The organism is Pseudoxanthomonas wuyuanensis, from assembly GCF_900215535.1.
Classification (GTDB): Bacteria; Pseudomonadota; Gammaproteobacteria; order Xanthomonadales; family Xanthomonadaceae; genus Pseudoxanthomonas_A; species Pseudoxanthomonas_A wuyuanensis.
In genome coordinates, this window is sequence record NZ_OCND01000006.1 from 169,830 (window position 1) to 336,380 (window position 166,551).

Annotated in this window: 137 protein-coding genes and 4 tRNA genes (1 of these 141 cut by a window edge); 65 read left to right on the forward strand and 76 right to left on the reverse strand. The window is 66.1% G+C overall.

Annotation, left to right across the window (positions count from 1 at the left end; genetic code table 11):
* On the forward strand, positions 1-307 hold the 3' end of the coding sequence (locus CRO39_RS13380; protein ID WP_097122451.1) for a LysR family transcriptional regulator. It extends 590 nt beyond the left edge of the window; the window shows 307 of its 897 coding nt (coding positions 591-897); its start codon lies beyond the left edge, outside the window; its stop codon occupies positions 305-307.
* A gap of 30 nt (positions 308-337) precedes the next feature.
* Here the strand turns inward: CRO39_RS13380 and CRO39_RS13385 are convergent, their stop codons facing one another.
* The 7 genes from CRO39_RS13385 to prmB form a co-directional block, all read right to left on the reverse strand.
* On the reverse strand, positions 338-979 hold the full coding sequence (locus CRO39_RS13385) for a phosphoribosylanthranilate isomerase (RefSeq protein WP_097122452.1): 642 nt from the start codon (positions 977-979) through the stop codon (positions 338-340).
* A 198-nt stretch (positions 980-1,177) separates the two neighbouring features.
* Positions 1,178-1,987, reverse strand: coding sequence for a tRNA pseudouridine(38-40) synthase TruA (truA, locus tag CRO39_RS13390; RefSeq protein ID WP_097122453.1), 810 nt, complete (start codon positions 1,985-1,987; stop codon positions 1,178-1,180).
* Positions 1,988-2,008: 21 nt separating this feature from the next.
* Positions 2,009-3,733: a motility hub landmark protein FimV gene (locus CRO39_RS13395; RefSeq protein WP_484564823.1), complete on the reverse strand. Its 1,725-nt coding sequence runs from the start codon at positions 3,731-3,733 to the stop codon at positions 2,009-2,011.
* 39 nt (positions 3,734-3,772) lie between these two features.
* Positions 3,773-4,798, reverse strand: coding sequence for an aspartate-semialdehyde dehydrogenase (locus tag CRO39_RS13400; RefSeq protein ID WP_097122454.1), 1,026 nt, complete (start codon positions 4,796-4,798; stop codon positions 3,773-3,775).
* Between the two features lie 91 nt (positions 4,799-4,889).
* Positions 4,890-5,930 carry a 2-hydroxyacid dehydrogenase gene (locus CRO39_RS13405; protein WP_097122455.1) on the reverse strand — a complete coding sequence of 347 codons (1,041 nt, stop codon included), beginning with the start codon at positions 5,928-5,930 and terminating at the stop codon, positions 4,890-4,892.
* Positions 5,923-7,041 carry a chorismate synthase gene (gene aroC, locus CRO39_RS13410; RefSeq protein WP_097122456.1) on the reverse strand — a complete coding sequence of 373 codons (1,119 nt, stop codon included), beginning with the start codon at positions 7,039-7,041 and terminating at the stop codon, positions 5,923-5,925. The genes CRO39_RS13405 and aroC overlap by 8 nt, the downstream gene beginning before the upstream one ends.
* A 120-nt stretch (positions 7,042-7,161) precedes the next feature.
* Positions 7,162-8,091 (reverse strand): 50S ribosomal protein L3 N(5)-glutamine methyltransferase, encoded by a 930-nt coding sequence (gene prmB / locus CRO39_RS13415; protein WP_097122457.1) that lies wholly within the window; start codon positions 8,089-8,091, stop codon positions 7,162-7,164.
* 126 nt (positions 8,092-8,217) lie between these two features.
* Between prmB and CRO39_RS13420 the strand changes: the two genes are divergently transcribed.
* From CRO39_RS13420 to CRO39_RS13430, 3 genes are all read left to right on the forward strand, one after another.
* Complete coding sequence (locus CRO39_RS13420) at positions 8,218-8,871, forward strand: SCO family protein (protein ID WP_097122458.1); 654 nt, start codon at positions 8,218-8,220, stop codon at positions 8,869-8,871.
* On the forward strand, positions 8,868-9,767 hold the full coding sequence (gene asd, locus CRO39_RS13425) for an archaetidylserine decarboxylase (protein ID WP_097122459.1): 900 nt from the start codon (positions 8,868-8,870) through the stop codon (positions 9,765-9,767). Before CRO39_RS13420 ends, asd begins: the two co-directional genes overlap by 4 nt.
* 106 nt (positions 9,768-9,873) lie before the next feature.
* Positions 9,874-10,185 carry a hypothetical protein gene (locus CRO39_RS13430; RefSeq protein ID WP_141400797.1) on the forward strand — a complete coding sequence of 104 codons (312 nt, stop codon included), beginning with the start codon at positions 9,874-9,876 and terminating at the stop codon, positions 10,183-10,185.
* 30 nt (positions 10,186-10,215) lie between these two features.
* On the opposite strand, the gene CRO39_RS13435 is transcribed toward CRO39_RS13430, so the two are convergent.
* On the reverse strand, positions 10,216-11,787 hold the full coding sequence (locus CRO39_RS13435; protein WP_097122461.1) for a transglycosylase SLT domain-containing protein: 1,572 nt from the start codon (positions 11,785-11,787) through the stop codon (positions 10,216-10,218).
* 186 nt (positions 11,788-11,973) lie between these two features.
* Here CRO39_RS13435 and CRO39_RS13440 point away from each other — a divergent pair, with 186 nt between their 5' ends.
* Entirely contained in the window at positions 11,974-13,476 is a 1,503-nt protein-coding gene (locus CRO39_RS13440) for a helicase HerA-like domain-containing protein (protein WP_097122462.1), read from the forward strand.
* Between the two features lie 252 nt (positions 13,477-13,728).
* Complete coding sequence (locus CRO39_RS13445; protein ID WP_097122463.1) at positions 13,729-15,003, forward strand: tetratricopeptide repeat protein; 1,275 nt, start codon at positions 13,729-13,731, stop codon at positions 15,001-15,003.
* A 196-nt stretch (positions 15,004-15,199) separates the two neighbouring features.
* Here the strand turns inward: CRO39_RS13445 and CRO39_RS13450 are convergent, their stop codons facing one another.
* Entirely contained in the window at positions 15,200-16,657 is a 1,458-nt protein-coding gene (locus tag CRO39_RS13450) for a rhomboid family intramembrane serine protease (protein ID WP_097122464.1), read from the reverse strand.
* 447 nt (positions 16,658-17,104) lie between these two features.
* Between CRO39_RS13450 and greB the strand changes: the two genes are divergently transcribed.
* The 5 genes from greB (at position 17,105) to CRO39_RS13475 (ending at position 19,631) form a co-directional block, all read left to right on the forward strand.
* Positions 17,105-17,614 (forward strand): transcription elongation factor GreB, encoded by a 510-nt coding sequence (gene greB / locus CRO39_RS13455; RefSeq protein ID WP_097122465.1) that lies wholly within the window; start codon positions 17,105-17,107, stop codon positions 17,612-17,614.
* Between the two features lie 152 nt (positions 17,615-17,766).
* Positions 17,767-18,426 (forward strand): dienelactone hydrolase family protein, encoded by a 660-nt coding sequence (locus tag CRO39_RS13460; RefSeq protein WP_097122466.1) that lies wholly within the window; start codon positions 17,767-17,769, stop codon positions 18,424-18,426.
* A complete protein-coding gene (locus CRO39_RS13465; protein ID WP_097122467.1) occupies positions 18,423-18,830 on the forward strand; it encodes an HIT family protein in 408 nt (135 codons plus the stop codon). Before CRO39_RS13460 ends, CRO39_RS13465 begins: the two co-directional genes overlap by 4 nt.
* A gap of 28 nt (positions 18,831-18,858) precedes the next feature.
* Entirely contained in the window at positions 18,859-19,032 is a 174-nt protein-coding gene (locus tag CRO39_RS20550) for a LiaI-LiaF-like domain-containing protein (RefSeq protein WP_097122468.1), read from the forward strand.
* Positions 19,033-19,079: 47 nt separating this feature from the next.
* The gene (locus tag CRO39_RS13475) at positions 19,080-19,631 is read left to right on the forward strand and encodes an RDD family protein (RefSeq protein WP_097122469.1); all 552 of its coding nucleotides are present in this window, start codon (positions 19,080-19,082) and stop codon (positions 19,629-19,631) included.
* A 49-nt stretch (positions 19,632-19,680) separates the two neighbouring features.
* Here CRO39_RS13475 and dcd read toward each other — a convergent pair whose 3' ends face one another.
* Entirely contained in the window at positions 19,681-20,247 is a 567-nt protein-coding gene (gene dcd / locus CRO39_RS13480) for a dCTP deaminase (protein WP_097122470.1), read from the reverse strand.
* Positions 20,248-20,534: 287 nt separating this feature from the next.
* Positions 20,535-21,584, reverse strand: coding sequence for an iron-sulfur cluster carrier protein ApbC (apbC, locus tag CRO39_RS13485; RefSeq protein WP_338015725.1), 1,050 nt, complete (start codon positions 21,582-21,584; stop codon positions 20,535-20,537).
* Positions 21,585-21,781: 197 nt separating this feature from the next.
* Between apbC and CRO39_RS13490 the strand changes: the two genes are divergently transcribed.
* From CRO39_RS13490 to rnfB, 5 genes are all read left to right on the forward strand, one after another.
* A complete protein-coding gene (locus CRO39_RS13490; RefSeq protein WP_097122471.1) occupies positions 21,782-24,619 on the forward strand; it encodes a TonB-dependent receptor plug domain-containing protein in 2,838 nt (945 codons plus the stop codon).
* A gap of 173 nt (positions 24,620-24,792) precedes the next feature.
* Positions 24,793-25,230, forward strand: coding sequence for a DUF2147 domain-containing protein (locus CRO39_RS13495; RefSeq protein WP_097122472.1), 438 nt, complete (start codon positions 24,793-24,795; stop codon positions 25,228-25,230).
* A gap of 112 nt (positions 25,231-25,342) precedes the next feature.
* The gene (gene metG, locus CRO39_RS13500) at positions 25,343-27,430 is read left to right on the forward strand and encodes a methionine--tRNA ligase (RefSeq protein WP_097122473.1); all 2,088 of its coding nucleotides are present in this window, start codon (positions 25,343-25,345) and stop codon (positions 27,428-27,430) included.
* 10 nt (positions 27,431-27,440) lie between these two features.
* Positions 27,441-28,031, forward strand: a complete 591-nt coding sequence (locus CRO39_RS13505; protein WP_097122474.1) for an HAD family hydrolase — start codon at positions 27,441-27,443, stop codon at positions 28,029-28,031.
* A 22-nt stretch (positions 28,032-28,053) separates the two neighbouring features.
* A complete protein-coding gene (rnfB, locus tag CRO39_RS13510; protein WP_097122475.1) occupies positions 28,054-28,464 on the forward strand; it encodes an Rnf electron transport complex subunit RnfB in 411 nt (136 codons plus the stop codon).
* 12 nt (positions 28,465-28,476) lie between these two features.
* Here rnfB and CRO39_RS13515 read toward each other — a convergent pair whose 3' ends face one another.
* The 7 genes from CRO39_RS13515 to CRO39_RS13545 form a co-directional block, all read right to left on the reverse strand.
* The gene (locus CRO39_RS13515) at positions 28,477-30,051 is read right to left on the reverse strand and encodes a tetratricopeptide repeat-containing sulfotransferase family protein (RefSeq protein WP_097122476.1); all 1,575 of its coding nucleotides are present in this window, start codon (positions 30,049-30,051) and stop codon (positions 28,477-28,479) included.
* Positions 30,052-30,091: 40 nt separating this feature from the next.
* Complete coding sequence (locus tag CRO39_RS13520; protein ID WP_097122477.1) at positions 30,092-31,045, reverse strand: TraB/GumN family protein; 954 nt, start codon at positions 31,043-31,045, stop codon at positions 30,092-30,094.
* A gap of 5 nt (positions 31,046-31,050) precedes the next feature.
* Positions 31,051-31,998: a DUF1684 domain-containing protein gene (locus tag CRO39_RS13525; protein WP_238394553.1), complete on the reverse strand. Its 948-nt coding sequence runs from the start codon at positions 31,996-31,998 to the stop codon at positions 31,051-31,053.
* Position 31,999: 1 nt separating this feature from the next.
* Positions 32,000-33,760, reverse strand: coding sequence for a DNA mismatch repair endonuclease MutL (mutL, locus tag CRO39_RS13530; RefSeq protein ID WP_097122478.1), 1,761 nt, complete (start codon positions 33,758-33,760; stop codon positions 32,000-32,002).
* A gap of 112 nt (positions 33,761-33,872) precedes the next feature.
* Positions 33,873-35,435, reverse strand: a complete 1,563-nt coding sequence (locus CRO39_RS13535; protein WP_097122587.1) for an N-acetylmuramoyl-L-alanine amidase — start codon at positions 35,433-35,435, stop codon at positions 33,873-33,875.
* Positions 35,436-35,516: 81 nt separating this feature from the next.
* Positions 35,517-35,999, reverse strand: coding sequence for a tRNA (adenosine(37)-N6)-threonylcarbamoyltransferase complex ATPase subunit type 1 TsaE (gene tsaE / locus CRO39_RS13540; RefSeq protein ID WP_097122479.1), 483 nt, complete (start codon positions 35,997-35,999; stop codon positions 35,517-35,519).
* A gap of 59 nt (positions 36,000-36,058) precedes the next feature.
* Positions 36,059-37,534: an NAD(P)H-hydrate dehydratase gene (locus CRO39_RS13545; protein WP_097122480.1), complete on the reverse strand. Its 1,476-nt coding sequence runs from the start codon at positions 37,532-37,534 to the stop codon at positions 36,059-36,061.
* A gap of 29 nt (positions 37,535-37,563) precedes the next feature.
* On the opposite strand from CRO39_RS13545, the gene queG reads away from it, so the two are divergent.
* Positions 37,564-38,634 carry a tRNA epoxyqueuosine(34) reductase QueG gene (gene queG / locus CRO39_RS13550; protein ID WP_425479702.1) on the forward strand — a complete coding sequence of 357 codons (1,071 nt, stop codon included), beginning with the start codon at positions 37,564-37,566 and terminating at the stop codon, positions 38,632-38,634.
* Positions 38,635-38,742: 108 nt separating this feature from the next.
* Here the strand turns inward: queG and pgi are convergent, their stop codons facing one another.
* The 6 genes from pgi to pcnB all read right to left on the reverse strand — a co-directional run bounded on the left by pgi (position 38,743) and on the right by pcnB (position 44,353).
* The gene (pgi, locus tag CRO39_RS13555) at positions 38,743-40,254 is read right to left on the reverse strand and encodes a glucose-6-phosphate isomerase (RefSeq protein WP_097122482.1); all 1,512 of its coding nucleotides are present in this window, start codon (positions 40,252-40,254) and stop codon (positions 38,743-38,745) included.
* A gap of 2 nt (positions 40,255-40,256) precedes the next feature.
* On the reverse strand, positions 40,257-40,637 hold the full coding sequence (panD, locus tag CRO39_RS13560; protein WP_097122483.1) for an aspartate 1-decarboxylase: 381 nt from the start codon (positions 40,635-40,637) through the stop codon (positions 40,257-40,259).
* A gap of 163 nt (positions 40,638-40,800) precedes the next feature.
* A complete protein-coding gene (gene panC, locus CRO39_RS13565) occupies positions 40,801-41,643 on the reverse strand; it encodes a pantoate--beta-alanine ligase (RefSeq protein ID WP_097122484.1) in 843 nt (280 codons plus the stop codon).
* Between the two features lie 33 nt (positions 41,644-41,676).
* Positions 41,677-42,495 (reverse strand): 3-methyl-2-oxobutanoate hydroxymethyltransferase, encoded by an 819-nt coding sequence (gene panB, locus CRO39_RS13570; protein ID WP_097122485.1) that lies wholly within the window; start codon positions 42,493-42,495, stop codon positions 41,677-41,679.
* A gap of 17 nt (positions 42,496-42,512) precedes the next feature.
* On the reverse strand, positions 42,513-43,004 hold the full coding sequence (gene folK / locus CRO39_RS13575) for a 2-amino-4-hydroxy-6-hydroxymethyldihydropteridine diphosphokinase (protein ID WP_097122486.1): 492 nt from the start codon (positions 43,002-43,004) through the stop codon (positions 42,513-42,515).
* Positions 43,001-44,353: a polynucleotide adenylyltransferase PcnB gene (gene pcnB, locus CRO39_RS13580; RefSeq protein WP_238394552.1), complete on the reverse strand. Its 1,353-nt coding sequence runs from the start codon at positions 44,351-44,353 to the stop codon at positions 43,001-43,003. Before pcnB ends, folK begins: the two co-directional genes overlap by 4 nt.
* Before the next feature lie 86 nt (positions 44,354-44,439).
* Here pcnB and CRO39_RS13585 point away from each other — a divergent pair.
* From CRO39_RS13585 to CRO39_RS13595, 3 genes are all read left to right on the forward strand, one after another.
* Positions 44,440-44,514 (forward strand) — tRNA-Glu (locus tag CRO39_RS13585).
* A gap of 673 nt (positions 44,515-45,187) precedes the next feature.
* Positions 45,188-45,853 carry a response regulator transcription factor gene (locus CRO39_RS13590; protein ID WP_097122488.1) on the forward strand — a complete coding sequence of 222 codons (666 nt, stop codon included), beginning with the start codon at positions 45,188-45,190 and terminating at the stop codon, positions 45,851-45,853.
* Positions 45,850-47,226 carry an ATP-binding protein gene (locus CRO39_RS13595; RefSeq protein WP_097122489.1) on the forward strand — a complete coding sequence of 459 codons (1,377 nt, stop codon included), beginning with the start codon at positions 45,850-45,852 and terminating at the stop codon, positions 47,224-47,226. The genes CRO39_RS13590 and CRO39_RS13595 overlap by 4 nt, the downstream gene beginning before the upstream one ends.
* A gap of 25 nt (positions 47,227-47,251) precedes the next feature.
* Here the strand turns inward: CRO39_RS13595 and CRO39_RS13600 are convergent, their stop codons facing one another.
* The 4 genes from CRO39_RS13600 to CRO39_RS13615 all read right to left on the reverse strand — a co-directional run bounded on the left by CRO39_RS13600 (position 47,252) and on the right by CRO39_RS13615 (position 50,767).
* Positions 47,252-48,277 (reverse strand): MBL fold metallo-hydrolase, encoded by a 1,026-nt coding sequence (locus CRO39_RS13600; protein WP_097122490.1) that lies wholly within the window; start codon positions 48,275-48,277, stop codon positions 47,252-47,254.
* A 103-nt stretch (positions 48,278-48,380) separates the two neighbouring features.
* Positions 48,381-48,950: a GNAT family N-acetyltransferase gene (locus CRO39_RS13605; RefSeq protein ID WP_162125708.1), complete on the reverse strand. Its 570-nt coding sequence runs from the start codon at positions 48,948-48,950 to the stop codon at positions 48,381-48,383.
* 88 nt (positions 48,951-49,038) lie between these two features.
* The gene (locus tag CRO39_RS13610; RefSeq protein WP_097122492.1) at positions 49,039-49,845 is read right to left on the reverse strand and encodes a MipA/OmpV family protein; all 807 of its coding nucleotides are present in this window, start codon (positions 49,843-49,845) and stop codon (positions 49,039-49,041) included.
* 217 nt (positions 49,846-50,062) lie between these two features.
* The gene (locus CRO39_RS13615; protein WP_097122493.1) at positions 50,063-50,767 is read right to left on the reverse strand and encodes a pirin family protein; all 705 of its coding nucleotides are present in this window, start codon (positions 50,765-50,767) and stop codon (positions 50,063-50,065) included.
* 363 nt (positions 50,768-51,130) lie between these two features.
* Here CRO39_RS13615 and fdxA point away from each other — a divergent pair, with 363 nt between their 5' ends.
* Entirely contained in the window at positions 51,131-51,454 is a 324-nt protein-coding gene (gene fdxA, locus CRO39_RS13620; RefSeq protein ID WP_097122494.1) for a ferredoxin FdxA, read from the forward strand.
* A 231-nt stretch (positions 51,455-51,685) separates the two neighbouring features.
* Here fdxA and CRO39_RS13625 read toward each other — a convergent pair whose 3' ends face one another.
* Entirely contained in the window at positions 51,686-52,210 is a 525-nt protein-coding gene (locus CRO39_RS13625; RefSeq protein WP_097122495.1) for a hypothetical protein, read from the reverse strand.
* A gap of 15 nt (positions 52,211-52,225) precedes the next feature.
* Positions 52,226-53,164 carry a 4-hydroxy-tetrahydrodipicolinate synthase gene (gene dapA / locus CRO39_RS13630; protein WP_097122496.1) on the reverse strand — a complete coding sequence of 313 codons (939 nt, stop codon included), beginning with the start codon at positions 53,162-53,164 and terminating at the stop codon, positions 52,226-52,228.
* Between the two features lie 88 nt (positions 53,165-53,252).
* Here dapA and CRO39_RS13635 point away from each other — a divergent pair, with 88 nt between their 5' ends.
* The 8 genes from CRO39_RS13635 (at position 53,253) to CRO39_RS13670 (ending at position 60,568) form a co-directional block, all read left to right on the forward strand.
* Positions 53,253-53,879: a glycine cleavage system transcriptional repressor gene (locus tag CRO39_RS13635; protein WP_425479703.1), complete on the forward strand. Its 627-nt coding sequence runs from the start codon at positions 53,253-53,255 to the stop codon at positions 53,877-53,879.
* Between the two features lie 2 nt (positions 53,880-53,881).
* Complete coding sequence (locus CRO39_RS13640) at positions 53,882-54,364, forward strand: peroxiredoxin (RefSeq protein WP_097122498.1); 483 nt, start codon at positions 53,882-53,884, stop codon at positions 54,362-54,364.
* Positions 54,365-54,491: 127 nt separating this feature from the next.
* The gene (locus CRO39_RS13645; protein ID WP_097122499.1) at positions 54,492-55,889 is read left to right on the forward strand and encodes a PhoH family protein; all 1,398 of its coding nucleotides are present in this window, start codon (positions 54,492-54,494) and stop codon (positions 55,887-55,889) included.
* A gap of 188 nt (positions 55,890-56,077) precedes the next feature.
* Positions 56,078-56,329 carry a helix-turn-helix domain-containing protein gene (locus CRO39_RS13650; protein ID WP_097122500.1) on the forward strand — a complete coding sequence of 84 codons (252 nt, stop codon included), beginning with the start codon at positions 56,078-56,080 and terminating at the stop codon, positions 56,327-56,329.
* Between the two features lie 82 nt (positions 56,330-56,411).
* On the forward strand, positions 56,412-57,083 hold the full coding sequence (locus CRO39_RS13655; RefSeq protein WP_097122501.1) for a YoaK family protein: 672 nt from the start codon (positions 56,412-56,414) through the stop codon (positions 57,081-57,083).
* 107 nt (positions 57,084-57,190) lie between these two features.
* A complete protein-coding gene (locus CRO39_RS13660) occupies positions 57,191-58,891 on the forward strand; it encodes a SulP family inorganic anion transporter (RefSeq protein ID WP_202926266.1) in 1,701 nt (566 codons plus the stop codon).
* Positions 58,892-58,925: 34 nt separating this feature from the next.
* Positions 58,926-59,735 carry a bifunctional hydroxymethylpyrimidine kinase/phosphomethylpyrimidine kinase gene (thiD, locus tag CRO39_RS13665; RefSeq protein ID WP_097122588.1) on the forward strand — a complete coding sequence of 270 codons (810 nt, stop codon included), beginning with the start codon at positions 58,926-58,928 and terminating at the stop codon, positions 59,733-59,735.
* Positions 59,732-60,568 carry an alpha/beta hydrolase family protein gene (locus CRO39_RS13670; protein WP_097122503.1) on the forward strand — a complete coding sequence of 279 codons (837 nt, stop codon included), beginning with the start codon at positions 59,732-59,734 and terminating at the stop codon, positions 60,566-60,568. The genes thiD and CRO39_RS13670 overlap by 4 nt, the downstream gene beginning before the upstream one ends.
* Before the next feature lie 364 nt (positions 60,569-60,932).
* Here the strand turns inward: CRO39_RS13670 and CRO39_RS13675 are convergent, their stop codons facing one another.
* A complete protein-coding gene (locus tag CRO39_RS13675) occupies positions 60,933-61,982 on the reverse strand; it encodes a sensor domain-containing diguanylate cyclase (protein ID WP_097122504.1) in 1,050 nt (349 codons plus the stop codon).
* A 106-nt stretch (positions 61,983-62,088) separates the two neighbouring features.
* A complete protein-coding gene (gene galE / locus CRO39_RS13680) occupies positions 62,089-63,105 on the reverse strand; it encodes a UDP-glucose 4-epimerase GalE (RefSeq protein WP_097122589.1) in 1,017 nt (338 codons plus the stop codon).
* 273 nt (positions 63,106-63,378) lie between these two features.
* Between galE and CRO39_RS13685 the strand changes: the two genes are divergently transcribed.
* The 14 genes from CRO39_RS13685 (at position 63,379) to CRO39_RS13745 (ending at position 80,656) form a co-directional block, all read left to right on the forward strand.
* The gene (locus CRO39_RS13685; protein WP_097122505.1) at positions 63,379-64,668 is read left to right on the forward strand and encodes a nucleotide sugar dehydrogenase; all 1,290 of its coding nucleotides are present in this window, start codon (positions 63,379-63,381) and stop codon (positions 64,666-64,668) included.
* Between the two features lie 46 nt (positions 64,669-64,714).
* Entirely contained in the window at positions 64,715-65,722 is a 1,008-nt protein-coding gene (locus tag CRO39_RS13690; RefSeq protein ID WP_097122506.1) for an NAD-dependent epimerase, read from the forward strand.
* A 90-nt stretch (positions 65,723-65,812) separates the two neighbouring features.
* Positions 65,813-66,436 carry an XrtA/PEP-CTERM system exopolysaccharide export protein gene (locus CRO39_RS13695; protein ID WP_238394551.1) on the forward strand — a complete coding sequence of 208 codons (624 nt, stop codon included), beginning with the start codon at positions 65,813-65,815 and terminating at the stop codon, positions 66,434-66,436.
* Positions 66,433-68,004, forward strand: coding sequence for an XrtA system polysaccharide chain length determinant (locus tag CRO39_RS13700; RefSeq protein ID WP_097122507.1), 1,572 nt, complete (start codon positions 66,433-66,435; stop codon positions 68,002-68,004). The genes CRO39_RS13695 and CRO39_RS13700 overlap by 4 nt, the downstream gene beginning before the upstream one ends.
* Positions 68,001-68,741, forward strand: a complete 741-nt coding sequence (locus CRO39_RS20960) for a P-loop NTPase family protein (protein ID WP_162125707.1) — start codon at positions 68,001-68,003, stop codon at positions 68,739-68,741. Before CRO39_RS13700 ends, CRO39_RS20960 begins: the two co-directional genes overlap by 4 nt.
* 16 nt (positions 68,742-68,757) lie before the next feature.
* A complete protein-coding gene (locus tag CRO39_RS13705) occupies positions 68,758-70,089 on the forward strand; it encodes an outer membrane beta-barrel protein (RefSeq protein WP_162125706.1) in 1,332 nt (443 codons plus the stop codon).
* A gap of 12 nt (positions 70,090-70,101) precedes the next feature.
* The gene (locus CRO39_RS13710) at positions 70,102-70,908 is read left to right on the forward strand and encodes a polysaccharide deacetylase family protein (RefSeq protein WP_097122509.1); all 807 of its coding nucleotides are present in this window, start codon (positions 70,102-70,104) and stop codon (positions 70,906-70,908) included.
* Positions 70,905-72,056 (forward strand): glycosyltransferase family 2 protein, encoded by a 1,152-nt coding sequence (locus CRO39_RS13715; protein WP_162125705.1) that lies wholly within the window; start codon positions 70,905-70,907, stop codon positions 72,054-72,056. Before CRO39_RS13710 ends, CRO39_RS13715 begins: the two co-directional genes overlap by 4 nt.
* Positions 72,053-73,300, forward strand: a complete 1,248-nt coding sequence (locus tag CRO39_RS13720; protein WP_097122511.1) for a glycosyltransferase family 4 protein — start codon at positions 72,053-72,055, stop codon at positions 73,298-73,300. Before CRO39_RS13715 ends, CRO39_RS13720 begins: the two co-directional genes overlap by 4 nt.
* A complete protein-coding gene (locus tag CRO39_RS13725; RefSeq protein WP_162125704.1) occupies positions 73,290-74,465 on the forward strand; it encodes a glycosyltransferase in 1,176 nt (391 codons plus the stop codon). Before CRO39_RS13720 ends, CRO39_RS13725 begins: the two co-directional genes overlap by 11 nt.
* Positions 74,462-76,252, forward strand: coding sequence for an asparagine synthetase B family protein (locus CRO39_RS13730; RefSeq protein ID WP_097122513.1), 1,791 nt, complete (start codon positions 74,462-74,464; stop codon positions 76,250-76,252). Before CRO39_RS13725 ends, CRO39_RS13730 begins: the two co-directional genes overlap by 4 nt.
* On the forward strand, positions 76,239-77,423 hold the full coding sequence (locus CRO39_RS13735) for a glycosyltransferase family 4 protein (RefSeq protein WP_097122514.1): 1,185 nt from the start codon (positions 76,239-76,241) through the stop codon (positions 77,421-77,423). The genes CRO39_RS13730 and CRO39_RS13735 overlap by 14 nt, the downstream gene beginning before the upstream one ends.
* 3 nt (positions 77,424-77,426) lie before the next feature.
* A complete protein-coding gene (asnB, locus tag CRO39_RS13740; RefSeq protein WP_097122515.1) occupies positions 77,427-79,307 on the forward strand; it encodes an asparagine synthase (glutamine-hydrolyzing) in 1,881 nt (626 codons plus the stop codon).
* A 2-nt stretch (positions 79,308-79,309) separates the two neighbouring features.
* On the forward strand, positions 79,310-80,656 hold the full coding sequence (locus CRO39_RS13745; protein WP_097122516.1) for an O-antigen ligase family protein: 1,347 nt from the start codon (positions 79,310-79,312) through the stop codon (positions 80,654-80,656).
* Positions 80,657-80,662: 6 nt separating this feature from the next.
* Here CRO39_RS13745 and CRO39_RS13750 read toward each other — a convergent pair whose 3' ends face one another.
* The 3 genes from CRO39_RS13750 to CRO39_RS13760 all read right to left on the reverse strand — a co-directional run bounded on the left by CRO39_RS13750 (position 80,663) and on the right by CRO39_RS13760 (position 87,163).
* The gene (locus CRO39_RS13750) at positions 80,663-81,418 is read right to left on the reverse strand and encodes a YdcF family protein (protein ID WP_097122517.1); all 756 of its coding nucleotides are present in this window, start codon (positions 81,416-81,418) and stop codon (positions 80,663-80,665) included.
* Positions 81,419-81,449: 31 nt separating this feature from the next.
* Positions 81,450-83,003: a lipopolysaccharide biosynthesis protein gene (locus CRO39_RS13755; protein ID WP_097122518.1), complete on the reverse strand. Its 1,554-nt coding sequence runs from the start codon at positions 83,001-83,003 to the stop codon at positions 81,450-81,452.
* Between the two features lie 146 nt (positions 83,004-83,149).
* Positions 83,150-87,163 (reverse strand): non-ribosomal peptide synthetase, encoded by a 4,014-nt coding sequence (locus CRO39_RS13760; RefSeq protein ID WP_097122519.1) that lies wholly within the window; start codon positions 87,161-87,163, stop codon positions 83,150-83,152.
* Between the two features lie 388 nt (positions 87,164-87,551).
* On the opposite strand from CRO39_RS13760, the gene CRO39_RS13765 reads away from it, so the two are divergent.
* Positions 87,552-89,324 (forward strand): hypothetical protein, encoded by a 1,773-nt coding sequence (locus CRO39_RS13765; protein WP_141400800.1) that lies wholly within the window; start codon positions 87,552-87,554, stop codon positions 89,322-89,324.
* A 135-nt stretch (positions 89,325-89,459) separates the two neighbouring features.
* Here CRO39_RS13765 and CRO39_RS13770 read toward each other — a convergent pair whose 3' ends face one another.
* From CRO39_RS13770 to CRO39_RS13790, 5 genes are all read right to left on the reverse strand, one after another.
* Positions 89,460-91,241: a glucosamine inositolphosphorylceramide transferase family protein gene (locus CRO39_RS13770; protein WP_141400801.1), complete on the reverse strand. Its 1,782-nt coding sequence runs from the start codon at positions 91,239-91,241 to the stop codon at positions 89,460-89,462.
* A gap of 67 nt (positions 91,242-91,308) precedes the next feature.
* Positions 91,309-92,088: an alpha/beta fold hydrolase gene (locus tag CRO39_RS13775; protein WP_097122522.1), complete on the reverse strand. Its 780-nt coding sequence runs from the start codon at positions 92,086-92,088 to the stop codon at positions 91,309-91,311.
* The gene (locus CRO39_RS13780; RefSeq protein WP_217991845.1) at positions 92,081-92,857 is read right to left on the reverse strand and encodes an alpha/beta hydrolase family protein; all 777 of its coding nucleotides are present in this window, start codon (positions 92,855-92,857) and stop codon (positions 92,081-92,083) included. The genes CRO39_RS13775 and CRO39_RS13780 overlap by 8 nt, the downstream gene beginning before the upstream one ends.
* A 330-nt stretch (positions 92,858-93,187) precedes the next feature.
* On the reverse strand, positions 93,188-99,847 hold the full coding sequence (locus tag CRO39_RS13785) for a non-ribosomal peptide synthetase (RefSeq protein ID WP_097122524.1): 6,660 nt from the start codon (positions 99,845-99,847) through the stop codon (positions 93,188-93,190).
* Positions 99,844-107,352: a hybrid non-ribosomal peptide synthetase/type I polyketide synthase gene (locus tag CRO39_RS13790; RefSeq protein WP_097122525.1), complete on the reverse strand. Its 7,509-nt coding sequence runs from the start codon at positions 107,350-107,352 to the stop codon at positions 99,844-99,846. The genes CRO39_RS13785 and CRO39_RS13790 overlap by 4 nt, the downstream gene beginning before the upstream one ends.
* Positions 107,353-107,567: 215 nt before the next feature.
* On the opposite strand from CRO39_RS13790, the gene CRO39_RS13795 reads away from it, so the two are divergent.
* The gene (locus CRO39_RS13795) at positions 107,568-108,239 is read left to right on the forward strand and encodes a J domain-containing protein (protein ID WP_097122526.1); all 672 of its coding nucleotides are present in this window, start codon (positions 107,568-107,570) and stop codon (positions 108,237-108,239) included.
* A 14-nt stretch (positions 108,240-108,253) separates the two neighbouring features.
* Here the strand turns inward: CRO39_RS13795 and CRO39_RS13800 are convergent, their stop codons facing one another.
* From CRO39_RS13800 to CRO39_RS13860, 13 genes are all read right to left on the reverse strand, one after another.
* A complete protein-coding gene (locus CRO39_RS13800) occupies positions 108,254-109,597 on the reverse strand; it encodes a TIGR03013 family XrtA/PEP-CTERM system glycosyltransferase (RefSeq protein WP_238394550.1) in 1,344 nt (447 codons plus the stop codon).
* Between the two features lie 316 nt (positions 109,598-109,913).
* On the reverse strand, positions 109,914-110,756 hold the full coding sequence (locus tag CRO39_RS13805; protein WP_097122528.1) for a 4'-phosphopantetheinyl transferase family protein: 843 nt from the start codon (positions 110,754-110,756) through the stop codon (positions 109,914-109,916).
* Positions 110,757-111,534: 778 nt separating this feature from the next.
* Positions 111,535-111,611: transfer RNA gene (locus tag CRO39_RS13810), tRNA-Arg, on the reverse strand.
* 179 nt (positions 111,612-111,790) lie between these two features.
* A tRNA-Ser gene (locus tag CRO39_RS13815) sits at positions 111,791-111,883 on the reverse strand.
* 75 nt (positions 111,884-111,958) lie between these two features.
* Positions 111,959-112,171 carry a carbon storage regulator CsrA gene (gene csrA, locus CRO39_RS13820; RefSeq protein ID WP_097122529.1) on the reverse strand — a complete coding sequence of 71 codons (213 nt, stop codon included), beginning with the start codon at positions 112,169-112,171 and terminating at the stop codon, positions 111,959-111,961.
* A 152-nt stretch (positions 112,172-112,323) separates the two neighbouring features.
* Positions 112,324-114,978 (reverse strand): alanine--tRNA ligase, encoded by a 2,655-nt coding sequence (gene alaS / locus CRO39_RS13825; protein WP_097122530.1) that lies wholly within the window; start codon positions 114,976-114,978, stop codon positions 112,324-112,326.
* Between the two features lie 109 nt (positions 114,979-115,087).
* Positions 115,088-115,585, reverse strand: coding sequence for a recombination regulator RecX (gene recX, locus CRO39_RS13830; RefSeq protein ID WP_097122531.1), 498 nt, complete (start codon positions 115,583-115,585; stop codon positions 115,088-115,090).
* A 49-nt stretch (positions 115,586-115,634) separates the two neighbouring features.
* Positions 115,635-116,669 carry a recombinase RecA gene (gene recA, locus CRO39_RS13835; RefSeq protein WP_097122532.1) on the reverse strand — a complete coding sequence of 345 codons (1,035 nt, stop codon included), beginning with the start codon at positions 116,667-116,669 and terminating at the stop codon, positions 115,635-115,637.
* A gap of 191 nt (positions 116,670-116,860) precedes the next feature.
* A complete protein-coding gene (gene lexA / locus CRO39_RS13840) occupies positions 116,861-117,496 on the reverse strand; it encodes a transcriptional repressor LexA (protein WP_097122533.1) in 636 nt (211 codons plus the stop codon).
* Positions 117,497-117,546: 50 nt separating this feature from the next.
* Positions 117,547-118,044 (reverse strand): CinA family protein, encoded by a 498-nt coding sequence (locus tag CRO39_RS13845; protein ID WP_097122534.1) that lies wholly within the window; start codon positions 118,042-118,044, stop codon positions 117,547-117,549.
* 133 nt (positions 118,045-118,177) lie between these two features.
* A complete protein-coding gene (locus tag CRO39_RS13850; protein WP_244904262.1) occupies positions 118,178-120,787 on the reverse strand; it encodes a TonB-dependent receptor in 2,610 nt (869 codons plus the stop codon).
* Between the two features lie 256 nt (positions 120,788-121,043).
* A complete protein-coding gene (gene adhP / locus CRO39_RS13855; protein WP_097122536.1) occupies positions 121,044-122,087 on the reverse strand; it encodes an alcohol dehydrogenase AdhP in 1,044 nt (347 codons plus the stop codon).
* Positions 122,088-122,190: 103 nt separating this feature from the next.
* Positions 122,191-123,870, reverse strand: coding sequence for an ABC1 kinase family protein (locus CRO39_RS13860; protein ID WP_097122591.1), 1,680 nt, complete (start codon positions 123,868-123,870; stop codon positions 122,191-122,193).
* A gap of 153 nt (positions 123,871-124,023) precedes the next feature.
* Between CRO39_RS13860 and mutS the strand changes: the two genes are divergently transcribed.
* The 3 genes from mutS to katG all read left to right on the forward strand — a co-directional run bounded on the left by mutS (position 124,024) and on the right by katG (position 129,472).
* A complete protein-coding gene (gene mutS, locus CRO39_RS13865) occupies positions 124,024-126,648 on the forward strand; it encodes a DNA mismatch repair protein MutS (protein ID WP_176520207.1) in 2,625 nt (874 codons plus the stop codon).
* Positions 126,649-126,970: 322 nt separating this feature from the next.
* Entirely contained in the window at positions 126,971-127,135 is a 165-nt protein-coding gene (locus CRO39_RS20965) for a hypothetical protein (protein WP_162125701.1), read from the forward strand.
* Positions 127,136-127,219: 84 nt separating this feature from the next.
* A complete protein-coding gene (gene katG, locus CRO39_RS13870; protein WP_097122537.1) occupies positions 127,220-129,472 on the forward strand; it encodes a catalase/peroxidase HPI in 2,253 nt (750 codons plus the stop codon).
* Between the two features lie 302 nt (positions 129,473-129,774).
* Here katG and CRO39_RS13875 read toward each other — a convergent pair whose 3' ends face one another.
* The 7 genes from CRO39_RS13875 to ffh form a co-directional block, all read right to left on the reverse strand.
* Positions 129,775-130,182 (reverse strand): RNA-binding S4 domain-containing protein, encoded by a 408-nt coding sequence (locus CRO39_RS13875; protein WP_097122538.1) that lies wholly within the window; start codon positions 130,180-130,182, stop codon positions 129,775-129,777.
* 116 nt (positions 130,183-130,298) lie between these two features.
* Positions 130,299-130,709 (reverse strand): 50S ribosomal protein L19, encoded by a 411-nt coding sequence (gene rplS / locus CRO39_RS13880; protein ID WP_097122539.1) that lies wholly within the window; start codon positions 130,707-130,709, stop codon positions 130,299-130,301.
* Between the two features lie 122 nt (positions 130,710-130,831).
* Positions 130,832-131,605 (reverse strand): tRNA (guanosine(37)-N1)-methyltransferase TrmD, encoded by a 774-nt coding sequence (trmD, locus tag CRO39_RS13885; protein WP_097122540.1) that lies wholly within the window; start codon positions 131,603-131,605, stop codon positions 130,832-130,834.
* 118 nt (positions 131,606-131,723) lie between these two features.
* Positions 131,724-132,251 carry a ribosome maturation factor RimM gene (gene rimM, locus CRO39_RS13890; RefSeq protein ID WP_097122541.1) on the reverse strand — a complete coding sequence of 176 codons (528 nt, stop codon included), beginning with the start codon at positions 132,249-132,251 and terminating at the stop codon, positions 131,724-131,726.
* Positions 132,252-132,291: 40 nt separating this feature from the next.
* The gene (gene rpsP / locus CRO39_RS13895) at positions 132,292-132,549 is read right to left on the reverse strand and encodes a 30S ribosomal protein S16 (protein ID WP_097122542.1); all 258 of its coding nucleotides are present in this window, start codon (positions 132,547-132,549) and stop codon (positions 132,292-132,294) included.
* A gap of 200 nt (positions 132,550-132,749) precedes the next feature.
* A complete protein-coding gene (locus tag CRO39_RS13900; RefSeq protein ID WP_097122593.1) occupies positions 132,750-133,547 on the reverse strand; it encodes an aminotransferase class IV family protein in 798 nt (265 codons plus the stop codon).
* A 105-nt stretch (positions 133,548-133,652) separates the two neighbouring features.
* On the reverse strand, positions 133,653-135,023 hold the full coding sequence (gene ffh / locus CRO39_RS13905) for a signal recognition particle protein (RefSeq protein WP_097122543.1): 1,371 nt from the start codon (positions 135,021-135,023) through the stop codon (positions 133,653-133,655).
* A 161-nt stretch (positions 135,024-135,184) separates the two neighbouring features.
* Between ffh and CRO39_RS13910 the strand changes: the two genes are divergently transcribed.
* Positions 135,185-135,976: a cytochrome C assembly family protein gene (locus tag CRO39_RS13910; RefSeq protein WP_097122544.1), complete on the forward strand. Its 792-nt coding sequence runs from the start codon at positions 135,185-135,187 to the stop codon at positions 135,974-135,976.
* 54 nt (positions 135,977-136,030) lie between these two features.
* Here the strand turns inward: CRO39_RS13910 and CRO39_RS13915 are convergent, their stop codons facing one another.
* From CRO39_RS13915 to CRO39_RS13925, 3 genes are all read right to left on the reverse strand, one after another.
* On the reverse strand, positions 136,031-136,645 hold the full coding sequence (locus CRO39_RS13915) for a hypothetical protein (protein WP_141400802.1): 615 nt from the start codon (positions 136,643-136,645) through the stop codon (positions 136,031-136,033).
* Between the two features lie 152 nt (positions 136,646-136,797).
* Positions 136,798-138,174 (reverse strand): DNA repair protein RadA, encoded by a 1,377-nt coding sequence (gene radA, locus CRO39_RS13920; RefSeq protein ID WP_097122546.1) that lies wholly within the window; start codon positions 138,172-138,174, stop codon positions 136,798-136,800.
* A 169-nt stretch (positions 138,175-138,343) separates the two neighbouring features.
* Positions 138,344-140,860, reverse strand: coding sequence for a Tle-like phospholipase domain-containing protein (locus CRO39_RS13925; protein WP_097122547.1), 2,517 nt, complete (start codon positions 140,858-140,860; stop codon positions 138,344-138,346).
* A 174-nt stretch (positions 140,861-141,034) separates the two neighbouring features.
* Between CRO39_RS13925 and CRO39_RS13930 the strand changes: the two genes are divergently transcribed.
* Positions 141,035-141,868 (forward strand): ankyrin repeat domain-containing protein, encoded by an 834-nt coding sequence (locus CRO39_RS13930; RefSeq protein ID WP_097122594.1) that lies wholly within the window; start codon positions 141,035-141,037, stop codon positions 141,866-141,868.
* Between the two features lie 48 nt (positions 141,869-141,916).
* Positions 141,917-142,798 (forward strand): ankyrin repeat domain-containing protein, encoded by an 882-nt coding sequence (locus CRO39_RS13935; protein ID WP_176520208.1) that lies wholly within the window; start codon positions 141,917-141,919, stop codon positions 142,796-142,798.
* A gap of 43 nt (positions 142,799-142,841) precedes the next feature.
* Here CRO39_RS13935 and CRO39_RS13940 read toward each other — a convergent pair whose 3' ends face one another.
* Both CRO39_RS13940 and CRO39_RS13945 read right to left on the reverse strand, forming a co-directional pair.
* Positions 142,842-143,591, reverse strand: a complete 750-nt coding sequence (locus CRO39_RS13940; RefSeq protein WP_097122548.1) for an anti-sigma factor family protein — start codon at positions 143,589-143,591, stop codon at positions 142,842-142,844.
* On the reverse strand, positions 143,588-144,091 hold the full coding sequence (locus CRO39_RS13945) for an RNA polymerase sigma factor (protein WP_097122549.1): 504 nt from the start codon (positions 144,089-144,091) through the stop codon (positions 143,588-143,590). The genes CRO39_RS13940 and CRO39_RS13945 overlap by 4 nt, the downstream gene beginning before the upstream one ends.
* 142 nt (positions 144,092-144,233) lie before the next feature.
* On the opposite strand from CRO39_RS13945, the gene CRO39_RS21225 reads away from it, so the two are divergent.
* The 13 genes from CRO39_RS21225 (at position 144,234) to CRO39_RS14000 (ending at position 155,107) form a co-directional block, all read left to right on the forward strand.
* A complete protein-coding gene (locus CRO39_RS21225) occupies positions 144,234-145,538 on the forward strand; it encodes a S8 family serine peptidase (protein ID WP_238394547.1) in 1,305 nt (434 codons plus the stop codon).
* A gap of 103 nt (positions 145,539-145,641) precedes the next feature.
* Positions 145,642-146,352 (forward strand): hypothetical protein, encoded by a 711-nt coding sequence (locus CRO39_RS13955; RefSeq protein WP_097122550.1) that lies wholly within the window; start codon positions 145,642-145,644, stop codon positions 146,350-146,352.
* Positions 146,353-146,468: 116 nt separating this feature from the next.
* Entirely contained in the window at positions 146,469-147,293 is an 825-nt protein-coding gene (locus CRO39_RS13960; protein WP_097122551.1) for a hypothetical protein, read from the forward strand.
* Between the two features lie 280 nt (positions 147,294-147,573).
* Entirely contained in the window at positions 147,574-148,947 is a 1,374-nt protein-coding gene (locus CRO39_RS13965) for a tyrosine-type recombinase/integrase (protein ID WP_097122552.1), read from the forward strand.
* A complete protein-coding gene (locus CRO39_RS13970) occupies positions 148,944-149,603 on the forward strand; it encodes a hypothetical protein (RefSeq protein WP_141400803.1) in 660 nt (219 codons plus the stop codon). The genes CRO39_RS13965 and CRO39_RS13970 overlap by 4 nt, the downstream gene beginning before the upstream one ends.
* A gap of 90 nt (positions 149,604-149,693) precedes the next feature.
* A complete protein-coding gene (locus CRO39_RS20555) occupies positions 149,694-149,903 on the forward strand; it encodes a helix-turn-helix transcriptional regulator (RefSeq protein ID WP_141400804.1) in 210 nt (69 codons plus the stop codon).
* Positions 149,900-150,142 (forward strand): hypothetical protein, encoded by a 243-nt coding sequence (locus CRO39_RS20970; RefSeq protein WP_162125699.1) that lies wholly within the window; start codon positions 149,900-149,902, stop codon positions 150,140-150,142. The genes CRO39_RS20555 and CRO39_RS20970 overlap by 4 nt, the downstream gene beginning before the upstream one ends.
* Positions 150,129-151,001: a helix-turn-helix domain-containing protein gene (locus CRO39_RS13975; protein WP_162125698.1), complete on the forward strand. Its 873-nt coding sequence runs from the start codon at positions 150,129-150,131 to the stop codon at positions 150,999-151,001. The genes CRO39_RS20970 and CRO39_RS13975 overlap by 14 nt, the downstream gene beginning before the upstream one ends.
* On the forward strand, positions 150,998-151,852 hold the full coding sequence (locus tag CRO39_RS13980; protein ID WP_097122555.1) for an ATP-binding protein: 855 nt from the start codon (positions 150,998-151,000) through the stop codon (positions 151,850-151,852). Before CRO39_RS13975 ends, CRO39_RS13980 begins: the two co-directional genes overlap by 4 nt.
* 11 nt (positions 151,853-151,863) lie before the next feature.
* The gene (locus CRO39_RS20560; protein ID WP_141400805.1) at positions 151,864-152,277 is read left to right on the forward strand and encodes a terminase small subunit; all 414 of its coding nucleotides are present in this window, start codon (positions 151,864-151,866) and stop codon (positions 152,275-152,277) included.
* A 55-nt stretch (positions 152,278-152,332) separates the two neighbouring features.
* Positions 152,333-153,328, forward strand: a complete 996-nt coding sequence (locus tag CRO39_RS13990) for a hypothetical protein (RefSeq protein ID WP_141400806.1) — start codon at positions 152,333-152,335, stop codon at positions 153,326-153,328.
* A gap of 2 nt (positions 153,329-153,330) precedes the next feature.
* Positions 153,331-153,669 (forward strand): hypothetical protein, encoded by a 339-nt coding sequence (locus tag CRO39_RS13995; protein WP_097122558.1) that lies wholly within the window; start codon positions 153,331-153,333, stop codon positions 153,667-153,669.
* Complete coding sequence (locus tag CRO39_RS14000) at positions 153,656-155,107, forward strand: phage portal protein (RefSeq protein WP_097122559.1); 1,452 nt, start codon at positions 153,656-153,658, stop codon at positions 155,105-155,107. Before CRO39_RS13995 ends, CRO39_RS14000 begins: the two co-directional genes overlap by 14 nt.
* Before the next feature lie 264 nt (positions 155,108-155,371).
* Here CRO39_RS14000 and CRO39_RS21400 read toward each other — a convergent pair whose 3' ends face one another.
* The 8 genes from CRO39_RS21400 to murJ all read right to left on the reverse strand — a co-directional run bounded on the left by CRO39_RS21400 (position 155,372) and on the right by murJ (position 163,605).
* A complete protein-coding gene (locus tag CRO39_RS21400) occupies positions 155,372-155,920 on the reverse strand; it encodes a DUF4410 domain-containing protein (RefSeq protein ID WP_097122560.1) in 549 nt (182 codons plus the stop codon).
* A gap of 99 nt (positions 155,921-156,019) precedes the next feature.
* Positions 156,020-156,349: a hypothetical protein gene (locus CRO39_RS14010; RefSeq protein ID WP_097122561.1), complete on the reverse strand. Its 330-nt coding sequence runs from the start codon at positions 156,347-156,349 to the stop codon at positions 156,020-156,022.
* A gap of 174 nt (positions 156,350-156,523) precedes the next feature.
* A tRNA-Thr gene (locus CRO39_RS14015) sits at positions 156,524-156,599 on the reverse strand.
* 35 nt (positions 156,600-156,634) lie between these two features.
* Entirely contained in the window at positions 156,635-157,585 is a 951-nt protein-coding gene (ispH, locus tag CRO39_RS14020) for a 4-hydroxy-3-methylbut-2-enyl diphosphate reductase (RefSeq protein ID WP_097122562.1), read from the reverse strand.
* A gap of 9 nt (positions 157,586-157,594) precedes the next feature.
* Positions 157,595-158,095 carry a signal peptidase II gene (gene lspA, locus CRO39_RS14025; RefSeq protein WP_097122563.1) on the reverse strand — a complete coding sequence of 167 codons (501 nt, stop codon included), beginning with the start codon at positions 158,093-158,095 and terminating at the stop codon, positions 157,595-157,597.
* Positions 158,096-158,126: 31 nt separating this feature from the next.
* Positions 158,127-160,958 (reverse strand): isoleucine--tRNA ligase, encoded by a 2,832-nt coding sequence (gene ileS / locus CRO39_RS14030; RefSeq protein WP_097122564.1) that lies wholly within the window; start codon positions 160,956-160,958, stop codon positions 158,127-158,129.
* A complete protein-coding gene (locus tag CRO39_RS14035) occupies positions 160,955-161,902 on the reverse strand; it encodes a bifunctional riboflavin kinase/FAD synthetase (RefSeq protein ID WP_097122565.1) in 948 nt (315 codons plus the stop codon). Before CRO39_RS14035 ends, ileS begins: the two co-directional genes overlap by 4 nt.
* 80 nt (positions 161,903-161,982) lie before the next feature.
* Positions 161,983-163,605 (reverse strand): murein biosynthesis integral membrane protein MurJ, encoded by a 1,623-nt coding sequence (gene murJ / locus CRO39_RS14040; protein ID WP_097122566.1) that lies wholly within the window; start codon positions 163,603-163,605, stop codon positions 161,983-161,985.
* 113 nt (positions 163,606-163,718) lie between these two features.
* Here murJ and rpsT point away from each other — a divergent pair, with 113 nt between their 5' ends.
* Entirely contained in the window at positions 163,719-163,988 is a 270-nt protein-coding gene (gene rpsT / locus CRO39_RS14045; protein ID WP_097122567.1) for a 30S ribosomal protein S20, read from the forward strand.
* A 523-nt stretch (positions 163,989-164,511) separates the two neighbouring features.
* Here the strand turns inward: rpsT and obgE are convergent.
* The 3 genes from obgE to rplU all read right to left on the reverse strand — a co-directional run bounded on the left by obgE (position 164,512) and on the right by rplU (position 166,358).
* A complete protein-coding gene (gene obgE / locus CRO39_RS14050) occupies positions 164,512-165,576 on the reverse strand; it encodes a GTPase ObgE (protein ID WP_097122568.1) in 1,065 nt (354 codons plus the stop codon).
* A gap of 200 nt (positions 165,577-165,776) precedes the next feature.
* On the reverse strand, positions 165,777-166,037 hold the full coding sequence (gene rpmA, locus CRO39_RS14055; RefSeq protein ID WP_097122569.1) for a 50S ribosomal protein L27: 261 nt from the start codon (positions 166,035-166,037) through the stop codon (positions 165,777-165,779).
* A gap of 12 nt (positions 166,038-166,049) precedes the next feature.
* Positions 166,050-166,358 carry a 50S ribosomal protein L21 gene (gene rplU, locus CRO39_RS14060; protein ID WP_097122570.1) on the reverse strand — a complete coding sequence of 103 codons (309 nt, stop codon included), beginning with the start codon at positions 166,356-166,358 and terminating at the stop codon, positions 166,050-166,052.
* Positions 166,359-166,551 lie beyond the last annotated feature (193 nt).

Below are 166,551 nucleotides of genomic sequence, written 5' to 3' on the forward strand. Positions count from 1 at the left end.
CGCCTCGCGCCCGCAGGCATGGCCGGACTGGGCGCGGCGCCACGGCCTGGACCCGGCGGCATTGCGCTACGGCACCGGTTTCGATCATCTGTACTACCTGCTGGAGGCGGCGGTGGCGGGCATGGGGGTGGCCATCGCACCGCAACAGCTGGTCAGCGCGGATCTGGCCGCCGGCCGCCTGCTGGCGCCCTGGGGGTTCGCCGGCACCGACGGCGTCTGGGCGCTATGCGCACCCAAGCGCGCGACCGACCCGCGCATCGGCCTGCTGGCCGAATGGCTGCGGCGGGAACTGGCGGACGCGCCCTAGGGCGCGTCCGGCAACGTCGTCCCAGCGGGTTCAGGCAGGCGGGTTCGCATCGGCGCGGCGCACCGCTTCGACAAAACTGCGCATGGTTTCCGGGTCTTTCACTCCGGGCGAGGACTCGATGCCGCTGGACACGTCCACGCCCCAGGGCCGCGCAGTGCGGATGGCGACGCCGACATTGGCCGCGGACAGTCCACCCGCCAGCAGAAATGGTTTTTCCAGCGCCTGCGGCATTTGCCGCCAGTCGAACCGCCTGCCGCTGCCGCCCTGCTCGCCAGCGGCATGGCCATCGAACAGGAAACCGGCAGCGGACGGGAACTGGGCCAGGCGGGAGAAAGCGCTTTCGGCCTCGCCGCCCATCGCGATGGCCTTGAAGAATGGCTTTCCGAACGAGGCGCAGAAGTCGTCGTCCTCGGCGCCATGGAATTGCAGCAGATCCGGTTGCACGTTCTCTAGAATGCCTTCGATTTCCCCGCTGTTGTTGTCCATCGCCAGCGCCACCACCGCGATTTCCTCGGGCACCAGCTCGCGCAGCATCCTCGCCTGCCCCAGCAGCAACCGGCGCGGACTGTGCGGCGCGAACACCAGGCCGATGTAGTCCACCCCCAGCTCCACCGCAAGGCGGACGTCCTCGGCGCGGGTCAGGCCACAGAATTTGATGCGGGTGCGGGACATGGACGGAAGGCGGAAGGCGGAAGGCGGAAGGCGGAAGGCGGCGTAGAGCGTAACCTCTTACGTGGCTGTACGGGCTCTTTCGCCACTACAGGCCAGGGATGGCATCGCGCGCGTGCACCTCTCTGTAGGAGCGACGTGAGTCGCGACAGATTGCCGGTAAAGCTCCATCGCGACTTACGTCGCTCCTACAGGCCGCTCCTACAGGGATGGGGCGGTGTGGTCAGCTCCCAGCGTCACTTCGGCAGGCAGCCGCCACTGCGGCGGGTACAGCGGGCTGACGAACACCAGCCCGTCCGGCGGCGCGGTCGGGCCGGCGACGGTGCGGTCGCGGCCGGCCAGCAGCTGCGCCATCCAGTCCTCAGGCTGTTCGCCGCGTCCGACCAGCAGCAGCGAGCCGACGATATTGCGCACCATATGGTGCAGGAAGGCATTGGCCTGCACCGTCACGATTACCTGTTCGCCGTCGCGGCGCACCGCTATGGCCTGCAGGTTGCGGCGGGCATGCGGAGCCTGGCAATGCACTGTGCGGAAGGCGCTGAAATCATGTTCCCCCAGCAGCGATTGCGCAGCGCGGTGCATCGCATCGGCATCCAGCGGCAGGCGCTCCCAGCTCAGGTACTGGCGCCCCAGCGCCGGACGCACCGCGCGGTTGAGGATGGCATAGCGGTAGCGGCGGGCGCGCGCGGAAAACCGGGCATGGAAGTCATCCGCCACCGGCTGGCACCAGCGCACGCAAACCGAGGCCGGCAGCCGCGAGGTGGCGCCCAGCATCCAGCCGCGCGGGTCGCGGCGGGCGCCGCTGTCGAAATGCACGACCTGGCATTGCGCGTGCACGCCCGCATCGGTGCGGCCGGCGCAGACGGTTTCTACCGGCGCGTTGGCGACGAACGACAGCGCGCGCTCGAGTACCGATTGCACCGTGCTTTCATCGTCCGAACCGGGCTTGCTCAGCCGCTGCCAGCCCAGAAAGCCGCCGCCGTCGTATTCGACTCCCAGCGCATACCGCATCAGCGCGAATCCGGCATGGCCTCAGCCGATCTCGCGCAGCAGTTGCAGGGCTTCGTCGCGGGCGCCGGCATCGCCGCCAGCCACGACTTCGTTCAACAGATCCCTGGCGGTGACCACGTCGCCCAGATCCAGATAGGCGACCGCCAGTTCCAGCCGCTCGCGACCGGCCGGTGCCGGATTCAGCGGCGCGACATGGGCGGCGCCGTCGCCGGAGTGCCAGGTGGGCTTGGCCACGGCTGGCGCTGGAGCGGGCGCCGCCGGCCCGGCGCCGAACAACGCCGCCTGCGGCGGCTGCGCGGCGGGCGCTTCCGGCTCGGCGGCAGGCGCTGCGGTTTCCGAAGCCTTGCCTGCCGCCGCAGTGGCGGGCACCGCGGCAGCCAGCGCCGCGCTGTCGAACACCGGCCGGCGCGGCGCGGTGGACGGCGCCAGGCGCTGGCGGCGCTGCGCCAGCCCCCAGGCCAATGCGCCGAGCAGCAGCAGGGCGAAGCCGGCCCAGAGCCACAGCGGCGTGCCGGCCCCGCCCTGGGTTTCCGCCAGCCGCTGCTGGGCAGCGGCCAGATCGCTGTCCTTCATTGCGATCAGCTTCTGCTGCTGTTGCTGCAGCTTCTCCAGTTCGGCCACCTGCGCGCGCAATTCCTGCACTTCGCTCTCGCGCGCGGCCAGATCTTCCTGGGTCTGTTGCAATGATGCGTTCGCCAGCATGTCGCCCTCGCCGCCGGCGCTGTTGCCGGACTGTGTTCCTGCCTGAGTCGCCGCGCCCGCGGCCGGCGGTGAAATTTCCAGCCGCGCATCGGCCACGGCCGGCTGCGCCGCGGCACCGGCGCTGGCCGGCATATCGGCGATCGCCGCCGGTTGCGGAATCGGCCGGCGCGCCTGCCGCCATTCGGCGATCTGCGTGCGCACCAGCGCCGAGGCCTCGGCGGCGCCCAGTTGCGCCAGTTCCTCGCTCTGCGGCATCCGCAGCACCGCCCCCTGCTTGAGCAGGTTGATGTTGCCGTTGATGAAGGCTTCGGGATTGGCGCGCAGCAGCGCGATCATGGTCTGGTCCAGGCTGTAGCCTGGCGGCCGCAGATCGCGGGCGATCTGCGACAGGGTCTGGCCACGGCGCACCGGCGCGGGTTCGCCTGAAGGCACGGGCCGCGGCGCGGGCTGGGCGGCAACGGCAGCAGCGGGTGCAGCTGGCGCTGCAGGTGTGGCCGGCGCGGCTTCGGCAGGTTGGGCGGGCGGTTCGGCGGGGAGTTCGCTCGCCACCGCCGGGGTTTCCGGCGCACGGACGATGATGTCGGTGGGCGCAGCGACCGGCGCATCGATAATGGGCTGGACGGCCGCAGCGACAGCGCCGGGCGCGCTGACCAGGGCCGAGTATTCGCGCACCAGCCGTCCCTGCCCCCAATCGACCTCGATCAGGAAGTTGAGCGCCGGCACATCCACCGGCGCATTGCTGGTGACGCGGATGACCGGCCGGCCGGAATCGTCCAGCGCGACCGCGAAGTTCAGGTCGTTGACCAGTCCCTGCGGGCGCGGCAGGCCGACGCGCTCGAAGGTGACCGGAGAGGCGAGCCGGGCATTCAACTGCTCCAGCTCGCCCGGTTCGTTGGAAATGATGGGGATTTCGGCCAGCAACGGCTGTCCCGGCTGCGACTTGACCCGGATTTCGCCCAGTCCCAGCGCGAACGCGGCGCTGCTGACCAGCGTCAGCAGCAGTCCCGCCAGGCCCTGCCATCGTTGTCTTGCCGTAAGCGTCACCGCTTGCCCCCGTCCTTTCCCGGCCACGAATATAGCCGTTTAACCGTTTTTAGCCACCAGTTCCGCCAGTTGCACGGCATTGAGCGCCGCGCCCTTGCGGATATTGTCCGACACGATCCACAGGTTGAGCCCGCGCGGATGCGAGAAATCCTCGCGGATACGGCCCACGTAAACGGCGTCGTTGCCGGAGGCGTGGGTGACCGGGGTCGGGTAACCGCCGGGCACGCGTTCGTCCACCACTTCCACGCCAGGGGACGATTCCAGCAGCGCGCGCGCCTGCTCCGGCGTGATCTTCTTCCGGGTCTCGATCGCCACCGCCTCGGAATGGCCGTAGAACACCGGGACGCGCACCGCGGTCGGATTGACCTGGATGCTGTCGTCGCCGAGGATCTTGCGGGTTTCCCAGACCAGCTTCATCTCTTCCTTGGTGAAACCATTGTCCAGGAAGTCGTCGATGTGCGGGATCAGATTGAACGCGATCTGCACCGGGAAACGCTGCGGGTCCGGATCCTGGAAGTTCAACAGCGCACCGGTCTGGCGGCCCAGCTCTTCCAGGGCCGAGCGGCCGCCGCCGGACACCGACTGGTAGGTCGCCACGTTGATGCGTTCGATGCCGTATTCGCGGTGGATCGGTCCCAGCGCCACCAGCATCTGCATGGTCGAGCAGTTGGGGTTGGCGATGATGCCGCGCGGCCGGTTCTGCGCCTGCTCGGGATTGACCTCGCTGACCACCAGCGGCACGTCGTCGTCGTAGCGGAAGGCCGAGGAATTGTCGATCACCACCGCGCCGGCGGCGGCGAACTTGGGCGCGTACTCCTTGGACACGCTGCCGCCGGCCGAGAACAGCGCGATATCGACGCCGGCCGGGTCGAAGGTGGCCAGGTCCTGCACGTCGATTTTTTCGCCGGCGAACTCGACGGTGCCGCCGGCCGATCGCGCCGACGCCAGCGCGATCAGCTTGCCGACCGGAAACGCGCGTTCGGCCAGGATGTTCAGCATGGTTTCGCCGACGGCGCCGGTGGCGCCGACGACCGCGACGGTGAAGCTACGGTTGGAATTGCTCATGAGGGTTTCTGATTCGAAAAAAGGTAGAAAAGAACGACAGACGGATTGCGGGGGCTGTGTTCGGGGAACCTCAGGACGCGCCTGAGGCTCCCTACCGTTTAATCGCAGCGGTTTTGCCGATGGCGGCGTTGCCGGCGGCCGCCAGCGCGGCGGCATTGACGGGCGTGGGCGGGCGGCCGGCATCGGCGCCGAAGCCAAGCGCGGCGATCAGATTGTCCACCGCCAGCGACACCATTGCCCGGCGCGTGGCCAGGCTGGCGCTGGCGATATGCGGGGTCAGCACCACGTTGCGCAGCGCCAGCAGTTCCGGAATCACCGCCGGCTCGCCTTCGTAGACATCCAGCCCGGCGGCGGCCAGGCGCCCGCCGGCCAGCGCATCGGCCAGCGCCGGCTCGTCGACGAGACCGCCGCGGGCGATGTTGACCAGCGTCGCGGTCGGCTTCATCTGCGCCAGCGCCGCGGCATCGATGATGTGGTGGCTCTGCAGCGAATACGGCAGCACCAGCAGCAGATGATCGGATTGCGCCAGCAGTTCGTCGAAACCGACATACGCCGCGCGGCATTCGCGTTCGGTGTCCTGCGGCAGGCGGCTGCGGTTGTGGTACAGCACCCGCATGTCGAAACCGGCCGCGCGCCGCGCGATGCCCTGGCCTATCCGGCCCATGCCCAGGATGCCGAGCGTGCTGCCGTGCAGATCGGCGCCCAGCATCGTGCTGAACGACCATTGCTGCCAGTGGCCTTCGCGCAGCCAGCGCTCGGCCTCGGTGATGCGGCGGGCGGTGGCCATCAGCAGCGCGAAACCGAAGTCGGCGGTGGTTTCGGTCAGCACATCCGGGGTGTTGGTGGCCAGGATGCCGGCCGCATTGAGCGCGCCGATATCCAGATTGTTGTAGCCGACGCCGACATTGGCGATGACGCGCAAGCGCGCCGCTGCGGCAATCTCGGCCGCGCCGATGCGTTCATTGAGCGTCACCAGCGCGCCGTCGGCCCCGGCCAGCGCTGCGGCGATCTGCGCAGGCGAATACTCGGCGACCTCGGCAGCAGCGGTCACCTGGCAGTATTCGCCCAGCCGTTCGACGATATCGTCGAACAGCGGTTGCGATACCCACACGCGCGGGCGCGGTTCAGCCATCGGCCTGCCCGGGACGCACGTCGCCTGGAATCCGTGGCGGCACCTGGCCGACATCGCCGCATTGGGCGCGATGCCGCAGCGCCTGATCCATCAGCACCAGCGCCATCATCGCCTCGGCGATGGGCGTGGCGCGGATGCCGACGCAAGGATCGTGGCGGCCGGTGGTGACCACCTCGACCGGCTGGCCGCCGGCATCGACGGTCTGCCCCGGCAGGCGCAGGCTGGAGGTCGGCTTGAGCACGATCGAGGCGGTGATCTGCTGGCCGGTGGCGATGCCGCCAAGAATCCCGCCGGCATGGTTGGACAGAAAGCCCTGCGGGGTCATCAGGTCGCGGTGTTCGGTGCCCTTCTGGGTCACCGCGGCAAAGCCGTCGCCGATTTCCACGCCCTTGACCGCATTGATGCTCATCAGCGCGGCAGCCAGTTCGCCGTCGAGCTTGCCGTAGATCGGTTCGCCCCAGCCGGCCGGCACGCCGTCGGCAACCACGTTCACGCGCGCACCGATGGAATCGCCGGATTTGCGCAGCGCGTCCATGTAGCTTTCCAGCTCAGGGACCTGCTCGGCTACCGGCCAGAAGAACGGGTTGTCCTCGACGGCGTTCCAGTCGAAACCTTGCGGAGCGATTTCGCCCAGTTGCGCCAGGTAGCCGCGCACGCGTACGCCGTAGCGCTGGGCCAACCATTTCTTGGCGATGACGCCGGCGGCCACCCGCATGGTGGTCTCGCGGGCGGACGAACGCCCGCCGCCGCGCGGATCGCGGATGCCGTACTTCTGCCAGTAGCTGTAATCGGCATGGCCGGGGCGGAACTGCTGGGCGATGTTGGCGTAATCCTTGCTGCGCTGATCGGTGTTGCGGATCAGCAGCGCGATCGGCGTGCCGGTGGTGCGGCCTTCATAGACGCCGGACAGGATCTCGACCTCGTCGGCCTCGCGCCGCGCCGAGGTATGGCGGCTTTTGCCGGTGGCGCGGCGCTGCAGGTCGTGGGCGAATTCTTCGGCTGCGATTTCCAGCCCTGGCGGGCAGCCGTCGACCACGCAGCCGATCGCCGGCCCGTGCGATTCGCCGAACGTGGTGACGGTGAGGAGTTTTCCGAAACTGTTGCTGCTCAAGGCTGGTTCTCGCGTGGAGCGGAGTTTGCTCCGCTGTTCCGGGGAGATCCCGGGAGGGGCCTGCCGAGCGAGCTCGGCGCTACAAGGGCGTGCGTGCGCTCGACAATGGGACGCTGCGCTTCATTTTCGCGCATCGGCCAGTTCGCGGATGCGCGCGTTGTGATGGATCAGTTCGGCGCACTCAACCGCGAACACCCCCATCTGCCCGACCTTGAATTCGATCCAGGCGAATTCCACGTCCGGCAGCAGTTCGACCAGCGCGCGCTCGGATTCGCCGACCTCGCAGATCAACAGGCCGTCCTGGCTCAGGTGCAGCGGCGCGTCGCGCAGGATCTTCAGCACCAGGTCCAGGCCGTCGTCGCCGGCGCGCAGCCCCAGTTCCGGCTCGTAGGAGTACTCCTGCGGCAGCGCATCGGTCTCGTCATTGGTGACGTAAGGCGGGTTGCTGACGATCAACTGGTAGTGCCTGCCGCCCAGTCCGGCAAACAGGTCCGACTTGATCAGATGCACGTTGTCGGCGTGCAGGCGCTCCTTGTTGTCGGCAGCCAGCGCCAGCGCATCGTCGCTGATGTCCACGCCGTCGACCTGCCAATCCGGATTGTAGTGGCCCATCGCGATGGCGATGCAGCCCGAACCGGTGCACAGATCCAGCGCGTGATTGACCTCCCGCCCGCCCAACCACGGTTCGAACCCCGATTCGATCAGCTCGGCGATCGGCGAACGCGGCACCAGCGCGCGCGCATCGCTCTTGAAGTTCAGGCCGGCAAACCATGCCTCCCCGGTCAGGTAGGCGATCGGGATGCGCTCATCGATACGGCGGCGGAACAACTGCAGGATTTCGGCTTTTTCCGCGCTGGTGACGCGGGCCTGGCCATAGGCCGGCCCCAGGTCCGGCGGCAGATGCAGCGCATGCAGCACCAGTTGCGTGGCCTCGTCCAGGGCGTTGTCGTAGCTGTGGCCGAAGGTCAGGCCGGCCGCGTTGAAACGGCTGGCGCCGTAGCGGATCAGGTCGATAATCGTGTGCAGTTCAGCGGCTGCTTCGGCAGTCATGGCAAGGCTTGTGGGGAGCGGCCCGTCGTTGGGGCACCCGATTATAGGGTGCGCGCCGGTATCATGTACGGCTTCCGGCCTGGTCGCGATTGCGGCCACAGGCACTCCCGCGTTGGAACCGTCCCCATGTTCAACAAGAAAACCGGCATCATCCTCGTCCTGGCGCTGGCCGCCGGCCTGGGCCTGCTGGCCGCGCAGAAGTTCTTCGGCCCGGCCGCACCCGCCGCGCAATGGCCGCAGACCCAGACCGTGACGCTGTTCCCACAGGCACGGCCGCTGCCGCCGTTCTCGCTACGGCAGTCCGATGGCACCCAGTTGACCTCGGGGGAGCTCAACGGCCACTGGAACCTGGTGTTCCTGGGCTTCACGTTCTGCCCCGACATCTGCCCGACCACGCTGGCCGAACTGGCCCAGGCGCAAGCGCAATGGTCCGGCCTTGCCGATTCGGTGCGGCCGCAGGTGGTATTCGTATCGGTCGATCCCGAACGCGACACGCCGACCCGCATCGGCGAATACGCCCATGCCTTCCATCCCGACACCATCGCCGCCACCGCCGATGTGCCGGCGCTGGAAAACTTCGCCAGATCGCTGGGTTTTGTCTTCATGAAGGTGCCGGGCAAGACCTTCGATCAGAACCCGCAGGACTACAGCATGGACCATTCCTCGGCGATCGCGGTGCTGGATCCGCAGGGCCGGCTGGCCGGGTTGATCCGGCCGCCGTTCCAGCCCAAGGCCATCGCCGAAGACATGGCCATGCTGACCGAGGCGGCGCAGAAATGAGTTTGGCGACCACGCTGACCTACGCGTTGCCGCACCGTCTGCTGTCGTCGCTGGCGCGGCGGTTGGCGTATTCGGCCTCGCCGCGGCTCAAACAATGGCTGATCGACACGGTGACGCGGCGTTTCGGCGTGGATTTGTCCGAGGCCGCAGAACCGGATGCCAGCGCCTACCCTACTTTCAACGCCTTCTTCACCCGCGCCCTGAAGCCTGGCGCGCGCGTTGCCGACCCCGACCCGCGCGCCCTGCTGATGCCGGCCGACGGCCATGTCAGCCAGTGCGGCCGCATTGGCCAGGACGGCGACCCGGGCCGGATTTTCCAGGCCAAGGGACAGTCTTTCAGCGCGGCCGAACTGCTGGGCGATGCGCAGAGCGCACAGGCGTTCGAAGGCGGCCTGTTCGCCACCGTCTATCTGTCCCCGCGCGACTACCACCGGGTCCACATGCCGTGGACCGGCACGCTGCGCGAAACCGTGCATGTTCCTGGCCGGCTGTTCAGCGTGGGCACCGCGGCGGTCGCCCATGTGCCGCGGCTGTTCGCCCGCAATGAGCGGCTGGTCTGCCATTTCGATACCGATTTCGGGCCGATGGCCTCGGTGATGGTGGGTGCGTTGCTGGTTTCGGGTGTGGAGACGGTCTGGAGCGGGGTGGAAATCCCGGCCTATGGCGACCGCATCAGCCGCAAGGACTACCGCGGCAAGAACATCGTCCTGGAAAGGTTTGCCGAGATGGCGAGGTTCAATTACGGATCGACGGTGATCATTCTGTTGCCGCCGGGTGTGGCGGAATTGGTGCCGCAGTTGCGTGCAGAATCGCCGGTACGGTTGGGGCAGGCGTTGGCGCATCTCGTCTCAAAGCCGCACTTGGCGGAAGGGCCCGGACGCGTTGCGACGCGCTGATTGCTCCGGCGCTTTCGCTACAGCCGTAGCTGTAGCCGCCGCCATCGCCACCGCAATCCAACTCGTCTGGGCCAGCCCGGAAGCTCCGTCGGCGGCCGATCCCGGCGTGTCGCCCTGGGCCTACCTGCCCTGGCTGTGCCTGCCTGCAATGCCGCTGGCGGCAATGGCCTGGTTCTGGGGCCGGCGCCTGCCGCCGGCCTGGCAAACGCTGCTGGTCAGCGCGACGATGACCGGCTACTGGCTGCTGCTGGACGTGTACGAATTCAGCGTCCGCGTCGCCGCATGGAGCACGTTCAGCACCCCATCGCTTTGGCTGCACGCGCTGCACAATGCCGCGTGGCCGCTGCTGGTGTGCAGCGCGACCTTCGCCCTGTGCGTGCGGCTGCTGGCGCCACGGACGCCGGCAGCCTGCCGCTGAGCGTAAGCGCCCGCCCCACCCTGGCTAGCGCTACTTCCTGCAACTCTCCAGCCGGATCGTCTGGCCCTGGCGGACGCTGTAGCCAGGCGCCCTGAGGCCGTTGGCCCGCGCCAGCTGTTTCAGATCGCACTGGAACCGCTGCGCAACCCGGCCCAGCGTGTCGCCCTTGGCGATGCGGTATTCCCGCGCCTGCTTGGCCTTCGGCTTGGCCGGCTCCGGCGTGCCGGAGGCGACCGTGGTCGGCACCCCCGCCACCGGGGTCACGTCGCCCACCGCCACATTCGGATTGAACGAGCCGCGGGTGATTGCGGCATTCAGATCCGCGGTCACCAGCGTGCGCGCCAGATCCGCGCGCGGGCCGCTGACGCAGTGGCGGTTGTACAGGTTGGCGATGCGGCTGGTGCCGTTGAGCGTGGTGCCGGCGGGAATCCAGGTCTCGGCTTCGTAGCGCGGATTGAGGTTGCGCAGCGCGCGCATATAGCCGTCGCGGGTGCCGCCGTTGCCCAGGCAGATGGTCAGCTCATAGATGGACGCCGACTTGGCCAGCTTGAACGTGGCCGGCTGCGCCTCGACCTTCGGAAACTCCAGCCCGTACTGCTTGGGATGCAGGAACAACCAGGCCGCGGCGATGACCATCGGCACGTAGTCCTTGGTTTCGCCGGGAAACTGGTTGTAGACCACCTCGTCCCAGAAGCCGCGGCCCGGATACTGGTTGTAGACGCGCTGCGCCCGCCCTTCGCCACCGTTGTAGGCGGCCAGCGAAAACTCGATGTTGTTGTTGAGAAAGCGCATGCGCTCGTTGATGTACTCGGCGCTGGCCAGGCCGGCGGCGCGCGGGTCGAAACGGGTATCGAAGCCGGTGCCGTCCGGCCCCAGTCCGAAGCGCCGACCGGTGGCCGGCATGAACTGCATCGGCCCGGCGGCACCGGCGCGCGAACTGGCGTGCACGCGGCCGTTGGACTCCTTGGCCATGATGCCGAACAGCAACGCTTCGGGCAGGCCGTTGCGTTCCCACGAGGGCCACATCTCCGCGCGCATGTACTGGTAGTTCTCATAGCTGGTGATCAGCGCTACCCGCATGTCCGTCAGCCAACGCCGGATCGAAGCCTGCACGGCCGGGTTGTATTCGACCATGCGGTCGAAGGCGTGGCGCTGGTCGTTGAGCAGCGCCGCCGCGCGTGCCGCTTCGGGAATCTGCGCGGCAACGACAGCGTGGTCGGTACCATCATCCAGCAGATCGACATCGCCCTGTTCTTCCGAGGCCGAAGACTCGGCGTCGACATTCTGCTTCAGCAGGCGTTTGTAGGCGGACAGCAGCGTATGCACCTGGCAACCGCGCTGCTGCAGGCAGGCGTCCAGCACGTCCTCCATGTCCTCCAGCGCCTGATCGCTCTCGGCCTGCCCCTTGGGATCGCTGTTGGCGGTCAGCACCAGCGCGTCGCGGTAGCGCTTTTCCGCCGCAGCCATGCGCTGCTCCAGCGCCTCGGCGGCGGCCCGGTCGCGGGCCGATACCCGTTGCGCCAGCGCCGGCGGCGCCATCAGCAGCAACGAAAGGAAGGCCAGCCATGGCCATGCGGCGGTTTTTTTGTCGAAGAAGAACATCAGTCCACAACTAGACAACAGAGTCGGGCAGGTTAGCCCCGCGGCGATACGCGGGGCAAGCCGCGCGGCAACAACGGTTACCCCGCGGACAACTTCAATCGCAAGCGCGCGCCGTGGACCGAGAATGGAATGCCCCAAAGTTCGCGACACGCTCTAGAATCCCGCCATCCACCCACGAGAGACATCATGGATCCGATCCTGCTCGGCAAAGGCCTTACCGACGACATTCCCGTCACCCTGCAGCCGAAGTTCGGCAATCGCCACGGACTGGTGGCAGGCGCCACCGGCACCGGCAAGACAGTCACGCTGATGACGCTGGCGGAAGGATTTTCGCGGCTGGGCGTACCGGTATTCGTCGCCGACGTGAAGGGCGATGTCGCCGGATTGGCGGTGGCCGGCGACGGCAACGAGAAGGTCCTGCAGCGCGCCGCCAGCATCGGTATCGGCGACTATGCGCCCGCCGCCAGTCCGGTGCTGTTCTGGGACCTGTACGGCAAGCTGGGCCACCCGGTGCGCACCACCGTCAGCGAAATGGGGCCGACCCTGCTCTCGCGCATCCTGGAGCTGAACGATACCCAGTCCGGCGTACTCGACATCGTGTTCAAGCTGGCCGACGACCGCGGCCTGCTGTTGCTGGATCTCGACGATCTGCGCGCGCTGCTGGGCCTGGTGGCGGCCGAACGCAAGGACATCTCCACCGAATACGGCCTGGTCAGCACGCAGTCGGTGGGTGCCATCCAGCGCGCGTTGCTGCGGCTGGAGCAGGAAGGCGGGGAGAACTTCTTCGGCGAACCGGCGCTGGAACTGTCCGATCTGATGCGCACCCATACCGACGGACGCGGGGTGATCGGCATCCTGGCGGCCGACCAGCTGATTCTGAAGCCGCGGCTGTATTCCAGTTTCCTGCTGTGGCTGTTGTCGGAGCTGTTCGAGACGCTGCCGGAAGTCGGCGATCTGGACAAGCCCAAGCTGGTGTTCGTGTTCGACGAGGCCCACCTGCTGTTCGGCGATGCGCCGCCGGCGCTGCAGCAGCGCATCGAACAGGTGGTGCGGCTGATCCGTTCCAAGGGCGTGGGCGTGTACTTCTGTTCGCAGTTCCCCGACGACGTGCCGGACAACATCCTGGGCCAGTTGGGCAACCGGGTGCAGCACGCGCTGCGCGCGTTCACCCCGCGCGACCAGAAAGCGGTCAGGACCGCGGCGCAGACCTTCGTGCCCAATCCCAAGCTGGACGTGGCGCAGGCGATTTCGCAACTGGGCACCGGCGAAGCGCTGGTGTCGACATTGCAGGACAAAGGCGTGCCATCGCCGGTGCAGCGGACCCTGGTATCGCCGCCGCGATGCCGCATGGGCGCCATCAGCGAAGCCGAGCGCGCGCAGGTGCGTGCCGGCAGCCCGATCGGCCACAAGTACGACAACCCGGTCAATCGCGACTCGGCCACCGAGATGCTGGCCCGGCGCGCGGAAAACGCGATGCAATCCGCCAACGCGCCCGCGGCCAGAACCGAGAAGGACGATCCGAATGCCGGCGGCTTCGGCCAGGCGGTCAAGGATGCCGTGTTCGGCACCAAACGGCGCCAGGGCATGGTGGAAACCATGGCCAAGCAGACCGCACGCACGGTCGGCAACCAGTTGGGCCGGCAGATCCTGCGCGGCATCATGGGCGGGATATTCGGCGGCCGGAAGTAGTCCGTATTCTTTGTTCGTCTCCGATTGCCGGGGACCTTTCCCTGCAGGAGTGGTGCCGGCATGCCGGCATCGGCGAGTCGCGATGAAGCGCTACCGGTAAAGCCTCATCGCGACTCACGTCGCTCCTGCAAGGTTTTTCCTTCGGTCGATTGATCCCAGAGCAAGCGCATAACCTCCTGGACGATTGCGCAAGCCGTGCCTGCACCAGCACAATCGCCCCATCGCCATACGTCGGCATCCAGGGGACTTGTCATGGACGACCGTTATCGCGCCCATATGGGGCGCGCAACTTCCGCTCCCGAACCATTCTGGCAGCGCCTGCGCGCCATCGCCTTCTACCCGCTGCGCGGACCGGCGCTGTACTCGATGATTGCGCTGACCCTGTGCAGTCTGCTGACGATAGTGCCGGTGGTGGGCTGGATCATCGCCATCCTCACCTGGCTGGCGGCCTACAAATACAGCTTCGACATCCTTCGCCACACCGCCGACGGCCACATGGACTCGCCCGAACATGCGCTGGGTACCGGTGACGGCACCGTGCTGCGGTTGCTGGCGTTGACCATCCTGCTCGCGATCGCGGTGGTGCTGGTGGCGGTCTTCGCCGGGCCGACCGCAGGACTGCTGGCGTTGCTGCTGGTGGTATTCCTGCAGCCTGGCTGCCTGATCTCGCTGGCCATGGACGGCAGCCTGCGCCAGGCGCTCAACCCGGCCACCTCGCTGACGTTGGCGCTGCGCATCGGCTGGCCCTACCTGGCCGCATTCGGGCTGCTGTTCGTGATCCAGGCCAGCGCCCTGACCGCCAGCAGTTGGGTGCACCAGTTCCTGCCACCCTTCGTCGGCGATCTTGCGGTCACCATGGTCAGCCTGTGGGGTCTGTTTGCCGCCTTCCACCTGATGGGCTATCTGGTCTACCAGTACCACGAGGATCTGGGCTACGAGCCCGGCAGCCATTACGAACGGCTGCCCGAGCGGCACGCTCCGGATCAGCGCCTGCTCGACGAAGCCGGACACTTCGTCCGCGAGGGCCAGGCCGATACCGCGCTCGAGATATTGCGCGCGGAAGTGCGCTCGCGCCTGGTCGGCCTGCCGGTCCTGGAGCTCTATCAGCGCCTGCTGCGCAGCAGCGGACGGACCAAGGAACTGCACGAACACACCCGCCAGTACATCGGCCGGCTGCTGGCCGAGAAACAGGGGCATCGCGCACTGGCGCTGTTGCGCGAGGCGCTGGACGCCGATTCGGCCTTCGTCCCGCTGCTGCCCGAACAGGGCGAAGAGCTGGCCGAGCGCGCCAGGCTGGCCGGCCAGTTCCAACTTACAACCGATATCCTGCGCGCCATGCTCCAGGCCTGGCCGAAATCGCCGGCGGCCGCGAAGTGGTCGTTGGACGCGGCATTGCTGCTGGCCGAGCGCTTCGGCCGCGACGACGAGGCCCGGCAACTGCTGGAACAGGCGCTGACGCGCTGCGAGGACCAAGAACAGCGCGGCAAGCTGGAAACCGCACTGAAGGCGCTTGCCGTGCCGATGTAATGCGCCGCTCTGCCAGGATCCTGGCGCGAATCCGCCGCAAGGCCTGCCCGCGCAACCGCAGCCGCGGCTTCACAAGTCAGCGACCAGCCGCGAGCGCGTCTGCAAGCCTGCAGAACCCCCGATTTGCCGCAGGCAGCAGAGAACCAGACCCAAGGAGAGACGGCGCACCGGCGGTTTGCGGCGCAAGCGCCCGCCGTCAGGCATTGTCCAGCAGGAAGCGCGCTTTCTCGGCCTGCGGCAGGTCCGGATAGCGCGCGGCGACATCGCGCAATACGCGGGCGCGCTGTTCATCGTCGCGCTGCGTGCCATAGCCCAGCGCCAGCCGGAACCATTGCCGGGCCTGGTCGGCGCGTGGCAACTCGCCTCCGGCCTGGGTCAGCAATGCCTCGGCCGACTGCAGCTGTCCCAGCTCGATCCAGCGCGCAACCAGCCCCTCCTGCACATCGGCCGCCAGCGCACCGGAACCGGCCAGTTCGCCGACAAGTACCTGCTGCGCCCGCACCTGCGCCGGATCGCCGGCCTGCAGCCGCAGCACGTCCATGGCGCGCTGCGCCGCCATCTGCGCTCTGCCCTCGTTGCGGGCCGCGCGGTAGCGCGCCATGGCGATGTCGAAATCGTGCGGGCGCTCGCCGGCCAGTTCATCCAGCAGCGCTTCGGCCTGCCGGTTCTCCATCCGTCCCAGATGCCGTTGCGCGCGTTCCCAACGGTCATCCCTGGCTTCGGCAATCACGCCGGCGTCCTCGATATAGTCCCGCCGCAACTGCCCGGTCATCACCAGCAGCGCGCCGGTCAGCGCGCCGCAAACCAGGCCTCCGGCATGCGCATCGAAACCGATGCCGGCCTCGCCGTTGGTCCACAGGTTGTAGACCTCCCAGCCCAGCCACGCCGGCAGCAGCCAGATCGCCGGTGCCTTGACGTAATCGAAGACCACACCGAACCAGTAGAAAAAGCGCACCGGCTGGCGCCCCCAGACCACGCAGAACGCGCCCATCAGCGCGGCGACCGCGCCGGACGCGCCCAGCCCGCTACTGGCATCGCCCCAACGCCAGGCCAGGCTGGCCGCGCTGGCGCCGAAGGCGCCCAGCAGGTAGACGCCCAGGAACCGGAATGGACCGATCGCCCCTTCCAGCAGCACCCCCAGCGCAAGCAGGAAGATCATGTTGCCGATCAGGTGCATCGCATCGCCATGCAGGAATGCCGAAGACAGCATCCGCAACGGCGACCACTCGGAACTTCGCTGCACATAGCGTAGGCGAAAGACGTTGCCCAGCAGTCGGTCGTAGCCGGCGCGCAGCGGCCGCCAGGCCTGCGCTGCATCCGGATCGGCAAACAGCGTCCCGCCCTGCAGCGCGTCGATGAAACGGACATCGGTCAACGTCGCCTGGCCCACCTGGACGATGCGCCGCTTCTCCGGCAGCTCCGCCAGTTCGGCGGCTTCATCGCCGCGGCCGGCGTTTTGCAGGTAGCGCACGTAAGCAGGCGCCTCGTAGCGGCCCAGGCCCGACTCGACGTAATAACGCTGCGCCTCGGCCAGAGCATCCCGGTCGCCTGATTGGAAACCGAAAAACACCACGACATTGACCAGCACCAGCAGCATCGTCGCCAGCGGCAAGTTTTCGAGCGTCAGCGGCTTGTGCAGCGGCAGGATCAGCATGGACGGACCTCCGTGTCGGTCAGGGTCTTTGGCGGCCCCTGTCCGGCGCAGCTTCGGCGATTGCCGCGGCGCTTGCAAGCGCGCAGCCCCCTGGGTTGCGGCGCGGAAATGCCACAATGCCTTCCATCGAGCCGGCCCCGGGATGGCAGGTTGTGCGTTAGCAGCTACAGCCGCGATGCCCATGCCGCACCTGGTCGCAACCGAAGCCGCTACCGCAGGAGCAGCGACGGCCTGCTGGGCGGTTCACTAGAGCGTGTTATGGCCTTTGGGGTGAGTGCGAAGGCCGCTGCCGCAGTCGCGTTGCCCGGCTTGCCTTGGGCACCACCCAAGGACGGCGCCGGACGCCTTGCTGCAACGGCGCTGACGCGCAACGCATCTCATCCCAAAGTTCATAACACGCTCTAAGATCACGACCCCATCCCGGTCCGCAGTTTCCAGGAATACCCGATGAGCCGCTGGCGCCCCCCCGCAGAAAAAAGCACCGCGCTGATCACCCGCGAAGGCCACGCCCTGTTGAAATCCGAACTGGATGAGCTGTGGCGGCTCAAACGTCCGGAGGTGGTCCGGGCGCTGGCCGCGGCCGCAGCCGAAGGCGACCGCTCGGAGAATGCCGAATACACCTACCGCAAGAAGCAGTTGGGCGAAATCGACCGCCGCGTGCGCTACCTGAGCAAGCGTCTGGAAAGCCTGCGGGTGGTCGAGACCGCCCCCTCGGATCCGGAAGCGGTATTCTTCGGCGCCTGGGTGGAAGTGGAGAACATCGCCACCGGCGAACTGGCCCGTTATCGCATCGTCGGCCCGGACGAAACCGACGCCCCGCGCGGCTACATCAGCATCGATTCGCCGCTGGCGCGCGCTTTGCTGAAAAAGCGGCTTGACGACGAAATCGAAGCCAGCCTCCCCGGCGGTGCCACCCGCTTGGCGATCGTCGCGGTCAGCTACGATCCGGGCGGCTGAGGCCGGTGCGCGGCGCAGCCACCTGACGCATGCATTGCCCGGTCGCTCATGTGCCCGTGCGTACACTGCGCCTTCTGCGCTCCGCCCCGCGCCAGCGGGCTGCGTCCGCGACCGAATTCGAACAGTGCTTGCACCTGCATCAGGAGACTCCCATGGGATATTGGATCCGCATCGACACCCCGCACGGCCAGATTTCCGCCTGGAAAGCCGAGCCAGCACAACCGGCGCGCGGCGCCCTGGTCGTGGTGCAGGAGATCTTCGGCGTCAACCGCCACATCCGCGATGTGGCCGAGGGCTTCGCCGCCGCCGGTTATGTCGCGCTGGCGCCGGCCTATTTCGACGCCATCGAATCCGGTGTGGAACTGGACTACGACGATGCCGGTATCGCCAGGGGCCGCGAACTGATCGCGCAGCTGGGACTGGAGGCCGCGCAATCCATCACAGCCAGCGCCGCCAATGCGCTGGCCGGCGAAGGCAAGGTCGGCACGGTCGGCTATTGCTGGGGCGGCACGGTCGCGTTGCTGGCGGCGCTGCGGCTGGGTCTGCCCTCGGTGAGCTACTACGGCGCGCGCAATGTGCCGTTCCTTCGCGAACCGGCGAAAGCGCCGGTGATGTTCCATTTCGGCGAGTACGACAAGTCCATCCCTGCCGAAGCGGTACAGCAGCACCGCGATCTGCTGCCGCAGATGGATGTTTACACCTACCCGGCCGGGCACGGTTTCAGTTGCGATGCGCGCGCCGACTATGAGCCGGTCAGCGCCGGACTGGCGCGCGAACGCACGCTGGAATTCTTCGCCAGGCATCTGGCATGAGCGGCTTCCAGCTCGACCCGCGGCTGGCCACCGACAGCGTTTTCGTCGCCGACGGACCGCTCTCGCAGGTGCGGCTGATGAACGATGCCCGTTACCGCTGGCTGCTGCTGGTGCCGCGCGTGGACGGGGCGGTGGAATGGCTGGATCTGGACGGCGGCCAGCAGCGCCTGCTGCTGGCGGAAATCAACCAGGTCGGCGCGCTGCTGCGTTCCGGGCCGGGCACGAGCAAGCTCAATATCGGCGCCCTGGGCAACATCGTGCGGCAATTGCACATCCATCTGGTGGCGCGCCATGAGGGCGATGCGGCCTGGCCCGGACCGGTATGGGGCCACGGCCGCGCGGAGCCCTACCCGGACCAGGATCTCGCGCGCCATGTCGAAAACCTCCGCCAGCAACTACGATAGCGCGGCTACCAACACCAACCGGATCTCCATGAAAGCCAACCTGATTCCCGCCCTGGTCCTGATCGTCATCGGCACGCTGTTCCTGCTCAACAACCTGGGCCTGACCAACCTGAGCCTGGGCAAGCTGATTTCCACCTGGTGGCCGGCGATTCTGGTCCTGGTCGGCATCAGCCTGCTGTTCAAGGACCGGAGCGGCAAGTAACCGGGCGCCGCGATGGAGCGCCTGGGAGAGATTCTCGGGTACGGCGGATGCAAGCGCTGAATCCCTATCGCCCGCCCGCCGCACCGCTGCAGGCCGGGCCCGCCAGCGAGCAACCGCTGGCGCCGCGCTGGCAAAGATTGCTGGCCTACCTGCTGGATTCCCTGCTGGTTATTGCCGCCTGGGGTTTCACCGGCTGGGCGGTCGCGCGCTGGACGGGGTTCGATCCCTCGGCGCCAAGCGGCAGCGCAGAAGTTCCCTCCGACCTGATGCAGGCAATCCTGCAACCCGGCGCGATACCCGACCAAGTGCTGGGTTTTGCGGTATTCCTGCTGCTGCAGGGGCCGCTGTTGTTCCTCCGCCAGCAGACGCTGGGCAAGGCGGTGCTGGGACTGCGGATTGTCGACATATCCGGCCGCAAGGCCGGTTTCGCCAGAATCGTGCTGACCCGCGAACTGCCGCTGTGGCTGCTGGGCGTGCTGCCGCTGGGCGCGGTCGCGGGGCTGCTGGAGCAGTTGCTGATCCTGCGCAAGGACCGGCGCTGCCTGCACGATCACGTCGCCGGAACGAAGGTGGTGAAGCTGGGCCGTTCGAACGGTTGAGCCGGACCAAAACCCGGCCCGAACGGACTTCATCCGGCACAACGCAGGCTCAGGTCCGCGGCAGAGTCACCCCGGTCTGGCCCTGATACTTGCCGCCGCGGTCCTTGTAACTGGTTTCGCAGACTTCGTCGGATTCGAAGAACAGCATCTGCGCGACGCCTTCATTGGCGTAGATGCGCGCCGGCAGCGGCGTGGTGTTGCTGAACTCCAGCGTCACATGGCCTTCCCATTCCGGTTCCAGCGGGGTGACGTTGACGATGATGCCGCAGCGGGCATAGGTGCTCTTGCCCAGGCAGACCACCAACGTGCTGCGCGGGATGCGGAAGTATTCCACGGTACGCGCCAGCGCAAAGCTGTTGGGCGGAATGATGCAGACGTCCGATTCGATATCGACGAAGCTGCCGCTGTCGAAATGCTTGGGGTCGACAATCGTCGAATTGATGTTGGTGAACACCTTGAACTCGCGCGAGCAGCGCACGTCGTAGCCGTAGCTGGAGGTGCCGTAGCTGACGATGCGTTCACCGTTGGCATGCTTGACCTGCCCCGGTTCGTACGGCTCGATCATGCCGTGCTGTTCGGCCATGCGGCGGATCCAACGGTCGCTCTTGATGCTCATGCAGTGTCCTGGTTCTGGATGGGGGCCTCCACCGCCGACCGGTTCGTGTCCGGCCGGCCCGATGGCCTGGGGCGATGCGCATTGTAGAGCGGAGCTCGCCCGGCCGCTCTCCACCGGGTGCCAAGCGCGAAGCACCAACAGGTTGTTGAAAGAAGCGCGTCCTGCGTTTTTCAAATCACCGGGCCGGCACCTGTCCGGAACGGTTCCCGACGAATCAATCGCTTACGCACTGGCTGCGCCGTCGCGGCCCATCCCTGGTCGCGCAAGCAGGCTGTTTCGACAACCTGCTAAACCAGCGAGGATGCAATCGGCATCGCCGCCCGCGGCCGCATCGCCAGCCGCGCCGCCATCACCCGGGCGGTCTGGCGGTAAGCCTGGGCGACCGCCGAATCCGGCGCCGACACGACCACCGGCTGGCCCGCGTCGCCCTGTTCGCGGATGGCGATGTCCAGCGGCAGCGAGCCCAGCAGCGGCACGCCGTACTGCGCCGCCATCCGCTGGCCGCCGCCCTCGCCGAACAGATGCTCGACATGGCCGCAGTTCGAACAGGTATGCACCGCCATGTTCTCGATGATGCCCAGCACCGGCACATCGACCTTCTCGAACATCTTCAGCGCCTTCTTCGCATCCAGCGTGGCGATGTCCTGCGGCGTGGTGACGATCACCGCCCCGGCCACCGGAATCTTCTGCGCCAGGGTCAGCTGGATGTCGCCGGTGCCCGGCGGCAGGTCGATCAGCAGATAGTCCAGATCGCCCCACAGTGTGTCGTTGAGCAACTGGGTCAGCGCCGACGTCGCCATCGGACCGCGCCAGATCATCGGCGTGTCGGCCTCGACCAGGAACCCGATCGACATCGCCTCCACCCCGAACGCCCGCATCGGCTCGATCGACTTGTTGTCCGGACTCTCCGGCTTGCCGCTCAAGCCCAGCATGGCCGGGATGCTTGGACCGTACACATCCGCATCCAGCACCCCCACCCGCGCCCCTTCCAATTGCAGCGCCAGCGCCAGGTTGACCGCCGTGGTCGACTTGCCCACCCCACCCTTGCCCGAACCGACGGCAATGATGTTGCGGACGCGCGGGAGGGGGGTCAGGTTGGGCTGGACGGCGTGCGACACAACCCGGAAGTCCAGCTTGAACCCGCCAAGTCCGGCACCTTCTGCGGCCAACGCCGCCTCAACCTGCTCTCGCAGAACCCCAGCCAGACCCTCGGCAGGGAAACCCAGGGTTAGATGGACTTGCCGGGCTTCCGTGGGGCCTTGCGACTGAACCCGAGAACCCGTTTCCGCCAGGGAGACGGACTCCCCAGCCAGGGAAATATGTGACAGAAGTTGCACAAATAATCCAGATTGTCATATTTTTGTGACTTGTGTCACAATTTTAAAAGTAACATCAGTAACATTTTCCTGTGCTATAGGCGCGTCTGTTAATGGCATGTTAACGTCGGGCCACAGGGAAATTCGCATTGCGGTTTGGACTCAAGGAAGCAGTCCATGGGGGCCGCATCTATTGGATAGTTTAGGGGATTCACAACATGACAGTTCGTAATTCGCTTTCTCCAAAGCGTAGTCGTCTAAGTGCCGCATTGTTCGCCGCCATCCTGACGCCTGTGACAGCTTCAACCTTCGCACAGCAAATCGAAGAGTCCCAGAAGACCTCGACAGCGACCACTTTAGACAAGGTTGTAGTAACCGGCTCGTTGATTCCTCAGACCACAAAGGAAACATTCACTCCGGTTACCGTGATTTCGGCCGAAGACATTCAGGCCCGCGGCTTCTCCAGCGTCTCCGACGTATTGCAGCAATCCTCCTTCGCTACCGGCGGCATCCAGGGCTCCCAGAGTTCGGCATCCTTCACTCAGGGTGCGGAAACGGTCAGCATGTTCGGCTTGAACCCGGGCTATACCAAGTACCTCATCAACGGTCGGCCGATGGCCGACTATCCGGCGCTGTACAACGGTAGCGACACGTTCAACAACATCAGCGGTATTCCTGTCGATCTGGTCGAGCGTATCGAAATTCTCCCCGGTGGTCAGTCTTCGCTGTATGGTTCCGACGCCATCGCCGGCGTCGTGAACGTCATCCTCAAGACACGGGTCGACAACACCACTATCAGTATCCGCGGGGGCACCTACACTGATGGCGGCGGCGACTCCGGGCGCGTCACCTTGGCTACGGGTTTCAGTGCGGCAGATGATCGCCTGAACGGCGTCTTTGGGGTCCAATACGAGAGCAGCGAGCCCATCTGGGCCTACCAACGCGATATCACCAAGCAATACTACCGCAATGGCACTTCAGCGCCGCTGGCGAGCCGCGATTGGTTGGTATACAGCCCGTTCACCAGCTACGCCTTTCTCGACCCGAATAACTGCGCCAACGTGACGGATGCCTTCGGTGGCACCGAAGGTTTGCAAACAAGGCCGAACTTTGGCGATGAAAACTACTGTGGCTCATTCTTCACGCCGGGCTATCGCACGCTGAAGAATGGCAAGGATTCGCTACAGGTCTACAGCCATGCGACCTTTGACCTTAACGACAACCATCAGCTGTATGCCGACGTCCTTTACAACGACGAAGAGGTCAAATACCACGTCGGCTCCAACTACACTTGGTGGGGTACCGGCGTCGAATGGGGTTATTACTATGACCCTGACCTGGACGATTTCCTGAACTTGCAACGCGCCTTTGCGCCGGAGGAGATGGGGGCCGGTGGGTTCGAGAACTCGATGAACAAGGACAAGACCGAATCCTGGCACGTCACCTTGGGTGCCAAGGGGCGCATTGGCGCCTCCAAGTGGGACTACGATATTGGCCTGACCAGCACACGCTACGAGTTGGACGAACAGGGCTTCGCCCGCTTTGCAGGCCCGATCAACGACTACTTCCAGAACAAGGTGCTCGGACCCGAATTGGGTCTGGATCCATACTACGGTGCGTACCCGGTGTTCCAGCCGGACTATGCCGCGTTCTACACGATGATGTCGCCGGAAGACTTCCGCAGTTTCACGGGTTACACCAGTTCCAAGAGCAAGACGACCAATGACATGCTGCGCGGCCAGCTGACAAACAGCGAATTGTTCTCGTTGCCTGGCGGCAGTGCCGGTCTCGCAGTGGCGCTTGAAGCTGGACAGGAAGAATGGAGCTACAAGCCGGACGCACGCCTGTTGAATGGCGAGGTCTGGGGTACCACCTCGGTCGATGGTGGCGGCGAGCGTGATCGCTATGCAGCCATCGCCGAACTCAGGCTGCCGGTATTCGACCCGCTGACCATTTCGCTTTCCGGCCGCTATGACCGGTTTGAACCGGATGGCGCGGAAACCGTAGACAAGACAACTTATTCGCTGGGCATCGAATACCGCCCGGTCGAAAGTTTCCTGTTGCGCGGCAAGTACGGCACGGCATTCAAGGCACCGACGCTGGCGGATCAGTTCCAGGCAGAAAGCGGCTATTACAACTTGGTGACGGACTATTACAACTGCCAGTTGCTTGGTTTTGACCCGACCGAAGTCGATCAGTGCCCGGCAGCGTTCTCGAACCGCCAGTTCTTCGGTACGACAGAAGGCAGCCGCGATCTGGAACCGCTGAACGCCGATGTCTGGAATGTCGGTTTTGTCTGGGCACCGCTACCGGCACTGTCGTTCACCGCAGACTACTTCCGCTGGGATATTCGCGATGAGGTTGGCTCACAGGATCCGGACGGCCTGGCGCTACGCGAGATGTATTGCCGTACGGGTGCAAATGGCTATGACATCAACGCTCCTGTGTGTGTCGATGCGCTGTCCAAGATCACTCGAGACAGTCTGAACCGCATCACAGAAATTTATACGCCGAAGGTCAACGAGGCGCAAGAAATCCTGGAAGCGGTAAACGTCAGTGCCAACTATGTATGGGACACTGGCGTTTACGGCCAGTTGATGTTCCGTGGTTCGTACACCAACAACCTGAAACATGAGTTCGTGGCGTTCGAAGGCGACGAGCCGATCGATCTGTTGCGTAATCCTGGCTGGAGCAGCGATCCCAAGAGCAAGGCCAATGCCTCGGTGACCTGGCGTAAGGACAACTGGAGCACCACTCTCTACGCCAACCGCATCGGCCATACGCCGAACTACCGTGCGCGGGTGCTGGAGACCTACGACGATCCGACCGGTCGGGCCGGCAAGTTGAAGCCGTTCACGACCTACAACTTCAGCGTGAGCTACTCACCATTGGATGCTCTGGATCTGTCACTGTCGGTTAGCAACCTGCTAAACGACATGCCGCCGGAAGATCGTACCTATCCGGGCACGTCTGGTGCACCCTACAACAGCTCACAATACAGCGCCTATGGGCGTGCGGTATATGTTGAAGCGCGCTACATGTTCGGAGCCAAGTAACGGTTCTCCCCGTACCAGGCTGCTGTTCAGGACCCCGCCAGAAGGCGGGGTCTTTTTTTGGACTATCCGCCCCTTCCATACGCCAGCGAATGCGGTATAAAGGCAGCAATCCGGGATGGCCCCAAGTGAGCCTGTCCTGGGAACTGACCAACTCATTCCCTGGGAGGGGAACCATGCGCAAGACCCTGTTTACCGCCTGCCTGTCGCTGCCGCTGGCCCTGTTGTCGATGTCGGCAGCCGCCGCCGATCCTGTCGGCCGCTGGAAGACCATCGACGACCAGACCGGCAAGCCAAAATCCATCGTCGAGATCAGCCGGAACAGCAACGGCACGTTCAGCGGGCGCATCGTCGAGCTGCTGAACCCAAGCAAGCCCAATCCGGTCTGCGACAAGTGCAAGGACGACCGCAAGGACAAGCCCATCACCGGCATGGAAATCATCCGCGGCATGAAAGCGGACGGCACCAGCAAGTACAGCGGTGGCACCATCCTGAAGCCCGATGAGGGCAAGGTCTACAAGTCGAAGATGGAATTGATCGACGGCGGCCAGAAGCTGGAAGTCTCCGGCTGCATCGCCTTCATCTGCAAGTCGCAGACCTGGATCCGTCAGTAGTTCCGGCAGCTGTCCGAAGCGCGCGTTTGGCCCGGCAATGCCGGGCCAAGCCCTTTCTAGGGCCCCGCAACGGCCCATGCGATAATCGCGGCTTCCCCGCAAGACAGCCCCCATGAGCCGCACCGCACTCGTCACCACCGCCCTGCCCTACGCCAATGGTCCGTTGCACCTGGGCCATCTGGTCGGCTATATCCAGGCCGACATCTGGGTCCGTGCCCGCCGCCTGGCCGGCAACACTACCCACTTCGTCTGCGCCGACGATACCCATGGCACGCCGATCATGCTGGCGGCAGAAAAGGCCGGGGTGACTCCGGAAGCGTTCATTGCCAATGTCCAGGCCAGCCATGAGCGCGATTTCGCCGCCTTCGGCGTGGCCTTCGATCACTACGATTCCACCCACTCGGCCGCCAACCGCGAACTGACCGAAGCCTTCTATGCGCGATTGGAAGCCGGCGGCCATATCGCCCGCCGCAGCGTGGCGCAGTTCTACGATCCGGCCAAGGGCATGTTCCTGCCGGATCGCTACATCAAGGGCATCTGCCCGAACTGCGGCTCGGCCGATCAGTATGGCGACAACTGCGAAGTCTGCGGCGCCACCTACGCGCCCACCGATCTGAAGGAACCGAAATCGGTCATCTCCGGCGCCACCCCGGAAATCCGCGATTCGGAACATTATTTCTTCGAAGTCGGCCGCTTTGAGCCGTTCCTGCGCGAATGGCTGGCCGGCGACGTGGCGCTGCCCGGGGTCAAAGCCAAGCTGAAGGAGTGGCTGGATGCCGAGGGCGGCCTGCGCGCCTGGGATATCTCCCGCGATGCTCCCTATTTCGGCTTCGAGATTCCCGATGCACCCGGCAAGTACTTCTACGTCTGGCTGGATGCGCCGATCGGCTACCTGAGCAGCTTCAAGACCCTGTGCGAACGCACCGGCGAGGATTTCCATTCGCACCTGAATGCGGGCACCGCCAGCGAACTGCATCATTTCATCGGCAAGGACATCGTCAATTTCCATGGCCTGTTCTGGCCAGCAGTGCTGCATGGCGTCGGTTATCGCGCGCCGACCCGGCTGCACGTCAACGGCTATCTGATGGTCGATGGCGCCAAGATGTCGAAGTCGCGCGGGACCTTCGTGATGGCCCGGACCTACCTGGATGTGGGCCTGGAAGCCGAAGCGCTGCGCTACTACTACGCAGCCAAGTCCTCCGGTGGCGTTGACGATCTGGATCTGAACCTCGGCGATTTCGTTGCCCGCGTCAATGCGGATCTGGTGGGCAAGTTCGTCAATCTGGCCAGCCGCTGCGCGGGCTTCATCGACAAGCGATTCGGCGGACAGCTGGCCGATGCGCTGCCGGATGGCCAGACTTACGCGCGTTTCGTCGCGGCGCTGGCGCCAGTCCGCGAGGCTTACGAACGCAACGACCCGGCCGCCGCCATCCGCCAGACGATGGCCCTGGCCGATGACGCCAATCGCTATATCGACGACAGAAAGCCGTGGGTGATCGCCAAGCAGGAAGGCGCCGAGGCCGAACTGCAGGCGGTCTGCACGCAGGGCCTGAACCTGTTCCGCGTACTGGCCGCCGCGCTGAAGCCGGTACTGCCGCGCACGGCAACGCAAGCCGAAGAATTCCTCGCTGCGCCGGTCTATGCCTGGCAGGACCTGGACGCGCCGCTGCTGGCCCACCGCATCAAACCGTATGCACCGCTTTTTACCCGTATCGACCCCAAACTGATCGACGCCATGACCGAAGCTTCCAAGGACACCCTTGCCCCCGCCACCGCCCCGAATGCGGGGGCGACACCAGTCGCAACTCCACACTCCGCTCCCAAAGCTGTCGCGACTGACGTCGCTCCTGCAACGGGCAGCGCCAGCAGTTTCATCGGCATCGACGATTTCGCCAAGCTGGATCTGCGCATCGGCAAGGTGCTGGTCTGCGAATTCGTCGAAGGCTCGGACAAACTGCTGCGTTTCGAACTGGATGCCGGCGAACTGGGCAAGCGGCAGATCTTCTCGGGCATCCGCGCCAGCTATGGCGAACCGGACAAGCTGGTCGGGCGCAACGTGGTGTTCATCGCCAACCTGGCACCACGCAAGATGCGCTTCGGGGTCAGCGAAGGAATGATCCTGTCGGCCGGCTTCGATGGCGGCGCATTGGCGCTGCTGGACGCCGATGCCGCGGCGCAGCCCGGCATGCCGGTGCGCTGAAAGCCGCCCCATGCACCTGGCCCTGTTCGATTTCGACCATACCATCACCACAACCGACACCTATTCCCGCTTCCTGCGGGGTATCGCCACGGCAGAGCAGCTGGCGCAGGTAAAATGGAAAATCGGTCCGTGGCTGGCCGGCTATCGCCTGGGCCTGGTGTCGGCCTGCGCCATCCGTGCGCGGGTCACGCGGCTGGCCTTCGCCGGACGCCTGGCGGCGGAAGTCGACGAGCGCGGCAAGCGCTATTGCGTCGAAGTATTGCCAAAGTTGCTGCGTCCGGAAATGATGCAGCGCATCGGCTGGCATCAATCCCAAGGCGATACGGTGGTCGTCGTATCCGCCTCGCTGGACGTCTATCTGCAACCCTGGTGCGAGCAGCACGGGCTGGCGCTGATCTGCAACCGGCTCGAGGCCCATGCGGGGACGCTTACCGGCCGTTACCACCAGGGCGATTGCGGCGGCGAAAAGGTCCAGCGGATCCGCGCGCGCTACGATCTTGGCGCGTATGCTCGAATCCACGCCTACGGCGACAGCCGCGAAGACCGTGGCATGCTGGCACTGGCCCAGCAACGCTGGTATCGCGGTCGCCGGATCGCCTGACGGCAGCTTCCAGGTTCCACAGATGCGGCCCATTCCCGAAAACCTGACCGAACGACTGGACCGTTTGCTGCCGCAAACCCAATGCGGCCAGTGCGGTTTCGACGGTTGCCGTCCTTATGCCGAGGCGATGGCCAATGGCCAAGCGCAGGCGGACCGCTGCCCGCCCGGTGGCGATGCCGGCGCAAAAGCGCTTGCCCATGTTCTGGGCACTGCGCCGTTGCCTTATGACCGCAGCCGCGGCGAGCACAAACCCGCGCAGGTCGCCGTGGTGATCGAAGCCGACTGCATCGGCTGCACCAAGTGCATCCAGGCCTGCCCGGTCGACGCCATCATCGGCGGCGCCAAGCATATGCATGTGGTGATCGAGCCACTGTGCACCGGTTGCGAACTATGCGTGCCGGCGTGCCCGGTGGACTGCATCAGGATGGTCTGAGTCGCAGACTACTCATTCAACCTCGATTCCTGAGCTTTCCAGAAGCTCGCGCAGTTGCTGAAGATTCCTCTCGTATTTCTTCCACCTTTTCATGGCAGAACGGTAGATTGGCGCCCGAACTTGTACGGCGCTTGCTGTCGCAACGGGAGCCTCATTCTTCTCAAAATGAAGGCAGGCGCCCTCCCACGGCAGATCGCAGAACCCAAGTAGACGCTTGGTCGACTCCTCCTGTGATTCAACAATCGCTTCATAGTCTATTTCCATTATTCGACCAGGTATAGCGTTGTGCCAATACTTCATGAGCCGATCGAACAGCAGATAGTAGCGCCCAGTATCCATAAGATCGAACGAGTAGTCGTAATACGGTGAAGACTGCGCAAAAAGCTGCCTGAAATTGCTCAGACACGTATCCATCGGATCTCTGCGAAGGCAGATTATTCTTGCACGCGGAAGCGCGCGCGCGATAAACCCTGCATACATGAAATTGTGCGGAAGCTTATCGACGAAGAAGGGAGTCGTTCCGGTTCCCGGCCGGGTGCTGGCGACATAAGCATCGCCCAAGCGACTCCAGTCGATGTGGCGCGCCAACCTCACCGTATCGATGTCCAGCATCGCAGGCGTTCTGCTTCCCGACTCTCTCTTGAGCATCACTCCAAAGTTCTGCAGTTCGCCTGCCGAATGCACCAGCGAGTGGCTGGAAAGAATCCGCTCCACCAGCGTGGTTCCCGTTCTCGGCATGCCGATAACAAAAATGGGTTCCTTGCTCTGACTGGCATTTGGGACTTCAGGAATCTCCTGTGCCGCGGCGGCCAGCTCGTCAAAGAGGTTGCTGTCGCGTTGGATGGTATAGCCGCGATGCGCGCGCTTTGCAGATTTGCCCAGGGTCAGATGTTCGAATGACGACGAGTATTCCCCGATATCTTCCAACTCCTTCGACAGAGCCAGGTGCACGTACATCGCTCCATCCGCGTCGCCGGCAACGGCCGGCAGTACCGATTCGAACCATTGAATATGATTGGATTCCTCTGTAAGCCTGCGCAGCTGAGCTAGGGCCAAATATGCCTTCCAGTATCTGGGATCCAGCCGGAGGCACTCCAAGTATTCCAACTCCGCTGTCCGTATATCTCCCGTAAAGGTCAAGGAAGTGGCCAGGTTGAATCGGTAGCTCGCTTGCTTCGGCATACGTTCCGAGGCATGCCTGAATACCTCAACAGCTTTCTCGTGGGCATTGGCTTGGGTATAAACGACACCCAGCGTATCGAGAGTAAGAGGGTCATCTGGTCCCAGCGCCATTGCCCTGTCGGCAGTTTCCACCGCCTCACGCATAAACCGCCCGGTAGCCAGCACGCGCGCCAATTGCGCTGCATAGTCGGGGCGTTCCGGATTAAGCGCAACTGCGCGGCGAAGCAGCTCCGCTGCCAGCGGCATTTGCCCTAGCTGCAGTGCGGCGGCGCCAGCAACAAAATGGACCCCCGCGTGCGGTGGTCCACTTCTCACCAGCTCCATCGATAACTCCTGCGCCCTTCTCCAGTCACCGCGGTTCAATGCGGCAATGGCATGCCTGTAAATTTCGGCGGGTTCGCTCATCCTGGAACAACTCCGGTAGATCCAGCAAGATTTTGTTCGATCATCCTTCCGCGCACGCAGAGCAGATGCGTTCCACCCGGTAACCCCTGGCGCGCAGCTTTTCGACCACGCCGTCCTCGCCTATCAGGTGCAGCGAGCCGACCACGATCAGGGTGTTGTCGTTGCCCGGCGCGCTCAGGCGTTTTTCGATCTGCGGCAGCCAGGCGTTGTTGCGATCCAGGTTGATCATCCGGTAACTGACCGGCGTGTGCGTCTGCATCTCCTTGCGCATCTTGCCGTCCAGCCGTTCGACGTCGCCGCTGCGCCAGGCCTGGTGCAGATCCAGTAGTTCGCGCACCGCCTCCTGCGGGCTCTCCAGCAGCTTGTTGAGGCTGTAGACCTGCTCGCTGTGCGGCGTGCCGTCCATCGCCGCGACCTGCGTATCGATGGTTTCCAGCCCGGCCACGGGTTTGCCGGCTTCGGCCGCGCGGCGGATGAAATGATTGTCCAGGCCCTGCTCCGGCCGGAATCCGGCCGACTGCGCCATGCCCATCACCATGCCCAGGCTGATCGCCCAGGGTTCGGTGGTTTCCATCTGCTCGATGGAGCTGCCGCTGGCCGACAGCAGCGCCGCCAGCCTGGCCTTGACGTCTTCCGGCAGCACGGTGCTCAGGCTCTTGCCGTTTTCGTAACCGGCTGCGCTCTGGAACTTGGCCATCGTTGCCGGTGAAGTCAGTTCCGAGGGTTCGACTTCGAACACCAGCGAAGCCGCATCTTCAAACGCCGCCTCAACCTCCTCCGCCAGCGGATAGTCGGTGGTTTTGAGCAGATGGAACGAACCCAGCAGGTAGACCGCATTGTCCTGGTCGGAAACCTTCCACAGCAGCGGTACCGGTGGCGGCGCAGCGGCCGCGGCCGGCGCTTTGGCGAGAGCACCGAAGCTGGCGGTCGCTGACAGCGCGAAAAGCAGCAACGGGCCGATAAGATTGAGTCTGTTGCGGTGGCGCATACGCATCCTTGTCAGGGTGAGGACGAATCGATTCTGCGGTAGGCCTTCTCGCCGGCCTCGACAGCCAGATCCAAGCGGTTCTGCGCCGGCGGCAACGGACAGGTGGCGTAAAGGGTGAATGCGCTGGGCGGATTGTGGGCACGGTTGAAATCCAACACCACCTTGCCGTCCGCCGGCGCGTCAATCTCCAGGTAGCGGCCTGCCGAATAGCTGCCCTGCCCGCTGGTGCGATCGGCCAGCGGGATGAACATCCTTCCGTCGGCGGCGGAAAGCACATCCAGCCGGTAGGAGGCGCCGTTGCGTTCGAATTCGACCGCCCCAGGACTGGGGACCGCCGTGGTGACGCCAATCATGTCGATGATCGGCAGCGTGGTACCGGCAGGATTGGCGACAAAGCGCGCCTCGAACCGCCAGGCGGGATCCGTCGGCCAGTACTCTAGGGCTCCCATGTGGATACGCGTCGGCGCATCCTCATGGCGTATCCGCAGATAGTGGCGGCCGCCGCGTTCGATCAGGTTCAGCTTGCCCTTGCCTTCGTCGAACGCGAGCGTGGTGGGCGCAGGGTCGCGATCGTCGCGCAGTTCGATGCGCGCCTTGACCGGTTCTTCGTCCAGCAGCAACCCGGAATCGCGTTCCGGCATCAGGAAGTAGCGGTCGCCTTGCCGGGACAGCATGCCCATCTTTTCCGGCCCCGCCGCCAGGCGGATGCCGCTGCCGGGACCGGCGCCGATGTAGTGCGCCTTCAGTTCGATCGGATGCAGCCCGACCAGGCTGGTCCAGCCGTCCGGCTGCAGCAGATCCTGCTTGCGCCGATCGCGCCAGGCCTGGGTTTCGGCAACGAAAGCGGCATCGGCGATCGGCGCACTGCCGCTGCCGGGGGACCGCGCCGGCTCGGCCGGTTGGCAGGCCACGAGCAGCATCGCCAACGCCGCCGTCATTGCCAGTTGGGTTTTCAGCATCTCAACGTCCTCGCAGGAACCAGCGTTCCATATCAGCCAATGGGAAATGCGTCCACAGCGGACGCTCATCGCGGCGGCCAGCGGAGCGTTCGATGGCTTCCACTTCGCGCAGCAATGCGTTCAATTCGGGCAGGGTCAGCCGACGCCCGCTGTTTGCCGGCTCGTGCCTCGCCATCGCGGCGAGCAGTCCATCGGCATCGCCCCCATCGCGTTGGCTCTGGTCGCGCCCGCGCAGGCCGTTCAGTACATCCTGCAGCAAGGCCTGCGGATCGGCCTGCGACAACAGCGCAGGGACGCTACGCACATGCAGCGATCCCGGACCGCTGCGGCCCACATCGAATCCCAGAGCAATCAGCGTCTCGGCGTTGCGTTCTATCAGCTCCGCCTCCTCCGCGGCCACCGCCAGCGTCAACGGCGTCAGCAAAGGCTGCGCGTGCAGGCCGACGCCCTCATAGGCGTTCCTGAGCTTCTGGTAGCGGATACGCTGGTGGGCCGCATGCATGTCCACCACAATCATGCCATCGGCGTTTTCGGCCAGGACATAGCGGCCGTGCAGTTGGGCGATGGCATACCCCAGCGGGGGCACCGGCCCATCGGCCAGCACCGCCGGCTCCAGGCCGGCCGGCGCCGACGCATACAACGCGGCGTAGGCCGCGGGCGCTTCGCCGATGCGCAAGCCACCGGCCGCGGCCGGCGTCCAGGTCAGCGGTGCCACCCGCGCCGCATCGGCGCCGCTCAACGTCGAAGGCAGCATCGACGCGGCGATATCGGCGCGCGCACCGGCCAGCGCGTCGTACAGCGTGCGGTAGACGAAGTCGTGCACCAGCCGGGCTTCGCGAAAACGCACCTCGTGCTTGGCCGGATGCACGTTGACATCGACCCGGGCCGGCTCGATCTCCAGGAACAGCACATATGCCGGGTGGCGGCCGTGGAAAAGCAACTCCTGGTAGGCGCGTTTCACCGCGTAGGCGATGCCGCGATCGCGCACGGCGCGTCCATTGACATAGGCGTACTGCTGATCCGCACCCGAACGCGAATAGGCCGGCGGGGCGATCCAGCCGCGCAGACGCAGGCCTGCGCCCTGATGATCGATGTGCAGCGCCTGCTCGGCGAACCCTTCGCCCAACGCTTCCAGCAGCCGCGCCGCCGGTTCTGCCGCATCGGGCTTGTAACGCCGCGCCGGCTTGCCGTTGTGCGCCACGCGCAGCTCGATGTCCGGACGCGCCAGCGCCAGCGAGCGCAACCATTCCTCGATATGGCCCAGCTCGGTGCGCTCGGCGCGCAGGAACTTGCGCCGGGCCGGAACATTGAAGAACAGATCGCGCACTTCCACCGTGGTACCGATAGCGTGCGGCGTGGGCGCCACGCTGGCGACCCGGCCGCCGTCGACCTGCAACGTGCTGCCGTAGGCATCGGAAGCGCGGCGTGAGGACAGCGCAAAGCGGCTGACCGAGGCGATCGACGGCAAAGCTTCGCCGCGAAAGCCCAGCGTCATGACCGTTTCCAGATCGTCCAGCGAGGCGATCTTGCTGGTGGCGTGGCGGGACACCGCCAACGGCAGTTCTTCCGGCGCAATGCCGCTGCCATCGTCGCGAATCCGGATCAACCGTACGCCGCCCTCTTCCAGATCGATGTCGATACGGCGCGCGCCGGCGTCCAGCGCGTTCTCGACCAGTTCCTTGACCACCGAGGCCGGACGTTCGATGACCTCGCCGGCGGCGATCTGGTTGATCAGGGTGTCGGGAAGCTGGCGGATCGGCACATTCGGGCGGCGCCGCAGCGCCGTGGGAAGAATCAGCCCCGATGATAGCCGAGCGCGGCGGTTGGAGCGGACTTCGGGATGAGTTCAACTCAAAGCCCGCAACAAGCTCTCTCTAGGGAGCGCCGGCGCCAGCGGCTGCAGTCGATTCGGCCTGCGCCCTGGCCTGCGCGCGGGCGGCGAACAGCGTGCCCGGTGGCGGCTGGTTGGTGAAGTACGACTGGATGCCGGCCAGCACCGCGGCGGCGACCTTGCGCTGGTGGGCAGGGTCGCGCAGGCGCTTTTCTTCTTCGTGATTGGAAATGAAACCGGTCTCCACCAGCATCGCCGGCATATCCGAATTGCGCAGCACTTCGAAATTGGCGAACTCGATCTGCGGCTTGTGGGTTTTGCCCAGGCTCTTCAAGCCCGTCAGCACATGGCCCGCCGCGTCCTGCGATGCTTTCATGTGGCCGCTCTGGGCCAGATCCAGCAGCACCGTCGACAAGGTGTCCTGGGTCAGGCGCACGCCGCCGACCAGATCCGATGCGTTTTCCTTGTCGGCCAGCCAGCGCGCGTGCTGCGAGGAAGCGCCACGCGTGGACAGCACGTAGACCGACGAACCCCAGGCGCTGCGGTTCTGCGCCGCATCGGCATGGATGGAAACGAACATGTCCGCCTTCGCGTTGCGCGCCTTGCGCGCGCGCTGCGGCCGTTCCACATACACATCGGTGTCGCGGATCAGATAGGCGCGCATGCCCGGCGTGGCGTTGATCTGGCGGGCGAGTTCCTTCGAAATCGCCAGTACGACGTTCTTTTCATAGGTGCCGTTGGGGCCGATGGCGCCGGGGTCCTGCCCGCCATGGCCGGGATCGATGGCGATGACCAACGGACGCGTCCCCGCCTGCGCGGATACCGAAGGTTTCGCTTGAGCCGGCTCGGGCGGGGAGGCCTCGGGCGTGGCCGCCGCCTGCGCTGCAGCGCCGATTGGCGCCGGCTTGCCGGTGGCGATGGTATAGGCCGGCGCCGCCACGGTGGTTTGGGTTGCGGGCGTTGCGGGCGGGACTGCCACCTGAGCGGCCGTCGGCTGGCCATTGAGGATGGCCTGCGGAGAAAGCGCCGATGCGGTTTCCGTCGCCGGTGGCGGAGCAGCAGCCTGCTGCTGCACCTGCGCTGTCAACGCGGCGGTGGCGCGTGCGGCGGCGGCGGTGGCGTCATCGCTCGCCGCCATTTGTGCCGGAGCCGCCTGCGCTGGCGCCGCAGCCGGGCTGGCTGTCGCCACGCTTGCAGCGGGGCCATCGCCCGGCCATTCGATGACCAGCCGCGAACCGCCTGCGGCTGGTTCGATACGCGGTTTCAACGACACCACCGAGGAGGAAAGATCGAACACCACCCGCAGCGTCCCCGGCGTGGGCTGGCCGGTGCGCACCGAAGTCACGATGCCCGCTCCAGCGGGAAGCTTGAGGCTGCGCGCGGCAGTGGATGCCGGCAGATCCACGACCAGGCGGTCCGGACCGCTCAGCGTCAGGGTCTTGAATTCGCCGGCGCCGTCGAGCTGGATTTCCGCACGGGTGCCGGTAGCGCCCACGGTAACGCTGACCCCGCTGACCTCGCCGGCCTGCACCGGGGAAACCGCAACAGCCGCCCACAGCCAGCCGGCCGCGAAGGCGGGTAGATACCGGAATTTGGGCTTCCCCATGCGCATGCGGCGGATTCAAGCACCATCCACGCCGGAATGCAAGGATTTTTCCCTTAATAATCCGTAACCTGCCGGATCTTCTTACATGGACAGGACAGGTGATCCCTGCAACTGGCCATTTTCAGCCAGCCGCGCCAGCCAATCAGCGCCGGTTTGCGAGCCCGCCGACAGGCGCAGTTGGCGCCCGTCGTCGCTTACCGCCAGTTCCGCCAGCAGATCGGCTGCCGGCAGCCCCGCCCCGCCCCGCTCGGGCCATTCCACCAGCCACAGGGTCGCGACGGCATCATCCAGGCCCAGGAAATCCAGTTCGCCGGCATCGCCAATCCGGTACAGGTCCAGGTGCCAGGCTTCGCCGCCGGCGATCGGATAGCGCTCGACCAGCGTATAGGTCGGGCTGCGGATGGCGCCCTGCACACCCAGTCCGCGCAGCAGCGCGCGCGCCAGCGTGGATTTGCCGGCGCCCAGGTCGCCGCGCAGATGCACGACCGCCTGCGCGGGGCGAGTCGCCGCCAATGCGCGGCCCACCTGTTCGGTGGCGTCGCTGTCGGGAAGGAAAATCTGCATGCGGCGATTTTAGGGCGTGTTATGAGCTTTGAGGGCAGCCAGCCGAAGCCATCGCAGGCTCATGGATTCGCCAGCCGGCGCAGGTGCGGCATCAGATCCGAAGGCAGCAGGCCGCGTTCGCCTTCGCTGGCGGCTTCATCGCCGGCCAGCGCATGCAGCAGCGCACCCGCGCTGGCCGCGTCGAAGGCCGGCAATCCCTGTCCGCGCAGCGCGGCGATGACGCCGGTCAGCGCATCGCCCATGCCGCCGACCGCCATACCCGGATTTCCGGCGTCGATCGCGCGGGGGATTTGGCCTGGCGCAGCGACCACGGTGCCGGCCCCTTTCAATACCACCACCGAGCCGTAACGCTCGCTCAACGCGCGCGCCGCAGCGAACCGATCCCGCTGCACGTCGGCAGCGCCCCCCACGCCAAGCAGCCGCGCCGCCTCGCCTGGATGCGGTGTCAGTACCGCGTCATCCAGCTTGTGCGGCTGCGCGGCCAGCAGGTTCAGCGCATCGGCATCGATCACCAGCGGTTTGCCGGCGCGCAGGGCCAGCGCGAACAAGCCCTGCGCCCAGTCGCCCTGCCCCAACCCGGGGCCCAATGCCACGATGTCGGCCGGCTCCAGCAATGCCTGCAGCGCCTCGCCCGATTCGACCGCACGCACCATCGCTTCCGGCCGCCGCGCCAGCAATGCGGCAACATGCGATTCGCGCGTGGCAACGCTCAAAAGACCAGCGCCGCAACGCAGCGCTGCCTCTGCGCACAAGGCGATGGCGCCGCCGCTGCCATGATCGCCACCGATGCACAGCACGCGGCCGGATTCGCCCTTGTGGGTATTGCGCCGGCGCGGCAGCAGCCAGCGCGCCAATGCGTCTTTCTGCAGCAGGGTGGCGGCCGCCGCCGTATCGTCGAACGCCGCGGCCGGCACGTCCAGATCGTCCAGCGCCAACGCGCCGGTGTATTCCAGCGCATCGCCGGTAAACAGCCCCGCGTGCATGGCAATGAACTGCAGCGTGCAGGTGGCCAGCACCGCCGCGCCCGGCACCGAACCCAGCTCGGCGTCGACGCCGCTGGGCACATCCAGCGACAGCACCGGCACCGACTGTGCGTTGATCGCCGCGATCAGGGCCGCACAGCCCGCATCGGGCGGGCGCGTCAGGCCGATGCCGAACAAGGCATCGACGACCACATCCGCCGCCGGCAGGCGTTCATCGAAGAGCTCGACGGTTCCGCCCGCCGCCAGGTAGTCGGTGCAGGCACGCTGTGCGAGCTCGCTTGCCGGTACGTGTTCACGAAGGTGTACCAGTTGCACGCTGCGTCCGGAACGGCGCGCCAGCCGCGCCAGCACATAGCCGTCGCCGCCGTTGTTGCCGGGCCCGCAGACCACCACGATGCGCTGCGCCTGCGGCCACTGCTGCAGCAGATACCGCCAGCCGGCCTGGCCGGCGCGCTGCATCAACTGATAGCCGTCGCCGCCCAGCAAGGCGGTTGCCCGCGCATCCAGCTGGCGCGCCGCGGCGCTGCCGTACAGGGGAAAGGTTCCGGACATGCGGCCGATTCTATACTGCTCGGATGTCCATGCTGCCCGTCCGCCTGCCCGACCCCGCCGCGCTCGCCCATCGCGTGCGCGAGCTGGCGCGCGCGTTGGGGTTCCAGCGCTGCGGCATCGCCGGCATCGAACTTGGCCAGGACGAGGCGCATCTGCGCGACTGGCTGGCCAAAGGGCTGTATGGCTCGATGGAATGGATGGCGCGCCATGGCGACAAGCGCGCGCGGCCGGACGAACTGATTCCGGGCACGCTGCGGGTGATTTCGGTCGGCCTGGACTATGGCCGCAACGACAGCGACGACGCCTGGCACACGCTGGCCGATGGCGAACGCGCCTATGTCGCGCGCTATGCGCTGGGGCGCGACTACCACAAGCTGATGCGCAACCGCCTGCAGAAACTGGCCGAACGCATCCAGGCCGAAGTCGGCCCGTTCGGACACCGCGTATTCGTCGATTCGGCGCCGGTGCTGGAGCGCGCGCTGGCCCGCAACGCCGGGCTGGGCTGGATCGGTAAGCACACCTGCCTGATCGACAAGGACGGCGGTTCGTGGTTCTTCCTCGGCGAGATCTATGTCGATCTGCCGCTTCCGATCGATGCGCCGGCCAGTGCGCATTGCGGCACCTGCACGCGCTGCATCGAAATCTGCCCGACCCAGGCCATCACCGCGCCGTACCGGCTGGATGCGCGCCGCTGCATTTCCTACCTGACCATCGAGCATGAAGGCGCGATTCCCGAAGATCTGCGCCCGGCCATCGGCAACCGCATCTTCGGTTGCGACGATTGCCAGCTGATCTGCCCCTGGAACAAGTTCGCCAAGCGCACTGACGAAGCGGATTTCCGCGCCCGCAACGATCTGGATACCGCGACGCTGCCGCAGCTGTTCGCCTGGAGCGAGGACGAATTCCTGCAGCGCACCGAGGGCTCTGCAATCCGGCGCAGCGGCTACGAGCGCTGGTTGCGCAATATCGCGGTGGCGCTGGGCAATGCGCCGGCCACACCGGCGGTGCTGGAAGCGCTCGCTTCGCGCCGGGATCACGAATCGGCCGTGGTACGCGAGCATGTGGCGTGGGCACTGCAACGCCATGCCAGCAACACGTAGCAAGAACATCATTTGTAGGAGCGACGCGAGTCGCGAGAAGCTTCCATGGGAAAGCCCATCGCGACTCACGTCGCTCCCACAGAAGGCCATCGGAGGCCTTCGCAAGGCTCAGCTGTGCGCCCGCAACTCCGCCAGCAGCGCCCGGGTCACCGGATCGCCGGCTTCGGCCTCGCCCTTCAGCGCCGGCAACAGGCCGTTGGCTAGCTGCTTGCCCAGCTCCACGCCGAACTGATCGAAGGCGTTGATGCCCCACAGCACCGATTGCGCGTAGACGCTGTGCTCGTACATCGCGATCAGCGCGCCCAGCGATTGCGGGGTCAGCGCGTCCAGCAGGATCATCGTGCTGGGGCGGCCGCCGGCATAGCTGCGGTGCGGGTCGTCGCTGCCCTGGCCGTTGGCCAGGGCCTGGCTCTGCGCCAGCAGGTTGGACATCAGGGCCAGATGGTTTTCCGTATACGGATCGTCGTTGCGTACGGTGCCGACAAAATCCAGAGGCACCACGCCGGTGCCCTGGTGCAGCGCCTGGAAGAAGCTGTGCTGCACGTCGGTACCGGCACCGCCCCACCACACCGGCACGGTATCGGCATCGACGGGGCTGCCGTCCAGCTTCACCGACTTGCCCAGGCTTTCCATTACCAGTTGCTGCAGGTAGGCCGGCAGCAACGCCAGGCGCTGATCGTAGGTCATCACGCCGTGCGCGGCATGGCCCAGCGCATTGCGGTTCCAGACCGCGGTCAGCGCGTGACGCACGGCGATATTGCCGGCCAGCGGCGCATTCAAGACGTGCGCGTCGAATTCGGAAGCGCCCGCCAACAAGGCTTCAAAACGTTGGAAACCGATCGCCAGCGCAATCGGCAAGCCGACCGCCGACCACAGCGAATAACGTCCGCCGACCCAGTCCCACATCGGCAGCACGCGCTCGGCAGCGATGTCGAAGGCGGCCGCGGCGCGCTCGGGATTGGCGCTGACCGCATACAGGCGGTCGCTGCCGCCCAGCCAGTCGCGCAGGATGCCGCCGTTGAGCAGCGTTTCCTGGGTACCGAAGGTCTTGGAGATCAGGATGGCCGCAGTGCGTGCCGGATCCAGCGGCGCCAGCACGCGCTGCGCGGCGGCGCCGTCGACATTGGACAGGAAGTGCACGCGGAAACGGCCGAAGCCGGGCTCGCGCAAGGCATCGGCGACCAGCCGCGGCCCCAGATCGGAACCGCCGATGCCGACGCTGACGATGTCGGTGATGTCGCTGGCTTGCAGTTGCGCGATCAGCACGGCCATCCGTTCGCGCACCCCGGCTGCGGTCGCATAGGCCTGGCGCGCGATGGCGGCATCGGAATGATTGCCGCGCAGGGCGGTATGCAGCGCTGCGCGGCCTTCGGTGACGTTGACCCGCTCGCCGTCGAACAGGCGTCTGAACGCGCCGGCAAGGTCTTTCGATTCGGCCAGCGCCAGCATCGCCTCCAGCGCCTGGCGATCGTAGGCCTGGCGCGCGAAGTTGAAGTACAGCGGGCCGGCGCGCAGCGCAAAATCGCCGGCACGGGCGGGATCCTGCGCCAGCAGCGCCGGCAGATGGACGCCGCGAAGGCGTTCGGCGTGGGTTCGCAACGCGTCGAGAGCCTTCGCCATGCTTATGCGGCCTGCTTGGGAATGGAGTGATTGGTATGGGTGATGGCGTTGTTGCCGTCCACGTAGATCAGCTTCGGCTGGAAGCGGGCGGCCTCCTCCTCGCTGACGCCGGCGAAGGCGGCAATGATGATGATGTCGCCCACCTGCACATGCCGCGCGGCGCCGCCGTTGAGCGAAACCACGCCGCTGCCTTCATCGGCGCGGATGGCATAGGTCGAGAACCGCGCGCCGTTGGTGACGTCCCAGATATGGACCTGCTCGAACTCGCGGATGCCGCTGGCATCCAGCAGCAGGCCGTCGATGGCGATGGAGCCTTCGTAGTTCAGGTCGGCATGGGTGACGGTGGCGCGGTGAATCTTGGTTTTCAGCAGGCTCAGTTGCATGACGGCGGCGTGATTCGTGGGAAGTCGGAGTTTATCAGGGCGTGAGCGGCGAGCGCGGAAGGGAACTGCCCGGGGTTACCTCGCCCTTCGCTGGTGCTGCCTCCTGTCCAGAAGCCGGTGGCCCTGGAAACGGGAGAAGAATCAAAAACCGCTCTGGCGCGGCTCACCACTCCAGGTTGTCGATCAGCCGGGTCTTGCCGAGCCGGGCGGCGATCAGGGCCACCCTGGGGCCGGTCTCGCCATCGGCCGGTTCGCTGAGATCGGGGCGGCGCACCACGCTGTAGTCGACCACGAAACCGGCCTCGGCGAGTTCGCGCGCGGCGGCGGCCTCCACCGCCGCACGCGGCGTGGCGGCAACGATGCCTTCGCGCATCGCCAGCAGCGTGCGCCGGATGGCGGCCGCGCGCGGGCGTTCGTCCGCCGCCAGGTACTGGTTGCGCGAACTCATCGCCAGTCCGTCGGACTCGCGGACGATGCTGCCGGCCAGGATTTCCACCGGGAACGCGAGATCCCGCACCATCTGCCGGATCACCGCCAGTTGCTGGAAATCCTTCTTGCCGAACGCGGCCACGTCCGGCTGCACCTGGTTGAACAGGCGGCTGACCACGGTGCAGACGCCGTCGAAATGGCCAGGACGGTGGGCGCCCTCGAGCAGGCTGCTGACGCCGGGCACATGCACCTTGGCCGCCAGCTCCACCCCGAACGGATACATCGATTCCACCGTCGGCAGCCACAGCGCGTCGCAACCGGCGCCTTCCAGCCCGCTGGTGTCGGCTTCGGGCGTGCGCGGATAGCGGGTGAAGTCTTCGTTGGGACCGAACTGGGTGGGATTGACGAACACGCTGGACACCACGCGGTCGGCGTACTGCCGCGCCAGCATCACCAGCGAATAGTGGCCGGCGTGCAGGTTGCCCATGGTCGGCACCAGCGCCACCCGCAGGCCCTGGCGTTTCCAGCCGGTAACGCGGGCGCGCAGCAGCTCCAGCTCGGTGATGGTTTCGATCATCGGGTTCGGCCCTTGACGCCGGTATGCGGCGCGTTAGCTGGAATAGGAATGGCTGGCGTCGGGAAACGAACCGTCGCGCACGGCCTGGGCGTAGGCGCGGATGGCGCCGGCAATGGAGCCGCCTTCGGCCAGGAAATCCTTGACGAACTTGGGCCGGCGGTGGCCGCTGTCGATGCCGAGGAAATCGTGCAGCACCAGCACCTGGCCATCGCAGCCGGGGCCGGCACCGATGCCGATGGTAGGGATGGCGATGGCCGCGGTGACCCTGGTGGCCAGCGGCGACGGCACGCATTCGAGCACCAGCAGCGAAGCACCCGCCTCCGCCACCGCCTGCGCATCGGCCAGCAGTTGCGCAGCGGCGGCATCATCGCGGCCCTGCACCTTGTAGCCGCCGAACTTGAGTACCGACTGCGGGGTCAGGCCCAGGTGCGAACAGACAGGAATATCGCGCTCGGCCAGGAAACGGATGACCTCCAGCTTGTGGCCGGCGCCTTCCAGCTTGACCATTTCCGCGCCGGCCTGCAGCAGGGCGATGGATGCCTGCAGCGCGCGTTCGGGAGTGGCGTCGGACTGGAACGGCAGGTCGGCGACCAACAGCGCGCGCGACAACCCGCGCGCGACCGCAGCGGTGTGGTAGACGATGTCATCGACGCTGACCGGCAACGTGGAATCGTGGCCCTGCACCACCATGCCCAGCGAATCGCCGACCAGCACCAGGTCCACGCCATTGGCGTCCATCGCCCGGGCGAAGCTGTTGTCGTAAGCGGTCAGCATGACCAGCTTGCGGCCCTCGCGCTTGGCGTCGGCCAATCCGGGGACGGTCCAGGGCTTGCTGTCGGCGTGTGTGCTCATAGCCCCGCATTATCCACTTATAACGGCTGGATATTCGACAGATCCAGGCCGGACACAGCATTCCGCGCAGCGCCAACGCCGGGAATCGCCGCGTCCGGTGCGATTTCCAGCAGCGGCACCAGCGCGAAGGCGCGCTGGGCCAGATGCGGATGCGGCACCTGCAGGCCGGGTTCATCGATCATCGCCTCGCCATACAACAGCAGGTCCAGATCCAGCGTGCGCGGCCCCCAGCGCCGTTCGACGCTGCGGTCGCGGCCGAACTCGCGTTCGGTCGCCAGCAGCGCGTCCAGCAGCGCGCGCGCATCCAGCCCTGTGTCTATCAGCGCAACGGCATTGACGAAGTCCGGCTGCGCCTGCATGCCCCAGGCCGGCGTGCGGTAGAGCCGCGAGCATCGCAACAGTCGCGTCCGCGGCAGCAGACCCAGCGACTGCGCGGCCCGTTGCACGGTAAGCGCCGCATCGCCCAGGTTGGCGCCCAGGCCTATCGCCGCAACCACCGTGGCGGTCATTCGCTGGCGCTGGCGGCGCCGCTGCGCCGGCGCCGGCGCCGGCGACGCTTGGAAGGCGGCGCATCCTCGTCGGCATAGCTGTCGCCGGGCACCGCGACGCCCAGCGCGGCGGCGAGTTCTTCACCGGACTGGGTCTGCGCTTGCTGCCAGAACGCCACGTCCTCGGCGTGATCGGGCGATGCCGCCAGACGCAACACCAGGAAATCGAACGCGGCGCGGAAGCGCGGGTGCGCCAGCAGGCGCATCACGCGCTTGCGCTGGCGGCTGGAGAACCGCGATTGCAGCAGCCAGATTTCCTGCATCGGCAACGAAAACCGGCGCGGCAGCGCCACCGTGCTGAGCTGATGCAGGGTGACGCGGTCGGCGGCGCGCCGTTGCGCCTCTTCGACATGCACGCCCTGCGCCTGCAGGCCGATCAGTGCCCGGCAATAAGCCGGCCACAACAACAACGCGAACAGGAACGCCGGCGACACCGGCTCGTCGTTGGCCACCCGCTGGTCGGTGCCCTGCAGCCCCTGGATCAGCATCCGCCGCAGCGCACCGCTGCGGTTGGACGCCAATGCGGCGGCGGTTTCCGGAAACAGCACCTGGACCAGGCCAAAGCGTTCCAGTCCCTCGAAGCTGGCAACCGCGTGGCCGGACAGGAACAGCTTGAGAATTTCCTCGAACAACCGCGCCGGCGCGGCTTCGGCCAGCAACGGCGCCAGTCCGGCAATCGGCGCGGCAGTGGCCGGGTCGATGCCGAAGCCCAGCTTGGCCGCCAGCCGGACCGCGCGCAGCATGCGCACCGGATCCTCGCGGTAGCGCTGTTCGGGGTCGCCGATCAGTTTCATCGAGCGCGCCTGCACGTCCTCGAACCCGCCGACGTAGTCGCGCACCGAAAAATCCTCGATGGCGTAGTACAGCGCATTGGCGGAGAAGTCGCGGCGCACGGCATCGTCCTCGATGGTGCCGTAGACGTTGTCGCGCAGCAGGCGGCCGCCCTCGTGCTGCTCGCGGTCGCCGCTGCCGTCGTCGATATTGGCGCGAAAGGTGGCGACCTCGATGATCTCGCGGCCGAACACCACATGCGCCAGGCGGAAACGGCGGCCGATCAGGCGGCAGTTGCGGAACAGCTGCTTGACCTGTTCGGGGGTGGCGTCGGTGGCCACGTCGAAATCCTTGGGATGGCCCCCGACCAGCAGATCGCGCACCGCGCCACCGACCAGATAGCCGGCAAATCCGGCGTCGCGCAGGCGGTAGAGCACCCTCAGCGCATTCGGACTGATGTCCTTGCGCGAAATCGGGTGTTGGTCGCGTGGGATGATTCGCAGTGCGGCTTGCGGGGTAATAGTGGCGGTTCCATGCATGAGAGGCGTTGCGGCCACCGGGCGGAGCATTGCCCCGCCCGATGGCCGCCGCATATACTAATGCGTCTGGTCAGCTTCACCCAAACGCTCCCTTCGTCTAGTGGTTAGGACGTGGCCCTCTCAAGGCTAAAACAGGGGTTCGAGCCCCCTAGGGAGCGCCACGCCAGTACTTCCGGGGCCTTGGCCCCGGTTCCGGAAACCCCGCATTGCGGGGTTTTTCGGTTTCCAGGGTCCCCGCAAGACCCGGCGCGATTCCGCTTGCCGCGGCAATGGCCGCTGCTCCCCTTGCCGGCCGCGCGGCTCGGTCGGGTGTCGGCCGCGCCTCTGGGTGCTTTAAAGGTTCTTCTCTCAAGTGAGGGACTACCGACATGGAAACCGCTGAAGCCGCTGGCCATGGCGGTGCGGGACACGCCGTAAATACCCGCTTTGCGGGCCCGGCCCGCCATCACAGATGGCGGGCGTTCGGCTGTGCGCGAAGCAGTGCTTCGCAAGCGCTTGCCTCACCCATGTAGATCCGCGGCGTCCATGCCGCGTATGGTCCCGCACCGCCATGGCCAGCGGCTTCTGGACAGGTTGCTTGTATTCGGGAAAACGCCATCCGAAGTGGAGAACGCTCGCGCTCGCACAAGGCGACGACCGGCGGGGTGAGGGTGGCGGAGAGTGGGCCATGGGTGAACCAAGGCGGCTCGTGCGGCACTGTCGCGCGCTTTGGCGAACGTCCGGCGGGTGGCGACTCCTTCCGAAGCCGCCATCACCGAAAATCAAAAACCTTTTAAACGCCCCTTAATCGCTCCGATGTAGCCTGTTGTCCCGTTCTTGCCAGGTCCCCCGCCCTTGTCCCGCCTCCTGCTAGTAGAAGACGACCGCATGCTGGGCGATGCGCTGGCCGCCGCGCTCAAACAGGATGGCTGGCAGGTCGACCGCGCCGAAGACGCCGCCGCCGCCCGGCTGGCGCTGGTCGACCACGGCTATACCGCAGTGCTGCTGGATCTGGGCCTTCCGCACGGTTCCGGGCTGGATGTGCTGGCCTCGCTGCGGCAGCGCTACGACACCACCCCGGTGCTGATCGTCACCGCCCGCGACCAGCTCAGCGACCGCATCCGCGGCCTGGATGCCGGCGCCGACGACTACATCGTCAAACCGTTCCAGGCCGACGAGCTCGGCGCGCGCCTGCGCGCGGTGGTCAGGCGCAGCCAGGGCCGGGTATCGCCGGTGCTGCGCCATGGCGGCATCGTGCTGGACCCGGCCGACCGCTCGGTGACGCGCGACGGCCAGCCAGTGAAACTGGGCGTCCACGAGTACCGCACGCTGCTGGCGCTGATGGAACGTCCCGGCCGGACAGTAACGCGCGAGTCGCTGGAATCGCTGGTCTACGGCGGCGACGGCAGCATCGAGAGCAACACCATCGCCGTCTACATCCACCTGCTGCGAAAAAAACTGGGCGAGGACGTCATCGCCACCATCCACGGCTTCGGCTACCGGCTGGGCGGTGGCGAATGAACCACTCGCTGAAGTCCAAGCTGCTGATCGCGGTGATGACACCGCTGGCGTTGGGGTGGGCGTGCTGGCTGACCGGTCAGCACCTGCAGATGACGCGCCAGCAGAAGGGCCATGAAGATCTGTTCCTGCAGGAAGTGGTCGAACAGATCCTGATGTCGATGCCGGCCAACCTGGACGGGCTGGACACCGGCCCCCGCTTGACCTTGCCGCAGGGCCCGGCACCGAGCCGCAAACTCGACGATCTCAGCTACCAGGTCTGGGTACTGGGCCAGCGCAGCCCCATCGTGCGCTCGGCCGCAGCGCCCGAACAGCCCCTGCGTCCCGATTTCCAGTCCGGCTTTGCCATCACCCAGGTGGCGGGCGAGCCTTGGCGCGTCTACGCCGCCACCGACTCGACCGGGCGCATCCAGGTGCAGGCCGGCAGGGCGCAATCGGCAATGCGGGCGGAGCTGGCGTACTGGATCAAGATCAGCCTGTGGAGTGGCGTCGGCATCCTGCTGGTGCTGGGCCTGGCCGTGGGCATCGCGATCCACTGGAGCCTGCGGCCGATGAACCGCCTGCGCCAGTCCATGGCCCAGCGCAACGCGCTGGACCTGGCGCCGCTGCCCGTGGCCGGCATTCCGCGCGAGATCCGGCCATTGGTGGAGTCGTTCAACGGCCTGTTGCAACGGCTGGCGCAGGCGATGCAGGGCGAACGCCAGTTCCTGGCCGATGCCGCCCACGAATTGCGCACGCCGCTGGCCGCGTTGCTGACCCAGACCCATGTGGCCTTGCGCGCCGGCAGCCAGACCGATGCGCGGCAGGCGCTGGACCAGTTGGCGCACGGCATCGAACGCACCTCGCGACTGGCCCAGCAGTTGCTGGATTCGGCGCGCATCGACGCCTCGCGGCTGCATCGGGAGCATGGCAGGGTCGAACTGGCCGAGGTGATCACGATGGTCGCGCGCGAATTCGAGGGCATGGCCGCGCGCCACCGGCAGACGCTGGCGGTCGAAGTCGAAGCAGTCAGCGTGCGCGGCAATCTGGACGACCTGGGCATTCTGGTCCGCAACCTGGTCGACAACGCGCTGCGCTACGGCGACCCGGGCGGACGCATCGAACTGCGCTGCCACCGCGATGCCGACAGCGGCGAAGCGGTGCTGACGGTGGCCGACAATGGTCCGGGCGTGCTGCCGGAAGAGCGCGAACGCATTTTCGAACGCTTCTATCGCGGCAGCAACGGCAACGGTGCCCGCGGCAGCGGCATCGGCCTGTCGCTGGTGGCGCGCATCGCCGCCGCGCATGCAGCGCGCATCAGCGTTGGCGCCGGTATCGGCGGCTGCGGCTTCGGCTGCAGCGTGCGCTTCCCGGCGGAGCCGGAAACCCAGGACTGACCCAACAGATCCGCGCCGGCCATCGCTATCGCGGCAATTGCCACCAGCGCTGGCGCGACGGCGACGGCGGCTGACGCAGGTCCACCGGTTGTCCGATGCGTGGCGTCGCAACCGCTACCGCCTGCCGCTCAGCCAGGCCGACCAGCGCTTCCAGCGGCGCGTTCCATTCGTGGAAGGCCAGATCGAAGGTGCTGTTGTGGATCGGCAGCAGCCATTGGCCGCGCAGATCCCGGTGCGCCTGCAGGGTCTGCGCCGGCAGCATGTGCACGCCTTCCCACATCGGATCGTAGGCGCCGCATTCCAGCAGGGTGACATCGAACGGCCCATAGCGTTGGCCGATATCGCGGAAACCATCGAAATAGCCGGTATCGCCGCTGAAGAAAAGATTCAGCCCGCTGCCCTGCAGGACCCAGGAGGCCCACAGCGTCGCGTTGCCATCGAACGGCGAACGACCCGAAAAATGCTGCGACGGCGTGGCCACCAGGCGCACGCCATCGACGCCGATGGCTTCCCACCAGTCCAGTTGCCGGACTTTTTCCGCCGGCAGGCCCCAGCGGATCAGGTGGTCGCCCACACCCAGCGGCGTTACGAAGATTTCGGTCTTTTCCGCCAGCGCAAGCACCGCCGCCTTGTCCAGGTGATCGTAGTGGTCGTGCGAAATCACCACGCCCTTGATCGCCGGCAGTTCGGCAATGCCGATGGGTGATGCGTGGAAACGTTTCGGCCCGGCCCACTGCACCGGCGAGGCGCGCTCGGAAAACACCGGATCGGTCAGCCACAGCCCGCCTTCCAGCTTCAACAGCAGGGTCGAATGGCCCAGCCGGTACAGCGTGCCGTCCGCCGCCTGCGCCAGTTGCCGCGCAGTCAGCGGCAGCAGCGGAATCGATCCGGCCGGCACTGTCCCTTCCGGCTTGTCGAACATGAAACGCCACCACAGCATCGGCGTCTGCCGCCAGCCGACGGTCTTGGGCGCCACCGGGTTGCGGAAGCTTCCGTCGCGATACTGCGGCGAATCGGGGTAGGCGAGGCTGCTGCAGGCGGACAGGTTCATATAGGCGATGGCGGCAACGCAAAGACAGGCGACGGCGGCAACGCGGCGAGGCGTGCGCCGCCCGCGGGGGCGGGCATGGCCGGACAGGCGGCGGGCGCTGGCGTCAGCCATGCGCGTCCACGCCCGCGGCGGTGGGGAAGACGTACTGGACGACTCCGATTGCAGCCGGATGACCGGGCAATTCGATCTGCGCCGCCGCCGCCCTGCCTATGGGCACCTGCCAACGCAGGTTCGAACACCCCAGTTCCGCCGCCGCCCGGCGCGCCTGCGCCAGCAGTGCCGCAACCGCCCCCGATGGCCGCGCATCGGCGCGGACGAACATCGATTCCAGGTTGAGGTAGTACGCGCGCTCCAGCATCGAGAAGCCGGCGGTGACGCTGGCGTAGCCGACCGCTTCGCCGTCGCGTTCGGCCAGCCATGCCCAGGCGCGCAACGGCGGTTCAAACAGCGCTTCCATCAGTTCCAGTACGTTGCCGTTGGCCGGGCCGTAGGCGCGCCGTTCGAATGCCGCTTCGGCCGCATGTTCGGCGCACAGGGCCATCAGCATGGGGGCATGCATGCGGCCGACACGGGTGATGCGCAGGCCGGCCGGCGAAACGGCCGCGGTTTCGGCATGGCGCGGGCCGGCAGCGCTGGCGCGGCTGTCGACGGGTTCCAACAGGGAAGGTGGCATCTTCATACTCCGCAACTGCGGCCAGCCGGGCTGGCATGGGGTGGCTGTCGGTCCGGTGGGCGCTGCATGGCGCCGCATCCGGGCGCCGTCAGAACCGGCGCGAAACGCCAAGGAAGAAGCTGCCGACACCGTCGGTGCCTTCCTCGATCAACGGACTGTCCTGCAGTTCGTCCGGCAGCAGGCGGTATTCCAGATTGGCGACCAGCAGCCAGTGGCGTGCGAACGGCCGGACCAGTCCGATGCCGGCGCGCGGCACGGTCGCTGCGCCAGGCCGGTAGTCGACAACGCCGCGCGCCACTTCGCTGTCCAGCGTGCCGTAGTAGTAGTCGGCCATGTCGGCGGACAATCGCAGCACGCCAACGCCCGGCACGATCGACGTGCGGCCGAACTGCAATGGATAGCGATAGTCGGCGGCCAGTTCGTAACCGTCGCTGGTGCCGGTGGCGTCGGCCTTCAACTGCAGATCCAGCGTACCGGCGGCGCCTTTCCAGGTCGCGCCGATGCCCAGATCGGCGCTGTCGTCGCGGTCTTCCAGCAGGCTGCGGTCTATGCCGCGCCGGGCCAGCGCTTCCACGCCCAGGTCGTCGCGGTCCCAACCGTCCAGCCGCGCCGAGACAAAACCGCGCAGCTCGAAGTCCTCACGCTTGACGAAGCGGTAGCCGAACGCGGCGCCGCGAAAATAGAAACGATCGCCGTCGTAGCTGACATTCGGCACCAGTCGGGTGCGGCCGCCCTCGCCCGCGTATTCGCTGTCGCGATAGACCCCGGCCAGGCCAACGCTCCAACGCGAGGGTTCCTGTTCGGAAGCGACCTTGTCGGCCCGCTCCACCACCTGCGCCGAGGCGGCGAACGGCGCCGCCAGCAACAGCGACCCGATGCGTATGTCGATCTTCATGCGTCACTCCGGAGGGAATGCGCGCATGCTGCCGTGCGGTTTTTAAGAACTGCTTAAGGCCTGCTATGGATTTGCGCCACAGCGCTCCGTACGAGCAGCGGCGTGACGAAGACCGGCCTGACATCCGTCGCTGCGCCCGGTCGATAGCGCAGCGGCGTGGTACACGCTTCGCGACTCACATCGTTCCTACAACGAACGTATCAGCGAGATCCATTATTCAAAGGCGTGGCAGATCGAACACCAGCACTTCGGCGCTGCGGCCCTGTTCGATGCGGATCTGCGGCTCGCCCTCGTAAAGCAGCGCATCGCCGGCAGCCAGCGCATGGCCGTTCACCGTGGCCTCGCCGCGCGCCATGTGCACATAGCCCAGCCGGCCCTCAGCCAGGTTGAGTTCGGCCGCTTCCGAACCATCGAACAGCCCGGCGTACATCCGCGCATCCTGGTGGATGCTGACCGAGCCGTCGCTGCCGTCCGGGCTGACCACCAGCCGCAGCCGGCCCTGTTTTTCCTCGGCCGCAAAGCGCTTTTCGGCATACGAAGGCGTCACGCCCTGGCGATCGGGAATGATCCAGATCTGCAGGAAATGGGTGGTGCCGCTTTCGCTGTAGTTGTACTCCGAATGCTGCACGCCGGAGCCTGCGCTCATCCGTTGCACATCGCCTGGCACGATGCTGGAACTGTTGCCCATCGAGTCCTTGTGGCCCAGCGCACCCTCCAGCACGTAGCTGATGATCTCCATATCGCGATGGCCATGCTGGCCGAAGCCCTGGCCGGCGGCGACGCGGTCCTCGTTGATCACCCGCAGCGGCCCCCAGTGGACATGGCGGTCATCGTGGTAGTTGGCGAAAGAAAAGCTGTGCCAGGAGTCCAGCCAGCCATGGTTGGCGTGGCCGCGTTCGCGGGCGGGTCGTAGCGTAATCATGTCGGCCTCGGCGGCAGGAGAAGGTACGGCAAAGGATGCGGCCGCAACACGGCGCTGATAAGCCGGTCCATGACCAATAGATTGTTCCAAATATGAACTCAATAGATGTAATTATGGTTATTTCATCCATGAAGAGAACGAATGCCGTCTGTCTGCGGCACTGGCCAACAGCGCGCAACCGCTTCCCTGCCCCGCCGCTTTCGGGTGCCGCCTGCCCGTCGGGCGCCGGCCGGCACCGCCAGCCACCAGCCGTTTCCGCCGCCACCGGCGCGCATGCGCGATGCGACGAGAAAAGTTCTCATCGGAAATTTCAACTGTGCTTTAAACTGACGCGCTTTCCCGCCGGTACGAAACCACACGCCCATGCCCTTCGTCGTCACCGAGAACTGCATCAAATGCAAATACACCGACTGCGTTGAAGTGTGTCCGGTCGATTGTTTCCACGAAGGTCCCAACTTCCTGGTCATCGATCCGGACGAATGCATCGACTGCACGCTGTGCGAACCCGAATGCCCGATCAACGCGATCTACCCGGAAGACGACGTGCCCGCCGGCCAGGAAACCTATGTTGCGCTGAATGCCGAGCTGTCGCAGGTATGGCCGGTCATCACCACCCGCAAGGATCCGCTGCCCGATGCCAAGGACTGGGAAGGCAAGCCCAACAAGCTGCCGTTGCTGGAGCGCTGATCAGGGCAACTTCCGCTGTATGGACATGCTATCCATCCGCAGCGCGCTCCTGTAGAGCCAGGCTTTTCGCTGTTGTCGCCCCCGTTGGATCCTCCGCCGGAGGACCGCAGGACAGCGGAGCGAGCTGCGCTCTATCGTAAAATGGATGTTCTCCGCTCTTGCGAGAAGATCCCAAAAAAGGGCGCCACTGGCGCCCCTTCTTGTTCCAGCCACCGACAACCGGATCCGGCGTCAGTTGCCCAGCCTGGCCCGCAACTCGGCCATCAGCTTGGTCGGCGCTTCACCTGCGGCCGGCAGGCCGCGCGGGTCCACCGCGGAAACATAGGCGCCGGCTTCCACGCCGACCACCCGCACCAGGAAGTTGCTGCCTTCGAAGGCCACATCGTAGGTGCCCAGCAGTTGAGCGCGGCTGGCGATGGTGACGCCTTCGATGCCTTCCAGCGCCTGGCCCACCTTGGCGAACGCCTGCTCGCGGCTGTCGGCGACATTGAAGCCGCTGGCCGACGGCACCACGCTGGCGCCCGCGGCCGCCGCCTGGCCGGCCGGCTGCGCCGAGGCGGTCGCCGGCAACTGCATCGCGCCGGCGGTGCTGGGCAGGTTCAGATCCGGCGGCACTTCCAGCGGACGCGCTTCCGGCGCCAGCGCGTAGTCGCCCTTGGCGCCCTTTTTGAACCACTTGCAACCGGAAACGCCGGCCACGGCAAAGGCCAGCATTGCAAGGGCAAGCGGACGAGAAAGGGAAGACGGCAAACGCATGGTGTTCTCCTGGGTTCAGGCCGCGATCGCTTCGCGGCTGGATTGTTCTTCGAGGGCCGCGATGGTGGCGGCCAGACGGTCGGCAGCGGCCTGGTGGGGCGGCGAAAGCGGCAACAACGGCAGCCGCAGCCCGGCGCCGAAGCCAAGCCGCTGCAGCAGCGCCTTGACCGGTATGGGATTGGATTCGATGCCCAGGAAGCCGTAGAACTCCTGCAGCCGGGTATTCCAGCCCTGCACCGCCGCAGCGTCGCCGGCACGGGCCAGGTCGCAAAGACGGCGGAAACTGCCCGGCAACGCGTTGGAGCCGACCGAGATCAGGCCGTCGGCGCCGGCCAGCATGGCTCGCCCGGCGGTCGGATCGTCGCCGCTCAGCACCGCAAAACCGGCGCTGCGCAACGCCAGCAGCGCATCCATCCGTTCAGGCTCGGAGCAGGCTTCCTTGATGCCTACGATGCCCGGATGCGCCACCAGTTCGGCCACGGTTTCCGGCAGCAGGTCGCAGCCGGTGCGGCCCGGCACGTTGTACAGCACCACCGGCAAGCCGCCCTGGTCGGCGACGGCGCGGAAGTGCGCGACCAATCCGGCCTGGGTCGGGCGCACATAGGGCGGCGTCACCACCAGCGCGTACTCGGCGCCGGCGGCGGCGGCGCGGCGGGTCATCGCAATGGTCTTGGCGGTGTTCATCTGGCCGGTGCCGGCCAGCACCGGGATGCGCCGGTTTGAAGCAGGCTGGTTCGAAGCAGGCCCGGCCACGGTTTCCACCGCAATCCGCAGCAACGTCTGGTACTCGTCATCGGACAGCGCCGCCGCCTCGCCGGTCGACCCGGCCACCACCACTGCCTGGGTGCCGCCGTCCAGCTGCTGTTTCAGCAGCCGCCGCCAGGCATCCAGGTCCAGGTCGCCCGCCGGGGTGAACGGCGTAGCCAGTGCGGTAATGCTGCCAAAAAGAGACAAGCGCGTGCCTTTGCGTGGTGGGGAGAGCCGCGCGGAGAGCCGCGCAGCCTGCGATGTTACTTGCGGCGTGAAAGCACGGGCAAGTATGCTGCACACAGCCGCCAGGATTTGCCCGGTTGCCATTCAGAAACTCGCAGCAATGCCGGAAGCCCCTTTGACCGATTCGACGCCCCGGCCTTCGCCGAACGAAAACCACCTCCTGATCAACGCCTACACGACGCATCCGGAGTCGCCGCTATTGGCGGTGACCCGCCGGATTGCCGACAGCGGCTGCAACCTGGTCGATGCGCGCCTGTCCACGGTGGGCCGCGACGTCTCTGTCACCGCCCTGGCGACCGGCTCCTGGGATGCGGTGGCCAAGCTGGAAGCGATGATGACCCGGCTGGAGCGCGAAGATGGCCTGAAGCTGGTCTGGTACCGCACTGGCGCCAAGGTCGTGCAGTCCAACCTGCTGCCCTACATCGTCGAGGTCGTGGCCGCCGACAAGCCGGGCATCCTGTTCCAGCTGGCCGACTTCTTCGACCGCCAGGGCATCACCATCGAGAACCTGCAGAGCACCCGCTACCGCGCCATGCAGACCGGCGCGGAAATGTTCTCGGCGCAGGTGACGATAGGCGTTCCGGCCAATATGCACATCGCCGCGCTGCGCGACGATTTCCTGGAATTCTGCGACCATCTGAACCTGGACGCGATCATGGACCCGATGAAGTTCTGACGATGGCAACAGGCGCCAAGGCTCTTCCGAAATCGACCTTGAACCTGCCGCTGGCGCTGTCCGGCGGGCAGACCGCCAAGCTGGCCGATTACGCCGGGCAGTGGCTGGTGCTGTACTTCTATCCCAAGGACAGCACCCCGGGCTGCACCACCGAGGGCATCGATTTCAACGCGCTGCTGCCCCGGTTCAAGAAGCTGGGCGCCACCGTGCTGGGCGTTTCCCGCGACTCGGTCAAATCGCACGACAACTTCTGCGCCAAACAGGGATTCAGGTTCGCGCTGGTCAGCGATGCCGACGAGAAACTGTGCCAGGCGTTCGATGTGATCCACGAAAAGAACATGTACGGCCGCAAGGTGCTGGGCGTGGTCCGCAGCACCTTCCTGATTTCGCCCGATGGCCGCATTGCCCAGGAATGGCGCGGCGTCAAGGTTCCCGGCCATGCCGAGGCCGTGCTCGAAGCCCTGAAGGCCGCCCAAGCGAAGTGACCGAATCCTCTCCATCCTTTCCACCATCCCGACCGGCGGCGGGCGATGGTGGTCTGCTGCTGTCCGCAACAAACGTTGCCGCCTGTCCTGCCGTGTTCTGCACATCCACTTCCACGAGGTTGCCTGAATGACCCGAAGCAAGCGTATCTATGTGTTGGACACCAACGTGCTGATGCACGACCCCACCGCGCTGTTCAAGTTCGAGGAGCACGATGTGTTCCTGCCGATGCAGGTCATCGAGGAACTCGACAACGCCAAGAAAGGCACTTCCGAAGTCAGCCGCAACGCCCGTCAGGTCAGCCGTTTCCTCAACGAACTGATCGTCGGCGCCGGCGCCGACCACATCCAGGCCGGCATCACCCTGACCCACCCGCAGGGCCTGCAGCTCAACCGCAGCCAGGTCGGCAAGCTGCATTTCCAGACCCGGCCTAGCGAGCCGGGCCGCACCTTCGGCACGATAGCGCCGGACAACAAGATCCTGGCAGCGGTGCTGGAACTGCGCGAAGAACACCCGCAGGTGCCGGTCATCCTGGTGTCCAAGGACATCAACCTGCGCATCAAGGCCTCGATCAGCGGCCTGACCGCCGAGGATTACGAGAACGACCGCGCGCTGGACGATTTCAGCCTGCTGTTCACCGGCGCCAGCGAATTGCCGGAGGATTTCTGGCACCGCCACAACAGCGATCTGCGCAGCTGGAGCGACAAGGGCCGCACCAGCTACGAAGTGCAGGCCCAGGACGACGAGGACTGGTATCCCAACCAGTACCTGTACCTGCCGGGCGAGGATGAGGTGGAACTGCGGGTGGCGCGGATCGGCGCCGACCGCAAGGCCACGCTGACCCTGATCGACGATTTCCGCAATGGCCAGCACGCGGTCTGGGGCATCACCGCGCGCAACCGCGAGCAGAATTTCGCGCTCAACGCGCTGATGGACCCGGAAATCGATTTCGTCAGCCTGCTCGGCACCGCCGGCACCGGCAAGACCCTGCTTGCGCTGGCGGCGGGCCTGGCGCAGACCATGGACCAGCAGCGCTACCGCGAGATCATCATGACCCGCGCCACCGTCAGCGTCGGCGAGGACATCGGTTTTCTGCCCGGCACCGAAGAGGAAAAGATGACGCCGTGGATGGGCGCGCTGACCGACAACCTGGAAGTGCTGACCCACAACCAGGAAGGCGGCGCCTGGGGCCGCGCGGCCACCAACGATCTTTTGGCCAGCCGCATCAAGATCCGTTCGATGAACTTCATGCGTGGCCGTACCTTCCTCAGCCGCTATCTGATCCTGGACGAAGCGCAGAACCTGACGCCCAAGCAGATGAAGACCCTGATCACCCGCGCCGGCCCGGGCACCAAGATCGTCTGCCTTGGCAACGTGGAGCAGATCGACACGCCCTACCTGACCGAGACCACCTCAGGCCTGACCTACGCGGTGGACCGCTTCAAGCACTGGGCGCACAGCGCGCACATCACCCTGCGCCGCGGCGAGCGTTCGCGTCTGGCCGACTACGCTTCGGAAGTGCTGTGACGTGAGCACCGGCCACCAGTCCCTGCCAACAACGGCAGGGACTGGCTGACAGCCGTTCGATCCGCGGTGGCGGTGAACAGGCGGCATGCCATCTTGATGTATAAAACATCAATTTGCCGCTCTGATGATTGCATCGAGACGCATTGCAGGTACAGAATGCGCAAACCAATCCCCTCCCCACAGCTCTTGTGATCACCGCCGCACAGATGCGCGCCGCGCGCGCCCTGCTGGGTATCGACCAGCGCCGGCTGGCCGAGATGGCCGGCGTGTCGCTGCCGACCATCCAGCGGATGGAAACCAGCCAGGGACATGTACGCGGCGTGGTCAGCACGTTGACCAAGATCGTCGATGCGCTGGCGGCCGCCGGCGTCGAGCTGATCGGCAACGATCAGCCCAGCCAGGGACGGGGGCGCGGCGTGCGCCTGAAGGAGCCGGCATGAGCTTGCCGTTGTCCCCCCGGTCTGCGATCGGAATGCGTGCGGACCGCGGCGGCGCCGAAAGCGCGGAGCTACGGTAGCCGAGATGGGTACGCAGCTGCCGCGCTGGGTCTGGGTGGGCGCCGTGACGCTGGCCTGCATCGCCGGCATGGTGAACGTGGTGGGCTATCTGGGTTTCGAGCATCAGGCGGTGAGCCATCTGACCGGCACCACCAGCCTGCTGGGCGCTGCGCTGGCCGATGGCGACTGGCGCGCGGTCGGCAATCTGTGGGGCATGCTGATCGCCTTCAGCCTGGGCGCCACGCTCAGCGGCATGATCATCCAGGACAGCACGCTGCGGCTGGGCCGCCGCTACGGCGTAGCGCTGGCGCTGGAAGCGGTGCTGCTGGCGCTGGCGGTGCCGTTGTTCATGCGCCAGCAAATCTTCGGCGCGCTACTGGCAGCGATGGCCTGCGGGCTGCAGAACGCCATGGTCACCACCTACAGCGGCGCGGTCGTGCGCACCACCCACCTCAGCGGAATGTTCACCGATCTGGGTATCGGCCTGGGCCATGCCTTGCGCGGAATGCCGCTGCCGACCCGCCGCTTGATGCTCAGCAGTCTGATCATCAGCGCCTTTCTGGCCGGCGGTATCCTTGGCGCATGGCTGTTCCGTCTGCTGCAGTACTACGCGCTGCTGATACCGGCGGCGTTGACCGGCCTGACCGGCATCGGCTATGCCGGTTACCGGCACTGGTCGTTGCGGCAACAAGGATGAGCGGACCGAGGCCGCCGCGCTGTCGTGTCCGGCGCCGCAGCGGCGCTGCTCCCGGCCGCAAACCGGTATCGTCGCGCTGACATCCGCAGGGGACACGCATGCCGACCATGAGCGCCCGCCAATACCTGCTGCAGTTCGTACCCAAGCTGCATACCGTACTGCGCGAGGGTTACGGCTGGCGCGAGCTACGCGCCGACGCCGTCGCCGGCTTGACCGTGGCCATCGTCGCCCTGCCCCTGGCCATGGCGCTGGCCATCGCCAGCGGCGCCGGCCCGGAGAAGGGGCTGTACACCGCCATCGTCGCCGGCTTCCTGATTTCCGCGCTGGGCGGATCGCGGGTGCAGATTGGCGGACCGACCGCGGCCTTCATTCCGGTCGTGTTCGTGGTGATCCAGAAGTTCGGTTTCGGCGGCCTGATCCTTTGCACGCTGCTGGCCGGGTTGATGCTGATCGGTGCCGGCCTGCTGCGCCTGGGCACGCTGATGAAGTACATGCCGCAGCCGGTGATCACCGGGTTTACCGCCGGCATCGCGGTCAGCATCTTCTCCAGCCAGGTCAAGGACGCGCTGGGTCTGCAGATGGGTACGGTGCCGGCGGAATTCTTCGCCCGCTGGACGGCCTATGCGCAGCACCTGGCCAGCGCGCAGCCGGCTGCGATCGGACTGACCCTGCTGGGCCTGGCGGCGATCGTGCTGCTGCGCTGGCGCAAACCGAAGTGGCCCGGCTTTTTGATTGCGCTGCTGGTCTGCACCGGCGTCAGCGTCGCGTTCGGACTGCCGGCCGAGACCATCGGTTCGCGTTTTGGCGATCTGCCCTCGGCGTTGCCGGTCTTCGAGTTTCCGCACATCCCGTTCGAACGCACGCTGGAACTGCTGCCGAGTTCGTTCACTATCGCCTTCCTGGCCGGGGTGGAGTCGCTGCTGTCGGCGGTGGTGGCCGACGGCATGACCGGCGGACGCCACCGTTCCAATGGCGAACTGGTCGCCCAGGGGGTGGCCAACGTGGGTTCGGCGCTGTTCGGCGGCCTGCCGGCCACCGGCGCCATCGCCCGTACCGCCACCAACATCCGCGCCGGTGCGCGTTCGCCGGTGGCGGGCATGCTGCATGCGGTCTTCCTGTTGGCCTTCATGCTGCTGCTGGCCCCATTGATGCGCTATGTGCCGCTGCCGGCGCTGGCGGCGGTGCTGCTGGTGGTGGCGTGGAACATGAGCGAGCACCAGCACTTCCGCCACACCCTGTCGGCGCCGTGGGGCGACCGCCTGGTGCTGCTGCTGACCTTCCTGCTGACCGTGTTCTTCGACCTGACCATCGCCATCGAGGCGGGGCTGATCGCAGCCACCCTGATTTTCATGCACCGCATGGCCGAAAGCGTGGAGATCAGCTCCGGAGTGCGCAGCACCGACGACGACCTGCATGGCGGCGATCCGGTGCGCCGTGCCGACGAGGAACAGCGCAACCGGCTGCCGGCGGGCGTGGAGGTCTACCAGATCAGCGGCCCGCTGTTCTTCGGCGCGGCCAACCGGCTGGACAATCTGCTCGATCAGTTCTTCGAGCCGCCGAAGGTGTTCATCCTGCGCATGCGGCTGGTGCCGATGATCGACGCCAGCGGCGTGCACGCGATGGAAAACCTGGCCCGGCGCTGCCGCCGCCGCGGCATCGCGCTGATCGTCTCCGGCCTGCAGCCGCAACCCAACCGGGTGCTGGCGGACATGGATTTCGGCGAACGGCCGGGACAGGTGCATTTTGTCTCCAGCTTCGAGCGCGCGCTCAAGCTGGCCGCCTCGCTGGCGGAAAAGCACCCTGCATGAACAACGCCCCGCAAGAAGCCGCACAATGGCCGGCATGTCCGACCCCGCCATGATTTCCGCCCTGACCATCGCCGGCTCCGATTCCGGCGGCGGCGCCGGCATCCAGGCCGACCTGAAGACCTTTGCCGCCCATCGCGTGCATGGGCTGTCGGCGATCGCCGCGCTGACCGCACAGCACACCCGCGGCGTCACCGCGGTCAACGTGCCGCCGCTGGATTTTCTGCGCGCGCAGTTGGACGCCTGCTTCGACGATTTCCGCATCGGCGCGGTCAAGCTGGGCATGCTGGCCAACGCCGAGGTCATCGAAGCGGTGGCGAGCGAGCTGGAAAGACGGCGCCCGGGTTTTATGGTGCTGGATCCGGTGATGGTGGCCACCAGCGGCGCCAAGCTGCTCGAAGACAGCGCTTTGCAGGCCCTGCGCACCCGGCTGCTGCCGCTGGCCAGCATAGTCACGCCCAACCTGCCGGAAGCCGAGCTGCTGCTCGGGCACCCGGTCGCCGACCGCGACGCGATGCATCAGGCGGCACAGGCATTGCTGGCGCTGGGCGCGCGTTCGGTGTTCCTGAAAGGCGGCCACCTGCCGGATGGCGACACGGTGATGGATCTGTTCGCCGATGCGCAGGGCGTGCGGCAGATCGCGCATCCGCGGCTGCAACTGGAAGCGCACGGCACCGGCTGCACGCTGGCCTCGGCTATCGCTGCCAACCTGTGCCGCGGGCTGGGGTTGGGTGAGGCCTGCTTTGCCGCATCCAACTATGTGCATGCCGCGCTGAAACACGGATACCGCCCGGGCCGCAGCGATATCGTCGTGCTCGATCACTACGCAGCTGCGCCGCAACCATGAGCCTGCGTTCGCTGGATATCCCGTTGGTTGCAGACGACGGGCACCGCTTCAATCTGATCGCACGCATCCCGGCGCGGCCGCGCAGCTCACTGCTGTGGCTGCCGGCGCTGGGCGTTGCGGCCAGGCATTATCTGCCGCTGGCAGAAGCGCTGGCCGCACGCGGGGTGGCGGTGTTCGTGCACGAATGGCGCGGCAACGGCAGCAGCAATCTGCGCGCCAGCCGCCGCAACGATTGGGGTTACCGCGAAATCCTGACCCGCGATCTTCCGCTCAGCCACGCCGCGCTGCAGCAGCACGCCGAAGCCGCAACCGCCATCATCGGCGGCCACAGCCTGGGCGGCCAGTTGGCCGCCTGCTACCTGGGCCTGCAGGCGCAGCGGTTCCAACGGCTATGGCTGGTCGCCAGCGGGACGCCGTACTGGCGGACCTTTCCCGGCTTGCGCGGCTACGCGCTGCCGCTGTTCTACCGTTTCGCCATCTGGATTTCGCGGCGCCGCGGCGCCCTGCCCGGCCGCAGGCTGGGCTTCGGCGGCGAAGAAGCGGGCAGGCTCATCCGCGACTGGGCCAGGGTCGGACTGGGCGGCCGCTATGCCGCCGCCGGACTGGACATCGATCTGGAAGCGGCCATGGCGCAGGCCCCGGCAGCCATCGATGCGGTACTGCTGGCCGACGACTGGCTGGCGCCGCACAGCTCCCTGCAGGCGCTGCTCGACAAGTTGCCGCTGACAGCTGTGCGCACCGAAATACTGAGCGCGGAAGATTTGCAGACCACAGCCGATCATTTCGCCTGGATGAAGCAGCCGCAGGCGGTGGCCGAAGCGCTGGACCGTTGAATTTCGCCGCGACCGCGAGTCAGGGCGGACCACGGGCCATTGCTTCCACTCCGCTTCGCGGCCTGGAAGCGTGAGGGCAGTAGACCTTTCCCTGTGGGAGCGATGTAAGTCGCGATGAGACTTTACCGGTGATGCTTCATCGCGACTCACGTCGCTCCTACAAGAATTGCGACTTCGGATGGCTTTTCCGAACGCCGGCAATCTGTCCAGAAGCCGGTGGTCATGGCGATGCGGGACCGTACGCGGCACGGATGCCGCGTAAGAGCGTACAAGGATGTATTTACAGCGCGTCCCGCATCGCCATGGCCTCCGGCTTACACGTAGACCTTCTCTCACCGGGAGAAAAAAGATAGACCAACCCGCCCTACATCACCGCAATGCAGTCGCGGCCATTGGCCTTGGCGCGGTAAAGGGCCCGGTCGGCGGCTTCGACCCAGTCCCCCACTTCGGCCTTGTCGGCATCGATTTCGCAGACGCCGATGCTGATCGTGCAGCGCAGGCCATCGCGGGTGAACACATAGGCGGCGACCTGGCGGCGCAGCCTTTCGGCCGCCACCATCGCCTCCTCCCAGTGGGTGTCGGGCATGACGATGCCGAACTCGTCGCCGCCGTAGCGGCCGCCGGTATCGGCATCGCGCAGACAGGCCTTCATCAGCCGCGCGAATTCCTCGACCACCTGATCGCCCACGGTGTGGCCGTGGCGGTCGTTGATCTGCTTGAAGTTGTCGATGTCGATCAGGATCAGCACCGCCGGGCGCCCGCTGCGCTGGAACCGCCTGAGTTCGGTCGATGCCGCGTACAGCCATTGCTGCCGGTTCATCAAGCCGGTGGCGCCGTCGAACCGCGCCATCTTGTCCAGCAGGTCGCGCTGAAGCTGGACCTTGCGCGAGATCGAATGGGTGGCAAAACCGATCGCCATCGGATAGATCACCAGAAACGGCAGGCAGGCCAGTACCACCGGGTAGCTGGTCTGCGGTTCGAAAGCGAAACCCCAGGCCGCGCCGGCCGCAATGCAGGTCAGCAGCAACGCCGAAAACGTGCGCAGGCCAAAGCGCCAGCCGCCGATGATCACCTTGTCCATCGTCAGCATCACCGCCAGCAGTACGCTGGGCAGCGCATTGAAATGCATGGCCGCTATCCAGAACCCGCCCATGGCCGCGTCGAAGGTGAGATTGCGGTATTCGGCCTTGGTCGGTTCGGCGCTGTGGCGTACCAGCAGGAAGGCCAGATGCGGCCACAGCAGGCCGTTGGCCAACAGCACTGCCCATACCGCGGCGCCGGCATCCCGTTCGTACAGCACCGCCCCGACGCACAGGATGCCCAGCCCCAACCCGAGCATGCGCATCCGGTAGGTGCGCACTCCGAATCTGGAGCGGTTCTGTTCCGCGATGCTGCGGGCTGTTTCCAGGGGCAAATGGGGTTCGCGCAGGACCGGATTCGTGGATTCTGGTCGATAACACCGCCGCCGGTCCACTACCGGACCGGGCCCTGGACGTTCGCGTTGCCCGCCAGCGCGAGGTTCAGCCGCCCTGGTAACCCTGCGGATTCATCGACTGCCAGCGCCACGCATCGCGGCACATCGCATCGACATCGTACTCGGCGCGCCAGCCCAGCAACTGCTGCGCCAGCCCCGGATCGGCGTAGACCTCGGCCACATCGCCGGGCCGGCGCTCAACGATCTGGTAAGGGATCTCGCGCCCGCTGGCGCTGCTGAAGGCGTTCGCCAGTTCCAGCACGCTGATGCCGCGGCCGGTGCCCAGGTTGACGGTCAGGCTGCGGTCGGCACGGACCAGGTAATCCAGCGCGTCGGCATGCGCGCGCGCCAGATCGACCACATGGATGTAGTCGCGCACGCCGGTGCCATCCACGGTCGGGTAATCGCCGCCGAACACGCTCAGCTTTTCGCGGCGCCCGACCGCCACCTGGCAGATATACGGCATCAGGTTGTTCGGGATGCCGTTGGGGTCCTCGCCGATCAGCCCGGAAGCGTGCGCACCGACCGGATTGAAATAGCGCAGGTTGGCGGCGCGGAAGTCGCGGTCGGAACGGCACAGATCGCCAATCAGTTCCTCCACCACCAGCTTGGTGCGGCCATAGGGATTGGTGACCTGCAGGCGCGCCTGCTCGTTGACCGGCACCTGCTCCGGGTCGCCATACACGGTGGCTGAAGAACTGAACACCAGCCGGCGCACGCCGGCGCCGCGCATGGCCTGCAGCAGGTTGATGGTGCCGCCTATGTTGTTCTCGAAATAGTCCAGCGGGCGCTCGCAGGATTCGCCCACCGCCTTCAGCGCGGCGAAGTGGATCACCGCATCGAACGATTCCTGCGCGAACAGCGCCTCCAGCGCCGGCTTGTCGCGCAGGTCCAGCCGATGGAACGGCACCGGTGCGCCGCTCAGCTGCCGCAACCGGGTCAGGACTTCCGGCGAGCTATTGCTGAAGTTGTCGGCAATGGCGACCTGATGGCCGCGTTCGCTCAGCGTGGCATAGGTATGGCAGCCGATGTAGCCGGCGCCGCCGCACAGCAGGATCCGCATCTGTTCCCCCCGGAAGATACCGGCATTTGCCTGGGAGTACGTCAAAGCGCGCACAATCAGGTCAATGCGCGACAGCGCCGACGATTTCACCGCTACGCTGTCCTCCCGGCGACGGTTTGGGCGTTATCCGGCTTAACCGGCAACGGGCGGCCTTGGCCATCCCGCCGCTGCCTTCGACGGGCGCGCGCTGTGACCCCAGGGACCCGATGCCCCAAAAGTCCATGACACGCCCTACACTCGAAAAAACCCTTTCCCATTGAGATCCGTCCCTAGATGAATGCTCCGCCGCCCAAACTGGAAGAGGTAAAAATCGCCGTCATCGGCCTTGGTTATGTCGGCCTGCCGCTGGCGGTCGCGTTCGGACGCCGTTTCCCCACCCTGGGCTTCGACATCAACTCCAAGCGGGTCGGCGAGCTTCGCTCCCATCACGATCACACCCTGGAAGTATCGGAAGCGGAGCTGCGCGAGGCCGCGCAACTGGACTTCAGCGACGACCCCGCCGCGCTGGCCGGCTGCAATGTCTTCATCATCACCGTTCCCACCCCCATCGACGAATACAAGCGCCCGGATCTGCGGCCGCTGGAATCGGCCAGCCGCACGGTCGGCCGCGCCATCGGCCGCGGCGGCATCGCCGTCTACGAATCCACCGTCTATCCCGGCGCCACCGAGGAAATCTGCGTTCCGATCATCGAACGCGAGTCCGGGTTGGGCTTCAACCGCGACTTCTATGCCGGCTACAGCCCGGAGCGCATCAATCCCGGCGACAAGCAGCACCGGCTGGAAACCATCATGAAGGTCACCTCCGGTTCCACGCCGGAGGTCGCCGACTTCGTCGACGGGCTGTACCGTTCGATCATCGATGCCGGCACCCACAAGGCTTCCAGCATCCGCGTGGCCGAGGCCGCCAAGGTCATCGAGAACACCCAGCGCGACGTCAATATCGCCCTGATCAACGAGCTGGCGCTGATCTTCCACCGCCTGGGCATCGACACCCACGAAGTGCTGGAAGCCGCCGGCACCAAATGGAACTTCCTGCCGTTCCGTCCCGGCCTGGTCGGCGGCCACTGCATCGGCGTGGACCCGTACTACCTGACCCACAAGGCGCAGCAGATCGGCTACCACCCCGATGTGATCCTGGCCGGGCGCCGCATCAACGACGGCATGGGCAGCCATGTGGCGCGCCGCGTCGCCAAGCTGATGGCCCAGCGCAACCTGCAGACCGCGCAGTCGGACATCCTGATCCTGGGCCTGGCGTTCAAGGAAAACTGCCCCGACCTGCGCAATACCCGGGTGGTCGACATCGTTGCCGAGCTGCGCAGCTACAACGCCAACATCCACATCCACGACCCGTGGGTCAGCGCCAGAGAAGCCGAGGAAGAATACGGGCTGGCCTTGATCGCCAAACCGGAACCCGGCCGCTACGACGCGGTCATCCTGGCCGTCTCCCACCGCGAATTCATCGAAATCGGCGCCGACGGCATCCGCGCGCTGGGCAAGCCCGGGGCGGTGCTGTTCGACGTCAAGCGCGCCCTGCCGCGCGATCGCGTGGACGATTGCCTGTAGCATTTGCCGCCTGCCACCTGCCCCACCGAGTCAAGGAAAACACACGATGCGCGTACTGGTCACCGGCGCCGCCGGCTTCATCGGCTCCCACCTGAGCCAGCGCCTGCTGGCGCGCGGCGACGAGGTCTTCGGCTTCGACAACCTCAATGCGTACTACGATCCGACGCTGAAGGAAGCGCGGCTGGCCAGGCTGCTGCCGCACCCGGGCTTCCGCTTCGTGCGCGCCTCACTGGAAGACCGGCCGGCGCTCGAAGCGGCCTTCGACGACTTCAAGCCGCAGCGGGTGGTCAACCTGGCCGCGCAGGCCGGCGTGCGCTATTCGCTTGAGAATCCGCACGCCTACATCGACAGCAACATCGTCGGCTTCATGAACATCCTGGAGGCCTGCCGGCACCGCGGCGTCGAGCATCTGGTGTACGCCTCCTCCAGTTCGGTCTACGGCGCCAACCGCAAGCTGCCGTTCGCGGTCGAGGACAGCGTCGATCACCCGGTCAGCATGTACGCGGCGACCAAGAAGGCCAACGAACTGATGGCGCACACCTACAGCCACCTGTTCGATCTGCCCACCACCGGCCTGCGCTTCTTCACCGTCTATGGCCCGTGGGGCCGTCCGGACATGGCGCTGTTCCTGTTCACCCGCAAGATCCTGGCCGGCGAACCGATCGACGTGTTCAACAACGGCAAGCACACCCGCGATTTCACCTACATCGACGATATCGTCGAAGGCGTCATCCGCTCGCTGGACCGCGTTCCCGGCCCCGACCCGCAGTACGACCCGATGAACCCGTCCCCGGCCAGTTCGCAGGCGCCCTACCGGGTCTACAACATCGGCAACCACCAGCCGGTCGAGCTGCTGCGCTACATCGAGGTGCTGGAGCAATGCCTGGGCCGCAAGGCCGAACGCAACCTGCTGCCGCTGCAACCCGGCGACGTGCCCGACACCTATGCCGACGTGGAAGCGCTGAACCGCGACACCGGTTACTCGCCATCGACCCCGATCGAAACCGGCGTCAGCCGCTTCGTGGAGTGGTACCGGGAGTTCTATCCGGGCTGAACCGGATCTTCCCCATCGGACGCGACGGCAATGTCCGGATCGGCACCTGGCCCGCGTTATTGAAGTTAGTCCATCTACAGGGGAAATCCGATGAAGCGCCTTTTTGCAGTTGTTGCCGCCGTAGCTGTTGCGGCGCTCATGGCAGGTTGCGCCACCGGTGCGGCCAGCAGCAAGACGGCGCCACCGGAGCGCATGGCGATGGCGGTGGAGGCCTACCAGATCGGCGTCGATGACATCGTTCAGGTTTCGGTCTGGCGCAACCCGGAACTCGGCATCACCGTGCCGGTCCGTCCGGACGGCATGATCTCGGTGCCGCTGATCGGCGACGTGGCCGCAGGCGGCCGCATTCCGGCCGATGTGGCCAAGGACATCCAGGAAAAGCTGGCCGTCTATGTGCGCGATCCGCAGGTGGCGGTAATCCTGACCGAACTGCGCAGCCATGAGTATCTTTCCCGCGTGCGCGTCACCGGCGCGGTACGCCAGCCGGTATCCATCCCCTACAGGCCCGGCATGACCGTACTCGATGCCGTCCTGGCCGCAGGCGGAGTGACCGAATTCGCCGCGCCGGACCGTTCCAGCCTGTACCGCAAGACGCCTGACCAGACCCAGAGCTTCAGCGTCCGCCTGGATCGAATCCTCAATCGCGGCGATCTTTCCACCAATTTCACCGTCGCTCCCGGCGACGTGATCACCGTTCCGGAACGCGTCCTATGAACGCTGCTTCCGCTGCCTGGGCAGCTCCGGAAGACAACCGTTCCGCGCTGACCATCCTGCCGGTACTGGGCAACGAATTCCGCCGTCGCGCAGTGATGCTGATGGGCATCTTCGCCCTGCTGTCGCTGATTGCGCTGGTTGTCGGCATGCTGCTGCCGAAAAAGTACACCTCATCCACCACCATCCTGGTGGAGGAACGCAACATCATCGCGCCGCTGATGGAAGGCCGCGCGGTCGCCACCAGCGTTGTCGACCGCGCCAGCATCCTGCGCGAGGTGGCCTTCAGCCGGCGGGTGATGGACGAAATCCTCAAGACCGGCGGCTGGATGGAAGGCAACCCCACGCCGGTCGAGCAGGACAAGTTGATCGAAAAGATCATCGGCCGCACCAGCATCTCCAATCCGCGCGCCAACCTGATCCAGATTTCCTACAGCGATTCGGATGCCGACCGCGCCTTCCGCGTGACCAAGCGTTTCGGCGATCTGGTCATCCAGGAAAGCCTGTCCACCAAGGAGCGCGAGAGCAGCGAGGCCTATGCCTTCATCGATTCGCAGGTCAACCAGTACCACGAGAAACTGACCAAGGCCGAACAGGAACTGGAGCAGTTCCGCAGCACCAATCCCGATGCGCGGCCGGGAATCGAGACAGACGTCAACGCGCGCATCGGCGAACTTCGGCGCATCATCGAAACCGGGCGGATGGACCTGATCGACATGCGCTCGCAGGAATCGGCGCTGCATTCGCAGCTTTCCGGCGAAAGCGAGGTCACCATGGTGCAGACCCGCGCCGGCCAGTTCCGCGCGCGCCTGGCCGAGCTGCATTCGCAACGCGACCAGCTGCTGTTGACCTACACCGACCAGCATCCTGACGTGGTGCGCGTGCAGCACCAGATCCGCGACCTGGAGGAAGATCTCCGCCGCGAGGAAAGCCAGCCGCGCAGAAGCGTCTCGCCGACCGCGCTGGACGGGTCGGCCGCCGCGTTCAACCCGCTGTATGGCGAGCTCAGGAGCAAGCAGGCCGAAGCCAGCCGCCGCAGCGCCTCCACGTCGGCGCGTATCACCACCGCCGAGGCGATGCTGGCCGACGAGCTGGCGCGCAGCCGCCGCATCGCCGCATCGGAAAGCACGCTGGCCGAACTGACCCGCGACTACGAGGTCAACCGCGATCTGTACCAGGACCTGCTGAAGCGCCGCGAGAACGCCCGCGTTTCGATGAACCTCGATGCCGAGCAGCGCGGCCTGAGTTTCCGCATCCAGGAACCGGCGGCGCTGGCGCTGCGTCCCAGCGGCCTGCGGGTGATGCATGTGGCCGGCGCCGGCCTGGTGCTGGCGCTGCTAGTCCCGCTGGCGCTGCTGGTGGCGATCGTCAAGCTGGATCCGCGCGTGCGCTCGCCGCTGCAGATCGAGCGCGACGCCGGCCTGCCGGTGCTGGGCACCATGCCCGCCTATCTGACCGGCCGCAAACGGCGCCAGTCCTTGCGCCGCTATTCGCTGGCCGCCACCCTGTTCCTCGCCGTGCCGCTCATCTACGGGCTGACCTTCACCCTGAAGCTGATGGATATGCTATGACCAACGCAATCGCCCCCCGCAAGGACGAACCTGGCGACGACTCGCGCGTGGCGGGCCGGTCCATTGCCCCGCGCATGCCGGTCACGGCGCTGAGCCCGGTACAACTGGAGGACCGCGCCACCATCTACCGCAGCGAGACCGCGCGCCGCGAAGTCGATGCATTCCGCGAACTGCGCACGCAGTTGCTGTCATTGGCCGACGGCAACTTCGTCACCCTGGTGGCGCCGGTCAGCCGCGGCAGCGGCGGCAGCTTCGTCGCCCGCAACCTGGCGGTGGCGGTGGCCTTCGACGAGAGCAAGAGCGCGCTGCTGGTGGATTGCGATCTTCGCCATCCCTCGCAGGCCGCCACGATGAAGGTGTCCCTCAGCAACGGCGGCCTGATCGACTACCTGGAAGATCCCGAAGGCAACGCCGAGGACGTGCTGTACGACACCGGCGTACCGCGCCTGCGGCTGCTGCCGGCGGGAAAATCGCGCGAAACGGGCGCCGAGTATTTTTCATCCTTCCGCATGCGCCTGCTGCTGGATTCGCTGCGCAGCCGCTATCCCAGCTGCCATCTGTTCCTGGACGCGCCGCCGGTACGCGGCGCGCCGGATGCGCGCATCCTGGCCGACCTGGCCGATGTGGTCGTGCTGGTGGCCGGCTACGGACGCGACACGCCTGCGGCCATCGCCCAGGCCGCGGCCGGTTTCGACCCCAAGAAGTTCGCCGGGGTCGTATTCAACGAAGGTGTATGACAAGGGGGGAAGCAGGATGGCTACCGATACACGTAAATACGCGCCGCAGAGGTTTCCGCGCAGCGCGCTCTGCATTGCGCTGCTGACCGCCATGCCGTATGCCGCAAATGCCGCCCGGCTCGATTACGAACTGGGCGCGGCAGTGATGCACAGCGACAACATCGTGCTGAGGGAGAACGACGAGATCAGCGAGACGGTGTTTTCGCCGCGGCTGCGCTTCGATTTCGAACACAGCAGTTCGACCCTGCAAAGCACGTTCCGCGGCGACGTGCAGTACCTGGACTACCTGGACGACGTTTACAAGGACGATACCCGCGGCGAGTTCGTCGGCGCTCTGGACTGGACCATCTCGCCGGATCGGGTCAGCTTCATGGCGCGCGACTCGCTGAGCCGCCAGTCGGTCAGCACGCTGGCCGCGTTCACTCCCGGCAACCAGCAGCAGATCAACGTCTTCGAAGCCGGCCCCAGCTTCTTCGCCCGCTTCGGCCAGGCCACCCTGGGCCAGCTCGATCTGCGTTATACCAACAGCTACGCGGAAGAAACCGAAACCTTCAACAGCGACCGCTACAACGTTGCCGCCCGCCTGCGTCGCGAGACCAGCAGCACCGCCCAGGTCTCGCTGAATCTGGAAGCCACCCAGACCGAGTACGACACCATCAGCGAGCTGTACGACTACAAGCGCTACGACGCCTATGTGAACTACACCAGCCAGTTGGCGTCGCTGGATCTGAGCGTGGACGCCGGCTATTCGAGATTGCAGCCCAGGGGCGGCGACGACACCTCCGGCGCGCTGTTCCGCGGCCGCGCGGACTGGCGGGTCAGCCCGCGCAGCACGTTCAACGCAAATCTCAGCTACCAGTTCGCCGACGCGGCGCAGGATCTGATCCTGCGGGTGGGCGCGCCAGGCGACCCCGGCAGCCCGATCATCGGCGACCCGGACAACCCCAATCTGCAGATCGTGCCGGACACGTTCAAGCAGAAGCGGGCCAATCTGGGCTACCAGTTCACCGGCGTGCGGCTGAACCTGCAGGTGCAGCCGTACTACGAGCAACTGCGCTACCTTCGCGACGACGCTTTCGATCAGGACAACTACGGCGGTCTGTTCAGCGCCCGCTACGAGATACGTCCGCAGCTGTTCGCGACCGCGCTGGCTGCGCGGCAGCATCGCCAGTTCAAGGGCATCGATCGCGAGGACAAGGACACCACGCTGGCGCTGGGCCTGGCGTCGCGGATGAGCCGGCACTGGGGCGCGCAGCTGGACTACCAGTACCGCAAGCGCGACAGCTCGGTAGGTGGCCAGAACTACGTCGAGAACGTGGTGGTGCTGTCGTTCACCTATTTCCGCTGACCGCCGCCGGCCATGCCTTCTCCGCCCCCCCAGCCCACCCGCTCCGGCCCCGCCGTCGCGCTGATGTACCACGCCATCGGCGAGGGTGCCGCGCCGGAGGGCCAGGATCCGCATTACACGCTGGATTGCAGCGCCTTCCAGCGCCAGCTCAATTTCGTCGATGCCGGCAGTGGCGGCGGCAGTGCGCGCGACTGGCTTGCCGGCAGCCATGGCGCGCGAGTGCTGCTCACCTTCGACGACGGCCATATCAGCAACTACCAGTACGCGTTTCCGGCATTGGCGACCCGCGGCATGGGCGCGGACTTCTTCGTCAATCCGGCCAACGTGGGCCGGCCCGGCTTTGCCAGCTGGCGGCAGTTGCGGGAAATGTCCGATGCCGGCATGTCCATCCAGTCGCATGGCTACGATCACCTATACCTGACCAGCCTGGGCACGGACGCGCTGCGTGCCAGCCTGCGCGCGGCACGCGAGGAAATCTCCCAGCAGATCGGCAAGCCGGTGACGCTGCTGGCGCCCCCGGGCGGGCGCATGCCGCGCAATCTTTGCGCGTTGGCGCGCGAATGCGGCTATACGCACGTGCTGTCCTCGCGGCCGGGATTGATTGCCGCCGGCGCAACCGGCATGGTCCTGCCGCGGATGGCGGTGACCGCGGCCACCGGCGACGCCGAGCTGCAGAGCTGGATTGCCGGCGATTCCACCACGGTCGTGCGCGAGCGGCTGCGCTATGCCGGACTTGCGCTGGCCAAACGGCTGCTGGGCGATGCGCGTTACGAACGCGCCCGCGCCCGCGCGCTGGCGGCGCTTCGAGGAACGTCGTGAACACCGCATTCTGGCTGGCACTGGGCATGGTCGCCTTCACCTACCTGGGGTATCCCGCCGCCATGGCATTGCTGGCCCGGCTGCGTCCGCGCCCGCTGCGGACGTCCGCGCATCTGCCGTCCATCGACGTGCTGCTGGTGGTGCACAACGGCGCGCAGCAGCTGCCCGCCAAGCTGGACAACCTGCTGGCGCTGGACTATCCGCCCGACCGGTTGCGGATCAACGTGGTCTGCGACGGCTGCAACGACGGCACCGATGCCATCGCGCGCCAGTACCCATCCGACCGCATCCGCGTATTGGCCTTCGCCGAACGGCGCGGCAAGTCCGCCTGCATCGGCAGCGCGCTGCCTTCGCTGAGCGCCGATCTGGTGCTGTTCAACGACGTGCGCCAACGCATCGACACCGGCGCGGCCAAGGCGCTGGCCGCTGCGTTGTCCGACCCGCGGGTGGGCGCGGCCAGCGGCGAACTGATGCTGGAAGCCGACAACGGCTACGGCCGCGGCGTGGATGCCTACTGGCGCTACGAAAAGATGATCCGGCGGCTGGAAAGCGCCAGCGGTTCGCTGGTAGGCGCCACCGGCGCCTTGTACGCCGCGCGGCGCGATGCGATTGCGCCCGTGCCCGCCGGCGTGGTGCTGGACGACATGTGGATTCCGCTGGGCATCGCCGCGGCCGGCTACCGGGTGGTGTTCGTACCGCAGGCGCTGGCATACGATCGCGCCACCGCCGATGCCGCTGCCGAAGAGCGCCGCAAGCGCCGCACCCTGGCCGGCAACTACCAGTTGCTGCACCGCTGGCCGCAGCTGGCCATTCCCGGCGCCCATCCGCTGGCCCTGCGCCTGTGGGGACACAAGTGGCTGCGCCTGCTGGCGCCGTGGCTGCTGCTGCTGATGCTGCTGGCCAGCCTGTGGCTGGCGCTGCGCGGCAGCGCTTTTTACCAGTCGGTGCTGGCACTGCAACTGCTGGCCTACGCTGCGGCCGTTGTCGGCCTTCGCTGGCCGGCCGCCGCCACCCGGCTGCTGCCGGTGCGCCTTGCCGGCGCTTTCCTCAGCCTCAATACCAGCGCGATGTTGGCCCTGATGGACTATCTGAAGAATCCTCACGCCCACCTGTGGCAGACCACCCGGCTGGAGGACGTCCGGCGATGAATTCTTCCTCGCCAAACGATTCGCCCCGGCTGCAACGCGCGGTCTACGTGGTATCGCTGTTTCCGTGCTGGTCGGAAACCTTCATCGTGCGCGAGATCGATGCGCTGATCGAGAACGGAGTGGATGTGCGCATCATCTCGCTGAAGCCGCCGTCGGAAACGCTGGTGCAGAACGATGCGGCCGCGCTGATGGAGCGGGTACGGCATCCGCGCTCGTTGGCGCATGCGTTGGGCGGCGCGGCCCAGGCGCTGCTGCTGCGGCCCAGCGCTGTGATCGGAAGCTTCTTCTCCATCCTGGCCGACAGCTGGCGCCGGCCCACGACCATGGTCAAGTCGCTGGCGGCCTGGCTGCGCGGCCTGGAACACGTCGGCTGGCTGCGCCGGTTCGATCCGCAGATCATCCATGCCCACTGGGCCACCTACCCGTCCACGGCGGCATGGGCGCTGGGCCGGGTGCTGCAGCGCCCCTTCAGTTTCACCTGCCATGCGCACGACATCTTCATCGAGCGCCAGCTGATTGCGCGCAAGATCGAAGACGCGGCGCTGGCGGTGACGATTTCCCGCTTCAATGTCGGCTGGCTGAGCGAGCGCGAAACGCCGCTGGCGCAGAGCAAGCTGAAGATCGTGCATTGCGGCGTGGACATGGGCAAGACCGCATGGACCCCGGACGGCCGCGACGGCCGCTGCATTCTTGCGGTCGGGCGGCTGGATCCGATCAAGGGCTTCGCCACGCTGGTGGAAGCGCTGGCGCTGTTGAAGCAGCGCGGCGTTGAATTCCAGTGCCGCTTGCTGGGTTCCGGGCCACTGGCGGCGGAACTGCGGCAACTGGCGCAGCTGCGCGGCGTCGCCGAGCGCATCGAGTTCGCCGGCGCCCAGCCGCAGGACGTGGTGCGCCGCTGGATGAGCGAGGCGGGCTTGTTCGTGATGCCCTCCGAAGTGGCCGAGGACGGCAACCGCGACGGCATTCCGGTGGCGCTGATGGAGGCCATGGCCAGCGGCTGCCCGGTGGTCAGCACGCGCGTTTCCGGCATCCCCGAGCTGATAGGCGATGGCTGCGATGGCCTGCTGGTGGACCCCCGCCAACCGGAAGCGCTGGCCGATGCGATGCAGCGGCTGCTGCAGGACGATGATCTGCGCCGGCGCGTGAGCGCCGGTGCGCGCGCCAGGATCGAGAGCGAATTCGATGCGCGCAAGGAAAGCCGCAGACTGCAGGGCTATATGGAGGCTGTTGCCGATGTCCGTTAAAAAGCTCCTGGTGGTGACCGACGAGATGGAAGTGGGCGGCAGCCAGCGCCAGATCGCCTACCTGCTGGGCGGGCTGGACCGTTCGCGCTGGAAGCCGGAACTGCTGTTCTTCCGCAACGAATCGTTCCTGGTCAAGGATCTGCGCGCACAGGGAATCACCGTGCATCACCTGCCCAAGAACGGACGTCTGGACCTGCGCTTCGTCTGGCGCTACGCGGCGCTGCTGCGGCGGCAGCGCTACGACCTGGTGCACGCGTTTTCGCTGACGGCCGAACTGTGGACCCTCATCGCCGGCCTGCTGGTGCGCCGTCCCACGCCGCTGGTGTCGTCGGTGCGCGGGCTGTATCTGAACGAACCGGAATGGTTCTGGCGCATCAAGCGTTTCATCATCGGCCGCAGCGCGGCGGTGATCGCCAATGCGCGTGCCGGCGCGGCCGCGGCGGCGCGGCGCGCCGGCGTGGCACTGGCGCGTTTCGATGTGGTGCCCAACGGCATTCTTCCCATCCCGCCGCTGCCGCCGGGCGAGCGCGACATCCTGCGCCAGGCCGTGGGCGCGCCGGCCGGGCGCAGTTTCGGACTGTTCGTCGGGCGCCTGGTCATGCACAAGAACCTGGCCTGCCTGATGCGCGCGATGGCCGCCTTGCCGCCCGCGCAGCGGCCGTGGATTGCGCTGGCCGGCAACGGTCCGTTGCGCGGGGAAATCGAAGCGATGCGGGAAGCGGCCGGTCTTGCCGACGATGTGCGTTTTCTCGGCGAACGTACCGATGCCACCAATCTGATGAAAGCCGCCGATTTCCTGGTACTGCCCTCTTCCTACGAAGGCATGTCCAACGTGCTGATGGAAGCCATGACGGTCGGCTGCCCGGTGGTGGCCTCCGACGTCGGCGGCAATCCCGAACTGGTCGAAGACGGCGTCACCGGCCTGCTGTTCCGCAACGACGACGATGGCGCGCTGGCGGCGCAGTTGCAGCGCATCGCCGGCGATGCGGCGCTGCGGGCACGGTTTTCCGCCGAAGCGGCGCAGCGCACCCGCACCCGCTACTCGGTGGCCAATCTGGTCGCTTCCACCATGGCCGTCTACGACCGCTGCCTGACGGCGACGTCGTCGCGCCGCACAATGGCCGCATCGGCCATCGTGCCTACTCACTCGGGCAAAGACGCATGACCCTGGCAGCCGCCGTCCGTAGCGATTTCATCCTGGCCGGTGGGCCGCAGGCCGCGCAATGGCTGGCGCGGCGGCAGGATTTCCGCCTGCACGGCGATCACGGCGGGCGGCTGCATCTGGCCGTGCGCGGCATGCCCCAGCAGGGCGCAACCGCCTCCGGCGGCCGCTGGCTGGCGCTGGCCGATCTGATCGAAGGCCGGTTGGAAGACGCGGCCGGCGATGCGGACGGATTTCCGCAGAAGCGCTGGCGCGGCCGCTTCGCCTACGCCGACTGGCGCGACGACAGCGACGCGATACGGGTATTCACCGACCACTTCGGCTCGCTGCCGCTGTACTGGTACCAGCGCGATGGCCACTACGCGGTGGCTTCGGATCTGCGCCTGCTGCTGGATGCCCCGGGCGTGCGCCGGGAACCGGATCCGACCGCGGTCTACCACTATCTCAACTTCACCTGCATCCCCGCCCCGCTGACCATCTGCCGCGACATCCAGCGGGTGGAGCCCGGCACCCGGCTCACCCTGGGCGCCGCCGGCAATCGCTGCGAGCGCTACTACCTGCCCGAGTACCCGGCCGATCTGCATGGCAGCGACGCGCAACTGGCCGGCGAGTTGCGCGAGCGCATCATCGCCACGGTGCAGGATTTCCGTCCGCATGCGGACGAAGGCTGGGGCTGCTTTCTCAGCGGCGGCACCGACAGCAGCAGCATCGTCAGCATCCTGGCCCGCCAGGGCGGCGCGCAGGTGCAGAGCTGTTCGATCGGTTTCCCCGAGGCCGGCTACGACGAACTCGATTTCGCCCGCCTGGCCGGCGAAGCCTGCGGCGCCCGCCCGCACCTGGCGCAGGTCGACCACCATCGCGCGCTGGGGCTGCTGGATTCGGTGATCGAAGCCTACGACCAGCCGTTCGGCAATGCCTCGGCGGTGCCTACCCTGGCCTGCGCGGAGCTTGGCCACAGCCACCGCTTCTCGTTGATGCTTGGCGGCGATGGCGGCGACGAGATCTTCGGCGGCAACCAGCGTTATGCCAAGGACAAGGTGATGGAAACCTTCTACGGGCTTCCTTCGCCGCTGAAGGCGGCCGCGCGCGCGCTCGGCAATGCGGTGGGCGGCGGCAACAACCACCTGCTCAACCGGGTACGCAATTTCACCCGTCGTGCATCGCTACCCAATCCGGACCGCTTCTACACCGACGACTCGTTCGCCTCGGACTACTACGACGAACTGCTGACGCCCGAACTGCGCCGCCAGGTCGGCCGCGACGCGTCGCTGGAGTTCATGCGCGGGCTGTACGCCACCGGTTCGGCAGCCGAGCCGCTGCACCGGATCATGCGCCTGGATCTGCTGATGGCCATCGCCCAGAACGATCTGGTCAAGGTCCATCGCGCCTGCAAGCAGCACGGGGTCTCGGCGCGCTTTCCGTACCTGGACCCGGCCCTGGTCGAATACTGCGGACGGCTGGCGGCCAACTACAAGGTGCGCGGGCTGAACAAGCGCTTCCTGTTCAAGCAGGCGATGGCCGACATCCTGCCGCAGGAAATCCTGCGCAAGCGCAAGCAGGGTTTCGGGCTGCCGATCGCCATCTGGATGAAGGATGACGCCGCGCTGCAGGCGCGCGTCCGCGATGTCCTGCTGGATGAGCGCACCCGCCAGCGCGGCTGGGTCAATCCGGAATTCATCGAACAGCTGGTGGAACTGCACATGGCCGGCGGCTGGGATCACTCCAATGCGATCTGGCAGCTGCTGGTGCTGGAACTGTGGATGAGGAGCCATATGGATGCCCCCCGTTGAGCCGCGACCGATGCGCATCCTGATGGTGCTGGAAGCCGCCTATCCTGCGCTGCGCGGCGGCGGCGCCGAGGCGCAGGTGCGCACGCTGGCGCGCGCGCTGCGCGCGCGCGGCCAGCGCGTGACGATAGTGGCGCCGCGGCTGAATCATGGCCTGCAGCAGAAGATATCGCGGGTGGACGGAGTGCCGGTATGTCGGTTGATCTATCCGCGCATCCGCTTGCTGGCCGGGCCGCTGATGTGGCTGGCGATGATGCGTTTCCTGTATGCGCGCCGGCACCGCTACGATGCCTGGCATGTGCATATCGCCCACCAGCTGGCCGCCATCTGCGCGCTGTTCGGACGCTGGCTGGACAAGCCGGTGCTGATCAAGGTGTCCGGCTGGTGGGAGCTGGAAAAAGGCACCCTGGCCGCCAACGCCGGCCCGGTCAACCGCCTGGCGTACTGGTGCCTGCGCCATGCCGGACGCTGGCAGGCCATCAGCCAGCGCATCGCCGCCACGCTGGCCGCGCGCGGCATTCCTGCTTCGCGCATCGCCGCCGTTCCCAATGCGGTCGACACGGCGCGCTTTGCCGGTATCCATCGCGCCGATGATGCCCTGACCCGGTTCGTCTTCATCGGGCGCCTGGAGGCGGAAAAAGGCCTGCCGGCATTGCTGGATGCCTTCGCCGCCATCGCTCCCATGCACCCCGGCGCCAGTCTGCTGCTGGTCGGCAGCGGCTCGCTGGAAAAAGCCTTGAAAGCCACTGCGGCGCGGCTGGACATCGGCGACCGGGTGAGCTTTGCCGGACATTGCGACGACATCGAAACGCAACTGGCCGCCGGCAATATCGGCGTGCTGTGTTCGCGCATCGAAGGCCTGTCCAACACCTTGCTGGAATCGATGGCCTCCGGCCTGCCGATGGTCGCCAGCCGCATCAGCGGCAATGAGGACTTCGTGCGCGATGGCGAGAACGGCTGGCTGTACGATGCCGACGACAGCGCCGGCCTGGCGCGCGCGCTCAGCGCCGCCGCCGCGCTTACCCCGCAGCAGCGCCGCGCGATGGGCGACCGCGCCCGCGCCACCGTCCTGCGCATGGCCGGACTGGAACAGGTGCTGACCAGCCTGCTGCAGCTGTATCAACGCGAGGAGCGGACAGTTCCGCATGCGCAAGTTTCCAAGCGGAGCGCCTGAACCATGTGCGGAATAGCCGGACTCGTAGTCGCTCCCGGGCAGGCAGCTCCTTCTGCCGAGCTCGGCCGCCGCATGAATGCGGTGATCCATCACCGCGGCCCGGACGACGAAGGCCTGCACAGCGACGATCGCGCGTTGCTGGGCATGCGCCGGCTGTCGATCATCGACGTCGAAGGCGGCCATCAGCCGCTGTACGGCGCCGAGCGCCAGGTCTGCCTGGTCTTCAACGGCGAGATCTACAACTTCCGCGAACTGCGCCAGGGCCTGGAAAAGGACGGCCATGTCTTCGCCACCCACAGCGATACCGAAGTCATCCTGCAGGCCTATCTGCGCGACGGCGTGGAGGCCTTCGCCAAGCTCGACGGCATGTTCGGCATCGCCATCTGGGACCGGCGCACGCAGGAACTGATCCTGGCGCGCGATCGCTTCGGCGAAAAACCGCTGTACTACGCCGTCGATGCGCAGCGCCTGTTGTTCGGTTCCGAACTCAAGTCGCTGCTGCAATCGGCCGACTGTCCGCGCGCGGTCGACTCCGATGCGTTGCGCGCCTATCTGGCCTATGGCTATGTGCCGGCGCCGGGCAGCATCTTCCAGGGCGTGCGCAAGTTGCCGCCGGCGCATTATCTGCGCTACCGCGACGGCCAGGTCAGCCTGCACCGCTACTGGCGGCCGTCGCTGGCGCACAAGACTGCGCTGAGCGAAGCCGAGGCTGGCGAGCGTCTGGAGGAACTGCTGGACCGCGCGGTCGCCAGCCGGCTGGTGTCGGACGTGCCGTTCGGCGCGTTCCTCAGCGGCGGCCTGGATTCGAGCACGGTGGTCGCGCTGATGGCCCGCCATCTGGCGCAACCGGTCAAGACCTTCACCATCGGCTTCAAGGAGGCGGCCTACAGCGAGCTGGACGATGCGCGCCGGGTCGCCAGCCATCTTGGCACCGAGCACCATGAACTGGTGGTCGAACCCGATGCGGTATCGCTGCTGGAAAAACTGGTCTGGCATTTCGACGAACCGTTCGCCGATTCCTCCGCGGTGCCGACCTTTCTGGTGTCGGAACTGGCCGGCAAGCATGTGAAGATGGTGCTGACCGGCGATGGCGGCGACGAGCTGTTCGGCGGCTACGACCGCTACCTGCGGCTGATGAAACTGGAGCGCCTGGGCAGTCTGCGCAAGCCCGTCGCCGGCCTGCTCACGGCCGCCGGCGCGATGCTGCCCAATCCCTACGGCGAGCGCCTGGCGCGGGTGGGCGAACGCCTGCGGCTGCCGTTCCAGGAGCGCTATCTCAGCGGCGTGGCGGTGATGCGCGCCGACATCGCCCAGCGCCTGCGCGCGCAGGCCGGCGGCAGCGCTCACTTCGATCTGCCCGCCCTGCATGAAGCCGGCAGCGACCTGGGCGCGGGCGATTCGGCGCTGGATCGCGCGGTAGCCATCGATCTGCAGAGCTATCTGCCCGACGACATCCTGGTCAAGCTGGACCGGATGGCGATGGCGGCATCGCTGGAAGGGCGTTCGCCGTTCCTGCAGCCGGATTTGGCCGAGTTCGCGCTCAGCCTGCCGGAGAGCTATCGCGTCCGCGGCGGCCGCGGCAAGCACCTGCTGCGCGAAGTCGCCGCCAAATGGCTGCCGCCGCGCGCCATCAGCAAACCCAAGCAGGGTTTCGCAATACCGCTGGCGCAATGGCTGCGCGGCCCGCTGCGCGATCTGGCCGCCGACACGTTCGCCAGCCGGCCATTCCGCGAGCGCGGGCTGATCGACGCGCAGGCGGCGACGACGCTGCTGGACGAACATGTGTCCGGCCGCGTCGACCGCAGCGAAGCGCTGTGGCAGACGCTGTGCCTGGAGCTGTGGGCGCAGCGCTTCCTCAATGCGACGGCGCCGCGGGAGCGCTGACCATGTTGATTCGCCTGCTGCTGGCGGTGCCGATCCTGTTCATGCCGAACATGCTGCACCTGTCGTTCGAAACCGGCATTCCCGGCCTGAACATCGCCAACCTGCTCTTCATCGTGGTGGTGGGCGTATTGCTGATGGCGGGCAGGAAGTACAGACCGCTGGAAGCGCGTGGGCCGATAACCAATGCGCTGCTGCTGCTGTTTGCCGCCCTGCTGATCGGCCTGGTCATCGCGCAGGCGACCATGCCGATGAATTTCATGGACGACTTCACCTACATCAAGAACCTGGTCTTCTACCCGCTGCTCTACTTCGTCTACCGCCGCTGCGGCCAGGACCTCAAGGGCACCCGGCAGCTGATCATCTTCGTGATGATCGTGGCGGCGGTCGCCGGCCTGGAAGCCATCCGCGAGGGGCTGGACTACGGCTTCGGCCGCTACTCGGAAACCCGCCGCGCATCCGGCCCGTTCGGCGTCGACTACAGTTCGGCCAACCGCGCCGGCGTGTTCTACGCCATGTTCCTGCCGATGTTCGTCGCCATGGCGCTGTTCTTCCGCAAGCAGAAGCTCTGGCGTACCGCCGCCATCGCCGGCTGCGCGATCATGGCGGTGGCGATCATGGCCACCTACTCCCGCCAGTCCTACCTGATCGCGCTGGTCGCGGTGGCCTTGCTGCTGATCCGGCGCAATGTGGTGCTGGCCGCCGTCATCGGCGTGCTGATGGTTCCCGCCATCAGCCTGTTGCCCGAAAGCGTGACCCAGCGCGTGGCCGAGACCGAGCAGGAGGATTCGGTCGGCGCCGAACAACTGGACGTCAGCACCGCCAGCCGCTTCGAAATATGGACCGGCGCCATGGAGATGTGGAGCGAGCATCCGGCCGGCGTGGGACTCAACCGCTTCAAGCGCCATATCGGCAACTACGTGCCCCGCTATGCCGGCTACGATGCGCACAGCATGTACGTGTTGATGCTGGCCGAATGCGGGCCGCTGGGCCTGGCGGCGCTGTTCTACCTGCTCTGGCGGCTGCTGGCGATGGGAGTGGGGTTTGTCCGCGCCGTCCCCGGCAACGATGCCGAAGCCAAGGCATTGTCGCTGGGGTTCATCCTGGTGGTCGTGTCCACCGCGCTTGGCAACGTCTATGGCAGCCCGTTCTTCGAAGGCGCGGTGATGGCCAACTTCTGGGCGCTGTGCGGCCTGATGGAGCACTACGTGGCGCTGAAGAAGCGCCAGGCCAGCGGCCTGGTCGCCGCAGCGCAACCGGCCGCACCCCCCGCCGCCCACATCGGCCAGCGCTTTCCGCTGGCGGCCAGGATCGCGCCCGGCCGGTATGGCGAAAGCGATAGCCGCCAATAGACCCGGTCAGTCTCCGGAACCGGCACGCTCCCACACACGGTAGTACAGCAGCCCGGCCAGCTCGTGCAGCGCCGCCTCGGTCTTGGCCATCGCACCGGTTTGCGGAAGCAGATAGCCCGGCAGGCGCGCCGGCGCCAGCCGCGAGTCGGTGGCCAGCGCACAGACCTGGAAGCCGGCGTTGCCCATCGCATAGCGCGCGCGCGGCATGTGCAGCGCCGAGGTAATCAGCACCACCCGTTCGGGCGGGGATGGCGCCAGCGCCGCCACGTTCTGCGCGTTCTGCCGGGTATTGCGCGATTCCGGCTCCTCGGCCATGGCCGCCGGCGCCACGCCAAGACGCCGCGCGTACGCCGCCATCAGCCGGCTCTCAGGCATCGCGCCGGGCTGTGGTGGCCCGCCGGCAAGGAGCAGCTGCCGTCCCGGTTGCTGCGCCCACCATTGCGCCGCCGCTTCCACCCGCCGCTTGCTGGCGGCACTGAGCACGCTGAAATCTTCGCCGTCGCGCGGCGTCTGGCCAACGCCGCCGCCCAGCACCACCGCGATCTGCGGCGGTTCGCTGCGGCAGAACGCCGGTTGCGCGGACGGCGACTCCAGCCAGCCGATCAACAGATTGGCGCAGAGCGGGGTCATCGCAAAAACGGAAACTGCCGCGCAGCACGCACAGATGCGGAGCAGCCGGCGGCGGTCGGCACGGGTGCGCCAACCCAGCGCCAACGCCGCCAGCGTCAGCAGCAGCCAGCTCAGCGGCGACAACAGCCACATCAGGCCAGCGCCTCCAGGTTGCGGCGACGGTTCATGCCGGCTTGCGCCTGCGCCAGCCGGCGGCCAGCTGGCGCAGGCGCGCGTCCAGCAGCAGCACCGGCGCTACGTACAGCAGCAGCCACAATCCGAAAGCCGTGAACAACCGCGTCCAGGGCGAAACCAGCCCAAACAGGTCGGTAAGCCGGACCACGGCCACAAACGCGGCGGCGGCGCCCAAGGCCAGCAGCAGCGTCCGCATGTCGGGCAATCTGCGCAATTCCCTTGGGCACAGCGCGCAGGTGGCCGCCCCCAGCAAGGCATAACTGGCGACCGTGGCGTATACCGCGCCCATCACTCCCAGCGTCGGGATCAGCCACAGGTTGAGCCCGATGTTCAAGGCCGCGACAACCAGGGTCAAGTACAGCACCGTCATCGAACGCTTGTGCAGCAACAGGCCATACCCACCGATGTCGAGCAGCGGATACAACGCGTACATGGTGCCTATCCAGGCGAACACCGGTCCGGAGGCGGCCTTGTCGGCGCCGCTGATCGCCTGTACCGCTTCGCTGCCCACGCACCAGATGGCCACGCCCACGCCAATCGACGCATACGTCATCGGAAACAGCACCTGCCGCTTGAGCGAACGCACGCCGGCGGCGCCCTCGGTCTCGTAGTTGCGGTTGGCCACCGGCACGAACGATTCGGACAGCGCCGCATGCATCAGCATGCTGACCTGCAGCGCCAGCGAGTAGCCGATGGTGTAGATGCCCACCACCGCAAAATCGTCCAGCAAGCCTTTGAGCATGATGCGGTCGATGGAAATCAGCAGCACCGTGGCGATCTCGTTGACCACCAGCGGCATGCCATAGCGCAGAGCCATGCGGAACTGGGAAACATCCAGCGCCTGCCGCGAGAACTGCAGGTTCTTGCGCACCCAATGCACGTAGAAAACGATGACGACCGCCGCCGCCAGCACCTTGCCGCCATAGGCCGCCAGCGCGGTGCGCTCCAGCGCGATGACCGCCCCCAGCATCGCCGCCAGTTCCAGCCAGCGCCACGACACCCGCGTGACCATCAGCAAGCCGGAATGCTCGCCGGCGCGCAGCACCATCTGCACCAGGCTGACGAAGACCATCAACGGAATGGACAGCACCGCCAGCCACAACACCGGCGAAAACGAAGCCCCGCCAAAGTAATCGATGCAGAAGAACACCGTCATCGCCAGCGCCCACAACCCCAGCGAGACCAGCATCGGCAGCAGGAACAGGTTGGTGGCGAACCCGCGCAACCCCGCCCCTTCCTGACCATAGGGATAGAAGCGGATGATCGCGTGCTGCGCGCCCAGCTTGGCCACCGCCACGGCAATCATCAACCAGGTTTCGTAGTAGCCCAGAATGCCGTACTGGGTATTGTCCAGCAGCCGGGTCAGGGCCGGAAACGAAATCAGTCCGGCCAGCATGACCAGCACGCTGGCGCTGGAATAGCGCAGGTAATGGGTGCCTATGCCGACTTTGCCGGCCGGCCTGGAAGCCGCTTGCGGCGCGGTTGCCATGCGGTCGTCGGGCATGCTGTCGTCAGGCATGCGGTCGTCGGGAGTGCGGCTCATCGTGCCTTCGTTGCTGGGTGGGCGGCCACGCAGTGCGGCGGGCGATTCCCCGCGCCGCCGCCGCGTTGGTCACTGCAACGCGGATTGGGCCGCGGGACGGTCATGCCGCATGGCCTCGGCGCTCGGGCCAACGGCCGCAGCACGCCCTACAGTACCGCATCGATGCACTCGCGCAGCCGCTTGCCCAATTCCGGCTGATCGATGAAATCGTGGTGGCGCCCGGGCAGTTCGAAGACGTCCACACCGGCCTCTATCCAGCGGTCCCAACCCATGCTGGGATCGTCGGCGGCGCGCCGGGCGACGGTGCGGAACAGATGCACCCGCCCCGGGTAGCGCTGCGGCAGGTAGCGCCGCAACGCGCGGTGATTGCTGCGCTCCACCCGATGGATGCGAACCGCCTGCGACAGCAGCGGCCCGGCGATGCCCAACCGCTGCTTCAGCCGCAACCAGGGCAGCTCGAACAGACGCAGACGCTGGCGCTGCCACAACTCGCGGCGCTCGGATGCGTTCATGTCGATGTAGACACGCAGCCACAGCCACGGTTTGAAGCGCGCCAGGCGGGCCTCGCCATAGCGGTGCGGGCAATAGGTGTCGAACATGGCCAGCAGCGCCACCCGGCGGTCCTCGCCAAGCAGCCTGCGCGCCACTTCCAGCGCCACGATGCCGCCCATCGAACCTCCCGCCAGCAGATAGGGGCCGGCCGGACACACGCGCCGGATCTCACCCACGTAGGCATCGGCCATGGCCTCGATGCTGTCCAGCGGCTCGGCCACGCCATCCAGGCCCGGCGACTGCAGGCCGTAGACCGGTTGCTGCATATCCAGCGCGTCCAGCAACGGCAGGTAGTTGAGCACATTGCCGCCAACCGCATGGAACAGGAACAGCGGCAGCCGCGCCCCGCCCTTGCGCAGTTCCACCAGCGGGCGCCACGCCGAAGATTGCGCGTTCGCCGCTTCGCCGCCGCCGCCCTTGTCCGTCTGCGCGCCGCGCAGCACCTCGGCCAGGCCGGCAATGGTGGGGCGGTCGATCAGCGTGGCCAGCGGCAGGTCGACACCGAAACGTTCGTGCAGTTCGGTGAACATCCGCACCGCCAGCAGCGAATAGCCGCCCAGCTCGAAGAAATCGTCTTCCACGCCGATTTCCTCCCGCTGCAGCAGGCGCTGCCACTGCTCGCACAATTCCCGCTCCAGCGCATCGCGCGGAGCCAGCCTGCGGCGCGGCGACAGCGGCTCTGCAGTGTCCGGGGCCGGCAACGCGCGCCGGTCGATCTTGCCGTTCGGGGTCTTGGGCAGCGACCTCATGACCACCACGTACTGCGGGCGCATGTAGGCAGGCAACGCGCCGGTCAGCCGTTGCCGCAGCAGCGGCATCATCGCCTCGGGCGCCGCATCGCTGCCGACATACAGTGCCAGCACCTGGTCGCCGCCGTTCAAGGTCCGCGCCACCGCCACGCATTCGGCAACACCGTCTTCGGCGGCAGCGGCGGCCTCGATGTCGCCGGGCTCTATGCGGAAACCGCGCAACTTGATCTGTTCGTCCACGCGGCCATGGAAGTAGAGCTGGCCGTCATGGATACGGCCCATGTCGCCGGTGCGGTACATCAGGCTGCCGTCGTCGGCGAAAGGATCGGGCAGGAAGCGTTCGGCCGATAGATCGGGCCGGTGCAGATAGCCGTCGGCCACGCCGGCGCCGCCAATCCAGATCTCGCCCAGCGCATGCGGCAGCGCGGGACGGCGCAACGCGTCCAGCACGTACAAGCGCGTGCGCGCTATCGGCTGGCCCAGCGGCACCGCGCGCGCGCCGGCGCGCATGCGCTGGACAGCCGACCACACCGTGGTTTCGGTAGGGCCGTACAGGTTCCAGAGTTCGCGGCAACGCGGAATCAGCGCTTCGGCCAGCGGCAACGGCAGGGCTTCGCCGCCGACCAGCAGGCGCAGCGGCCGCAGCGCTTCGATGCGACCGACTTCCTGCAGCAGCGCAATCAGCGAGGGCGTGGTCTGCAGCACCGTGCAGCGATGGCGCTCGATGAGCCGGCACAGGGCTTCCGGATCGCGGTGCTCGTTGTCGTCGGCAATCACCACCTGTCCACCGCACAGCAATGGCAGGTACAGCTCCAGCGCGGCGATGTCGAACGACAGCGTGGTGGCGGCGCAAATCACATCATCCTGGTCGAAGCCCGGCGATTCGCGCATCGCGCAAAGAAAATTGACCAGGTTGCGATGCAGGATGCGCACGCCCTTGGGTTCTCCGGTCGAACCGGAGGTGTACAGCACGTAGGCAAGATCATCGGGACCGACCACGGGCAGAGCGCGCGCTTCCGCGGCCGGCGCGGCCAGTTGCGGCAACGGCCACCAGGCGCGGTCGGCCAACACGCCTGCCGGCAACCGCTGCTCACCCATGCCGATGATCTGGCGCAGGCCGGAATGCTCGGCCATGCGCTGCAGCCGCTGCTCGGGAAATGCCGGATCCAGCGGCACGTAGGCCGCGCCGGCGCGCAGCACGGCGATGACCGCCACCAGCATGTCCACGCCGCGGGGCAGCGCCACGCCGATCAGCTGGCCCGGCACCACGCCCCGTTCCAGCAGCGCCTGGGCCATGCGACGGCTGCGCGCATCCAGTTCGGCGTAGTCCAGGCTGGCCGTGCCCGACAGCACCGCGCAATGCCCTGCGAAGCGGGCGAAGGCCGTTTCCAGCAACGCCGGCAGCGATGCGGCATCACCGTCAGCGGGCGCGCGCTCGTTGACCAGCGAAAACGATGCCGGCGGACGCTGGCGCGGCAGTTGCAGCGAAGCGGCGGTGGCATCGGTCGCCTCCGCCAGCGCCCCCAGTATCTCGATATACAGCGCAGCCCAACTGCAAATCGTCGATTCGTCGTACAGCGCGCGCCGGTATTGCACGTCCAGCGCCGGTTGCCCCGGCGTCTGCCACCAGTAGAAACCCAGTTCCCATGGCGAGGCCACGCGTGGCAACACTCCCAGCCTGCAATCGGTGCCGTCGAAACGCAGTTTTTCCAGCGACGGCGCAAGACTGACGATGGATTCCACCAGCAACATGCGGCCCGCCTCGCGCGGCAGTTGCAGCGCGCCGACGATGCTGCCCAGCGAAATGTCCTGGTGACCTGCCGCAGCCTTCAATGCGCTGTGGACGCGCGCCACCAGCGACGGCAGCGGCTCGTCGGGGTCCACCTGCACCCGCAGCGGCAAGGTATTGTCGGTATCGCCGACCACGCGTGCCCCGCTCCCCTGCGCCGCGCCGGCGAAAGGCACACCGCAGACCAGATCGGTTTGGCCGGTCAGCCGGTGCAGCAGCACGAAATAACCGGTCAGCAACAGGCAGAACCGGGTAACCGATTGTTGGCGGGAACGAATGCGCAGGCTGCGCCATAGCGTCGGCTCGAAGGCGATCGAAACGCTGGCCGCGGCGAAGTCCATCTGCGCCGTGCGGGCGCGGTCGGTCGGCAGTCGCAGCGGCTCGGGCGGCTGGCGGAACTGCGCCAGCCAGTATTGCAGGCACTGCTTGCCCTGTTCCCCGTCGCGCCGAGCGCGTTCGGCGCGGACATAGGCGGACCACGAATCGGCCCGCGCCAGCTGCGGTGCCTGTCCGCGGCAATTGGCGCCGTACAGCGCCGCGATCTCGCTGGTGGCCACGCGCAGCGACCAACCATCGACGACCAGGTGATGGGCTATCAGGAACAGCCGCTGCGAGTCCGGCGAAAGGCGGCAGAGGTACATCCGCAGCAATGGCGGCACGGAAGGGTCGAATGGAATCGAGGATTGCGTCCGGCAGAATTGCCAGTAGTCCGCCAGCGGCTCGGCAGCGGCCGAAAAATCACGATGCTCCAGCCCGACCCGGCTGGGAGGGTCGTAGACCTGGGCGCTGCCATCGGCAAGAAAACGCATGGCCAGCGCCTCGTGCCGCCCGACAAACGTATTCAATGCCGCGGCCAGGGCCTGCGTGTCCAGAGGCCCTTCGAATATCAGCTCAAAAGCCTCTCCGAAGGCCAGCGCCGCCTGCGGATTGTAGCGCCCCCCCAGCCACTTCTCCGCCTGCGCATCGGTCAGCGGAAATCGCTCACCGGGTCGCGGCCCACCTGAAGCGCGCGCATCTGAAATAGCCCCGTTCCCCAAGATCTGTCCTTCCCCGATGATGCATCCGGTCACACTTTACCCGGAGTATAGGGGGTATGGGCGGCAGACAGAGGCTCTTGCGCTCCGCTTGGGGCGGTCGCTGCCCATCTTTATGTTTTCACATCGGGCGATGCCGCCGCGCGGACACGGCAATAATGCGCGGGAAACCGAACTTCAGACGATTATCTTGAGCTGGATCAAAGTTAATGCTTTCGATGTGAAGACGGTTTTCACGCGAATTTTCAACTCGATAACTCCGCGGAGCCGGCCGCCGAAAGTGTGAACTCGATTTAAATAATTCGAAACCGATTGATAAATGCGTGAACCACTTATCAACACGGCGCATAACGTTGTATAAACTGCAAACCGGACAGGGGACATGTCTTTTTTTTTAATCAGCGGCCCACAGGAGCCGTTCTAGATGACTGCACTCCAAATTCGCTCTTTCCGCTCCCGTCCCCTGCTGGGCCTGTTTCTTGCGCCTTTGGGGCTGATTTCCGCCGGCGCCGATGCCCAGTCGCTGGGGGTCTGCAACTCCTTCTATTCGTCCGGCTTTACCCTGACCGAAGGCAAGGTCAATCCCACTATGCCGTCCCTGGCCAAGCCAGCCAAGGGCACGGTACTGAAGGAACCCAATTTCAATACCTGCCTGGTCCGCGCCACGGTGCACGACACCGAGCCGCCTTCGACTTTCGCTCGCACCGATTATTCGCGCCGGCAGTCGTTCAATGCGAACAACACCTATTTCATCGTCTATTCCAACGACGGCTGGTGGCATCTTTACAACGCCACCACCTTGCAATACCTGCGCAAGCTGTCGCCCAAGGTCGCCAATTCCTCGGTTTCCGCCGAATTCCACATGGCCGGCGATGCCGAACCGCAATGGCACCCCACCGATCCCAACAGCCTGTATTACGTGCCCAACAACGGCGGCACCAAGCTGCTCAAGCTGGACGTGCGCACCAATACCCATACGGTAGCAGCGGATTTTGCCGGCAAGCTGCCCTCGTGGGCGTCCAGCGCGGCGCACATCTGGACCAAGTCCGAGGGTTCGCCCTCCGCCGATGGACGCTACTGGGGCTTCCAGGTCGAGAACAGCAGCTTCGGCCTGCTCGGCTACATGGTGTGGGACCTGCAGAACAACCGCCTGGTCGGCAGCCGCCAGGACAACAGCCGCCCCGATCACTCGAGCATGTCGGCCGCCGGGCGCTGGTATATCACCTCTTCGGACACCACCGGCACCTGGGCCTGGTCGCCGGATTTCACCAAGAAGAAGAAACTGCACAACAAGAGCGAACATTCGGACATGGCCCTGGGCCCGAATGGCCAGGACTACTATGTCTCGGTGGACTACCAGTCCTCGGCTGGCGACGTGTTCTTCACCGATATCGACGCCTGCCCCGCGGTGGCAGCAAGCGTCACCACCGCTCCCGTGTGCCCGCGCACCGTGCTGTTCCCCAGCTACATCAACGGCGCAGCGACCGCGATGCATTTCTCCGGCAAGAGCTTCAGCAAGCCGGGCTGGATGATCTGGAGCACCTATGCCACCACCGCATCGCGCGATGGCAGCTGGCCCTGGTTCACCAACAAGATCTATGCGGTGGAGCTGAAGGCCAATCCCCGCGTCTATCCCATCGCCTATACCCGTCGCGCCGAATCGGCAGGCGGCTACTGGTCCGAACCGCACGCCACGGTCAGCCGCGATTTCACCCGTATCGCTTTCAACAGCAACTGGCATGTCAATAACGCCAACGACATCGATACCTATATCGTGCATATCCCGCAATCCGCGTTGCCGGGCGGCACCACTACCCCTGCACCCACGGCATCGCGGGTGACCGGCGGCAATCTTCCGCCGTCGCTGGGTACCGCCGCCGCTACTGCCGCAGCGCCAGTCTCCAGCGGGGCGCAAGTCAGCCAGAGCCCCGCAACCGGCGGCAGCGATAGCGGTACCGCTTCGGGCACCAGTACCGGCACGGCAACTGACGCCGGTACTACCGGGCAACCGGCAAGGTTCGTGTCCCGCGGCGAACGCGTGCTGCGCAGCGGCGCGCTGCTGGCCCGCAACCTGGGATTGCTCGACGGCACATCGATCCGTGCGGCGCTGTGGTCGCTTCCCGGCGCCAGCCTGTTCGACGACGACGACACCTTCGAACTGGAGTCCGAGCGCGAAAGGAAAAGAAACCGCCGCTAGCGCAACGTAACCGGTCGCGACCTTCTTCTGATCGCGACCTTCTACTGAATTGGAATCATTGCCAGACCTGGCGAAGCCCAGCTTCGCCAGGTTTTTTTCTATGGTTCTTTTGGTTTCGAGGATGTGCCGACAGGTTCATGTTCCGGCAGCATCCCGCAGATGCGCTGGCGCCTGCATTGCCGCGGCGGCATCGAGCACCCGTATACGTGTCGACGCAGGCGGGGGCTCGCCATGGGCATCCAGCACCTCGATTTCTCCGGCGCGGTTGTAGGTATGGCAACCATCGAGCGCGCCTGACCACACCGGGTCCAGGCGCGACAACGGGGTTTCCGCGTACTCCTGCGGGCTGAGCGTACCGATCTGGTTGAAGACGACGGCGGAACCGTAGATCGGAGCGCAGCATTGCGCTGGCCGGATCAGTCTTCCCTCATGCAGGAACAACTGGCCTGCCGGCCGCGACCTGCGCACGTCGCTGACGATGGGATTGGCCGGATGCGGCAGATACGGCCCCTCCAGCGTGCGGGAAACGAACAGGAACAGTTCGTCCGAAGGGTTGGCGCCGCTTTCGGATACGTTGCCGAACAGATACCAATGGCCCTCGTGGAGATACAGCGTGGGGTCGACGCAGACGCGGCCTTCCAGCAAATGGGCGACCTGCCGCCAGCCCCTGGGAAAATCATCGGTCCGGTACAGGCTGACGCGCTGCGACTCGCACGACTCCACCGTCATATACCAGTGCCCTCGCCACTGGAATACCTGCGGATAGGAAAGGTGGAACGGCTCCTGCAGGATGATGCCAAGATTCAGCGCGGTGCCGTCGGCCTGCAGTTCCAGGCAGGTGATGACGCCACGGCCGCTGGTTTCGATGAATTCTTCCACAAACAGCAGTTTCCTTTGTCCGTGCTCGACCGGAAAAGGATCCGCCCAGTAGTTGCCGCCTTCGGCAACCAAACTGCGCGTTGCGGCAACCCGCGGCGAGCGCGGATCGAGAGGGTCCTGCGCATCGGGCAGTACGACGAACCAGGGCTGCTGCGCACTGCGCCGCCGGCTTCGCCACTGCGCCAGCAATTTCAGGGTTATCGCAAACGCACGCAATCCCACGCCAGCCGCATAGGCGGGAACAGCCGGAGCGACCCGCAGCGTCTGATTACCGGCCGCAGCCACCTGCAACCGGCCGTCGGCCAGGCGACGCAACGCCCGCAACAGCAGCGCCGGCAATTTGAGAAAGGCCTGGTCGCGGTGCTGGCTGAACGACACCGCCCGGGTCGCGCCCCAACTCATCTCCAGTGGAATCCGTCCGCCCTGCGCAGAAACCAGCTCCAGTCCGAAAGGCGTCGCCACCTCTCCCGCCATGATCGGCTGCAGCAAGGCAAGCCCTGCTTCGATGGGATCGGCAAGATCGCCGTCGATGGTCCAGCACCCGTGCACCGACACGGCCGACAGCGCTGGCGCCCAATCCGCAGGTCCCAGCAACAGGACAAGATCCGGCCGCAGCGCGGCTACGCGTTGCCGGACCGCCTCGGCGTCGCCAGCCGCCTGCTGCCAGTGCAGTCCATCGTCCTTCAGGTTTTCCAGCGCAACCTGCGACAGCGCTCCGTCTTCGAGATGGCGGAACGTACGCAGAAACCAGCGCAGCAGGCTGCGTTCCAGACGCAGGAAAGCGCGCAGATCGGCTGGCGCGGCCGACTCATGCGGAACCGGCGACGCAGGAACGAGCAACAGCCGTATATCGATGTGCCGGCTTGCCAACGCCATTTCCAGAAAACGGTGCAGCCAAAGCGGCACCTCCGCCGGCGCCACCACGGCCACCTTCAGCCGCTCGGCACCGGCCGCCGGCGGCGGATAGAGCGGCGACCGGTACGGCGGCGCGGCCGCCTGAGCCAGACCGTCCGGGCCCGATGGCTCGTTCTGGTTCATGCGCGCGCACCCGTTGGCAGCGGTGCCGGCCCGCCGCTGCCAGCGCAAACGCAACGACGACTGGCGGTCATAGTCCCTCCATCCATTGCAGGATGCGAGCGCTCACCCGCTCGCGGTCGAGCGGAGAGAACAGGATGTGATCGATCTCGGGCCAGAATTCCAACTGCAGACGGGGATGATCGCGCCACGCGCCATAGCTTGTCCGCAACTGCCCAGGATGCAGCAGATAGTACGACACCCCACCGGTGTAGAAGGCCAGGGTATCGACGCCGCGTTCCAGCAACTGCGCCAATTGCCGCTTGAACTGCTGCGGCTCAGGCCAGTCGCGAAAATCCATGATTCCCGGCAATCCCGCCGGCTTGGGGCGCAGGAAGCGCATTATCATTCCCGGCCACGACGACGGCGGGCGCTTCAGCAGCAGCCGCAGCTGTCCGACCCGGAACCAGTGGTTCTTCACCGCCATCGCATCCATCAGCAGCAGGCCCACAACCCGCTTGTCGACCAGCGCGATCTTCCAACCCAGGTCGGCGGCGCTGCAGATGCCGCCGATGATGAAGTGGCGGGAACCCGTCCTGGCTTCGATCGCGTCGAATACTTCGTCCACCACCGATTCCTTGGTCGCATGCGTGCCGGTTGGAGCATCGCCGGTATTGGGAAGGTCGAACCGGAACACGTCGAATCCCCGGGCCGCCAGGCCGCGCGCAAGCCGCACATGAAAGCGGAACGCGCCGGTACGGTGGATCAAGCCGGGATTGAACAACACCACGGCGCGCCGGCGACGGTTGCCTGCCGCACGCGTCAACAGACCATAGCTGCGTCCGCCGTCCAGGGCGATGACTTCATCCATGCGCCGTCCACCTCGGCAGGTCGGAAATCAATGCGGCCAGCGCGGGCCGCACACCGCGTACGGGAATCAGTCCGCTCAGGTCGACCTCGTCGGACCAAGCGGTGCTTTCGGCGGGCAGTTCGTAGTAACTGCAGCGGGACGGCGATGGCCAGTCCTTGCAGGCGGAGTCGACGATAGCCACGGGAATGTCGCTATCGCAGGCCGAAGCGTCCAATGCGGTCCATTCGGCCCTGAATCGCCCGGAAAGCTGGAAGCCCATCAGATCCGATGCCGCAGCAGGCGCGATCTGGTCGCGCAGCGGAAAGCGGTAACGCGAACCGCGCTCTTGAAGATCGCGTTGTTCCAGCGTCTGCAGGTAGCGGCCCGCATCGGTAACCGGCTGCCACAGCCAGAGCGCGCAAGCGCCGACGCGGCGCGCCTCGCGCGCGCCCAGCAATGCCGAGCCGCGGATACCCATCAGGATCAGCGGCACGCCGTCGCAGCGGCGGCGCAGTTCTTCGGCGGCGATGGCAATGTCCTCCCCGCATTCGGCCGGGCTGAAGTCGCTGTCCTCGCCTTCCGAATCGCCGGTGCCGAAGTAATCGAAGCGCAGGCAGCCCAACCCCGCTGCGGCCAGCTCGGCGGCAATCCGGGAAAAGAACCGGTAGCTGCGAAACTGCTCATGCAGCAGCGGCGGACACATCAGGACCGCGCCACGCGCTGTTCCCTCGGGACGGTGGAAAACGCCGAACAGACGCCGTTTTTCACGGCCGAAATAGAACGGATGCATCGTCTCTCCGTTCATTCTGCATATCCGGACAGGGCCTCCGGGCATGCTGCTCCCGTCGCCCGCCGTCCCTGAACGTCGTTCCGGCGCATCGCCGCTTTCCGTTGCGCATGTCGGCCAATTTGCATTCCCGCCCCCAAGATCACATCGTCCCTAGAGCGTGTTATGCACTCACCTCGAAGTGCATGACACGCCCTCGCCTCCCGCAACACCACCGCCGATGGCATGGCCTGATAGAAATTGAATACGCAAACGGCGGAAACCTTCGGCCACACCATCGCCGCACCGCCGTTGCCGCGGTGCACCAGCCATGCCCCAACGCGACCGCCGGTTTCATTGTTGCCGCTCCGGTCCGGATATCAGCCGCTTGAGGTAGCGCAGAATCCGGCTGCCGCCGCTGCCGCCGCCACCGCTTCCGCGTGCGGCCGGGCTTGCCGCGGCCGGCAGCGAGGCGGCGACCTGCGCCAGGTTATGCGTGGCCAGCGACAACAGCTTGAGCCTCACCCCGGTATCGCGGGCAACCCGGTTCGCCATTCGGATGGCGAGCATCGAATGGCCGCCGAGGTCGAAGAAGTTGTCGTCGGGGCCGGCCGCAACGCCCAGCAGTTCGGCCCACAACCTCATCAGATAGTCGATCCGGGAATCGGCATGGAGCGGCCGCGCCTCCGGTTCCACCGGCACCGCCAGCTCTGCCCTTTGCCCAGCCGGAACCGGCGACGGGCCGGGTTCCGGAGTTCGCGCGGGCGCATCGCCCTGCCGGTCGCCTGCCTGCACCGGCGGGGCCGCCGCCAGCACCGGCACCGGCAAGGCATTGCGATCGGTTTTTCCGTTGGGCAATGTCGGCAGCGCCGCCAACGTCACCACATGCTGCGGCACCATGTAGGCAGGCAGGGAATCCCTCAGCCCTGCCAGCAAGGCCTGGACCTGCAGCGACGCATCGCGGCGCGGCACCACATAGGCGATCAGGCGCACGTCCTGCGGTTGCAGTTCGCGCGCGACGACCGCTGCGCTGGCGACGTCGGGATGGCGTTCCAGCGTGTTTTCAATCTCGCCCAGTTCGATCCGGTAGCCGCGTAGCTTGATCTGATGATCCAGACGGCCCTGGTGTTCGATTACACCGTCGCTGCGCCAACGGCCGCGGTCGCCGGTGCGGTACAGCCGGGGCGGCAACGACGCGTCCGCGCTCGCGGCTGCGAACGGATCGGCGATGAACCGTTCGGCGGTGAGTTCGGGCCGGTGCAGATAGCCCTGGGTGACCCCGGCGCCGCCGATATGGATTTCTCCGGAAACCCCCACCGGGCAGAGCTGGCCGCGCGGGTCCAGTATCCATACCGTGGTATTGGCGATGGGTTGGCCGATATGGATATCCGGCGCCGCCTGCGCAGGCGCCGCAACGATCTTCGAGCAGGTGGACCAGACCGTGGTTTCGGTCGGGCCGTACATGTTCCACAGCTCATCGCAACACCCGCCCAGCTGCATGGCCAGGTCCGGCGGCAGCGGCTCGCCGCCGCAAAGGCCCTTGAAACCGGGCCGGCCCTTCCAGTCCGCATCCAGCAGCAATCGCCAGGTGGAAGGCGTGGCCTGCATCACCGTGATGCCGGCATCGCTCAGCAGCTGCGCCAATGCGGCGCCATCCATCGCGGTCTCGCGTTCGGCCAGCACCACTTCGGCACCGACGCTCAGCGGCAGGAACAGCTCCAGCACCGAGATGTCGAACGAGGTGGTGGTCACCGCCAGCAACCTGTCCTCCGCGCCCAGGCCCGGCGTAAGCGCCATGCTCTGCAGGAAATTGACCGCCGCGCGATGATGCACCATCACCCCCTTCGGCTTGCCGGTAGAACCGGAGGTGTAGATGACATAGGCCAACGAATCGGCCGTGGCCCGGTTGCGGTAGCCGTTGGCCACCTGCGGCGGCGCGTCATCGATCTCGCCGGCATCGCGGTCCAGCAGCAGCAGCCGGCTTGCCGGCAATCCCATCGGTTCGGCCAGTTCGCCCTCGCTGATCACCAGCGCCAGCTGGGCATCCTCGGCCATGAATTTCAGCCGCTCGGCAGGATAGGCCGGATCCAGCGGCACATAGGCCGCGCCGATGCGCCACACCGCGATCGTCGCGGCAACGAGATCGGCATGCCTATCCAGCGCCACGCCAACCAGCGAACCCGGCTCCACCCCGCGCGCCAGCAGCGCATCGGCGATCCGTGCGCTGCGGGTATCCAGGCGCGAATAGCTGATCGCCTGGTTGCCAAAACGGACAGCGATGCGCGACGGCGAACGGCGCATCTGCTGCAGCAGCAGTCCATCGACGGTGGCGCCATCCGGAATCGCCGCGGTGGTCGAATTCCACCGCACCAGTTGCGTGCGGTCGCGCTCGGACAGTATCCCGGCATCGCCGATGGCAATGCCGGGGTCGCGGCACAACGACTGCAGCAGCGCCACGAAGCGGTGATGGATGGCTTGCGCCGACTCGGCCGAAATGATGTCGGTGTTGTAGCCCATCGCGCCGGACAGGCCTTGCTCGTGTTCCAGGAACCACAGCCCCAGATCGTTGCTCATGCCCTTCTGGAACATCAGCAGATGCTCGTGCTGCAGTTCTCCCCAGCGCAGCTGGCGCGCACGCACGTCCTGGAACGAGAACAGCGCCTGGTAGATCGGCGAACGGCTCTGATCGCGCGGCACCTTCAGTTCGCGCAACAGGTGCTCGAACGGCACATCGGGATATTCGAACGCTTCCACCACGGCGGCACGCACGCGCTTCACCAGTTCGACGAACGGCATCGCCGGATCCAGCCGCAGCCGCAACGGCAACATGTTGACGAAGAAGCCCATCACCTTTTCCAGCGCTTCCGAGTTCCGGTTGCGGAACGGCAAGCCGACCACCAGGTCGTCCTGCCCGCTGAGCCGGTGCAGCAGCACGTAATACGCCGTCAACAGCGTCATGAACAAGGTGGCGCCGGAGCGCGCGCCGATCTCGCGCATCGCGTCGGTAGTGGCGCGATCCACATGGACCCATTCGGTGCTGCCGTTGCCGCTGGCGGCGGCCGGACGCGGGTAGTCCTCCGACAGGCGCAACGGCTCCAGTTCGCCCTGCAGATGGCGTTTCCAGTGCTGGATCTGATGGTCGAGCTCGGACGTGTTCATCCGTTGCTGGTGCCACTGGGCGAAATCGCCGTAGCTGACTTCAAGTTCCGGCAACGGCGACGGCTTGCCGGCGGCGAAGGCCGCGTACAACGCCGACATCTCGCTGTAGAACACATCGAAGGACCAGCCGTCCCAGATAATGTGGTGGGTCATGAAATACAGGACGTGATCATCCTCGGCCAACCGATAGAGTTTGGCGCGGAACAGCGGTGCGCGGTCCAGCACGAACGGCTGCGCGGTCATCGCTTCCAGATCCTGCATCAACGTCTGCATGCGCTGCGGTTCCGGCAGCGCCGACAGGTCGGTCAGCGGCAGCAGCGAGAAGTCCAGCGTATCCAGCACTTTCTGCACCGCCGAATCGCCTTCCGGCACCACGATCGTGCGCAGCGACGCCTGCCGGCGCAGCATCTCCTGGAACGCCCGTTCGAACGCCTGCAGATCCATCGGCCCGTGCAGGCGATGGGCCGATGGCGTGTTGTAGGTGACCGTGCCCGGATCCATCTGCTCGAACACCCACAGCCGTTGCTGCATCAGCGTCATCGGCGCGCTGGACTGATCGCGCCGGTGCGGAATGATGCGCGCGGCCGCGGCCTGCATGTCCGGCCGCGCCACGCTGTCGCGCAACGCCGCCGCCAGTTTGGCCGGGCTGGGCGCGTCGAACAGCAGCCGCAACGGCACCGGCACCTCCAGCTCCTTGGCCAGGCGTGCGCACAACTGCGCGGCCAGCAGCGAATGGCCGCCCAGTTCGAAGAAGCCATCGTTTACGCCAATCCCCGGACGCCCCAGCACCGCTTCCATCGCCGCGGCCACGGCCGCTTCCAGTGCGTCGCGGGGCGCCACGGTGTCGCCTGCCGGTGCGGTCAATGCTGCGGCCCGCCCATCCGGCGCCGGCAGCGCCTTGCGATCTACCTTGCCGTTGGGCAGCAGCGGAATCGCGTCCAGACGGACGAAATGCTGCGGCACCATGTAGTCCGGCAAATGCTGCCTCAGATGCGCCGCCAGCGCGGCGTCGGCAACCTCCATGCCGGGTGCGGCCACCACGTAGGCGACCAGCCTGATATCGCCGGGACGGTCCTCGCGCGCCATCGCCACCACCCGGGTCAGCGCAGGGTGCGAGATCAGGTTGTTCTCTATCTCGCCCAGTTCGATGCGGTAGCCGCGCACCTTGACCTGGAAATCCAGCCGTCCCAGATGTTCCAGGTTGCCGTCGGCGCGCCAGCGGCCGCGGTCGCCGGTACGGTACAGCGTCGGCCGCGCGATGCCGGTGCCGAATCCCGGCCCGCTGGAGGCGAAGGCATCGGGCAGGAAGCGGTCGGCAGTCAGCTCGGGCCGGTCCAGATAACCCAGGGTGACGCCCTCGCCACCGACGCAGATCTCGCCCGGCACCCCGCGCGGGCACGGCTGGCCGTGCTCATCGAGTATCCACACCTGGGTGTTGGCAACGGGGCGGCCGATATGGATGTCGGGCGCGCCGCCGGCAGCGGCCTGCACGCGCATGCAGGTGGACCACACGGTGGTTTCGGTGGGGCCGTACAGATTCCACAGCGAACCGCAGCGCGGCAGCAGCGCCTGCGCCAGATCCTGCGGCAACGGTTCGCCGCCGCACATCGCCTTGAAGCTGGCGCCGCCCTGCCAGCCGGCTTCCAGCAGCAGCCGCCAGGTCGCCGGCGTGGCCTGCATCGCGGTGGCGCGGCAGGCGGCAAGCAAGTCCGCCAGTGCGGCACCGTCGATTACCGTGTCCTTGTCCGCCAGCACGACTTCGGCGCCCACGCTGAGCGGCAGCATCAGTTCCAGCACCGCGATATCGAACGACAGCGTGGTGACCGCAACCAGCCGCTCGTCCAGTTCCAGGCCCGGCTGCCGCTGCATCGCGGCGATGAAGTTGGCGACCGCGCGATGCGGTACCTGCACGCCCTTGGGCCGGCCGGTGGAGCCGGAGGTGTAAATGACGTAGGCGACCGATTCGGCATCGGCCGCGCCGGCATCGCGTCCCGGACGGTTGTCCGGCAGCGCCTGCAGTTCGGCCTCCAGCGCATCCAGCGCCAGCACCGGGCGGCCGCGCAGATCGAACTGCGCCGCGTGGCTGCCGTGGGTCAGCAGCGCGGCCAGGCCGGCATCGCTGGCCATGTAGGCCAGGCGGTCGGCCGGAAACTGCGGATCCAGCGGCACATAGCCGGCGCCTGCTTTCAGTATGCCCAGCAGAGCGGCCAGCATGTCGGTGCCGCGGTCCATCGCCAGCCCGACCAGCGCGCCCTTCTGCACGCCGTGCCGGCGCAGCAGTTGCGCGATGCGGTTGGCGCGCGACTCCAGTTGCCGGTAGGTTAGCGCCTGGTTGCCGCAACGCACCGCCATCCGCTCCGGCGCGCGGTCGCATTGCCGTTCGAAATGCTCATGCATCCGGCACTCGCGGTCGAACGCCACCGCCGGCGGCTGCAGCGCCGCCAGTTCGGCGAACGCCGGCGCATCGACCAGCGCCAGCCGGCAGACGCGTTCCTCCGGCCGCTCCACCGCCGCGCGCAGCAAGGCCTCGTAGGCCGACAGCCAGCGCCGCACGGTGGCGGCATCGAACAGATCGCGGTTGTACTGGCATTCCAGCCGCAGCCTGCCGTCGACCTGCACCGCGTTGACCGACAGCTCGAAGTTTTCGTAGCTGCGCGGATTGGTGGTGAATTCCAGCGACAGGCCCGGGAATCCGCTCTTCTCCTGATCCAGCGCCTGATCGATATTGAACATCACGCTGACCAGCGGCAGTCGCGCCGGGTCGCGGGCGATGCGCAGCTTCTTCAGCAGGGTGCCGAAGGTGTAGCGCTGGTGCTCGATGGCATCGAGCAGGGTTTCCTGCGCATTGGCCAGCACATCGGCAAAGCTCTGCGCCGGCGCCAGGTCGAAACGCAGCGGCAGCAGGTTGACGCAATGACCGACCAGATGATCGTGCCCATCCACCGACTGCCCCGCCGCGGGAATGCCAATCACCACCTGATCCTGCCCGGCGATGCGCGAAAGCAGCGCGGCGAATCCGCCCAGCAGGGTGGCGAACAGGCTGGCGCCGCGGCGCGCGCCCAGCCGGCGCACCGCCGACACCAGGTCCGCATCCAGCAGATAGTCCTCGCGCAGCGAAGCGAAGCTGCGGCGCGCCGGGCGCGCGCGGTCGGTTGGAAGATCCAGCACCGCAATCTCGCCCTGGAAGCGCGACAGCCAGTATTGCTCGTCGCGGCGGAATTCCGGCCCGGCCGGATGCAATGCTTCGGCCAGCGCATAGTCGGCGTAGGAATCGGCTTCCGGCAAGCCGGCGGCGGCCGCGCCAACGCTTTCGGCATAGGCCGCGCCGAGTTCGCGCACGATCACCCACCACGACCAGCCGTCGCAGACGATGTGGTGGGCATGCATCAACAGCAGGTGATCCTGGTGCGCCAGCCGCAGCAGTTCGGCGCGGAACAGCCGGCCCTGCTCCAGCGCGAACGGCGTCTCCACGCCGGCGCGGCGGTGCTGGGCGACGACAGCCTCGCGCTCGACTCCGCTCAGATGGGCGATGTCGACGAACGGCAGCGCCAGCGTGTCGGGCTGGATCACGCAGAAGGTTTCGCCGTCGGGACCGAAACTGGCGCGCAGCGCATCGTGGCGCGCGACCACCTGCTGCAACGCCTGTTGCAGGCGCGCAGAATCCAGCGGACCGCGCAACCGCAGCGACACCGATTCGTTGTAGGCCAGCGAGGCGTCGTCGCCCAACCGGGCGGCCAGCCACAGTTCGCGCTGCGGTTCGGTGGTCGGCACCACCCGCGAAAGCTCGCCGCCGGCAAAAGGATCGTAGTCGACGGCGGTCGGTGCGGCGCGCCGCACGGCGCTGGGCTCGATCATGCGCCCACCTTCAGGTACTGGCCGGGACTATCCGGATTGGGCACGTACCAGGCCGGCCGCCCTTCCGGGTCGCGGCCCAGGCGCGCGCCCGGCACCGCGGGCTTGTCGCCATCCATCACCGTGCGCGACGTGGCGGCCTTGCGCGGCAGCAGCTCGGCTTCCTGCAGTTCCTGCACCGATTCCTTGTAGGCCTGGATGATGGCCTGGAAATCGGCCTCGCTGTGCGCGGTGGTGAAGAAGCAAGGGAAGTTGTCGAGGATATGGATGCCGCGGCTGCGCATCATCGCAAACAGCAGATCCTGCAACGGATGGTCCTCGTCGAAATGGGTGCGCCACAGCGAGGCGAAGTGCTTGATCCGCACGGGCGCGCCGGCCTGTTCGCAGAAGGCGTTGATTTCCCCGGCCATGGCCGCGGTGCGTTCGTTGAGCCGTTGCTGCAGCGCCGCGCCTTCGCGCTTCATATGCTCCAGCGAGGCCTTGGCCGCGGCCAGCGTCAGCGGATGGCGGACGAAGGTACCGGCGAAATAGGTCACCCCCACCGTCGGCACCGAAGCATCGCCGTACTGCCAGAAACCGCCATCCAGCGCGTCCATGAATTCGCGCTTGCCGGCCATCACCCCGATCGGGTAGCCGCCGCCGACCACCTTGCCGTAGGTGGCCAGGTCCGCCTTGATGCCGAACAGCGCCTGCGCGCCGCCCGGATGCGAGCGGAAACCGGTGATGACTTCGTCGAAGATCAGCGCGGCGCCGGCCTCGGCGGTGATCCTGCGCACCTCCTGCAAAAACTCCACCGGCTGGAAATCCGGACGCCGGCTCTGCACCGGTTCGACCAGCACCGCGGCCAGTTCGTGCGCGCGTTCGCGGATGATCTGCAACGTCTCGGGCGTGCCGTAATCCAGCACCAGCACGTTCTCGGCGGTGTTGCGCAGGATGCCCGGCGCCGCCGGCACCGCGCGCAGCTTCTTGGTGCCGCGCACGATCACTTCATCGTTGATGCCGTGGTAGGAACCGGAGAACAGCACGATGGTGTCGCGTCCGGTGACCGTGCGGGCGATGCGCATCGCCCCCAGCACCGCTTCGGAGCCGGTGTTGCACAGGGCCGCACGCTCGTGCCCGGTCAGTTCGCAGACCAGTTGCGCCACCTCGCCCGCCAACGGGTGTTGCGGACCGATTTCGTAGCCGGCCTCCAACTGCCGCTTGACCGCGTCGGTCACGAATTCCGGCTGCCAGCCGAACAGGCTGGTGCCGAAGCCATTGAGCGCATCGACATACTCGTGGCCATCGATGTCCCACACGTGCGAGCCCTTGGAACGCTCGACGACGATCTGGTAGACGATCTCCTTGGTCAGCGGACGGAAGCCGGTGACCACGCGCGGGTCGGCCATATGGGCGCGGTGCTGCTGGGTGTACTGCTTGGACCTGGGCGTGCGCGCCACGTAGCGCCGCATGAAGGCATCCAGCCGGCTGCGCTGGTGGGGGTTCAATTCGGTAGTGCCGGCCGCATCGATGCGGGCGATGGCACCGAAGGCCTTCTTGACGTCGTAGCGGGTATGGGCAAGCGCGGCTTCCTCGTCGGCGACCGGCGCAGCAGGCTCTGCGGTCGCCGCTGGCGCAACGGCCGGTACGGACGAAGCCGCCACGTTCGCCGGTGCGGCCGCCACTGCGGCCAAAACGGCCGGCGGATTGGAAGCGGCAGCGACCGGCGCGGTGCCGCTAGCTGCCAGCAAGGCCAGCTGTTGCGACATCAACTGCATCTGCTGCGCTATCACGCTGCGCAGCGCATCGCCATCCACGGCGGCCGCGGCCGCCATCGGCAACGCCATGCCGGAGGCCGGCACCGCGACGGGAGCCGGCGGCAACGACACCGGAGTCGCCGGCACCGTCGTTGTCGTCGGCGCCGCGGAGATCGCTTGCGCAGCGGGCGCAGCCTCGGGCGGCAACTGCGCGTCCAGCGCCTGGGTCAGGCGCTCCAGGCTGGCGTATTCGCCCATCAGCTGGCGGAACGTGATCTTGACCGGGAAGGTCTTCTGCAACTGCAGCGCGACCTGGGTCAGCATCAGGCTGTCCAGTCCCAGTTCGATGAAGTTGGCATCGCCGTCGGCATCGCTGAGGTCGAAGCCGGCCACGTCCTCGAACACCTCCTTCAGCTGCGCGACCAGGCGCGGCTTGCGGTCGGTAATGGGGGCGGCAACGGGTTCGGAAGCGACAGGCATGAGGGTCTCCAGGGTCGCACGGGCGGCGATGGTGGGATGGGGAACGACGTTGCTGACCGCGGCCGGCAACTGCTCTACCCAATAACGCTTTTTCTCGAACGGATAGGTCGGCAGGCGCAGACGGCGGCGGCGCTGGCGGCGATCCAGGCGTGCCGGATCCACCGGCGCGCCGGCGCACCACAACTGCCCGGCCGCGCCAGTCAGTTGCAGATGCTCGCCGTCGACGTTGTCGGCCAGCGAAGCGACCGCAGCGATACGGTGTTTCTGCAGCGCCGGTTGCTGCCGCGCCAGCGTGGTCAGCGTGGCGCGCGGTCCGATTTCCAGCAGCACCCGCGCCGGGCTGGCCAGCACCTGCGACAGCGCCGACGAAAAACGCACCGGTTCGCGCAAATGGCGGGCCCAGTAGTCCGGCGACACCGCCGTGTCCGCGTCCAGCCATTGGCCGCTGGCGGTGGACACGATGGGCAGCGCAGGCGGGTTGCGCGGCATCGCCGCGACTTCGGCGCGGAAGCCTTCCACCACCGGTTCCATCATCGCCGAATGGAACGCGTGCGAGGTCTTCAGTGCGCGGCAGGCGATGCCATCGCTCTCCAATTGCGCCTGCAACGCCGCCACCGCCTCGTGCGACCCGGCCACCACGCAGGCACCGGGCGCATTCTCCGCCGCCAGCGACAGCGAGGCCGGCAGACGCGCGGTCAGATCCTCCAGCGACAACCGCACCGACAACATCGCGCCGGACGGCTGCGCCTGCATCATGCGCCCGCGCCGCGCCACCAGCCGCAGCGCGTCGGCCAGCGAAAACACCCCGGCCAGGGTGGCGGCGACAAACTCGCCGACGCTGTGCCCGATCATCGCCACCGGCGTCAGCCCCTGGCTCAACCACCATTGCGCCAGCGCATATTCGAACGAGAAAATCGCCGGCTGCATGATCGCCGTCGGCAGCATCGCCTCGGCATCGTCGCCGAACACGATCTGGCCCAGGTCCAGCTTCAACTCGGCCTTCAGCTCGTCGACGCAGCGATCGAAAGCGTCGCGGAATACCGGCTCGTTGCGGTAGATCTCGCGGCCCATGCCGGCGTACTGGCACCCCTGCCCCGGGAACAGGAACACGACTTCGCCGGCATGCGCCGGGCGGCTGCGGGCGGCCTGCGCCGCCGTCTCCGCGCTGCGCAGCCTGGCGACCGCATCGGCACGGTCGGCGGCGGCAATCGCGACCCGGTGCCCGAATGCCTTGCGGCCGGCCGCAAGCGTCCACGCCACGTCGGCCAGATTGTCGTCGTGCGCATCCAGATGATCGGCCAGCTGCGCGACCGCCTGGCCCAGCGCCGCCTGACTGCGCGCCGACAGCACCAGCAGCTGCGGCCCGGTCGCCGGCTCCGAATCGGCCAGCGCCGGCGCCTGCTCCATCACCACATGCGCATTGGTGCCGCCAACGCCGAACGAACTGACCCCGGCGCGCCGCGGCATCCGGCCCTCGTGCTGCCAGCGCAACGTCTGCCCGCTGGCGACGAACGGACTACGCGCGAAATCGATGACCGGGTTGGGTTGGTTGAAGTGGGCGGTGGCCGGGATCAGCTCATGCTGCAGCGCCAGCGCGGTCTTGATGACGCCTGCCGCACCCGCGGCCATCAGCGTATGGCCGATGTTGCTCTTGACCGAACCGACCACGCAGAAACCGGAGTCGTCGGTGCCGCGCCGGAACGCCTTGCTGAGTCCTTCGATCTCGATCGGGTCGCCCAATGGCGTTGCAGTGCCATGGGTTTCGACGTAACCGATGCTGCGCGGCTCCGCGCCGGCATCGACCTGCGCCATCGCGATCACCGCCGCCTGCCCTTCGCTGCTGGGGGCGGTGAAGCTGGCCTTGTTGCCGCCGTCGTTGTTGACCGCCACGCCGCGGATCACCGCATACACCGGATTGCCATCGGCAATGGCATCGGACAGCCGCTTCAGCAGCACCACCGCAGCGCCGTCGCTGAACACCGTGCCGGTCGCATCGGCGTCGAAGCTGCGGGTATGCCCGTCGGCCGACAGCATGCCGCCTTCCTGGTACAGGTGGCCGCTGCGGACCGGACAGGTCACCGCGATGCCGCCGGCCAGCGCCATGCCGCAGCGGCCCGCGCGCAGGCTGTCGACCGCCTGGGCAATGGCCACCAGCGAGGTCGAGCACGCGGTATGCACGCTGATCGCCGGCCCGGTCAGGTTGAGCTTGTGGGCGACGCGGGTGGCGATGTAATCCTTCTCGTTGCCCAGCATCACCTGGAACGCGCCGACCTTGTCGATCAGGTCCGGATGCGCCAGCACGTTGTGCTGGTAGTAACTGGCGTTGTACATGCCGGCGAACACGCCGACCGGTACCGGGCTGGCGTCCGGCACATGGCCGGCGCGCTCGATGCATTCCCAGCACAGCTCAAGAAAGACGCGCTGCTGCGGGTCCATCAGCTCGGCCTCTTTCGGCGAGATGCCGAAGAAGGCCGCGTCGAACTTGTCGACGTCGTCGAAGATGCCGCGCGCCGGCACGTACAGCGGATCCCGCCGCGTGGCCTCCGCCACGCCGGGGTCGATATCCTCCAGCGCGAAACGGCTGACCGTGTCGCGGCCCTCGCACAGGTTCTGCCAGAAGGTTTCGGTATCGGCGGCACCCGGGAAACGCCCGGCCATCGCGATAATCGCAATCGGATCGTCGTGATCGCCGCGGCGGACCGCCGCCATCCGCGACGGCTCGATCGCCTGCTGTCCACCGCCCCGGATCGCCTGCGCCAGCGCCGCCGGCGTGGGATCGCGAAACAGCGCCATCGTCGGGACGTCGCCCAGGCCCTCGCGGCGGATGCCTTCCAGCACGCGCACCGCCAGCAGCGAACTGCCGCCAAGGTCGAAGAAGTTGTCGTTGCGGCCCATCGATTCCAGGTCCAGCGCTTCGGCCAGGATCCGGCACAGCGCCGCCTCGGTGGCATCGCGAGGCGGCTCGTAGGCACCGGCCCAATCCGGCCGGTGCCGGCCCGGCGCCGGCAGGCGGCCGCGGTCCAGCTTGCCGTTGGGCGACAGCGGCAGCGCGTCCATCTGCACGTAAGCCACCGGAATCATGTAGTCGGGCAGCTGCGCGATCAGATGATGCCGCAGCGCTTCCACATCGACCGGCTTTTCCGCATCCAGCGGAGCGAAATAGGCCACCAATCGTTTCAGCCCCGGAGTGTCCTCGCGCGCCAGCACCCCGGCTTCGCGCACGCCGGGATGGGCCATGATCTGCGCTTCGATTTCGCCCAGTTCGACCCGGAAGCCGCGAATCTTGACCTGGAAATCCTTGCGTCCCAGCAATTCCAGATTGCCGTCGGGCAGCCAGCGGCCGATGTCGCCGGTGCGGTACATGCGCGCCTGCGGCTGTTCGCGGAACGGATCCGGCACAAAGCGCTCGGCGCTCAGGTCCGGGCGCTTCAGATAGCCGCGCGCCACCACCGGACCGGCCAGGTACAACTCGCCCACCACACCCTCGGGCACCGGTTGTCCCTGCGGGTCGAGCAGATAGACGCGGGCATTGGCGATGGGACGGCCGATGCTCGGCAGTCGCGGCCAGCTGTCCGGGTCCTCGGGCAAGGTCAGCGCGGTGACCACATGGGTTTCGGTAGGCCCGTAATGGTTGTGCAGCCGGCAGCCGGGAAGGCGCTGGAAGAATCGGGCGATTTTCGGCTCGATGCGCAATTGTTCGCCAGCGGTGATCACCTCGCGCAGCGCGCACTCCACCGCCTGCCCATCGGGCAGCGCGCTGGCGCGGTTTTCCATGCCCTCGGCCAGCATCTGCAGCGCGAAGTAAGGCAGGAACATCCGCTCGATGCGGTGTTCGACGATGAAATCGAACAGCTTGCCGGCGCTGAGCCGGGTCTGCTGATCGATCAGGTGCAGTTCGCCGCCGCTCGCCAGCGTGCCCAGCACTTCCTGGAAGGCCACATCGAATCCCAGCGCCGCGAACTGCAGCGTGCGCCGCGGCAGGTCCGAGCCGGGCTGCCGGATCTGCCACTGGATCAGATTGATCAGCGGTCCGTGCGGCATCGCCACGCCTTTGGGCGTGCCGGTCGAACCGGAGGTATACAGCACGTAGGCCAGGCGTTCGGCGGTCAGGCCAAGATCGGCCGGCGGCAAATCCTGCGCAGGCTGGGCGGCCCATTCCGGGGTGGCGCTTGCAAGATCGATGACCGGCAATTGCGGCGGCAAATCGCCCAGCGCCTGGCGCCAGTCGGTTTCCATACCGGACTGGGTCAACAGCGCCGAAGGTTCGCTGTCCTGCACGGTGTAGGCCAGCCGCTCGGCCGGATAGGTCGGATCCAGCGGCACATAGGCCGCACCGGCCTTCAGCACCGCCAGCAGCCCCAGCACCATTTCGATGCCACGGTCGGCATAGATCGCGATGCGATCGTCCACGCCGATGCCCAACCCGCGCAAATGCCGGGCCAGCTGGTTCGCCTGCGCATTGAGTTGCGCATAGCTCAACGAGCGTCCGTCCTGCACCACCGCCCGCGCATCCGGCGTGCGCGCCGCCTGCATTTCGAACAACTGCTGCACGGCTTCCGCCGGCGGATAGTCCACCGCGGTGTCGTTTCCCAGCGCGGCCAGCTGCCGCATCTGTTCGTCCGCCATCAGCGGCAACTGCAGCACCGGGATCTGGCGGTCGGCCAGCAGGCCGTGAAGCAGGCAATCCCAATAACCCCGAAGGCGTTGGCTCCCGGCGCAGGCCTGCGGGTCCCGCGCATGCACTTCCACCCGCCAGCCGTCTTCGTCGGGCTCCACGCCCATGCCGATCGCCGAATCCGCAAGCGCGCCAGGCGCCGAGGCAAATCCGATCTGGAAGCGCGGTCCGGCCGCCGCGTCCATGGCAGGCAGAATTCCGTCGAACATGTCCGCCGGAACATCCGCATGCAGGCCGCTCTGCACCCGTTGCGAAGATATCGACTGCAGCAGTTGTTCCAGCGTGGCGGTTTCGCTGAAATCCACCCGCAGCGGCAGCAATACGGGATGTTCCCCGGCCGGCTGCGGCGCAGCGATGCCGTCGACGCCGACGACAATCTGCAATTGCCCGGTCAACCGGGCAAACACGCTTGCCCACAGCACCAGCGCAACATCGGCGAACGTCGCCCCCCGTTGCCGTGCCCATGCCTCGAGTTCGCCTGCATCGGCCTGCCGCGGTTGCGGGGGGCTATCCGCAGCGACTGCAGCGCTAGCGGACGCCACCGGCAGTTCCAGCCGCATCGGCACGCCGGCCAGCAGGCTGCGCCAGTACCCGGCCTTTTCATCGAACGCATTCAACCTGCCTGCCCCCCGTCGCGTGTCGCAACTTCCTGTGTTCTCCTACCAACGCACTGCGGAGCCGGCGCAGGCCACGCAGCCTGTGGGCGCGCCCATGCCCCTGAACCTGCGGATATTCCGTCCCCGTGGCGGCCGGATGAGGCGACGCCTGATTGAGACCACGTTGTAAAGGCCATGGCACACCCTAGAATGTGCCTCATCCACGAGCCGCGGTAATGGAACCCGATTTCTCAAGCTTGTATTCGCAGCTGAACCTTTCCCCGGATTGCACGCTGGAAGAACTGCAGCATGCCTATCGCCGCCGGGTCGGCGAACTGCACCCGGACCGGGGCGGCGATGCGGCAGCGCAAGGCGACGCCCAGCAGCAGTTGGCCGGCCTGATTCAGCAATACAAGACCGCTGTTCAGTTCCATCGCGCCCATGGGCGCCTGCCGGGCAGCCCGCGCGGCAGCGGCGCAACCGGCGCGGCAGCGGAAACCGGCCCCAGGCTTGCCGACAGGACCAGGCGTACTTCATCGCCTGCCCCCGATGCGGACGAAAGCGGCAATGCCACGCGCAATGGCTGGCTGGCGGCGCTGTTGATCGCGCTGGCGCTCTACCTGCTGCTATCGGGCGTGGACAGGAAGACCGGCATGCCCGCCGGCGATTCGGCCCGGCAGGAAAACGCGGACGCTTCCGCCGCCGCCGGGCCGCGATACGCGCAATTGCAGTTGGGCATGGACGCAGAGGCGGTCCTGCAGGTGCAAGGTACGCCTACCCGCATGAGCACCTACGTCTGGGAGTACGGACCGTCCTGGGTACGCTTCGAAAAAGGCAAGCTGGTGGAATGGCACAGCTCGCCGCTGTACCGGCTGAAGGCAGCGCAGCCGCAGTCCGAGGCTCCGTAACGCCAACGCCTGCTTCAACGCGCCCCACGCCCGAACAGCACCACCTCGACCGTCTGCAGCAGGATCATCAGGTCGAACACCAGTCCGTGGTTCTTCACGTAGAACAGATCGAACTTGAGTTTTTCCTCGGCATCGCGCACCGACGCGCCGTACGGATAGCGCAGCTGCGCCCAACCGGTAAGCCCCGGCTTCACGCAATGACGGACGCGGTAGTAGCGGATTTCATCGTTCAGCATGTCGACGAAATGCGGACGCTCCGGCCGCGGCCCGACGAAACTCATGTGCCCGCGCAGCACCGCCAGCAACTGCGGCAGTTCGTCCAGCCGGGTCAGGCGTATGAATTTCCCGACCCGGGTGCTGCGGTCGTCGTTCTTGCTTGCCCAGACCGCCACGCCGTCCTTCTCCGCATCCACCCGCATGCTGCGGAACTTGGTCAGCTTGAAGTGCTGGCCGCGCTCGCCGACCCGTACCTGGCTGTAGAAAATCGGCCCGCCGGACTCCAGCCAGACCGCCAGCGCGACAACAAGCATCAGCGGCCAGGTCACCAGCAGCAGCAGCAAGGCCGCCATCAGATCGAAGAACCGCTTGCTCAGGCGGCGAGGTGTCGAGTAGTCGAATCCCCCGGAAAAAACCAGCCACGACGGGTCGACCACGTTCAGTTGCACCATGCCGGCTTCGCGCTCGAAGAAGGTCGACAGGTCCACCACCGAAATCCCGCGCTGCACGCAGCTGAGCATCTCCTCCATCGGCAGACCGCCGCGGCGCTCATCCGGAGCGATCACCAGTTCGTCGATCTGCAGTTGCTCGGCAAGTTCGGCCAGATCCAGGTCTGGCTGCACCAGCATTTCCTCGCTGACCATCACCCGTTGCCCCGGCACCGGCACAAAACCCACCACGGTAAAGCTGCGTCGGTCCGACTGCCGCCGCATCCGCGTGTTGATCAGTTCGGCATTCTGGCCGGCGCCCAGCACCAGCACGCGCTGCTTGAGCACGTCCGTGCTGAACAGGTGCACCGACAGCGCTCTTGCCGCCACGATGCCCAGCGCCGACAGCGCAAGCGACATCGCCAGCACGCCACGCCCGATGTAGGTCTGCGGAAGCAGGTAGTACAGCACCAGCAGGCCAACGCCACCAAAGGCGAACGAAAGCAGAAGACGCAGCCAGAAATCCAGGCGGTTGTGCCTTACATGCACCTGATACAGACCGAAAGCGGCCATTGCGGCGGTGATGAAGATCGCGACGACCAGCGCGCGCATCGGCGCGTACTGGACGAACATCTGGTGGCTTTCCGGATCGTTCCGGAAACGCAGCCACGCCGATGCCAGCACCGCAAGCACGATGACAACGACTTCAAGCAACCATAGAAAACGTACGGCACGGGATTTGCGACTCGAGCGAACCGATTTCATCGTGTTGCCCCGTCCGGACCGGCGCGTCCCGGAAGTTGATGCGCGCCACCCGAAGCGCAACCCTCATCGGGACGATACCGGCCATCGGCGGCCCTACGCCCGCACGATGCGCAATCGATGACGACACCTGAAACGTTCATACGATCCCCTGTTGTTCACCGCTCCCTGGCTGCCCATAGGAAGGTTTATCCCCAAGCGCGCAACCGGCGCCGGAATCTGCCCGGACGGCCGCTGGCTTCGTTTTCTAATAACGCCAACGTTGCGGTCATCCGGCCAGTTGCCGGGCGGTTGCCGGGCAGGCGACCACCGGTGGCCGCAGCCACGCGCTGAGGACCGGCACTTCCGCCGGCGCTGCGACCGCCGCCATCGCGCCCGGCATCGCCTGCAGCATCCGCAGGCAGGTCTTCCCAACCTTCGGTTCCAGCGGCAGCGCCTGTCCCACCGGCGCCCGGAAACTGCCCATCGGCCGCGCCAACCCTATTCCGGCAGCTTTCAGCAGCGCCTCCTTGCGGACCCACAAACCGAGCAGCGCCTCCGCGCGGGCCTGTCCGGACAGTCGCGCCATTTCCGCGGCCTCATCGGGATGGCAGGTCTGCGCCGCAATCTCCTCCATGACCTGGCGACGATGGCGGGGTTCGACATCCACGCCCACCGGGCCCTGACGGCACACGGCGATGGCCACATACGCTTGGCTATGGCTCAGGCTGGTATGGACCGCCAGCCCTTCCAGCCGTGGGCAACCCAGGGCATCACGGCCCAGCGGCAGCGCCGCCGCATCCAGGTCCAGCGCGGCCTGCAGAAACAGCCGGTGCAGCGCGTAGGCCAGAGTCAGCGCGTCGCGGTCGGCCGGGCGCCGTCTGCGTTGAACCCTGGCCCGCTCGGCCCCATCCAGCAGCGCCGCCGCCTGCAACAGCCAGCGCCTCCAGTCGTCCAGTTCGAACAGGCCGACCAGCGCATGATCCTGCGACAGCCGGCAGGCGCCGGACCACGGCATGGCCTGGTCGAACGCAGCGCGCAGGCCGGCGCAGGCGCCGGAATCCCCGGCCGGATCGGACATCATTGCCGCAGAAGACATACCCACCTTGCAGAGTCGGATGCCGTCGGACATCCCACCAATCAATACGCGTTGCGCGCGGAAAACAGGACGCACCTGGCGAAGGGACACGATTGCCGGCAAACCCGGCCCGCAGGAAGGTGCTTCTCCCAGGTGAGGCAAATCTACGCGGAGCCGGTGGCCATGGCGTTGCGGGACACGCCGTCCCCACCCGCTACGCGGGCCCGGCCCGCAACAGAACACGACCTGATCGGCGCGAACTTTCGGCGCCTGGTGTTTCCCTTCTCCCCGCAGGCGATGGCGCACGGTTCACGAGCCGCCGGATCGCCCATGCCTGAACGCCCTGCGCGGTGCGAGTGCCATTCCGATGGGCACGCAACGGTGGATGAGAAAGGAAGCTGAAACCCGGCGCCAACCAGCAAACACGAACGGAATCCCTGCGGGGAGTCCTGCCGGCACGACTCCCGCACGGTCGCCCAACCTGCCGCCTGCAATCCGGCGACGCCACGAGCACCGGCTTCCAGGCAGCTTGTCGGCGTTCGGGGAAAAAATCGGAACGGGCGAATACTCGCGCTCGCGAGACGACGACGGCGTGGCGGGGAAGCGGGCAAGGTGAGCCAAGGCGGCTTGCGCGCCACTGCTGCGTGCGCGCGCTGGCGCGCGAGGGGCGGCCGCAAAGCGACAAGGTGCAACGGCCGCTTGAGACAGGAAAACCGGAATGATGCGGAGTCACGCCCAGCGCGGCGGGCAACGAGTCACCGAAGCCGCTGTCCCAGGAAACCGCAGAAAACAAAAAAGCCGGCAGGTTGCCCTGCCGGCCTTCTTGCTGTTTTGGCGCGCCCGGAGAGATTCGAACTCCCGACCGCCTGGTTCGTAGCCAGGTACTCTATCCAGCTGAGCTACGGGCGCGTAAGAAGCGGAATTTTGCCTGACCAATCATCGAATCGTCAAGCCATCTTCCTGCGCAAATCGTATTGCGGAGAGCCGCAGCCACGACTTGCGATGAAACATTCGACAGCTGCCCGGAACAACTCCCCGGGCATACCGCGCAACCACAAAAACGCCTTGAAACCGCAGGCGTCGACAACTGGCGGAGTGAGAGGGATTCGAACCCTCGATAAGGCTTTTGACCCTATACTCCCTTAGCAGGGGAGCCCCTTCAGCCGCTCGGGCATCACTCCGGGATTGGTTGTTCCCGCAGTCCATCGACGGCGGCCGCATAGGATAACGGCTCACCGTGAATGCGGCAAACGAATTCAGTCCGAAGATGTATTTTCGCTCGTGGCGTGGTGGGCGTTGGCGTCTTCGCCGCGCTGAATGCGCTGGTAGATTTCTTCGCGATGCACGGCAACATCCTTGGGCGCGGTGATGCCGATGCGCACCTGGTTGCCTTTCACGCCGAGCACGGTCACCGTGACCGAATCACCGATCATCAGGGTTTCGCCGACACGGCGGGTCAAAATCAACATGTTTCTTCTCCGTAATCCGGCAAGATTAAAGCCGGGAGTGCGCCTATGGCGAAACCGCCATCCATACGCTTCCAGGTACATTCATGAACTTAAAGAGCATGGTAGCTGTCCGACTGGCAGGCCTGCAAGCACTGCCAGCCATGCCAAGCGCTCTAGTTTAGACGTTCGGCCACCCAATCGCGAACGCCCTGCAGGGCCGTGGCAAGGGCGGGGCCGTCCTCGCCACCACCCTGGGCGAGATCGGGGCGTCCACCGCCCTTGCCCCCAATCTGACTGGCCACATGGGCCAGGAGTTCCCCCGCCTTGACCCGTCCGGCGGCGCCGCCGCTTACCCCGGCCACCAAGGCGGCCTTGCCGCCACTGGCGCCGGCCAACACGACCACCGCATCCCCCAACTGTTGCTTGAGGCGATCGACCGCATCGCGCAGGGCCTTGGCGTCGAAACCTTCCAGCCGGGCCGCCAGCACCTTCACGCCGTTGACCTCCTGCGCCGAACCGGCCAGGTCGGCGGTGGCGCCGGAAGCGGCCTTCGCCCGCAACGCCTCCAGTTCCCGTTCCAGCTTCTTCTGCCGCTCGGCCAGCGCACGAACCTTGTCCACCACGTCGCCGGCATTGCCGCCCAGCACCGCGGCGGCGTCCTGCAACCGTTGCTCCGCGGCCGCCACATAATCCAGCGCGCCCTGCCCGGTCAGCGCCTCAAGGCGCCTCACCCCGGCCGAAACACCGCCCTCGGCAACGATCTTGAACAGACCGATATCGCCGGTGCGGCCGACGTGGGTGCCGCCGCAAAGTTCGGTGGAGTAATCGCCCATCTTCAGCACACGGACGTTCTCGCCGTACTTTTCGCCGAACAGCGCCATTGCGCCGAAATCCAGCGCCTCCTGCATGCCCATGTGATGGACTTCGGCGGCGTGATTGGCGCGGATCTGGGCATTGACCCGGCGCTCGATCTCGGCCAGCTCCGCCGCCGTCAGCGGCTGGAAATGGGAGAAGTCGAAGCGCAGCCTGTCCGGGGCCACCAGCGATCCCTTCTGCTGCACATGCGTACCCAGCACCTCGCGCAGCGCGGCATGCAGCAGGTGGGTGGCGGAATGATTGAGGATGGTGGCGGCGCGGCGCCCGCCGTCAACCGAGGCGAGCACATGGTCGCCCAGCTTCAGCGCCCCCTTGGCCAGCCTGCCGACATGGCCGTGGAACTGGCCGGCAAGCTTCTGGGTATCGCCGACCTCGAACTCGACGCCCTGCTCCACCAACTGGCCGGTGTCGCCGACCTGGCCGCCGGATTCGGCGTAGAACGGGGTCCGATCCAGCAGCACCGTGGCTTCATCGCCTTCCGAAATCGCATCGACCGGGCGGCCGTCCTTGAGGATGGCGACCACCTGCAGACCGCCGGCGTCGAGGTGGTCGTAGCCCAGGAAACCGGTGGGCGAGAGCTGGGCCACCAGATCCGCCGGCAACGTGGCGCCGCCGGCAAACTTGCCCGCCGCGCGCGCGGTTTCGCGCTGCTGCTCCATCGCCGCCTCGAAACCGGCCATGTCCACCGACAGCCCCCGCTCGCGCGCGATATCGGCGGTCAGATCGACCGGGAAACCGTAGGTGTCGTAGAGCCGGAAAGCGTCGGCGCCGGGGATGGTTCCGGCGGCGCCCGCACGGGCAGCGACCTCATCGAAAATGCGCATGCCCGAATCCAGGGTTTCGGCAAAACGCTCTTCCTCGGCCTGCAGGGCGCGCACGACCAGCGCCTGCGCCGCCGGCAGTTCCGGATAGGCATCGCCCATCAGCGCCGACAGCGTGGCGACCATCTTGTGGAAGAACGGCTGGCGCACGCCAAGCATCCAGCCGTGGCGCAGCGCGCGGCGGATGATTCGGCGCAGCACATAGCCCCTGCCCTCGTTGGATGGCAGTACGCCGTCGACGATCAGGAACGCGCAGGCGCGGATGTGGTCGGCGATGACGCGCAGCGACTTGTTCTCGGTGTCGGCGGTGCCGGTCAGTTCGGCGGCTTTGGCAATCAGGGCCTGGAACAGGTCGATTTCGTAGTTGGTATGAACGTGCTGCAGGATCGCGGCCAGCCGCTCCAGACCCATGCCGGTGTCCACGCACGGCGCCGGCAGCGGCACCAGCGTGCCGTCGGCCTGGCGGTCGAACTGCATGAACACCAGGTTCCAGATTTCGATGAAGCGATCGCCGTCCTCGTCCGGAGAACCGGGCGGGCCGCCGGCGATATGCGCGCCGTGGTCGTAGAAGATCTCGGTGCAGGGCCCGCAGGGACCGGTATCGGCCATCTGCCAGAAGTTGTCCGAGGCGTAGGGCGCGCCCTTGTTGTCGCCGATGCGGACAATGCGCTCGGGCGGGATGCCGATGAGGTCATGCCACAGGGCATAGGCCTCGTCGTCGGTATGGTAGACGGTCACCAGCAGGCGTTCGGCCGGCAACTTCCAGACGCCGGTCAGCAGTTCCCAGGCCCACTCGATGGCTTCCTTCTTGAAGTAGTCGCCGAACGACCAGTTGCCCAGCATTTCGAAGAAGGTGTGGTGGCGGGCGGTATAGCCGACCGAATCCAGATCGTTGTGCTTGCCGCCAGCCCGCAGGCAGCGCTGCACGTCGGCGGCCCGCACGTAGCTGCGCTTTTCCGCACCCAGGAACACGTCCTTGAACTGCACCATGCCCGAGTTGGTGAACAGCAGGGTCGGGTCGTTGCCCGGCACCAGCGGCGCCGATGGCACGATGGTATGGCCCTTGCTGCGGAAAAACTCGAGAAAATCGCTGCGGATCTGCTGTGTGCTGGTCTTGGAAAGGCTGGTCATCGGTCTGGCGTAGGCTGGGAGGGGCGCGCACCAGCGCCGCGTCCCCGCTAGATGCGGGCGCAGGCTGGAACAGACAACCCAATACCCTAGATTAGCAGGCCTGTCCGGTTCAGTCCTGCGCCCCGCCGCGAAGGGCCGCACGGATGCTGTCGCCTTCGAAGCCGCGCCGGGCCAGCAGGTCCGCCGCTTTCCGGCGCTGCCCGGCATCGACCAGGCTGCCCGGACCGAAACGGCGGCGGACGAGGTCGCACGCCGTTTCGGTCCAGTCGCCATCGAAAGTGTCCATCGCCGCCGCGATCGCGTCGCGGTCCAGTCCATGGGTCGCCAGTTCAGCGCGAATCCGCAGCGGCCCGTAACCGCTTCCGACCCGGCTGCGCACCAGGAACTCGGCAAACCGCAGATCGCTCTGCCAGCCGTCGCCGGCCAACTGCTGGACGGCGGCATCGGCGTCCTCCTGCATCACACCGCGCGCGGTCAGCTTGCGGGTGAGTTCCTTCCTGGAATGTTCGCGCCGGGTCAGCAGGCCCAGGGCGCGCTGCACCGGCGTCTGTTCCTGTTGTCCCCGCCGGCGAGCCTTACGTCCATCTTCTTGGCCAGACCGGTTCACCGTTGCCGTCTCCAATCAGCGCTGCCGCCGCACGCCGGACCGCCGCCGCTTATTCGCCGGCATCGGCGTCGCTTTCGCTGGGCTTGACCTCCAGCGGCTGGAACTTCTCGCGCAGCTCGGCTTCCAGCCGGGCTGCGATCTGCGGGTTCTCGCGCAGGAAGGTGCGCGAATTGTCCTTGCCCTGGCCGATGCGTTCATTGCCGTAGCTGTACCAGGCGCCGGCCTTGTCGACCAGCTTGGCCTCCACGCCCATGTCGATCAGTTCGCCCTCGCGGCTGATGCCTTCGCCGTACAGGATCTCGGTGACGACCTGCTTGAACGGCGGCGCCAGCTTGTTCTTGACCACCTTGATCTTGGTCTGGTTGCCGATGATCTCGTCGCCCTTCTTGATGGCGCCGATACGGCGGATATCCAGCCGCACCGAGGCGTAGAACTTCAGCGCATTGCCGCCGGTGGTGGTTTCCGGGCTCTGGCCCGGCATCATCACGCCGATCTTCATGCGCAACTGGTTGATGAAGATGACGGTGGTATTGGAACGCTTGATGTTGCCGGTCAGCTTGCGCAGGGCCTGGCTCATCAGGCGCGCCTGCAGGCCGGGCAACTGGTCGCCCATCTCGCCTTCGATTTCCGCCTTGGGAGTAAGCGCCGCGACCGAGTCGATCACCACGATATCGATGGAGCCGGAACGCACCAGCATGTCGGCAATTTCCAGCGCCTGTTCGCCGGTATCCGGCTGCGACAGCAGCAGATCGTCGACATTGACGCCCAGCTTGGCGGCATAGATAGGATCCAGCGCGTGCTCGGCGTCGATGAATGCGGCAGTGCCGCCCTGCTTCTGGCACTGCGCGATGGCCTGCAGGGTCAGCGTGGTCTTGCCGGACGATTCCGGCCCGTAGATTTCCACCACGCGTCCGCGCGGCAGACCGCCGATACCCAGTGCGATATCCAGCATCAGCGAACCGGTGGGAATGATTTCGACCGGTTCGATCACCCGGTCGCCCATGCGCATCACCGAGCCCTTGCCGAACTGGCGCTCGATCTGGGTCAGGGCCACGGAAAGGGCGCGCTTCTTGTTCTCGTCCATTGTCGATTTCCTCGGGGATGATGTTCGGTTGATGCAAGCCTATCGGGCGCCAATCGCACGGATTGCGACGGTGGCGGCCGTGACGGGAATTATCGCCGCCGCTGCCGGCGATGCCTTCGGTAAAACCCGCGGCGCGGAGTCGGAATTTGCCGCGCCGCCTTGCCGGAATATTCCCGCAGGCCGGTACGGACTCATCGGTTGGGCCTCACCAGTCCGCAGTAAAGCCCTTCGATGGCGAAGTCCTGATCCGGCAGCACTTCGATAGGCGCGTAGTCGGGATTGCGTGGCAGCAGACGGATGCGGTCCTTTCCGATCTTCAACAGCTTGACGGTGATTTCATCGTCGATGCGGGCGACCACGATCTGGCCGGAACGCGCGTCGCCGGTGCGATGCACGCCGATCAGATCGCCATCGAAGATGCCTTCGTCGCGCATCGAATCGCCCTTGACCCTGAGCAGGTAATCCGGCGCTGGCGCGAAGAAGGCGCGGTCGAGCATGACGTAGTCGTGGTGGTCGGCGTCGGCGCCGATAGGTGCGCCGGCTGCGACCCGCCCCAGAATCGGCAGGCGCAGCGCGGTGTCGTCGTGCGATACGGCCGGAGCCGCCGCCGGCGCGGCCGGATGCACCAGCCGGATGCCGCGCGCCTGTCCCGGCACGCGGCGGATCGCCCCGGCTTGCTCCAGCGCTTCCAGGTGGTACTGGGCGGCGCGGATGCCTTTGAAACCGAAGGCGCGGGCGATTTCGGTCTGCGACGGCGGCGCGCCTTCGCTGTCGATCCGCTCGGCGATCAGCGCCAGGATGGCTTGCTGGGTTTCGGTCAGGTCCATGGTTAGTAGTAATACTACTAACAAAAACAGGATGCAAGCCTTTTCTTCCGCTAGCGCGCGATCGCCTCCACGCCCTGCAGCGCCGCTTCCACCGTTTGCCGGCGCACCGCGTCGCGGTCGCCCTGGAAGTGGAAGACTTCGGCGCGGGCATAGCCGCCGCGGCGCTTCCAGCCGACCCAGACGGTACCGACCGGCTTGTCGGCGCTGCCGCCGCCAGGCCCGGCGATGCCGGTCACCGCCACCGCGACGCTGGCCCCGGAATTGACCAGCGCCCCGGAGACCATCTCGATCACCGTCTCGCGGCTGACCGCGCCGTGGATTTCCAGCGTATGCGGTTGCACGCCCAGCAGCGCCTGCTTGGCCTCGTAGCTGTAGGCGGCCATGCCGCAGTCGAACCATTCCGACGAGCCGGCGATGTCGGTGACCGCCTTGGCGATCCAGCCGCCGGTACAGCTTTCGGCAGTGACCAGGCGGTCGCGGGAGGCAAGCAGGCGCGCGCCCAACCGTTCGGCCAGTTGGCGAAGGCGCAGATCGTCAGGGACGGACATCGGCAGGATACTTGGGGGGAAGTCAGCGCTTCTTGTAGCCGAAATTCCATCCGCTGTCTGCCCTGGCCGCCCAATGCAGCGGCCCGCCGGATGGCGGGCCGCTGTTGCGACGCGATGCCGTCGGCAGATGCCGTCAGTAACGGACGCGCAAGGTCATCCCGTAGGTCCGCGGAGCGCCCAGGAACGCGTTGTAGGTATTCAACGGGTCACCGGGCTGCGGGCTGCCGACCGCCTGCAGCGGCGCGTCGAAACCGACCTGCACGTAGTCCTTGTCGAAGATGTTCAGACCCCACAACTCCAGCATCCAGCGGCCGTCCTGCGCACCCAGGCCGATGCGCGCGTTGACCACGGTGAAGGCATCCTGCGTCTTTTCGACGTCCAGGTCCGAGCCGGTGTTGAACTCGGACATGTACTTGGCGCCGATATTGAAGCGGCCAAGCAGATTGCCGAAGTCGCGTTCGTAGGTCACCGACGCGGTACCCGACCACTCCGGCGCGAAGCTGATCTGGCTGCCGGGCAGCTTGTACAGCGGACCGCCGGGGGCGACGAACTCGGACGTCGGCATCTCGTCGCCGTACTTGGTGTCGGCATACATCAGGCCGCCCTGCAGCATCAGCCCGCGCATCGGCTGCCAGATGATTTCGGTATCCACGCCCTGCGACACCACCTCGGGAATCGAGCGCACCACGAAGCTGGTGCCCAGGAAACTGTTGAGCTGGAAGTCGTCGTAGGTCTGGTGGAACAAGGTGGCATTCAGCAGCAGGTTGCCGTCGCGCCAGGTGGTCTTGGCGCCCAGCTCGTAGCTGTCGACGAACTCGCCCGGGAACGAGGTGTCGTCGACCGGCACGATGCCTGCACTGCCGCTGGACAGGCCGTTGGAGGATTGCACGCGGTCCAGGTTGAAGCCGCCGCCCTTGTAGCCGCGCGCGGCCGAAGCGTAGGTCATCACATGCTCGTTCCAGCGGTACGCCGCCTTCAGCGTGCCGGACCATTCCTTCTCTTCCATTTCCTGCCGGGTCGAACGGCCGTTATGCAGCGCATTGGCCCACGGCAGGCACATGAAGCCGGCGATCTGCGGCGCCAGCGCGCCGAACAGCGCCGCCTGCTGCTGCGGCGTCAGCGCGCCCAGAGGCACCCCTCGCCCTGCTAGCGCTCCCGCCAGCCGCGCGAAGCGGTTGGGATTGGCGGCGCTGGCGTCCTGCAGCATGGTGGCGCAGGCGGCGCTGCCGTTGGGGTTGCTGTACAGCGAGCTCAGCTCCTTCTTTTCGCGGGTGTAGCGCAGGCCCAGGGTCAGGTCCAGGCTGTCGGTAGCGTGCCAGGTGTTGTTGGTGAACAACGCCGCGCTCTTGGCGTTCTGCTGGTAGCGGTCCATCGCGCCGAAGCCGGCGAACGGCTGACCGGTGATCTCGCGGAAGAAGTTCTGCGGATTGGCCGTATTGATCGGCAATCCCATCGCCGCGATCGCCGGCGCCACCTGGCCGAACACCAGCGTGGACACATAGGGCTCGTAATGCGGGCCGATCTGGTAGGACTCGTTGCGCTTCAAGTCCTCATCGGAATAGAACATGCCGACCATCCAGTCGACGCGGTCGGTGGCGCCGGTCAGGCGGAATTCCTGGGTGAAGGTTTCGAACGCGGTCAGCGACTGATCCTCGTCGGCGTTGCGATACAGGATATCGGCGCCGCTGAAATCGAAATCCAGACCGTTGATGGCCTGCCAGTCGCGGAAGGCGGTAATCGAGGTCAAGGTGGCGCCGTTGAACCACGGCGTATCCCAATTGACCTCGGCGGAAATGCCCTTGTCCTTGATGTCCTGGGTGGTATCGCGGTTGCTGTAGGCCACGCGCGCAAACGGGTCGCCCGGCTTCGGGAACGGCGGAGTCTGCAACGGCAGCCCGGTACCGCCGGTCAGTCCGTTGATCACCAGCGAGGTCTGGCCGATGGTGGTCTGCACGGCGGCGCAGCAGTTCTCTTCGCGGCTGGTGTAGTCGGCGATGAAGTTGATGTCCAGGTTGTCGGTGGGCTCGAACAGCAGCTGCGCACGCAACGAGTGGAAGTTCTGGTCGTTGTCCTCATTCAAGGTGCGCGGACCGTTGCCGGTGCGCACATCCATGAACCCGTCGCGCTTGCGCTTGGCCGCATAGATGCGGAACGCGGCGTTGTCGCTGAGGGCGTCGTTGTAGGCGCCGGAAACGCCCAGGGCGCCGTAGTTGCCCACCGTGATCTCGCCTTCGGCACTCTGCGTGTAGCTGGGGCGGCGGGTGATGACGTTGATGACGCCGGCGGAGGTGTTCTTGCCGAACACGGTGCCCTGCGGACCTTTCAGCACCTCGATGCGCTCGATTTCGCCGAGATCGCCAAAGCCAACGCCGTTGCGCGGACGGTAGACGCCGTCGATCACCACGCCCACCGACGATTCCAGGCCGGCGTTGTCGCCGACCGTGCCGATGCCGCGGATGCGGGCGGTGGTCTGCACCTCGCTCTGCGTGCTGGTCACGGTCAGACCCGGCACCAGCACCTGCAGATCCTTGACGTCGCGCACGCCGGTATCCTGCAGCAGCTGTTCGGGCAGCGCAGTGACCGAGATCGGCACGTTCTGCATCTGTTCTTCGCGCTTCTGCGCGGTCACCGTCATGGTGGCCAGCGTGGTGGGCTCGTCCTCGGGCGGGGCCGATGGACTGGCCTGTTGCGCGCGTGCGGCGGGTATTGCGCACAAGGCAGCAAGAACTGCCAATGCGAGCACTGTGTGCTGTGGCTTTACGACGACCATGTTCTCCCCTCCCAGGGTCATGACGGACGGTGGTAGATGCGGATCAGATACGGCGGATAGCGGTTTCTCCGGAATCGGGACCTGCGCAGTGTTCCCCCTGCGTTGCAGCGAAACTAACACTGGTTTCACGGATCGGCATTTTGCAGTGCGTCGATACGCCCAATGCCCTCCCGGGATGGGATCCGCCGGCAGGCCGGGCCGAACGGAATCCCGATTACTCATGCATCGGCTATGCGGCGCCCGTCCGGGGCTCGAAGTCCAGGACCACCCGCCCCTCGATTTTCCCTTCGCGCATGCGTTCGAACACGTCGTTGATGTCTTCCAGCGGCGCCGTCGACACCGTGGCATGCACCTGGCCGCGGGCAGCGAACGCCAGCGACTCCTGCAGATCCAGGCGGCTGCCGACGATCGAACCGCGCACGGTGATGCCATTGAGCACCGTATCGAAAATCGATAACGGGAAGTCGCCCGGCGGCAGGCCAACCAGGGCGACGGTGCCGCCGCGCCGCAGCATCCCCTGCGCCTGCGCAAAGGCCCTCGGCGAGACCGCGGTGACCAGGGCGGCGTGCGCGCCGCCGATGTGCTGCTTCAGGAACGCCGCCGGATCGGTGTTGCGCGCGTTGACGGTCAGCGCCGCGCCCAGCCGCTGCGCCAGCGCCAGCTTGGCATCGTCCACATCCACCGCGACCACGTTCAGGCCCATGGCCCGCGCGTACTGCACGGCCATGTGGCCCAGTCCGCCAATGCCGGAAATCGCCACCCAGTCGCCAGGGCGGGCTTCGGTGACTTTCAGCCCCTTGTAGACGGTCACTCCGGCGCACAGCACCGGCGCGATTTCGACGAAGCCCACGTTGTCCGGCAGCAGGCCGACATAATCGGCGTCGGCCAGCGCGTATTCGGCGAAACCGCCGTTGACCGAATAGCCGCTGTTCTGCTGGCTCTCGCACAGCGTTTCCCAGCCGCCCAGGCAGTGTTCGCAGTGCCCGCAGGCCGAATACAGCCATGGAATGCCGACCCGGTCGCCCTCACGGACATGGTCCACGCCCGCCCCCACCGCCACCACATGCCCCACGCCCTCATGGCCCGGGATGAAAGGCGGGTTCGGTTTGACCGGCCAGTCGCCTTCCACCGCGTGCAGATCGGTGTGGCAGACGCCGCAGGCGGCGATCCTGACCAGGATCTGGCCCGGCCCGACCTGCGGGACGGGAACCTCTTCGATCGTCAGCGGCTGGCCGAAGGTACGGAGGACGGCGGCTTTCATGGTCTTGCTCATGGGGTTCTCCAGTTGGCAGGAACAGGCTGCAAGCGGCATGTTCCCGCGGGCTGGCGCCGCCGGCATTGACCGGGATCAAGCCCGCAGCGGCGGCATGCGGAAGCTATTTGCGGCCGCTGCGCCAGATCGAAATCAGAATCCCCACCCCACCCAGCGCCGCGCCAATGAAGCCCAGCACGCCCAGGGTCGGCCAGCCCCTCCCGCCGCCACTGCTGCCGGCATGCATCACGATGGACGAGCCGATGATCAGCGCCGCAGTCACCACCCCCAGGGTCAACCGGTTGGCGGCGTGATTGACCTGATCGCCGAACGGCTTCAGCGTGGGCACGTCGATTTCCATGTGCAGCTTGCCGCGGCGCGCGTTGCGCAGCAGCTGTCCCAGGTCCTTGGGCAGGCGCATCAGCAGATCCGTGGCGCTGCCCAGCGCACGCCAGCCGCGCCGGATCATGACCCCGGGGGAGTGCCGCCGCAGCAGGGTCGTCTCCAGGAACGGTCGCGCCTCGGCGGCCATGTCGAAATCCGGGTCCAGTTGCCTGCCCAGGCCCTCCAGGGTGACGAAGGTCTTGATCATCAGCGCCAGATCCGGCGGCAGGGCCAGATTGTGATCGCGCAGGATCAGCGTCACGTCCTGCAGCATTGCCCCCAGGCTGAGCTGTTTCAGCGGCACGCCGCGGTACTGGTCCACGAAGGCATCGGTATCGGCCTGCAGGCGCTGTTCGTTGATGTCGGCAGCACCGTCGGTCCAGTCCAGCAACACCTCGATCACCGCATCGGCATCGTGCGCCGCCAGGCCGTGCAGCAATTGCGCGATCTGGAACCGGCGCTGTTCGGACAATCGTCCGATCATGCCGAAGTCGATCAGGCCTATGCGGTTGCCCGGCAGGAAAAAGATATTGCCCGGGTGCGGATCGGCGTGGAAGAAACCGTCCTCCAGCACCATCTTCAGGATGGTTTCGGCGCCGCGCCGCGCCAACAGTTTGCGGTCCAGCCCGGCAGCGTCGGCCACGTCCAGATCGCAGGCTGAAATGCCGTCGACGAACGCCTGCACATTGAGCCGCTCGCCGGTCCATTGCCAATAAACGCCGGGGATGACGATTTCAGGGCGGTCCACGAAATTCTGCGCGATGCGCTCGGCATTGCGGCACTCGGCGGCGAAGTCCAGTTCGCGCCGCAGCGACAGGGTGAACTGGTGCACCACTTCGCGCGGCCGGTAGCGCTGCAGGTCGGGCGCCTGCGCTTCGACGATTTCCGCCATGCGCGACAGCAGGCGCAGATCCGCTTCGATGATCTTGCGGATGCCCGGCCGCCGCACCTTCAGGATCACCGCCGTGCCGTCGGCCAGCCACGCCCGGTGCGCCTGCGCCAACGACGCCGCCGCCAGCGGCACCTGGTCGATGCGGGCGAACACGTTCTCCGGTTCCTCGCCCAGGTCCTCGCACAGTTGCGGGTGGATCTGCGCGTAGTCCAGCGCCGGCGCGGCGTTCTGCAGCTTGCCGAACTCGAGTATCCATTCCGGCGGAAACAGATCCACGCGGGTGGCCAGCACCTGCCCCAGTTTGACGAAGGTCGGCCCCAGATCCTCCATGGCGCGCCGCACCCGGGTAGGCGCATCCAGCGTCGACAGTTCCTCGATGGTCTGCCAGTGCAGCACCTGCCCGGCCTTCTCCAGCGCGCCGGACATGCCGACCCGATGCACCAGATCGCCAAAGCCGTAGCGGATCAGGATGGAGGCGATCTGATGGACGCGTCCGAGATCGCGGATGGCGCCAAGGGTTTCCCACAACATGATCGGTATCCGCTCCAGTCAGGCCGCTCTGCCGTTGGCAGGCAACGGTGCAAGCCTACACCAGGGCGCGTCGTCCGTCGGGTCGCCTTCCCGAAGCGGCATCCGCTGCCGCTTTCCGGCACAATGCCGCAAGCGCAGACGTACGGTTCTATGAGCACCGAGAAGACACCCGAGCACACCCCGCTGATGAAGCAATTCTTCAGCGCCAAGTCCGAATACCCCGACCTGCTGCTGTTCTTTCGCATGGGCGACTTCTACGAGTTGTTCTACGACGACGCGCGCAAGGCGGCAAGGCTGCTGGACATCACCCTGACCCAGCGCGGCAGTTCGGGCGGCGCGCCGATTCCGATGGCTGGCGTGCCGGTGCATGCCTACGAAGGCTACCTGGCGCGGCTGGTCGCGATGGGCGAATCGGTCGCCGTATGCGAGCAGATCGGCGACCCGGCGCTGGCCAAAGGCCTGGTCGAGCGCAAGGTGGTGCGGGTGGTCACCCCCGGCACGGTGACCGACGAGGCGCTGCTCAACGAGCGCCGCGACACCTTGCTGATGGCGGTGGCGCGCAAAGGTTCGGCTTCCAGGGGCTGGCGCTACGGACTGGCGTGGGCGGATCTGGCCGGCGGGCGCTTCCTGGTCAACGAAGTCGACAGCGACGACGCGCTGGAGGCCGAGCTGTCGCGGCTGGAACCGGCCGAACTGCTGCTGCCGGACGAGGACGGCTGGCCGCCGTTCCTGCAGCAGCGCAATAGCATCCGCCGGCGCGCACCATGGCTGTTCGATGCCGACAGCGGCCGCCGCCAGTTGCTGCAGTTCTTCGCTCTGCGCGATCTGTCCGGCTTCGGCATCGACGGCGGCGCATTCGGTAAAAGCGGACTGGCGATCGCCGCCGCCGGCGCGCTGCTGGGCTATGTCGAGGAAACCCAGAAGCAGCGCCTGCCGCACCTGACCGCCATCGTGGTCGAATCGGCCAGCGACGCCATCGCGATGAACGCGGCCACCCGCCGCCATCTGGAACTGGACACGCGCATCGATGGCGACGCCGGGAATACCCTGCTTGGCGTGCTCGATTCCACCATCACTCCGATGGGCGGACGCCTGCTGCGGCGCTGGCTGCACCGGCCGCTGCGCGACCGCAATGCGCTCGGCCAGCGCCACCAGGCGGTGGCCACGCTGCTGGAGCAAGGCGCCGACGCCGGACTGCGCGAGCGTTTCCGCGCATTGGGCGATCTGGAGCGCATTCTGACCCGGGTGGCATTGCGCTCGGCGCGGCCGCGCGACCTGTCGACGCTGCGCGACGGTCTTGCCCTGCTGCCCGACCTCCGCACGCTGCTGGCGCCGCTGGACTCGCCGCGCCTGCAGGCGCTGGCCAAGGACCTGGGCGAACACGCCGAAACCGCGCACCTGCTGGCATCGGCGGTGGCCGAACAACCGCCGTTGAAACTCAGCGACGGCGGCGTGATCGCCGCCGACTATGATGCCGAACTGGATGAATTGCGGCAGCTCAGCAGCAATGCCGACCGCTTCCTGCTGGATCTGGAAGTCCGCGAACGCGAGAGCAGCGGCATACCGACACTGAAGGTCGGCTACAACCGCGTGCACGGTTACTACATCGAGATCAGCAAGGGCCAGGCCGGCCGCGCGCCGGTCCACTACACCCGCCGGCAAACCCTGACCAACGCCGAGCGCTACATCACCGAGGAACTGAAAAGCTTCGAGGACAAGGTGCTGTCGGCGCGCGAGCGCGCACTTTCGCGGGAAAAGCTGCTGTACGAAGGATTGCTGGATGAACTCAACGCCAACCTGGAGCCGCTGAAACGCTGTGCCGCCGCGCTCAGCGAACTGGACGTACTGGCCGGTTTTGCCGAACGCGCGCAGGCGCTGGACTGGTCGGCGCCGGAACTGCGCGACGAACCCGGCTTGCATATCCAGCGCGGCCGCCATCCGGTGGTCGAGGCGGTCCGCAAGGAACCGTTCGAACCCAACGATCTGGTGCTTGGCGGACACGATGGCGACGCAGAACGACCGCGCATGCTGGTCATTACCGGCCCCAACATGGGCGGCAAGAGCACCTACATGCGCCAGAACGCGCTGATCGTGCTGCTGGCGCACATCGGCAGCTTCGTGCCGGCGGCGCGCGCGGTCATCGGCCCGATCGATCGCATCCTGACCCGCATCGGCGCCGGCGACGATCTGGCGCGCGGCCAATCCACCTTCATGGTCGAAATGGCCGAGACCAGCTACATCCTGCATCACGCCACCGCGCAATCGCTGGTGCTGATGGACGAAATCGGCCGCGGCACCTCCACCTACGACGGCCTGGCGCTGGCCGATGCGGTGGCGCGCCATCTGGCCGCGGTCAACCGCTGCTACACCCTGTTCGCGACGCATTACTTCGAACTGACCGCGCTGTCCGAGCCAGGCAGCGGCATCGCCAACGTGCACCTGGATGCGGTTGAGCATGGCGATACGCTGGTGTTCATGCACGCAGTCAAAGAAGGCGCCGCAGACCGCAGTTTCGGCCTGCAGGTGGCGGCATTGGCCGGCCTGCCGAAAACCACGCTGCAGCAGGCACGGCGGCGGCTGGCCGAACTGGAACAGCGCGGCCGCGAAACCCACGCCGCCGGAATGTCGCCGCAGTCGCTGGACCAGCCGCAGCAGATCGGCCTGTTCGCGCCGGCGCCTTCGGCCGCGCAGGAAGCGCTGGCCGCACTGGATCCGGACGAACTGACGCCCAAGCAGGCGCTGGAAGCGCTGTACCGGCTCAAATCCCTGCTTTAGCAGGTTGCTGATAAGGCACATCCTGTACGTGTTTTCCGCGGCGATGGCGGCGGCCACGGCATCGGCATCGGTATCGGTATCGGCGTTGGCGTTGGCGTTGGCGTTGGCGACGATGAAATGCTGGACAAGCACGCCGGTACCACACTGGCGTAACGGGCCTGGCGTATCTTTGCCGCAGCCTCACCCTCCTCCGGGATGATGGTGATGGCTGCCATCGAGTCGATAGACACTTGCTATCGAAGCATTCGCTACAAACGATTTTCATAAATCGTTGGCCGCACCTAGTCTGCTCACTGTTCACTGCGAAGAGGATGAGCCAGCCATGAGCAAGCCCATCAAGCATCATCCCGAACCCTCCGAACCGCCGCAGACCGCCGCTTCAGGCGCCTCGCCTGCGGACACGCCGCGTACGCCCGCCCGTGTGCCCGCCGCGGCACCGATGCTGGCGCGCCACCCATCCGCACCGCGGTCCCGGCACCTGGCCTAGCGGCCATCGAGAACGCTCATTCATCAGTAACCGGCCCCCAGACTGGACCGATCGTCGGCTGCAACCCACCAAAGGAAGAAAACAATGTCATCAGAAGCAAAGTGCCCGTTCAATCACGCTGCCGGCGGCGGCACGTCCAACCGCGACTGGTGGCCGAAGCAGCTGCGGGTGGATCTGCTGCATCAGCATTCCTCCAAATCCGACCCGATGGGCCGGGACTTCGACTATGCGAAGGAGTTCAAAAGCCTGGACTTCGCGGCGCTCAAGCAGGATCTGGCCGCGCTGATGACCGATTCGCAGGACTGGTGGCCGGCGGACTTCGGCCATTACGGGCCGCTGTTCATCCGCATGGCCTGGCACAGCGCCGGCACCTACCGCATCGGCGATGGCCGCGGCGGCGGCGGCCGCGGCCAGCAGCGCTTCGCCCCGCTCAACAGCTGGCCGGACAACGTCAGCCTGGACAAGGCGCGGCGGCTGCTGTGGCCGATCAAACAGAAATACGGCCGCAGGATTTCCTGGGCCGATCTGATGATCCTCGCCGGCAACGTCGCCCTGGAAACGATGGGCTTCAAGACCTTCGGCTTCGGCGGCGGCCGCGAAGACGTGTGGGAACCGGACATGGATGTGTACTGGGGCAGCGAGACCACCTGGCTGGGCGGCGACATCCGTTACGCCCACGGCTCGGAGGGCGTGGAGAAACCCGGCGATGAAGGCGTGCTGGTGTCCGACGACGATGCCGATGGGGACATGCACACGCGCAGGTTGGAGAACCCGCTGGCCGCCGTGCAGATGGGCCTGATCTACGTCAACCCGGAAGGCCCGGACGGAAACCCCGACCCGATCGCCGCGGCCCACGACATCCGCGAGACCTTCGCGCGCATGGCAATGGACGACGAGGAAACCGTTGCGTTGATCGCCGGCGGCCATACCTTCGGCAAGACCCATGGCGCCGGCCCGGCCGACAACGTCGGCGCCGAGCCGGAGGCGGCCGAACTGGAACAGCAGGGCCTGGGCTGGGCGAATAGCTTCGGCAGCGGCAAGGGTGCCGATACCATCACCAGCGGCCTGGAGGTCACCTGGACCACCACGCCGACCAAATGGAGCAACAACTTCTTCTGGAACCTGTTCGGCTACGAGTACGAATTGTCGAAGAGTCCCGCCGGCGCGCACCAATGGGTAGCCAAGGGCGCGGGAGCGACGATCCCGCATGCGCACGACCCATCGAAGAAGCTCGTACCGACGATGCTCACCACCGACCTGTCGCTGCGATTCGATCCGATCTACGAGAAGATCTCGCGGCGTTTCATGGAGAATCCCGAGCAGTTTGCCGACGCGTTCGCCCGCGCCTGGTTCAAACTGACCCACCGCGACATGGGGCCGCGTACGCGCTACCTCGGCCCGGAAGTGCCTGCCGAAGAACTCATCTGGCAGGACCCGGTTCCCGCAGTCGATCACCCACTGATCGACGAACAGGACATTGCCGCCCTCAAGGACAGGATTCTGGCCTCGGGCCTGTCCGTATCCGAACTGGCGTCCACCGCGTGGGCCTCGGCCTCGACGTTCCGCAGCGGCGACAAGCGCGGCGGCGCCAACGGTGCGCGCATCCGCCTTGCCCCGCAGAAGGATTGGCCGGTCAACCAGCCCGAGCGGCTTGCGAAAGTGCTGGAAACGCTTGAATCCATCCGCAACGAGTTCAACAACGCGCAATCCGGCGGCAAGAAGGTCTCGTTGGCCGACCTGATCGTGCTGGGTGGATGCGCAGGCATTGAACGTGCGGCGAACAACGCCGGTCACCCGGTCACGGTTCCGTTCTCGCCGGGACGTACGGACGCTACCCAGGAGCAGACCGATGTGGACTCGTTTGCCCCGCTGGAACCTGTCGCGGACGGTTTCCGCAACTACCTGAAGGGCAGGTTCGCGGTACCTGCCGAGGCGCTGCTGATCGACAAGGCGCAGCTGCTGACGCTGACCGCGCCGGAAATGACGGTGCTGGTCGGCGGCATGCGGGTGCTCGATACCAACGTCGGCCAGACCCGGCATGGCGTGTTCACCCAACGGCCGGAGACGCTGAGCAACGACTTCTTCGTCAACCTGCTCGACATGGGAACGGAGTGGAGGGCCGCCACGGACAGCCGGGACGTGTTCGAAGGGCATGACCGCACCAGCGGCGAACGGAAATGGACCGGCAGCCGCGTGGATCTAATCTTTGGTTCGCACTCCCAGCTGCGGGCTCTGGCCGAAGTCTATGCAAGCGCGGACGCGCAGGAGAAGTTCATCCAGGACTTCGTGGCGGCATGGACCAAGGTGATGAACCTCGACCGTTTCGATCTTGCCTGATTTCCCGGCGCGAAGCGGGCAGCAAAGCCGCTATCGCCATGGGAACGTCCAGCACGGGCCAATGCGAGCGCCGCATACCTCCCCAGGTGTGCGGCGCTTTCACTGGCGCGGCCGCATCCCGGTGGCTTCCAACCGCCGGGCGGCTGGTCAAGCCGGGATCCCCTTTTCTTCAACTACCAGGCAGCCATATGGCTTCCGGCGAAAGCCGGAATGACGGCTTGTTCAGCCTTGCGTTGAAGCGCTTGCCGCAGCGGGTGGTCGATTGGCGCGGACCTCGGCTTCGCCAATCAGGGCAAGACGGTTCATAGCGCGTCGATGTCGCCCAATGCGCGGATCAGCCGGCGCGCGCGTTTGTCCGGCTTGGAAAGCGGCGCCTGGTAACCGGTGCGTTCGGCGCGCCGCTGCGCGATGGCCGCTTCGCGCGCAGCGCGCGAGGTTTCCGTCTCCAGGTAGAGCTTCTGCGCCTGCGCCGCCGGGCCGCGCTGTTCGCTCAGCGCCAGCACCTGGATTTGGAAACGTTCCTCTCCGCGGACGATGTTCAGCACATCGCCGATACGGACCGCGCGCGAGGGTTTGGCGCGCTGTCCGCCGATTTCGATCTTGCCGGTTTCCACCGCCTGCTTGCCCAGGCTGCGCGTCTTGAAGAAGCGCGCCGCCCAAAGCCAGATGTCCAGTCGTACTTGTGCGGTTGCCGGTTCTTTGGTGTTCACGGGTATCGCCTGAATTCTTCTTGGGCTCTGGTTGCTGCCGGACCTTGCCGCGGCGCTGGCGCAAACGCAAACGGCCGCCCGAAGGCGGCCGTTGCGATGCTGCGGATGCGCCGGAATTATTCGGCGGCGGCGGCAGCGGCCAGACGCGCCTTCTTGGCAGCGGCATTGGCGGCCAGGTCTTCCTTGATGCGGGCGGCCTTGCCTTCCAGATCGCGCAGGTAGTACAGCTTGCCGGCGCGGACCTTGCCGCGGCGCTTCACTTCGACCGAATCGATGGTGGCGCTGTGGGTCTGGAACACGCGCTCAACGCCGTAGCCGTGCGAAATCTTGCGCACGGTGAAGGCCGAGTTGAGGCCGGCATTCTTCTTGCCGATGACCACGCCTTCATACGCCTGCACGCGCTCGCGGTTGCCTTCCTTGACCTTGACGTTGACGACGACGGTGTCGCCAGGGCCGAACGCAGGCAGTTCGCGCTGGATCTGGGCGGCTTCGAATTCCGCGACGATGGATTTGTTGAGACTGCTCATGGTGGCACCGTATGTATGGGCGTGGGTGTGTCGTTCGACAACAGAAACTGATGCAGTCGCCGGATTGCGCTGCACGATATTGTTATGGGGTACCCCGGCCATAGGCCTGGGAGCCGGGTATCTTACTGATTTTTATCGCCGCTGGCTAGCGTGGCGTGCCGCCATTGCTGCCGGAACTCCTCCAGCAGAGCCCGGTCGGCCTTGGACAGGGCCGCCTCGTCCAGCAGGTCCGGGCGCCGCAGCCAGGTCCGGCCCAGCGCCTGCTGGCGGCGCCAGCGGGCGATGGCGGCATGATCGCCTGAACGCAGCACCGCCGGCACCTCGCCCAGCGCGTGGCTGGCCGGATGGGTGTAATGCGGGCAGTCCAGCAGGCCATCGCCTTCGAAGCTGTCCTGAACGGCTGATTCGGCGTCGTTCAGGGCGCCCTCCTGCAACCGTGCCACCGCGTCGATGACCACGGCCGCAGCCAGTTCGCCGCCGGACAGCACGTAGTCGCCGATGGAGATTTCCTCGTCGACCTCGGCGGCCAGCAAGCGCTCGTCGACGCCTTCGTAACGGCCGCACAGCAGGATCAGCCGCGGCAGCGCCGCCAGTTCCCGCACTTTGGCCTGGGTCAACGGCCGCCCCTGCGGACTCAGGTAGATGACCGGCGCCGGCGCTTCATCGGCCGCACGCGCCGCCGACAGGCAGGCCTGCAGCGGCTCGATCATCATCACCATGCCGGGCCCGCCGCCGAACGGGCGGTCGTCCACCCGCCGGTAGCCGCCTGCGGCGTAGTCGCGGGGGTTCCAGCCGTGCGTGCTCAGCAGGCCGCGCTCCTGCGCGCGCCCGACCACGCCAACGCCCGCGCATTGCGCAATGAACTCGGGAAACAGGCTGACGATATCGATGCGCATGGGGCAAGGGATGGGAAACGAAAATGAGGAGTGAGGAACGAGGGAAAGCGTAAGGCAAAAGCACGGGAGCGGACGCGTGCGTCCGCGACACGCGTTTCTCACTCCTCTTCACTCGCTTCTAGAACTCCGGATCCCAGTCCACGGTGACGACGCCGGCGTCGAAATCCACCGACTTGACGAAATCGGGTTCGACGAACGGAATCAGCCGTTCGCGTTCGCCGCTGGCCACCAGCACATCGTTGGCGCCGGTCGAAAACAGGTGCGATACCCGGCCGAAATCGACGCCTTCGGCATTGACCACGCGCAGGCCTTCCAAGTCCACCCAGTAGAACTCGCCCGGCCTGGGCGGCGGCAGCGCCGAACGCGGCACCAGGATCTCGGTCCCGCGCAGTGCCTCGACCGCATCGCGATCCTCCACGCCCGGGAATGTCGCCACCAGATGCTTGCCGGAGGGCTTGCCGCGGGCGCCGGCGAACTCGCGTTCAACACCGGCGGCATTGCGCAGGATCCACGGCTGGTAGCGGAAAATCGCCTCGCGCGGCTCGGTCCACGACTCGATCTTGATCTGGCCGCGCACGCCAAAAGCGCCCACTATCCGCCCCAGCAGAATGGTTTTCCGCTGGTCCGGGGGGCGCTGGGTATCCATGAAAGGGCTGTGGCCGCGCGTTCGGGCGCGGCCGCCGCGATCAGGCCGCGGCCTTGACCTTGGCCGCTTCCTTGTACAGGCTGCGGACCTTCTCGGTCATCTGGGCGCCATGGCCGACCCAATGGTCGACGCGGGCGATGTCCAGCTCGACGCGCTTTTCGTTACCGGCGGCGACCGGGTTGTAGTAGCCCACACGCTCGATGTTGCGGCCGTCGCGCGCGCTGCGCACGTCGGTGACGATGATGTGGTAGAACGGGCGCTTCTTGGCGCCGCCACGGGTAAGGCGAATCTTGACCATTGCGTTGTTTTCCAGTGTTGCCCAGTCGCCAGAATGGCGCGGTAAGCCGACAATTGTAAGCCATTGAAAGCTTGAAGGAAACCCAGGCGGCACCGGCCCGTGGGAGCGACGTGAGTCGCGATGGGGCTTCACCGGGAAGCCGTCGCGGCTTGACCAGCCATTTGGCTGTTGAGAGCCATCGCTCCTACAGCGGCGGCGGCCTAAACCGGCTGCCAGGGTTGCTGCGCCAGAGCCGCCGCCAACCGCTCCATCAGCGCCTGGTCCTGGGCCAGGGCCAGGCCGTCGATACCCAGCACCGGCTGTACGCCACTGGCGTTGGCGGCGAAGGCGGCCCGGAAGCCCCCCGCCTCGGCCAGGCCGACCGGCCGTCGCAGCTGGGCGACCCCAAGCTGCTCCAGCCCGGCCTGCAGCAATTGTTCGGTCACCCCGCGCAACGCCGGGGCCTGTGGCCAGACCACCCGCTCGCCATCCCAGAAGCCGATGTTCCAGATCGAGCCTTCGGCAATGCTCCCGTCGGCGGCGACGAACAGCGCATCGTCGAAACCGTCCCGCAGCGCCAGCCGGCGGTAATGGAACAGCGGAAAGGTCCCTACATGCTTGATGTGCGGCAGCGGGCGGACAAACGGGTACGACTTCGCCTTCAGCGGCGGCTTGGCGGACGGTGCCGGCGGCGACAGCGAAACCAGCAGGTCCGGGACGAAAGAACCATCCGGATGGCGGTAATCGAAACCGCGGGCGAATACGGTGAGCCGCAGCGAACAGTCTTCGGCGCCGCCGGCTTCCAGCGCGTTGCGCAGTTCGGCCAGGATGCGCCCGGCCGCCAGTTCGGCATCGAACAGCTCGCGGGTGGCGTTCTGCAACCGGCGCAGATGCAGATCCAGCCCCTGCACCGCGCGGCCACGCACCTGCATCGAGCTGAAATGGCCGTAGTTGGTCAGCGCCAGCGCGCGCAGATCGTCGGCGCTGGCCGCTTGGCCGTTGAGAAATGCGCTGGACATGTTCTCCATCCCCTATGGTAGGAGCGACGTCAGTCGCGATGCGGCTTCAACTGGGAGACGAAAGAAAGCATCGCGACTGACGTCGCTCCTACGGGAAGGCTATGCTCAGCGGAACGGCATGCCACCGCGTGCGCCCATCATGCCTTTCATGCCGCGCATCAGGCCCTTCATGCCGCCGCCGGCCAGCTTGCCCATCATTTTTTCCATCTGCTGGTACTGCTTCATCAGCTTGTTGACGTCGGCCGGGGTGGTGCCGGAACCGCGGGCGATGCGGGCGCGGCGCGAGCCGTTGAGCAACGCCGGATTGCGGCGCTCCTTCTTGGTCATCGAATTGATGATGGCAACCATCCGCGGCACTTCCTTGCCCTGCTGCACCTGCTGCTTCACATGCTCGGGGATCTGGCCCATGCCGGGCAGCTTGTCCATCAGCCCGCTCAGGCCGCCCATGTTCTGCATCTGTTCCAGCTGATCCTTCATGTCGTTCAGATCGAACTTCTTGCCCTTGGCGACCTTGGCGGCCAGCTTGGCGGCCTTTTCCTGATCGACGTTCTGTTCGACCTGCTCCACCAGCGACAGCACGTCGCCCATGTCGAGAATGCGGTTGGCCACGCGCTCGGGATGGAATACGTCCAGGCCGTCGGGCTTTTCGCCGACGCCGATGAACTTGATCGGCTTGCCGGTGATGTAACGCACGCTCAGCGCCGCGCCGCCGCGGGCATCGCCGTCGGTCTTGGTCAGCACTACACCGGTCAGCGGCAGCGCTTCGTTGAACGCCTTGGCGGTGTTGGCCGCGTCCTGGCCGGTCATCGAATCGACCACGAACAGCGTTTCGACCGGCTTGACCGCCGCGTGCAGGGCCTTGATCTCGGCCATCATGGCCTCGTCGATCGCCAGGCGGCCGGCGGTATCGACAATCAGCACGTCGGCAAAGGATTTCCTGGCATCGTCGATGGCGGCTCGGACGATGGCCTCGGGCTTCTGCCCGGCGTCGGATGGAAAGAACAGCACGTCGACCTGCTGGGCCAGCGTCTTCAACTGCTCGATGGCGGCCGGGCGGTAGACGTCGGCACTGACCACCATGACCTTCTTCTTGCGCTTTTCCTTCAGGTGCTTGGCCAGCTTGGCGACCGTGGTGGTCTTGCCGGCGCCCTGCAGGCCGGCCATCAGAATCACCGCCGGCGCCGGAACATTGAGGTTCAGGTCGGTGGCGGCCGAGCCCATCACCGCGGTCAACTCGTCGCGGACGATCTTGATCAGGGCCTGGCCCGGGGTCAGGCTCTTCAGCACTTCCTGGCCCACCGCGCGCACCTTGATGCGTTCGATCAGCGCCTGCACCACCGGCAGCGCCACGTCAGCCTCCAACAGGGCGATGCGCACCTCGCGGGTGGCCTCGCGGATGTTCTCCTCGCTCAGGCGGCCACGGCCGCGCAGCCGCTCGATGGTGCCGGAAAGTCGCTGGGTCAGGGATTCGAACATGGCAGGCTGCAGACGGAAGACATAACGGAGGCCGATTATAGCCCGGCAGCACGCCGCCCCTCCGCAGCCGAAGCGCAGCGCCAGGTCGGTTCGGTGGCGGAACGCGGCCTGGATGCCGGGCGCACTGCAAAAAGCACCGGCCCGTGTGCGACACTCTTCCGATGACAATCGTTCTCATCGCCGTTGCGCTTTACCTGCTCGCCACCGCCCTGCTGGTGCGCGCAGTCGCCCAGGACAAGCTGGAATCGCTGGGGAAATGGTTCTGGCCCGCTCTGGGCGCGCTGCTGTTGCATGGGGGCTATCACCTGCTGGTGGCATGGCGCACGCCGGGCGGCCCGGACATGCACTTTTTTGCCGCCTTGTCGCTGGTCAGCCTGGGTATGGCCGCAATGACCGCACTGGCCGGCGCGCAAGGGCGAATGGCCGCGCTGGGCGTGTTTGCGTTCCCGCTGGCGGCGGCGTTGCTGTTTACCTACCACGCCAATGGCCACCTGCCGGCCTCGGGACTGGACTGGCGATTGCAACTGCATGCCTGGACCGCCCTGCTGGCCTACGCAACACTGGCCATCGCCGCCCTGCTGGCGCTGATGCTATGGGCGCAGGAACGGGCGCTGCGGCGCCGCGAATTCCATGCCTGGCTGCGCGCGCTGCCGCCGCTGACCGAGCTGGAAGATCTGCTGTTCCGCACCATCACCGTCGGCTTCATCCTGCTGACCGCAACGCTGTTGACCGGCGTGTTGTTCGTCGAGGACTTCCTGCGGCAGGGACTGACGCACAAGACCGTACTCAGCGTGCTGTCGTGGCTGGCCTTCGGCGCCTTGCTGTTCGGCCGCTGGCGTTACGGCTGGCGCGGCGGCAAGGCGGTACGCTGGACGCTTTCGGCGATGGCGCTGCTGCTGCTGGCCTTCTTCGGCAGCAAGTTCGTCTATGAAGTGGTGCTGCAGCGTGGATGAGCCTGCAGTCGCAAGGCTCGAGGGCACCCGCGAAGGCCGCCCTCTGCATGGCAGTCAGTCAGTGCGATTCAATACCACTTCCGGCAAGCGCATCGCCGCAATCTCGGCAATGTCGCGCGCGCGGATATCCTTCAGTTGATTCTTCAGGAAATCCACAATGGCCTCGTGGCCATAGGCGCGGCGGCTGATCGCCAGCAGCAGGACGCCGTCGCCATAGGCGCTGTAGCGGTAGGCGTTCCATTCCAGGATGTCTTGGCCGTCGGCGCCAGGCGCAGACAGCAGGAAGTCGAGTATCTGTTCGTTTCCAGACTCGCTGCTCAGCAGTTCGTAATTGACCACCGGATCGGTTTTCTTGCGCTCGGCCAGCGACTGGACCATGAAGATAGCCTTCTCCGCCGGCCCCAGCCCGTCGAATGACACATCCAGCATCAACATGCTTCGGTAACGCTCCAGCGTATCGCCTGCCTGCAGGTACTCCTGCTTGTACAGCTGCGGCGAAGGATGACTGGACCACACCAGGTGATAACGCTCACCGGAAAACTGCAATGGTCCGGGAACAGAGAGGTATTCGTTGACCGACTGCGCATGCGCGTTGATGGACGTCGCCAGCAGCAGGAACATCCATGCCAGCATCGCGCCACGCGATAAAAGACTGCAAAATCCGTTCACAGTTGCCTCCTTGGCAATAAGACGCGTTGTAATGCGGTACCTGCGTGGTCCGCATTGCCATGCTAGCGCATCATCGGTCGCCTTTCATCCTGCCGCCTGTCCGCCGGCACCAGTGAATATCTCGGTCAATCCGCCGCCTTCGCTTAACCAGCTCAGTCGACGGCCTCCAGCGCTTGCGCCAGGCGCTCCACCGCAATCACTTCCATGCCTTTGAATGCGCCGGTCTTTGGCGCGTTGGCCTTGGGGACGATGGCGCGCTTGAAACCGTGCGTAGCCGCTTCGCGCAGGCGTTCTTCGCCATTGGGCACGGGACGGATTTCGCCGGACAGGCCGACCTCGCCAAACGCCACGGTCTTGTCCGCCAGCGGCTTGTCGCGCAATGACGACAGCACCGCCAACAGCACCGGCAGGTCCGCCGCGGTTTCCTGCACCCGGATGCCGCCGACCACGTTGACGAATACGTCCTGATCGCCGACCACGATGCCGCCGTGCCGGTGCAGCACCGCCAGCAGCATGGCCAGGCGGTTCTGTTCCAGGCCCACCGCCACCCGGCGCGGATTGGACAGCGGCGAGGAATCCACCAGCGCCTGCACCTCCACCATCAGCGGGCGCGTGCCTTCGCGGGTGACCAGCACGCAGCTGCCCGGTTGCTGCGTGCTACCGCCGGACAGGAAGATGGCCGATGGGTTGGGCACTTCCTTCAGGCCCTTCTCGCCCATCGCGAACACGCCCAGTTCGTTGACCGCGCCGAAGCGGTTCTTGAACGCACGCAGCACACGGAAACGGCTGCCGCTTTCGCCTTCGAAATACAGCACCGCATCGACCATGTGCTCGAGCACGCGCGGGCCGGCGATGCCGCCTTCCTTGGTGACGTGGCCGACCAGGAAGACCGCGGTTCCGGTTTCCTTGGCATAGCGCACCAGCCGCGCCGCGCTCTCGCGCACCTGGCTGACCGAACCGGGCGCGGCCGTCAGCGATTCGGTCCACAGGGTTTGCACCGAGTCGGCGACGATCAGCCTGGGACGCGCTGCGATGGCATGGTCGAGAATCTTTTCGATGCCGGTTTCGGCCAGCGCCTTCAAGTCGTCCAGCGGCAGCCCCAGACGCACCGCGCGCCCGGCCACCTGCGCCAGCGATTCCTCACCGGTCACGTACAGTGCGGGAAAACTCGCCGACATCGCCGCCAAGGCCTGCAACAGCAGCGTCGACTTGCCGATGCCCGGATCGCCGCCGACCAGCACCACCGCACCTTCCACCAGACCGCCGCCCAGCACACGATCGAATTCGCCGATGCCGGTGCTGACGCGCGCCTCTTCGCTATGGCGTACATCCTTCAGCGCGGTGATTTTCGGCGCATCCGCCTTGCCGGCCCAGCCGGACCGGCGCGCGGCCGCCGGCGCGCTGCCGGCCGCTTCCAGCACGATTTCCGACAGCGAGTTCCAGGCTCCGCATTCGCCACACTGGCCTTGCCATTTGTTGAAGTCCGCGCCGCACTCGCCGCAGACGTAGGCCGTCTTGCTCTTCGCCATGTGGGTTCCGTCGAATCCGAATGCGCACAGGATAGCGGTGTCCTGTCGCGCCGTGCGAGACGCGCACGTCCGGATGAGCGTCGCCGGCACCCGTAAGGCGCCGAGCGCAGGGTAGCGGCAGCGCGATCACGCCTTCTTGCCCGTCTTCCAGGCTGCCCCGCTTCGCCGATCAGGCGAAGCGCAGTGCGCCTCGGCTGGCTGTTTCCTGCTCCTGCTGCTGCGCCACAGCCCGGCTGTGTGCTTGCTCGGCCTGCTGACCATTGATTTCCGCCATCCGCTGCGTGCTTTGCGCCAGCGGCGTATTCAGCCCTTGCACCGTATCCACCGAGGTCCGTTGATGCGCGGGGTCTTCCAGCCGCCCCTGTACGGCGAACGTGCGGCTTGCGTCCTGGCTCATCACCACATGATCGATGCCGGTCATGCCTTCCGTTTTGGCCGCCACCGCCAGATGGCCGCTGAGCTGATCGCTGCGCAGATCGGATACCCGGTTGGCGCGCGCATCCAGTGCACGGATACCGCTGGCCGCGTCTTGGAACAGGCGATAGTCCGGGTGGCCTGGTTGGTTGAGCAGCAGACCGCTTTCTATGGGATGCATTGGGGCGCGCCCGCTCGTACCAGCCGGAATCCGCTGCGCAGGTTCTTCGGCCGGCACACGCTGCAGCCTTTCCTGTCCGGAACGTGAGCGCATCAGCCGCTCGACCGCTTGGTGCTCCAGTTCCATCGTGCGCGCGTCCAGGCTGGGAATGGCGGCACTGGTCATTCCATGACGCAACGTCGCCTCCGAGGCGGCCGCTCCACCCTGGCTGGCTACCGTATAGGTCTTGATGGCGTTGTTGACACTCATCGGCAGGTTGTTGAGATAGGTCGCGTGTACAGCGCCCGCGGTGCCCAATACCGCGCCGCCCGCCGCAAGCGCGGTCGGTGCGCGATCGGTAACGTTGCGAATATTGCGCCCGGCTTCATCGAACGCCAGATCGACCTTGAGCCCGACCTGTTCGCCGGCCCGGCGCAGCCCGGCGCCAGCGGTGTTGGCTGAGTGCTGTATCGCCTGCGATCCTTGTTCGGCAAAGCGGCGGATGCCGTCGGCATCCTGGTGCGCTCCCTGGATGCTCCGCACCGCCTGCTGGCGCCGATCCTCGCAATAGGCTTCGGTCGTCCGTTCATTCTGTTGGATGCGCGCTTCGATTCCCGGGAATACTCGATCGGCAAACGGCAACTGGTTGACCGCTTTCAGCAGCCCATTGGTGGTGGCATTGCGCCACTGCGCATCGACGCATTGCGCCATCGGCATCGCCGCGCCCAGGTAGCCGGTTCCCAAACGTACCTGCGCCACCGCCTCGCCGCCCTGGCGCAACTGCCATCCGCCAATTCGGCCCACCGTCTGCGCGCCAAGTTCAGCGGCCTGGCCGGTTATCCGGCCCGACAACTGGTAGCCATCGCCGATTTTGTCCAAGACGGTTTCGCCCAGTTGACCGCCGGCCGCGATCGCCTGCCCGGCCTGCTTGCCTGCCTGGGCCCCCGCCAACGTGCCGGTCAGCACATTCAGCAATGGCCCGCCATCGCGCGCCACTTCGGTAAGCGCCATTTCCGCAGGACGATCGACCAGATTGCCATCGGCATCGCGCATCTTGGCTGGCAGAGCCGGCTGAACCTGGCCTGCCGCCAACGGCACGTTCCGCAGAATCCGGTTGCCGGAATTTTCCGCCAGATAGTCGATCAGCCCCAGCGCATCCTGCTGCGCGCGTGCGCTATGAGGAAACGATTGCGCAATCAGCCCTTCCATCCGCTCGCGCGCCCCGGGAAGACGGGAAACATCGGCGGCCATATTCGCCACCGCACCCAGCTGCATACGGCGCAAATCTCCCAACTGCCCGACACCGACCTGCACATCGGTCAGTATCTCCCCCTGCACCTGGATTGCAGTGACCGTTTGAGCGGTATCGAACACGCTCAGACCGTTGCGCTCGGCAAAGCGCTGCGCGGTATTCGCGTGCAGGCCAGCGGCATTGATGGTGGTGGCAGGGATACCGGTCACTGCGGATGCGGCCGAGGCCAAGCCTCCGCCTAGCGAATGACCGGCGATTTCGAAACCACCGGGATGATCTCTCTGGAAACGAACCGCCAACGCCATGGCCCGGTTGTAGTAATCGCTTTCCAGGCCTGTGCCTTGCACGCCATTGTTCAGCCAATCTTCGGGCGCCGATTCGCGCAGCACAGGATTTCCCTGTTCGTCACGCGCCATGACCGGCCCATTGGAACCCTTGTAACAGACGACCGGCTTGGCATCTGGACCGAACACCGCCGGATCCGGCAGATAGATTTCGGCGCGGAAATTGGAATCGTCGGGCTGCAGGTATTGCCGGATCTGTTCATCGCTCCAGCCCACGCCAGCCTGCCGCAGCAGTTCAGGGTGTTCGCTTGCGCGCAGCCAGCCCATCTGCAGCGGCGGCTCGTGTGCGGCCGAGCGATAGACATCGTCGGCCAGCCCGGCCATTTCACGCGCATGGTATTGCTGTTCCAACCTATCGGCCTGCGCTGCCAACTCGGGCTCGGGTCCCTCGGCCGACTGCATGCGCAGCTCGGCGATCAGTGCCTGCTGCTGTCGTATCTGCTGGGCTTTCTCTTCCAGCGAACGCGGTTGCTGTGAAGGCAGTTCCGGCTCGACTGTGACGGAGGACGTGGACATGACATGGCTCCTTGCCTTGGGTTGACACGACCGGTAACGCCCGCCAACCTGCCAGCGTTGCCTGCGGTTGTCAACGTAACGGAACCACTACGCACTTTAACAATTGCCCTGGAATGCATGCCCATGTCCCCGCAACGGACGCGATTTTCGCTACTCCCACTTTTGGCCGCGTGCGTGTTGCTGGCCAGCCTCACCGCTTGTTGGGCGCAGCCTTCCAGCGAGAGCGCTGCACCGCGCTTTACCGCCGAACGCCATTTCAAAGGCAAGGCGCTGGAATTGGCCAAGGCGGTCGACCGCAACGACGCGGCCGCCATCCAGCGATTGATCCAACAAGAAGGCGTTGACCCCAACGTCATCTTTACCGAGCAGGCCATGCCGATGGTGGCCTGGCCTATTCTCAACAAGAACCCGACCGGACTGCGGCTGCTGTTGGAAGCCGGCGCCGACCCCAATGCGCGCCGCGTAGATCCCAACCGCACTTCCGGCCAGCAACGCAACAACGCGATGGTGCTGGCTGCTGGCGAACCCGACTCGCGCTATCTGGCGATTTTGCTTGAGCATGGCGGCGATCCCAATACCCACAACTCCAATGGTGAGATGCTGACATATGTCGCGTACCTGAGGGATCAGTGGCAGAACGTGCAACTATTGGTGAAGCACGGAGCCAATATCAACGAGGGGCTCTATTCGCCTGACGACTACAACACTATCGCGAGTTGGTATTCCGGATTGGGCAACTTCGACAAAGTCTATTGGCTGCTCCAGCAGGGTGCGGATCCGACACTGCAGATGCGAGTTCCGGAAGGCCATGTGAACCACGGCCGCATGCCCATTCTAGAAAGCATCTTCTGGCTCCCGGTGCAGCCCCACATGGTCGACTGGCAACGGAAATGCCAGCGATGGGCGATGGACAAAGGCATCGGACGCCCTCCGCTTCCTCAGTACCTCAAGGAAAAACGTGAAAAACTCGGTCTTCCTGGTGAAGAAATGGATGCCCCGCTTCTGTAAGCGGTTTGGATAGATGTGAGTCCTTGATTCGGGGAGTTTCTGATCGTCATGGAACAACAGCGCATTCAACCTTCAATATTTCGGCATTTGGCTGCGTGCTTTTTTGTTACCCTCACCGCGTGCTGGGCGCAGCCTTCCAGCGAGAGCGCTGCGCCGCGCTTCACCGCCGAGCGTCATTTTGGAGGCAAGGCGCTGGAACTGGCCAAGGCGGTCGACCGCAGCGACGCGGCCACCATCCAGCGATTGATCCGACAGGAAGGTGTCGATCCCAACACCATCTTCACCGACCAGGCCATGCCGATGGTGGCCTGGCCCATTCTCAACAAGAATCCGACTGGGCTACGGCTGCTGCTGGAAGCGGGAGCCGACCCCAATGCGCGGCGCGTCGATGCGCAGCGCAAGACCGGTAAACAACGCAACAACGCGATGGTGCTGGCCGCTGGCGAGCCGGATTCGCGCTACCTGGCGATGCTGCTGGACCATGGCGGCGACCCCAATACGCACAACTCCAATGGTGAAGCACTGACCCATGTTGCCTACCTGCGCGATCAGTGGCAGAACGTGCAGTTGTTGATCGAGCGCGGCGCCGATATCAATGAAGGCCTGTACGACACCGGCAGCTACAACACAGTTGTCAGTTGGTATTCCAAATTCGGAAACTTCGACAAGGTTCACTGGCTGTTGCAGAAGCAGCCTGATGTCACCCGCACCACCCCAGCGCCCCCCGGCTCGGTCAATCCGACTCGGATGCCCATCGTCGATGAAATCTACTGGCTGCCGGTCAAACTGGAGATGGTCGATTGGCAGCGCAAATGCCAGCACTGGTTGCGCGATCATGGTATCGAACGGACACCGATACCCATTTATCTGAAGGAGCGGCGGGAAAAACTCGGCCTACCCAGCGAAGAAAAAGACATTCCGCTTTTGTAAGCCACCCAGGAACATCGGCGCAGCCTACCGCAACGCCGGACAATCACCGCCACCCCGCCTCGCGCGCCATCCGTTCGCCATCGGCATCCAGCGGCTCCCCTTTCAGACGGGCATCGACCTCGGCAAGGATGGCCGGCGGCAATGGGGTAGACGCGAGCCGCAGCTCCGCCTGCGCCGGCGTTGCCTCGGTCAACGCCGATATACGCCAACCGCCAGGGTCGCGACAAGCAAGGCCTGCCATCGGCTGCGGCTGCGCCAGCGTGAAGGTGCGGCAGTAGCGTCCATCGCTGGCGCGGAAACTCAGCCCCACCTGCACCCGCCCCTGCGCCGGGCCATCGGCTGCCACACGGGTATCCAGCGTCTTTGCCAATTCGCCGCCAGCCAGCGGAATGCCGATGGACAGCGTCATCATTGATGGCATACCGCTGTCGCGCAGCCAGGGGCCGATCCAGATGCCCAAGGCCAGCGAAGCGGCAACCGCGGCCCATTGCGGCCAGCGCCAGTTCCCGCCGCGCGTCGCCTGGTTTGGGCGGGCCCGGAGCGGCACGACGGTATCCGTGGCATCGGCTTCCGCCTGGGTGCCGCCATCGACAGCGGCCAGCAGCCTCGCCGGCACCGGCTCATCAAGCACCGGCGCATATGCCCGATGGACGCGTTCGCGCAACCTGCGTGCCTTGGCCACGGTCGACGCCACTTCGGGATCGAGGCGCATGGCCTCTTCGACTCTCGCCCTGGCGGCGGCGTCGAGTTCGCCATCCACGTAGGCCATCAGCATTTCTTCGGACAGCTTCATTGCAGGTTGTCTCCCAGCATGCGTTGCAACGCTTCGCGGCCGCGGGCCAGGCGGCTGGTCACGGTTCCGATAGGGACCTGCAGCGCCGCAGCAGCCTCCTTGTAGGACAGTCCTTCCACCAGCACCAACGCCACCGCTTCCCGCTGGTTTTCCGGCAACTGCGCCATCGCAGCTTCCACCGACATGGTCAGCGCATGATCGACCGCAGGCGCCTCGCCCACGTTTCCTCCCGCGGCCTCTGCAGCGAAGACCTGCCCGCGGCGTTGTCGTGAACGGACCTCATCGACCCACGCGTTGCGCACGATACCGAACACCCATGCATCCAGGCCAAGTTCCTCGCGCCATTGCGAAGCGCGCGCAATCGCGCGCTCCACCGCCGTCTGCACCAGGTCGTCCGCATCGTGCGGATTGCCGGTGAGACTGCGGGCGAATCGCCGCATGCGCGGCAGCAATTCACACAGTTGTTGATGCATGGGACGGGCGGTATCCGCGGCTTTCATCGGGTATTACGTCCGGGACAGGCGATTTAATCCATTCAGCGTACCGGCTTTTTCCGGGTGTAGGCTCTTGGCTGGCGGCCCAGGGGCAGAATCGATGCTACCTGCGGTTTCATGCCTGTGTCAGCCGTTTCCGGATGCCGCGATGTTTCCAGTTCTCAAGCCATCGATGCCGCTCTTCGCGCTGGCCATCGCGTGCGCCGCGACACCCGCCCATGCGCAGAACGCGGCCCGCTTGCCTGCGGCAATGCCTGCCCTGCCGGCCTTGCAGACACCGGCAGGGCAGGCATTGCCGCAGGCGGTCCAGCGTGCGCAGGGCATATTGCAGGACACCGCGTCGTCAGGTTTGACGCAGCTGCGACGGCTGGAAATCGAAAAGCGCCTGCGGCTGCACCGCGACGTACTCGATACCGACAACAAAGGCGCCCCGGTGTTGCGCAGCCAGGTGATCGCCATCGACCCGGCGCCCGAGGCGCTGCAACGCGCACGCAGCGCCGGCTTTGCGGTGATCGACGAGCGCAGCCTTGATGGGCTGGATCTGCGCATCGTGGTATTGCGCAGTCCGGACGGTACCGGCACCCGTGCCGCGCTGCGCAAGCTTCGACGCCTGGACCCTGCAGGCAGTTACGATTTCAATCACGTCTATTCCGGTTCCGCCGCTGTCAACGCGCAGGTATCGACTGCCGCATCGGCCACGGCACCGCCGTCGAAAGCCGTACGCATCGGATTGATCGACAGCGGCGTATCCGGCCAGCATCCGGCGCTTGCCGGGGTCGATATGAAGGTCTGGGGCTGCGAAGGCGAAGCGCATCCGGACGCACACGGCACCGCGGTCGCATCGCTGCTGGTTGGCGGTGCGGCGGCGGGGAGCACGCTGTATTCCGCCGACATCTATTGCGGCCGTCCGACTGGCGGTGCAGTCTCCGGCTTCGCCCAGGCCATGGCGTGGATGGCACGCGAGCGCGTCGGTGTGATCAACCTGAGCCTGGTAGGGCCCGATAACCATCTGTTGCAGCGCGCGATCCAGGCGCTGGCCGCTCGCGGGCATGTGCTGGTCGCCGCCGTGGGCAACGATGGTCCCGCGGCGCCGCCATTGTTTCCAGCCGCCTATCCCGAAGTCATCGGAGTGACCGCGGTGGATCAGCGCCAGCGTGCTCTGCCCGAAGCCGGCCGTGGCCGCCAGGTCGACTTTGCCGCTCGCGGAAGCCAATTGCGTGTCGCCCGCCCCGACGGCGACTGGGATACGGTGCGCGGCACGTCTTTTGCCGCTCCGCTGGTGGCCAGGGCGGCCGCGCAGCTGATCGGCGCCCCGGGCGAAGCCGAGGCCATCCGCGTACGCGCGCAGCTGATCGCCCAGGCCGTGGATCTGGGCTCCAAAGGGCGCGACAACACCTATGGTCACGGACTGCTGGATGCACTGCCGACGGCAGCGGTTGCCGAAACACGCTGAACGCCGGCTGAGGTCAGTCGAGTCCCGGGGAAGAATCCCGTCATCGCGTTCGTAATCCCTGTGAGTGCCGCGGAATGGCCCGCGAACCACAGGAGAACGAACGATGAAAACCAAGCTGCTGCTCCCCACTGTTCTGGCCACCAGCCTGCTGACTGCAGCCCTGTCCGCGACGGCGCAGGATGTGGCTGCGGATGGCTCCGCCAATGCCGCCGCCGAGGCGTTTGCCGAAGCCTCGGCGCCCACCGAACAGCTTGCCGCGCGCTACGCGGATCTGATGGGCTCGACCGAGGCGGCGACCGCGCTGATCCAGCGACTCCGCAGCAACGCCGAAGACGGCGCCGCGATGGGCTATGGCGAAATCGACAACGCCCTGGCGCTGACCCGCTCGGCGATCGAATCCGGCGCCGCCACCAGTGCCGATGCCGCCCTGGATACCGTGCTGCAACTGCGCAGCGACGGCATGGGCTGGGGCCAGGTTGCGCAGGAACTGGGCGTCAGTCTTGGCGACGCGGTCAGCACCGCGCATGGCGTTGGCACCGCGGCGCAGGCCGGGGGCAACGCGGATGCCACGCTGTCGCTGGCCGGGCAAACCGGGGTCGGCACGGTTGCCGCAGGCAGCGTCGGCGCCGGCACCGCCGCATCGGTCGGGGTCAGGGCCGGTGCGGACCGCAATGCCGGCGCCAACGTGAACACACGCGTGGACGCGCGCATCGATGCCGGCCTGCGCGGTTCGGTCCCGGACCGTCCGGCGGGGCTGAGCGCGCCGCAACTGCCGCAACGGCTGCCGCTTCTGAGCCGTCCGGGTCGTCCATAACCTCGCAGCCGCTGATACGCGGCAATCCAATGAAGACCACGAGCCGACCATCGGCGGGCGCCACGCCTGCCGATGGTCCGGACTCCCGCAGAATGGGTTCCTCAGGAAACGACACGATGATCTGTTCGACCATGATGCGTTCGGCGTTGACGATTGCCGCGCTGACCGTCGCCGGCACGGCCGGAGCAGCCGATGGCGCTACCAGCTTCGGCGTCGGTGTGGACTACAGCAGCGGCAAGTACGGCGGCGACATCGCCACCGAAATTCTCTCCATTCCAGTCTCCACTCGCGTCACCCGCGGCAACTGGAGCTTCCGCGCCAGCCTGCCGTGGATCCGCGTTTCCGGCGATCCCGACGTGCTGCCGACCTTGGGTGCGGTGGACAACCTCAACCCGCTCGGCCGCGGGCGCAGCGGAATCATCGGCGCGCCGCCCGAAGATCAGGGACAGGCCGAAAACGGCACCGCTTCGGGTCTGGGCGATCTCACGTTGGGTGTGGCCTATTCGGTGCCTACCGGCGGTGCGCTCGGACTGGATCTGGGCATCCACGCCAAAATCGCCACCGCCGATGAGGACCAAGCACTGGGCACCGGCGCCAACGACTACGGTCTCAGCGTCGACCTGCACCGCGACTTCGGCGGGACATTGCTGTTCGGCGGCGTTGGGCACACATGGCTCGGCACATCGGAGTTCATCGACGTCGACAGCATCGATACTGGCAACCTCGGCATCAGCCGGCGCATCGGCCGTGCCCGCGTCGGCACCCTGTACGAGCATCGCAGCGCCACCATCAGCAGCCTGGAACCGCGCCGCGATCTGGTCGGATTCGTCAATCTTCCCAGTGCCGGCAATGGCAGGCTGCAGCTGTACCTCAGCCATGGCCTCTCCGACAGCAGCCCGGACTGGGGCATTGGCGTGGCGATCAGCTCGGGCCACCGATAGCGGCGCTGCCCTCCGCGCCGACCGCAGCCTGTTCTGAACGCAGACAGACAAAACCCCGCCGGAGCGGGGCTTTGTCTGTCTGGTGCCGGAAACAGGAGTCGAACCTGCGACCTACGCATTACGAATCCTGTGCAATGCAGCAACTAAGCATCCCTAACAATCACAATTTTCCCCTGTAATAACCGCACATTCTCCGACCTAACTGGAACACTTGCTATCGCCGGGTAACACTGGGTAACATCCCCGTTGTTACCCAGTTTGTTACCCAAACGAGCGACGCATGCCAAGAATCAAGGTCACCACGAAGGGACTGGAAGCCATCGTGAGCAAGCGCCATGCCGAGCGAGTCGACTACTTCGACAGCGCCACGCCTGGCCTGAGTCTGCGCGTAGGGCCGCGGGACGCGGTTTGGCACTACATGCGCCGGATCGACGGCAAGCTGACCCGCCTGCGACTGGGCACGGATGACGAACTGGCGGCGGTCGGCAGGCCGGATCGCAAGGCCAGTTTCACAATCGCCCGCGAGAAGGTCGGCGAGATTGAGCAGACCATCGCCGCGGGGAAGCACCCCAAGGCCGAGCAGGCGCGAGAGCGGGCAGAAAAACGCGAGTCGCGGGAGCGGGATGAAGGGCGCCTGGTACGCAACGTCGCCGAGGCTTGGAAGAAATCGCATCTGGGCGAATTGGCTGCCACTACGCAGGCCGACTACAAGCGCGCGCTGGCGGAGTTCACCGAGGCCCACGGCGACGATGACATCGGCGTCCTGACTCGTGGCCAGATCAAGCGCGCGCTGGACCGGGTGAAGGCCAGGTCACCATCTGCAGCCAACCGTGCCGCCGTGGTCATCCGCCTTTTGTTCGCCTACGCGACTGACCGCTACGACCTGCCAAGTAACCCAGCCGCCGACATCAAGAACCCGGCCCGGCAGAAGATCCGCAAGCGCACGCTGAGCCGTGATGAGGTTCGGATCTTATGGAAAGCGTGTTTGCTGGCGGGATACCCCTACGGCGACGCCCTGCGATTTGCGCTGTGCACCGGGCAGCGCATCGGAGAAGTTGGCAACTTCCGGCGAAGCGATATCGACAGCTCTGGTGAGTATTGGGAGCAGACGGAGAACAAGTCCGACAGCCGGATCGACGTGCACGTTGCCGAGCATGCGCGTGGCATCCTCGCTGCCTGCCCGGACTTCGGGAGGCGCTCGCCGTTCTTCACTGCGGGCAGGGCGTCTGACGACGAAGATGATCTGGATGGCCGGAAGATGGCCGGCATCCATTCTGACCGCTGGAACAAAGCAATCCCGAGGCATATCCAGCCGCGCATCTCGGAAGCTGCCAAGGCGCTGGGATTGGATCCGATCACGGAACCTTGGACCCCGCATGATCTGCGTCGGACCGTGCGTACGGGCCTGACGGGCTGGTGCTTGGGCGTGTCGCCGGATACTGCGGAGCGCGTCCTTAATCACTCCATTGGCGGCCTGCGTGCGGTCTACGATCACGCGGATTACCGGCCTCACGTCGCCGAGGCATTGCGCATTTGGGATGCAGAGTTGGCGCTGATTCTGGACGGCAAGCCGTCATCCAGGCAGCAGCGGGCGGATGCCACGAAAAAGGTGAAGCGCAGCGCCAAGGTTGTGCCTATAAGGCGTCGCGCATGACGAAGAAGAAGACCGGCGCGTTTCATGGCGCGTGGATGAACGGCACCGTCCCGGCAGACCTGTTGCGCCAACGGTTGGGCGCTGAGCGCAGTGCGAAAATCAATCCCGCTCCCATCATCGCCACGTTGTCTCGTCAAATGGAGCTTTGGCGGTTCAACCTGCAACGACAGGACGCTGACCCGCAACCCGCGCAATGGGTTGACCTGCTGCACGCGATCAAGGTTCCGGACACGCCGAATTTTCGCGACGTGGACACGCTGCGCGCGCAAGTCGAAGCCTTGCCGGTTCGCGTTGCTGGAGTGCTGAACGAGGTGCTGTTCAAACGTGCCGAAATCGGCCGCGTGGCGCTGTTTGAAAGGATGATGAGGGACGCAACGCCGCGCAATGCGACCGCATCACCGGCCGATGTTGTGCTGCTGCGCGGCGCCCTGGTCGATATGATCGAGTCCTTGCGATACGTCCGCGGCAGACGCGGGCCGAAATTGAAACAGGATATCGGGCCGGTCCTGCGAGCCGTGCATGCCGCGATTGTCACAAATTCCAGAATGGCGGACGTGCCGGCGCGCGAACTGGCCGCAGACCTGCTGGTCATGTGCGGCATCCCTGCACCGAAGGGCCGAAGCCGGCTTTCGGAGTTGTTTAGTCCAGCCCGCTAGCCGGGGGAAATTATCGGACAACTCGTAGCGGAACATTGAATAACTTCTATATCCGAAGCGCTGCATGGTGTGGCGCATCGGAATCGCAAGATGAGTAAAACCCCTGATCCCGGTCGCGTGCTTCCCGCGCGAGTCGTCCGAAACCGCTTTGGCGGCATCAGCGCGATGACCCTTTGGCGCTGGCAACAGGCCGGCATTATCACGCCGCCACTCCAGATCAACGGGCGAAACTACTGGCCGGAGGCCGACGTTGATCGAATCATCGCCGAACGTGCTGCCAGCGCGCCGAAGGCAGCATGAACGGCGAAGCCCGCATGCGCGCACCACTGTACGGACCCAGCGCGGCTGAGCTTCGTCGACAATTGCCCGACCTGGGCGATGGCCTCCGGGCGCAGTGTATCGAGCTGCACAACGCGCCTTCACCAGAGCGGTGCGAACGACTGGCGTTGAACCTTGATGGCGCGCGCCGCGCCGTGCTGCAACTTGCAGAAACCATGCGTCACGAGCAAAGGGGAGCGCCGTCGAATGGCGAGACCTGAAAATGCCGACGCCCCGCTGCGGAAACAGCGAGGCGTCGAGGACAACATGGACTTGGGCAAGCCGCAGGCGAAGGATAACACCGCCGGCAGCTTCAACTACAGCGGCAAGCTCGCGCTGTTCGTCGCTGCAGCGCGCGATCCGCGGCTCATGAAGACCGACCTGGCCGCCTTCAGCGTGCTTCTCGAGCATGCCGATAAGCACACGGGCGAAGCGTATCCGTCCGTCGCGCGCATCGTCGCCGAGAGTCGCGTCCCCAGAACCACGGTCATTCGCGCCTTGAAGCGCCTGGAAGACTGCAACTGGATCCGCACCGACAAGCGCATCGGAGCGCATTCGACCTATTGGCTAACCGGTTCCACAGATGGCACCGGTTCCACACACGGGACGCGTACCACGCAGGTCAGCAACCGGTGCCATCCAGGACTGCGCACCGGTTCCACACACGGGACCGATCCGGTCCCACACGTGGAACCCGAACAAGGAGAAAAGAAGAACAGGGTTGTAACAGGTGAGAGCGCGCGCACGAAACAAGTGCAGATGACATTGCCGACCTGGTTACCTGCTGACGCTTGGGCTACGTGGAAGCAACACCGAAAAGCGGTTGGCAGGAAGTTCACCGAGCATGCCGAGGAACTCGCCCTGCGGCGACTGGCAACCCTGCGGGCTGAAGGCCATGACCCGGTGAAGGTGATCGAGCTGGCCATCGAATCGTGCTGGTCAAGTTTCAATCCCCGCGAATCGACGAAGGCCAGTGGCAACGGCGCCGGCCAGATCCAGCGGGATACCAGGTCCGAGGATGAGATCGAGGCCGCCAACCGGGAGCAGCTCGCGCGATTCGGAATCGAGGTGGAGGCATGACCGCCCCGCTCGAAGCTGCCGGCGACGTGCGCACCTGGACATGCGAGAGTCACGGCGAGGTGTACGGCGAGTTACCTGGCGCCGTGTCCATGATCTGGCGATGCCCGACCTGCGAAGCCGAGGCCATGCGGCAGGAGCGCGCGTTCCTGGCCGAGCGCCGCCGGTACGCGTGGTGGCGCAACGACAGCGGCATCCCCGCGCGCTACCGCTCGGCCACGCCCGCCCATGTCCAGCCGCTTTCACCTGGCGCAAAGACCCTGGCCAGCGCTGCAGCGCGGTACAGCCAGACCTTGAGCGAGCGCCTGGATGCTGGCGAGGGTCTGGTGCTGCTGGGGCCGCCTGGGCTGGGGAAGACGCTGGCGCTGGCCGCAATCGTCAACGCCGCCTGCCGAGAGTTCCGCGGCCCGGTGTACGCGGTATGGCCTGACGTGCTGGCCGAGGTGAAGGCAGGATTCGGCGGCAGTCGAGACGACCCACGCAGAGAGGCAGCGGAGCGACTCCGCGATGCGCCGCTGCTGGCCCTGGACGAACTCGGCGTGAAGGGCGCCAGCGACTTCGACCACGCGGAACTGTTCGGGCTGGTCGACTACCGCTACCGGGAAACGCTGCCGACACTGGTCGCGGCGAATGCTACGCCCAACAACTTCGCCGCGCTGGTCGGTGAGCGCATCGCTGATCGCCTACTCGAATCCGGGCCGCTGATCGTACTGAGCGGCGATAGCCAGCGCGGGAAGGTCGCACTTGACGGTCCCGATGCCATGCCCCCGCCGCCATCCGAGATCACCGTTCGCACCCACGGCCACGGCCGGTGGAGCGAGCGCCGGATTCATGCGCCCGATGGCCGTCCGTAGGCCCGCCTTGCATGCACGAAGGCCTCCCAATCGGCACCGCAGCCCAGCAGCTTGGCATCGCGCCGGGCACGTTGCGGCGCTGGGTGCGGGAAGGCTGCCCAGTTGCAGCGCGCGGCCGGCGAGGGCGTGGCCATGCGGTCCTAATCGACCCCGATGCAGTCCTGCAGTGGCGAGGGGCCGGCGAGCGCGAGCGGCTACTGTTGGAGCTGGCCGGCGCCATTCCCGGTCTCTTGGCCGAGGCCGCAGTGGAATCGCTGCGGCAGGCGGAAGGCCTGGACAAGCGGCGTCTCGCCGGAACTCTGGCTGCGACCTGGTACCTGTCCACAACGACGCTACTGGATCACCTGCGGATGACCTGCCCGGCCGTGCCGGATCTGGCCGAAGTGCCGGAGCAGATCGAACGGCTCAAGAAAATCGCACGCTGACGAGTGATTTTAAGCGGTTGGCCTATGGTCGCCGCATCAACCTCGGAGAACATCGATGGACGCAATGAGTTTTGCCGCAGTGAGCCGCGCGCGCACCGCCCTGGACGTGGCAGTTGCCGGCGCCAGCCTCGCGGCCAAGGCGAAAGCCTTCACCGAGATCGGCTGGGCAATGCTGGGCGCTTCCAACGGCCCCGTGAACCAGATTCTGCTGAGCCACCCAAACGATCTGGTGCAGAAGGCAGTCGCAGCTTCCACTATCGGCGGTGTCTGGGTCGGCGAGGATGCCCGCGCACTGGCTGCCGCATACTTGGCCAGCGTTGCCGAGGAGTCGCTGCTGGACCAACTGGCGCGCTACGCCAGAATGCTGCCGATCAACCTGACGCGCACCTTGGTCGCCAGCGGATTCACCGCGAACGTGGTCACCGAGGGCAACGTGAAGGTCGTGCGGAACTTGACGCTCAGTGTCGACGAGGATGTCGCCACCAAGACTGCCGCCATCATTGTGATGACGAAGGAGCTAGTGAATTCGTCCGGCCCACAGGGACGAGCGCTGTTCGAGAACGAACTTCGGAGCAGCGTCACGCGCGCCACGAACCAGGCCGTGCTGACCATGCTGACCACCAGCAGCACGGAGACCGTGGCCGGCACCGGCGATCCGCTGGAGGACCTGCGCGCTGGTCTTGCGGCGGCAGGCCCTTCCTCTGGCTACGTAGTGGCGGCGCCAGGGCCTGCGGTGATCGATCTGGCAACCCGCGTCGAGAATCGTGGCGGCATGGGCGTGCGGGGTGGCAGCTTCATCCCCGGCGTGGAGATCGTCGCGATGGACGACATCGAAGACATCCATGTCATGCCAGCATCGCGGATGGCAGCCTGGGACGGTGGCCTCGAGTTGCGCTCCGCCGAGCATGCCTCAGTGAACATGGCCGACAGCCCGACGAGCCCGTCGGAAGTGGTCAGTTTGTGGCAGACGAACTCCCTGGGCCTGATTGCCGAGCGTTCCTTCCATCTCGTGCCATCTGCCGAGATGGTGGTTGTGAGCGCGGGGAGCTGACCATGGATGCGAAACGCAAGATCGGCACCCCGTATCAGGAGGCACTGCTGGGCCTGTCGGAGCAGATTTCTACCATCTATCGCGAGGAGGAATGCTCCGCCGACATCGCGGTCGACGCCTACCTGATCCAGGACGACCGCTTCATCTGCCTGCAGGCCTCCATCGCCGGCCGGGAAGCCTGGGTTCCGCTGGAGATCGGTACCGAGGGCTGGAGCGATACCCGACGCGCGCGTCTGATCTATGAAGTGACGCGGGTGGTGCGCAAGCGCTTGGATCTGGAGAGGTACACCGGGGAATACGTGAAGGCGCAGGTCGGGAAGGTGATCGATGCGTATCGCTGATCGCATCCGGGGATGGCTCGGAAAGAAGGAACTCGCCATCTCCCCGGTGACGCAGAACCCGCGCGCTGGGTGGAATCCGCTCGTGATCCACGAGCCATTCGCCGGCGCCTGGCAGCGCAATCTGCCGCTGACGCAGGCCACGGTCGCCTGCTATTCGACGGTCTATGCCTGCCTGGCACGAATCAGCGGCGACATCGCCAAGCTGCCATTCCGGCTCATGCAGCGGGACAGCCACGGGTTGTGGGTGGAGGTGCGCAATCCCGCATACAGCGCGCTGCTGCGCAAGCCCAACCATTACCAGACTCCCGGCCAGTTCCGGGCCGACTGGATCCTCTCGAAGCTGCAGCGCGGGAACACCTATGCGCTGAAGGAACGCGACGAGCGCAACGTGGTGGCCAAGCTGTTCATCATCGACCCGACGTTTGTCGAGCCCATGGTGACGCCCACCGGCGATGTCTACTACTGCCTGACCTACAACGGCAACAGCCTGGACGGCCACTCGAACCAACAGATCATGGTGCCGGCCTCGGAGATCATCCACGACCGCGAGATGACGCTGCATCACCCGCTGATCGGCATCGCTCCGTTGGCCGCGGCTACCCTGGCGGCGTCCAAGAACATCCAGATCCAGCGCAACGCGTCGACCTTTTTCTCGAACGGGGCCCAACCCGGCGGCATCCTCACCGCCCCGGCAGGCATGCGGGAGGAGGATGCCAAGACGGTCAAGGAATACTGGGATGCCAACTTCACCGGGGACAACCGCGGCAAGGTGGGCGTCATCGGTGCGGACATGAAGTTCACCGCCTTTGCATTCAACTCGGCCGACTCGCAATTGGTCGAGCAACTGCGCTACTCGGATGAGCAGATCTGCCATGCCTTCGGGATTCCCCCGTTCAAGGTGGGAATCGGCTCAATCCCCGCGGGCCTGAAGGCCGACGATCTCAACCTCATGTACCTGAGCGATGCACTGCAGACGCGTATCGAGAGCATGGAGGACAGCCTGGACTATGGCTTGGGCCTGGGCGACGACATCGGCGTAGAGCTCGATACGCAGCCGCTCCTGCGCATGGATGCCCAGCGCCAGGCAGAGGTCGAGGGCAGCCTGGTCAAGAACGGGATCAAGGCACCCAACGAGGCACGGCGCCGGTTCGGGCTGAAGCCGCTGGCTGGTGGCGATTCGGTGTACCTGCAGCAGCAGAACTTCAGCATGGAGGCGCTGGCACGGCGTGACCAGTCTGCCGACCCGTTCAACTCCGGACAGACGGGAGAGCGATCGGTGCGCGGCCTGCGGACACTGGAGGCCTTGCGCGACCGCATCAAGCGCGCCAGGTACAACCACGATGACGGCACCTGGGACCTGCAGCTCGATGATGGCTCGTGGCTTCGCAGGACCGTGAATCCTGCCTATCCGACCCCGGGGGGGCTGGTCACGATCTGAGCTCGCCCCCCTCGGACACCGCGCCCCCCCTCATTTAGAGGTTTTTTTCTCGCCAGGAAAATTCAGACTTAACCCCATTTATGCGCAAGAACGTGAAACTGGACCGATCGCCAAGGCTCGGCAACGTGAAGCCGCTCCGGCCGGCCGGATGATTATGGAATGGGATGTTGCCGACCGGGCTGCGGCGATATTCGGCCGGCTGCTGCTGGCCTCCGCCCCATGGACTTGATAGTCATGCCGAACCTGCACACGCCGCAATCGTGCCTATCGCGTAGGCTTGGGTTTCCACTTCATTTCGCCTGACTGGCGTGAGGCGCCGGTAGGTGTCGTGGGTGCCGCCGGTGCGCCTCCCAGTACAAAGTCAGCGATCTCGTCCGCATGGCCACGGAGTAGGCCGCCAGCCGATCCGACGGCGGTTGCGTTGCTGGACGCTACCTCCAGTCGGCCCAACTCCTGCCCGGTGGCTGGGTCCAGCACCTGCACTGTGCTCAGCACCGTGTCTTTGCCGGCCATGAGCCCTACGGTCGCCCGCACCGCACCGTGGCGCATCCGATAGCGCGTAACCGTGATCAGCACATGCACGGCGTCAGGTGCCCCGTCGGTTGCCCGTACCAGGATGAAGCGGGAATCCAGTTGGCCGCGCACCACCGCCAGCCCCTCGGGAGTCATCCCGCCGGGATTCTCGATGGTGTACCAGAGCTTTGTTCCGACTTGGCTGGAGTTGGCCCGGGCGACCTTGCTGGAGGTTCCAATGCACCCCGTTAGCAGCAGGCAGCAGGCAACGACAAAGACACGCGACCAAACTCTGTGCATGAAGACCCCACTCTTAGGAAAGCGCTCTCGCTGAAGGTAACGCGAGGGGCATCGAAGCACCCTCCAAATTGTGTTCACCTGCAAGTCTCGCTACTGGCGCTACGGGCCCTTCATGATCTCTCCCAGCGTACGGGAGTCTGCCGGCGGTTCCGGCGCTGGCGGAGAAGTGGGCGGCGGAGGTTCCGCCCGCGGCGCTCGATCTATGATAGTTGTGGCGATGGGATGGATCTGCTGGGAGATTCGCGTCAGCACTTCGTTCGTGCGCTTCTGTTCGACGATCAGCTGGCGCAGCAGCGGCTTGATGCCGAACACGGCGAACGGCAGAACGAACCACAGAATCCCGAGCACCAAGAGAAACAGAATCACGAACAGACCGAATGCCCCGCCCAGCAGACCCGCGGGGTTGCTGCTTCCAAACAATGCATCCATGGTCGATTCTCCCCAGAACCAGCCTCACTGTAGCCCAGATGGGCGCATTCGTCCCACCTACCTGCAGGGGCATGCGAGGGGCACTTCGCTTTCGAAAATGTTACCCGGTTGTTACCCAGTGGCGAAAATAAAAAAAGTTGCGAGCCGTTAAGCGTCGCAACCCCTTGATTTAATTGGTGCCGGAAACAGGAGTCGAACCTGCGACCTACGCATTACGAATGCGCCGCTCTACCAACTGAGCTATTCCGGCGGAGCCGGCAATTTTAGGGGTCTGGCGCAGGCCGGTCAATTGACCAGCTGCAACCGCAGTTCCTTGGGTAGCGCGAAGACCATGTTTTCCGGCTCGCCTTCCAGTTCCCCTACGGCGTTGGCGCCGAGTTCGCGCAGGCGGGCGATCACGCCGTCTATCAGCACGTCCGGGGCCGAGGCGCCGGCGGTGACGCCGATCTGGCGCTTGCCTTCAATCCAGGCCGGGTCGATTTCCTGCGCGCCGTCGATCAGGTAGGACTCCACGCCATCGCGCTCGGCCAGTTCGCGCAGGCGGTTGGAATTGGAGCTGTTGGGCGAGCCGACCACCAGCACCAGATCGCACTGCCTGGCGAGATCGCGCACGGCATCCTGGCGGTTCTGGGTGGCGTAGCAGATGTCGTCGTTCTTGGGCCCCTGCATCTTCGGGTACCTGGCCTGCAGCGCCTGGATGATGCCGACGGTATCGTCCACCGACAGCGTGGTCTGGGTGGTGTAGGCAAGATTCTCAGGTTGCCCGACCTCCAGCGTTGCGACCTGTTCGATGTCCTCGACCAGGTAGATGCTCCCGCGGCCGCCTTCGGCGCTCCACTGCCCCATCGTGCCTTCCACCTCCGGGTGGCCGGCATGGCCGATCAGCACCACGTCGCGGCCGGCGCGGCAATGGCGCGCCACTTCGAAATGGACCTTGGTCACCAGCGGGCAGGTGGCGTCGAACACCTTCAGGCCACGCCGCTCCGCCTCCTGGCGCACGGCCTGCGAAACGCCATGCGCGCTGAAGATCACGGTTGCGCCATCGGGCACTTCATCCAGTTCCTCGACGAATACCGCGCCGCGCTCTTTCAGATCGTCCACGACGAAACGGTTGTGGACCACTTCATGGCGCACGTAGATGGGCGCGCCCAGCGTTTCGATGGCACGCTTGACGATCTCGATGGCGCGGTCGACGCCGGCGCAGAAACCGCGGGGATTGGCGAGCAGGACTTGCATGCGGCGATTCTACTCCGCCTGGCGCGGTTTGCCGCCCAGCAGGCCGAACAGCGCGATGCCGATGGCGCCGCCAACGATGGCCGAATCGGCCAGGTTGAACGCCGGCCAGTAGTAGTCGCGCCAGTGCCACTGGATGAAATCGATGACATGGCCATGGATGAGGCGGTCGATGACATTGCCCAGCGCCCCGCCGATGACCAGCGAGTAAGGCAGCGCCTGCCGCCAGTCGGCGCGGGCGGTGCGCGACAGCCAGAAGCCCAGCAGGCCGCTGATGCCTACCGCCAGCGCGGTGAAGAACCAGATCTGCCAGCCGCCGGCATCGCTCAGGAAGCTGAACGCGGCACCGGTGTTGTAGGTGCGGTACCAGTTCCAGAAGCCTTCGATGACCGGGATGGCGGTGTATTCGGGCAGATCGCTCAGTACCCAGGCCTTGCTCCATTGGTCCAGGGCAATCACCAGAATCGACAGGACCAGCCAGATCAGCGCGTTGGGTTTTGGGTGTTGGGGCATGAGAATGGCCTTGCAGGGGAGAAGGAAAAGCCTAGAACCACTTGCGGTCTTCTCCCGGCCCTTCCACGTTGCTGACGCAGCGGCCGCACAGTTCCGGATGCCCGGCATGCGCTCCCACATCGTCGCGATGGTGCCAGCAGCGCACGCACTTGCTCTTGCGGGTGGGCTGCGCCAGTACGAACATCTCGTCCGAATCCACGGCCGTGATCGTCACGTCGCCGCTGATGAAGAGGAAGCGAAGTTCCTCGGCCAGCGGCTGCCAGCGGGCCGCCGTCGATGCATTGACCGACACCGCGATTTCCGCTTCCAGCGCCGCGCCGATCTGGCCGTTGGCGCGCATCGGCTCCAGCACCTTGGACACCTGCTCGCGCAGCGCCAGCAGGCGGTCGAAATCGGCCGCCGACAGCACGGCATCGGAAGGCAGCGGCGCAAGACCGTCGTACCAGGTGGCGAACAGCACGTTGTCCACGCGTTCGCCGGGCAGGTATTGCCACATCTCATCGGCGGTGAAGCTCAGCACCGGCGCGATCCAGCGGGTGAACGCCTCGGCGATGCGATACATCGCGCTTTGCGCCGAACGGCGGCCGCGCGAATCCTCGCGCATCGTGTACAGGCGGTCCTTGGTCACATCCAGATACAGCGAACCCAGATCCACGCTGCAGAAGTTCAGCAATGCCTGCACGATTTCGGCGAAATCGTAGCGCTCGTAGGCGGCGGCGATCTTCTGCTGCACCTCCCAGGCCCGGTGCACGATCCAGCGGTCCAGCACCACCATGTCTTCCAGCGGGCGCAGATGCTCGGCCGGGTCGAAACCATGCAGATTGCCGAGCAGGAAGCGCGCGGTGTTGCGCAACCGGCGGTAGGCGTCGGCGTTGCGCTTGAGGATTTCCTGCGACAGCGACATCTCGTTGCTGTAGTCGGCCGAGGCGATCCACAGGCGCAGGATGTCCGCGCCCAAGGTCTTCATGATGTCCTGCGGCTCGATGCCGTTGCCCAGCGACTTGGACATCTTGCGGCCGTGCTCGTCCACGGTGAAGCCGTGGGTCAGGCACTGCCGGTACGGCGCGCGCTTGTCGATGGCCACGCCGGTCAGCAGCGAGGACTGGAACCAGCCGCGGTGCTGGTCCGAACCTTCCAGATACAGATCGGCCGGCTTGCCCAGGCCGCGTTCCAGCAGCACCGTCTCGTGGGTGATGCCGGAATCGAACCAGACATCCAGGATGTCGGTGATCTTGTCGTAGTCGGCGGCTTCGGCGCCCAGCAGTTCGGCCGCATCCAGCGTGTACCAGACATCCACGCCGCCCTGCTCCACCCTGTCGGCGACCGCATGCATCAGTTCGGTGCTGCGCGGATGCGGTTCGCCGGTTTCGCGGTGCACGAACAGCGCAATCGGCACGCCCCAGGTGCGCTGGCGCGAGATGGTCCAATCCGGACGGCCTTCGATCATGCCGGCGATGCGCGCCTGGCCCCATTGCGGGAACCAGCCCACCTGCTTGATCGCTTCCAGCGCATCGGCGCGCAGGTTGGCCTGTTCCATCGAAATGAACCACTGCGGCGTGGCGCGGAAAGCGATGGGCGTCTTGTGCCGCCAGCAGTGCGGATAGCTGTGTTCGAACTTGGCGAACGCCAGCAGCGAACCATTGCCGCGCAGCACCTCGACGATGGCGTCGTTGGCCTTCCAGATGTGCAGGCCGGCCAGTTCGGTACCGTTGGCCGGCGGTGTGGAAGGCAGATAGACGCCGCGGCCGTCGACCGGGTTGATCTGCGCCGCGGTGTACTTGTCGAGCAGGCCGTACTGCTTGCCCACCACATAGTCGTCCTGGCCATGGCCGGGTGCGGTATGGACCGCGCCGGTACCGTCCTCGGCCGACACATGGTCGCCGATGACGACCGGAATATCGCGCTCGGCATAGAACGGATGCGCCAGCAATTGGTTCTCCAGCGCCGCGCCGTTGACGCGCGCATGCACCAGCGCTTCCTGCACGCCGTAGCGCTGCAATGCGCGCGCTGCCAGCGCGTCGGCCAGTACCAGCCAGCGGCGACGGCCCTCGTGCGGCGGCCCTTCGACCAGGGCGTAGTCCAGATCGCCGCCCAGCGATACCGCCAGCGACGCCGGCAGCGTCCACGGCGTGGTGGTCCAGATCGGCACGGCGATATCGGCGCCATCCGGCAGTTCCACGCCAAAAATCCGCGCCAGCGCCTGGCTGTCGCGCGCCGCGTACGCCACATCCACCGCCGGCGACACCTTGTCCTGGTATTCGATCTCGGCCTCGGCCAGCGCCGAGCCGCAATCGAAGCACCAGTGCACCGGCTTGACGCCGCGGGTCAGGTGGCCGTTGTCGATGACCTTGGCCAGCGCACGGATTTCATTGGCCTCGAAACGGAAATCCAGCGTCCTGTACGGATTGTCCCAGTCGCCGAGCACGCCCAGGCGCTTGAAATCCTTGCGCTGGATGTCGATCTGCTGGTTGGCGTACTCGCGGCATTTCTGCCGGAACTCCACCGCATCCAGCTTGGTTCCGACCTTGCCGTACTTCTTCTCGATGGCGATTTCGATCGGCAGGCCGTGGCAGTCCCAGCCCGGGATGTACGGCGCATCGAAACCGGCCAGGTACTTCGACTTGACGATGATGTCCTTGAGGATCTTGTTGACCGCATGGCCCAGGTGGATCGCACCGTTGGCGTACGGCGGGCCATCGTGCAGCACGAACAGCGGGCGGCCCTTGGCGTTGTCGCGCAGTTGCGCGTACAGGTTGCCGGATTCCCAGCGCGCCAGGGTTTCCGGTTCGCGCTTGGGCAGATCGCCGCGCATCGGAAAATCCGTGGCCGGCAGGTTGAGGGTGGCTTTGTAATCCTGGGTCACGCCGTCGCTCGTCGTTTTTCTGCGGAAAGAAGACGCCGTGCAGTTTCGGCGTCGCGTTGCATCTGTTCGGTCAGGCTGGACAGATCGGGAAACTTCAATTCATCGCGCAGCTTGGCGACGAACTCGACTTCGATATGGCGCCCGTACAGGTCGCCGTCGAAATCGAACAGATGCGCTTCCAGCAGCGGTTCGACACCATCCACGGTGGGACGGGTGCCGAAACTGGATACCGACGGCCAGGGCCGATCGCCAACGCCGTGCACCCAGGTGGCGTAGATGCCGGACAACGCCGGCGTCTTCGGAAAGCGCAGGTTGGCGGTCGGAAACCCCAGCATGCGGCCGAGCTGCTTGCCGCGCACGACCCGGCCGTCGATCGCATAAGGCCGTCCCAGCAGGCGCGCGGCGGTGCTGAAATCGCCGCTGCGCAACGCATCGCGGATACGGGTGCTGGAAACCCGCTCATCGTGCAGATGGACCGGCTCGATCGCGGCGGCGCTGAAACCCTGTTTGACCCCCAACTCCTGCAGCAGCGCCAGGTCGCCGCCGCGGCGGTGGCCAAAGCGGAAATCCGGGCCAATCCAGACCTCGCGCGCGCCCAGCCGGCCGACCAGCAGCGTGCTGACGAAATCCTCGGCGCTCATCGCCGACAACGCCGCGTTGAAACGCAGCAGCCCCACCGATTCCACGCCCAATCCATGCAGGCCTTCCACCTTGGTCCGCGCCAGCGTCAGCCGCGGCGGCGGGTTGTCGCGGGCGAAGAATTCGCGCGGCAGCGGCTCGAAGGTCAGCGCCACCGCCGGCAACCCCGCCGCCTGCGCACGCGCGACCGCATGCCGCACCAGCGCGCGATGGCCCGTATGCAGACCGTCGAAGGCGCCGATGCAGACTACGCTACCGTGCGGGAACAACCGCCCGCCATCGACGTCACGAAACAGCCTGCTCATGGAGTTATTGGGCTCGAACCCAGCCGCGACGGCCGGTCCTGACAAGGGAATCCTTCAAAGTATAGCCGGGACGCCGCATCTCAATGCCCGCGCAGCTGGCGCAGACGGACGCCCTGCAGCCACAACAGCGCCATGTACACCACTCCGCCGGCGCCGACCATCGCCGTCAGCCGCCAGCCGCGCTGCCACCACTGCCACGGCGTCCAGTCCTGCCAGCCCCAGCGAAACGCCGCTACCACCAGCGTCATCGCCAGCGTGGCCAGGCCAATCTGGCGCAGGAACCGGCCCCAGCCGGGCTGCCTGCGATAGACGCCGGCGCGGCGCAGATACCAGGCCAGTTGCGCCGCGTTGGTCCAGCCGGCGATGGCGATGGCCAGCGCAAGCAAGGCGTGCGCGCCAGGTGGCAGCTGTTTCAGCGCTTCCCAATAGTTGCCGGCCGCGGAACCCAGCGCCGCGCGGCCCGCATCGGTCAGCAGCAGCAAACCGGCGAAGAACAGCAGCGTGAAGGCGGCGTTGACCAGCACCGACACCACCGCCGCCTTGACCGGCGTACGCGTGTCCTGGCGCGAATAGAACGCCGGCGCCAGCACCTTGACCAGCAGGAATGCAGGTACGGCGGTCGCCTGCGCTATCAGGCTCCAACTGCTCATACGGGTGTCCAACGCCGTGAACTCGCGGTACTGGAACAACGTGGCCAGCAAGGGCTCGGCGCACAGGATCAGCCCCAGGCAGGCCGGCAGGCCGATCAGCAGGCACAGCCGGAAACCCCAGTCCAGGCCTTTCGAAAAGCCTTCCGGATCGGTGGCCGCATGACGGCTGGACAGGTGCGGCAGGATGACCGCGCCGATGGCCACGCCGAACATGCCAAGCGGGAATTCCAGCAGCCGGTCGCTGTAGTACAGCCAGGTCATGCTGCCGCCGATCAGCAGCGAAGCGGCCATCGTGTTGAACAGCAGGTTGAACTGCACCACCGACGAGCCGAACAGCGTCGGCACCATCAACCGCATGATCTTGCGTACGCCAGCGTGGGCGGCACCCCACCTGGGCCGTGGCAACAGGCCCAGTTTTGCCAGCGCGGGCAACTGGAACAGCAGCTGCAGAATGCCGGCGGCAAATACCCCCCATGCCAGCGCCATGACCGGCTGCCGCATATGCGGCGCCAGTCCCAGCGCCGCGGCGATCATCGCCAGGTTCAGCAGCACCGGCGACAGCGCCGGAATGGCAAAACGCTGGTAGCTGTTGAGAATGCTGCCCACCAGCGAGGCCAGCGAAATGAACAAGGCATACGGGAACGTGATGCGCAGCATCTGCACAAACAGTTCCTCGTTGCCGTTGCCGAGCTGGAAACCGGGGGCGATGACCTTGGCCAGCCAAGGCGCCGCCAGCACCACGACCGCGGTCATGGCCAGCAGGGCTGCGGCCAGGGTGCCGGTGACCCGGTCGATCAGTTCGCGTACCGCCTGCGGGCCGTGCTTTTCCTTGTACTCGGCCAGCACCGGCACGAAGGCCATCGAAAACGAGCCCTCGGCCGACAGCCGACGCATGAAGTTGGGGATGCGAAACGCGGCGATGAAGGCGTCCATAGCCGGGTTGGCGCCGAACACGATGGCGTAAATCTGGTCGCGGACCAGGCCCGAGACCCGCGAAATGAAGGTCATCGCGCTGAAAATCGCCGACGAGCGCAGCAGCCGGTTTCCGCTCATGCCGCCAGGCTCCCGGCGGCACCCGGCTGGTTGACGCAAGCCCCTGAATAGGCCATACTTTTTTGTCTTATTCCCGTCATTCCTTTCTCCATCCCAGCTTTCAGGAACCTATCGTGGCCAATATCAAGTCCGCCAAGAAGCGCGCCAAGCAGACCGTCGTGCGCAATGCGCGCAACGCAGGTCAGCGTTCGATGCTGCGCACCGCCGTCAAGAAAGTGCTCAAGGCCCTTGACGCCAACGACGCCGCCGGTGCGCAAGCCGCCTTCGCCGTTGCCCAACCCATTCTGGACCGCTACAGTTCGCGCGGCCTGATCCACAAGAACAAGGCTGCCCGCCACAAGAGCCGGCTGACCGCCCGCATCAAGGCCTTGCAGGCCGCCTGAGAAGGCATTGGCGGGAAGACCAAATAACCCGGCTCCGGCCGGGTTTTTTGTGGCGGCGCCATCCATGGCCGCCCCCCTTGCGGGCCGTCGCAGGCGCGATGTCAAAGATTTCCCCGTGAAATCTTTTGTTGCCCGCCGGAATCGGCCGCTTCCCCCGCTAGCAAGGGGTAAGGATGGCCTGGCTGCGCGGCACTGCCGCGCAGGCCATCCGAACATCCGACGCGCTGCGTCGGGTCGGGCCGTCAGGCTGGGGGACGCTCCGCCCTCCTGACGACGTCGTGTCCTTGCGTCGGGCCGCAGCCCATCCCTGGCCTGCTCTCCACCCCCACATGCAGGTTCCCCGCACCTGGGGGAAGAACCAAAAAATATCTCGGGCGTGGCGCTCCGAGTGAAGGCGGGATGTGCTGCTGGATTCTCCATGTTCCTGGCGAACAGTCTGGCTCCAGCACTGCCCCCCTCCCAGCCTCCCCCCGCAAGCAGGGGGAGGGACAGATCACCGGAACGGCAGGTGATACGCACGGGCTCAGCCCGCATCGCCCGCCTCCGCGGCCTCTTCCTTCTGACGGTCGAAGAACGCCATCACGTCCTGCATGATCGGCCAGGTGCCGTCGCGGGAAATCGCCGAGATCATGTACCAGGGCTGGGTCCAGCCCAGCTCGGCGATGATTGCTTCGGCGCGTTCCCTGGCCTCGTCCTCGAACATCAGGTCGGCCTTGTTCAGCAGCAGCCAGCGCGGCTTCTGCAGCAGTTCGGGATCGTGCCTGGCCAGCTCGCGCTCGATGGCGCGGACCTGTTCGGCTGGCGAGGCCACCACGCCGGTATCGGCGTATTCCTCCGAGACCGGCGCCATGTCGACCAGGTGCAACAGCAGGCGGGTGCGCTGCAGGTGGCGCAGGAACTGCGCGCCCAGGCCGGCGCCGTCGGCGGCGCCTTCGATCAGGCCGGGGATGTCGGCGATGACGAAGCTGCGGTGCGCCTCCACGCTGACCACGCCCAGATTGGGATACAGCGTGGTGAACGGGTAGTCGGCCACCTTGGGCGTAGCCGCCGACACCGCACGGATGAAGGTGCTCTTGCCGGCGTTGGGGAAACCCAGCAGGCCGACATCGGCCAGCAGCTTGAGCTCCATCTTCAGCAGGCGCTGCTCGCCCTCTTCGCCAGGGGTGGCCTTGCGCGGGGCGCGGGTCACCGAGCTCTTGAAATGCATGTTGCCCAAGCCGCCCTTGCCGCCCTTGGCTACCAGCAGGCGGTCGCCGTGCCGGGTCAGATCGCCGATGACCTCATCGGTATCGACGTTGATGATGACGGTGCCGACCGGCACGGTGATGGTCAGATCTTCGCCGGCCTTGCCGTACATCTGCCGCCCCATGCCGTTCTCGCCGCGTTGGGCGCGGAACTGCTTCTGGTGGCGGAAATCGACCAGCGTGTTGAGGTTTTCGTCGGCCACGATCCAGACGCTGCCGCCGTTGCCGCCATCGCCGCCGTCCGGCCCGCCCAACGGAATGAACTTCTCGCGGCGAAAGCCGACGCAACCGTTGCCGCCATTGCCGGCGATAACCTGGATTTCTGCTTCGTCTACGAGTTTCATGGGATAAGGCCGGGAATGGGGAATCGAGAATCGGGAATGGGAAAAGCGGCTCGCCCGGGTTCGGAAAGTCTATCGGGCTTGCGGTGATGGCGCAGATATCAGGAAACCGCTCTTGCGATTCCCTATTCCCCATTCCCGGCTTCCCAACGAAAAACCCCGCCGAAGCGGGGCTTTCCAATGTGCGGCGCGGACCGGGGGACTTACGCCTCGGTAACGACGCTCACGGTGCGGCGCTTCTTCGGGCCCTTGGTCGAGAACTCGACCTTGCCGTCGACCAGCGCGAACAGCGTGTGGTCGCGGCCCAGGCCAACGCCCGTACCCGGGTGGAACTGGGTGCCGCGCTGACGGACGATGATGTTGCCGGCGTCGATCGCCTGCCCACCATAGACCTTCACGCCCAGCATCTTCGGGTTGGAGTCGCGGCCGTTGCGCGATGAGCCTACGCCCTTTTTATGTGCCATGACTGCTTCTCCTTACTTGTTGATGCCGGTGATTTCGATTTCGGTGTAATGCTGCCGGTGACCCTGGCGCTTCATGTGGTGCTTGCGGCGGCGGAACTTGATGATGCGGACCTTGTCGGCGCGGCCGTGGCCGACGACCTTGGCGGTCACGCTGGCGCTCTTGAGCGCGTCGCCGAGAGTGACGCCTTCGCCATCGCCCAACATCAGGACGTTGTCGAGGGTGATCTCGTTGCCGGCTTCGGCCTCAAGCTTTTCGACGCGGAGCGTCTCGCCCTTCATCACGCGGTATTGCTTACCGCCAGTGACTACAACTGCGTACATGGTGAATCCTCTTCTGTAGTTATTTTATGCCCGCCAACCGTCGAGGGTGGACAGAAGCGGAATTGTATAGGTTTCAGCGGGTTAGGGTCAAGTGGGGACTGGGGACTGGGGACTGGGGACTGGGGACTGGGGACTGGGGACTGGGGACTGGGGACTGGGGACTGGGGACTGGGGACTGGGGACTGGGGACTGG

Bases quoted from the DNA above. Each gene is read 5' to 3' on its own strand.
- CRO39_RS13385 (WP_097122452.1), bottom strand. From the start codon at position 979: ATGTCCCGCACCCGCATCAAATTCTGTGGCCTGACCCGCGCCGAGGAC.
- truA (WP_097122453.1), bottom strand. From the start codon at position 1,987: ATGCGGTATGCGCTGGGAGTCGAATACGACGGCGGCGGCTTTCTGGGC.
- CRO39_RS13400 (WP_097122454.1), bottom strand. From the start codon at position 4,798: ATGAGCAATTCCAACCGTAGCTTCACCGTCGCGGTCGTCGGCGCCACC.
- CRO39_RS13405 (WP_097122455.1), bottom strand. From the start codon at position 5,930: ATGGCTGAACCGCGCCCGCGCGTGTGGGTATCGCAACCGCTGTTCGAC.
- prmB (WP_097122457.1), bottom strand. From the start codon at position 8,091: ATGACTGCCGAAGCAGCCGCTGAACTGCACACGATTATCGACCTGATC.
- CRO39_RS13420 (WP_097122458.1), top strand. From the start codon at position 8,218: ATGTTCAACAAGAAAACCGGCATCATCCTCGTCCTGGCGCTGGCCGCC.
- asd (WP_097122459.1), top strand. From the start codon at position 8,868: ATGAGTTTGGCGACCACGCTGACCTACGCGTTGCCGCACCGTCTGCTG.
- CRO39_RS13435 (WP_097122461.1), bottom strand. From the start codon at position 11,787: ATGTTCTTCTTCGACAAAAAAACCGCCGCATGGCCATGGCTGGCCTTC.
- CRO39_RS13440 (WP_097122462.1), top strand. From the start codon at position 11,974: ATGGATCCGATCCTGCTCGGCAAAGGCCTTACCGACGACATTCCCGTC.
- CRO39_RS13445 (WP_097122463.1), top strand. From the start codon at position 13,729: ATGGACGACCGTTATCGCGCCCATATGGGGCGCGCAACTTCCGCTCCC.
- CRO39_RS13450 (WP_097122464.1), bottom strand. From the start codon at position 16,657: ATGCTGATCCTGCCGCTGCACAAGCCGCTGACGCTCGAAAACTTGCCG.
- greB (WP_097122465.1), top strand. From the start codon at position 17,105: ATGAGCCGCTGGCGCCCCCCCGCAGAAAAAAGCACCGCGCTGATCACC.
- CRO39_RS13460 (WP_097122466.1), top strand. From the start codon at position 17,767: ATGGGATATTGGATCCGCATCGACACCCCGCACGGCCAGATTTCCGCC.
- CRO39_RS13465 (WP_097122467.1), top strand. From the start codon at position 18,423: ATGAGCGGCTTCCAGCTCGACCCGCGGCTGGCCACCGACAGCGTTTTC.
- CRO39_RS20550 (WP_097122468.1), top strand. From the start codon at position 18,859: ATGAAAGCCAACCTGATTCCCGCCCTGGTCCTGATCGTCATCGGCACG.
- CRO39_RS13475 (WP_097122469.1), top strand. From the start codon at position 19,080: ATGCAAGCGCTGAATCCCTATCGCCCGCCCGCCGCACCGCTGCAGGCC.
- dcd (WP_097122470.1), bottom strand. From the start codon at position 20,247: ATGAGCATCAAGAGCGACCGTTGGATCCGCCGCATGGCCGAACAGCAC.
- CRO39_RS13490 (WP_097122471.1), top strand. From the start codon at position 21,782: ATGACAGTTCGTAATTCGCTTTCTCCAAAGCGTAGTCGTCTAAGTGCC.
- CRO39_RS13495 (WP_097122472.1), top strand. From the start codon at position 24,793: ATGCGCAAGACCCTGTTTACCGCCTGCCTGTCGCTGCCGCTGGCCCTG.
- metG (WP_097122473.1), top strand. From the start codon at position 25,343: ATGAGCCGCACCGCACTCGTCACCACCGCCCTGCCCTACGCCAATGGT.
- CRO39_RS13505 (WP_097122474.1), top strand. From the start codon at position 27,441: ATGCACCTGGCCCTGTTCGATTTCGACCATACCATCACCACAACCGAC.
- rnfB (WP_097122475.1), top strand. From the start codon at position 28,054: ATGCGGCCCATTCCCGAAAACCTGACCGAACGACTGGACCGTTTGCTG.
- CRO39_RS13515 (WP_097122476.1), bottom strand. From the start codon at position 30,051: ATGAGCGAACCCGCCGAAATTTACAGGCATGCCATTGCCGCATTGAAC.
- CRO39_RS13520 (WP_097122477.1), bottom strand. From the start codon at position 31,045: ATGCGTATGCGCCACCGCAACAGACTCAATCTTATCGGCCCGTTGCTG.
- CRO39_RS13525 (WP_238394553.1), bottom strand. From the start codon at position 31,998: ATGCTGAAAACCCAACTGGCAATGACGGCGGCGTTGGCGATGCTGCTC.
- CRO39_RS13535 (WP_097122587.1), bottom strand. From the start codon at position 35,435: ATGGGGAAGCCCAAATTCCGGTATCTACCCGCCTTCGCGGCCGGCTGG.
- tsaE (WP_097122479.1), bottom strand. From the start codon at position 35,999: ATGCAGATTTTCCTTCCCGACAGCGACGCCACCGAACAGGTGGGCCGC.
- CRO39_RS13545 (WP_097122480.1), bottom strand. From the start codon at position 37,534: ATGTCCGGAACCTTTCCCCTGTACGGCAGCGCCGCGGCGCGCCAGCTG.
- queG (WP_425479702.1), top strand. From the start codon at position 37,564: ATGCTGCCCGTCCGCCTGCCCGACCCCGCCGCGCTCGCCCATCGCGTG.
- pgi (WP_097122482.1), bottom strand. From the start codon at position 40,254: ATGGCGAAGGCTCTCGACGCGTTGCGAACCCACGCCGAACGCCTTCGC.
- panD (WP_097122483.1), bottom strand. From the start codon at position 40,637: ATGCAACTGAGCCTGCTGAAAACCAAGATTCACCGCGCCACCGTCACC.
- panC (WP_097122484.1), bottom strand. From the start codon at position 41,643: ATGATCGAAACCATCACCGAGCTGGAGCTGCTGCGCGCCCGCGTTACC.
- panB (WP_097122485.1), bottom strand. From the start codon at position 42,495: ATGAGCACACACGCCGACAGCAAGCCCTGGACCGTCCCCGGATTGGCC.
- folK (WP_097122486.1), bottom strand. From the start codon at position 43,004: ATGACCGCCACGGTGGTTGCGGCGATAGGCCTGGGCGCCAACCTGGGC.
- pcnB (WP_238394552.1), bottom strand. From the start codon at position 44,353: ATGCATGGAACCGCCACTATTACCCCGCAAGCCGCACTGCGAATCATC.
- CRO39_RS13595 (WP_097122489.1), top strand. From the start codon at position 45,850: ATGAACCACTCGCTGAAGTCCAAGCTGCTGATCGCGGTGATGACACCG.
- CRO39_RS13600 (WP_097122490.1), bottom strand. From the start codon at position 48,277: ATGAACCTGTCCGCCTGCAGCAGCCTCGCCTACCCCGATTCGCCGCAG.
- CRO39_RS13605 (WP_162125708.1), bottom strand. From the start codon at position 48,950: ATGCCACCTTCCCTGTTGGAACCCGTCGACAGCCGCGCCAGCGCTGCC.
- CRO39_RS13610 (WP_097122492.1), bottom strand. From the start codon at position 49,845: ATGAAGATCGACATACGCATCGGGTCGCTGTTGCTGGCGGCGCCGTTC.
- CRO39_RS13615 (WP_097122493.1), bottom strand. From the start codon at position 50,767: ATGATTACGCTACGACCCGCCCGCGAACGCGGCCACGCCAACCATGGC.
- fdxA (WP_097122494.1), top strand. From the start codon at position 51,131: ATGCCCTTCGTCGTCACCGAGAACTGCATCAAATGCAAATACACCGAC.
- CRO39_RS13625 (WP_097122495.1), bottom strand. From the start codon at position 52,210: ATGCGTTTGCCGTCTTCCCTTTCTCGTCCGCTTGCCCTTGCAATGCTG.
- CRO39_RS13640 (WP_097122498.1), top strand. From the start codon at position 53,882: ATGGCAACAGGCGCCAAGGCTCTTCCGAAATCGACCTTGAACCTGCCG.
- CRO39_RS13645 (WP_097122499.1), top strand. From the start codon at position 54,492: ATGACCCGAAGCAAGCGTATCTATGTGTTGGACACCAACGTGCTGATG.
- CRO39_RS13655 (WP_097122501.1), top strand. From the start codon at position 56,412: ATGGGTACGCAGCTGCCGCGCTGGGTCTGGGTGGGCGCCGTGACGCTG.
- CRO39_RS13660 (WP_202926266.1), top strand. From the start codon at position 57,191: ATGAGCGCCCGCCAATACCTGCTGCAGTTCGTACCCAAGCTGCATACC.
- thiD (WP_097122588.1), top strand. From the start codon at position 58,926: ATGTCCGACCCCGCCATGATTTCCGCCCTGACCATCGCCGGCTCCGAT.
- CRO39_RS13670 (WP_097122503.1), top strand. From the start codon at position 59,732: ATGAGCCTGCGTTCGCTGGATATCCCGTTGGTTGCAGACGACGGGCAC.
- galE (WP_097122589.1), bottom strand. From the start codon at position 63,105: ATGCGGATCCTGCTGTGCGGCGGCGCCGGCTACATCGGCTGCCATACC.
- CRO39_RS13685 (WP_097122505.1), top strand. From the start codon at position 63,379: ATGAATGCTCCGCCGCCCAAACTGGAAGAGGTAAAAATCGCCGTCATC.
- CRO39_RS13690 (WP_097122506.1), top strand. From the start codon at position 64,715: ATGCGCGTACTGGTCACCGGCGCCGCCGGCTTCATCGGCTCCCACCTG.
- CRO39_RS13695 (WP_238394551.1), top strand. From the start codon at position 65,813: ATGAAGCGCCTTTTTGCAGTTGTTGCCGCCGTAGCTGTTGCGGCGCTC.
- CRO39_RS13700 (WP_097122507.1), top strand. From the start codon at position 66,433: ATGAACGCTGCTTCCGCTGCCTGGGCAGCTCCGGAAGACAACCGTTCC.
- CRO39_RS20960 (WP_162125707.1), top strand. From the start codon at position 68,001: ATGACCAACGCAATCGCCCCCCGCAAGGACGAACCTGGCGACGACTCG.
- CRO39_RS13705 (WP_162125706.1), top strand. From the start codon at position 68,758: ATGGCTACCGATACACGTAAATACGCGCCGCAGAGGTTTCCGCGCAGC.
- CRO39_RS13710 (WP_097122509.1), top strand. From the start codon at position 70,102: ATGCCTTCTCCGCCCCCCCAGCCCACCCGCTCCGGCCCCGCCGTCGCG.
- CRO39_RS13720 (WP_097122511.1), top strand. From the start codon at position 72,053: ATGAATTCTTCCTCGCCAAACGATTCGCCCCGGCTGCAACGCGCGGTC.
- CRO39_RS13725 (WP_162125704.1), top strand. From the start codon at position 73,290: ATGTCCGTTAAAAAGCTCCTGGTGGTGACCGACGAGATGGAAGTGGGC.
- CRO39_RS13730 (WP_097122513.1), top strand. From the start codon at position 74,462: ATGACCCTGGCAGCCGCCGTCCGTAGCGATTTCATCCTGGCCGGTGGG.
- CRO39_RS13735 (WP_097122514.1), top strand. From the start codon at position 76,239: ATGCCCCCCGTTGAGCCGCGACCGATGCGCATCCTGATGGTGCTGGAA.
- asnB (WP_097122515.1), top strand. From the start codon at position 77,427: ATGTGCGGAATAGCCGGACTCGTAGTCGCTCCCGGGCAGGCAGCTCCT.
- CRO39_RS13745 (WP_097122516.1), top strand. From the start codon at position 79,310: ATGTTGATTCGCCTGCTGCTGGCGGTGCCGATCCTGTTCATGCCGAAC.
- CRO39_RS13750 (WP_097122517.1), bottom strand. From the start codon at position 81,418: ATGTGGCTGTTGTCGCCGCTGAGCTGGCTGCTGCTGACGCTGGCGGCG.
- CRO39_RS13755 (WP_097122518.1), bottom strand. From the start codon at position 83,003: ATGAGCCGCACTCCCGACGACCGCATGCCTGACGACAGCATGCCCGAC.
- CRO39_RS13765 (WP_141400800.1), top strand. From the start codon at position 87,552: ATGACTGCACTCCAAATTCGCTCTTTCCGCTCCCGTCCCCTGCTGGGC.
- CRO39_RS13770 (WP_141400801.1), bottom strand. From the start codon at position 91,241: ATGAACCAGAACGAGCCATCGGGCCCGGACGGTCTGGCTCAGGCGGCC.
- CRO39_RS13775 (WP_097122522.1), bottom strand. From the start codon at position 92,088: ATGGATGAAGTCATCGCCCTGGACGGCGGACGCAGCTATGGTCTGTTG.
- CRO39_RS13780 (WP_217991845.1), bottom strand. From the start codon at position 92,857: ATGCATCCGTTCTATTTCGGCCGTGAAAAACGGCGTCTGTTCGGCGTT.
- CRO39_RS13785 (WP_097122524.1), bottom strand. From the start codon at position 99,847: ATGATCGAGCCCAGCGCCGTGCGGCGCGCCGCACCGACCGCCGTCGAC.
- CRO39_RS13795 (WP_097122526.1), top strand. From the start codon at position 107,568: ATGGAACCCGATTTCTCAAGCTTGTATTCGCAGCTGAACCTTTCCCCG.
- CRO39_RS13805 (WP_097122528.1), bottom strand. From the start codon at position 110,756: ATGTCCGACGGCATCCGACTCTGCAAGGTGGGTATGTCTTCTGCGGCA.
- csrA (WP_097122529.1), bottom strand. From the start codon at position 112,171: ATGTTGATTTTGACCCGCCGTGTCGGCGAAACCCTGATGATCGGTGAT.
- alaS (WP_097122530.1), bottom strand. From the start codon at position 114,978: ATGACCAGCCTTTCCAAGACCAGCACACAGCAGATCCGCAGCGATTTT.
- recA (WP_097122532.1), bottom strand. From the start codon at position 116,669: ATGGACGAGAACAAGAAGCGCGCCCTTTCCGTGGCCCTGACCCAGATC.
- lexA (WP_097122533.1), bottom strand. From the start codon at position 117,496: ATGGACCTGACCGAAACCCAGCAAGCCATCCTGGCGCTGATCGCCGAG.
- CRO39_RS13845 (WP_097122534.1), bottom strand. From the start codon at position 118,044: ATGTCCGTCCCTGACGATCTGCGCCTTCGCCAACTGGCCGAACGGTTG.
- adhP (WP_097122536.1), bottom strand. From the start codon at position 122,087: ATGAGCAAGACCATGAAAGCCGCCGTCCTCCGTACCTTCGGCCAGCCG.
- mutS (WP_176520207.1), top strand. From the start codon at position 124,024: ATGAGCACCGAGAAGACACCCGAGCACACCCCGCTGATGAAGCAATTC.
- CRO39_RS20965 (WP_162125701.1), top strand. From the start codon at position 126,971: ATGAGCAAGCCCATCAAGCATCATCCCGAACCCTCCGAACCGCCGCAG.
- katG (WP_097122537.1), top strand. From the start codon at position 127,220: ATGTCATCAGAAGCAAAGTGCCCGTTCAATCACGCTGCCGGCGGCGGC.
- rplS (WP_097122539.1), bottom strand. From the start codon at position 130,709: ATGAGCAGTCTCAACAAATCCATCGTCGCGGAATTCGAAGCCGCCCAG.
- trmD (WP_097122540.1), bottom strand. From the start codon at position 131,605: ATGCGCATCGATATCGTCAGCCTGTTTCCCGAGTTCATTGCGCAATGC.
- rimM (WP_097122541.1), bottom strand. From the start codon at position 132,251: ATGGATACCCAGCGCCCCCCGGACCAGCGGAAAACCATTCTGCTGGGG.
- rpsP (WP_097122542.1), bottom strand. From the start codon at position 132,549: ATGGTCAAGATTCGCCTTACCCGTGGCGGCGCCAAGAAGCGCCCGTTC.
- CRO39_RS13900 (WP_097122593.1), bottom strand. From the start codon at position 133,547: ATGTCCAGCGCATTTCTCAACGGCCAAGCGGCCAGCGCCGACGATCTG.
- ffh (WP_097122543.1), bottom strand. From the start codon at position 135,023: ATGTTCGAATCCCTGACCCAGCGACTTTCCGGCACCATCGAGCGGCTG.
- CRO39_RS13910 (WP_097122544.1), top strand. From the start codon at position 135,185: ATGACAATCGTTCTCATCGCCGTTGCGCTTTACCTGCTCGCCACCGCC.
- radA (WP_097122546.1), bottom strand. From the start codon at position 138,174: ATGGCGAAGAGCAAGACGGCCTACGTCTGCGGCGAGTGCGGCGCGGAC.
- CRO39_RS13925 (WP_097122547.1), bottom strand. From the start codon at position 140,860: ATGTCCACGTCCTCCGTCACAGTCGAGCCGGAACTGCCTTCACAGCAA.
- CRO39_RS13935 (WP_176520208.1), top strand. From the start codon at position 141,917: ATGGAACAACAGCGCATTCAACCTTCAATATTTCGGCATTTGGCTGCG.
- CRO39_RS13940 (WP_097122548.1), bottom strand. From the start codon at position 143,591: ATGAAGCTGTCCGAAGAAATGCTGATGGCCTACGTGGATGGCGAACTC.
- CRO39_RS13945 (WP_097122549.1), bottom strand. From the start codon at position 144,091: ATGAAAGCCGCGGATACCGCCCGTCCCATGCATCAACAACTGTGTGAA.
- CRO39_RS21225 (WP_238394547.1), top strand. From the start codon at position 144,234: ATGTTTCCAGTTCTCAAGCCATCGATGCCGCTCTTCGCGCTGGCCATC.
- CRO39_RS13955 (WP_097122550.1), top strand. From the start codon at position 145,642: ATGAAAACCAAGCTGCTGCTCCCCACTGTTCTGGCCACCAGCCTGCTG.
- CRO39_RS13960 (WP_097122551.1), top strand. From the start codon at position 146,469: ATGATCTGTTCGACCATGATGCGTTCGGCGTTGACGATTGCCGCGCTG.
- CRO39_RS13965 (WP_097122552.1), top strand. From the start codon at position 147,574: ATGCCAAGAATCAAGGTCACCACGAAGGGACTGGAAGCCATCGTGAGC.
- CRO39_RS13970 (WP_141400803.1), top strand. From the start codon at position 148,944: ATGACGAAGAAGAAGACCGGCGCGTTTCATGGCGCGTGGATGAACGGC.
- CRO39_RS20555 (WP_141400804.1), top strand. From the start codon at position 149,694: ATGAGTAAAACCCCTGATCCCGGTCGCGTGCTTCCCGCGCGAGTCGTC.
- CRO39_RS20970 (WP_162125699.1), top strand. From the start codon at position 149,900: ATGAACGGCGAAGCCCGCATGCGCGCACCACTGTACGGACCCAGCGCG.
- CRO39_RS13975 (WP_162125698.1), top strand. From the start codon at position 150,129: ATGGCGAGACCTGAAAATGCCGACGCCCCGCTGCGGAAACAGCGAGGC.
- CRO39_RS13980 (WP_097122555.1), top strand. From the start codon at position 150,998: ATGACCGCCCCGCTCGAAGCTGCCGGCGACGTGCGCACCTGGACATGC.
- CRO39_RS20560 (WP_141400805.1), top strand. From the start codon at position 151,864: ATGCACGAAGGCCTCCCAATCGGCACCGCAGCCCAGCAGCTTGGCATC.
- CRO39_RS13990 (WP_141400806.1), top strand. From the start codon at position 152,333: ATGGACGCAATGAGTTTTGCCGCAGTGAGCCGCGCGCGCACCGCCCTG.
- CRO39_RS13995 (WP_097122558.1), top strand. From the start codon at position 153,331: ATGGATGCGAAACGCAAGATCGGCACCCCGTATCAGGAGGCACTGCTG.
- CRO39_RS14000 (WP_097122559.1), top strand. From the start codon at position 153,656: ATGCGTATCGCTGATCGCATCCGGGGATGGCTCGGAAAGAAGGAACTC.
- CRO39_RS21400 (WP_097122560.1), bottom strand. From the start codon at position 155,920: ATGCACAGAGTTTGGTCGCGTGTCTTTGTCGTTGCCTGCTGCCTGCTG.
- CRO39_RS14010 (WP_097122561.1), bottom strand. From the start codon at position 156,349: ATGGATGCATTGTTTGGAAGCAGCAACCCCGCGGGTCTGCTGGGCGGG.
- ispH (WP_097122562.1), bottom strand. From the start codon at position 157,585: ATGCAAGTCCTGCTCGCCAATCCCCGCGGTTTCTGCGCCGGCGTCGAC.
- lspA (WP_097122563.1), bottom strand. From the start codon at position 158,095: ATGCCCCAACACCCAAAACCCAACGCGCTGATCTGGCTGGTCCTGTCG.
- CRO39_RS14035 (WP_097122565.1), bottom strand. From the start codon at position 161,902: ATGAGCAGGCTGTTTCGTGACGTCGATGGCGGGCGGTTGTTCCCGCAC.
- murJ (WP_097122566.1), bottom strand. From the start codon at position 163,605: ATGAGCGGAAACCGGCTGCTGCGCTCGTCGGCGATTTTCAGCGCGATG.
- obgE (WP_097122568.1), bottom strand. From the start codon at position 165,576: ATGAAACTCGTAGACGAAGCAGAAATCCAGGTTATCGCCGGCAATGGC.
- rpmA (WP_097122569.1), bottom strand. From the start codon at position 166,037: ATGGCACATAAAAAGGGCGTAGGCTCATCGCGCAACGGCCGCGACTCC.
- rplU (WP_097122570.1), bottom strand. From the start codon at position 166,358: ATGTACGCAGTTGTAGTCACTGGCGGTAAGCAATACCGCGTGATGAAG.